We start from the raw sequence: 230,686 nt of genomic DNA on the forward strand, positions 1-230,686 counted from the left end.
ATGTTGTTTCACCTGGAAATATTACCGATATATTGTCGTTAAGTCCTCGCTCAACTGCAAGCGGGATAGGTATACAGATTTTTCACGGTGATGATCTCCTAAAGTTTGGGCCTGACTCTTCTGCTCCGGACAATGTTAATCGATGGAAAGCCGGTGAAATCAAACGTGGTGAAGCGCTATTTCAAATTCCATTACGCGCGCGTTACGTTCGCACTGGTAATCCCTTACGACCTGGTAGTGCCAATGGGCAAGCTACTTTTACATTCAGCTGGCGCTGAATATCTACCTCGTGGAAAAATCCCATTTCTATCGTGCCCACTGATGCGTTTGAACCACGGTTCAGCTTTACGTACTTCTCAGTGTCGAGCGTTCTGAAGCAAAAAATCCTTATTTTTTGATATCTATACTGAGCGCAATGCATTCAAGGCCGCAACCAGCTTGCATTTGCATATCGGCGATCAGGGCTATAGTCATATCGAAGCCGCCGTTCACTCGAGGTTGGTTTCGGAATTATGATGAATAATAAACTGACCAAGCAGTTGATTTGATATGACGGAGCAGGGTCTGCGATGAAGCAGGTAGGTGAGAGTGCGGAAATACCTTTAAGTACGCACTGTATTCGATTGAGCAGTAAGGATGTGTTGAGGGCAGGCGCCGCTAATTGGGCAGCGGAGTTCCCGCTTACATGTCGTTGATGCCTGCCTCTCATTATATCTTCAGTGGAGTGTGTGAGACTCAAGCACCCATCAGTCCATTAAGCTGCTTCTCGCCTTCCTGTAGTAACTTAATAATGGTCAGAAGATCATCTTCACGTTTTTGCACAGCGGATTCCCGCTGCATCAATAGCTGATCCCACTCTTCCAATTGTCGTTGACGGTCCTCCAATTGAACATACTTGCTCAGTAGCGTTTCTTTATGATTTGTGACGCTGGCGATCAGTGATTTGATGTTCGCCTCTATTTTGTCTGACGTTGTTTTTTCGCCGAGCTTTACCAAGGGGGCATCTATCGAACCGTTCATCCCGTATGTTGTCACGGGCACGGCGTTTACAGGGGCCTGCAACGGCACCGGCGGGTCACTTGCCTCAGCCTGTGGGTTGTATTGCATGAGGCTCAGGAGCCAGGCGTCGCTGACCTTCAAGCTGTAATGCGTATTTATTGCGTTGCATTGAATGTCTGTGTCGTTAAGGTCCAGTAAGGTATAGCTATCGTCGGTCTGCTTTGGTTCTGTCGTGCAAGCGTCCTGGAAAATAACCTTGAGTACTTGGGTGGCGAGCTTAAGCATTTCGGGCGCGGCATCACACATGCTCAGCTGCAGTTGGTTACCTTCAACAGATGTCAGGTAAATCTTGACCAGGTCATCGTCCGATTTCTCATTGAGGCTGTAAACCAGAAACTTCTGGTTATCTGGGGCTGCGGCGAAAGCACACAGGACGACTGCGTTGAGTACATGTCCGTGGGCATCGGGTACTTCAAGAGTTCTTAGTAACATAGGGGATTCGGCTCCGTAAGGACTAAACTTTCAATGTGGGCGAGCAAACAAGTCAGCTGGCCCTGAAGGCGTTGTCAGATAAAATGCCCCTTTCAGCGGGGAGTTCGATAGGTGTGCACCGATATTCGACTGTTGTTGGGATGATAAAGGGTTGATTTGCAAGGCAGCATAATTTGATTCGGTAGTCGTCAGTGTTAAATTTATATGGTTCTTCTTAAGTGCGTTAAATCTTACTGGTATGACAGGGTGATAGTGCTCCCTGCGTTGACCGTACCAGGAGTGATGGTTGTGCCAGTGCGGATATATCGGGCGGTCAATATCTTGGCTAAGGTATTTCCACTCAAGGATATTGTGCCAAAAGTTTGCCTGCCAGTGGTGGAGTCCGAGGGGCCAAATATTACCGCGTTATTGTTATCTATTATTTGCACTGAGATACCTGTCGCGGTGTCGTTGGTCTGTGTAAGCTTTAAGTTTGAGGTTGTATTGTCAGGGGAGTTGATGTCCGTCATTATGTAACTTACTTGATAATTTTCGTAAGTGCCGCCACAGTTTGCCGAGATTGAAAATACTGTGTCTCCAGCCGTATCAGAAAGCGCTGGCATCTGCGAACTATCAACGCGAGGCAGATGAATACTGCCAGGTACGGTGAGCTCGCATGATGTGTTCTTTACATTTATTGAGGTCGAAGATACAGCGCCCGTAATGGCCGCTTGCTTTGCAGAGGCTGGGCCTACCCATTGCGTCGCTAATGGCAAGCCGGGTACAGTCAACCGGCCGGGTGATAAGGGGGCTAGCGCCACCAGTTGTACACGCATATGCATACCAAAGTTATAGACACTACTATTAATGCGTACCGATCGGACCAATAATGTTCTGGCATTTATCAGCGGCAGGTAGTCGCCTGTCACGCGGACCTCGCCGATCATGCCAATCCCTGGAGTACCTGTATTAAATACATCGTATGTAGTGCCGTTCAGTAAAACGCGCTTACCACTGAAGCTCGCGACGGGATCTACATATACTTTAATGTCGGCGCCATCTCGTTGCTCAACAGCTGTGAGTGTGCAGGTTATGGATTGTGAGTTTGAAATTGAATGCCAGCCTGACGAAATAAGTTGTGAATTTTCTCGTCCACCTGTGTAGTTGATAGAGGTCGGGAGTGGGACGGTAATACCCAGCCCTACGTTCACATTGTCGCAGTAAAGAGCAAGTGACTGGGAACTCCATAATGATGTGAAGCTAATTGTAAAAAGGTATTTTAATAGCATAAGGTACTTTATCTTGTGTGGGAGTCGTGTCGGGCACTGTTAGGCGAGGGCGACGTGCACCTATGTTGAGTGAGGTGAATATGAATCATACAGACTATATAGATCACCTACACGCCGCCGTAAGATGTTTCGTACTGGGTTGGCGATAATTCGACAACTACTAAGGCGCTTTCGGATTTGCTTCGTGTACTGTTCCGCTGCGTACGAGCGGCGGTTAAGGTGCGTCGCCAAACGAGGCGTACACTTATTAGAGGCGCTTCAATGCCCGCGTAGGTAATTTGACTGTCATGATTGATATCACCCATTTAACCAAGCGGTTTGGAAAAGCCTTTGCTGTAAACGATGTGTCGTTCAAGGCCACCTCGGGTGAGGTGTTGGGGATGCTCGGCCCCAACGGCGCGGGAAAGTCCACCACCCTGCGTATGCTCACCGGGTTCATGTCGCCAACTTCAGGCACCGCCAACCTTTTCGGTTTTGATATACGCCGTCAGACGCGCCACGCTCAACGTCTGATCGGCTACGTTCCTGAAACAGCTGCTTGCTATAACGAAATGTCCGTCGCAAGTTTTTTGGGTTTTATTGCTCAAGTGCGTGGCTTTCGTGGGCGCGAAAAGACGGCGCGGGTCACGGCCATGCTTGAGCAATTCGAGCTGATGGAAGTACGTGGCCAGACCATCGACACCCTATCCAAGGGTTTCCAGCGCCGGGTCGGATTGGCGCAAGCGATTCTGCATGATCCAAAGATACTGATTCTCGATGAGCCCACCGATGGCCTGGACCCGAATCAGAAGTACCGCGTGCGCGAGCAAATCAAGGAGTTGGCCCGCGACAAAATCGTCATCATTTCTACCCACATCCTCGAAGAGGTTACTGCATTGTGCGGCCGCGTGCTGGTCATGGATAAAGGTCGGCTGTTGGTCGACAGCACCCCTCTGGAACTGGAAGGTCGTTCGCGCTATCACCAGGCTGTTACGTTGTACGCCACCCGGCCCCTGGATGTAATGACGCTTGGCATGCTGCCCGGCGTTGCAGGCATAGAGGCGGGGCCTGAACCCTATAGCGTGCGGGTGCTGGCGCGCACGGGAACGGTCATATTACCGGCCATCAATTCTTTGATCCTGAGTCGCAGTTGGGATGTACCGCGCCAGGAAGTCGAGCGAGGCTCACTGGGGGAGGTCTTCCGGCTGCTGACGCGGGAGCAACAACCATGAGGACGTTCTGGCCGGTGTTCAAGCGCGAACTGTGCAGTTATTTCGTCACTCCCGTCGCGTATGTGTTTACCCTCTTGCTACTGCTGCTCAGCGGTATCAGCACGTTTTACCTGGGTGACTTCTACCAGCGTAACCAGGCTGACCTGGCACCGTTCTTCGACTATCTGCCGTGGCTATATGCGTTGCTGCTGCCGGCCCTTGCCATGCGCATGTGGTCTATCGAGCGGCAGAGCGGATCTATCGAGCTGTTGATGTGCCTGGCGGTGGGTACGGCTGAGGCGGTTGTAGCCAAGTTCCTCGCCGCCTGGGTGGTCAGCGGGTTGGCGCTGGCGTTGACGTTTCCACTGGTGATTACAGTCAACTACCTGGGGGCGCCAGACAACGGCGTCATCCTTTGTGGTTATATGGCCAGTTGGCTACTGGCCGGCAGTTGCCTGGCTATTGGCGGGTGCCTGTCGGCACTGACCAAGAACCCACTGATTGCCTTCCTTACTGCAATGGCGTTATGTCTGGCATTCATGGCCTGTGGCTTCCCGGTGGTATTGGATGTCTTGCGTGATTGGTCAAGTTTGCCGTGGCTCGATGGGGTGGCTTCGTTGAGTTTTCTCACACATTTCGAAGGACTATGCCGAGGTGTAATCGACCCGCAGGACGTGCTGTATTTTTTCAGTCAGATCATTGGCTGGCTCGCCGTCACCGTGATTGCGGTTGAATTGAAAAAGGCAGTATGACGCCATGTCATTCAAATCGGTGACGCGCACTTGCTTGCGCCTAATGGTCATTATCGCTGGGTTCGTGGCGGTCAACTTCGAGTTGGCACCACGTTTGGCGTCCATGCGGTTGGACCTTACCGAGCAGCAGCTTTACACCCTGAGCCCGGGGTCGCGTCAGATCATTCAGGCCGTGTTGGAACCCACCGACCTGTACTTCTACTTTTCCAGCCAGGCCGCCAGGGACCTTACGGTCATGCGCAGTTACGCGGTGCGCATCCAGGCACTGCTGCGTGAATATGAACGTGTGTCAAATGGCCGACTACGGGTGCACATGATTGACCCTGCGCCGTTTTCAGCAGACGAAGCCCGAGCAGTCGAACTTGGCCTGCAACCTGCCCCTATCGGCAAGGCGGGTGCTGCGGTTTTCTTTGGGTTGGCCATCGTTGACGCCCAGGCGCACCACGCCAGCATTGGGTTCTTTGCGCTTGAACAACAAACGTTCCTTGAGTACGACATCAGCCGCACATTGCAGAAGTTGACTCGGCCTGCGCGGCCCGTGATTGGGCTGATGTCTTCGTTGCCATTGGCAGGTGGCTTCGATGTGCAGTCGGGGCGTACCCGACAGCCGTGGCGGATCATGCAGGAGATCGACAATGCGTTTGAAGTACGCGAACTGGCGTCCGATGTCGACACCATCGACAGTGCACTCAATGTCCTGATGCTCGTGCATCCCAAACGTTTACCTGTGACGACACTGCGCGCTATTGATCAGTTTGTGCTGCGTGGCGGGCGTTTGCTGGTGTTCGTCGACCCCTATAGTGAGCAGGATCGTGGCGATTACTATTTTGGGATACCCAGCAAAGACAAGTCTTCTGACCTCGCGCTTTTGTTCAAGGCGTGGGGCATCAAGCTTCTACCCGATAGCGTGTTAGGCGACAGCCGCTACGGTCAGTTTGTGGCATTGGCACAAGGCGCAGAGCCGGTCTGGCAACCGACCGCCCTGGGGCTGTCACCCTCTGCGATGAATGAACAGGATGTGATTACTGCTGGTATTGGCAGCCTTAACCTCACAACCGTCGGTATCTTGAGCGCCTTGCCGGGTGCAACAACTACTCTGACACCGCTGTTGCACAGTTCGGAGCAGGCTATGCCCTACAAGACGGCGCTTCTGAATCATCTGGAAAAGCCTGATGAGTTGTCCAAGAGCTTCAAGGCTACCGGCGAGCGTTACCTGATCGCGGTACGCCTGCAAGGGGCGGCACGCTCGGCTTTCCTGGACTCTCCGGGAGCGCTTACCGAGGCGCAGAATATCAACGTTGTGGTGGTGGCGGATACAGACGTATTGAGCGACAACCTGTGGGCGGATGTGCAGCAGCAAGGGGGCCGTTCGGTCACGGTGCCATGGGCTGACAATGCGGTGTTGGTGCTCAATGCGCTGGACAGCCTGTCCGGATCGGATGCCTTGATCAGCTTACGCTCGCGGGGGCATTACAGCCGAACGTTCACTGTGGTCGAACAGTTGCAGCAGCAAGCCCGCGAGCGTTATCGCGACATGAGAAGCGAGCTGCAAGATAAGCTCGATCTGGTTGAAAAGCGTCTCGCTGCGTTGTCCGCTGAACAGGGACGGGATATGCCTCGGACGGCAGAGCAGCAAGCGACTTTTGATCAGTTCAGCAATGAAAAAGATGCGTTAGACAAGAAAATGCGTCAGGTCGCGAGCCATCTCAACTTTCAGATCGAGCAGTTGGGTGTGCGTATGAGATGGCTCAATCTTGTATCTGTCCCCTTGGTAATTACTTGTTTGTTGTTGTGTGTGGCCTTCTTAAGAAAGCGAGCACAACGCCAGCGCAATATTTAATAAAGGCACTAAGTATATGTGGGGTTTTCGCAGGTGCAGAAGAAGTTTCTGGATTGTTGTTGTTGGTCTACTGATTGCATTGCCGGGCTCTGCATTGGCAGGTTGTGTAATCAGCGGAAATAAAATCTATCCAAAAATTACGGATGTACCATACGACAGTGGGGGTGTGATATCTAGTGTTTGGCATACGGGTACCATGATGCTCAAGTGTGTTGGAATGTACAATGGTACCTATACTAACCAGATGAGTGCGGTTGGTGCCGTTGCCGGCACTTCAGTGGTGTTTGAAGGGGTTAGTTACAAGCTCTATAAAACGAATGTTATTGATGTTTTCTATTTTGGTACTTTTGCAGTAGATAATGGAGCAGAGCAGCAGTTCGGTTCGGCTCCCTACGAAAGTTCCAAAGTAACGGGTCCCGGTTCCGGGACCTCAGCATTTGATCTGAAAGCTTTAGTTAAAATAAGGTTTTATAGCTCCAGCAAGAGCCTTTCTTCCGGTGTGCGCAATATAGATCTTTTAGATCTTGTTCGAGGTGATATTAACTATTCGACGCCCGGCGTCTATTCTGGTAAGTGGATTATGCAAAGTGAAGGCTTTTCGTTTGTGGCAAAAGGTACGTCGTGTGTACTGACAACGCCCGCCATCGTCAAGTTGAAACAGGTAAGCATCGTTTCTATTCCTGCGATAGGTTCAACGGTAGAAGGGGGGGCATTCACCTTAAGTTTAGCCTGCAATGCTAACGCCCCCTCATTCAAGGTCAGTTACGCGATGACTGACGTTTATAACCCAGCGAATACATCTACTGTCTTAACCCTGGCTGATGAACCTTTGAAGGCGCACGGCATAGCATTGCAATTGTCGGACGAAGGCCGCGCCGTTATTTTTTCTCCGCCGGTGAAATCTTCAATGGGCAGTTTGACGCATGGAGCTCTCAGTAAGGCGATGAGCGTTCAGTACGTTCGAACGGAAAAAGTCGCCACGCCCGGAAAAATAACCGCGGCGGTCAGTGTGGCTTTTACGTACGACTAGTCAGTGGCTCGCGTCAATTACCAATGTGCGGTTTGTCAGCTGGACGATCAAAGAGCTTTTCTGGAGCATTGGCTATTAACCGGTTCCCCACATCCTCTTAAGCTGGATTCACTGAGTTTCAGCCAGCAACAGAAAGGAAGTGAACATGAAAAGGTTGCACAAGAAAGTCGCGCTGGTGACCGGCGCCTCCAAGGGCATTGGCGCGGCCATTGCCAAGCAATTGGCCCAGGATGGCGCCACTGTCATCGTTAATTACGCCAACAGCCGCGAGGACGCTGACCGGGTGGTTGAACATATCCTGCAAACCGGCGCGAGGGCACATGCAGTGCAGGCCGATGTGTCGAACAGGGCCGACCTCAAGGCGCTGTTCAAGACCATTGTGCATGAGCATGGTCACCTCGATATTTTGGTCAATAATGCCGGCGTTTACTCGACCAGCGCGTTGGCCGACATCACCGAGGCGGAGTTTCATCGCCAGTTCAACCTCAATGTCCTGGGTCTGATCCAGTGCACGCAAGCAGCCGTTGAAGTGTTCAACCCTCAGGGTGGCAGCATCGTTAATATCAGCTCCAGCGTCACCTCGTTCACACCGGCCAACTCGGCGGTATACACCGCCTCCAAGGCGGCTGTGGACGCCATCACCCGTACCCTGGCCAATGAACTAGGCCCCAAAAATATCCGTGTCAACTCAGTAAACCCAGGGTTGGTTGTCACCGAAGGCGTACATGCCAGCGGTTTTTTCGAAGACGCGTTCCGCGAAAAAATAGAAGCCATCACGCCGCTGGGGCGCATCGGTCAGCCAGAGGATATTGCACCCGCCGTCGCCTTCCTGGCGTCGTCGGATGCAGGCTGGATCACCGGTGAAACCCTGATAATCGGCGGCGGGCTGCACTAAACCTGGGCGGCATGCTCGCGCACATAGTGACGGGGCGACTGCAACATGACGCGCTTGAATGCCGTGCTGAATGCGCTTTCGGACTCATAACCCAATGAGAACGCAATGGTGGACACCGAGTCATCGGAGTTCTTCAACCGATCACTGGCCAGCAACATGCGCCAGTACGTCAGGTACTCCATGGGGGCTGCGCCGACCACCTGCTTGAAGCGCAACGCGAACGCCGAGCGCGACATGGTTGCCAGTTGCGCCAGTTCCTGGACGCTCCAGCGATGGGCTGGGTCGGCGTGCATCGCGCTCAAGGCAACACTGAGGTTGCGGTCGGCCAAACCGTAAAACCACCCGATGCCGCTGCTTTCCAGGGTCGCCAAGTGAGTGCGCAAAACTTCGACCAGCATCAGGTGCGCCAAGTGTTCGTTCATCAGCGAGCGGCCTGGGCGCTTCTGCTGCAACTCCGAGGTGAACCGCTCCAGCGCCCAGCGCAGGACCGAGGCCTGCGGTTCATTGCCTTGTACGTGAACCAGCGAGGGCAGGCCGCTGAGTAGCAATTGAGTAGGGACACCGCTGAAGTCAAAGCGGCCACCGACCAACTGAGTTTCATCGCCGCCGTAATGCAGGGCCAGTTCGTCCGCCGCAAGGGTTTGAAAGTGACCGTCGGAATTCATCACCGGCTGGGACATATCACTGTAGAGCGAAAAAGGCATACCTCTGGTCATCAGAAAGCAATCGCCCTGATGCAGTTGCTGCGGTTGCTGTTCGCCATCCACTTGCAGCCAGCAACTGCCCTTGACCACCGCCGTGAACTTGATGCCTTCGCGTTCAGGAAAGGTGAAGGCCCAATCACCGCCCAAGGACAGCGTGGCGGAATGGTAATTACGGATTCTCAACAATGAAAGGACGTCGGACAGAGGATCCATGCAGCACCTGATTGGACGAAAAATAAAGTAATTGCAATTTTATATCAGGGTTCATCCAGATTTCACCTTTAAATATGAGGTTCTCCATGCACATCCATTTTGATACGTCTTATGGTCCACTGATCAACGGGGTGTTTGAAACTGACGATAAGTCGCGCTCGTTTGCCGCGGTCGATCCCGCCACGGGCAGGCACTTGGCCTATATCCGCTATTGCGATGCCACGGACGTCGACCGCGCCGTCAATGCGGCGCATGCAGCGTTTCCAGCCTGGCGTGCCCTGGGCCAGCAGATGCGCGCACGTCTGGTAAATCTGCTGGCGGACGAGATAGAAGAGCACAGTGAACGCCTGGCCATGATCGATGCCCATGACGTGGGTCGTTGCATTAGCGAAGTACGCAAGGACTACCTTACCGCCGTTCGGCACTATCGCTATTTCGCCTCAGTGATCATGGCTCATGAAGACACTGGTCGGGAAATCGACGGTGGTTACGCCATCGCCAAACGTGAACCCTTGGGTGTGTGCGGGCAGATCATTCCCTGGAACGCGCCGGCGATTATGGCTGCGTTCAAGCTCGCTCCGGCATTGGTAGCCGGCAATACTGTTGTTTTGAAGCCCGATGAAAACGCTTCTTTATCGACGCTTGAGTTAGGCAAGCTGATTAACAAAATCTTTCCTGCCGGGGTGGTGAATATGGTCACCGGGTTGGGGGAGGTCGTCGGTGCGGCGTTGAGCGAGCATCCTCTGGTCAGGAAGCTGTCATTTACTGGCAGTACGCAAGTCGGTCGCACTGTGGCCGGTGTGGCCGCCCGGCGTCTGGTGCCCGCGACACTCGAACTGGGGGGCAAGAGCGCCAATATTGTGTTCCCCGATATCGACGACATTGATGCGGTGGTCGATAACGCCACCTTCGCTGCTATTCATAACAACGGACAGTCGTGCCTGGCCGGCACCCGCTTGTTCGTGCATGCCGCGATTTTTGAAGTGTTCAAGCAAAAACTGATTGCCGCATTCAATCGTGTGAAAGTGGGGTCTCCGCTGTCTGAAGAGTCGCGGGTCAGTTGCCTGGTCAACGCGCAACAAGGTGAGCGTGTGTTGAGCTACATCACTATGGGCTTGGAGGAGGGCGCCGAGCTGCTCGCGGGGGGCGGTCGCGCAGTCGTATCAGGTAGTGAACACGGTTACTTCATCCAGCCAACCTTGTTACTAACGCATAATGACATGAGCATCTGCCAGGAAGAGATTTTTGGCCCGGTACTCTCGCTGATCGTGTGGGATGATTATGAAGCGATGATCGCCCAGGCCAATGACACCGAATACGGTTTGGCGTCCGGAATCTATACCAGCAACCTGCAGCACGCTATGGAAACCGCAGCAAGGTTGGAGGCGGGATCGGTGTGGATCAATCGTTACTCGAACATTACCGATGGCACCGCCTTTGGCGGCTATAAAAATAGTGGTATTGGCCGAGAGTTCTGTCGGGAGACCCTGAATGCCTACACGCAGATCAAAACTGTGACGGTACAAGCAAGGTTGCCGAATGTATGGTTCGCCGAAAGATAAAAACAGGCAATTCATTTGGGTAGTTGATTTTTTTGCGCCCACCAACACCTTGCGCATGTTGAGTGCTTTAGAATCGATAAAAACATGCAAGGTTAAAATGTAGAAGTTTAGGTTGGCGTTGCCTCACAGAGGCACGCCAATTTTTTTGTCTCGGTGCGGTCGAGTTTCTTGTCCACTGATGATGTGACTCACTTCATGCCTGAATGTGAATCGTGTTAGAAATATCAATAATCCCTCTCGGTGTGTGATTGATTTTCCGCTATCGGATTTCCCGTCCGAATATATTTCATCATATTTTATATGCTCTAATTCATCATGTTTTGTTGGGGTTGATGTCGGCTGAGAAAAATTATCTATGCCTTGTAGGAATAGTCCTACATTGTCTGAGGATCTATCCTTGGTCTGTGTGGATCGCTGCGGTTGGCTGCTTCTGTGAGATGGGTAGAATTCGGGAACTCTTAAGCAGAGTGAACTTATCTATTTGTTTTTGCCAACCTAGAGGTACACAGTCGTGTCTATTCCATTCAAACTAATTCTCGCGTCGTCCATCGTTGGGCTTTTCGCTACATCTGCAATGGCTGCTGACGGTACTATCAATTTTACCGGCGAAGTGACGGCGGCTTCTTGCGGTATCAGTGCCGGTGCCGGTACCGGTGTCACGGGTACCACCCAGAAAGTTATTGATGTAAAAATGGGTAAGGTGAGCATCGACTCGTTGAAAAATAGCCAGGCCGGAATCGTTGCGGGCTCGGCGATCAATCTCAATCTTGATTGTGGCAATACCGCTGCTGGCTTGACCACAGTTAAGGTGAAATTTGACCCGAATTCGGGTAGCGGCGTAGATATTAAAAATAACAATTTGCTGAAAACTACGGGCACTGCTACTGGCGTGGGGATCGGTTTGTATGACGCCAGCAATACCCTGATTAATTTGGCCGGTAACGGTTCGTTTGACTCCCCTTTGATCAAGGCCGGTACCGATCCAGATATTAAATACTCCGCTAACTTGAACTTGCGTGCTTCTTATGTCGCCAACGGTGACGTAGTCGTGCCGGGTACGGCCAATGGCAACCTGCCGTTTACGCTGACCTACGAGTAAGTCGTTTGTTGGAGAAGCACGTAAGTGCTTCTCCAGCTTCTGCACAGGCAAAATATAATGAAGCTGCTATCCAAATGTTTTTTGGCGGGATGTGTGTTGCTGTTCAGTGGTGTTTCAAGTGCGGGTATTACATTGGGTGGTACACGTGTTGTTTATCAGGAGAAGCTTAAAGAAACCTCAATCATGGTCAAGAATGATGGTGATAAAGACATCATGGTTCAGTCATGGATAGAGCCAGCGGCCAATGTTTCGGAACAAGCTGTGCCTTTCGCTTTAACCCCTGCACTTAGTCGTCTCGGGGCCAGTAAACAACAAAGTTTGCGCATTTTTTATGCGGGCAAAGGCTTGCCAGCGGATAAAGAGTCTGTGTTCTGGCTAAACGTACAAGAAATACCGCAAAAATCAGAATCGGATAATACGTTACAGATCGCCATTCGCCAACGTATCAAGATTTTCTACCGTCCTACAGGCCTTATAGGTTCGGAGGAGGAGTCCGCCAAGCAACTGAAATGGCAGCTGATTCATGAGTCCGGAAAGGCGTGGCTTGTCGCAAGTAATACATCGCCATTTTATATCTCATTTGGAGAGGTTTATTTAAAGCAGTCAGGCAAGCGCTATACGGTTCAAGCAGAAATGATCAGCCCTGGCGCAACGTTAAAATTCCCGGTTGATTCGGGAGGCATATTGGCCTCCAAAGAGCGGTTTAGCGTTGAGTATAAAGCCATTAACGATTATGGGGCACCAATAGCTTATGTGGGTGAAGGGGATGCTGGTTAATCTTTCAGGTTTTTCTGTTCGGTTGCCGCTTAAGAGTAAACGTTGATAGTTGTGAGGCATAATCTTATGTGGGTGTTTCGATCAGGGAGTCGGCGCACGATGACGCTGCTCGGGAGTCTTGGGTCGACGGGTTTTTTTGCCCTCGGCGCCTCGGTTCCCTCGGTTGCGTCTGCGGTCGAATTCAATAGTGCATTTCTGAGTAAGCAGGGTGCGCCGGTTGAGTTGAAGTATTTCGAGCAGGGAAGTTCGGTTGCCCCTGGTCACTACAATGTCGATATTTATCTAAACCAGCAACTCATCCTGCGCCAGCGTATTGAGTTTGCTACCAATGGTAAAGACAATGAGGTCAAGCCGCTCATACCTCTCTCGGTGCTCAAGGCAGTGGGCGTCAACGTCGTTCGCCTGGAGCAGGAAAAGCTGATTGCCGCGAAGGCAGATGATAAAACATTGATTGACGTAGAGTCGCTTGCGCCTGGTGCGGGCGTGGAGTTCGACGTCACGGCACTGGCTTTGCAGATCAGCATGCCTCAAGCGTATATCCAGCGCCAGTTTCGTGGGTATGTTGATCCGTCATTATGGGATGACGGTATTACTGCGTTCTACTCAAATTACCAGACCAATTTCAGCCGCAATATCAACCAGGGCTACAATAGCGATTACCGCTATGTCGGTCTGCGCAACGGCTTGAATATTGGCGCATGGCGCCTGCGCAATGAGTCGTCGATTTCAGGTTCTACGGGGGTACGTGACAAATTCACCAGCAACCGTACTTATGTAGAGCGCGACATTCGCAGCCTTAAAGGTAAGCTCGCGGCGGGGGAGTTGTACAGCCAGGGTGAAATCTTTGACAGCGTGAGATTCAAAGGCGCGCAGCTATCCTCGGAATTGGGCATGTTGACCGATGATGAGGTGGGCTTTGCTCCGGTGGTGCGAGGTATTGCGGAAACGAATGCGACGGTTGAAATCAGCCAGAACAACTACGTCATCTATTCGGCCACTGTCCCTGCGGGCGCATTTGAGATCAGCGATATCTACCCCAGTGGGTCCAACGGTGACCTGAGCATCAAGATCATTGAGGCTGATGGGCGCGAGCGCCAATACTCCCAGGCCTATTCTTATCTCCCGGTCATGACCCGTCGTGGAAACACGCGCTACAGTCTGGCGGCTGGTGAGTATTCCAATGAAGGTCAAGCCGCGCCTAAGTTTACCCAGGGTACCTTGGTGTACGGGGTGACGGATAATTTCACTGGCTACGGTGGCCTGATAGCGGCCCAGGCGTATAAGGCATTAAACTTGGGGGTGGGGGTTAACTCTCCGTGGGGTGGATTATCCTTTGACGTCACCAACAGCAGTTCGCAAGAGCGTTCCGGGCGTAAAAACGTAGGTCAAAGTGCGCGATTCCTTTATTCCAAGACGCTTAGCCAGACCGATACCACCTTTACGATGGTCGGTTATCGCTACTCCACTGAGTCCTATCGCACCTTCAGTCAACATGTTGAAGAACAAGAGCACGTCGCTACACCTTATTATGGCCGACAGAAAAGTCGCTTTGATGTGAACGTCAACCAATCTCTGGACGGACGTGGCTCATTGTTTTTGAGCCTCGGCGAAACCAGTTATTGGAACAGGCAAGGCAGTACCCGGCGCTGGCAGTTCGGCTACAACGGTAACTATTCGGATATCAGCTACAGCTTTGCGGTCTCCCGTACCGAAGGGCAGGCTGGGAGTCAAGGTGCCGATAATCAGATGACGGCATCGTTCAGCATTCCGTTTGGCGACACTCGCCGCTCGCAGCGCCTGTACACCAGCGTTACCACCTCAAACCAGGGTGAGTCTGCGATTCAGACAGGATTGTCCGGTAACTTGAATGATGAAAACACTCTAAATTATTCAGCGCAAGGCAGCCACAGTAAAATCAGTGGCAGCTCTGCCAGTTTCGGTGTCAACTGGGATACGCCGACTGCAAAAGTCAGCGGTAACTATGGGCAGGGACGTGATAACAAGCATTTGGATGTCGGCGCATCAGGTTCGGTTGTCGTTCACAGCGGTGGTGTCACGTTGGGGCAGCCCGTGGGTGAAACATTTGCCTTGGTCGAAATACCTGATACCAAAGGTATCGGTATTGATTCATCCAATGCGGTAAGAACCGATAGCAAGGGTTATGCGGTTGTGCCTTATGCGCAGCCCTATCGTTATAACTGGATTAATTTGGATACCAGTACGATGGGCAGCAGTATCGAAGTGGCGGAAAGTTCGAAGAAAGTAGTGCCGACTCGCGGCGCAGTTGTTAAAACTCACTTTGAGGTCGAGTCAGGGCGTAGACTTCAATTTAACTTAACGGACGGCAAAGGTGCGCATTTACCATTTGGCGCGCAGGCATATGACGATGAAGGGAAGGTTCTTGGGTTGGTGGATAACGCTTCGAAACTACTTGTTTTTGGTTTAAAGGATGTGGGCACATTCAAAGTTAAATGGGGTAGTCTGGCGTGTGAAGTTAAATATGATCTGCCGCCGGTTAATAAAGAGTTGATGTACGAGCAGTACAGCGGTGTGTGTTTGTAGTTCGGCGAGATAAGCTGGTATTTTTATATGGAAAACATATGGGATAGAATATCAATGTTCTTTTGGTATTGGATTTAGGGAGGTAGGTGTCAATACGTATTGACAATGCGCCAAATGACGACTGGGCACTCGGCAAATTTAGGAGTGTCTACTTTATTCATAAGGCGTTAGATTGTAGTTCGGTCTGTTCATGCAGGGTTTAGTTAAGGCGCTTTTTGTAAGTAATATTTACAGTTTAAGCGATTTTTAGTGAAGGAGGCAGCGCGCAATTCGACGATTCATTATGTTGGGATTAAATAAATGAAATTTCTCAAAGCTATTATTGTATTGCTGGCCGCATATGCTCCACTCGTAGTGGCGGCTGGGTGTGTGCAAGAGTCGGGATTTAGCCTCGCTCCATGGATCCCAGCTATAGCCAATAACACGGGAGGCATGTTGTCGAAATCATGGCACACTGCAGAGCTTCAAGTTAGCTGCAATGGCATGAGCGGTTCTTATCTCTTGAGAAATGAGATAACGCCAGCGGGCAACGATTCCGGCAAGACGCAGTTGTTCGAGGGCGTTTCTTACAAGCTATACACGACGAGCGAGCGTGATGTTTTTTATTTTGGCGGTGTGGCAGGGCCTGACGGAGTTCTTCGCCCGTTTGGTACATCATACTCCCACGCTATATACCCCCCCGTGATTACCGAATTCAAGCTTCCTGCTACTGTGAGAATCAAGTTCTACTCCCCGTCAAAATCGATGACGCCTGGTGTGTACACAATTAATAGCGCTGGGTTAGTCAAAGGTAAGATTACCTCTGTGGGGTTCGTTGCCGAATCAGGCATGAATCTTTCGGCCTTCTCATTTATTGTGAATGGTCCTTCATGCACACTGGCAATTCCTGCTGAGTTAAAGCTGAAATCAGTAAATCTCTCGGCAATTCCTATGCCAGGGGATAGCAACGAGGCTGCCAGCTTTCAACTAGGGTTAACCTGTGCCGGTAGTACACCCGCTTATCAGGTCAGCTATTCGATGAGCGATGTTAACGATTCAGCCAACCAGTCCTCGACGCTCACATTAGCTGATGCGGCGAAAAAGGCCTCGGGTGTCTCATTACAGGTGGTCGATGGTATGACGCCCGTTAAGTTCGGTTCTACGTCGATACGCCTGTTCGGAAGCATGCCAAATGGCGGTGGCATGATAAGCAAAGCCATGAACGTTCGCTATATACGAACCTCAACCGTGGCGCGCCCGGGTTCAGTGAGGGCAGGTGTGACAGTTACGTTGTCCTACAAATAATGCTTGTTCTTGGGTATACTTTATTTTTTCCCTAAATAGTTCAAGTTGAGCCAGAAGGCTTTCCTTGCGCTTGTGCGTATAATCCTTTGATTTGCTCTGCATGCAAGGCATTATCTATGAATATATTACCTCAGGAATAACCAGACCATGGGCAACATAGTCATCGTCGACGACCACCCCCTGATGCGCATGGCTGTGCGCGTGATGCTCGAGCAAGAAGGCCACTCGATTGTCGCCGAAGTCGACAACGGCGTGGACGCGGTGGAAATTATCCGAAAATTGCTTCCAGATCTGATCGTTCTTGACCTGAGTATTCCGAAAATGGATGGCCTCTCCGTCATCGCGCACTTGAAGGCTATCGGCATTTCCACCCGTGTGTTGATCCTCACCTCTGGTGACACTCGCAACTTCGCCATGCGCTCGTTACAAGCCGGTGCGGCAGGTTTTGTCTGCAAAGATGACAATCTGGACGAACTGATAGGCGCGGTGAAGGCGGTGCTGTCGGGTTACAGCTATTTTCCGGCCAACACCATCCACCAGTTACGCGACAATACCCAGGCCGCCAGCGAGGAAAGCCAGCTGATTGCGCAACTGTCCGATCGTGAGATCACCGTGTTGAAACTGCTGGCGCGGGGTATGGGCAACCAGGCCATTGCCGATGAGTTGATGATCAACCACAAGACGGTGAGCACATACAAAATCCGCCTGCAACGCAAGCTGAGTGTGGAAAACCTGATTGCCCTGGGTGAGTTGGCCAAGCGCAATGGCTTGGCGTAGTCGCTCACAGCCTAGGGCTCGAGCATGTTTTGAATGCGCCGTAACTCCTTCTTCACCTGCCTGACCTGCGCCGGTACGTCCTCGGCGCCGGTTCGGCAGCCATGCTCCAGTTCCTTGCACAACCCAAGCAGATAGTCATTGCGCATTAATGCTGCGCTACCCCTCAAACGGTGAGCCAGCTCGGCAATGCCGGCGAGGTCCCGTGTCTCACTGAAGTCACGCAACTGTTCGATATCCTGTTGATTGCTGCGCATCAATTCAGCTTGCAGTTGTTGAATGATTGCCGGGTTGCCACCGGTAATCGGCTGGAGCAGATTCATGTCGAATTCAGGCCCATGCAGCGTCGGTCTGGCGCCTTTATAGGCCGGCTTATCCGCTGGCTCCAGTGATGCCAGGCGCTGTTCGAGGATGGCCAGGCTGATGGGTTTGATCAGACAGTCGCCCATGCCAGCATTAAGACAGCGGTCCATTTCTTCCTGCTGGGCGTCGGCTGTCAGCCCCAGAATCGTCAATGCACTGGCGTTGCGTTGCTGTTCTTCCTTGCGGATCGCCAGTGTCAGTTCTACTCCGTCCATGACCGGCATGTGGTAATCCGTGATAAGCCAGTCAACCGGAAAGGCACGCCAGGCCTCCAACGCCTCCAGCCCATTGCTGGCTTCAATCACCTTGCAGCCCAGGTACTCCAGCTGCGCGCGCAGCATTTGACGGTTCAAGGTATTGTCGTCTGCGATCAGCACTCGCATGGCCCAGCTCGGAGTAGCCTCGGAGGACGCGGGCAATGGCAGTTCTTCTTCAGGCAGCGGTTCCAGAAGCTTGAGCTTGAGCGTTACATTGACCGTAGTGCCTTGCCCCGGCGTGCTGGTAAGTTCCAGGCGGCCACCCATCATCTCGCACAGCGACCGCGACACAACCAACCCGAGGCCGCTGCCGCCATGGACCGAGAGGTCCGACTGAGTCACTTGCGCAAAGGGGCGAAACAGCGTCTGCCGGTCTGCCTCACTGATGCCTATGCCGGTATCCTGAACTTGCAGATGCATGTTGAGTGTCTGCCCGTTCAACACGCGGCATACCAAGCGGATGACGATACGGCCGCGCTCAGTGAACTTGATCGCATTGCTCACCAAATTCGACAGTACTTGCTTGAAGCGCAGAGGGTCGATAGAGACGTCCAGGGTGGTACCGGCGTCGATTTCCAGAATCAGGTCCAGTTTCTTCTTTCTCGCCAGCCCTTCGAATACCCGCGCCACCATCTCCACCAGATTCTTGAGGTTGGCCCGGCGTGGTGAGAAGCTCAAGTGCCCGGATTCAATGCGTACGATATCCAGCGTATTGCCCAACAGCTCAAGCAGGTTCTTGGCGGCCGTGTAGGCCACGTCGATGTTCACCCGATCCAGTACGCCATGATCAGCGCGTTTGAGCGCTAACTCTAATGTGCCAATCACCGCGCTCATGGGCGTGCGGATTTCGTGGCTCATGGTCGCAAGAAATTGGGTTTTGGCGCGGCTGGCCTCGTCAGCCTGGGTTTTAGCCTGCTGCAGTTGCTCAATCAGTTGATGATGTTGCGAGATGTCCTGCCAGCCGCAGATCACTCCGGCGATCGTGCCATTAGAGTCACGAAACGGCTGAATCCAATGCTCGATGAAGTGGGGTTGTCCCTCGATGGTGATCTGCAGTTGCTGTTCGATGGCGTTGCCATCCTCCATCGCTTGCAGATAACTCTGGTGAAGCGAGGGCGCAAGTTCGATATCACCGTGGTTCGTTTGCAACGCGGTTTTACCCAGCACCTCGGATTGGCAGAGCTTCATGACATGTTCATAGCTGCGGCTGCATGACAGCAGGCGTCCTTCGCGGTCGCGTACATATACCGGCACGGGCATGGCATGGTTCAAGGTTTGCAGAAACTCCAACTGATCATTAAGGGCTTTTTCAGCGGTGACTCGGCGCCGTATCTGACGGCGTAATTGCACGATTCGAATGATCGAAACCAGCAGCACCAGCAATGCGCAGCAAATGATCTGCAGGATTACCAATTTGTAGTCACGCCAGTTCTGGCCACTCATGGCCGCATTGGCACGCCAGCGAATGGTGATTGCATTAAGCTCGTCAGGTGGGATGCTCAGCAGGGCTTTATCCATGATCGACTGCAGCTCGGTTTCGCCTCGGCGCATGGCGAAGTTGGCGGTGGCCGCCTGGCCGTCAACCACACCGGCCACGCGCAGTTCTTTTTCATAGAGGCGCGCGGTGTAGTAACGAGCCATGGACAAGGTCATCAACACAGCGTCGGCGTCGCCATTAACCACCATGCGCATGGCCTCCAGGTTGTTTGCCGGGGTGATCAACTTCACCGTGGGAAAGCCTTTGCGAATGCTGTCGATCAGCACATGCCCCTGGACAATGGCCAGGCGCTTGCCGGCCAAAGCATTGAGACTCGAACGCTCTCGGCCCGATTCAGCCGTCGGCGCGACCAGCGCAAACGAGCTGGTTGCGAATGGATGGCTGAAACGGATATGGTTCAAGCGCTCCGGGCTGGCCGTCAACACGGCTAAATCAGTATCGCCGTCACGTAAAGCGTCCTGAATGCCTTCAAAACTCGAGGCGCGTTGAATCTCGAACTTGAGCCCGGTGCGTTGGGTGATGATCTCGAACAAATCGGATATCACACCGTTGAAGCGGCCCTTGGCGTCAAAAAAAGCCGAGGGTGCCATGTCATCGTTGATCATGAAGCGCGCCACTGGGTGCTGGGCCAGCCAGCGTTTTTCCTGGGCGGTGAGGTGTACATTATCGTCCGGCATCACCGTGCCGCCACCGGTCCAGCGCTTGATCAGGTAGCTCATGCGCAGTTGGCCAAAGGTGGTCAGTGAAGCATTGAGAATGCGTAGCAGGCGTTGATCTTCCTGCTTGAGCAGAAACCCATAGCCGCCTGAGTCGATTTTCACAAACTGGATAAATTTGAGATAGCTGAAAAAGCTATGGTTGACCAGGTAGTGGGTGCTGACCGAGTCGCCCAGAAACACGTCGACGTTTTGGAATGCTACGGCGGCTAAAGCTTGCGCGGTGGTGCCGTAGGTAAAAAACTGCGCGTGGGGATAGCGTTCGGTCAGTAGTGCGTATGGCAGGTAATCTTTGGAGACCGCTACGGTAAGCCCTTTGAGATTTGGGGGGACTGCAATGTCGCTGTCCTGGCGTTGATAGAGTACGGGGGCATTGACGCTGTACGGAAGCGTCACCACCGTGTCAGAAGAGTCGCGGTCATAGTCGCTGGATCGGCTGATCAAATCGATTTCGCCAGCTCGCAAGGCGGCCATCGCTTGCCCACGGTCAGCAAACCCGATGACTTTGAGATCCAGGCCCAGTTGTTGCTTGAGCATTGTCACCACGTCAGCGCTGATGCCCTCGTAATCACCGTTGCCGTAGACCATGTCAAAGGGCAGGGTGAACGGTGCGACCACGCCCAGGGTCAGGGCACGCCGTTGGCGCAACCAGGCCCAGTCTGCTTCCGGTAATTGCAGCTTTTGTGGTTCCTGACTCACTTGGCTAAGCAAGTGAAGGGGCTGTTGCGGCATGGGTATCGTTGCGGCACCGCCGTACGATACAGCCGGCAGCAGTACGGTGAAGAAAGCCACGAAGGCTTTGAGCGTGGACATGAAAACGTATACCTGACTGCAAAATGCCAAGTACGCCGCGCTGGCCGGCTCAAGGTCGACCACGGACGTGGCGGATGGGGTGGGAAGTTAGAGCGATGTGAATGGGCGTTCAGACTGACGTCAGCACCACCTGTGAGCCCGCTATGTATTCAAGGATGTAAGGCAGCAGCGCGGTATCCGCCATCGGCGGCGCAACGGCGTATCCCTGCACAATGGACACGCCCAGGGTTTTGAGCCGCTTGAGCTGGGCCGGGGTCTCGACACCCTCGATCACCAGTGACACACCCAGGCTGGCTGCCAGGCTTACAGTGTGGGCGACAATGGCGGTGCAGGCCGAGTGCGTGTCGAGTTTGTGTACGAAACCGGCGTCGAGTTTGAGCTCGGTGAAAGGCACATCACACAAGCGCTCCAGTGACGAGAAACCGGTGCCAAAGTCATCCATGGACAAACCGCAGCCCAGCAGCTTGAGTTGCAAGAGGTTGTTCATGGCGACACTGCACGGATTGAGCGTGCCGGTTTCTGTGATCTCGAAGATGATGCTTCGGGCAGGGCACTCATGTGCACGCAGCAGCACTTTAATCGCCTGGCTCAGTATGGGGTTGCTGAGTTGAGACGGTTGAAGGTTGAATGACATCGTCAATGGCAGGTTCAGACTGGCCAGTTTCTGGCGCAGGATCAGCCCTTGCTCGAAGAGGCGCAGGAACAGCTCATCCATCAGGTCATGGCGTTCCAGGGCCTGTAGAAAATAACCGGGCGTCAACAGGCCGTTGTGAGGGTGCCGCCAGCGGGCGAGAACTTCCAAGCCGCTAATCGTACCCGTTTTCAACGAAAGCTGAGGTTGGTAAAAACCCACAAACGCGTGATCCGCCAACCCTTGGCGCAGCTCCTGGGCGTCGGGCTCTTGAACCTTGGGGGCGGCTGGAATCTGACTTAGGCTGAGTGCGGCTGAGGTTTTCATGTAATGCCCTGCAAGGGATGACCATGAGTCAATTTTGCGGGATATGCGTAACCATAAACGTCAGCTCTTTCGAGCGTGTGCGTAGGACTAATCTTATCAACTAATGAAAAGCCTATAGACTCACCCGAGCGGACGGTTGTCCGGTAACCGCACATGAACTTTCAAAGGCTCAAAGCACCCTCATGAACGCTGCAAACGGCACCGCGTATGCGCTATAGGCAATCGAGCGTCGGCAAGCTTGAAAAAGTCTCGCTGCGCCTGAGTTTTGGTCTGCTGATGTCCTTGTTGTTGCTGGTGTTTTTCGCAGTGACCGGCTATTGGGTGACCTACAAGATCATTCGCGGCGAAGTGCTCAAAGTCGATTATCACTTCATGCGTTTCGTGGGCCGAGCCTACGATCATGAGATTTTTCTGCTGCGGGCGATCAAGGCCAGCAGCCAGTTGGAATACAAGCCGGTATTCAACCCTGAAGCTTATGTGGTCAACCAAACGACTCAGGGCAACATGCGCATTTATGAAGGCCAGGCGTCACAGGTCGCCACAACGTTTTCGGCGGCATTGCCCATCAAGGCCGCCGACGCGCATGACGGTGTCTTGAGCCAACAGCTGCAATTGGGGGGTGCGCTGGCAAATGTGTATGGCGACTTCTGGAGCGGTTCAACCTTCGCGTCGCCGCAAATGTTCGTGTTTGATCTGTCGAGCGATTTCGACATCGCGATTCCTGCGATCAGCCCCCAGCCTCATCCAGGCCAGCGCAATTTTTCCCAGGTCTTGAACGAGGTCAAGCAATCTGCGCGTCAGCTGCCGCCCTTGAGCAGTGACTTGCTGGTGCGCTGGCGGCCCAGTCATTTCTTTTTGGGTGGTGAGGACATTCAACAAATACTGGGCTACGTCTCTGGTCGCATCGAAGAAGACCAGTGGGAACGAAAGGGCCCCCCCAGGGAACTGGTTGCCGCTACCTTGCTGTATTGGGACGAGTTTGACGCGCCCGGGGTAAGGATAGAAAAGCAGTTTTTTGATCTGCCGCTGTACAGCGATGTCGACATCGTCGCGCCGGACGGCACGCGTGTAGTGGGCGGCAAGTCGCCACAGATTTACCAGTATGAAAGCGGCTTCCATTTCACTACCTCAGGGCTGCTGATCAAGCGCAGCACCGGGGACATGGGCGCCTGGCAGGCCCTGTATCGTATCCCCTATAAACAACTGATCCTGGATGCGCGTTGGCAGTTGCTTGGGCTGGTCGGCTTGCTGGGTTTATGCGTCATCAGTGGTTGGTCGGTTATCCGATGGTATCGACGGCGCATTTTGGTGCCGGCGAGTAATGACTTTCGGGAGTTATTGGTCAACCATGACTTCAACCTGTCTTTGTTGCAAACGGTGCCGCTGGCGTTGTGTGTGGTCAAGGGGCCGCAGATCGAACTGGTGACGCAGAACAGTTTGTATACGCAATGGTTGGGCGAGCCGACCGAGTTTGCACCAATGATGGCGCTATGGCCGCTGTTTGAGCAAAATAAACCCCTTACCGGTGAAGGCTGCCTGCTGGTCGATCAGCGGGTCTTGCATGTGCGCTATACACCCACCGAGTATCTTGGCGACAGCGTGTTGCTGTGTACCTTCACTGATATTTCTTCCCACCGCGAAGCATCTGCATCGTTGCTACTCGCTCGCCAGGCGGCGGATGCGGCTAATGAACAGAAAAGCAACTTCGTCGCCACCCTGAGCCACGAGCTACGCACGCCGTTGTACGGTGTGCTGGGCACGCTTGAGCTGTTGGGCATGACCTCTCTGGATGAACGCCAACGTGGCTACCTGCGCACCATTGATAGTTCGTCCGCGGTATTGATGCACTTGATCAGCGATGTGTTGGACCTGTCCAAGATCGAAGCGGGCCAGTTGGTTCTGGAGTCCGTCGCGTTCCAGCCACTGGAAATGCTCGAAGAAACTGTACGCGGGTTCTCGGCGATGGCTGCGAATAAAGGGCTGGCGCTTTACTGCTGTGTTGACCCTCGCGTGCCGAACCTGGTGCAGGGCGACCGCCTGCGTATTCAGCAGATCGTCGGCAACCTGCTCAATAATGCGATCAAGTTCACCCAGAGCGGGCATGTCGCAGTCTTCCTGTCGCCTATCGGAGTCTGCGCAGGCGAGGTGAGCCTGCAATGGCGCGTGGCCGATAGCGGCCCAGGGATGTGCGAAGTGGTGCAGGCGCAACTGTTCGAGCGTTTTTACCAGGCCGACAGTAAACATCACACCGTCGCCGGCACCGGGCTTGGGCTGCCTATCTGCGCCCACCTCAGCCAGATGATGGGAGGTGCGTTGACCGTGGACAGTGCGCCGGGTGAGGGCAGTACATTCATATTTGAGTTGAGCCTTGAAACGCTAGAGGCCCCCCGATCTTTATTGCCCCAGTTATCAGGCAAGTGCATCGATGTTCGTACGCCCTATGCAACCTTGACCGATAACCTGTGCGCCTGGCTGGAGTGGCACGGTGCACGCACTACCGTGATGGGCGATGACGCGGGCGGGGCGCCTGATGCCGTGTTGACGGTCATGCCGCAAGAGGTTGAGGTGGCAAGCTCAGGCGCGATTAATGTCTTCGCCCAGCATGATTTCAGTAGTACGCCCCAGTTTATCGGCCAGGACGTGGTGGTGAACCAGAACAGCGTCGGGTCCATTTGCCGTGCGTTGGTGATGGCGATCACTGGCGAATCGGAGGCACCGTTACCGCAACCACCGGTGACGCATCTGCAACTGGAGCTGAATGTGCTGGTGGCCGAAGACAACCCGGTCAACCAGGTGCTGATGAAAGAGCAACTGGAACGTATCGGCTGTACGGTGGATGTCGTGCCCGATGGCGTCCAGGCGTTGCGGCAGTTGGAACTGAAGGCTTACGACGTATTGCTGACGGATGTGAACATGCCGCTCATGGACGGCTATGAACTTGCGGATACGCTGCGCCAGCGCGATGTGGATATGCCGATTATCGGCGTCACCGCCAATGCGCTGCGCGAGGAGGGCGAGCATTGCATCCGCGTGGGCATGAACAACTGGTTATCCAAACCGATGAATATCCAGGGACTTTATCTGTGTTTGCGCAGTGTGCTTGATCCTACGGTATACCGAGTCTGCGAGATCGCGGCACAGGCAAGCGATGCGGACGGGATAAACGTGCCTGAACGCATGCTCGAACTGTTCATTGAAACTATCACGCGAGATTTAAGTGAGCTTAAAGCGCTGGATCCTGATCAGGGCAGTCATCAGGCTGTCCAGTTATTGCATCGGATTCGAGGTGCATTGGCTGTCGGCAAAGCTAAAACACTGATTCTGGTGTGCCGTGAGTTGGAGGCATTAGTTGCGCGGAATGGGTTGGCCCGCACCCATGAAGATGTCGAGGTGTTCGTCGGGCGGGTCGAAGTAGCAATTCTGGTTTATAAGCGTGCCACTGCCATAACGAATAAAATGGAGGATCAGTCATGACGATCGTCTACCTGGCTCAGTGATAGCAGAGTGTGAAATTGGCCCGGTCGATGGCTGTCCCAGTAGTGACTTTTGGCTTGGTTTGTATATAGCTGGCACGAAGTGAAATTCTAAATACAGACGCCCCAGTTTGTATGTCGCCAGCTTTCCACTGGTTGATAGTTTCTATCGCGGTGGAGTCGGGGCCATACTTGACTATACCTCCATCTTTGCTTATCTGAATGCCGGGCCCTGATGCACTTGATTCATGGGGCAATGATAATATGTCAGAAATATTATTGAGGTTTGAGGTATCTGTGAGCGTGACGTACGAGGCAATACTGATTCCTGGATCCTCTCCTGAGCAAGACAGATTAATGGAAAACACTACTGGGCTGGAGCGTCCGCCTACTCCATTGAAAGCAGTTGTAGAGATTTACCTAGAGGTACCGTTGATACGGGGCAGATAGCGAGCACTTCCGTGCAGCTGCTACTGAACTGGTACCAACAACAGATACTGCCCATTTTTTGTCGCAAGGACAGTAGTACACGACTTCGACATTTGATGTGATCGATAACGCCCCTTGCTTGATTGGGCCCGTTTTTATAAGTTTCACCCAAATGGTTTGAGTATCTGTAAATCCCTTAATATCACGGGCGGGTTCGATAATATTTCCTCCTCTTATTGGCTCGGTATAACCAGATGGAATTGATGGGCCCTTCCATGTACCACGCCACTTAATGCCAATGCCAGGAATATTGGTTTAATAAACGTCTTGTCCGTAAGAGGATAGAATGCTGCTGTTCATCGTTGCATAAATCTCAGAACGGCTCCAGCTGGGTTGGTTCAATGTGGCAGAAGTGGTGACGGGCATCGATTTCCATAGGGTTTGCCCTGTCGGGATATTGCCTGACACAATGAGTGTTTTGGGTAGTTTAATGATAGACGTTGAGGGGGTATAAAATCCGTCTGCTAAAACTACATTGGATAGCAAAATTAATAATAAAAAACATATTTTTTAATTATGAGTCAATCCCGACAAGAGTTCGGTTAGTATCCTACGGTTTAAAGCCTAGCTTTGTCGGAGGATTCGGTTCTAGGTGTAGGGTTTTTCGAAATGCCTTGTAGGATGAGTAATGGAGTTTGCAGGTGCGTACGCTCCGTTCGCTAGTATTTTGGTTGACAGTATTAATGACATTAAAAATAGAATGACACGCGTCATACGGCTCGGTGTAGGATAAATAGCCATAGAAAAATGGCTTTGTCTCCGGGGGGGGGGCGACTTCTACTGGTTGAATAGGTGGTTGAGTATGTTAGGGTTATGGCTGTTTTTAAAGTTCCAAAATAGGGGTTAGTGTTTTGAGAAATTTGAGTTTTCAGTCGTGCCATCAACAAGATAAAGTTTTGCAAAAGCGAATCGCCTACGCAACGCTTGTGGTGTTAGCCGCAGTTTGCAGTGCGGAATGCAGTGCTGTGACATGCGAGGGAACGGGGGACTCTACACATATGGCTATTATTAACCCTGCGCCAATTCCTAGTATCATGCCAAAAAACAATTTTGTTTGGAGGTCGGTGAGCCCGACAAACATCAGCCTGGAATGTTGGGCAGACAACCGCAACGAGGCTGAGTATATATACATTTATTTGAATCCCAAGGCGGTCGATCTGGGGGCGGAGATTGGCTTGGGCATCGAGTTTATGGGGCAATCTTACACGTATCCAGAAACCAAGAAAATCCAAACACCCATAATGGTGCCTGGGTGCATAAGTAGTTCGGGATGTCGTCAAGGTAATCCTACGGTCCTGAGTTATTCGGTATTTCTATATAAAAAAACGCCATCAGCAGCGCTGAAAACAGGAAACCTATCCACGACAAATAATATGGTTGCATTTCAATTTGACGGTGCTGGTGGCGTGGGCGCCCCTAAGACAGTGGCGCCAACACTGAGTGGAATTGGCGGGCTAAAATACGAGCCTTGTGAGTCAAGGCTATCAATCAGTCCTAAGGATATTGACTTCGGAAAAGCGTATCTTAATAACTCAAAGCAGGGAGAAGTAGTTAAAAGCGTTGCATTCACTATTACTGAAAATCGCGCGTGCAGCTCTGCTTATGGTGTGGATTTGTCGATAAATGCTATTTCGGGCATCGTGCAGGATTTGAATGTGTTGGTGCCAATTAACAATAAGTCGGTTGGGATAGGTATTTTTGACGTTTCGGCGAATAAGCTAATAAATTATGGTCAGCGGTTTGTCTTTTCACCAAAAGAAACTGCTTTGTCAAGCTCTAAGGCTTATGAGGCTCGGTTGAAATGGATCTCGCCTGCAGCAGCGCTCGGGAAGTTTACTGCTGGTATAGTGGTTAATATTATCTATAATTAGCTTTACGGCATTGCATGTTAAAAGTCTGTAGGTGACCCATTCTGAATGCTTGTTTATCGGTTTTTTCCCTAACGCAAATAATTACCGGATGAGTGCTGCCAACCAGGATGGATGGCAGCAGATTCTCTCAGTTCGATACGCTTGATTGAGGTGCACGCCAGCCGCCACCCAGCGCTTTATAAAGCTGTACCACGTTGAGATACGATGCGGTCTCTGCCTGAGTCAGCGCATCCTGTGCATTCAATTGCGTACGCTGAGCATCCAGCTCTACCAGATAAGCCGCGCTACCTGCTTCATAACGCGCATGTGCCAGTCGAGCTGCACGCTCACTTTGCGCAGCTGCCTCAGCCAGGCTACGAACCCGTTGCTGCGACAAGCTATAGGTCGTCAGCGCACCCTCGGTTTCCTCAATCGCATTCAACACCACTTGCTCATAACGCGCTCGGGCACCCACCTCTCGCGCCTGCGCCTCTCGCTGCCGGGCCTTAACACTGGCCAGATGCAGCGCCGGCCAACTGACTGAGGGCATCACGCTGAACGCGCGGCTGCCGCTGTTGCCCAAATCCCCACCGCGCAAGGCCACAAAGCCGAGAAAGCCACCCAGGTCGATCCTTGGGTAAAGCTCGGCTGTCACGGCACCAATGTCCGCATTCGAGGCCGCCAAAGCGCGTTCGGCGCTGGCGACATCGGGACGCTGTCGCAGCAAGTCGCTGACCTGGCCAATCGGCAAGCGCGTGACCAATGCCGGCAGCGCTTTCAGGTCGGTCAGCGCTTGCAGCTCATTGGGACGCGAGCCCGTGAGTACGGCGAGCCGATAACGGCTGAGCGCTTGACGGGTTTCCAGATTCGGCAATGTGGCTTGCACCCGTGCGCGCTCGGCCAGGGCGCTTGCCAACTCGTCGGCGGTGCCGCGCCCGGCATCCACGCGGCCCTGGACCAGCGCCACGGTTTTTTCCTGATTACTCAGGTTGGCCTGTGCCACCGCTAACTGCCGTTGCGCGCCGCGCAGTTCGAAGTAGTGACGCGCCACGTCGGCGGTCACTACGATGCGGGTTTGCGCCAGGTCTGCCGCGACGGCCTCGGCGCGTGCCGAAGACGCCTGCGACAGGCGCTGCAGCCTGCCGAACAGGTCCAGCTCCCACTGCGCATCCAGGCCGGCCTGATAGGTCTTGGCCAGGTTGCGCTCACCGCTTGGGCCGGGGTTGGCCTGGGACAGGCTACGGGAATAAGCCCCGCTGGCGGTCACCGTTGGCAGTTGGTCCAACTGACGCTGGTCCAGCACCGCGCGAGCCTCCAGCAACCGGGCTTGTGCAATGCGCAGGTCATGGTTACGCGCCAGCGCTTGATCGATCAGCGCATCCAGTTGTGGGTCCTGGAATTGTCGCCACCAATCCTGTTGTAGGCGGGTGCTGCTATACAGCGCGGTATCGGGGCTTTGAGTCAGCTCTACTGCGGGCTCGTTACTGGCCCGGTAGTCCGGGCCGACGGTACAGCCCGTCATCCAGGCCGAGCAGACCAGCAGCGCGAGCGGGCGAATCACGAAGGTATTAAAGGGGTGCATATGTGTCTCCTTACACCGTATGGGCCGTGGCGGCGTCGGCTGCATCGGCAGCGGCCAGCGCACGGGCGCGGGGTGTGGTGGCCGCCATACGATGGTCGACGGCAATGAACGAATACATGGTCGGCAAAACCAGCAAAGTGAACAGCGTACCCACCAACATGCCCACCACGATCACCAGGCCAAGGTCATAACGGCTGTGGGCGCCAGCACCGGAGGCGAACAGTAGGGGAATCAAGCCCGCCACCATCGCCGCCGTGGTCATCAGGATCGGCCGCAAGCGCATCTTCGCCGAGTGCAGAATCGCCTCGCGACGATCCAGGCCCTGCTTGACCTGCATCTCATTGGCGAACTCCACCATCAGGATGCCGTGCTTGCTGATCAGTCCGATCAGGGTCACCAGGCCGATCTGCGTGTAGATATTGATGGTCGCCATGCCCAGGGCCAGCGGTATTAAGGCGCCGCAGATCGACATCGGCACGCTGATCAGAATGATCAACGGGTCACGCAGGCTTTCATACTGCGCAGCGAGTACCAGGTAGATCACGATGATTGCGAACAGGAACGCCATGACCAGCGCGCCGCTTTCCTGATGGTATTGGCGTGCATCCGAGAGCCAGTCATAGGTGAAGCCAGGTGGCAGCAATTTGGCCCGCGCTTCCAGAAACTTCACCGCGTCGCCCATGGCCACGCCTGGGTTGGGGATCGCCTGGAAGATCGCCGAGTTGAGCTGGTCGAACTGGGTCAGTTGATTGGGCTCAACGCCGGTCGAGACGCTGACCAGGTTGGACAGCGGTACTTGCCCACCGCTGGCGCTGGTCACATAAAAGCGCGACAGCGCTTCCGGCGTCAGCCGCTCGCCGCGCAGGCTCTGCGGGATCACATCGTAGGAGCGGCCGTCCATGGCAAAGCGGTTGACGTAGTTTTCGCCCACCAGCACCGCCAGGGTGTCGCCCAGATCCTTCATGGTCACGCCCAGGCTATTGGCCTTGGTACGATCGACTTTGATCTTGATCACCGAGTTGTTGTAGTCCAGGTCACTGTCGACCACCATGAACAAGCCGCTTTCACGTGCAGCGTGCTTGAGTGCTTCCATCGCCTCATAGACCACGCTGTAGTCACCGGCGCTCTTGATCACCATCTGTACCGGCAGGCCACCGGTCGAGCCCGGCAGTGAAGGCAACTGGAAGGCAAAGACGTTGCTGCCCTCGATGGTGTTGGCGCGACTTTGCATATCGCCCTGGATCTGGTCGGCGTTGCGCTCGCGTTTTTCCCAATCGACGAAGTTGACCCCGCCGATGCTGTTGGATACGCCGTTGCTGCCGTTGATCAACCACAGGTTGCTCTGCTCCGGCAAGGTCACCATGACGTCGTTCCATTGCTTGCCGAACTTCTCGACGTAATCAATGTTGGCGTTCTGTGGTGACTTGATTGCGGTCAGGACGGTGGACTGGTCTTCGGTGGGCGCCAGTTCGGTTTGGGCACGGCTGTACAGCCACGGCACGCTGATCAACACAATGACCGCAATCGTGAACGTGACCCAACGGTGATGCAGCGACAGATCCAGCACGCGGCCGTAAGCGCTGCCGAGGCGATGGAAGAAGCCCTCGGCCTTGCGCGCCATCCAGCCTTCGTTCATCTGGCTATTGAGCAGCAGTGAGCTCATGACCGGCGACAGCGTCAGCGCGATAATGCCCGAGACCACCACCGAGCCGGCCAAGGTGAAGGCGAACTCCTTGAACAGCGAGCCGGTCAGCCCGCCCATGAGGCCGATGGGGGCATACACCGCCGCCAGTGTCAGGGTCATCGCAATCACCGGCGCTGCCACCTCACGTGCGCCCAGCAGGGCTGCATAAGTGGGAGACTTGCCTTCTTCGATATGACGATGAACGTTCTCCACCACAATGATCGCGTCATCCACCACCAGGCCGATGGCCAACACCATCGCCAGCAAGGTCAGCAAGTTAATACTGAACCCGAACATCGACATGAACGCGGCTGCACCCAGCATCGAGAGGGGAATGGTGACCACCGGAATGATCACCGCCCGCGCCGAGCCGAGGCTCAAGAAAATCACCAGTACCACGATGGCGATGGCTTCGCCCAGCGTACCGAGTACTTCATCAATCGATGCGCTGATAAAACGTGCCAGCTCAAACGGCACAGCGACTTTCACGTCCGGCGGCAGGTTGGCGCGGATGCCCGGCAGCAGTTCGTTGAGTTTCTTGACGATCACCAGAGGGTTGGCATTGGGTGCGGCATTCAAACCGAAAAACACCGCTTGCACACCGTCCATGGTGGCGCTGGTGTCGGTCGACGCCGCGCCCAGTTCCACCGTGGCGATATCGTTCAGGTGCACCACACCGGCAGCGCTGGACTTGACCACCAACTGGCGAAACTCGGCGACATCGACCAGGTCGGTGTTGATCTGAATGTCCGACACCACATACAAACCCTTGGCCTGGCCGGGCGCAGCCTGCACGTTGTTATTCAACAGGGCCTGGGCCACATCGCTGCCGGAAATCCCGTGGGCGGCCATGCGATTGGCATCCAGCCAGATACGCATGGCCATTTTCTGCCCGCCGTTGAGGTCAATGCTGCCGACCCCTTCGATGGAAGACAGTTGCGGTTGCACCACGCGCTGCAAGTAGTCCGAGAGTGCAGCAGTGGACAGGGTCGGGCTGGAAAAACCCACATAGGCCACGGCCGTGGCTTCACCGGAGGATTTCACAATCACCGGGTCGTAAGCCTGCTCCGGCAAGCGGTATTTGACCTCGTTGACCTTGGCCATCACCTGGGTCATGGCCTTGTTGGAGTCGGCGTTGAGCTTCATGCGCACAGTGATCACGCTTTTGCCCTGGGTCGACGTCGAACTCATGTAATCGACGTCTTCCACGGTGGCGACCGATTGCGCGATGGCCTGGGTGACGAAACCCTGCATCAGTTGCGGCGAAGCACCGGGGTACTGGGTGGTGATCGTCAGCGTGGAGCTTTCCGTCAGCGGGTACTGACGAATCGGCAGGTTGTTTATGGCCAGCAGCCCCATCAATAAAATCAGGGTGCTGACCACCAGCGCCAACACCGGGCGCCGCACGAACAAGTCGGTGAATTTCATTTTTCAGATCCTTGGTGTATCAGCGGCTTGCGGCCTGATCGAGCCCGACGGTGTCCTTGAGCGCGATGCGTACCAGGGCGCCGCTGCTCAAGCGCAACTGCCCGGAGGTGACCACGCGATCACCGGCCTTTACGCCGTCAAGCAGCACGACCCGGCCGTCCGAGCGCTCGCCGGTCTTCACGTAGACCTGGCGTACGGTGTTGGTCAGCTGCGTATCAGCGCCCTCGACCACGTAGACAAAGTCACCGTAGGCGCTGTAGCTCACGGCTGTTTCAGGCACGCTGATCACGTCTTTTTTGGCTGGCAGATGGACTTCGCCATTGGCGTACATGCCGGGTGACAACAGGTTGTCCGGATTCGGAACCGTGGCCTGGACCAGCACCGTGCGGGTGCCAGGGTCGATACGCGGTTCGAGGGTACTGACGTGGCCCTTGAACAAGCGCTGCGGGTACGCATCTACGCTGACGCTCATCTCCTGGCCCGTTTTGAGCTGTGCGAGGGCACGTTCGGGCAGGGTGATATTGGCGTACAGCGTCTGTGCGTCGGTCAGCGACACCATGGCATCGCCGGCCTGCACGAACTGACCCAGGTTGACCTTGCGCACACCCAGCACGCCGGTGAAGGGCGCCTTGATGCGTTTTTGATCGATCAGCGCCTTGATCCGCACGATATCGGCCTGCGCCTGGGAGTAGGCGGACTGCACTTGATCCAGTTCCTCTTGCGTCGCCGCCTGCTGAGGCAGCAAACGCTGGGTTCGCAGTAACTGGGCCTTGGCGTTGGCGGCCTGGGCCTGAAGCCTGGCCAGTTCGCCTTGTTCCGGCGCATCGTTGAGCTGCACCAGGGTTTGCCCGGCTTTCACCCGCTCGCCGGGTTGGAATGCAATGGAACGTACCAGGCCGCCGCTTTCGGCGGTGACCATGACTTGGCGGGTGGCTTCCAGTTCGCCGATGCCCGCCAGAGTGTTGGGCATATCGGCTTGCGTGGCGGTGGCGACGGCCACCTGGATGGCCGGCGCAGCCGTTCCGGCCGACGTTTGGGTAGGTTGGGCAGAGGTGGACTGCCGGTACAGGCCGACGGCGCCGCCAATGGCGAGCACCGCAGCAATCGTGACGCACACTTTAAGTTTTTTATTCATGATTCCGGTACTGACGTAAGGCAAAAAATTAAGAACCCTGAGGATTCAACGGTGACGAGCGCTCAACCGGTTGGTTGATGCGCATGAGGGAGTCGGACCCGTGCAGCGAGAATCGCCAGCACGGCACCGAGCCCCAGAAAAAAGACCAAGGCGGCGAGCACGCTCGGGGCAAGCCCCATCGAATCCACCAGTAGCCCAAGCGGAATAGGCACAGCGTTGAACAGGTAGATGGTCATATAGAAATACGCCACTAACTTGGCGTGGCAGTTGGCGGGAGCCAGCTGATTGATCAGACGCGCACTGCCGACAAAAATGGCCCCGTAGGCATAGCCGCCGATTACCAGGGCCAGCGCCGCGAGCGTCAGTGAATGGACCGAGAAGGCCGTCAGCAGGAGCAGGAAGGCCGCACACTGGGCGAGCAGCCCGGAACGCAATGCACGCGCTGCATCCAGGCGTTTGCAATACAGCTGGCTGGCCCCGGCGATCAACAGGTATACCGCCATGCTGTAGCCAAACATCCCACGGTCATTCAAGCCCAGTTGCTGTTCGGCAGCGCCAGGGCCAATCACGAAAACGCAGGCCGTGAACGACCAGCTGAAAAACACCGACCACGCGCACAAGTGGAAGGGCCGACCGATACCCCGCAGGCCTTCGCGTAACGACGATTGGTCGTGGTGGACGCGGCTGTCCGCCTGGGTGGCGTTACGCGGCCAGAGCAGCAATACGCCAACGGCGGCGACAGTCACCAGTGTCATGATTAACCAAAAGGGCAGGCTGGCCGGGTACAGGTTCAGTTGCAACGCCACGCCGCTGAGTACCGGGCCGAAAGCCAACCCCAGGATCATTGCCAAGGTGGCCAGCGTCGCCGCCAGCTTGCCGTTGTCGAGCGGGCCGAACCGTACCAGCGTTACGTTCACGGCAGTGGTCATGATTCCCGCACCAAGCCCCGAGATGGCGCGGGCCGCACATAGGGCCCACAACGAATCGCATTCGGCGCACAACCAGGCGCCGATCAGCACCAGTGCAATGGCTGGGAGCAGCAAAAAACGCTGGTCTTTGACATGGCCGGCGATGCGCGCCAGGGTGATCAAAGCCAGCAAAACACCGGCACCGTAGGCGCCGAATATAAAGGTCAGGTCCACAGCGTTGATCTGCAGATGTTCTTGGTAAAACGGGTACAGCGGCGTGGGTGCGCTGCTGTTCATGAGCGCTGCGGTCAGTGACAGCGCGAGAAAAAACAACAAGCCTTTTGAGCTGTGTTTAGTGATATCGACGGACATGTGTCTCCCAGCCCAGCGCTCAGGGCTTTTGCCGAGTGAATGTTTGCAAGCGGGATGTGAATGCGGTTTAGAGGGCTTTGCCCATTGGCAAATGATACGGACCGGTGCGATTGGCACCATGCCCGAAACCCCAGGCTTCATTCGTCATCGTCCAGGCAGCAACGCTTGAGATGTGACCGGGCGGGTGTGGACCACCGCGCCCGGCTGGAGCGGTTTACCAGTAGCGTGGTTGCGGGAGGATGCGGGTCGGTTGTTTCAGGCTTGTCGCAGTGTTAAAGGCGAACGACGGATAGGCGCTCCAGTTGAACGCTGGGTAGCTCACCACCGGCTTGCTCCATACAGGCGGCGCGACGACATAGGACGGGCGCGAAGCGATCGGTCGATTGATCACCACACCCGTACCATTTTGAGCGCCTGTGGCGGCGGCTCCGCCCGTCACAATAGTGCCAGGCTTGAGATTGTTAACCGACCCAGCCGTGCCGCCGAAGTGAATCGGTCCCTGGATATTGATGTTGCCGACCAAACTCAAAGGGCCACCATTACGCAGCACGCCCTGATTGTTCAGATCGCCAGCGATCGACAGCGCCTGCTTGGCGTCCAACACGCCCGTTGAAGCGATCTGTACCTTGCCATCGGCGGTGACCTTCAAGTCGCCGGTCAGGGCCTTGACGTTGCCTTGAACGTTCACGCCTACGCCGGCCGACTTGCCGAGCAGACGGATCGAGTCGGCGTGCATGCTGCCCAATTGGGCCACGTCGATGGCGATATCGGCTTTGCCATCGGCGCCAAGGTGCTTGAGAACAGTGGTTGGGTCCATCGCGTCGACTTCGCCTTTCAAGGCCACGGCGTTGAGCTTTTTGGCTTGCAGCTGCGCATTGATCTGCAGGGTGCGTGCGACCAGGTCGACCTCATTGGCACCGGACGCATCAAGGCCGGCACCTTCCACGCGGATCTGGCCGTGGTCGGTTTGCAATCGAGCTACTTGGCCGTTGGCGTCCAATACCGCCGTGCCCGCTACCAACGACACGCGATTGGCGTTGATAAAGCCAGCGCGGCTGGCGGTGATGCCATTGGGGTTGGCGATGATTACACGAGCGCTCGGCCCCGCAACTTCAATCATGCCATTGAGACTTGAGGCGGTTTTACCGGTGACTTCATTGAGAATGACGCTGGCGGAGGTCCCGTTGAGCAGGCTATTAGCGGCAATGGCGCCGCCCAGGGTGGTTTGGGCGCCTGCGGTGCTGTTGTTGAGGATCAGCCCGGCAGCGCCGACATTGAACTCGGTGAAGCGGTTGTGGGACACACCTGCGGCGTTCGCAGCGACGATGTTGACCACGGGCGTGTCGTTGATCTGCGACAACGCGGCGTTTTGGGCTGCGCTTGGGTCCAGCGTCAGTGCGGGTTGCGCTTGGGCATTGTGTTGCAACAGCGGCAGGCTGCCCATTAATGCGAGGGCCAGCAGCGTGCGCTTGGATGGGCGCCGAGTGGGTTGGATCATTGGGTTCATACAAGACCTCGAGAGTTGAAGGTTAAAGAGGCGTCCCGCAGCTGTGACTGCGGGCGCCGGGTGAGCGCACTGGGTGGCACTCGGATTCCCATCCCTGGGAAAAAGCGTTCGCCTAGAAACGGCTGCTCAGAGAGAAATCGACGGTGGGCGTGGCGGTGTTCATCTCGTCGGTGCTTTTGATCGGCATGCCCAGGGCCAGGTCGTAACCAAAGCGACTGACATTGCCACGCAAGCCCACAGCTGCGCCGATCAATGGCTGCCGACCTCGCCGCTGGCCGCCCACCGGCGACACCGCACCGGCATCGAATGCCGCATACGCCTGGCTGCCACTGAAGGTGGGGATGGACAGCTCATTGCGCAGGGTCCAGCCAGTGGGGCCGGCGAGGGTGGTGTTACCGTCAAAGCCGCGCACGCTGTAGCGCCCGCCGATCTGCATGTATTCGGTCGACGGCACCGGCACCGGCGCATATTGGTAGACCAGCGCGTTGCGATAGCCCAAACGCATTGCGCCCAGGTCAAACGGAATCTCAAACGCCGCCTTGGCAGTGAACAGGTGATAGCGACCGTTCCAGTCCTGTTGCTCATAGAGCGCGCCGGGCGTTTTGCTGAGTCCGGGCAGTGAGCCGCGCACACCAGCCTGCACCGTTGACTTGCCAAAGCGCAGGTTTGCTCGGTGGGTCAGGCCAAGTTCATAGCTGGTGATCTGCCGGTGCAATTGCTGCAGTTCGGTCGAGGCTACCCAGGCGCGATCCTCACGATTGACCAGGCGAGCGTTGAGCACACTTTTGCTGCGATTGGAGCGACTCACCACGTAGTCCAGCCCGGCATCTATACGTCGGGTGCGGGAGCTGAATGTAATGCTTCGTCCGCCGGGGTCTTTGAATAAGGCTTGCTTGCTGGTCCACTCGCTGGCACCGAACGACAGCAGGGCATAGCCTGCGGGTACGTTCCAGGCCAGGCTTTTAGCCGAAGACCCACGGGTGTGGTTATTGAAGTCTGTGTCGGTGCTGTAGGTCAGCAGCAGTTGGTCGTAAAGCCCGGTCGGAGAATCGACGGCGACAATCCCACCGAGCTGGTGACGGCCCGTGGCGTCGATACCACTGTTATCGGCAGTCAGCAAGCCAAACACCCGGCGCGCCTGCGGTGCTTGCTGGATGATCACATCGCTTTCACCCAGGTCAGCGCCCGGAATCAGATTCAACGCCGTTGTCGCCTGGCCTGGCAGGCGGCGCACATTTTCCAGTGCCTGATCCAGGTCCCGCACGTTCAACAGTTCGCCTTTTGCTGCGGGAAAGGCCATGCCTGGCCAGCCAAGCGATGCCGGTGGCTGATCAATCTTGCCCATGCGCCCAGGGATAAGTTGGACGATCAAGTGCCCGCTACTCAGGTCTTGAGCCGGTATCAGCACCTGGGTGGTGATGTATCCGCTCGCCATCAGTTGCGCCGCTACCCAGCGACGATAAATCGTCAACCCTTCACCGCCCACACATTGCCCCAGGATCGCCGGCGCGCGCTCCAGCCAGTCGAAATCATCTGCACCTTTCCACTCCACCGTGCGGATAACGAAACAGGGTGATTCTTCCGGCAGCTTCAGCGCATTGGCGAAGGGCAGGGGCGTTGCGGTCAGTGCATCCGGGGTTCCAAGTGCCTGGGATTGCAAGCTTTTCAGTTGGAGGTCTTGCAGGCGTTGAGTGCTGGTGACGGTATCGATCGAGCTGGCCGCTCGCGCGACCTGAATCGCCGTAAACAGCCATAGTGTCGTTACATACAGGGTGGTCGTTATACAGGCGTGGAAGCCGAGCGTGCCGGGCGTTGATTTCATCCGCCTATGCTAAGAAGGTCGAGCGCAAGAAAAAATAAGATGAAGCCCGGCGACCCAAGGACGTTACTGACGATGGGGAGGTCGCTGTCGTATGGGTGCTGCGATAAATCGTACGTCCATCATCGAGCCGCGCCCGGTCGCGGCCCATTTGGCGCCGTGTTTCGTTGGCGTTCACGTACTCAACGGCAACGGTGACGCCACCGGTCTGGAGTGGATTCGCGAAGCAGGTTTGCTGACCACCCCAATCGCCTACACCAACACCCATAGCGTTGGTGTGGTGCGTGATGCACTAGTGGGATTGTTACATCGTCTCGCGTGCTGAGCGCCGAAGAGGGCGGCCGGACGGTGGGCGCATTGGTGCAGGCCAGCTACGGAGTGCGCAGCGCCTTACGCGTTACCCGGTGGACAGCGTATTGCAAGACACGTCTTCGCCTTATGACGGGTCGGTTAATGTCGGCGTACCTGGCATGGGTTCTATCGTGATCACCATCGCCACCGATGCGCCCTTGCTGCCCCATCAATGCACACGCCTGGCACACGGCCATGAGCAGAGCGACCGCACTGAGCGGCCAGGCCAGGGGGGCGGTTAAAACGCCCGCCAGATGGGCTCCCAGCAGTCACAGCAGTGCGCCGCCCCAGGCCATGGCCGCGTACAGTTCATAGGCGCGACGCCAGGGCATTTCATAGGGACGCAACATGTCATGAGCCCGCTTGCGCTGGGGTCATCGGCGTCAATCCCGCGATAGGCCGTGGGTCGAGAATCACACCAGTGGTGGTATGGCCATCGACTTCGCGCGTATGAGTGGGCGTTTGGTGCTGCGTCGAGCGAATCAGCATCGACACCTCACGCAGGGCGCGGATAGCGGTGGCGGCCTTTATGCCCTGGCTTTTGAGTACGTGCAATGGCACAAACATGCCTTCGGCGACGGGGCAGGACTGAGCAGTGTAGAGGGTGTTGATCACGGCATGCTGCACGGCCGGGTTAAGGCGCAGTGGGGCATGTAGCGTCAACGGTGCTGGGCTTTCAGCCTGTTTACAGCATGAGCTGCTCATGTCTGGAGGTCTGCGGGTAGTATCTGGAATTATTATGAGTAGGATTAATCCTACGCCGATTATGGTTATATCTGGTGCGCTACTAAGATTCCTGCGGTGGTAGCAGTCGCTGATTCGGGTAGACTTTTCGAACTCTTTGACCGATGGTTTTTTATTGTCTTTTTACACAGTGCAAGAGAATGCAATATTCCACCGTGCAGCATGTTTGGTGGCAGGGTATCAAGTTTGTTTTGTTATCGGCATCTCTTTGAAAGGTAAAGTAATGGGTAACATAGTCGTTGTCGACGATCATCCATTGATGCGCATGGCAGTAAGGGTAATGCTCGAGGGGAAGGGCACAGCATCCTGGCTGAAGCCGATAGCGGTGTTAACGCGCTGGAGGTCATTCGTAAATTACTGCCTGAACTTGTCGTACTGGATTTAAGTATTCCCGAAATGGGCGGTTTGTCGGTCATCTCTAATCTGAAATTGATTGTTGTTTCCAGCAAGGTGCTGATTCTGACCTCTGGTGAGTCACGTAATTTTGCAATTCTGGCGTTGCAAGCAGATGCCGACGGGTTTGTATGCAAGGACGATAATCTCGATGAACTGATTGGAGCCGTAAAAGCGGTACTATCGGGTTATAACTATTTTCCGGCCAATACGATTCATATACTGCGCGATAACTCAGAGGCTGCCACCCATGAAAGTATACAGCTGAGCCTGTTGTCAGACCGCGAGATCACGGCCCTTAAACTATTGGCCTGTGGTTTGGGTAATCAGGATGTCGCCGGGCAATTGATGGTTAGCCACAAGGCCGTCAGTACTTATAAAGTCCGCTTGCAGCGCAAGTTGAATGTGGCCAATCTCATTGATCTGGTTGAGCTGGCCAAACGAAATGGTCTTGTATGAATTTTTTGTGTTCGCTTGAGGGCTGCAGAATTTAATAAGGAGCTTCCTCTTGAAAATTCTACAACTGTGTATCGGTCTGGCTTTAATTATGTTTGGCTGGCAAGTCAAGGCGGATACGAGCTGCACTTACACTAGCTTGAGTTTAAAGTTACCCGTCAGCTTCGCTCATGATTCAGGCCAGCCGGGGATGATCTCGTCGAGCTGGCACGAAGCAAGTACTCCAACGCTTATGACTTGCACTTTGACGAGCTCCGGGCCGTACTCCGTTACGACTAGCAGTGCTCTGACGGTGAACGGTGTGTTTTCCTTTGAAAATACAACCTATGCGCTACTCAATACGTCAGTCCCGGGTATTTCATTGATTATGGCGGTGGCGGATACCAATGGGCAGTGGCTGCCTTATCAGGGCATTGAGTTGACTCAGTATAAGGGCAATGCCCCTGTATACAGCACATATGGAATTAAAGTCAGGGTCCGCTTGGTAGCGACAAAAAGGTTGGACTCGGGTTCGTATAATGTCTCTGCCGAGACGCTGCTGAGTACCGGCATTACTAAGGATGCAGTGTACACAGGGTCGGCATTTACATCGCTAACTGGAACAGTTGTCACTGCAAAAAGTCCAACGTGCAAGTTGTTTCTGTCCGCCACGACGATTGCACTTCCTAAAATAAAACTCGCTGATATTCCTGTGGTTGGCGCGATTGCCGGCACAACACCGGTGGTGGTTGCTGCCGTGTGCGACGGTGGTGCTTCTGCTTACAATGTAAAATATGCTCTCGTTGATATGAGTGACTGGTCGGCAACCGACAAGTATGTAGCGCTCCGCCCTGCATCGGGTGGCGGCAATATCGGTTCAGTTGCTCTACAGATTGCCGAGGGTTCGACGGTTATGAATATGGGTACTTTCTATTCCCTGGGGCTGGTTCAATCCCAGGGTGGCTATTTTTCAAAGACCCTGGACGTAAGCTATGTACGCCGCTCCATGGTAGCCCTTAACCCTGGAAAGTTTGTAGGCGAAGTAGTGATTCTTCTATCTTATGATTGATGTTGAGTAGATGTGCAATCTTGGCGTTGTGCTCGAATCTTTTGATTTCTCGTGCGTGGTATTTCTGCAAGTTTCAGTCATGTATATGGGGCTGTTGAGTTGTAAGTGGTGGTGCGTCAGATAAGTCGTCAGCCGCACTCCTTGGCAAATGATACGGACCGGTGCGATTGGCACCATGCCCGAAACCCCGGGCTTCATTTGCCATCGTTCAAAGCGGGGCCGACCTAACTCATCGGGGGTAACAACTGTGGGTTATCGTCAACGGCTGGCAGACTACCTAGACTTGAGCCAATTCTTCACGGGCTTATTGAGAGTAAAAACATGCGCTTACGAGACCTGGGCATCACCATTGGCACGGTCACACCTGGCGCGTTCAACGCCATCACCGATGTGCCCGGCGTTCGCGTCGGCCACCACACGCTCAATGCCGAAGGCGCAGATGGTTCGATGCATACCGGCGTGACCATCATCGAGCCGCGCCCTGTCGCGGCCCATCTGGCGCCGTGTTTCGCTGGCGTTCACGTACTCAACGGCAACGGTGACGCCACCGGTCTGGAGTGGATTCGCGAAGCAGGTTTGCTGACCACGCCCATTGCCTACACCAACACCCATAGCGTTGGCGTGGTGCGTGATGCACTGGTGGCCGCCGAGCGTGAAATGGGCAAGCAGCACACCTACTGGTGCATGCCGGTGGTGCTGGAAACCTACGACGGCATTTTGAGTGATATCTGGGACCAGCACGTCACGGCCGAGCATGTGCATGCGGCATTGGCGGATGCACGCAGCGGCCCGGTGCAGGAAGGCTGCGTGGGCGGCGGTAACGGCATGATCTGCCATGAATTCAAAGGTGGGATTGGTACGTCGTCTCGCGTGCTGAGCGCAGAAGAGGGCGGCTGGACCGTGGGCGCACTAGTGCAGGCCAACTACGGCGTACGCAGCGCCTTGCGCGTGGCGGGTTACCCGGTGGGCAGCGTATTGCAAGATACCCCTTCGCCTTATGACGGGCCGGTGAATGTCGGTGTGCCTGGCATGGGTTCCATCGTCATCACCATCGCCACCGACGCGCCCTTGCTGCCCCATCAATGCACGCGCCTGGCACAGCGCGCGAGCATCGGCTTGGCGCGGGTCGGTGGCGGCACCGAGGACGACAGCGGCGACATCTTCATCGCGTTTTCGGTGGGCAATAGCGGCTTGCCGGTTGCCAATCTCGGGCAATCCGGCCCGCCGACCACGGCCTTGCAGATGGTCAATAACGACTATATCTCTGGATTATTCGTTGCCGCAGCGGATGCCGTCGAGGAAGCAATTCTCAATGCTTTGCTGGCGGCGAACGACCTTCAGGGCCGCGGCCGGCAAGCGCTGGCGCTCAAGCCTGAACAACTGCTGGCGGCGATGGCGAAAGTGGGTTGGACGGCCCCGGTTCACTCCTGAGCCTGAAGAAACAACAGGAACAGCTCGGACTGGGATTTGATCCCCAGCTTGTTGTACATGTGCTTGCGATGCACCTTGACCGTTTCGGCAGAGATCGCCAGCTTGCGGGCGATCTCTTTGTTCGAGCAGCCACTGAGCATCAGTTGCGCCACCTCGGCCTCACGGGTCGACAACGCCGAGCTGATCTGCAACGTCGGTGACAGCAGACGCTCTTGCCAGTCCGTTGACGGCTCTGCTGCCGGCGCGCTGTTCGAAGCCTGTTCAAACACGCAGCGCTGACGCATCAGGCCGGCCACCCATGGCTGGATCAATCGCAGCAGCGCCAGTTGCTCCTGGCTGAAGCGGCAACGGCTGCCCAACGACAGGCTCAGGGTGCGCTGGGGATCGAGTTGCACATTGAGGTGGATTTCATCGGCGACCACGTTCAGGCGAAAGTAGCGCTGGTAATAATCGGTCTGCTCAAAACACTCAGGGGCAACGTCGTCCAGTTGAAACAGCCCACTTCGCGGTGATTCGCGATTGGCCAGGTAAAAGGGATCGAGCAGGTAAAGCCCCTTGAGGTAGTCTTGGAACAGCGAGTCGGTGCCACCTTCCTCCGTAGGCGATTCAGCCAGTACCAGTGGCCTGCCAGGGTTGAAGATGAGCACGACCCAGCTGTCCACCGGCACATAGCGCCCGAGCAAACGCGTCATGGAGGCCCAGAAGTGCGGTTGGTCGAGGTTTTCGATCAGCCGCCCGACCGCGTCATGCCAGGCCACGTCCTGCAAGGTCAAATTGGTTTCACTACCCATTGCGGGGTACCCCATTGAAGTGATTTTTTCCCATTACGCCGCACCCCATACTCATTTGAAGGCCCGGGTAAATTCGGGTTTCCATTTTGCCCAAGGACCTGCCATGAACATCGAACTCTTGCAGTTAGCCGGCCGCGACGGTGATACCGCTTATAACCTGGGACGCACCTTGGAGGCCATCGCCAACTGCAACGCGGATACCGACCTGTTGGTATTCCCGGAAACCCATTTGATGGGCTTCGTCGGTGGCGAACAGTTGGCCAGCGTCGCCGAGCCCCTGAAAGGGCCGACACTGCAAGCCGTGCAACAGGCGGTGCGCCAACGCAATGTGTCGGTTGTGATTGGCTTGGTCGAACGGGATGCGGGCGTCTATTACAACACCTCGGTATTGATCACACCCGAGGGCATCGCCCTGCGCTATCGCAAAACCCATTTGTGGCCCTCCGAGCGCGCTGACATTACACCGGGTGATCGCTTTGTCACCACGCTATTGAACGGCGTGCGTGTCGGCCTGCTGATCTGCTACGACATCGAGCTGCCGGAAACGGCGCGGGCACTGGCGCAGTTGGGGGCCGAGTTAATCATCGTTACCAACGGCAACATGGACCCCTACGGCCAGGTTCATCGCACCGCGATCATGGCCAGGGCCCAGGAAAATCAGCTGTTCAGCGTGATGGTCAATCGCGCAGGGCAGGGCGATGACGGCTTGGTGTTTGCTGGCGGAAGCGCCGTGGTCGACCCGTTTGGTCGCCTGCTGTACGAAGCCGGGCGCGAAGAAACCCGTCATGCGATCAGTCTGGACCTTGCTCAAATCAAGGCGGCCCGCAGGGATTATCACTACCTCAATGATCGTCGGCTGCTGCTGCAAGGCGAGACTGTCGAGCATCCCAATGGCCGCCGTGAACTGCTGATTCGCTGACTGCGTTTGTACCCTCCATAACAATAATCAGCTGGCGCGCAGGTGCCGGCCCAGGAGTTCGTGATGATCGCTATTCGATGCATGCAATGGGGGCTGGCTGCCATTGTCAGCGGCGCAATGGCTTGCGCCCAAGCGGCGGAGCCGAAGGTCAATATCTATAACTGGTATGACTTCATCGCGCCCACCACGCTGAAGGATTTTCAGGCGCAGACCGGCATTCAGTCGGCCTACGATGTGTTCGACAACAGCGAGGTCATGCAAAGCAAACTTATGGCCGGGCGTAGCGGCTATGACGTGGTAGTCGCTACCGGCGACCTGTTGCCGAACCTGATCAAGGCCGGTGTACTCAAGGAACTGGATCGCTCGCAACTGACCAACCTGTCACATCTGGATCCGGATATCCTGGCAAAGGTCAGCAGCAATGACCCCGGTAATCGTTTTGCCGTGCCTTATCTATGGGGCACCACCGGCATCGGTTACGACGTCGCCAAAGTCCACGCGCTCCTGGGTGACAACGCACCGGTAGATTCCTGGGACCTGATTTTCAAGGAAGAAAACCTCGCCAGGCTGGGCGAGTGCGGCGTGGCGATGCTGGATGCGCCCGCTGAAATCATCCCGATCGTCTTGCACTATCTGGGGCTGCCCTATAACAGCCAGAACCCGGACGACTATGTGAAGGCCCAGGCCCTGCTGTTGAAACTTCGCCCACACATCCGCTACTTCGACTCCTCGCGCTTTATCACCGATCTGGCCAACGGTGATATCTGCGCCGTCGTCGGCTGGGCGGGTGGCGTGATGGACGCTCGCAAAGCGGCCGACGCAGCCGGTAATGGTCGCCGGATCCAGTACAGCATTCCCAAGGAAGGCGCGCCGATCTGGGTGGAAAACCTGGTACTGCTCAACGATGCACCGAATCCCCAGCAGGGCTTGGCGTTCATCGATTACATGCTGCGCCCGCCGGTGATTGCCGCGTCGTCCAACTACCTCAGCTATGCCAATGCCAACAAGGACGCCAAAGCGCTGGTTGATGAGAAGGTGCGCGATAATTCGGGGGTTTATCCTTCCAAGGCAGTGCTGGATACGCTGTTTGCGCTGGAGTCGCTGCCGTTGAAGTTGGAGCGCGTGCGCACGCGGGTCTGGAGCAAGGTCAAGAGTGGGACCTGATCGTATGGCGGTTTTTTTGAATGTACCGGCGTTGTTTACCGCTCACAGATCTGAAATCTATGCGGCGATTACGGAGCACCCTGGGCGGCCAAATTGAGCTTGCGTAGCCAGGTGCTTATGGCTTCAACGAGTTCTACCTTGCATTCCACCGGCAACCAATGACCGCCGGGTAGGCTTGCCACGGTGAGATCTACGCAGGCCGCCCGCATTGGATCGCCCAGCTGATTACCTTTGATGGTGTTCATCTGATCGTAGTCGCCGTTCACAAACAGTACGGGCAATGACAAGAGGCCGCCATTTAACGCCCGGTGCGCATATTCAATGTTGGCATCGTCGTTTAAATACCAGGCGCAGGGAGCGCGGAAACCCTGCGCCTGGAAACTGCGCACCAATTGCGCGAAGTCTGCCGGCGGCCAGAGTGCAAGGTCTGGCTGGGTGAGGGGGGCCCGGTGCGCTTGGCCGAACCGCCCGCCTTTGCGGGTCACTTCGGCATTCGCTGCAATCTTGCCGATATTCGCCGGATCGCCTCGGCGATAAATCGACGCCAGCGATGCGGCTTTATCCGCATCAAGGTCAGCGACAGCGCACGCAAAGTGTGTGTTGTAGTAGCGGTAATAATCCCATTGACCGTCCGGATACGTGTCCGCCGGGTAGATTGAGCGGTCAACCAGTGGGACGAGCGTTGGCAGCGCGTTAGTGGCGGGGAAGTACGGGACCGAAATCAATACAACACCGCGACTGCGCTGAGGCTCATGAGCGACCAGTTCACCCGCCACGACGCTGCCCCAATCGTGGCCTACCCAAATGGCGGGCCTGCCGCCGAGATGGTCGTGAAGTTCTGCCATGTCGGCCACGATGTTTTCAAGGGTGTACGCCTGCGTGGGCGCGGGTGCAGAAGAACGACCATAACCGCGCATGTCGGGTGCAACGCAGTGCCAGCCTTGTGCTGCGAATGCTTGTATCTGTGCGCGCCAGATCAGACTGAGCTCCGGCCAACCGTGCAGGAACAGCATCAATGGCCCATCTGCCGGCGCCATCTCTACATAGTGCGTCGTATGGCGCGGCGTATTGAGAACACGCGAGGTCAGCTTGGAAGTGGACACAGTCTCTCCTCATGCTACGTCGGCGGATAAACTCGAAGAGGCAACACTATACTGAGCGGTAGGCTTCATGTTTCGTTCCCATTCAGCGCTTCCAGCGTTCGAGGCAAGGTCTTGCGTGTGAATGAAATTTATCCAAGGTGGAATGCTTTTTCAGTACATACACTCAGGGAAGAGCGAAAGGCGGCAATAGCAGTCGCGTTTTTCAACACAAGTGCATTGAGGATCAAGTATGTTGAATGTTGACCAGCCCCCCACAACCACACGTGAACCCAGTGAATACGGAGGGCGTTCACTGCCGCTTCTCGTTTATGCTCGCTGAGAACCAGATATGACCACGTTCCCAGGCACCAGAGTGCTCCTGGTTGAAGACGAGGGCACCATCGCCATGTTGATCGAGGAAATGCTCGAAGACCTGGAGTGCACCGTAGTCGCCTCCGTGGCCCAACTCGCCAAGGCGATACACGTGGCAGGGGTGGTGGATGTCGACTTGGCGATCCTCGACGTGAACCTGGCTGGAGAATATGTCTTCCCAGTGGCGCGGATTCTGCGCGCACGCCACATTCCGTTTTTGTTCAGTACGGGCTACGGCGGCAGTGGCCTGCCGGAAGAGTTCAGGGGCTGTCCGGTGTTGCATAAGCCATTTGCGGAACAGGATCTGCGGTTGAAAATTGCGCTGACGCTGGAGTCTTAGGTAAGACCCACGGTATTGCGCAGGTAACGGGCCGGTGAGGTGCCCAGGGTTTTACGAAACATCGTGATGAACGAGCTGACTGACTCGTAGCCGAGCGCTTCAGCGGTTCTCTGCACTGATTGCCCTTCGGCCAGGCTTTGCAGGGCGACGATGATCTGCCATTGCTTGCGCCATTGTCCGAAGGTCAGGCCGGTTTCGGCTTTTACCAGGCGGGCCAGCGAGCGTTCACTCATGGCCACGTGGCTTGCCCAGTTCGCCATGGTGGCGCGGTTGGCGGGATCTCGCGCCAGGGCTCGGGCGATGGTACGCAACGGGTTTGAGGCGGGTAGAGGCAGGTAGAGTTGTTCGGTGGGGGCCAGTTCAAGCGCTTCGAGCAGTACGTGGGCCAATCGAGCAGTGCGTGAATCGGCCGGGTAATCCTGAGCCTGGCCGCTCAGGTGCAGTATCAGCTCAAGGATCAATGGCGACAGCGCCAAGGTACAGCAGCGATCCGGCAGCGATGCAGCGCCGGGCTCCACGAACAGAAAACACACCTGCCCGTTGGCTGTCACGCGGTTGCTATGGGCGACGCCCCCCGGAATCCACACGCCGAACCCTGACGGCACCATCCACACGCCATCTTCCACCGTACACACAATGCCACCGCAACACGCCACCACCAGTTGCCCCTTGCGGTGCTTGTGTACGGCAGACTCGCTGTCGTTGCGCTGGGGTTCCAGCATCAGCGCTACGGCGGGCTGGGACAGGGTGTCGTACTCAAACTGATCGACGTGGATTTCGGCCATGCAAGGTCATCCAAGGTTGTCCGGATTTGATTATATTTTGGCAGTGTACTCAATATCGGCAGTGGCAGTAATTCCCTAGCATCACCTACAAGCCTTGCCTTCCTTGGGCGGGCGATTGCTAGAACCTTCCGAATCCCGGTGCTTGCCATGCTTAGCGAAATCTCGATTGCCAACCTCTACTTTCCGCCCTTGTTGATCTACCTCGGTGCGTCCCTCCTGGCCTACCGGCTGCTCGAACGCCTGGCCGGTCGCTGGCTGGACCGAGCGTGGCACCCGGCGCTGGCGCGTTTTTTCGTCTCGCTCATCGTCGTGTCGACGATGGTCGTCCATTGCTGAGCGAGGCCGTGCATGTCTATCGTCAAACTGCTTAAAACTGCCGCCACCGTGGGGCTTGGCGTGCTGGCCCTGGTGTTTTGCCTGCAACTCTGGCGGGCTTACGTGCTGGCGCCCTGGACGCGGGATGGGCGGGTGAGTGCGCAGGTGATCCGCATTGCGCCCGAGGTGTCCGGCCAAATCGATCAATTATGGGTCAGTGACAACCAATGGGTGGCAAAGGGTGCTTTGCTCTATCGCATCGATACGCGTGCTTATCGATTGACCCAGCAGCAGCGCGCAGCGCAATTCGCAGAAGCGCGGAGTGTGTTCGAGCAGCGCAGTGCGCAGTTCAAGCGGCGCGCGCAACTGGGCGGCGCCATCGCCCGGGAAGAGATCGACAACGCAGCGCGTGACTTGGCCGTGGCCCAAGCACGTTTGGACGCGGCACGCAGCCAGTTGGCCCAGGCCCAGCTCGACCTTGACCGAACGACTGTGCGTTCGCCAGTGGACGGCTACGTCACGCAACTGCGGTTGCAGCCTGGTGACTATGCGCAGGCGGGTGCTACCAACCTGTTCGTGGTCGACGCTCATAGTTTCTGGATCACGGGCTATTTTGAAGAGACCAAGCTGCCGGGTGTACTCATCGGCGCACCGGTGTCGATCAAGCTGATGGGCTTTGACCCGCTGCTGCAAGGCCACGTAACAAGCCTGGGCAGAGGCATTGCCGACACCAATGAGTTGCGCAACGACAGCGGCTTGCCCCAGGTGAGCCCGACCTTCAGTTGGATTCGTCTGGCCCAGCGAGTGCCCGTGCGCATCGAGTTGGACAAGGTGCCGGACGGGGTAGAGTTGGCGGCGGGCATGACCGCCAGTGTCGAAGTGACGCAGCCGGGCGCCGCAGCGCGCTGGCGACTCACCCAATGGTTGCAGGCGTTCATGTGATGACTGGCCTGGCGACACGCTTGTTCGCGGCGATCCCTCGGCCCTGGACGTCTGCGACGTTGGCCTACGTGCTGCGCAGTATCCTGGCGGCAAGCCTGGCACTCTGGCTTGGCTTCCAACTGCATCTGGATTCGCCATTCTCGGGTGCGTCCACGGTGTTGTTGCTGGTGCAGCCCATCCAAGGGGCAGTGCGAGGCAAGGGTGTGTACCGGATGCTGGGCACCCTGGTCGGCATGGTCGCAGCCTTTGTGCTGATGGGGCTGTTCGCGCAACAGATGCTGTTGTTCATACTGGGCGTCGGTATATGGCTGGGCCTGTGCGTCGGTGCAATGACGGTTTTGCGTCATTACCAGGCCACCGCAGCAGTGGTGGCGGGCTATACGGTGTGTTTGGCGCTGGGCCCTGCCATCGTCGCCCCGGAGCAGGGCTTCGACCACATCATCACCCGTGGCACGGCGGTAGCGCTCGGCGTGCTCAGCTTGAGCCTGGTAGCGACGCTGTTCAGCGCCAAGACCATGGCGCATAAAGTTCGAAGCTCGCTCGTCGACGCCTGCGCGCGCAGTGCCCGGTTGCTCGCGGCAAGCCTTGTGGGCGAAGAGCCTGCGCAGCTGGCGACACAACGGCACCAGCTCGCGATCGATATCAGCAAGGTGGACGACCAGCTTGGGCTCGGCCGTGGCGAATCGTCGCTGATCCGCTCGCGGCAGCTGGCGATTCAGGCCGGCCTGGCGCATCTGCAGTCGGCTGTGCTCGACGTGCACCCGGACGACCCCGACCCCGCAATCGACCCCGCGTTGCGCGCCCGCATAAGCACAGGCTTGCAGCAACTGAGTGAATGCCTGGCGCAGGCTCGCTGCGACTTTCGCGCCGCGGCCGCGACACTGGAGCAACTGCGTCGCTGGGTGGAGGATGGCGCCCACTCAAGCCCACACCTGCGGTTGCGCAGCGAACGCTTGGACGACCAACTGGCGGACTTGGGCGAGGCCCTGTTGAACTTCGCCAGCCTCGACCACGCTCGCCGCGCACCGGTACGCGCCGTGGGGTATCACCGCCATTACGCGGATGCGGCGCGAAACGGCATCCGGGCACTGCTCGCCATACTGAGTGCGGGTGCGATCTGGTATTTCAGCGGCTGGGATCAAGGGCCCACATTACTGGCGGTGCTGGGGCCGTACTGCACCCTGGTGGCGACAGCTGCCGCGCCAGCCCAAGGTATCAACGGTTTTATCCGCGGCACGCTTTACGCGATTGTGGCGGCGGCGCTGTGCAAATTCCTGTTGATGCCACAGATCAACGGCTTCCCTCTGTTGTTGCTGGTCATGGCAGGCTTCTGGTCGTTCGGCATCCATGCCACGAGCCAGCCGCGCCATGCCCTGCAAGGGGTTGCCTACCTGATCGGCTTCAACACCTTGGTCAGCACCGGCATGACCGCCACCTACGATTTCGTCGGTTTCGCCAACCAGGCGCTGGCCTGGATCGTGGCGATGATTGTGTGCCTCCTGGCGTTTCAGATCCTGCCCAAAGATCCAGCCAGGCAGATACGCGCATTGACACGTGCGCTGCACCGGCGCACACGCCTGCTGTTACGCCAGGCACGTACAATCGATCATGCTCAATGGCAAGCGGAGCAACAACACCGGTTAGTTACGTTGAAGAGTTTGCTTGGCGCTGATCACCCGCACGCTGACCCGGCGGGCTACTTGTCGCTGCAACTGAGCAAGCAATTGAATCGGCTACAGCGCAAAGCCAGCGGTATTGAGCCGGCATCTCCCGTGGCCCGATGCGTGCAAAGCGGTGCGCGGCGGGTTGCACGATATGCCCATCATCCCGCGATCGGCGCCGCACAGGCGCGGCGCACATCCCGGTCGTTGAGCAGGCTTGGTGCGCCTCATCTGGCGAGCGGATATCAGCACTTGGCGCAGCTGCTGGAGCAATACGCGAACCTGGTGCTTTAGGGCTAACATGAGTCAATGCTCATGCTCAGCGCTTACTGCTAACTTGCCGGACACCCTATCTATGAGAGATCTGCCGCCCACCGCGACCTTGCGCGCTTTCGAAGCCGCCACTCGCCACCCGACCTTTACCGCGGCCGCGCAGGAGTTGCACGTGACCCAGAGCGCGGTCAGCCACCAGCTCAAACACCTGGAAGCGCTGTGGGGCCTGGCGTTGTTCGAGCGTGGCCAGTCGTTACGCCTGACCCCGGCGGGGGCTACGCTGGCGCCCATCGTGCGCGAATTCTTCATGAGCCTGGAGGCGACCCTGGCCGACCTGCGCGAGCAAAAGGGCAGGGTACGGCTCAAGGTCAGCACCACTTATTCCTTTGCCTTGAAATGGCTGCTGCCACGCTTGCCGAACCTCGCTCGCCAGCACCCCGAGCTGCTGGTTGCGCTGGACACCACGGACGACGTCATCCACTTTTCCGACGCCCAAGCGGATGTCGCGGTCCGGCTGGGCAAGGGGAATTACCCGGGCCTGTATTCGGAGTTTTTGTTCGGCGAGCAGGTGTTTCCCGTGGCCAGCCCCGAACTGTTGCGGCGCCTTGGCACCCCGGGCAGCCCCGCCCATTTATTGGACTTCCCGCTGCTGGCCCGCGATGGCGCCGAGCTGGCACCGAAATGGGAGGTCTGGTTTCAAGCCGTGGGGCTGGCCTTTACGCCGCTCAGGGAAAGCGTCAGGTTTGGCGATACCAACATGACCGTCGAGGCGGCCTTGCTCGGCCATGGCATCGCGTTGGTGCGCAGCGGGCATGTGGAGCAGGAAATAAGTGACGGCCGCCTGGTGCGCCTGTTCGATGTGCCGTTCCCGTCACCGCTTGCCTACTATTTTGTGTGCCCCAAGGGCATCGAAACCCAGCCGCATATCCTCAGCTTTCGTCAATGGCTGATGAGCGAGGCGCTGAAAGTACAACGGGCGGATCAATGAGGTATGAGTATCTGTTCATGCTGTGATGAGCAGACTTCGCTGTAAGCCGGGGGCTTGGCTTGCCTAAGATGGCGCATGCCTACTCATATCATCTTCCTGGTGCTGTTCGCCGCACTGCTTCATGCCAGCTGGAACGCGCTATTGCGTGGTGGTGCCGACCGGCTATGGTCGATGACTGTCATGTGCATGGCCATTGCCTTCACCAGTCTCATCGCCGCTACGTTCATGGTGACGCCGGCGATTGAGAGCTGGGGCTATGGAGTGCTTTCGGCGTTGCTGCATGTTGGTTACAACCTGTTCCTGGTGCGCAGCTACCGGGTGGGCGACCTGGGGCAGATCTATCCGATTTCCCGGGGCTCGTCGCCGGCGCTGATTACCCTGGGGGCTGCGGTATTTGCCGGAGAACGCATCGCCCCCGGCGAGTTGCTGGGGATTGCACTGGTGTCAGGCGCGATTATTTCCCTGGCTTTCAGCGGGCGTCGGTTGTCGGTTCCCAGCCTGCCTTATGCGCTGGGAACGGGCTGTTTCATCGCGGCCTACAGCGTTGTCGACGGCATTGGCGCCAGGCTCTCCGGTGCGCCGCTGGCCTATACCGTATGGATGTGTGCGCTGTGGGGCGTGATGATGCCTGCGGTGTACATCGGCCTGCGCGATGCCCGCAGTTTATTAAGCCTGCGCCCCGGTACCTTGGCCGCTGTGGTCGGCGGGCTGGTGTCTTTGCTGGCCTATGCAATTGTGATCTACGCGATGAACGAAGCGCCGTTGGGCGCGGTATCGGCATTGCGCGAAACCAGCGTGTTGTTCGCGATGTTGATTGGCTACTTTTTTCTTGGCGAAACCCTTACCGCGCGCAGGGTCCTGGCGTGCGTGGTGATCGCCAGCGGCACCCTCATCATCGGCTGATACAGCCATCTCCCAAGGAGGTATTTTCAATGATTGACGTCTCGCAGGCACCGCTGATCCTGATCACCGGAGGCAGTCGCGGAGTGGGTGCCGCGACCGCCCGGCCATCGACCGCAGGTTCGGGCGCCTCGACGTACTGGTCAATAATGCCGGCGTGCTGGCGACTCAGTCGCGTCCGGAGGATCTGAGCCTGGAGCGCATGCAGCGCATCTTCGCGGTCAACGCCATCGGCCCGCTGCCCGTGTGGTTAAAGGTGAGCAACTGGTAGAACGGTGCCGGGCCCTGGAGGTTGCTTACACTGGCCCTGAAGCCTCGGTTGTTTCACTTGAGGCGAGTGTGGCAGAGGTTGAACGCGCGATAGATGATCTTGAGCAGGCGCTGTTGAGTTTTCAGCAGGGTGGGGCGTGAGCCGTATGGTCTGGTTCAAGCGGAGGTGAGGCAGTTGGTGTAGGAAATTTCTGTGGGTGCTATTGCTGCAGTGCAGGCAGAGTGCTTGTATGCTTGCGCCCAGAAACCGGTGGCCTCTGTAAGTGCCGACGTTCGAATGATGGCTGGACTGGAAACCGGACTTCCTTAAGGTGCTGACGTGAAGCGCGATACCCGCCTTGTGATGCTTTTGCTGTTGGTGATTGGTTGCTCCCTGACCTCGTTGACGATCTGGAAGGTTCTGTCTTCGCGTGAGCGCGCGCTGGCGGAAGTGGATGTGCATGGTTTGAACCTGACCCAGGCACTCAATACCTATACCGAAGGTATCGTCCGGCAAAGCGCGCTGTTGTTGCTGGGCCTGGTCGAGCGCCTCGAAACCGAAGGCAGTGGCCCGGTGCAAATCGAGCGTATCCATGCGCTGATCAACCGCCAGCAGCCGCTGATGCCGCAGCTCAGTGGCATCACGGTGTATGACCGTCAGGGCGGCTGGTTGATGTCCTCCAACCGGCGGATTCCAGAGGGGGCCAATAGCAGCGATCGCGCCTATTTCATTCATCATCGTGACGATCCGAGCCCCGAGCCGTTCATTGGCCCACCGATTCAGAGCCGTGCCAATCAGGAATGGGTGGTTACCGTCAGCCGTCGATTCAATGATGCATCGGGCAATTTTGCCGGGGTGGTCGCGGTGACGCTGGGGGTGGAAAACTTTCTGCGCGTGTTCGGCAAGCTTGACGTTGGCCAGGAGGGTGCCATCGGCTTGTCCTATACCGACGGCACGTTGCTGGTGCGCTATCCCTTCCGTGAACAGGACATGGGGCGCAATTTTTCCAAGTCGCCTATCTACGCCAAGTATTTCGATCAGCCTTTTGGCACCACCGCGCATACCTCCAGCCTGGATGGTGTGGAGCGGTTGTATGCCTTTCGCAAAAGCGAAACGCTGCCGTTGATTACCACCGTCGCGCTGGGCAAGCATGAAGCCCTCGCGGCGTGGCGCATCGAGGCGGTACTGTCAGCCGTCGTGGTGGCGGGCTTGCTGGGGCTGACCGGGCTGATCGGCTGGTTCCTGATCCTGGATATTCGCCGGCGAACCGCGGCGGAAGAGGCGCTGCGCGTCGCCCAGCAACAGTTGCTCGATTCCAATCGTCAATTGGCGTTCCTGGCGATGAAGGACGCGTTGACCGGTTTGGCGAACCGCCGTTGTTTCGATGAAACACTGGCCCTGGAAGCACGCCGGGCGCAGCGTGAAGGTACCTCGCTGGCGTTGCTGATGATCGATATCGACCATTTCAAACGCTACAACGATGCCTTCGGTCACGTGGTTGGCGACACTTGCTTGCAGAAGGTCAGCAGGCTATTGGAACGATGCGCGCGACGGCCGTCAGACCTGGTGGCGCGGTATGGCGGGGAGGAAATGGCGATCATCATGCCCGGCACCGACAGCCAAGGCGCGGCGGTGGTCGCGCAACGGATCCTTGACTCGCTGCAGCACGAAAACATCACGCACCCAGGCAGCCCGTTCGGTTACGTCAGTTTGAGTATCGGCATTGCCACGGGCACGGGTTCGCGTCTGGAGCCGGTGCTCGGATTGATCGAGGCGGCTGATCAGGCGCTTTACTCAGCGAAGGCTGCGGGACGCAATGGATTGTCCTTGCACGCCACGGGGCCTTGATTGTCTGCTCTAACCTCACATCCCCAGCGTCGGAATCATCACTTCACCACACTCCATGAGTTGGCCCGCCGTCACTTCCAACTGCGCAGTGGGCTTGGCCGCATAGCCAGCGATGAAGCCGGCGCTTAGCAGTAAAAGGCACAGGAAGGCTTTTCTCAGAATCATGCGCGCAGTTCTCAAATTAGGTCGCAAGGGAAATGCACAGATTGTGTATTCGAGAAAAGGTTCCTGAACAAGGCTTCAAACCGATAACTGATCACCAATAGGCAGACGCCGAATACGCGTGCCGGTGGCCGCCGCCAGGGCATTGACCAGCGCAGGCGCCAGCGGTGCCACTGGCGGTTCGCCAATGCCGGACGGCACGCTTGCCGACGGCACGATATGCACCAGCACCTCAGGCATTTCATAGATGCGCAGGGGCTCGTTGTTGTGGAAGTTGGATTGGTCGACCTTGCCGTCGGTCAACGTGATCGCTTCACGCAGGGCCGCGGAGAGCGCGAAACCCACCGAACCTTCAACCTGAGCGCGAATGACATCGGGGTTGACCGCAATGCCGCATTCCACCGCGCAGACCACACGGTCCACTTTGAAGGTACCATCGCGTTGCACGGTCACCTCGGCCACCTGGGCTACCACCGAGCCAAAGGCTTCATGCAACGCCACGCCCCGGCCCCGACGCTCGTCCTGTTTGCCGGGTGCCAACGGCTGGTCCCAACCGGCCTTCGACGCTACCAGCTTGAGCGCTTCAAGGTGACGGGAGTGCCCCTCAAGCATTGCCAGGCGCCAGGCCACCGGATCCTGCCCGGCCATTTGGGCGAGCTCGTCGAAAAAGCATTCGGTGGAAAACGCGTTATGGGAATGGCCCACTACCCGCCACCACTGTATCGGTATCGGGATATCGTCGGGGGTGTGCAGGTCCACGCGCAGATTGGGGATTCTATACGGCAGCGTCGACCCGCCCTCTACCGAGGTGGAGTCGATGCCATCCTTGATGAAGGCGGCGAAGGGCGAGCCGGCGAATACGGACTGGCCCACCAGGCGGTGCTGCCAGGCGATCAGTCGGCCTTGCTCATCCAGGCCGGCGCTCAAGCGGTGGTGATACATCGGTCGGTAGTGGCCGGCCTGCATGTCGTCCTCGCGAAGCCACACCAGCTTCACCGGGGCCTTGCCATCGATGGCCTTGACGATGTGTGCGTTCTCCAGCACGTAGTCCGCGTCCTTGCTCGCCCGCCGACCGAAACTGCCGCCGGCGTACAGCGTGTGCACGCGAACCTGCGCAGGTGGCAAGTCGAACAACTGCGCCAGCACCTTCTGCACATGTGACTGCATCTGCGCGCCATGCCAGGTGTCGCAGCCGTCCTTGGTCAAGCTGACCACGCAGTTCATCGGCTCCATGGCCGAATGGGCGAGAAACGGAAAATCGTACTCGGCGTGCAGCGTCCGCGCCGCGCCTGCCAGACCGGCGATGACGTCACCTTCGTCGCGCGCAATTGTGCCCTGGGTTTTGGCCAGTTCGCGATAACGTTCGAGCATCTGCCCGGAGCTTTGCTTGAACGCGCCGCTTTCGTCCCACTCAACCGTCAGGGCGTCACGGCCTTTCTTGGCGCTCCAGGTGTCTTTTGCCACCACCGCGACACCGCTGGGGACCTGCACCACATGCATGACGCCGGGGAGGGCCAGGGCCGCCCTGGCATCGAAGGATTTCACCTTGGCCCCGAAGCGCGGCGCATGGGCGACCACTGCGGTGAGCATTCCAGGCAAATGAATGTCCTGGGTGTAAATCGCCTTGCCATTGACCTTGTCGGCCGAATCCTTGCGCGCAAGGCGCTGGCGCCCGATCAGTTTGAACGCACCGGGCTCCTTGAGCTTGACCTCGGCGGGTACCGGTTGTTCGCCGGCGAGCTTGGCCAACTGGCCCAGTGTCGCCTGTTTGCCTGACGCCGGGTGCCGAACCACACCATCAGCGACCTCGATTTCCTGCGCCGGCACCTTCCACAACCAGGCCGCGGCAGACACCAGCATGGCGCGTGCGGTGGCGCCGGCTGTACGCAGTTGCTCCCAAGAATTGGCGATGGAACTGCTGCCGCCAGTGCCTTGCATGCCCAACAGCGAGTTGTTGTAACGCGATTCGGCCGGGGCGCTTTCCACGCGCACCTGTGCCCAGTCGGCATCCAACTCCTCGGCGACCAGGGTCGCCAGGCCGGTGTAGGCCCCCTGGCCCATTTCCAGGTGCTTGGAGATGACGGTGACGACGTTGTCCTCGCCGATGCGCAGGAAGGCGTTGGGCTCGAACGTGCCCTGGCGGCCTTTGCCGCTGGTGCCATCGGCCACCGACCAGGGCAAGTACATGGCCAGGGTAAGGCCCGCCGTACCCTTGAGGAAGCGACGGCGGCTTTGGTTTTCGATAGACCGGATCATGCTGATTACCTCGTTGCTCAGGCCAGCGACTTGGCCGCTTCATGGATGGCCGCACGAATACGTACATAGGTGGCGCAACGACAGACGTTGCCCCCCATGGTCCGGTCGATGTCGGTATCGGAAGGTGCGCGATTGGTTTGCAGCAAGGCCACGGCACTCATGATCTGGCCGGATTGGCAATAACCGCACTGCACCACGTCGAGGCGCTGCCAGGTGTCCTGGACCACTTTGCCAGTCGGGGTCTGGCCGATACCTTCGATGGTGACGATCCTGGCCCCGGTTGCTGCCGACACGGGCGTAACGCAGGCGCGTACGGCCTGGCCATTGAGGTGTACCGTACAGGCCCCGCACAGCGACATGCCGCAGCCGAATTTGGTGCCGGTCAGTTGCAAGGTGTCGCGCAGCACCCACAGCAATGGCGTATCGGGGGCGACGTCGACACGCATGTCCTGGTCATTGATATTAAGCGTGATCATCAAGGAGTTCTCCGACTCGTTAGTATTGCAACGGCTTATTCAGGGCAGGGCTGGCCTGCGGCGCCCCACACGGTCATGTCCTGCACGTGCGTCTCGAAGCTGCCGGGTGGGGTGGAGCGTCCAGGCCCTGGCGCCCAGGCCCAGGGAATGAAGCCGTCGACCTTGGCGTCATGGTGCAGGTGCTCGACCAGGCCCGCCGCATCCCGACCGCCGTTGCGCTTGGGGTCTCGCAGTTGTGTACAGATTTGGGCGCCGGTCTTTGCGAACCACTCGAAGGCCACCGGGGCAAGCTGCCACGGCAGGCCGACGTGGGGCGGCATATGTGCGGCGACGTTCGGCGTGGCGGAACTGGCGTGACAGCTTGAACAAGACAGGGTCTCCACGCCGATTCGCGAGTCGCCGGCGTGGACGTTCATGCCGTGCGGGCGGGTCTTGTTCTCGCCGGCTATCGTCCACATGGGAATGTTATCGGGGCCGACGTGGCAGTTGGCGCAACGCGGATGCGTCACCACCGCCTCGATCCGCTGCCAGGCTTTCAAGCCTTCGGCTTTACTGACGCTACCGGCAGCGGGCAGGGGAGCGCCTGTGCTGTCGGCCAGCGCCATGCTTGAAATGGGCAACGCCAGGAGAAAGGCGATCAGTCCTGTTTTCATAATTATGGTCCTTCAGGCGAACTCACGGTGCAAGACAGGCAGGTTAGGTGAGCCGCGCGGCCAGCGTTTGCACAAAAATGACGATTACTTGCCTGAACCGCAGGATTGGGCAAATCAGCATTTTTACCGGCAATACTTACTGCTACCCTTTGTCGATTCAGGCAGGTAATTCGCCAAGGCAGGGTGATTCGATTGAAAGACGCAGGTATGTCCCCGATTGCAGAGTTGTCTAACGCTATCGAGCGCTTTGCCAGGACCGACGGTGACTTTGCAACGGCGCTGCCCGCGCTGACGTTGCACCGCCGGCACGGTGTCAGCGAGCCGATGCCGTGCATCTACAGCCTGGGCGTGGGCATCATTACCCAGGGCCACAAGCACATCATGGTCGGTGACAGGTTATTCAATTACGGCCCTGGTCAACTGATGCTGTCGACCTTCGACCTACCGGTCACTGCCCACGTCACACGCGCCTCACGACGCGAGCCACTGCTGGGCATGATGTTGACCCTGGACATTGCGCAGATCGCCCAAGTGGCCTTCGAAATGGAGTCGACCCTGTCGCCCGAGGCCGGCTACGAACCTATCTCCGTCAACGTGCTGCAGCCGGCGCTGCTGGATGTCTTGTTGCGACTGGTGAGGCTGCTGGATGAGCCGCAACTGGTTGCGTCGCTCGCACCGCTGCTGCAACAGGAAATCATTGTGCGTTTGCTGGCAGGCCCTCAGGGCGCCCAATTGCGGCATATCATCGGCGACGGTACGCCGCGTCAGCGCATGGCGAAGACGCTTTCCTGGTTCAGGAAAAACTTCAAGCAAGCCTTGAGCCTGGACGCTCTGGCGGCACACGCGCATATGAGCCCAGCGACATTCCGTCAGCATTTTCGCGATATCACCGGCATGAGTCCTTTGCAGTTCCAGAAGCAGATGCGTCTGCAGGAAGCGCGGCAACTGATGCTCAATCAGGCCTTGGACGCAGGCCAGGCGAGCAGCCTGGTGGGCTATGAAAGCGCCTCGCAATTCAGCCGCGAATACAAGCGACTGTTTGGCGCGCCGCCCTTACGGGATATCCGGCGTATGCGTGATGGGGCGGATGCGGCTCAATAAAGGCTGATGGCAGCCACCCTGGCTTTTAGTCCCAGTCCTATTTGTTTCTTTTTTGGCGCTGATAAGCTTTTTCCCTGAAGAAATAGTCTCGGGAAAATCCTTGTCATGATCCTAAATGTCGCCGTGCCCAACGAGTTCAGCGCGTTACGTGTAATCACGCTGGCATCCGATGCGGCGTGCGCACATCGGCTTGCATCCGCCTTGAGTGGCTTGGGCGTTCTGCCTCTGGCCAACGTCGACTCGCTGGATGCGCTGCAAGCGTGGCTGGATGATTATCCGGTCGATGTCATCGTGTGTGAAATTCGCCCTGAATGCGGCGATGGCTTGATGTTGCCGAGCTTGCTCAAGGCCCGTCACGAGTCAGGCAAACTGGCCCAGTTTCCAGGCATTTTCTGGATGGGCGAAACCACGCTGGGCGCGCCGGGTGGGGCCGCTGACGGTGCACGTACGTCTGCACGTGAAAGGTCGGCCAAGCCGCTGTGGGTCAAGTACATGGGTGGAGTCGCCGTCAGCGCCCTGGAGTCCCATGCCCGTTTGGCGAGGGCGGCGGGCATTTTCGTCGAGATCGTGCGCGAAGGCGGCACCCTGGACCTGGGCGATGCATTGCGCGCCACGGTACTGACCCGCGTGCAACCCGACCCCTCGCTACGCAAAAACACCTTCGACGCCCTGGCCGAAGATGAGGTGATCCATGCGCTGACGACCGGCGACGGGCTGCGCTTTGTGTTTCAACCGCAGTTCGAATTGCTCAGCCGACGCATTGTGGGGGCCGAAGCGTTGGTGCGCTGGAAGCACCCACGCTTTGGTGAAGTACCGCCTTCGGTACTGATGCCTTTGGTCAACCGCCTGGGCCTGGATTTGCTGTTGTTCAGCCTGGTGGAGATGTGGACGATCAAGGTCATGCTGTCGCTCAAACGCGCGAACATCCAGATTCCCATCGCCGTGAATGCTTCAGCCAAGACGATTTGTACGCCCAACTTCGCCGATCGCCTGGCGGCCAGAATGCGCCAGGCAGAGCTGCCCAATCGCCTGCTCAAGATCGAGCTGACCGAAGACGTCCCTGAACCCAATGAGCTGCACCTGTCGGCTTCGTTAACTGCGATTCGGGCCAAGGGTTTCCAGGTGTCGATGGACGATTTCGGTACCGGGGCGGCAACCTTTGCCTTACTGGCAAACCTGTCGTTTGACGAGATGAAAATCGATGGCTCGTTTGTCCGGGGTGTCGAACAGCATTCCTCGTCGCGCAATGTCATCGCCGGCATCGTCAACTGGGCGCGGCTGCTCAACCTGAGCCTGGTGGCGGAGGGGATCGAGGATGAGTCGACGATCCCGCTGCTGCACCGTTTGGGCTGCCGGATCGGACAAGGCTATGCCTTGGCGCGGCCAATGGAAATCGATGCTTTCCTCAACTTTGTGATTCAACAGAGCAGTCCCGGTACATCGCTGGCTGAGTGAGCCCTACGCTTTTAAGAGCAGTCTGATATTCATCTGAATGCAATTGCATTAAGTTTCGCATCGTCTGATTTTTCAATTGTTCAGTACTTTTGAATGTCCTGCTGCTGAGGCGTGGCCAGCTCGGCTGGCGAACTTGCGCTTGAGAAGTCGAGAACCAATTAACAGTCAATAAAGTTGCTGTTCTCGTCTTTTTGCTCGTTATAAAGAGTGTTCCTTGATCTATGAAACGTTTACACATTGCTTTGCTGGATGATCATGCAATTGTACGACATGGTTTAGTCAATCGACTGGTACAGGAACCGGATTTTGAAGTGGTCGGCGTGTACAGCCGTAGCCGTGACCTGATAACCGGGCTGGCGACAGCACCGGCCGAGATATTGCTGCTGGATTTTGTGCTGGGCCCCTGCGAGCTGGATGGTATTTCGTTGATTCGCGCGCTGCGCGTGAAGTTTCCAGCCTGCCGGATCCTGATCTTTTCCACGCACCATGACGCAGCGACCGCAATCCTGGCGTTACGGGTGGGCGCACGCGGGTTTCTGGGCAAGGGCGAAGACATGGAGCAGTTGATCTGCGCGGTCCGGCTGGTGGCCTCAGGCGCCGTGTACTTGAGCCCGGACATGGCCTACCGCGTGGCGGAGGCCACCGCCGTGAGCTATGACGGCGAGGCTAACGGCCGGGATGAAGCCCTGCGCTTTGTCAGCCTTTCTGCACGTGAACAGGAGGTGATTCGGTGTTACCTGGCCGGCATGACCATCACCGAGATCGCCGAGAAATTCAACCGCAGTATCAAAACCATCAGTTCGCAAAAAGCCGCCGCATTTCGCAAGTTGGGGGTGATGTCGAACAATGAGTTATTCAGGATCAGGCATATTATCGAAGGAATTTGAGCGGTGCGGATTCATCTGCTGTGCGCGTGTCATTTTGCGGTTATTGCATATACTCATGTGCGTATTAGACGTTGTATCGATGAGTTATCCCTGTGTTTCGACGGTGCGGCGCGCGCCGGGCCGAGAGGGTACGATCACGATGAAAACCATACGCATTGCGTTATTGGATGACCACGCCGTCGTTCGACATGGCCTTGCCAATACGTTGGCAGCCGAGGCGAACTTTGAAGTGGTTGGCATTTATGAAAAAAGTCGCGACTTGATTGCCGGCCTTGTTACGGCACCGGCAGATTTACTACTGCTGGATTTCTCTCTTAATCCCAATGAGTTGGACGGTGTATCACTGATCCGGGCGTTGCGCGTCAAATTTCCCGAATGCCATATTCTGATCTTGTCCAGCCATCATGATCCGGCGACAGTGGGCCTGGCCATGCGCGTGGGCGCACGTGGTTTTGTGGGGAAGGGCGAAGACATGAGCCAGTTGGTGAAAGCGATTCGCAAAGTCGCAGCGGGCGCCGTGTATTTGAACACCGACATGACCTATCGCTTGGCGGAAACGGTCACGGGTGAGACGCGTGAAAGCACCAACGTGGAGCGCGATGCGCTGGCCCTGGCGGAATTGACGAGCCGCGAGCAGGAAGTCATTCGCTGTTATCTGGCAGGCATGACCGTGAGTGAAATTGCCGAGAAATTCAATCGCAGCATCAAAACCATCAGCACGCAAAAAACTTCTGCATTCCGCAAGCTTGGGGTGACGTCTAACAATGAGCTGTTCAAGCTCAACAAGATCATCGGTACTCCATGAAAAGGGCGCTGTGTACCGTGGCGTTATGTAGCTTGCTGATAATGATGGTGCCTGCTGCAAGGGCCGGTCCGGTCGAGCTGAGTGCAGAGCAAAAGGATTGGGTCCAGACGCATCCAGTATTACGGGTCGGCGTGGTCGAAGACCTGATGCCCTTCGAATACATCAGCGACGCAGTCATGCGCGGGCGGTCGATAGAGTATTTGCAATTCGTCACGGCCGCGACCGGCCTTCAGTTCACGTTCGTACCTGGAAAAACGCTGGCCGAGCGCGAGAAAATGTTGCTGGAAGGCCAGGTTGACCTGCTGTCGTCTTATTTACGCTTCAGGTCTGAACCCACTACCAAGGGGCTTCGAACGCTTGCCTACGAATCGACCTCACCGGTCATTGTGACGCGTGTCGAGAGCCCCGATGTTTTCGATATTGACCAATTGCATGGTAAGACCGTAGCGATACCCGATGGTACGTATTACCAGCAGATCTTTCGCCGAAAAGGGGTGCAGGCCACTTTCAAAAAAAGCGCTTCAGCCTTGGAGATACTGACCAGCGTTGAAGACGGCAGTGCCGATGCGGCAATCGCGTCAGCCATCTTTCTAACGCCTTATCTGTATCAACGGTTCCAGGGCATTCTGGAAGTATCCGGTGTGCTCGGCAGCCAGGTGCTGGATGTGAGCATGGCGACCCGTACAGACCAGGTCATGCTGTATTCAATACTGGAGAAGGTGTTCGCCTCCATCACCGTCGAGCAACGCAACCGGCTGTATGGGCGCTGGTACCAGGATCTGTACCTGAATGTTCCATCGCTGCCCAGTATCGCCGCCCATTATTTGCATGTGTTGATCCTTGGCGCGCTCGTGCTGGTCAGCCTGTGCGCACTGCTGTATCGAGGCCAGCGTCAACGGCGCCTGGCGGTGCGTAACGAGCAGGAAAAAACCATGTTTCTGGCGGTGATGGGGCATGAAATCCGTTCACCGATGAACGCAGTGCTGGCGGCAATGGAATTGCTCGGGCACACCCGGCTCAACCAGCAGCAGCGCCATTTGGCCCATCTGGCTAACAGTGGTGCCAACGCCTTGGGGCGGCTGCTGGATGATGTTTTGGACAGGCCCGGCTCAATTGCCAAACCGCCAAGGCTGGCTGTCGAGGCAATCGACATTGAGGCATTGGTTCAAGGTGTAGTCGGGCTGCATCGACTGCGCGCGCGGGAAAAACACCTGAGCTTGAACTGTCATATTCAGGCGCAGTTGCCCTTGTTGTTGCTAGACAGCTCCCGGCTCACGCAGATTTTTCATAACTTGCTATCCAACGCCATCAAGTTTACCGACATGGGCGGTATCGACATCGACGTAGCGTTAGCGGTGTCAGCGGACGGCACCGCGCAATTGCAGATTGAGGTTCGCGACAGTGGAGTCGGTATTTCAGACGCAGCGCAGGCCGCCCTGTTTCGTCCTTATGCCCAGGCCCGAGAGTCTTCCCGGCGCACAGGGGGCACCGGGTTGGGCCTGATGATTTGCCGGCAACTGGTGGGTTTGATGCAGGGGACGTTGACGCTGACGAGCGAGCAGGGCTCAGGCACGACAGTGGCTATCCGCTTACCGGTGAGCATCGGCGAGGAGCCACCGGTCTTGATGCCGCAAGCGGCACCCTCAGCCCTGCCAACCGTAAGCGGCCTGCAGATTCTGGTGGTGGAAGATACCTATGCGAACCAGGAGGTTTTGCGTGCGCAGATCAGTGCATTCGGCTGCCAGCCAGTGATCGCTGCCGACGCCGCGCAAGCCTGGCGGCTGTTCAGGGAAGCCGTATACGACCTGGTGCTGATGGACTGTGATTTGCCCGATGAAGACGGTTATGGCCTGGTGCGCAGGTTGCGCGCCCTGGAAATACAACTGGGGCGCACACGCAGCCCGATTATCGCGATCTCTGCCCTGACCGGCGACCGTCATCTTCAACGCTGTATTGAGGCGGGCATGGACGCGACGCTGAGCAAGCCCATACGCCTTGGGCAGCTGTGCGAAGTCATTGAACGCTGGTGCGGGGTCAAGCTGGCCGCCCCCAGTACCAGCTTGATGGCGCCTTTGCTGGATCAAGCCGCAATCAACCGTGAAATGGCCGGTGACCTGGCAAACCTGGTCAAAGCCATCGCCCTGTGCGACCGCGAATCGGCTCAACACGTGGCTCATCGATTGCACGGTGCGGCGTTGATCATGGAGTGGTCGGCACTGGCGCAGGCCGCCGAGTACATGGAGCGTCTGCTGTATGGCGAAACAGAGTGGGGACCGGTGCACGCCCAAGCCCTGCGGCCGTTGTTGCAGCATTGGGCCGCGTTGAGCGGCGATACAGTGCTCGACATACTGCCGGCGACGCGTGCGCAGCGGACGGCGCGCTGATGAGGCGCCTGCTGCTGGTACTGGCATTGGTGTGCCTTCCGGCGTCGGTAGGCGTATACGCCAGTTCGCCACCGATGACGTTGACGCAGCAGGAGGTGGACTGGATCGCTGCCCATCCGGTACTGCGTGTGGGGGTGTTCGAGGACCTGCTGCCATTCGAATACATGAGCGGCGGCCAATTGCGCGGCCTGTCGGCCAAGTACCTGAGGCTGATCGGGTTGCGTACCGGTCTGCATTTCGAGCCGGTGCTGACCACCACGCGCAGTGCGCGCAAGGAGATGCTGATCGGCGGTGAGGTGGACATATTGTCCACTCGACGTCGTTCCGACGACCCGGCCCAGGATCGTGGGATGCTCTACACCGTGCCTTACAACACCAGCTCGACGATCCTCGTCAGTCGTTTTGGCGATCAGCCCCTGGCGAATCTGGAGCAGTTGGCCCATAAACGCTTGGCCATGTTGGGGCGCGAAGTCTATGGCGCCTTCCTGCGTGAAGAGGCCCCAGGGGTCACGCTCATAGCCGCCCAGAACGCGGTCGACATGATGGCGATGGTCAAGGACGGCAAGGCGGACGCCGCTATCGCTTCGGAGTGGTTGTTGATCCCGTATCTTTCCCGCCAGTATCAGGGCGTCTTGCAGATATCCGGCGTGGTGCCGCAACTGCACACCGGTGTCAGCATGGCAGTGCGCGACAGCGATGAGATCCTGCTGTCGATCCTGGAGAAGGCATTGGCCTCCATCACCGGGGATGAGCGCAAGGCGATCTTCGATGCCTGGTTTGCCGACATGAACCTGGATATCCCGACCATCAGGTCCATCGCCGAACATTACGCGGGTGAGTTGTGGCTGTTGCTGGCCATTGTGCTGTTGCTCATTACGCTGGTGTGGCAAAGCCGGGTCCAGCGGCGGCGCGTCGTGCAGCGCGAGCGCGAGAAAGCGATGTTCCTGGCGGTCATGAGCCATGAAGTGCGCTCACCCATGAACGCGGTGCTGGCGGCGGTTGAGCTGCTTGAGCACACGCCACTGGACGAACAACAGCGGCACCTCGCGGACCTGGCCAATACCGGCGCCAATACCTTGCTGCGCTTGGTCGACGATGTGCTGGATATCTCCAAGATGGAGGCCGGGCAATTGCAGCTCAATCTTGAGCCGGTGGATCTGTGGTCATTGCTGCAACAGCAGGTGGATGATTACCGAGTCTATGCCGAGGAAAAGGGGCTGACGTTGACATTGACCGGTCAACGCCCCGTTGCTTCAGCATTGGTTGATGACCAGCGGGTGGCCCAGGTGCTGCGTAACCTGATCTCCAACGCCATCAAGTTCACCGAGCACGGCCGAGTGGAGGTGCAGCTGCTGTTGCCCGACGCACCGCCGGGGGTAACTTCGCAGGCGGTGATTCGCGTGGTCGACACCGGCATTGGGTTGTCCGACCAGGCGCAAGCTACTCTGTTTCGGCCCTGTGCCCGCGCCAGGCAATCATTCAAGCGCAGTGGCGGCACCGGTTTGGGGCTGGTGATCTGTCGCCGTTTGGTGAAGTTGATGCACGGTGAGCTGACCTTGAGCAGCGTCCCGGGGAGCGGCACCCAGGTCGAAGTGAGGTTGCCCGTCGAGTGGGCTGGAGCGCTTGAGCCGCCTGTGCGGGCAGCAGATCCTGATGCGGCGTCCAGGGAGGTTTCATTATGGGTGCTGGTGTCGGGAGGCGAATATACCGATCAGCAAGCAGTGCAGGCATTGCTTCAAGATTTTGGCCTGGGCGTACGGCTGGCGGTCGAGGGTGACGAGGCGCTGGCGCTATTCAATCAGCACAGGGTCGATCTGGTGCTGATCGATGAGCATCAGGCGTTCAACCTGAGCGGCCCTATGCGCGACGTGGAGCGCCAACAACAGCGCGGGCATTGTCCAATCATTGCGATGTCGCAGGTAACAGGTAATGACTATCTTGAACGCTGTTTTGAGGCCGGCCTGGACGGCGTGCTGAGCAAGCCGGTGCGTCAGGACAAATTGCAGCAAATGATCGAGCTGTGGTGCGATCAGGTCCTGATACCAGCGGCGCAGGTACACAGCGTCTCAGGGCAGGAGCGGGAAGGGCAGCAAGAAGCGCTGCGCCAGGATCTGAACCGTCTGTTCAGCGCTGTTGCCCTGCGTGATCGCCCGGTTGCCCTGCAGGCGGCGCATCGGCTAAAGGGGGCTGCACAGACGGTAGGCTGGACTGCGATAGCGGCCGGCGCCGAAGGGATCGAGTCGTTGTTGCACGATGAAGTGAACTGGCCAACCGTAGCGGTTGCGGATCAACTCAATCTTATGGCGCAAGACTGGGCTGCGGCCGGTTATTGAATAACGCGTCTTGCCTCGACAGCCTGGTTTTTAGGACCACTCCTATAGACGAAGTAGTGACCCTCCCAACAAATAACATAAGTTGAAGTGCGTAAGTTTTTGCCGAGCGAAACAGACGTTAATTGTTGAAAATATTGAGTGGCTTAGTTGTTTTTAGGAGCACTCCTATATTGGGTGTTGCGCGGACTCCCTACACTTCACTGCGCAACAACACAGAAGTTATCCAGCACCGGAAACTTCTTCACTTACCTGGTATATCGCTCTCTCGGAGTTACTCATGAATTACAAAGCCCGCGTCCTCGCTGCATTGGTCGCCGCAACCGCCACCTCCGCTGCCATGGCTTCGGATGGCACCATCAATTTCAACGGTGAACTGAAGGCCGAGACCTGCCAGGTTGCAGTGAATGGGGCGGCCGGCTCGGCAGGCACCACCGTCACGCTGCCGACTATCTCCACTGCTTCCCTGGCCTCTGCTGGTCAGGTGGCGGGCCAGACCGGTTTCAGCATTCAGTTGAGCAAATGCTCGGCAGCGCTGAAAACCGCGGCTGCATTCTTTGAAGCCGGCGGCTCGGTTGACCCGGCCAGCGGCAACTTGAAGAACATCGGCGGTGGTGCCACCAAGGTCCAACTGCAATTGGTCGACGCATCCAATGGCAAGGCCATCAAAGCCGGTGACACCGCACAAGTGGCGTCCACCAGCCGTATCGACATCGATGCCACCTCACTCAGCGCAGACCTGCCATACGCAGTTCAGTACTATGCCCAGGCCGCGACCACGCCGGGCACCGTTATCAGCAACGTGACTTACTCCATCAATTATCAGTAAGTCGCCGGTAATGAAGGCACGCCCTGTTGTTTATTTAAAGGGCGTGTTTTCGGGGCGGCATTGGGACTAAGTCATGCCTTGCATACTTGCATTTAAACAATTGCTTCTGGCAAGCCTTGTGGCACTTGGGTGTTCCCAGGCGCTGGCAGGTGTAGTGATCACCGGTACCCGCGTGATCTACCCGGCGGACCAGAAAGAAGTCACGGTAAAACTCAATAACAACGGTACTCAACCCGCGTTGATGCAAGCGTGGATTGACACCGGCAGTGTGGAGTCCACCCCCACCAGCTCCAAGGCGCCGTTTCTGCTGTCGCCTCCGGTGGCGCGTATCGACCCGACCAAGGGCCAAAGCCTGCGAGTGCTATTCACAGGGACAGCGCTGCCCCAGGACAAGGAGTCGGTTTTCTGGCTCAACGTGCTGGAAATTCCGCCTAAACCCGAGGCTGGGGAAGACCTGAACACTCTGCAAATGGCCTTCCGTTCGCGGATCAAATTGTTCTATCGCCCGACCGGTCTTGCAGGCACCGCCAGCGAAGCGATCGAGCAGGTGCAATGGCAACTGGTTGCGGCCCGCGATGGCCAGGGCCTTGCCCTGCAAGCGTTCAACCCGTCGGCGTTTCACGTATCGCTGGTCGAGCTGGACCTGGTGGCCGGCGGTCAGCGCGCGCGCAGTGAGGACGGCATGGTGGGCCCGGGTCAAACCCGGCAATTTCCGCTGCCGACTCTTAAAACCCCACCCGCCGCAGGCGCACAGGTGGAGTTCAGCGCAATCAACGATTACGGCGCGCTGATCCCGACTCGGAAAGCACTCAAGCCCTGATCAATTCCTGACGTCTTTACCCGCGAGTCATTTATGCAGACCTCTTCCCGCTCCAGGCCGCCTCTGGGGGCGCAGCCTCGCTTCGCCCTGAATCCGCTCACCCGCTTGATACTCAAGGTACTGGCCGTCACGCCAGGCGCCTGGGGCGTACACGCCGCGATGGCGCAAGAGGTGCAGTTCAACGATGCATTCCTGCCGGAAGACTCACGCAATCTCGACCTCGGCAAATACCAGGCCGGTAACCCGGTGACCCCTGGGCAGTACCGTGCGGACGTTGTGCTCAACGGCCAGTTGAACAGTCGCCAGGACATACGTATCGAGGCCCAGCCTGACGGCAGCAAGCCGGTGGTGTGCATGGACCATGGTTTGCTTGAGCGCCAGGGCGTGAACATCGCCAAACTGTCGCCCGAAGCCAGCCAGGCGCTTGACGGTCCAGGTTGCACGGCATTGAGCAGTTTGATCCAGGGTGCCAGTGCGAACTTTTCCCCGGAGAACCAGGCGCTCGACCTCAGCATCCCCCAGGCGGCCTTGAAGCGAAATTCGCGGGGTTATGTCAGCCCTGAACTGTGGGACCGTGGCGTCACCGCAGGCCTGCTCAGTTACAACTTCAATGCCAATCGCAACCGCACCCGCAGTGGCAACAATGACTCGGCCTTCCTGGGGCTCAATGCCGGCCTCAACCTTGGCGATTGGCGCTTGCGTCACAATGCATCGGTAGGCTGGCAATCGCGCAACGGTAGCCAGTACCAGGCGTTGGACAGCTACGCCCAACGCGATATCACTGCGCTGAAAAGCCAGCTGACTGTGGGTGAGTCCAACACCAGCGGCGAGATCTTCGACACCTTGTCTTATCGCGGCGTGCAGTTGGCCAGTGATGACCGCATGTTGCCCGACTCCATGCGCGGGTATGCGCCGGTTATTCGTGGCATCGCCCGCACCAATGCGCGCGTCACCATTCGCCAGGCCGGCAACGTGCTGCTGGAAACCACGGTCGCCCCCGGCGCCTTCGTGATTGACGACCTGTACTCCACCGGCTACGGGGGCGATCTCAACGTGAGCGTGGCCGAGGCGGACGGTACCGAACAAAACTTTATCGTGCCCTATGCCTCGGTCAGTCAGTTGCTGCGTCCTGGCACGTCACGTTTCAGCGTTACCGCCGGTGAAACCCGCAACAACTTCGTTGACGAGCAGACGCGCCTGCTGCAAGGCACGCTGCAATATGGCCTGAACAACACCTTCACCGGGTTCGGCGGTGTGCAATCGAGCGATCACTACGCGGCTGTCCTCACAGGCTTGGCGTTCGGCACGCCGATCGGCGCCTTGGCGGTGGACGTGACACACGCCCAGACCGACCTGGCTGCCGGTCGGGCGAAGGGGCAGAGCATGCGCCTGTCCTACAGCAAGAACATTCTTAGCACCGGCAGTAACTTTTCGGTGGCGGCCTACCGTTTTTCCACCCGTGACTACCTGGATTTCAGCAATGCCGTGCAGCTGCTCGATGCCGAGAAAAACGGTTGGGACACCAGCCAGTTCGGCCGCCCGCGCAGCCGCTTGTCACTCACCGCCGACCAGAGCTTCGGGCCTTGGGGCCAGGTGTCGATCAGCGGCTATGCCCAGAACTACTGGAACCAGCAGGGCAGCGACGTGCAGTACCAGCTCAGCTACAGCAAGCAGTTCAACCGGGTGAGTTTCAGCGTGAATGCCAACCGCAGCCGCATGGGCCTGGGCGATATGGAAAACAGTTTTCTGCTGACCATGAGCATGCCGCTCGAATTTGGCGGCTCGGGCTATGGGCCGCAAGTCACCGCACAACTGGGCCGTGACACTCGCGGCAATTACAGCGAGCAGGCGGGTATCAGCGGCACTGCCGGCCAGGATCGCCAATATGGCTATGGCGCCACCTTCGGTCATGACGGCGCCAGCAACACCAAGAGTGCCGCCCTCAACGGCCAGTACACCGGCGCCCGCGCCATGCTCAGTGCCGCCCTGGGCCGAGGCGATGGCTATACCAGCGCATCGGTGGGCGCGAGCGGTACGGTAGTGGCCCATGGCGATGGTGTGACCATGACGCCTTACCGCGGCGAAACCATGGCCGTGGTCAGCGCGCCAGGCGCCGAGGGGGCGAAGGTCTCCGGCTACCCGGGCCTGAGGCTCGACGGCAGCGGCAACGCCGTGGTGCCGTACCTGCGCCCGTATGAGTTGAACGAGGTGGCGATCGACCCGATCGGCAGTTCCCTGGACGTTGAGTTGAGCGAAACCAGCCAGCAGACCGCGCCGCGTGCCGGTGCAGTCGTGCACCTCAAATACACCACCAACCAGGGCCGGGCGGTGTTGCTCAATGTGCGCCTGGACGACGGCAGCAGCCTGCCGTTCGGCGCGGGGGTGACCGACGGCGAGGGGGCCACCGTGGGCGTGGTCGGGCAGGGCGGGCAACTGTATGCGCGGATCAAACCCGAGACGCGCCGCTTGCTGGTCAATTGGGGCAGCCGGGCGCAGCAGCAGTGCGCCCTGACGATCCCGCCAGGCCCTGGCGATGGGCAACAGCTGCAACAAGTGGACGCCGTGTGTGCGGCCGGCAAACAGGTCGCTGACAGCGTGCAGCCCAACACCCAGCAAAAGGTAGCGTTATGAACATCGGTTCTTTTATCAAACTGGGGTTGCTGGGCATGGCCTTGTGGGCCTCGGCCGGCACGGCCATGGCGGTCACCTGTTCCTACATGGACGGTGTCCGGCCTGCCGTTGGCTCCATGCCGTTGCAGATCTCGGCGATCACCGTCGGGCGTGATGTGCCGGTGGGCACTGAGGTCTATCGTCAAAGATTCAATATGGCGACAGGCCAGGCGGTCAAGCTTGAGTGCCTTTTCGCGCCGTATCAACAGTGGACCGAACTCACGGTTGAATCCAGCTATGCCCTTGCCAATATGACCACTGGCACCTATGCCAATAAGGTCTACAGAACCAGCGTTCCCGGATTGGGCGTTGCTTTCAATAGCAACGGTGGCCTGCTGCCCAGGCAAAGCGCCAAGGCATGGACCACGTGTACGCCCGGGTGGCGATGCCTCGTGCCGTTTGACGGGCCTTCGAACTTTGAGCTGATCTTGATCAAGATTGGCGAGGTGACGCCGGGTGTGCTGGTGGGCAATACATTGCCGATTGTGAGTCTGTTCGGCAATTTCGGCGACGCCAGAATGAACGGCTTCAGGATGGGCATTTCCGGCAGCATCCAGATTGTTTCGCGAACCTGCAGTACACCGGATGTCTCGGTGCCCATGGGCACACACCTGGTCAATAAATTCACTGGCCTTAACAGCAGCACGGGCTGGACGGATTTTGCCATCGCCTTGAATGACTGCCCGGCGTTCAACGGCATGTTTTCCACTACCGGTCCCGGCTGGATTTCACAAAGCGGTAACTCACCCACCGGCACCGGCACCAGCGGGACCCGCGTCAACAACACACTGCAATACCGCATCGACCCGGCTCGGACGGCCATCAATGCAAGCAACGGCATTCTGAGCCTCGACCCGAGCACGGCCGGCAATGCGCCTGCCGCGACTGGCGTCGGCATTCAGGTCGCCACCAGCAACGGCGTTGCCCTGCCATTGGCGAGCAACCGAAATGCGGGCCTGTCCCTCAGGAGTACCGAAAGCAGTTATTCCATCCCGCTGCGCGCGCGCTACCTGCAAACCGGGGCCAAGGTTACGCCGGGGCCGGCGAATGCGTCGGCAACCTTCACGATCATTTATCAGTGAGTGGTGGGGACATGACCAATAAAGCGCTACGTATTCTGATTGCCGATGGGCAGCACTTCTACCGCTTGAAAATCGAGCGGGCGTTGAACCAGTTGGGCTATTACCGTATCGCGCCGATACACCGGCTGGATGAAGTCCTCAGTGCTGTGGAGTTCGGCGATACGCCGCTGGATGTGCTGATCATCAATGCCGCCCTGGCGCACAGCGTGAAATTCGATTTGCTCTGGTTCATCAGGGACAACCCACAGATTCGTCATGTATTGATCTATGGTCAGGGCGAACGCGCTTCGCCCGCGCTTGCGTGGTGCCATGTGCCCAACGTGCTGATCAGTGCGGCGCCGTTGCCTGATCCGGAGGCGCTGGCGGCGTTTATGGGAAAGGTCGAGTGCAATACGGGTTGGAGTAATCAGGGCAGTGGGTCAAATAATCCATCAGGCGCCCAGCCCATCACTGTTTCAAGGTGACCTGTGTGTTCGTCCCGTTGCTCTCTGAATACGGTAAAACCGTGCTTCTTGTAGAAGTGAAGGCTGGGAACATTCTGCGAATACACGCTCAGTTGAAGTGAGGTTCTGGCTGCCTGCGCGTCCTTGAGCAATTGTGTACCGATACCACTGCCCTGATGCTCAGGCGCGACAAACAGCGCCGCCAGGGTGTCTTCATATACGCAACTGAAGCCCAGCACTTTCCCGTCGGCTTCAAACACACGGGTCACGGCGCTGGGCAGGTAGACCTCGCGCATGGCGCCCAGTTGGTCATGCCAGAAGGGGGGGGCGATAAAGTGGTGGGCCAGGATGGACGCTTGCAGCCAAATATCCAGGACGGGTTCCAGGTCGGCAGGTTGAAAGTGGCGAATCATAGTGCCTCAGTGTTTGAGTGAGCAGGCCGAACCCTGGCGAGACCGGCGCTGCCGCGCTTGAAGGTTCCTGCTGCTGCGATGGTGAGTAGGCGGCGAAAAGTCGGGCATTGTGCGTGGTTGGGGGCAGGGCAGGCGGCCGCATGGCGCAAGCCCCGGCTCATCGCCTGCAGGTGTTTGACCGTGGCATCAATCTCGTCGGCCTTGGCCAGCAGCACCGCTCTATCCACATTGGCCTGGCCATTGGGTGACAGCATGGCGTGTATCTCGTCCAGCGACAGGCCACCCGCCCGCCCGAGGGCGATGACCGCCAACTGCTCAACGACCGCTGCTGCGAAATGACGGCGAGCACCGGGCGGGCTGGTCGATGTAATCAACCCCTTCTTTTCATAAAAACGCAGCGTATGGGCAGCAATGCCCGTGCGTTTGACGACCTCGGTGATATCCATAGACAGACCATTGACTTGAAGTTGACTTCAACTTCTATGATGCCTGCGCAGGTTGAATGGGTCCATGACTAAGAGGTAGGTATGACAGCGCTGGAAGGGGTTGCACAGGTGGTGTTGTTGGGGGCAGGGGCTACCGTGGTGATGGATATGTGGATGCTGCTGATGAAGGTGCTTGGCGTTCCGACCCTGAATTTTGCGTTCGTTGGGCGTTGGGTCGGCCATGCGTGCCGGGGGCGATTTGCGCATTCAAGCATTGGGCAAGCGCTTCCCGTTCGAGGTGAAGTAGCCCTGGGTTGGATCGCGCATTACGTCACCGGAGTGGTGTTCGCGTGGGTGCTGGTGTGGATTGAAGGCGATGCCTGGTTGCTGGCGCCGACCTTTGTACCTGCACTGGCGTGGGGTGTTGTGACAGTGGCCGTTCCGCTGTTTGTGATACAGCCGGCCATGGGGGCCGGGTTTGCATCGTCCAGGACGCCGACGCCAGGCAAGAACCGACTGCGCAGCCTGATCAATCATGGCGTGTTTGGTGTGGGCCTTTACCTGGCGGCGTGGGTGATCGCCTGGGCCTGATGCAGATCAGCGCAGGAATTTGACGTACACGCACTCGGGGTCGTCTTCGTCGAGGTTCTCGATCTGCCCGCTGGGTATGAATCCGGCCTTTGTCATCAATGCCTGGGACGCGCGATTGGAGGCGTTGGTGGAGGCGAACAACTTCGGCGTCTTGCAGGCCGCCTCGGCCGCCGCCAGCAGGCGCAGGGCCACACCCTGGCGCTGGCAGGTCGGTGATACCACCACAAGGGCAATAAAGCCGTGATCGAAAAAGTCGTGGGTGAGCACCAGGTACCCGGCGCACGCGTGGTCGCTGACTGCCACCAGGCATTGCTGGTTAACCACGGCGTCGTGGATAAATACGCGGCGGTGGGCATGGGCAGCCGCGTAGGCGTCCAGTTCAACCAGGGCGTGTACGTCGTCGGGTTGGGCCTGGCGGATCAGCCACTCTGTGGCGGTGGGGGGGCGGTGTTCAGTCATGGGCGTTCTGGTTTTTTCTTCCACGTGGCGAGTGCCGGCTTCACGTTCATGTATGAGTCCCTAGCGCATAGGGATAGCACATTTTTATTACGCAACGGTAGGCGCGTGCTTGCTCGTGAAAAACTCTCAGGCGCCGTGTTCATTCAGAAAGTACGCGTCAGCGTTGACGATTTTCGCGAGCAAGCTCGCTTCTACAACAAAAAGGGAAATCTGTCGGCAACGGTTATCCGATTTTATGAAAATTGCTCTGAACTATCGCGCTCGGCACGCCCTCGCAACAGTATCCATACACAGGAGGGAATCCGATGAACCACTACCCAAAACCACCCTTCAATCCCCAGCAGCAGCCCGTTCCGGGCGACCAGCGCAAGATGGACCCGGTGCCGGATTGCGGTGAGCAAAGCTACAAAGGCTCGGGGCGCCTGGCCAACAAGATTGCGTTGATCACCGGCGCCGACAGCGGTATCGGGCGTGCGGTGGCGATTGCCTTTGCTCGCGAAGGCGCGGACGTCGCGGTGTCGTACCTGGACGAGCATGAGGACGCCAAGGAGACCGCTCGCTGGGTTGAAGCGGCAGGGCGCCAGTGCCTGTTGCTGCCCGGCGACCTGGGCGATGCGGCGCAGTGTAGGGCGATCGTCAATGACACCGTCGAGAAGTTCGGTCGTATCGATGTGCTGGTCAATAACGCTGCGTTCCAGATGACCTATAAATCCCTGGAAGATATTCCCGACGAGGATTGGGTGAAAACCTTCAACGTCAATATCACGGCGATGTTTCGCATCTGCAAGGCAGCGCTGCCGCATATGGCGCAAGGCAGTTCGATCATCAACACCTCGTCGGTCAATTCCGATATGCCCAACCCGACTCTGTTGCCCTATGCGGCCACCAAGGGTGCCATTGCCAACTTCACCGCCGGCCTTGCGCAGATGCTGGGCGAGCGTGGAATTCGGGTGAACAGCGTAGCGCCGGGGCCGATCTGGACGCCGTTGATCGTGTCGACCATGCCCGAGGAGTCGGTGAAGGATTTCGGTGGCAACACGCCACTGGGCCGCCCAGGCCAACCGGTGGAAGTGGCGCCCATCTATGTGTTGCTGGCGTCGGATGAAGGCAGTTACATCTCTGGCGAGCGCTATGGCGTGACGGGGGGCAAGCCGATTCTTTGAATCGGCACATCCCCCTGATTCAAGCAGCGTTAAAATGTGAAAGGGGGCTTGCCCCCGATAGCCATGGGTATCTACACAACTTTTTTAGCCACTGCCGACGCTAACCACGATGCGAAGCGAGCCGCTCTTGATCTTGCTCTTGATCTGCTTTTGATCTGAGGCGCCCCGTTAAACCACGCTGGCCGGAATTCGACAGGGATTTGGGGGGTAAACCGGCAGGGATGCCGGTTTAGCCGCCCCGCGCCATGGATGGCGCGTGGCGGCGGCCCCCCAAATCCATGGCGGATTACGGGCACACCGAGCCTAAGCGAGGTGCCGAGTGGTGGGGCAAGAGCGTTTGGTTACTTTGCGCTTTTCAAAGTGACCCGCTGTAAAAGCGGAACCAATAGCAGCCGTTACCTAAATAACGGATATGTACTCGGTCTGATCCAACATCCTGGTCAACTGTCAGGTCGCCATCGGGGGCAAGCCCCCTCCCACAGGTCCGGCGTCACACCAAAGGTGTGTAGACACCCATGCCCCCGATAGCGACAAACCAGTCCACGCTTTGTTGACTGACACGCCCCGGACGGGGCGTGTCTTTTTTGTAGGAGCGAGCTTGCTCGCGAAAGACTCACAAGCGCCACGTCCCTTCAGGTTTACGCATTATCGTTGACGTTTTTCGCGAGCAAGCTCGCTCCTACGTTCTCATCGCCCGCCGTATACGCATCCACTCTCGATAAGCCGCAGTCCGCTGCGCATCCGCAAGCTTCTTCGCCTCCGTGAAGCGCGCCCAGGTCGTTGCATCGCCGCTGTAGTGTTCGATGATGTTATACGCCTGCGCATCCAGTCGATCCGCTTCGAAAAACATCTGGGTGTTCTGCGCAATCTCCTCATCCCACCTTTGACTGATTGTGTAATCCAGCACCTGACTGTTCATTGTGTGACACCCTCCGCCCACTGAATTTCTTCTGCCCCGCACCAGCGCACATCGGTAATGCCGTATTTTTCCGCCATCGGCTTGGACACGCGCTTGAGGTTGTTTTGACCGAACCTGGGAATGACCGCCACGCCGGCATCGCAACTGGCCCAATGCCATGCTTCAGCATTGTTCATGCGTGCCGTACGCACGATAAAGGACCTCGGCTCGCCGTGAAGTTGATACTTGATGGTAAATAGCTCGTTGGTTTTCATGAGGCCTCCCTATGCTCATGAACTACAGATAATTGACGTCAAAAAAAATTCAAAGAACTTGTCGGGCAATTCGATGGGGGGCTGGCAGCGCTGTGGAAGTCAGTCATCCACGGTAAATTTTACCCACCCAGCTCCGTCAGCTGGCCGCTCTATTTCAGCGATTACACCGCCGAAAGAGGTGCCGTCTGGCAAGTTCACCATGACGAAATTGGGATGGCCGGGCCACTCCAGTGGAGTGTCAAAGTCCAGGCGAACCAGGGTTGGTTTACCACTCCCTGTCAGATTTACGTCAACGTGTTCGTTGAGGCGTTCATCTGCTTGGGTTCCGAGGTGACGCGAAGCCGTGATGATGCTGGCGGGGCCTTGATAATCGTAAGACATGTTGCAATACCTCATGCGAAGGGCGGCGGATGCAGCCGTGTTCCTGTGAGGCAAGCGCTGGTCAGTGATTGTTCAATCCAGATGACTCGGCATCAACGACAACGCCGTGATAGGTGCACCTTCGTGCATGGCAAGCCTCGTTGTGTTTTGCGTTTACTCCACGGAGGAGAGGCGCGACGATTGTCGCGAAACCACCATGTCTTCCAGGATTTCCCGAACGAGCCGATTGATCCCTGGCTCGCCGTGATACTGGGCACGGTTGATGTTGGCGATGGTGAACTGGTTGGCATCGGGCGCGAGCACCGTCACCGACAGGCTGTTATCCGGATTGATCGTGCAGGAGACACGGCAGTTGCACAGCCGCCTCGCAAGCGCGCGCTGGATTTGCGCTTTGGTCAATGTGTCCATGGGGTCACCGGATAGCAGGCTTTAACGGATCAAGGGTAGCTCAAATTAGTTGTGCGCAAATGCTAGCGAGTTGATGGCAAGCCACTCGTCAGTCGCTGAGGCTGCGCGTTGAACATATGGGCGGTTGCGCCAGCCTGATACAGCATAGGCTGATGCATCACCCAAACATCGCTAGGGGAATCTCATGAAGAAGTTATATATGTGCCTGGGCTTGTGCAGTGTGTTCATGCTGCACGGTTGTTTTGACAGTTCCGATAACACCACCAAAGACAACACCAGCGGCAGCAAGTCTTCGGTGCAGATGCAGGAAGGCAAGGCGGACGAAAGCAAGTAGAGGTCCCCGGGCCAAATGTGAGAGGGGGCCTGCTGCCGATATAGGTGTGTCAGTCAATATAACTGTGACTGAGCCACCGCCATCGGGAGCAAGCCCCCTCCCACAGTTCATGCATCACTCAGCGCATATGCAGGATGATCGGGCTGCTGCTCGCCGGGTCTGTATGCCCGCGCAATTTGCTCACCGCTTTTGCATCGACCGCGCCACCGTTGTTGCCCCAGGTGCCACGCACGTAGCTCAGCACGTCGGCGATTTCCTGATCGGACAGCTGCTCACGAAACGCCGGCATCCGGTAGGCGTCCGGCATTCCGGCCGCCACCACGCGCTGCGAGCCGTTGAGGGTGATGTTGATCGCCGAGGCGCTTTCCTTGGCCAGTGCCGACGTGGCGCCGGCCAGGGGCGGCATCCATTCGGGCTGGCCTTTGCCGTCGAGGCCGTGGCAGGAGGCGCAGCGGGTCGCGTAAGTGTGGGCGCCGGGCACATCCTGGCTCGCTGTCACCGCCTGATACTGCCAGGGGCTGCCATCACGCTGCGGGTCACCGGGCAGTGATTTGAGATAGCGGGCGATAGCAGCCAAGTCCTCGTCCTGCATGAACTGCGTGGAGTTGTTGAAGGCTTCGGTCATCGAGCCGTAGACCACAGCATGGGCATTGCGCCCAGTCTTGAGGAACTGCACGATCTGCGCTTCGCTCCAGCGGCCCAGGCCGGTGTTGGGGTCCTGGCGCAGGCTGGGTGCGTACCAGCCATCAAGCAGCGCTCCGGAGAGGAACGGCGCGTCGGATTCGTCCAGGGCTTTCTCGTTGAAGGCCAGGCCACGCGGTGTGTGGCAACTGCCGCAGTGGCCGGGGCCCTGGACAATGTAGGCGCCACGGTTCCACAGCGCGTCCTGGTCGGGCTTGGCGGCGTAAGTGGCAATGGGCGCAAACACGCCATTCCACAGGGCGATGGGCCAGCGCAGGTTGAGCGGCCAGGGAATATCGCTGGGGATGTTCGGCTGGTTGGCCGGTTGCACGCCCTTCATGAAAAACGCATACAGCGCCTTCACATCGTCGTCGCTGAGCTTGACGTAAGACGGGTAGGGCATGGCCGGGTACAGCCGACGGCCGCCCGGTGCGACACCCTGGCGTACGGCGCGATCAAAGTCGGCCAGGCTGTAGGTGCCGATGCCATGCTCGCGGTCGGGGGTGATGTTGGTGGCGTGGATCGCCCCCAGAGGCGTGGCCATTTCCAGGCCACCGGCGAAAGGCTGCTTGCCGGCCAGGCTGTGGCAAGCCACGCAGTCACTCACCCGCGCGACGTATTCGCCGCGACTGACCAAGGCAGGGTCGAAACTGGTGGCCTGTTGCTGTTCAAACGGCGAGGCGGGCTCGCGGGTGACGTACCAGGCCAGCAGGCCTGCGGCGACCAGGCAGGGCAGCGCCAGCCAGCCTGCGGTTCTTGCGAATCGGCGGTTGTTCATGGGCGTTCCCTGTGGGTTAACTGAAGGTGTGGCGGCTCAACGGCAAGCTGCGGATGCGCTGGCCGGTCAACTGTGCCACCGCATTGACCACCGCCGGTGCCACGGCGGGCAATGGCGGTTCACCGATGCCTCCCATCTTTTCGCCGCTCTCGACGATCTTCACGTGCACCTGCGCCATACGTGAGGGCGGCAGGATCGGATACAGGTCGTAGTTACGCGCCCGTGGCATACCGTCCACGTACACCGCTTCCTCCAGCAACGTTTGCGAGAGCCCCAAGGCTACCGCGCCGCTGACCTGGGCTTGAATGATCGCCGGGTTGACGATGCTGCCCGGGTCGATGGCCTCCCAGATATGGTGGACCTTGACCTGGCCGTTCTCTATCGACACTTCGGCGACTACCGCCGCGTGAGAGCCAAAGGGCGAAGCCATGGCCACCCCGCGTGCACGGCGTGTGCCGTCTTCGGCGGTGTAGGGGCCACGCTTCCAGCCACCGGACAGCTCACCCACCGCTTGCAGCAAGGTGGTCAGCCGCGGGTTGTCGCGCAGCAGGTGCAGGCGCAACTCATACGGGTCGTGGCCGCCCTTGTCCGCCAGCTCATCCAGGAATGATTCGTAGAAAAAATCGTTAAGGGAATTACCCACTGAACGCCAGTAGCCGAGCATGGGCGCGCCCTTGACGTAGATCTGCGCGATGCGCTTGTTGGGGATTGCATAACTCTTGCCCGACAGGCCTTCCAGGGCGGTGGGGTCGATCTGCTCGCCCTGTTTGCCACTGAGGGCTTCGGTAGGGCCTTCGGTGGCACTCACCGCTTCGATGGCTACCGGCAGGCCCTTGTCGTCCAGCGCGGCACGAAACTTCACCACGGCGAGCGGGCGCAACACATCGCGCAGGAACTCTTCTTCACGGCTCCAGATCAGCTTGATCGGGCGGCCGACCGCCTTGGCCAGCGCGATAGCCTGCGGGTACGGATTAGCCGAGTCATACAGGAAATGCCGACCAAAAAAGCCCCCCAGCAGCGGGGAGTGCAGGGTGATTTGCTCGGTGGCGAGGCCGGTGCGCTTGGCAATGTCGGCGCGGAACATGTCCGGCGCCTGGTTGGGCAGCCACACCTCAAGCGTGCCGTCGGGGTTGAAGCGCGCCAAGGCTGAAGGCGGCTCCAGCTGGGCATGGTTGAGGTATTGGTTATGGTAGGTGGCTTCGACCCGAGTCTTGGCGCCAGCCAGGGCGCCGGCCACATCGCCCTGGTTTTCGTCATCGCGGGCCGGGCCCTGTTGGGCGGCGAGGAAGTCGCGGTATTTGTCGCTGGAAAAATCCGCCGGCATCGCCCGTACGGCCGAGTCGGCAGCGGCTTCCTGCCATTCAACCTGGATGGCCTCCACCGCACGCTTGGCGTGCCACCAGCGTTCGGCCACCACCGCCACGGCGCCTGGCAAGGTATGAACCGAATGCACCCCCGGCATGGCCTCGACCTGGGCCTGGTTACGCAGGCTGCCCACGCTCATGCCCAGGCGCGGCGCGTGCTGGACGGCGGCGTGGAGCATGTTGTCGAGTTTAAGGTCGATGGTGTAAAGCGCCTTGCCGGTGGATTTGTCATAGGCATCCAGGCGTTTGACCGGCTTGCCGATCCAACGGAACTGGCTAGGGTCGCGCAGGGTGATGGTAGCGGGGTCGGGCACCGGCATATCGAGGGCACGACCGGCCAGTTCACCGTAGCCCACGGAGCGGCCGGACGCGGCGTGTACCACGCGGCCAGGCTGGGTGGTCAGCTCGCTGAGCGGCACGCGCAGTTGCTCGGCGCCGGCCTGCATCAGCATGGCGCGGGCGAGGGCGCCGAGGCGGCGCATGGTCGGGTAGCTCATGCGCACCGACATGCTGCCGCCGGTGATGCGCAGGCCGTTTTCCATTACCACGTAGGCTTCACCCGGCGGGGCCGCTTCGACGATAAAAGTGGCGGGGTCGGCATCCAACTCTTCGCCGATGATCTGTGCCATGGCGGTATGGGTGCCCTGGCCGCCTTCCATGAAGGGGCTGAGCAGGCGCACGCTACCGTCCGGGCGAATTTCCAGGAACGCCGGCACTTGGGTGCCGCGTTCAGCAGCGCCGGTGGCGGCCTGCACCCGCGACGAGCCCAGGGGCAAGCCAAAGCCGATGACCAGCGCACCTACGGCGGTACTGGCGAGAAAGCGCCGACGCGACAGGTTGATCGGCTCGTCCAATTTAACGCCGGGCAGAATCTCGGACATATTCATCAGGCGGTCTCCTTCCCGGCGGCCAAGCCATCCATGGCAGCATGGATGGCGTTGTAAGTGCCGCAGCGGCACAGGTTGACCATTGCCGCATCGATCTGCGCTTTCGACGGAGCGGGGGTGTGCTTGAGCAGCGCGGTGGCCGCCATCACCTGCCCGGACTGGCAGTAGCCGCACTGCGCCACCTGATGCTCGACCCAGGCCGAGACCACGCGTTTGCCTACTTCATCGGCCTCGATGGCTTCGATGGTGGTGATCTCGAGACCGACCACCCCGGCTACCGGCGTCACGCACGAGCGCACCACATTGCCGTCCACCAGCACCGAACAGGCGCCGCACTGGGCCAGGCCGCAGCCGTACTTGGTGCCGGTCAGGCCCAGGTTGTCGCGGATCACCCACAACAACGGCGTGTCTGCCTCGGCCTCGACTTGATAGGCCTTTTGGTTAATACGTAATTCCATGGCTGGCTCACCTGCTGATCATCGGTTGGTGCTGCAAAATTCTTATAGGAACGGTGCGACTGTACGTCGCCCATCGTCGAACTCTAGACCACCGCGCAACAGCTATCTATGCAATCGACTTCAAGTTCAGAGGATCAGGCAAGAATTCAACAGGATTGGGTCACTGTCCTCTGTAGGAGCGAGCCTTCATCAGCCGCCAGTGAATTGAAACCCGCCCGACAGTTTTTCCTTCAAATACCCCACCAGCACCGTCACGGACCTGGGCACATGGGGCGAGTAGGGCCGAATCAGATAAATTTCATCGGCAAACGCGCCCTTGAGCGTCCAGCCCTTCAACACCTGTACTAACTTGCCGCTGGCCAGGGCAGCATGCGCGCTGAAGTCCGGCAGCAAGGCGACGCCCAGGTGATTGAGCGCCGCGTCGCGCAAGGCCTCGCTGTTGTTGGTGGAAAAGCTGCCGGCGATGGGCACGGTGGTGCGCTCGATATTTTTGCTGCCGCGCTCGAAGGTCCAGGCCGGCTGGTCGCTGCCCCGTGGGTAGTAAAGGCAGTTGTGGGCGCCCAGGTCTGCCGGGGTTCGCGGTTCACCGTGGCGTTGCAGGTAGTCCTGGGTAGCCACCAGCACTGAGGTGGTATCGCACAGCTTCCACGCCACATGCGTCTCCGGCACCTGGAAACCGTGGCGCACCGCCAGGTCGTAGCCTTCGGCCGCCAGTGAGCTCAAGGCGTCGGACACGTCTAGCTGGATGCGCACTTGCGGGTACTGCTGCAAAAAGCCGGAAAGGTGCGGCACCAGTTGTTGCCGGGCAAACGCCACGGGGGCGGTCAGGCGCACCAGGCCGCGAATTTCGCCGGCGGAGTCGCGCACCGACGAGAAGCTGCGGGCAATCTGCGCATAGGCACTGCGCACTTCGCGGGTCAAAGACAACCCGGCTTCGGTCAATCGCACGCTGCGGGTGGTGCGGGTCACCAGGCGCGTACCGGTGGCTTTCTCCAGATCGGAGATGCGCTGGCTGACCGCCGATTTGCTCACCCCCAACCGTGCCGCAGCGGCGGTGTAGGTGCCTTGTTCTTCCAGCACCGACAGCCAGTGGATATGGGTCCACAGCCCTTCGATCTCAGCCTTTTCCATGAGTGTATTGTTCGTATAAAAGGACAATAAGTTCTAGATTCTGCTCTGGTTTGGAACAAATCGAAAGCCTATCGTGTGTCCCAACGCTACCCACCTGGGATCCATTGCCATGACCACGACCATCGAGCACTACATCAACGACCAGCGCGTGAGCCGCGATGATCGCTATCAGGACGTCTATAACCCGGCCACCGGTGACGTCACCGCGCGCGTGGCCCTGGCCAGCCGCCAGACCGTAGGCGAAGCCGTCGCTGCCGCCCAGGCTGCATTCTCCGGCTGGGCCGACACCCCGCCGATCCGCCGCGCCCGCGTGTTGTTTGAATACCTGCACCTGCTGCGTGAGCGCAAGGATGACTTGGCGCGCATCATTGTCGCCGAGCACGGTAAGGTCTTCACCGACGCCCAGGGCGAAGTCGACCGTGGCATCGACATTCTCGAATTTGCCTGCGGCATTCCCAACCTGCTCAAGGGCGAGCATTCCGACCAAGTCTCCCGTGGCATGGACAACTGGACCATGCGCCAGCCGCTGGGCGTGGTGGCCGGCGTGACGCCGTTCAACTTCCCGGTGATGGTGCCGATGTGGATGTACCCGATCGCCATCGCGGCGGGCAACACCTTCATCCTCAAGCCAAGCCCCACCGACCCGAGCGCTTCGTTGTTCATGGCCGAGCTGCTGCGTGAAGCGGGCTTGCCCAAAGGCGTGTTCAACGTGGTGCAGGGAGACAAGGAATCGGTGGATGCGCTGATCGAACACCCGGACGTCAAGGCTGTGAGCTTTGTCGGTTCCACGCCGATTGCCCAGTACATCTATGAGAGCGGCGCCCGCAACGGCAAGCGCGTACAAGGCCTGGGCGGAGCGAAAAACCACATGGTGGTGATGCCCGATGCCGATATCGAGCGCACCGTCGATGCACTGATGGGCGCTGCCTACGGTAGCGCCGGCGAGCGCTGCATGGCCATCTCGGTGGCGGTGCTGGTGGGGGACGTGGGGGATAAGGTCATCGCCGCCTTGAGCGAGCGCGCCAAGACGCTGCGCATCACCGATGGCCGTGACTTGAAAGCCGAGATGGGCCCGATTGTTTCGCGGGCCGCCCTGGAGCGCATCAGCGGCTATATCGAGCAAGGCGTACAGGCCGGCGCGCAATTGCTACTCGACGGTCGTGATTACGTGCCAACCGAGCCTGGCCTGGAAAACGGCTTCTGGCTTGGCGCCACGCTGTTCGACCACGTGACCCAAGACATGAGCATCTACCGCGAAGAAATCTTCGGCCCGGTGCTGGCCTGCGTGCGCGTCAACGATTTCGCCGAAGCGGTGAAGCTGGTCAACGACCATGAGTTCGGCAACGGCGTCAGTTGCTTCACCCGCGACGGCAACATCGCCCGCGAATTTGCGCGGCGCATCGAAGTGGGCATGGTCGGCATCAACGTGCCGATTCCGGTGCCGATGGCCTGGCATGGTTTTGGCGGCTGGAAGAAGAGCCTGTTTGGCGACATGCATGCCTACGGCACTGAGGGTGTGCGTTTCTACACCAAGCAGAAGTCAATCATGCAGCGTTGGTCAGAGAGTATTGAACAGGGTGCGGAGTTTGCGATGCCGGTGTCGAAGTAAGGTCTCACGAGCACTGTAAGTCCAAGTGTGGGAGGGGGCTTGCCCCCGATAGCAGAGTGTCAGTCAGTCTCTATGTGACTGAAACACCGCTATCGGGAGCAAGCCCCCTCCCACATTTCGTACGCGTTTGTTCTGAATTGACGCGATGAGCATAAAAGTCCAGTATGGAATTATAAGTACAAAAAAGCTGCTGTCCGTTTTTCTTCACTCTTGCCAAACCTACAACAACCCGCGAGAACCCGATCATGAAGAAACGCCACCTTATTCCCGCCCTGGCCCTGAGCCTGTTCGCAGCCAGCCACCTGCTGGCCGCCGAGAAAACCCTGCGCATCGGCATCGAGGCCGCTTATCCACCGTTTGCGTCCAAGACCGGCGACGGCAAGATCGTCGGTTTCGACTACGACATCGGCAACGCCCTGTGCGCGCAAATGAAGGTCAAATGCGTGTGGGTTGAAGGTGAGTTCGACGGTCTCATCCCGTCCCTCAAGGTCAAGAAAATCGACCTGGCGCTGTCGTCCATGACCATTAACGAGGACCGCAAGAAGTCGGTGGATTTCACCCACAAATACTACTTCACCTCCTCACGCCTGGTGATGAAGGACGGCGCGGTGGTGGATGACCAGTACGCCAGCCTCAAGGGCAAGAACGTCGGCGTACAGCGCGCCACCACCACCGACCGTTATGCTACCGAGGTGTTCGAACCCAAGGGCATCAACGTCAAGCGCTACAGCAATAACGAAGAAATCTACATGGACCTGGCCGCAGGGCGCCTGGACGCGATTTTTGCCGACACCATCCCCTTGAGTGACTTCCTCTCGATGCCACGCGGCCAGGGTTACACGTTTGTGGGGCCGGAACTCAAGGATCCGAAATACGTCGGTGAGGGCGCGGGGATTGCGGTGCGCAAGGGCAATGGCGAGTTGGTCAGCGAATTGAATGCGGCCATCGACGGCATTCGTGCCAGTGGCGAGTACCAGAAGATTTCACAGCAGTACTTCAAGGCCGATATTTACGGCGACTGATCCAGGGAAATACGCGGTCAATGTGGGAGCTGTCTTCAGAAAGGGCTCAACCCTTGAGTTCCTTCAAATGCTTGTAGACCGTCGCCCGCCCCATGCCCAGTACGTTGGCGACATAGTTGGACGCGCTCTTGCCCTTGAACGCGCCTTCGGCGTGTAACGCCAACACCAGTTCACGTTTGTGGTCGCGGGTCAGCAGGTTCAGGCTCAACTGACGCTCACGCAGCCAGCCATGCAGAAAGGTGTTGATGCGCTCCTGCCAATCATCACGAAACAGCGCGTCCGGCTGGGCGATCAGCTTGCTCGGCGACAGGAACAGATCCAGCGCGGCCTTGGCGTTTTCCAGCAGTGAGATATTCAGGTTGATGCACAGCACGGCCAGCCGGCGACCGTTGTGGTCGTGCAGCACGGTGCTCAGGCTGCGGATTTTCTGGCCGTCCCAGTTGAGCTTTTCATAAGGCCCGATATTCACTTCGCTGACGTCACCGTCGAGCATGTCCTCCAGCGACGAGTCGTCACCCAGGCTGCGTTTGGACAGATTGTTGGCGATGTAGTCGACGGTTTGCGTGCGCAGGTCGTGCAGCACCACCTCCGCATGGGGAAAGAACAGCGTGGCGATCGCGTCGGCAATCGCACGAAAGTTCTGCATGACGTTGTCGTGTTCAGCGGTGTTCATCAAAGGGGCTCCAGGCGGACGGGGGAGAGCATACCAGCGTCCAGCCCGAACTGTACGAGGTGCTCGGGCAGCGGCTCGCCGCGCACCAGTGCAGCGCTGGCCTGGCCCATGGCCGGTGAGGTCTGGATGCCATAACCGCCCTGTGCCGCCACCCAGAACAGCCCCGGCACCTGTGGGTCAAAACCGCTGAGCAAATCCCCATCGGCCACAAAACTGCGCAGGCCGGCCCAGGTGCGCGTCGGGCGGCGGATGGTCAGGGTGGTGGCTTCCTCGATCTGGTAGATGCCCATGGCGATATCCAGCTCTTCGGGTTGCACGTCCTGGGCCTGGACCGGGTCGGCGTTGGCCGGCGAGCCGAGGAACATGCCCGCGTCGGGCTTCATGTAGAAGGCTTCGTCAAGGGCCACCAGCATCGGCCAGTCATGGGCATCGACGCCGTCCGGGCCGGCGAAGATAAATGCGGAGCGACGTTTGGGTTGCAAACCGATGGAGGCCGCGCCTGCCAGGCCGCCGATATGGTCGGCCCAGGCGCCGGCAGCATTGATGATGACCGGCGCGGTGAAGGTCGCATCTTGGGTACGCACGTGCCACAGGCCATCGGCGAAGCGGCTCAAGCCCAGCACATGGCTGTCGGTGCGTACTTGGCCATTGTTGCGACGGATGCCGCGCAGGTAGCCCTGGTGCAGGGCGTCGGTATCGATGTCGCACGCCGTTGGGTCATAGATTGCGCCGTGGACTTTTTCCCGGCGCAGGATCGGCAAGCGTTTACAGGCCTCGTCGGCGCTCAAGCGTTGCACCTGTGCCACGGTGGCTTTGGCGCTCAGGTATTGACTATCGAGTTCGGCCGGGTCGCCGGTGAAATCGACGGTCATTTCGCCCCGCGGAGTGAGCAGTGGGTGTTCGCAGAAACCTGCTGGCGGCTGGTCGAAAAACGCCCGGCTGGCCAGGGTCAGCGCGCGCACTTGCGGGGTGCCGTATGCAGCGGTGTAGAGCGCCGCCGAGCGCCCCGTGGAGTGATAGGCCGGATGGTTTTCGCGCTCCAGCACCAGCACCTTGGCGTGCTGCGACAACCAGAAGCCGGTGGACGCGCCGGCAATGCCGCCGCCGATGATGATGAAGTCTGCGTGGTGCATGTGAATCTCCTGATTAGCGCTGGCGTTGGTACAGGGCATTGGCCAATGCAATATCTTCCAGGCCCAGGCCGATAGAGCGGAAAAACACATGGCGCTGAGGGTCCGGGCGCTGCGCCATATCGCTGAGCAGTTCGGGCAGGTCGCCGAGCACCGCACGTTTATCCCAGCCGTGCTGTTCGCTGGCAATCAGCATTTCGCCCGCCGCATCCGGGGTGGTCTGGCGATAATCGCAGTACACCTGCATCTGTTCGAGGCACACGGGAGGCACTTCGTGGGCACGCGGTGCGTTGGTGCTGATGGAGGTGATCAGCGCGGGCTTGCTCAGGCGCATCGGGTCGATCACAGGGCCTGCCGAGGAGGTGCAGAGCAGAATCACATCGGCGTCTTGCAGCGCGGCATCGCAGCTGGCGGCGAGGCTCAGGCGCGGGTCCAGCGCGTTGAGTTGCGCGCGCGTTTCGGCGCTGGCACTGCCAAGGCTTGGGGAATACAGACGGATGTGCTGCCAGTCACGCAGGTTTTGCACATAGCGCAGGTGTGCCTGGGCGACCTTGCCGCTGCCGATAATCGCCAGGCGCTGCGCCGACAGCGGCGCCAGCGCATCGACTGCCAATGCGGTGGTGGCGGCCGTGCGTGCGGTGGTCAATTCAGCGGCATCGCACAACAGCAGCGGCTGGCCGCTGTGCATCGACATCAGCAGGGTCCACGCCGTCACCAGCGGGCCCTGTTCACGCACGATGTAGGGCGAGGTCTTGACGCCATACACGCCATCTTCTGCCAGCACTCCCAGGTAATTGATGAAATCTCCGGCGCCTTGGGGAAACTCCACGAACTGCTGCGCCGGCTGCACTGCCTGCCCGGCGGCGAGCTCGCGAAACAGCTTGCGCAGGATAGCGGGCACGTCGATTTGAGCCAGCAAGGTACGTGCCTGTGCCTGCTCGATGATGAGGGGGGTATTGGACATGGATGCCTCTGAATAAACTTATTTGTCCATTATGGACAATTAGTTTGTATGCGCAATAACCCAAGGAAAAAATCAGGCCAATGTGGGGCTTGCCCCCGATTGCTCAGCAGGCACAAGGCGGCAAGGATTGTTTAGGAAACGTAACAAGTGCAGTGCCTGTTGAAGGAACCTATTCGCGTATAGGCGCGACTCACCTGACGGCCGGTGTAAGCGCGAGGAACGATCCGCGTATGTCAGTGCCACCAGCGCAGGACGCCCCATACCAGACAGTCAGGTGGGGGTAATCGCAATTGTCTGAAAAAGGTACCTCATCAATGTTCTTGAATGATCTTTCTTCACCGAGCCCCGATTGCTATTTGCCCGGTGATCCCTCGTATTCAGAGATGACAAGCGCACTGGACTTGCCCAGCAACAATACAGCTGATCCTCTCAGCGAAACATCGAGCATTCTGGCACGACCTCTGTCCCAAGAGGCGCTTTACACTGCGATCATCCATGGACCTTTCACGGGCTCCTTGCGTAATACCCTGGAAGAACAGCTGCCGTGTATCGATGCTTATGCCCTCCGGGTTACCGCGCTGATCGATAGCGTAGAACGGGGTAACGAAGGTGAGCGCAATATCCGGTTCCAACAGACTCGTCAGTTCCTGGAACCTGCAGGTTACTTTAGCGCCGGATTGTTGGCCGCAGGGTACGACCCCCATGAAAAAATCAGCGTGACATTCAACACTTACGTAGGGAAATGGACGCCGCAGGTAAAAACCAACACGGACACACGCACCTACTTTGCATGGGAAATAGCAGCCGGCGCGCTAAAGCACGACCGGACATCGGAAGGTGGCCTGGTCAATTTCCGAACAACCCAAATCGAGCCACAAGACCGCAGCAGGGTCAGTGATCTGGAGGCGTTGGGAGCGCGACTCCAGCGCCATTGGGAAGCTGAGGTAGCCAAGCCAATGAGCGATGAATCAGGGCCACTGGCCGAGCGCTCGGGCAAAGCGGATGTCTATGTGCTGCGCGGCACCTTGCAAAGCCTGTTAAACGATAAGACTGGCTTCGAACAGTTAAGCGTTGAAACACAAGAGGCGATCTATCGAACGTTATATTGGAACGGCCAAGTCATTATTCCCAATCTCTATGGTTACCCATTGGCAGGCTATGCCTTTATTCCTGACTTGCCCTTTGATGGGAATGTCGAGCATCGACCCAATAAGGGGTTGATGATTGATTTGAAGAGCGGCAAGGCCAGTGAAATATCGGGCGATAGAGGCTTTTCCGAGTGGGCCAAAGAAAATCGCGATGACATCGTTAGTCGATTCAACGCCAGCGACAGGCAAGGCGGTATAGACGCGCATTGGCCCAAAGCTGGAGAGGTGCTTGATCATTACATTGCGGGCAATCTTGCTACCTATCCGGGGCGTCAAAATATAGTCAAAGACATGGCTGTGCCGGTGTGGGAAACATTTAATTATACGAAGTCGCGAGGCAGTGATTATTTTTTGAAGTACGGCAGCCTCCGTTCCGGTATTGCCTCAACGTACCAAGGGTTAAATGCCAATAATGCGGTGTGGAAGGACCAGACACAGGTATTTGGCGCCTCGCAGCAACGATGGAAGGCAGTAAAAGAAGCGTGGAGCAGTACCTTTGGTTATGCACCCGTCGTTGGCAATCTGGGCCAGATCGTTTTCGGGGCGCACGACTCCATTTATGGCATGACGGCTAACGATCGCGTGGGCGGCAATGCCGCAGCGGCCATTTCAGCTTTGCAGCTGGCGCACGATCTGGTGCCAGCCGGGGCAGAGGCGCAGGAGCCGCCGCTCATACCGTTTAACGCCAGCGCCAATGATCGTTACCAATGGCACCCTACAGCGCAGCCCGACGAAGTTGAACTGGCGCGAATATCCAATGCGCCGGCCACTACGCCGTCCACACCAGCGCCAACCTTTGCGGGAATGCGCGAGGTGGAGTTCAGGGGCAAGAAGTATTTTGTTGCTGACAAACCCGATGTGGCAGATGGTGAACATTACAAGCTGCAAGTACCCGACCCGCAAGACCCCTCGAAATTGGCATATAGCGGTATTGCCGCCAAGCCGGATGAGGCGGGAGTGTGGGCAAAAATGGGCGTCCCGGGTGGCGGGCTGAAAGAATATTTTTCCCGTAAATACAGACAGGCACGGGAAACGTTGGGCGCCGTTGCTCAACAACATGCCGACATGGCACTCCCCGTCAAGGAACACGAGGTCGAGCAGTTTACAAAGACGCTGGTGACACTCATGGGCGAGAGTAATGCAGGTGAGTTCGAATGGATTGAAACCTACACTCACGCGGATTCCGACTTTGTCAACGGACCACTGAGAGCGGGTAAGACCACGCCTGAGCTTGAAGCGTTTCTCGGCGAGTTCAATCAATTGAACCCTTATGAAGGCAAAGCTTATCGCTCAGCTTTTGTTACGGATGAAGGCGCGAAAAGGCTTAAAGATGGTGTTGGGAAAGTGTTCCAGGACCCAGGGGTCCAATCTGCTTCGGCAACGGTGCGTAATTCTGCCGAATGGGAGGGGTGGGCCAAAGGCGCGGCAAAGCAGCGAACCCGTGCCACTCAGCAGGTGGTGTATGTTTTTGATGAGTCTGTGCCGAAAATGAATATGTCGACAGACTTTTTGAAGGACCATGTTGCCATAGGTGCTGGAGAATTTTTGCAGGTGCTGGCTTTCAAAGAGCAGGGCCAGAAGTTATTTGTGTACCTCGCTTCGCCGTCCAAAATGCCGGAGCATGTTTACAATCTATTTGATGGGAAGATCATTTACTGATTGCCTGAGCCCCTCAGTCGGCTGGATGGCGGCATGACTATGTGCGCCACGCCACCGGTTTGCCATGGTACTGAGGGACTGGCGAATCAGCGCCGTCCTGCCCGCGTACTCACATCCACCCACACCGCGAGCACCAGAATGCTGCCCTTGACGATCATCTGCCAGTAACTGTCCACGTCGAGCATCGACATGCCGTTATCCAGGCTGGTAATCACCAAGGCTCCAAGCAATGCCCCATACACCGTGCCCGAGCCACCGCGCATCGAGGTGCCGCCAATAAAACACGCGGCGATGGCGTCGAGTTCCCCCATATTGCCCGCCGACGGGGAGCCGGCGGCGAGGCGGGCGGTGTTGACCAGGCCGGCGAGGGCGCACATCACGCCCATGATGCCGAAGATCCACAGTTTCACCGCTTGCACATTGATGCCCGACAGGCGCGTGGCTTCCATATTGCTACCCACCGCATAGACGCGGCGGCCGAACACGGTCTGGCGAGTGACGTAGCTGAACACGCCGAGCAGCACCAGTAACAACAGCACCGGTACCGGAATGCCGTCGTAGCGGTTGAGCGTGGTGACGAACCCGGCCAGCACCGCCCCGATCAGCACCACGCGCAACCCGTCACGCATCAGTGAGTGCGCGGCCAAGCCATGCAGTGCGCGGTTGCGCCGTTGTTTCCAGGTGAGGAACACCGTCAAGGCAAACAGCAACACCCCCAGCCCGATACCGACGGTGTGGGGCAAATACCCCTGGCCCACATACACCAGCGACGGCGACACCGGTGCAATGGTGGTGCCGCCGGTAATCCCCAGCAAAATCCCGCGAAACGCCAGCATCCCACCCAGGCCGACGATAAACGAGGGGATGCGCAGATAGGCGGTCATGTAACCGTTGGCCAGGCCGATTATCAACCCGCACAGCGCCACCAGGCTGAGGTTGGCCAGCAGCGGTACGTGATAGACCACGTCCAGAATCGCCGCCAGCCCGCCCAACAGTCCGAGCAACGAACCCACCGACAAATCGATCTCGCCGCTGATAATCACCAGCACCATACCGCACGCCAATATGCCGGTGATCGACATCTGCCGCAGCAGGTTGGACAAGTTACGCGGCGTGACAAAGCCGCCCTCGGTCTGCCAACTGAAAAACAGCCAGATGAACGCCACGGCGATCACCAGGGCGAGCATTTTGTAGCGGGTGAAAAGCTGTTTGACCTGATTCATCTACGCGGTCTTCCGATTATTAGGGTGTTGGCTGAGCGCAGCGGCGAGCACCTGTTCCTGGGTAAGCCCCTCGTTGATGAAGTCACCGCGCAGTTGGCCGTCGCCGATTACCAGCACGCGGTTGGACACGCCGAGCACTTCGGCCAGCTCCGAGGAAACCATGATGATCGACACACCTTCGGCCGCCAGCGCGCCCATCAGTTTGTAGATCTCATACTTGGCGCCCACATCTACCCCGCGTGTGGGTTCGTCGAGGATCAGCACCTTGGGCTTGGCCATCAGCATTTTCGCGAGCACGGCCTTTTGCTGATTGCCGCCGGACAGGCTGGTGATCGGCAGCAACGGGCTGGCGGTCTTGAGGTGCATACGTGCGATTTGCTGGTCGATGCTGCCCAGTTCGGCCTCAGCGTCGATGCGGCTCAGGTGCGCATAGGTGTCGAGCACAGCCAGGGTGATGTTATGGCCGACGCCCAGGTCGGGAATGATGCCTTGGCGCTTGCGGTCTTCGGGCACCATGCACAACCCGGCGCGGATCGATTTGAGCGGCGTGCGCGTATCGACGATTTGGCCGTCCAGCCACACCTGCGCGCTGTAGCGGCCGGGGTAGGCGCCGAACAGTGCCGACACCATTTCGGTGCGCCCGGCGCCCACAAGCCCTGCAATGCCGAGGATTTCGCCGCGCTTGAGCACAAACGAAATATCGTCGACGCGCTTGCGCTTGGGGTTGTCGACGTCGTAGCAGGTGACGTTGCGCGCTTCAAAAATCACCTCGCCCACTGCATGGGGCTCGGAGGGGTAGAGGTTGCTCATCTCGCGGCCGACCATTTGGGTGATGATCTGTGCGATGTCCATGTCCGCCATGGCGGTGGTCGCGATGTGCTTGCCGTCGCGGATCACTGCGATGGTGTCGCACACCGCAGCCACTTCATCGAGCTTGTGCGAGATATACACGCAGGCCACGCCCTTGGCCTTGAGGCCCTGGATGATGTCCAGCAGCACTTCGATTTCCGAGCGGGTCAGGGCTGAGGACGGCTCGTCAAGGATCAACAGGCGCGCTTGCTTGTTGAGAGCCTTGGCGATTTCCACCAGTTGCTGGTAGCCGCCGCCGTACTGCGACACTGGCAGCGCCACGTTCATGTCCGGCACCTTGAGTTCGCGCATCAAGACTTCGGCCCGTTGCAGCATCGCCGGGTAGTTCATGCGCCCGCCGGGCAGGGTCAGTTCGTGGCCCATGAAGATGTTTTCGGCCACCGACAGGTCGGGCACCAGGGTCAGTTCCTGGTGAATGATGACGATGCCGGCGGCCTCGGTTTCGCGAATGGACTGGGCCTTGAGCGGCTGCCCGTCCCAGAGGATTTCGCCCTCCCAGGTGCCGTAGGGGTAGACCGCCGACAGCACCTTCATCAAGGTGGATTTACCGGCACCGTTCTCACCGCACAGCCCGACGCACTCTCCCGGGCGTACCTTGATATCGATGCCATTGAGGGCGTTGACACCGCCAAAGCTTTTGACGATGCCGTTCATTTGCAGCAGGTAGTCGGCGGCCATGGCGGTCATTGCCCGCCGATCTGCTCTTTGGTGTAGAACCCATCCTTCTCCAGCACGTCGATATTGGCTTTGGTCAACGGCGTTGGGGTGAGCAGGATGGTGTCGACTTTCTTGCTGCCGTTGTCGTACTGCGAGCTGTAGGTCGGCTTTTCGCTGCGCGCCAGTTGCACCGAGAGCTTGGCGGCTTCGGTGGCGATCAGCTTGAGCGGCTTGTAGACGGTCATGGTCTGGGTGCCGTCGATCACGCGCTTGATTGCCGCAAGGTCAGCGTCCTGGCCGGAGATCGGCACCTTGCCCGCCAGCTTCTGTGCGGCCAGGGCCTGGATCGCGCCGCCGGCGGTGGCGTCGTTGGAGGCAACGATGGCATCGATCTTGTTGTCATTACGGGTCAGGGCGTTTTCGACAATGCTCAAGGCTTCGGTAGGGTTCCACTCCTTGACCCACTGCTGGCCGACAATCTTGATGTCGCCCTTGTCGATAGCTGGTTGCAGCACCTTCATCTGGCCTTCGCGCAGCACCTTGGCGTTGTTGTCCGTCGGTGCGCCGCCGAGCAGGAAGTAATTGCCCGTGGGCGCCGCTTGCAGCACGCCGTTGGCCTGCATCTCACCGACCTTTTCGTTATCAAACGAGATGTACGCGTCGATGTCTGCGTTGAGGATCAGGCGGTCATAAGACACCACTTTGATCCCGGCCTTCTTGGCTTCGGCTACGGCGTTGGTCAGCACCGTGGCGTTGAACGGCACGATCACGATCACATCGACGCCACGGGAGATCAGGTTTTCGATTTGCGAGATTTGCTTTTGCTCGTTGGCATCAGCGGACTGCACGAAGACCTTGGCATCAAGTTTTTCTGCGGCGGCGACGAAGTAATCGCGGTCGCGGGACCAGCGCTCCAGGCGCAAGTCATCGATGGAAAAACCGATTTTAGGATGGGCCGGATCGGCCATCACCGGCAAGGCGAGCAGGGCCAGGGCAGTGGTGAGCAGGGTGCGTTTGAATGACTTCATGGTGGTGCGTCCTTTTATTGTTGTTGGAAAGACACTAGGTGAAGACTCTCATTGTGGCGAGAGAGCTTGCTCCCTAGCCACAGGACACTCAGGTGTAGATAAACCGATTCACAACCCCCTCAAGCATCTCCTGTCGACCACTCACGGCCTGCGGATTCAGTTCGTGGGCAAACGCATGTTCAGCCAGTGATTCCAGGCTGAACTCACCTGCCAGCACCGCCTGGCCCAATGGTTGCTCCCACCCGGCGTAACGCTGGTCCTTGAATTGCTGCAACGTGTCGTTCTGCACCATCGCCGCCGCACGTTCCAAGGCCAGCGCCAGCACATCCATGGCTGCCACATGCCCGTGGAACAGGTCCACCTCGTCCAGGCTCTGGCGGCGCACCTTGGAATCGAAATTGTAGCCACCGTTCTTGAAACCTCCGGCCTTGAGGATTTCATAGGTGGCCAGGGTCATTTCTTCGACGCTGTTGGGGAACTGGTCGGTGTCCCAGCCGTTCTGCGGGTCGCCGCGGTTGGCGTCGATGCTGCCGAAGATCCCCAGGGACACGGCCGTGGCAATTTCATGATGAAAACTGTGCCCGGCCAACGTCGCGTGGTTGGCCTCGATGTTCACCTTGATTTCGTTCTCCAGGCCGTATTCATGCAGGAAGCCGAACACCGTGGCACTGTCGTAATCGTACTGGTGCTTGGTCGGCTCCTGAGGTTTTGGCTCGATCAACAGGTCACCGGTAAAGCCGATCTTGTGCTTGTGCTCCACCACCATGCGCATAAAACGCCCGAGCTGTTCACGCTCGCGCTTGAGGTCGGTGTTGAGCAGGGTTTCGTACCCTTCACGGCCACCCCACAGCACATAGTTGGCACCCTTGAGCCGCAGCGTGGCGTTCATCGCACTGAACACCTGGGCGGCAGCGAAGGCGAACACTTCCGGGTCCGGATTACTCGCGGCCCCGGCGGCAAAGCGCGGGTTGCTGAAGCAATTGGCGGTGCCCCACAGCAGCTTGATGCCGGTCTGTTCCTGATGGCGCTCCAGGTGATCGACCATCTGTGCGAAATGGTTGCGGTACTCCTTGAGCGAGCTGCCTTCTGGCGCTACGTCGGTGTCGTGGAAACTGTAGTAGTCGATACCCAGCTTGGAAAAAAACTCAAAGGCCGCCTCCGCCTTGCCGATCGCCAGCTCCATCGGATCGCCACTGCGCTGCCATGGGCGTTTGAACGTACCCATGCCAAACATATCCGCCCCCGGCCACACAAAGGTGTGCCAATAACAGGCGGCCATGCGCAGGTGTTCGCGCATGGGTTTGCCTAGGATCAGCTTGTTGGCGTCGTAATGGCGAAAGGCGAGGGGGGATTCGCTGGCAGGGCCTTCGAAGCGAACCTTGTCGACACCGGGGAAGTACGGCATGGCGGTTTCCTTATTGTTCTGGGCGGTGTCTGGATACTAGCAACGGCACCTGGGGTGCTGATTATGAAAATCACCAAGGTGTAGTGCGATTTTGCACAGCGAGGTCTAATCTGCACCCACCGGCCCCAGGACAAAAACAATGAAAACCCTACCGCCCGTGCACCGCATCGCCTTGCTCTTCAACGGCAGCAAAATCTACGACCGCGGCATCATCACCGGTATCGGCAATTACCTGAGCAGCACCCGCGCTTCCTGGGACCTGTTCCTGGAAGAGGATTTTCTCTGCCGTCTGCGCGGTATCGAGCGCTGGCAGGGCGATGGCATCATTGCCGACTTCGATGACCCGCTGATCGGCGAGGCGCTGGCCGGGAGTCGGATACCGGTGGTGGCGGTGGGGGGATCTTACGAGGACGTCAGCGCGTACCCCAAGGGCATTCCCTATGTCGCCACCGATAACTACGCCTTGATGAAGCTGGCCTACGAGCATTTGATCGAGGCCGGGCTGACGCGCTTTGCCTGTTTCAGCCTGCCCGAAGCCCAGGCCAATCGCTGGGCGCAGGAGCGTGAGAAAGCCTTTCGCGGCCTGGTGCAACGCGATGGTTTGCCGGTGGAGATCTATCGTGGCCTGGGCACCAGTGCGCCGTTGTGGGACAGCGCGGTGGAGCAGCAGATTGCCTGGCTGCACAGCCTGCCCAAGCCCATCGGTATTATCGCGGTCACCGATGCCCGCGCCCGGCAGTTGTTGCAAGCTTGCCTGACGGCGGGCATTGCGGTGCCGGAGGAGGTGGCGCTGATCGGGATCGACAACGACCCGCTGACCCGCACCCTGACGCGGGTGCCGCTGAGTTCGGTGATCCAGGGCACCGAGACCATGGGCCGTACTGCCGCGGCCTTGCTGCATCAGATGCTGCACGGCAAACCCTGCACCGGCACGCAGGTGCTGGTACCGCCGGACGCGATCAACGTGCAAGCCTCCAGCCTGCATCAGCCCCTGGGTAACCCTTATGTGATGCAGGCATTGCTGTTTATCCGCCAGTACGCGTGCCAGGGGATCAAGACCGACCAGGTCGCCGCCTATGTCGGGGTCTCACGCTCGTCATTGGAGGCGCACTTTCGCAAGGTGCGCGGGTGCAGCGTGCATGACGAAATCCTGCGCTTCAAACTCGCCGCCGCCGCCAAGGGCCTGGAGAACCAGGACCTGGCCATCGCCGACATCGCCGCCCGCTGCGGCTTCACCTCTGCGCAGTACTTGCATACGGTGTTTCGCCGCGAGTTTGGCTGTACGCCACGTCAGTATCAGCAGGGCAGGCCAGTTGCAGCGCCTGTTGCATGCTTGCCAGCTTGATCTGGGTTTCTTCGTACTCATTGGCCGGCAGCGAGCCCTCGACAATGCCGCAGCCGGCAAACGCATGGCAGTGCCTGGGGGTGATCAGCGCCGAGCGCAGGGCCACGAGAAAATCGCCATTGCCCTCGGCATCCAGCCAGCCCACTGGCGCGGCATACCAGCCGCGATCAAAGCCTTCGTGTTCACGGATAAAATCCAGCGCAGGCGCGCGTGGTAGACCGCCGACGGCGGGGGTAGGGTGCAAGGCCTGGATACCGTCCAGCAGGCGCTTGCCGGCGTTGAGCCTTGCGGTGATGGGCGTGCTCAAATGCTGCACCGTGGCAAGTTTCAGCAAGTTGGGGTGCGGCGCGGCGTGCAGGTCGCTGACCTTGTCACCCAAGGCTTGGGTAATGGTCTGCACCACCAGTCGATGCTCGTGCTGCTCTTTCGGGTCGGCCAATAAACGTTCCCCCAGCGCCTGATCTTCATTGGGCTTGCACCCACGACGGGTGCTGCCTGCCAGGGCGTGGGTGGTGAGACGGCCCGCCTCGCAACTGAGCAAACGCTCGGGTGTGGCGCCCATGAAGCAGTGTTCGCCCCGGTGAATCGCGAACAAGTGCGAGGCGTTACGCCGAGCGTGCAGGTGGCCCATCACCGCGCCAGTGTCGAGCGCGGCGTCCAGGTGGTGGTCGATATGCCGCGCCAGCACCACCTTGCTCAAGTCACCCCGGGCGATGACGTGCAAGGCGGTGTCGACCTTGGCCTGCCATTGATCCCGCGGCAGTGCGACGCGTTCCACCACATGGGGAGCGGGAGCAACGTGGGTGGCTGGGTTGAGCAGTTGTTCATGGGCGGCTAGGCTTGCTTGCGCCAAGGCCGCAGGATCGCTGCCGGGCTCGACCACGCGCTGGCAGCGCAGCCAGCGCCCGTGGCTGTCCTCGCTGAGCAACCAGTGGGCAAGGTGGAAACTGGCATCGGCAAACGGCGCCCAATGGGATGCGCAGGGCTGCTGCTCATCAAAGCGCATACCGCCCAGCAGCAAGGGCGGATGCGGGCCGTCCACCAGCGCATCGGCGCACAGTGCGAACCATTGGCGATCCACTTCGGCCATGCGCTGGGGCCCCGAGGCTTCGATCTGCCAGGCGCAGCCGAGGCCGAACAAACTTAAGTCCGGCGAGTGCGCACACCAGAAGAAACCCTGGCGATGGGCCTCGTACAGTGCCAGGGGCGCCAGCGTCGGCGCGGGGTAGGCGCTGACGGCAATAACGGGGCGCTGGTACGCCACCGCCCGTTGGTGCGCGGCCTGGAAGGTCTTGAGCAAATCGGCCGCGTTCATACGCGCTGGCTCTTTTTCTGTAGCCAGAAGGCCGTCTGCTCGGCGATGTACCAGTGGATGATCTGGTTGAACAGGCCCTCGACAAACTCGCCATCCAGCCCGACCTCCTGCGCCCACTGCCGGCGCTGGGGCAACATCGCCGCAACGCGATCGGGTGCGGCAATGCTGGCCTGGTCGGGTTTGAATGCGGAGGCGGCCTTGACGTATTGCATGCGCAGGCCGAGGGCGTCGATGATCTGCTTGTCGAGGCTGTCGATGGCATGGCGAATGTCGTGAAGGCCAGTGCAGTGTTCCGGGGTTTTCATCGGGCGTCTTCCTGAAGGTAGGCGGTGCGCTGCAACAGGTGGTCGATCACCGGTCGCGGCTGATGTTTGAGGTAAAAGTGGTCGCCGTCGAACAGGCGGATGTCTGGGATATGGCGGCTCAGGTCGGCCCAGGCGCGAGCCTGCTCCAGGCTGACTTCGGCGTCATCGCGGGCCAGCAGTACATCCAGCGGTGCCGTCAACGGCCGCAGGTTCGCGGGGCGCCAGGTTTCGATGGCCTGGTAGTCGCTGCGCAACGCCGGCAGAAACAGCGTGCGTAACTGCGGGTTGGCCCACAGGTCGGCGGCCTGGGCGTCCTGGCGCAGGATGTCGGCAATCAACGCGCTGTCGTCCTGGCGATGCAGGTCGCTGGAGGGTTGCCGGTGCGGCGGTGCGTGGGCCGAAACAAATACGTGGTCAGGGCCGACACCGCCGGCCTCCAGCAGCGTGCCGACGGCATAGGCAAGCGCCGCGCCCATGCTGTGGCCGAACAGCCACAGGGGCCGCGCAGGCAAGGTCAGCAACGCCTGGCTGATGTTCTTGGCGAGGGTCGCCAGGCATGGGATATGCGCTTCGTTGAAGCGCTCTTCGCGCCCGGGGTACTGCACTGCCAACAGGTCAATGTCACCCGGCAAATGCGCCAGCCACGGCCGAAAAAAGCTCGCGCTGCCACCGGCGTGGGGCAGGCACACCAGGCGTGCGCGGGGCTGTTGCCCCTCACGCAATACACGCAGCCACGGGCTCATAAGGCCAGCACCTGTTCCGCCAGGGCCTTGCGGTTGACCTTGCCCAGGCGCGTCAGCGGAAACTCGCGCAGCACCTGCAAGCGGTCTGGCAACTTGTAGGCCGCCAGCCCACGTTCGCGCAGCCAGGCGTTGATCGACGCCAGGTCCAATGGCGCGCCGTGGGCCAGTACGCAGGCGCAACTGCGCTCACCCAGCAACTCGTCGGCCAGCGCCACCAACGCCACATCGCGGATCAGCGGATGGCCGAGCAGCAGGTTCTCGATCTCTTCCACCGGAATCTTTTCGCCGCCCCGGTTGATCACATCCTTGCTGCGCCCCTCGACGATCAAGTGCCCTTCGGGCAGGCGCCGTACCAGGTCGCCGCTGCGATAAAAGCCATCGGCGGTAAAGGCGCGCTGGTTGTGCTCGCGAGCGTTGTAGTAACCGCGAATGGTGTAGGGCCCGCGCACCAGCAATTCACCGACGGCGCCGGGAGCCACCGGCACATCGTCGGCATCGACGATACGGATCTCATCCGCAGCGGTCAGCGGCAGGCCCTGGGTGTCGAAGACCAGCGCCTGCGGGTCATCCAGCCTGGTAAAACACAGCAATCCTTCGGCCATGCCGTACACCTGTTGCAGGCCACAGCCCAGGGTGGGGCGGATACGTGCGGCGATCTCGGCCTTGAGGCGTGCGCCACCGACTTGCAGCCATTGCAGGCTGCTAAGGTCGTTGTCGGACCATTGCGCCACTTCCAGCCACAGCAACACCAGTGGCGGGATCAAGGCCGTGTGGGTAATGCGTTCGCGCTCGATCAGTTCGAAGGCGGTGTCGGGGCTTGGTTCCGGCGCCAGTACCAGGGTGGCGCCGACACTGAACACCCCGAGTGCCCCCGGCGAGGCCAACGGGAAGTTATGTGCCACCGGCAGCGCCGCCAGGTAACGGGTGTGGCGGTCGAAACCGCAGGCTTGCGCCGCCAGCCGGGCATTGCACGCATAGTCGTCATGGGTGCGCGGGATCAGCTTGGGCAGGCCAGTGGTGCCGCCGGACAGCAATAGCACCGCCACATCGCGAGCGTCCGGTGCCGGGAACGGGTGGGGCGTGGCGACGCAGTCGGCAAGGGCCACGAATTCCTCGGCCGCGCCTACCACCCACACCTGTTGCAGGCTCGACACCTGGCTACGCAACGTGCGCGCCAGGGGCCGATAATCGAAGCCCAGGTGCTGGTCGATAATCACATAGGCCACCGCTTGGCTAAGGTGCGCCAAGTGGGCCAATTCATGTTCGCGGTGGGCCGGCAACGCAAACACCGGGATCGCGCCCAGGCGCAACAGAGCGAAGGTCAGGCTGAAAAACTCGGCGATATTGGGCAGTTGCACCAGCACGCGCTGACCGGCGACCAGCCCGCGCGCGGCGAGGCCGGCGGCCAGGCGGTCGGCGTGTTGGTCCAGCTCGGCGTAGCTCCAGCGTCGGTTGCCGTCCACCAGCGCCTCTTGCTGCGGCGTACGCTGGGCTTGTTCACGCAGCAGTTGGCCCAGTGGCACGCCTTGCCAGTAGCCTTGCTCGCGGTAGCGGCGGATAAAATCTTCGGGCCAGTCTGTGAATCCATCAAGCATGGCTATCTCCATGTGCAGTCGGGCAGCTCAGCAATTGCGCACCGTGTAACGTCAATGGTTGCGCCAGGCCGGCGACTTGCACCGCCTGTACGCCGGTAAATTCGGCGGGTTGCAGGTGCAACATCGGGTCATCGCCCGCGAGCAGGTTGAGGGCTGTGTGGTCGGCGGGGCTTACGCCCAGGTGAATGGCCGCCAGCCCCGTGGCGCCGTTGGGATGGATCAGTCGCTGCGGGTGCTGGGAGGGCGAATAGGGCGTGACCAGAAACGGCAGGCGCTCATGCCGTGGGTAAACAAACCGAAAGCGCGTCTGGCTGCCGTCCGCACAGGTGCGTTGCCACTTCACCACCCGGCCCATGGCCACGCCGCCGGCCGCCAGGTTTGTCAGACGGGGTGCCAGGGCCAGGTCATCGCAGAGCAGCGCGAGGTCGCAAAAACCTTCACCCTGGGCAGCCCAGCGCAACATGCGCCGCCCGGCGCCACGCCCGGCCAGGCAGTCGATGGGCCACTTGAACAACCAGGCATGACGCGGGGTGGTGAGCAGTTCGATGATCGGCCCGTGGCTGAACCAGATATGCGCGTGTTGCGCGCGGGCCTCGGCGGTGGCGTAGATGACCTCGAAACCGGCGGCGCGAAAGTTCGCCACCGCCTGGTGCAGGTCGCGAACCCACAGCAGCACATGGCTGCAGGACGAACGGGATTGGGCAGTGTTCAAAAGGGCAGGGCTCCCAGGAGTTGCGCGCTGGGGTCAGCGCCAGGCGGCTGTACGGCGTCGGCGCAGCGATGCAGTTCGGTCATCGGCAGCGCGCGGGGAATCGGCGATTCAATCAGTTCCGGCATGCCGATCAGGCTGTTCATTTCACGCCAGGCCATCGACACCTCGGTGGCCCATATGCCGCTGCGCAGGCGCTGCGCCGGTTTGGCGATGTCGGCGCACAGCGCATCCAGGGCGAGGCTGACCGCATCGGGCCAGAGCTGGTTGAACACCTGGTGATAGCTGGCGGGTATGTGCGGGTCGAGCACCACCATGCTCGGCCCGGCCAATCGTTCACTGCCTTTGCCTGCCATGATCAGGCGGTCGGTGTCGTCCCGTGGCGCATGTAGGCGCGGGTTCCACAGCACCGGACCGTGGGTATCGCACAGGCTCAGCACGCCGCCTTCACAGCCGACTTCAAGGCGATGCAGCAGGAACGAGTGGTTGTCCGGGTCCTGGGGATGCACCTGGTTTTGCACGCGCAGGCTGATCGGCACGCCATTGAAGCTGGCGTTCAACCGCGTGAAGGGTTGCGCACCGACACTGGCGGCCGGCGCCGCAAATACCCAGGGCCGCAAACCACCGGCCAGGCGCCCGAGAATATCCAGCAACGGGTAGGCCACCTGGCTGTTACAGGCCGCGTCGATATAGGCCAGCCCTTGTTGCTCACGCAGGTACGCGGCTACCGCCAGAAAACGCCGGATCGCAAGGATATTCGGGTACAGCGTATTGACCGCATAGGCCGCCTGGCCCTGACGCGCCGCCTGCATGCACGCGGCGATTTCGCGGTGATGCACCGGGTGTTCCTGCAATACGTGAATGCCACGGCGCAAGAACTGCTGGGCCAGTTCGCTGCCCACGCCACCGGTGGCGCCGGAACGCACCACCACGCAGGCAATGTCGACGCTATCGGGCACCTGCTCGACGGCCTCGTACAGCGCCACCCCGTAGTGATCGGCGCAGGCCTTCGAATAGGCATTGCCACGCGACAGGATACCGACCAATTCATAGCGCTCATGGGCACGAGCCAAGGCTTGCAGGTAGATGCGGCCGAACGCGGTGCCGGCGACGATCACGCGTGGACGAGCGCGGCTCATGACCAGGTCACCGGCAGGCAGTGGGCACCGCGAAAGAACGTCGCCGTTTTCCACTGCACCTGCCCGCAGCGTTGCAGGTTGGGCAGGCGTTCTACCAAGGCTTGCAACGCCTCTTGCAACTCCACCCGCGCCAGCGCCGAGCCGATGCAGTGATGCAGGCCGTGGCCGAAGCCGAAATGGCCGCCGGCATCGCGTTGCAGGTTGAGGGTGTGCGGGTCGGCAAAGCGCGCCGGGTCATGGTTGGCCGCACCGATGGACGCGAAAACGGCTTCGCCCTGGCGAACCAGGGTTTCACCCACCTGGATATCTTCGAGGGCGTAATGCACAAACATCGCCGCCGACGCCAGCGGGATATAGCGCAGCAGCTCTTCCACCGCCTGGGGAATCTGCTCGGGATGGGCCTTGAGTTGTTGCCACTGTGCGGGATTGTCCAGCAACACCAGAATGAAATTGGGGATCTGCGAAGCACTGCCTTCGTAGCCGGCGACGAGGATGGCGATGCACAACAGCAGCAGTTGGTCTTCGTTCAGGCGCTCGCCTTGGTCATCGGCCTGGGCCTGGGCGGTCATGAAATCGTCCTGAGGCTGACGGCGCCGCTCGGCGACCAGGCCCTTGATGTACTCGGCCAGTTCACCCAAGTGCTGTTGGGTCAACGCGGCGTCTTCGGCGCGGGTCGACAGCAATGAGTCGTTCCATACCTTAAAGCGTTCACGGTCTTGCAGCGGTACGCCCAGCAGCTCGCAAATCAACGCCAGGGGCAACGGTAAGGCATAGTCGCTCACCAAGTCGGCGGGCGGGCCGGCGGCGAGCATACGGTCGATCAACTCATGGGCGTAGGCCCGCGCATGGGGGCGCAGTGCTTCGACGCGCCGCCGGGTAAACGCCTGGGCGGCGCGGGAGCGGATCCGCGTGAGTTGCGGCGGGTCCATCATCACGATGCCGCCAGCAATTCGCGGGAATGCTCGTGGGGCATCGTCGCGGCGAAAGGCTTCGCTGCGGCTGAAACGCCGGTCGCCCAGCACCAGGCGCACATCGTCATAGCGGGTGGCGAGCCAGGCGGGCGCGCCGATGGGCATCTGGATACGCAGCAGGCCCGGTGCTTGCTGGGCATGGCGGTAAGGCTCGGCGAGCTCCAGGTCGGTGAAGGCATTGAAAGGGTAGGCCAGCGGGGTCATGGCAAGTCCTTGGCGGTAGGCAGGTCGGGCAAACGGTCGAGCAGTTCCAGGTGCAGGTCTGGGTGTTCCAGGTGCGCGGCCAGCGCGGCGCGGCTCAAGCGTTGGCAAGGCACTTGGGCGACGAACACACGATGGCCGAGCGGCGCCAGCGGGTGGTCGGCGGCGGGCAGGCTGCGATTGCCCTGGAACCCGGCGCGGGCCAGGGCGGTTTGCCATTGGTTGAGGTCCAGGAAGGTACTGCTGCTCAGCGCGCGCTCATCGCTGGCCTGGTTGAGCATGAAAGCCTGGGAGGCCATCACCCAGAACTCCTCCCGGGTCGGCTCGCTGAACACCAGCCAGCCGCCGGGTTTGAGCAAGGCGAGCAGGGTGGCCAGGGAGCGCTCGGTGTCGCGGGCGGCATTCAGCACGCCCCCGGCGACGATCAGGTCCCAACTCTGGGTGCGATAGCCTTGGGCAGGGGCGGGGCGGTCGATATCAAACACCCCGTGGCGCACCCACGGCCAGGCGTGCAGACGCTCGGCGGCCTGCTCGCTGAAGTAGCGCGACACGTCGGTGCACAGATAGTCCACCGTGACCTTGGCCAGGGCTGGCACCACGGCCTGGGTGGTGGAACCGGTGCCGGCACCGACTTCCAGCACCCGCAAGAGCTCGGTGCCGCTCTGGCGCGCAGCCCAGGCGCCAATCCAGTGAGCCACGGCGCGATGCTGGTACTGCGCCGCCAGGCTTTCGCGGTACAACGCCGCCGCACGTTCGGTGCGGCCTTCGGGAAACAGCAGGTGCACCGCCGCGCACTCACCGCGCATCAACGCCGGCAACTGGCGAGCGTTGTCTCGCGCGTAATCGAGGGTGGCGCTGCCGCCGGTGTTACGCGCCCAGTCCAGGCTCAACTGTACCCAGATGCCCTCCAGGCTGGCGTCGCTCCAGGTGCTGGCGTCGAGGTTGGGATGCAGGCGGTCGCCTTGGCGGCGCAGCAGATCCTCGGCTTGGAGCACGTCGAGCCAGCGTGCGATGAGTGGGCGGTGGCCGGGGGCAATACCGGCATTGGCGAGGCTGTGCGCCACATCGTTGAGCGGTGCGGGCAGCAGGCCGCACTGCTCCAGGCCATTGAGCATCGACAGCAAGGCGGCTTGGCTCAAGCGCTGGTTCAACTGTACGGCGTCGGTCAGCTGCGTGACGCTGAACTGCTGATCGACGGCGGCTGCGGTCGCGTCCAACTGATCGTCCACTGTCGCCGGTTCGCACGGCTGGGGCACCGCGAACAGTGTCGTGCCGTGCAGCGCCACCGCATTCACCTGGGGGTGTTCCAGTGCCCGCCGGCACCAGCGCTGGTGCTTACGCTTGACGCTGACCAGGTCGCGCCCGTCATCGGTAAAACCCTCTACGTGGCAATCGAGCTGCGCCGCTGCCCGTTCCGCCAACTGCCAGTCGCCCGGTCGGGAGCTGATGAATAACAGCTGTTGCAGATGGCTCAGATCACTCAGGGCCAGGGCGGGAAAGTCCAGCAGACGCTCCAGTTGTTCGGCGCTCATCATTACCACCGCCGGACGCTGGCGTTCGAGCACTGCCAGCAAACGGGCCGGGGCCTGTTGATGCAGGCCCAGGTCGGTAAAGACCGGCAAGCGCCAGGGGTGCTTGCCGGCGGGCAGGTCGATCAGCAAGGTGTCGATATTCATGCTCAAACTCCTCTGGCCTGGAACAAGCGCTGCCCCGCAGCAGCGAGCGGTTCGCCCGCGTCAGGCCATACCTCCAGCAACTCAAAACCTGCGACCTGCAAGGCCTGGCGCCACGCGTCGACGGCCATGAAGGCTTCATCGCCAGCACGCAGCGGCGCATCGGCCGGCGGCGACAGCAACAGGTGCATGAAGGTCAGCATCGCCGGGTTGTCGGCGATGGATTCACTGAACAGCAAGGCGCCCCCATCGCGCAGGCTGGTGCGGATCTGGCCGAGGCAGTCGGGCAGGTCGCGGGCGTTGTGCAGCGCGTTGCCGGCAATCACCAGGTCTTGGCTGCGGGGCGCTATGCCCTGGTCGCTGAAGCGGCGATTGAGATCGAGCAGGCCGAACTGCATCCCCGGCTCAAGACGAAACTGACGCTGGGCCGCACTGGTGAACAGCGAGCTGATGTCGGTAAAGCGATAATCCTTCTCGCGTTCTTGCAGCGCCGTCAGCACCGTAGTGGTGGTGCAACCGGCGCCGCCACCCAGTTCCAGCACCTGCAGCGGCCCGGCAGCGGCGCTGACTTGCCGCGCCCGGGTGCCCAAAGCGTGATTGACCGCCGCAGTGAAGTGGTTGTGCTGGTAGGCGCCCATCACCTTCACCGGGTCCCCGCCAAGCATCAGCAAATGGGTGAGGGTGAATTGATCGCGCAGCAGGTCGGGCAGGCATTCGATCACTTGCGTATGCAGGCGCGCCATGCTGTCTGGAAAGCCCAATGCGGCATACAGGCGCGGCAGTTCACCCACTTGCGGGTCATCAGGGGGCACTGGCCAACCCAGGCGTTTACCTTCCTCGTGCAGCAGGCCTGCACGGGTCAACGCGGCCAGCCAGCGGCGTACCACCCAGGCATGGCGGGCCGCCGTGCCCAGGGCCTGGTTGATGTGCTCGGCAGTGCGCCACGCCTGCAACGGCAACGCCTGGCTGTGCAGTAACACCTGGGCCATCACGCCCAGGCTCAAGTGTTCCAGCTCGTTCAGGGCGGTGTTCATAGGCAACCTTCTTGGGCGACATGCAGTTGATCGAGCGGGCCGTGCAACAGGTTCAGGCTACGAATCGCCGAGGTGCACAGCAGGCGCTCCAGGCTGGCGGCGGGCGGCAGGGCCTGGGCCGCTTCATGGCAGCCGGCGCTGATCTCTCCCTCCACCACGCTGATCACCGTGATCGCGGCCATGGCTGCGGTGAGCGCCGCATTGGCTGCGCCACTGAGCACCAGGCTGCGGGTCCGGACCTCGCTATCGTGCAGGCCCTCCAGTTGCAGCAGCAGGGTGACGAAGGGCGCCTGGCCGCTGAGATCCAGGCGGCTGGCTTCGCACAAGCGCTGCACCGCTTCTGCCCTTGGCATGCCGTGAGCCCGGTCAAACGCCTTGAGCACGTAGCCGTCGGTGATCACGTTGAACCACTGGCCGACGTCCAGGTTCAGGTCCATGGCCAGGCGTTCACCCTCAAGGTTCAGGTAGGGCAGCAGGTGGACCGGGCCGGGAAAACACGGCACCGACACCTCGCGCCGGCGTCGCAGTGCGCGGCTGCGACGCCCGTGTTGCCAGGCCGCCAGCGGTTCGCTGCTGCCGTCCACCGCACCGTGCAAAAAGTCGTCGGCAGCCACGGCGGTGAAGTGATCGCGCAAGCCGAAATAGCTGGTCAGGCTGCGCACCTGGGTGAACGCCTGCTCGGCCAGCCAGCGCGGCAGCAGGCCGGTGAGGCCCGGTTGCAGGCCTGCGCCCAATACTGCGCAGCGGCCACGCCATTGGGCGGGGTCGAGGTGCATATGACCGGCGGCGTCAACGTAATGGGCGTCGGCCTGCAATGCTGCCTGCGCGGCCCGGTCCTGCACGCGCCACGAGGGGCCCGCGCAGTTGAGCAGCACATCGCAACCACGGGCGAAGGTGGCCAAAGCCTGGGCATCGTTGAAGTCCACTGCGGCCCATTGCAAACGGGCTTGGGGCCACTGCTGCTGGAGAACCTGCACGCAGTGCGCGCCCTTGGCGGCATCGCGCCCGCCCAGGCGCAGATCGTTCACTCCCAGCGTCAACAACGCCTTGGCGCTGGCCAGCCCCACGTCGCCACTGGCGCCCAACACCCCGATCAGCATGGCTGCGCCTCGGCTTTCAAGCGCCAGCCGCCGGCGCGCTGGCGGTCATGCCAGAACCCGGCGTAGCGACCGTTTTGGGCAAGTAATTGTGCGTGCGTCCCCGATTCCACCAATCGGCCTTCATCCAGCACCAGTATCTGGTCGGCGGCCATGATGGTGGGCAGGCGGTGGGCGATCACCAGCACTGTGGCGTTTTTCATCAGGGCGTGAATCGCCGTCTGCACGAAGGCTTCGTTGTGCGGGTCCAGGGCAGCCGTGGCTTCATCCAGCAGTACGATGGGCGCACGTTTGAGCAGGGCCCGGGCCAGGGATACCCGTTGGCGTTCGCCGCCGGACAGCGCTGCGCCGCCTTCGCCTACCGGGGTGTTCCAGCCCTGGGGCAGGCGCGCGACGATTTCATCCACACCGGCCAATCGCGCCGCTTCGGCCACTTGCTCGGCGCTGGCGTCCGGGTTGCCGACGCGGATGTTGGCCTCCAGGCTGTCGTCGAACAGGTAGACGTCCTGCATCACCAGGGACAACTGCGCCATCAGCGCTGCGTTGGACAGTTCGCGTACGTCTACACCGCCAACCCTGACGCTGCCCTCGCTGGCATCGAAAAAGCGCATCAACAAGCGGGTGACAGTGGTTTTGCCCGAGCCCGAGGCGCCGACAATCGCGGTCATCGAATGCGCCGGTGCGCTGAAGGTCAGGTTATGCAGCACCTTTGGCCCGCTGGGGTAGCCGAAGCTGACCTTGTCGAAGGCCAGGGTGCCGGGTGCCGTCAGCGGTTGGCTCACCGCGGGCTCCGGCAGCGGCGGCTCGCGCAGGATACCCACCAGTTGCTCCAGGTCGTTCGCGGCCATGCGTAACAGACCACTGCGCGCCGCCGCTTCGGCCAGCGGCCCGACAAAACGTGCCGCCAGCGCGAGCAAGGCGACCAACTGGATGGCGTCGATTTCGCCATGGGCGGCCAGGGCGATGCCTACGCCCACCAGCAACGCAAACGCCAGTTGCACGGTCAGGCCACCGGCCAGCAACTTGGGAAAGGTCTGCGACAGCATCGAGCCGCCCGCGTGTTTCTGCGCCAGGTTGGCGGCCTGCAATGGCGCGTAGCCGTCCTGGGTGCGACCAAAGGCGCGCAGCACTGGCTGGTAGCGGGCGAACTCGACCACGCGGTTACCGGCCAGAGTCGCGGCGGCTTCCACGCGCGCATCATTGCTGCCGATGGCGGCGGCCGACCAGTGATGGGTGAAGTAGATCAGCGGCGCGCACAATGCGGCGGTCAGGCCCAGGCGCCAGTCGAACACGAACAGGGTCAGCGCCACGGTAGCCGGCACCACCACGCCGGACACCACCGGCCCCAGGTAATGGGCAAACAAGCCGGTGACCATCAGTGTGCCGCTGGTGGCACTGCGCGACAGGCGCCCGACCTTCTCGGAGTTGAACCAGCCCAGCGGCAGGCTGACCAGGTGCTGGCCAAGGCGGTCATGCAAGGTGGTCAACACCAGCAGTGCCAGGGCAAAGCCCTTCATGGCCTGCTGGTAATGGGCGATGCAGGTCAGCACCACCATCGCCGCCAGGCCAGCCAGCCAGAGGGACGCGCGGTGCAGGTCACCGGCAAACAGCGCGTGCAGGATCGGCACCAGCAACGCCACGGCCAGCCCTTGCAACACGGCACTGGTCACCAGCCAGGCGAGGTAGCGGTACAGGCGTGCGGCGTGGGCCGGGCCCAATAAAGTCACGAGGCTGCGGATCACAAGGACATCTCCAGGTCGGGGGCGGTGGTTTCGGTGCCGGCACGCCACAGGCGGGCATAGGTGCCGTTCGCCGCCAGCAATTGCTCGTGAGTACCGTTTTCCAGCACGCGGCCCTGGTCGAGCACCACGATCTGGTCGACGCCGCAGATACTCGCCAGACGGTGAGCAATCACCAGCACCGTGCGGCCGCGGGCCAGGGCAGAGAGGGCATCCTGGATCAGCGCTTCGGACTCGGGGTCGGCGTGGGAGGTGGCTTCATCGAGGATCAGCACCGGCGTATCGGCCAGCAGCGTGCGAGCGATGGACAAGCGCTGGGCTTCACCGCCGGAAAAAATCGCGTCTTCGCCGATCACCGACTGATAGCCGCGGGGCAGGGCGCGGATGCGTTGATGAATCTGCGCGGAGCGTGCCGCTGCCTCGACGTCGGCATCGCTGGCCTCGGGGCGGCCCAGGCGCAGATTGTCGGCAACGGTGCCGTGCACCAGTTGCGCGTCCTGCAACACAAAGCCCACGTGTTGATACAGCTGGCGCGGGTCAATCTCGCGCACATCCACACCACCCACGCAGACCCGCCCGGCGTAGACGTCGTGAAAGCGCGGCACCAATTTGGCCAGGGTCGATTTGCCCGCGCCGGAGGCACCCACCAGCGCGGTGACGCTGCCTGCCGGGCAGTGCAGGTCGACGCCATTGAGGATCAGGTGCTCGGGGTCATAGCCGAACTGCACCTGTTCAAAACGAATATCACTGCCCTGGGGCATCCTGCACACCTTGGGCGTAGGCAGTTCCTCAACCTCAAGCAGCGCCTCAATGCGGTCGGCGGCCGCGAGGGCAGTGCGCTGGGCGGTGAGGCTCTGGTTGATCACCAGCAACGACTGCGGAATCACCACGGCTACCAGGGTTTCGGCGAACAGCTCCAGCGCTGTAATCCAGCCCTGGGCCAGCAACAGGCTGCCCACCCCCAGGCTCACCAACAGAATTACCGGCACGCTCAGTGCCATCGATGAAAACGCTTCCAGGCGCAGCAGCGGCCGCACCCAGCCAGCGTATTGCGTGCTGAACTGGTCGACCGCCTGCTGATAGCTGCGATGGGCCTGGCCCACCTGGCCGAACGCCTTGACCACGGCAATGCCGTGGACAAACTCGACAATCGCCGCGCTGACCCGGGTCATGCTCTTGTCGAGCAACTGCATCTTGGCGCCGAAGCCGCGCATCATCAGGCTGTAGGCCACCGCGTAGATCGGCAGGGTCAGCACCGCCAACAGCGCCAGGCGCCAGTTCAATGTGACCAACCAGATCAGCCCTGCCAGCGGGGTGACTATCGCCGCCGTCACTTCCACTGCGTGATGGGCAACCAGGTGGTGCAGGTCTTCCAGGTCGTCCTGCACCACTTTGCGCACCGCGCCGGAGGTGGTGTCGGTGTACCAGCCCAGCGGCACGCGCCCCAGCTTGCGCACCATGGCTTCGCGCAAGCTCGATTGCAGGCGGTGGTCGGCCAGGTGGGTCAGCCACAGCGCGACGCCGCTGGCCATCCAGCCAAGGCTCAGGGCGACCACTACCAGCGCCGCCCACAGCCACAACGTGTGGCTGTGGGCATTGCCGGCCAGCAGCAAGCGGCCCAGTTCGGTCAGGCCGATAAAGGGCACCAGGTTGACCAGTGCGCCGACGGCGGCGAATACCACACCGAGGCGGATCAGGCGGTTGACCGGGCGTTTGAGGGTATCGAGTGCGGTGCTCATGAGTTTTTCCGAAGGGCCTCAAGCAGGTGCGCGGTGACGGTGTGCACGTGGGGTGGCTCGATGACGCTGAAGTGGTTGCCCGGCACGTCGATCAGGTTGAATTGGCCCAGGCACGCGTCCTCCCAGAACGGCGCCGCCAGGTGGCCGACGCCGCCGGTGATCCCGAACGATTGCTGCTCCAGACAGCGCAGGTAGGTCATGTTGCCGAGGAACGGCGGCGGATCGAACCGTGCCGCCCGCATACTGTGGCGGCATACGCGGAACAGCGTGGGCACCAGCTCCGGGCCGATGGGCACCCCGGCCTGGCCGGACGCCAGGCGTGCATACTCGGCCAGGCGTTCTTCCTGGCTGCGCGCCGACTGTTGCTGCACCGCCAATGCCAGCGCCTCCAGGCCCGGGTCGCCGCCCAAGGCAGCCATGGCCCCGGCGGGTACGCGGCGGTTGTCGCGGGCCATCAGCAGGTCGATGGCGCGGTACACGTCGTAGTCTTCGATATGCGCGCCGAACACGGTCTTTACCGGGTCCAGGTTGAGGTTGGGCACGAAGATCGCCTCATAGGCCAGCTCTTCGTCGGTGTCGATAAACATCGGGATACTGTCGATCAGGCTTAGGTTCACCACCTCCATGCCACGTTCCAGCAGGCGCCGGGCGACTTCGGTGGCGAGCAGGCCGCCCAGGCAGTAGCCGATCAACTGGAAGCGCTGATGGCCGTCGGCGATCAAGCGTTCGGCGTAGTCCTGGGCCACGCTTTCAATCAGGCGCTTGGGTTCCAGGGCCAGGTACTGCGCGGTGTCGGCCACCGCAAAACCGATCACCGGGCCGGCCTGCTGAGCGGCGAGTGAGCGGCCCAGGTGTTGGAAATAGTCGAGGGTGCCGAGGGCCGCGTGGAACATCACCCGCACCGGGCCGACGTCGCCGCCGCCAAAGGGCACCACCAACGCATTGCTGTTGGATGAACGCTGGGATTGGCCGGGATTGACCGCAGACGGTGCGTTTTCACCATGGCTGAGCAGGCGCGCCAGTGCGCTGACAGTCGGCTCGTTGAGCATCTGCCGCAACAGGGTGTCGTAGCTCAGGCGTTGCGCCTGGGGCAGTTGTTCGCGCAACTGGCCGGCGACCCGGGCGAGGATCAGCGAGTCGGCGCCTTTTTCGTAGAAGCTGTCGTCGGCGCCGATCTGCGCCAGGCCCAGGGCCTCGGCCCACACTTGGCACAGCTGCGCGGTGAGTGGGTCACTGGGTACCTGCTCGCTGCTGGCGGCTTGGGTATCCTCGGCGGGGCGCCAACGGGCCAGAGTCTTGCGGTCGACCTTGCCGTTGGCGGTCAAGGGCAGGCGGTCGAGTACTTGCACATGCGCTGGCAGCATGTAGTCCGGCAGGCGTTGCGCGAGAGCGCGGCGCAGGCTGTCGACGCTCAGGCGCTGGAACCCGGCCTTGAAGCGTGCGGCGAACACTTGCATACCCAGGGCCGCCAGCGGGTGGTCGGCGTGGGGCAGGGCCGGCAGGCTTTCGCCGCCGAATGCCTGGATACGCTCACGCCAGGTGTCGGCGCTGCACAAGCCGCTGCGGCCTTGGTCGTGATCGCTGCCTGACGGAGTCATCATGAAGCCCTGGGTCAGTAGAATCGGTGGCCATTCGCCGGTCGGCTCGCTGAACACCAGCCAGCCACCCGGGCTGAGCAGTTCGGTGATCTGGCCGAGGGTGTTGTCGATGTCCTTGACGCTGTTGAGCATGCCCGCGCACAGCACGATATCCACGCTGTTGCTGGCCAAGCCCTGGGGGCGGATGGGCTGATCGATGTCCAGCACGCCATAACGCACCCAGGCGTGGTCGGCAAAGCGTTGCCTGGCCGCCGGCAGGAAAAACGCGGTCATGTCGGTGAACAGGTAATCCACTTCGAGCCCATCGAGCAGGCTGATCACCGGCGCACTGGTAGCGCCGGTGCCCGCGCCGATTTCGAGGATGCGCAGCGGGCCGTCGCCTTCGTGGTGGGTAGCAAGGCGGTTGATCAGCGCAGCGATGCTGTGGTTGTTGTAGCGCGACACGGCATCCCCGCCATACAGCTGCAATGCCAGGTCTTGCTCGCCCTGAGGGAACAACAGGTCGAACGGGTTGACCTCGCCGCGCAGCAGTTTTTGCAGTTGCCCGACGTGGTTGAGCTGGTAGTCGAGCAGCGTCTGGCTGCACAGCCCGGATGCGACCGCCTGTTCCACCCGGCCCCAGGCCAGCGCCGGGTTTGGCGCGCTGTCGAGCAGGCGATAGCGGGACTGTTCACCGTGCAACAGGCCCGCGTCACACAAGGCCGCGAGCCAGCGCCGCACCAGCCAGTGATGGCGGGGCTGCGCTTGCAGGGCCTGCAGGATGGTGGGTGCATCCGGCTCGGCCCACGCGCCGCTGAATAGATTGGCCTTGAGCATCACGTCCAGCATCGAACTCAACGCTGCGCCACTGAGGTCCGCCTGATAGTCGCGTACCTGTTGGGGGTCAAAGCTGCCGACCTGGCTGTCGGCGTAGCGCTGCACCGCCGTCAGCAACGGCGCGCCGGGTAGCGGTTCGGGTTCGGCCCGCGCAGGCGTGACGAAGGCCAGCAGTTCGTCGCTGAACAGGCTGACCGCGCTGTCCACGCCCGGGGTGGAGAGCAGTGCGGCGTCGATTTCGCCCAGTTCCACCCGATGTCCACGGATCTTGACCTGGCCGTCGTTACGGCCGAGGAACTCCAGTTCACCCCCCGGCAGATAGCGGCCACGGTCACCGGTGCGGTACAGGCGCTGACCGTCGAGCGGGTGTGCAAAGAAGCGTGCCTCAGTCAACGCCGGGTCGCCCAGGTAACCCTGGGCCAGGCCGACGCCGGTGATGTACAGGTCACCCGGCACCCAGGTCGGCACGTCGCGCCATTGGTTGTCCAGCACGCGAAAGCCCTGGTTGGCCAGCGGCAAGCCGTAGGGAATGCTGCGCCACGCGGGGTCAATTGCGCCGATGGGGTGCAGGTTGGACCAGATCGAGGCCTCGGTGGCACCGCCCAGAGCCACCAGGGCCAGGCCCGGCAACAGCGCGTGCAGTTGCGGCGCCAGGTTCAGCGCGATCCAGTCACCCGACAACAACGCCAGGCGCAGGCTGTCCAGAGGGCGCGGCTCGGCTTGCAGGTAGTGGGCCAGCATCTGCAATTGCGCCGGTACCGAGTTCCACAGCGTCACCTGATGGCGCTGCACCAGCTCGGCCCAGTGCGACGGGTCGGCGCCGCGTGCCGGGTCGGGCAGCACCAGGGTGCCGCCCACCGCGAGGGGGCCGAACAGGTCATACACCGACAAATCGAAGCTCAGTTGCGCCAGGCCCAGCACGCGGTCGGCGGCGTTGACCGCAAAGCGCCGGTTGATGTCCTGCACGGTATTGAGCGCAGCGCGATGGCTGATCATCACGCCCTTGGGTTCACCGGTGGAGCCGGACGTGTAGATCACATAAGCGAGATCGTCGGGGCTGCCGTGCGGTGCCGGGAAGTCCGAAGTGGTCGGCGCCAGTTGATCCACGTCATGCCAGTGCAAGCCCTCCGGCAATGGCGTGTGGGGCAGGGCCTGGGACTGGCCGAGCACGTGGCGCACCTTGGCGCTGTGCAGTACGCGGTCGCGGCGGGCGGCCGGGGCATGGCTGTCCAGAGGCAGGTAGGCGGCGCCGGCCAGGAGCACGCCGTAGGCCGCCACCACTTGGTCACGGCCCTTGGGCATCAGAATCGCCACCGGTTCCTGGGCGCGGCAACCGGCGGCGCTGAGGGCAGCAGCGACTGCCAAGGCACGCTCCATCAGGGCGGCGTAGGTCAGGCTGCCGTGGGCATCGATCACTGCCAGGGCCTGCGGCTGTTCCCAGGCCATGCTCAGCAGGCCGTCATGCAGGCGGCCGGTGGGCAGCGGCGCGGCGGTGGCATTGGCGGCCAGGCGCTCACGTTGTTGCCAGGCCGGCAACGGCACTTGCATGGGGTGGTCCCAGGCGGCCGGGTCGAGGGCCAGTAACTGCAACTCGGCGACGAATGCCTGCTGCATGTCTTCGATCAGGCCGTCGGGGAACACGCCTTGGCGCACATCCCAGTGGATGTGCAAACCCTGCGCGTCGTCCATTACCTGGCAGTCGAGGGTCACCTGCGGAGTTTGGGTGATGCCGTGGCCGACCTGTCGCTGGCTGGCGGGCGGTGGTTCGATCGCCAGGCCGATAGCACTGGTGAACACCACCGGCATGGACGCCGCTTCACGCCCGCGCCGGCGACCGATTTCGCGCATCACCTGGATGCCGGAAAACAGCCGGTGCTCCAGGTCGGCAAACAGTTGATTGCCCAGTTGGCGTGCCTGGCTGGTGAAATCCTGGCCCTGGGGATCCTTGACCTGCAGCAGGCTGACCGAGGTGAAATCCCCCACCAGTTGACCCACTTGCGGATGCAGCGGCAAGCGGTTGAGCAGTGTCAGATTGAGGCTGAAGGTGGGTTGCTGGCTCCAGCGTTGCAAGGTGCCGACGTAGGCGCTGAGCACCACGATGGACGGGGTGAGGCCGAGGGCGCCGGCGGCTCTTTTCAAGGCTGACCATGGCTGCGCGTGGAGTTGCGCGCAGTGGCGCTGGAAGCGTGGCACGCTGGTGTCTTCGCCGCTCAGGGGCGCCGGCAGTTGCGGGGCGGGGGGCAGTTCATCGATACGCGCCAGCCAGTAGTCACCGTCGCGTTGGTGGCGGCTGCCTTCGAGCAGGCCCCGTTCGGCCAGCAGGTAGTCGCGAAAGGTGATGTCCAGGTTGGGCAAGCTGGCCTGGGGGTCATGCAGTAGCTGTTCCAGCTCATTGAACAGCAGTTGCGCGCTGGCCCAGTCGGCGATCAATGAGTCCATGGAGAAGTGCAGGGTGTCGCCGCTGTCGCTGCGGCTCAGGCGCAATTCGAACAGCGGCCAGATATCGGTAGGGTAGAGCTTCTGTTCCATGGCCTCACGTATCTGCTGCACGGCGTGCTGGTGCTGTTCACGAGTGGCGCCGCGCAGGTCGGCGACTTCCACCGGGTAATGGGCGACTTCGGCCAGCACGCGCTGGGAGCCTTCGCTGGCGATCACCGCGCGCAGCATGTCGTGCCGGGCAATCAGGCGGTTCCAGGCGTGTTCGACCTGCTGCGGGTCGAGGCTCGGCCAGCTCAGTTCGAGGTAACCGTGGCAGGCCACGTTGCCGTAGCCGAATGATGACTGGCGGCCGAGCAGGTAGGCGTTCTGCACATCGGTGAGCGGGAACGGCGCGTGGCGTTGTGCCGGGTCGGCCATCACCTGGGGCCGCTCCTGGGTTTGCAGCAGGTGCAGGATCTGCTGCTTATGCTCGCGCAGTTGCGCCAGGCGCTCGGCGTCAAGCAGGCCCTGGGGCGCGCGGAATTTGAGTTGGCCATCCTGGGGCCAGAGTTCGACGCCCAGGGACTTGAGTTCGCTTAACAGTTTGGTGGCGGGCATGGGGGCAGCTCCTGGGATAAGGGCAGGTTGCGCGGGCATCAGATGACGCCCTCTTCAACGGTGTGCGGGGTGGGTTGGCGCTCGACGGCGTGGGCCACTTCCATCAGGCTGGCGGCGCTGAACAACTGGCCCATGGGCAGTTCCAGGCCAGCATGGCTGCGCAGCATTTCGAGAAACCGCGTGGCCAGCAGGCTGTCGCCGCCCAGGCGAAAAAAGTTGTCATGGCGCGACACGCTGGGCACGTTGAGCAACTGCTGCCACAGCTCGGCGACCAGTTGTTCTGCGGCGCTCAGCGGGGCTTCATCCACGGCGCAGTGGGACCGGGCAGCTGCCGCCAATGGCGCAAGCAAGGCACGGCGATCCACCTTGCCATTGCTGCTCAGGGGCAAGTGTTCCAGCACCAGGATCTGTTCCGGGCGCATATAGGCGGGCAGGCATTGCACCAGGTGCTGGGCCAGCACCTCGGCGCAGGTGCTGGCGGTGACAGCAGCCAGCAGGCGCTGATCCTCGACCAGCACCACGGCACGGTTCACGCAGGGATGACGGGCTAGCGCGGCTTCGATTTCCCCCAGCTCGATACGATGGCCGTGAATCTTCACCTGGGTGTCGGCACGCCCGAGAAACTCCAGCAACCCACCCGGGTGGTAGCGGCCCAGGTCGCCGGTGCGGTACCAACCCTCGACAAAGCGCTCGGCATTCAATTGCGGTGCATGGCGATAGCCGCGTGCGACGCCGCTGCCGCCAATCCACAACTCGCCCGTGACCCAGTCCGGGCAGTCGCGGCCAAGGGCGTCGACCACGCGGTAAGCCTGGTTCGCCAGCGGCACGCCGTAGGGGATCGAGCGCCAGCCGGGCAACAGTTGCCGTACCTCGTAATGGTTGGACCAGATCGCCGCTTCGGTGGCGCCACCCAGGGCGATAAAGCGGCAATCCGGGGCTTGTTGGCGCAGGCGTTGTGGCAGGTCGAGGCCGATCCAGTCGCCTGATAGCAGGGCCACCTTCAGCGCCAGGGGTTGGCGCTCAAGGGCGTTGGCCTCCAGCAGCATGTCGAGCAGCGCCGGCACGCTGTTCCACAGGCTCACGCGGTGGTGTCGCAGGGCCTTGAGCCAGGCGCGGGCATCGCGGCGCTGGTCTTCGTCGATCAACACCAGGGCGGCGCCCACCGAGAGCAGGCCGAACACGTCATACACCGACAGGTCGAAGTCCATCGCCGACAGCGCCAGGCCCCGGTCCGACGCGTCGATGCCGTAGCAGCGGTTGATCTCGGCCACGGTGTTCATGGCGGCGCGGTGGGTGATTTCCACGCCCTTGGGCTGGCCGGTGGAGCCGGAGGTGTAAATCACGTAGGCCAGTTGGTTGGTGCACACGGCCAGCGGTGCCAATAGCGGTTCGGCGCTTTGTGCCTGGGACGGCTTGAGATGCTTGACGCCTGGCAGCTGCGGGTCGTGCTCGGCGAGGATCAGGCTGACGCCGGCCTGTTGCAGGATGCGCTGGCAACGCTGCAACGGTTGGTCGACACCCACTGGCAGGTAGGCGGCGCCGGCGGCCAGCACGCCCAATACACTCGCAATCTGTTGCGGGCCCTTGGCCAGGGAGACCGCCACCAGGTCACCGGCTGCCACCCCTGCGTCCATCAGGCTACGGGCGATGCGCAACGCCCGTTCGGCCAGTTCGCCGTAGCTCAGGCTGCCATGCTCACCCCACAACAGCGCAGGGCGGTGCGGGGCCTGGTGGGCGTGTTGGAAAAATCCCTGGTGCAAGGTCGGATCACCCGGCACGCCGGGGCCGGGAGCATTCAGGCGGGCGCGCAGTTGCGCCTGGGCCAGGGGCAGCAAGTCTGGCGGCGCGTCGTCCCAGGCGTGTTCGGCCAGCCAGTGGAGGCTTCGCAGGTAGGCGTCGAACATGGCTTCGACCAGCCCCTCGGGGAACAGGCCGACCACGCGGTCCCAGTTCAGGGCGATGCCGCCGTCGGCTTCCACCACCTGATGATCGAGCCATACCTGTGGGGTTTGGGTCAGGCCGAATACCTGCCGGGCGAACGGCCCGTCTACCGGTGCGGCGGTGCCATCCGGCACCCCCAGGGCACTGGTGAAGACCACCGGCATGTTGACCTGCTGTTCGCCGCGTTGCCGCGCCAGTTGACGCAGCAAGCTCACCGAACCGATGCAGCGGTGTTCCAGCGCATCGCCGAGCTGCTGCTGGGTGCGCCGTGCGCGGTCGATCCAGCGTTCGCCGACCTTGGGCGCATAGCCGAGCAGGGTCAGGGAGGTGAAATCGCCCATCACCTGATCGATCTGCGGATGCACCGGCCGGCGGTCAAACAGGGTCAGGTTGAGACTCAGGTCGGGGCGCGCACTCCAGCGCCCGAGGGTTTCGGCAAACGCGCAGAGCAGTACCGCCGAAGCGGTCAGGCCGTGGTGCTGGGCCTTGGCCAGGATCGCTTGCCAGGCATCGGCCTTGACCTGCCCTTGCAGGCGCTCGAAGCGCGGTTGGCCCAGGTTGGCGGGGTCGGTTGCCAGGGGCAGTTGCGGGTGCGGCGGCAACGTGGGCAGGCGTTCCTGCCAGAACTGTTGCGCGGCGTGCAATTCGTCAGGTTCCACACGGGATTGCACTTGATAGTCGCGAAATGAAAGCTGCAGCGGTGCCTGGGCCAGCGTCGGCTCGCGGTACAGCGCGTCGAGTTCGGCATAGAAACGCAGGATGCTCAGGGCATCAAGAATCAGGTTGTCCAGGCTGATCGCCAGCCGCGTGTGCCGGCCCTGGGTCACGGCCTGCACATCGAACAGCGGCCATTGGGCGGGATCGAACACGCGGTGGGCACAGTGTTCGCGCAGGTCTTCAAGGCAGGCGTAGCGCTGGCCGATCACGAAGGTGGGCACCTGGGGGAGGATACGTGCCTGGCCTGTGTGGTCGAACACCGTGCGCAGCGTTTCGTGGCGTTCGATCAGGCGTGCCAATGCGTGTTGCAGGCGTGGCAGGTCGAGGTCTTCGACGTCGTATTCGCGGTAGAAGTGGCAGCTCACGCCGCCCAATACCAGGCTGGGGTCGCGGCCCAGCCAGTAGGCTTGCTGCACCTCGGTCATGGGGAAGGGCGCGTGACGTTGGTCGAGGTCCGGTACCACGGTGCGTTGTGTTTCGGCCAGGGCCTGTTGATGCAGGCCTGTGCAGAACTGCGCCAGCACCGGCTTGGCAAACACCTGGGCGATCCGTGCGCCCCCCAGCCCTTGTTCGGCCAGCAGGCGCACCAGGCGCGTGGCGCTCAGGGAGTCGCCACCGAGGGCAAAGAAGTTGTGCTCACGGCAGACCTCGCCACAGCCGAGCAATTGCTGCCAGGCGCGGGCCACCTGTTGTTCGATGGCTCCGCAGGGTGGCGACAGCTGGGCAGGGACGGCGCTGCTGTGGTCGGCCAGCCAGCCGTTGAGTGCGTTGCGATCCACCTTGCCATTGCTTGTCAGGGGCCACTGCGCGCAGCCGAGGATCAGGCTGGGAATCATATAGGCCGGCAGGCGCTCGGCCAGGTCCGGCAGCTCCAGCACTGTGGGCTGCACCGGGCCATTTGCAAGGCGCACCACCGCTGCCAGGTGCTGGCCGACCAGCAGCGCCACCGCCTGTTCGACGCCGGGGCACGCCAGCAGCGCCTGTTCTACTTCACCGGCTTCGATGCGGTAGCCATGCAATTTGAGTTGGAAGTCAGTGCGCCCCAGAAACTCGACCGTGCCGTCGGGGTGGTAGCGCGCACTGTCGCCGGTGCGGTACCAACGCAGGCCCTGGTACTGCACAAATCGTTCGGCGCTGCGTACCGGGTCGCCACGGTAACCCTCGGCCACCCCGGCGCCACCGATCCACAGTTCACCGGCCACCCAATCCGGGCAGTCATGGCCATGCCGGTCGACGATGCGCAGGCTGACGTTATCCAGCGGCTTGCCGTAGGGCAGGCAATGCCAGTGCAGTGCCTGGCCGGGGGCGGCTTCGAACAGCGTCGAGTGAATCGCCGCTTCCGTTGCGCCGCCCAGGGCCATGAAGCGGCAACCGGGCGCCTGGGCCCACAGACGTGGCGCCAACTGCGGCGCGACCTTGTCACCACCGAGCAATACAGCGCGCAGGGGCAGCGGGGCGTCGGCGCAACCCAGCAACATGTCGAGCAGCGCCGGCACGCAATTGAGCACAGTGGCGCGGTGCTGCACGGCCAGTTCACGCCAGCGTGGGGCGTCGCGTTGCGCTTGGGGTTCGATCAGGATCACCGCCGCGCCGTTGGCCAGCGCGGCAAACAGGTCAAACACCGACAGGTCGAATTCCAGCGCGGAGAGCGCCAGGATTCGGTCTTCGCCATTGAGCTGCAAACGCCGTTGCAGGTCTTCCAGGGTGTTGGCTGCGGCCAGGTGGCTGACCTCCACGCCCTTGGGCTCACCGGTGGAACCGGAGGTGTAAAGAACATAGGCCAGGTCGCTGATCGCACCGGGGCGCGGCGCCTGCAACGCGGTGTCGGCGTGCGGCAAGCGGGTGAGCAGCAAGCGTGCGCCGGACGACTGGCAGATCTTGCGGCAACGCGCCTCGGGCTGGTCGGCGCCGATGGGCAGGTAGGTGGCGCTGCACGCCAGGATGCCCAGCACGGCGATCACCTGCTCGGGGCCTTTGGGCAGTTGCAACGCCACGATGTCACCGCGCTGCACGCCCTGGCCTTCGAGGTAGGCGGCGACGGCGAGGGCTCGCTCGGCCAGCTCGCCGTAGCTGATGATGTGGTTGCCGTGCAGCAGTGCGGGCCGGGCGGGCGTCAACTGCGCCTGGGTGAAAAAACCTTCGTGCAGGCGTGTCACCGGTAATGCTGTGCGCTGGCCTTGGGTGGCGCAGCGTACGTCAAGCTGGCTGGCGGGAAGCAGCGCCGGCACCGTCTGATCCCAGGCCGCAGCATCATGGCACAGGCGCTGCAACAGGCCGGTATAGGCATCGAACAGGCCATCGAGCACACCCTCGGCGAACAACCCTTCGCGGGCGTCGAGGTTGACCAGAATGCCGCCGTCCAGCTCGGTGACCTGGGCGTCCAGCCACACCTGCGGGCCCTGGGAAATGATCCAGGCCGGCTGGCCGAAACTCTCCTGCACGCCCTCGGCGAACAGTTCCCCCAGGCCCAGCGCGCTGGTGTACACCACCGGCGCCAGCACTTGCTCGCCGCGATGGCGGGACAGTTCACGCAACACCTCCAGGCCGGAAAACGCACTGTGTGCGGCATCGCCATGAAAGCGTCGTTGCAGCGCTGTGGCTCGGGCGGCGAAGGTGCCGGTCATGCGGCCGTCCCAGGCCAGCAGGATCGAGGAAGTGAAGTCGCCGACCAGGCGCTCGACATCGGTATGCAAAGGCACACGGTTGAACAGCGGCAGGTTGAGCAGCAGCTCAGGCGTCTCGCACCAGGCGCCAAGGGCTTCGCAAAACACCGCGGCCAGTGCCATGGCCGGGGTCAGGGCGTGCTCGCGGGCGTGGCGTTCGAACGCCTGGCGTTGGGACGCCGACAACCAGTGGTGACGGCGGCGCACTTGGCGCTCATCGCCCTGGCTCTTGATGGGCAAGCGTGGGGCGCCGGGCAAGGCGTCCAGGCGCTGCAACCAGTAGTCGCGGGCGTGTCGATGGCGCTCGCGGTGCTCGGGGCTGGCGTGCTCCAGGCGCAGGTCGGCCAGGTAACGGGGGAAGCTGTAATCCAGCGCGGGCAGCGGCTGTAGGCGGTACAACTGCACCAGGTCGCCGAGCAGGGTACGCAGGCTCAAGGCGTCGGCGGCGAGCATGTCGAGGTTCAGGTGCAGGCGCGTGCCCTGGGGCAACAGTGATAACTGGATGTCCAGCACCTGGCCGTGTTCCACGGCCAACTGGCGATGGGAAAGTTCGGCGCGCAAGGCGTGCAGATGGTGTTGCCGCTGTTCGGCATCGGCCTGGCGCAGGTCATGCACTTTAAGCCCCGGCCATGGACTGCGGGGCAGGATCTGCTGGCGGCCATCGTCGAGGAATTGCGCCCGCAACATGGGGTGGCGGGCCAACAAGGCGTGCACGGCGGCTTCCAGGCGGGCCGGGTCAACGTCGTGACCGTCGAATTCGTTATAGAAGTGTGCAGCCACACCGCCCAGTGCCTGGCCAGGGGCACGGCCGATCCAGTAAGCATGTTGCATGGGGGCCAGTTCGAAGGGCTGGCCATCGTCGGCGCTGTGACTGACGGGCGCGGCAGGAGCCGGCGCGGTGTCGAGCAGGGCCAGCCAGGCGCACAGGCGCGGGTCGGCCACCAGCTCGGCGAAACGTGCGGCCAGACCCTGGCGCCGCCATTGGCCGGCCAGGCGGATCAGGGTGACCGAATCCAGGCCCCATTCGATCAGGTTGGCCTCCAGAGGGATCTGCTCGGCAGGCTGTCCCAGGGCTTCGGACAGGGAACGGCGCAGCAGGGTTAGGGTTGAGGTGCTGGGAGTGGCCATGGCTCAACGTCTTCTCATCGCTAGGGCCCGGACCGGCGTTGGCCCAGGCGCTGAGGGGCAGGTAATTGCGTGGAAGGAGATGCTAGTCATTCTCATTGTCTCGACTACCCGGATCGAATCGTTTTTGCCCCGTATCCGTTTCCCTCGCGCGGTTTCGGGCGTGTGAGGGGTGGGGCATAACGCCGATCAGCGTGCGGGATACGGTTGGAAAATGACTTGAATCGGGTAGAGCCGCGCCGCCGCCCTTGACTACCGTCGCTCGCCGCCCTTTTGCAGGGCTTGTCCTTGAGGGAGTTGTGGATGTCAGTCGATTCGGGTTTGCAGGTGCGCGGTTTGTGCAAGCGCTACAACAATGGCGTTGAGGCGCTGCGCGGTGTTGACCTGAATGTGGGGCCGGGCATGTACGGTTTGCTCGGCCCCAATGGCGCGGGCAAAAGCAGCCTGATGCGCACCCTGGCGACCTTGCAGCAGCCGGACGCCGGCAGCATCCACCTGGATGGTGTGGATGTGTTGGCCGATGCCGGGCATTTGCGTCGTCGCCTGGGTTACTTGCCACAGCAGCTGGGGGCGTATCCGGGAGTGAGTGCACGGGATTTGCTTGATCGGTTTGCCTGGCTCAAGGGGCGTACCGACACTCGCCAGCGCCGCGAGGAAGTCGAGGGCTTGCTGGCCAAGGTCAACCTGCAGGAAGCCGCGCACCGGGCGTTGGCCACGTATTCGGGCGGCATGTTGCGTCGCTTCGGCATTGCCATGGCCTTGATCGGCTCGCCGCGCTTGCTGATCGTCGATGAGCCGACCGCCGGTCTCGACCCGGCCGAGCGCAACCGTTTTCACCGGGTGTTGGCGGATGTGGCGGCCGAGTCCATCGTGTTGCTTTCGACCCATATCGTTGAAGACGTCGAGAACCTGTGCAGCCGCCTGGCGGTGCTGGCCGCTGGGCAGATTATTGTCGAAGGGCGCCCGGCGGATTTGCTCGATGCTGAGCAGGGCCGTTTATGGGAGGCGTCGTTCGGCCGTGGTGAGCCGCTGCCCGACGCCTTGCATGTGGCGGCGAGCCCCGACGGCAGCCGCGTGATCGTGCACGGCGAACGTCCGGCTGACCCGCGCTTCAGGCCCCTCGCGCCGCGCCTGGAAGACATCTATTACCTGGCGCTGGCCCAGGCTGGCGAGGCAGTCGCGGCATGAATACCTTTGCTCTCTTGATGCGCGAGGCCTGGGTGCAAGTGCGCGCCGGACTGCGCAGCGGCATTCCACTCCTGGTGTTCCTGGGCCTCACCGGCTATTTGCTGATGTCCCTGACCAACGCCGACTATGTGCAGAAAATGGGCGCCAGCGACATCGCACGCAATGCGCCGAGCCTGATCTACCTGATGTCGTGCGGTTGCATGTTTTTCCTGTTTTTCGCCTGGGCCTGGGTGTTCGCCCAACCGGCACTGCGCGACCGCAAGGCGCAATTGGAAGAGGTGCTGCTGGCCTTGCCGCTGTCGCTGCCGGCGCTGCTGTGGGGGCGCTTTATCGGCGCGGCGCTGGTGGGTGGCTTGCTCGCCGGTTCGCTGATCGTGGGCTTTCTGGTCAGCCCGGTACTGGGCTGGCTCGGCTGGGTGCCGGCCGCGAGTATCGGTGCACCGATGTGGTCGGCGCTGGGGTTTGCCTGGGTTGCGTTGCTGTTGCCGGTCAGCACCGGGATTGGGGCCTTGTATTACCTGCTGGCCTTGCGCAGCCGTGGCCTGGCGGCACCGTTTGGGTTGGCGACGGTGTTGATGCTGCTGTGGATGTTTGCCGTGGTGGTGCTCAAGGGTGGACATATCAACCCGCTGTTGGCTGCCAGCCTGGACCCGTCGTTGTTCACCTTTGCCCAGGCCCAGGTCGAGACCTGGAGCGCCGCGCAGAAATCCCAATCGCTGTTGGCCTTGACCCCGGGGTTCTGGCTTAACCGGCTGTTGTGGTGCGTTGTGCCGCTGCTGTTATTGGCCGCGGTATTGGCCCGCACCACGCGCCAGGGCTTGATGGGCAAACGCAGCGGGGCAGTGCTGGCGGAGCCGCCGATGTTACTGACAGGCGCAGTGAGCTTGCCTGGCCCGCTGACCCATAGCCAATGGTCGAGCGCCCTGTGGCGCGAGGCACGTTGGCAGGTACGCCAGCTGTTTGCCCGGCGCCTCTGGTGGGTGGCGCTCGGCTTGCTGTTGGTGATGGGCGTGCTCAGTGGCTTTGTCCACGGCGTGTGGCATGCGCGGGGGCCGATGGTGCCCCGGGCGGACCTGACCCTGCCGTTGTTGTCGAGTGCGTTGTTCCTGGTGATCGCCTTTATCGTAGCGGCGCTGGTTGGGCTGGTGTGCCGGCGCGATGACGTCGAAGGGTTTGGCGCTATGTTGCAGGCAACGGCGGCCCCGGCGTGGTTGCGATTGCTGGGGCGGGTGGCTTGTGTGCTGCTGGCGACCCTGACGCTTGCGCTGGTGCCGGGCCTGGCCAGCTTGCTGATCAGTGCGATTGCCGCGCCCGACAGCCTGGCGCCGGGCTTTGTGCTGGTGTATCAGGCGTTGGTGTTCGCGCCGCCGCTGGTGGAGCTGGCGATGCTCACGGTGCTGGTGCATGCGCTGATCCGCCGATCCGGGCTGGCGTATGCCACCTCGATGCTGCTGACGTTCTTCCTGGTACTCAACCATGAGTTGGGCCTGGTCACCTATCCGGCCTATGCCATGGCGATCCCTGCGCATGTGAGTGTGTCGCTGCTGACCGGCTGGGCGCCGTGGCTGGCGTTTCTGACGACCCTGGCCGGCTGGAAACTGGCCGGTTGCCTGGTCATGCTCGCGATCGCGGCACTGGCTTTGCCCCGTGGGCCGGAGCGTCGTCGATTGAGCGACGTGCGCCGCGGTTTGCTCGGCTTGCCCGGTGTGTTGCTGGCTCTGGGTGCTGTCGGCTTGCTTGGCAGCGGCGTGTTGTTGCAGCGGCATTTGGTGGAGCAGGGTGATTACCAGTCTGTCGCCGAGCAGCGCGCCGAACGCGCCGACTGGGAACGGCGCTGGCTGCCCGGGGCGAGTGCCTGGCAGGTGGCGGGCGGGCAGTTGCAGGTGCAGGTCGATTCGGCCGCCCGGCAGGTGGTGGGGCAGTGGACGTTGGATGGGGTGCTCACTACCGGCCTCGATGCCGAGTTGCCACCGGGGATGCAGGTGACAGCGGTCAGCGTGATGGGGCGCCCGGTTGTGTTTGAACACGCCACCGAGCACCTGCGGGTGCCGTTGGAGGGGTGCGCAGCAAGCGGTTGTCAGGTGGTGTTGAACTGGACGGTGAGTGCTGACGGCTGGCCTGCCGAAGGTGAAGCATTCTGGCTTGGGCCTCAGGGTGTGTGGCTGCAAGCGCACCGTGTGGTGCCACGCCTGGGGCTGGACAGTGAGCGGTTGTTGCGTGCACCGGCCCAGCGCAGCGAAGCCGGGTTGCCGACAGCGGTGCCCCGGTTGCCGACGGGTGCGGCGGTGGCGGTGGATGCCGTCGCACCGGCCGGGCACTGGCAATGGCAGCTTGAGGTCGATGGCCAGGCCTTTAGCGGCAGCAGTGAGGGGCCGCTGGACTTTGCCTATGCCACGTCGGCTCAGAAGGATATCAGCCGCGAGCACACCGCCCGTGAAGTGCAGGAGGACCTGGACGCGATGAGCGCCTGTGTGGCGCGGCGCCTGGGCAGCCGCCCCAGCGTCGAACAACTGAGTCAGTGGCCTGTCGGCATGGGTGCCAGCCGTCTGAGTCACGGTCATTTACTGCTTGGCCAGTCACCCAATTGGGACGTGGCGCCGACAGGCGTCGGGCGCTGGACGCGCCGTGCCCATATCGCCGAACTGCTTGCCCGCCAATCGCTGGTCGAGGCGAGCAACCTGCGCCAAACCCCCGGCTACCTGTGGCTCAGCCAGGGTGTGGCAGGTGCGCTGGGCCTGCTGTGTGTGGAGGACATCGACGGTGCTGATGCCCGTGCAGCGCTGGTCAAGCTGATGGCCGACGACCTGACCCGTGCCCTGGGCAACGACGGTGAGCCCGTCGGCACCCTGGCCGATGCCCGCGAACAGGGGTGGGCCGCCAGTTATGCCGCACTGGTCAGCCTTGACTGGGTCGCCGGGCAAACTCCGGAACAGCTCACGGCGCTGACCGCCGATGTCCGTAACGGCCAGGGATGGCCAACCGCGATCCAGGGCCTGCTGGGCGCGCCCTCCGATCCTGCGATTGCCGCCGCGCTCAAGCGCTGGGGGCCTGTGCAATGAAGTTGAATCATCCCTGTCTTTTGGAGCTTTGCCATGTCATCTGAACTGTCTATCCAGCCGCTGCGTCGTCCTTTAGGTTGGCGCGCCAACGTATTGACCCAAGCCATGGCGCTGACCTTGTCCAGCCAGATGTGCACGGCCTATGCCGCTGACTATCAACCCGCCGTCAGCAGCGAGACCATCGAGCTGGCGCCGGTGACGGTCAGTGCGCGGTTGAACCAGGAAAGTGCCAAGGACATTCCATTCGGTCTCTCGGTGCTTGATGGGAAAACGCTTGAGACCCGGCGGTTACGCACCCTGGAAGATGCCTTGCGTACCACGCCGGGGGTGGATGTGAACTCCTGGGGCGGCGCCAACGATGCCAACGTGCGCATCCGCGGGGTCGGCTCGCTGAACCAGATGAGCATGGATGACGGCTCGGTGGTGCTGAACGTGGACGGCGTGCCGATGTCAGTGCGCAACGCGGCAATGGCCACCCTCGACGTACAGCAAGTGGAAGTGCTCAAGGGGCCGCAAGGCACGCTGTTCGGACGTAACAGCGAGGCCGGCGCGATTAACGTCACCACCCGCAAACCCACCCGTGAGTTGGAAGGCTATGTGCGCGGCGAGGTGGGCAACCAGGGCCAGTTCATGACCGAGGGCGCAGTGGGCGGGCCGCTGACCGAGTCCCTGGCCGGGCGACTTGCCGTGCGGCGCAGCGGCTTTGATAACTGGGTCGATGACCAGCAGGATGGCGACCCCCTGACCAAGCCCCGCGACCTGGCATTGCGCGGCAGCCTGTTGTGGGACAACGATGAAGGGACCACCGGCCTGCTGACCGTCGAACGCCAGCGCGCCGATCATTATGCCGGCTCGGAGATCCTGCGCCCGTTCGGCAATCGCCCGAGTCTCGATTACACCCCGGGTACGTTCAATGGCAACAAAAAGACCAACGAGCGTTATTCCTTCGAGCTCAACCATGACCTGGCCCAGGCCCGGATCACCTCGATCAGCGCCTACACCAGCACCGACTTCAATGCGGTCAAGGGTTATGACCGCAACATCACCCAGGCGCTGTATGGTCAACCGTTTGAATACCTGATCGAAGACTCGGCCCACGAGCGGGTCTGGAGCCAGGACCTGCGCCTGGGTTCGCTGGCGGATGCCGAGGTGTTCTGGGTGACCGGGGTGAACCTGTCGCGCTCCGAGCGCAGCTTTGACTCCAACAACTTCACCAACGGCGCGAAGCAGTTGCGCGACTTCACCACCAACAGTTATGCCGCCTACGGCGAAGTCACCTTCCCGATTGCCGAAGACTGGAAACTCACCACTGGCCTGCGCCACACCTGGGACCGCAAGACCTACGGCGCCGACTACAGCGGTGGCGGCAAGCTGGTCAGCGACAGCCGACGCTTGCAGGACGACTACAACACCGGGCGCGTGGCCCTGAGCTACGCGTGGACGCCGCAGACCAACCTGTATGCGGTGCTGTCGCGGGGTTACAAGTCGGCAGGATTCAACGACTACGCCACCTCGATCAAGGACAGCGAACCCTACAAGGCGGCCAAGGTGAACTCCGCCGAGGTCGGCTTCAAGCATGAAAGCGAAGGCGGCGCGCTGAGTCTGGAAGGCGCGTTGTTCATTACGCGTGTGCAGGATGATCACTTGCTGGGTTATGACTTCACGTCCCTGGCAGTCAGCGCAGTGAATGCTGATACCCGCAGCAAAGGCGCCGAGTTGTCGAGCACCTGGCATGTCACCGATGCACTGACCCTGGGCAGTGCCATCAGCTACACCAATGCGGTGGTCACCTCGGACGCACCGGGTGTGTCCGGTGGTGATGTGGCCAAGGGCAGCCGCGTGCCGGATGTACCGCTGTGGAGTGGCAACTTCAGCGTGGCCTGGAATAAACCCTTGGGCGAACTGCTGGGCTTGCCGGCGCCGCGCTTGAATACCTTGCTCAATTACCGCATCCAGAAAAACCGCCCGGCGGATCCGCAGAACCACTACGACCTCAAGGGGTATGCCAAGCTGGACTTGCACCTTGGAGTAGAGAGTGGGGGGTCGGAAGTATATCTGTGGGGTGATAACTTGCTGGATGCGCGGTATGACCTGTATGGCTCGTATTCCACTGATACGGTGCTGACCGGGATGCCGGGGCGCGGGCGTTCGGCGGGGGTGGGGTATAGCTATCAGTTCTGAGGCAGCCACTGGGTGCAATGTGGGAGGGGCTTGCTCCCGCTGGCGACCTGACAGTTGACCAGGATGTTGGATCAGACCGAGTACATATCCATTATTTAGGTAACGGCCACTATTGGTTCCGCTTTTACAGCGGGTCACTTTGAAAAGCGCAAAGTAACCAAACGCTCTTGCCCCACCACTCGGCACCTCGCTTAGGCTCGGTGTGCCCGTAATCCGACATGCATTTAGGGGGCCGCCGCCACGCGCCATCCATGGCGCGGGGCGGCTAAACCGGCATCCCTGCCGGTTTACCCCCCAAATCCCTGTCGAATTCCGGCCAGCGTGGTTTAACGGGGTGCCTGAGATCAAGATCAAAAGCAGATCAAGAGCGAGAGCGGCTCGCTGCGCATCGTGGTTACCGTCGGCTGCTACACAGCTGTGTAGATACCCATGCCCCGATGGGGGAGTGTCAGTCAGGACATCTGTGACTGATCCACCGCCATCGGGAGCAAGCCCCCTCCCACATTTGAACTCAGGACAGCCGGCCGAATCGCGTCGGTTCAGAATTGATAGGTATAGCCCACGCCCACCGTCCGCCGCCGCGACGGCCCACCATAGGCCACCGGGTCACTGTAGAAACCATAGGTGTCATACGTCTGGTTCAACAGGTTGTCGGCAAACGCATACACCTCGCCAAACTTGCTCTCCAGCCCCGCCCTCAGGTCAAGCTTTTCATAGTTATCCAGATTGAAGTGATTCTGCGGATCGGCAGCGCGTTCGCCCACCAGGTGGTAGTTGAGGCTGGTGTTGAGGGTGGTTTCGCCGAGGCTGGCGAGGCTGCCCAAAGGATGTTTCCAGCTGGCGTTAAAGTTGCCGCTCCAACGTGGTACATCGGGGGTACGGTTGCCGGCGGCGACGTCGCCAGCCTGGATGCCTTGCACACCGCTGGTGATCTTGGCATCGAGGTAGGTCGCGCTGGCTGCCAAGGTCAGGCCGTAGTCGAAGCGCCAGCTACCTTCCAGCTCGGCGCCGCGGGTGCGGGTGTCGGCGTTGAAGGCGTTGGTGGCGAAGGTCGCCGCGTCGTAGCCAAGCAAGTGATCATCGTGCACGCGGGTGTAGAACAGCGCGCCGTTGAGGCTGCCGCGACGGTCGTCGGTCTCGCTCTTGAAGCCCAGTTCGACGGCCTTGCTGACGGCGGCCTTGTAGGGTTCGCTGTCGCTGACCTGGGAGGCATAATCATTGAACCCGCCGGATTTATACCCTCTCGCCAATTGCACGTAGACGTTGGTCTGTGGGGTGATCGCATAACTCAGGGCGACGCGGCCGGTGCCGTAGTGGTCGGTGAGTGTGCGCGAGTCGTCCACGGTGCTCGAGCCTGAGAAGTATTGGCCGTCGTAGGTCTTGCGGTCCCAGGAATGGCGGTAGCCGGTGGTGAGTTTCAGGCGCTCGGTGAGCGGGACAGTCACTTCGCCGTAGCCTGCGTAGGTGGTGGTAGTGAAGTCGCGGAACTTGGCGCCGGAGGTGCCGTAGGTGTTGCGTGGGGTGTCGTAGCTGCGTTCATTGCGGCTGGCGGCGACGCCGGCGACCCAGAACACGTCGGAATCGGGCAATGAGCCCAAGTGTATATCCTGGCTCCAGCTGCGCTCGAAGGATTTATCGACCACCCAGAACTCACCGGGCGTGCCATAGAGGGCACCCATCAGCTTGCTGTCGTAGGCGATCAAGCCGGTGAAGTCGGCCGTGCCAGTGGCGGTGGTGGAGGTCAGCCGGCTGTTGGCGAAGTCGTGGTCGACCTTGATCGTGTAGCGCTCGGTGGTCTTGTCGTTGTCGTCGAACAGGCCGGGCGTCAGATCCAGGCTCGGGTGGCTGCCGTAGGGGCGCAGTACCAGGGAATTGGTGGCGCGTTCGGTCTGCTGGCGTTCGGCGCTGAACAGCACGTGGGTGTCATCGTTGAGGTCCCACAACAGGCTGGCGCGATAGGCTTCGTTGCGCGGTTTGGTAATGGGGTTATGGGTCTGGTCGTTGTCGATCCAGCTGTCGTAGCCGGCACGTCGCACCGCCAGGCGGCCGCTGAGGCTGTCACTGAGCGGTCCGCCAATGGCGCCTTCGGTGAGGAACTGGCCTTTCTGGCCGACTTCACCACGCACATAACCTTCGAGTTCCCGGCTGGGTTGGCGGGTGGTGATATTCACGGCACCGGCCTGGCCGATTGCGCCGGACAGTGTGCCCTGCGGCCCCTTGAGCACTTCGATGCGGTCGACGTCGAGGGTGCCGAACCCCAGGCTGCGCGACGACACAGGTACGCCGTCGATATTGAATGCGACCGAACTGTCGTCCATGGACATCTGGTAAAGCGAACCGACACCGCGGATCAACACGTTGAAGTCGTTGGGCCCGCCGGAAGAATTGACGCTGACCCCTGAGGTATTGCGCAGGGCGCTTTCCAGGGTATCGAGGCGTTGGGTACGCAGTTGTTCGCCATCGACCACACTGACGCTGATCGGCACTTCCTTGGAATCTTCCTGGGCCATGCGCGCCGTTACCGTGGAGGCGGGCAGTTGCAGGGGTTCGCTGAGGGTGGCGGCGAAGGCAGGAGGGGTCAGTGTCAAAGCAATCACTATTGTTATACTATTACATTTGTAGCAAGATTGACGGGTAGCCGCCGTGTTGCATCGTGCAGACATGATGGGACCTTGACTGAGAGTTCTGATCGGCGTGCGTTGCTCAGGGGCAGCAGCAATCTGGCTTGGCACGTGCGGTACGCCAAATGCTAATAATTATCAATTGCAGAGTTCTACCCCGATGTGGTCTGATTCGAGCCGTATCCGGTCAGCCAGGAGATTTACGATGTCAGCCGTTCAGGGAGGCGCAGGAGAACCGATGCCGGTCTCGCGAATCATTACGGGAGGGTTTGGTAGCGATCTGGGGCCGGGAGCGCATTGCCGGGTCACGCGTATGACCCTGCAGGAGGGCCTGGACATCCTGCGTTGGCAGAGCACCTTTGAGCAGCCGGTAGAGTTGCCCTTGCAAGACGACAGCGAATGCATTCACTTCAGCTTCACCAACCTGCTAAAGGGCAAGGCCGCGTGCAGCTTTCGCGATGGGCGCCGACAACGTCGCTATGTGATTGATGAGGGCGCGGGCAGCATCAGCTTTGGCCGTTGCCGCCATGGCCTATATCACCAGCACGGCGAGATCGACAACATCACCGTCATGATCCGCCCCGAGTTGCTGGCCCAGTGGGAATTAAAGCTCGACCCGCTGCTGAACAAGGCATTGGCCTGCGAACATTGCTTCCTCGACGGCCATCGCAGCGGTGAAATGAGTGCTACCGCGCACATGCTCGGCCTGGCCATGGACCACGGCGCCAGCCTGCCATCGGCCCCGCCGCGCAGCAGCCTGTGGCTGTACGGGCAAAGTGTCACACTGGTCAGTCTGTTCCTCGAAGCGCGCCAGGATGGCGAATGCACCTGCCGCGTCAGCCACACCGACCGCCAGCGTCTGGTGCGGGCCCGCGATCGTTTGCTGGAAGACCTGGGCAAGGCGCCAAGCCTGTCGGAGTTGGCCCGTGAATCCGGCTTGAGCCAGCCCAAGCTCACCCGCGGGTTTCGCCAACTGTTCTCCAACAGCGTCTATGGCGTGTTCCAGCAGACGCGCATGATCCAGGCGCGCAGCCGCTTGATGAGCGGCAATGAATCGGTGATGCGCATCGCCTCGGACCTCGGTTATGCCAACGCCAGCCATTTCGCCACGGCGTTCCGCAAGCAGTTCGGGATCAATCCGTCGATGTTGAAAAATGGCGGGCGCGGCAGAGCCCTGGATGCCGGCTGACTAGAAGGTCGCCTTCACCTGCATTCCCAGCACCAGCGCGTTGTCGATGTTCTGTGCGGAAAACGCCCCCGGCTCGATGATGTATTGCACGTCCGGGCGCAAGGTCAGCCACGGTGTGGCCTGGTAGCCGTAGCTGAGTTCGATCAGCTGTTCAGCGTTGTCCAGGTTGGCGTAGGCCGCATCCGCATTATCCCGGCTGCGCGGGTTGGGCACTGCACGGCCATAACCGAGGGCGACGGTATCCCGTGGGCGACTGTCGAACGGTTTGTACAGCACCAGCCCCGCGCCATACCACTTGGTGAACGGCGAGGCTGCTTCGCTGGCGGCAGAGTATTGGCCGAAGGCGTGCAAGCTGCGGCCTTGGGAGGATCGGGAGGCCCACACCGCCTGGTCGATCAACAGGTAGTGACCGCCGCGGCCGCTGACGTCCTTGTTGCTGCCAATGCGTTTTACATCGGAACTGTCGTAGTAATAACCGAGTTTGTATTCACCCGGCAGGCTGCCCGCGTGCTTGTAGATCAGCTCGATGGGCACCACGGTGCCGGTGGTGTGCTTGGGCCCCAGGTGCCAGGCGCGGCTGGAGTTGCCATTGCTGGAAGGGTCGACGTTGAACGCCGCCACCCGCAGTTGCCAGTTTGGCGAAAAGTCATATTTCACCCGCGCGCCCAGGTGCGCATTCGGGTAGTTGGCCCATCCACTGCCGCCCGACATGTTCAGCGGATGCCCGCAGAAACCGGCGTTCATGAAGTTGCACAGAATGCCGCTGTCCAGGCCGCCGAGGTCATTGCCCATGGCCATGTAGCCGAGCTTGACGTTGAGTGCGGGGGTGAACAGCGTGCGCTCGTAGCTCAACTCGGTGAGGCGCGTGTAGAGGCCGCCGTAGTTTTCCTGGATCGGCAGGCGGTTGCCCACCAGGTCTTCGGAAGCGCTGTTGCCGCGCCGGTCGTTGATGGTCAGCTGGATGCGGTCGCCGTTGTTGAAACCGTAAAGCTTGCCCAGGTCGAACTGCACGCCGAGCTTGAGGTTTTGCGAATAGCGCGCCGAGCGATGCTGGCCGCCGTGGGCGTTGTAAGCGGTTTCGCCACTGTAGTCGCCGGTAAAGCGGATGCCTTGTGCGTCGAGTTCACGGCGCAGGCCGCCCCAGTCGCCGGTCAGGGTGGTGTCGTCGGCTTGAACGGGCAGGGCAGCAGTCAACGCCAGGCCGAGCACCAGGCGCCCAAGGGAGGTATGAGAAGTAGGGTTCATGCGGGGTTCCAAACGCAAAGCGCGGTGCGGGAGCACCGCGCGAACAGAGGGGGTTACGGCAGGGCGTAGGCGATCACGTAGTCGCCACGGTCGGTGGACTGGCGCGCGCCGCCGGCGGTGACGACGATGTACTGCTTGCCGGTTTTTGGCGACACGTAGGTCATCGGGCCACCCTGGCTGCCGACCGGCAAACGGGCTTTCCAGATTTCGTCACCGTTGCCACTGTTGAAGGCGCGCAGGTAGAAGTCCTGGGTGCCGGCGATAAAGATCAGGCCGCCTTGGGTGGACAACGTGCCGCCCAGTGTCGGCAGGCCGACTTTGATTGGCAGGTGCATGCGGATGCCCAGGGGGCCGGTGTCTTCAACCGTACCCACCGGCACTTGCCACGCAACTTTTTGCGTCTTCATGTCGATGGCGGTCAAGGTGCCGAATGGCGGTGCCTGGCAGGGAATGCCGGCCACCGACAGGAAGCGGTTCTTGTTGACCGCGTAAGGCGTGCCCTTGAGCGGCACGGCGCCCATACCGGTGTTCAGTGCTTCACCACCGGAAGAAGCCTGGGCCTTGTTTTGCGACGGCACCATCTGGATCCACAGCCCCAGGCGCATGTCGTTGACGAAGATAAAGCCGTGTACCGGATCGGTGGAGATGCTGCCCCAGTTCATGCCGCCGAGCGAACCCGGAAAGCTCAGGGATTTATCGGTGCCCGGTGCGGTGTACAGGCCGTCGTAACGCATACCTTTGAAGTCGATACGGCACAGCAACTGGTCGTACGGCGTAGCACCCCACATGTCCGATTCGGTCAGGGTCTGCGCGCCAATCTGCGGCATACCCACCGATTTTGGCTGGGTCGGGGAGTACGGTTCGTTGGGAATGTTCGCGGCCTTGACCGGCACTTCCTGCACGTCGGTCAGCGGCTTGCCGGTGGCGCGGTCGAGCACGTAGATCTGCCCGGCCTTGGTGCCGATCACCACGGCCGGTACTGCCTTGTTGCTGCCCGGCGCAGTGAAGTCGATGAGGCTCGGCTGCATCGGCAGGTCGAAGTCCCAGAGGTCATTGTGGACGGTCTGGTAGACCCACTTTTCAGCACCGGTGGACGCGTCGAGCGCCAGCACGGAGGCGCCATATTTGTGGTTCAGCTGGGTGCGTTCCACGCCGTAAATGTCGGTGGAGGAGCTGCCCATCGGCAGGAAAACGGTGTTCATCAGCGGGTCGTAGGACATCGGTGCCCAGCTGTTCGGCGTGCTGCGCACATAGGTGCTGCCCGCGGCCGGCGCTTGCTTGTCTTCAGGGTTGCCTGGGTCGAACGCCCAACGCATCTGGCCGCTGATCACATCAAAGCCACGGATCACGCCGCCTGGCATATCGGTCTGCACGTTGTCGGCGACACGGCCACCGACAACGACGGTGGTGCCGGCGATCAAGGGCGCCGAGGACAGTTGGTAGTAGCTGTCCGGCACATTACCCAGGCCGGCTTTCAAGTCCACTTGGCCATGGGTGCCGAAGTCTTCGCAGAACTTGCCGGTGTCGGCGTCCACGGCGATCAGGCGCGCATCAATAGTGTTGGTCAGCAGGCGACGCTGGCACTGCGCACCGGCAGGCACGCTGGCGGCAATGATCGGCGAGCTGTTGGGCTGGGTCGGCTGGGCAATCGGCGCAGTGGCGTCGAAGTAGGCCATGCCACGGCAACGCTGCCACACCGCTGACTGGGCGTTGACCTCGTTCTTCCACAGCTCTTTGCCGGTGTCGGCGTCCAGGGCGATCAGGTTGTTGTGCGGGGTGCAGATGAAGACTTTGTTGCCGATCTGCAAGGGCGTCAGCTGGTCTTCGGCGCCGTTGCCGTCGCTGATGGCCACGTCACCGGTGTGGTAGGTCCAGGCGACTTTGAGTTTGTCGATGTTGTCGCGATTGATCTGGTCCAGCGCGGCGAAGCGGCTGCCGCCCTCGGTGTTGCCGTAGTGCGCCCAGTCTTTCTGTGCATCGGCTTCGGCTACCGGGGTGATGCCAGGGCCAGCACCGGTCGGCGCTACGCTTGGGTGAGCGACGAACATATTGCCTGCCGCCACCGCCACGCCGACTGCCAACAAAGCCGCGACCGCATAAGCGCCACGCGCCGGTTTGCCGGCCAGCAATGGATACACCAGCGCCACCACCACGCCGATCACCGCGAACATGAACAGCCGCGAGAACAGCGGCCAGTACACTAGGCCCACGTCGGCCACCGCCCATACGGCCGTACCGACGAGGAACGCGGCAAACCACCACGCCCCGGCAGGCTTGCGCCGAGCGATCAACAGGCCGGAGACAGCCATGGCCACGCCACCTGCCAGGAAGTACCAGGAACCTCCCAGGCTGACCAGTTTGGCGCCGCCCACGGCAAGCGCAAGGCCGAGCAGGGCGATGACAACGCCCAGGCCCAGGAGTAGAAATCTAGAGACGCCAGCGGCGCGCGATGCTCGTTTCATGTCGAATAGACTCGAGTGAGAGAGGGCAAAGACGCGATTTTAGCAAGATAAGTAACCGGTTAGTACATTGTGCCTCGTAATAGTCTTTTACAACTACGGCGATGATGCCTTGGCTCAGGCCAACGCATCGCGCTGCATCGATTGCAGGTTCTTCTCAATGGTTTCGCAAATCGCCTCCATCTGGATCTGATGTTCGCTGGAGTGAAACGGGCTTTGCAGGTCGGTGCCGATACGCTCGATGGCCAGCAGCATAAAGCCCACTACCGTGGAAGCCAGCGGGGTAAACCAGCCGAGGGATTCCACCAGGCCCACCGGTACGATCAGGCAGAACAGCGAGATAAACAGCCGCGGGAAATACACGTAGGGGTAGGGCAGTGGCGTATTGGCGATGCGCTCCATGCCGCCTTGGGCATTGGACAGGTCGACCAGGGTCGACTCCAGCCGCGCCAGGCGAATACTGTCCAGGTGGCCGGCCTTGTATTCCTTGGCCAGCAACGCCGCTGACCCGGTCAGGATGTCATTGGCAAAATTGTTGGTCGCGCCATTGCGGGCGAATTCCTCGGCCGGGATAAACGCTCGCACTTCATCCGGGCAGGGTTCGCCCTTGAGGTGGGCGGCCAGACAATTCACATACGCCACATGGCGGCGCAGCAGTGTGGATTTGATCGGGTTCACTTCGCCGTCGGGGTCATCCAGCAGAGTCAGCACCTGGCGCGCAAAGCTGCGCGAATTATTGACCATCGCCCCCCATAACGTGCGCGCTTCCCACCAGCGGTTATAGGCGCTGCTGTTGCGAAAACTGATCAACACCACCAGCGCCGAACCCAGCAATGTCAGTGGCATCAGCGGCAGGTTGATCTTGGTGGTGAGAAACAACATGAAGTCCACGGTTACTGCCACATCCCACAGCAATAGCCAGAACAGGGCCCAGCCCACATAGCCCATGGTCTTGATGATCAGGCGGTATTTCTTCAGGACGGCAGCTTTCAAACGAGAACCTCGCGGCGGGCAATTGGCAACAATGCTCTGTTACGACGCCACGCAAGGGAGAAAGGTTCGCCGGTTGCTGAATCGATTCGTCGACCAGTCACTAGCTTCGGAGGATGTAACGAGAAGTTACGCGCAGGTGTGCGCACAGGGTCCACTTCAATCTGGAACAACTTTGGTACTGATGACGTCTTGTCCGGCAATCGCTGTACATTGCGTTCGAGGCAAAAAGCCATTAACCGTAGGGTTTACCACGTGATTTGTTTTGGGGCCGGGCTGCAGGGATTTCGTAGCTGAGATCAGTGGAATCAAGTTGGATGATCAGGGCTCTTTCATGCATGTCAGTTCGTTGAAGTCGGCTATGTGTAATACCGCGCAAGCGCTCGAACGTCATAAGGATTTTGAATCGTGCCTGAGAGCGCATTACCACGTGCTGCTCGTGCCCTATTCCCGAAGACCGTTTTTCTACAAGAGTGCACTTAAATACAGCCGTTTGATGGTGTCGTTTGCCTTATTGAGTGAATACTTCGCCACACCCTTACCGTTATTGTCGGAAGTTAAGACCCTGTGTGTGACGCGCAGGTATTGTTCAAAAAACAGCCTGGAATCAATGTTCCTGTTATTGCGGGCGCTGGGCTTCATGGACGTCGCGCCGCACCCCGAAGACAGTCGCTTCAGGGTCTACGCGCCGTCGGATGAGGCCTGTCGCGAAGCGCGTTTGATGTTGACCTCGCTCACCGAGTCATTGGCGCGGCTTTACCCTGAGCGGGCGATTTTCCGGCAAATGCGCGAGTTGGATGACCGTGGCTTCCTGTCCCTTTATTTCAAGGGCTTTGCCATTATCCTCGACGCCGATCTCACGGTGGATGTACTGCTTCCCGAGTGTTACTGGTTGGTGAAAAGAGACGCCGGGCATCTGTTGATGCTGGCGATTTATAACGATGCCTTCGCGCCGGAAAATGATCGGGCCACGTTCCGATCATCGTCTTACCTGGCCTTGGCCAAGCAACTTTCCGTGTCCAAGACCCACATTATTCGAATGGTCCAGGAGGGCGTCGAGAAGGGGTATTTCAAAGCTCACTCCAAGACCCGGCTGGAAGTGCTGCCGCCTTTTGTCAGCCTGGTAAAACGCTTTATGGCCTTTTCTTTTGCGCTGGGCCTGCATGCTATTGAGATGGGAGCGTAAGGATGCCTGCTAACTTGAAGTTAAGGCCCAGGATGCGCAGGTTATTGTCGCCTGCGGTGACCCAAGCGGAATGGATCGGGATCATTGCCTGGGTCGGTATCTGGCTGATTCATCCGGCCATGCAGTTCGACCTGTCCATGTTGGGTGTCACCATTGGCCTGTTGCTGGTATGCCGGGTTCACTCCAAAACCGCCAACTTTCTACTGTGGCGGATGCTGGGAGTGGCCTATATCGTGATGTTGTCCGTGGGGTTTGCCTATGTCATTGGCCTTAATCAGGAGTTGCGTATCTACGGCTTGCCCCTGGCCGTGACTCTGGTGGTGGGTAGTGCAATCTTGTTTATCAGTGTTCAGGACTATCTGGTCGGCGCCCTGTTGGTCTGGTCCATATTATGGTCGCCGATGCAGGCCGATATATATGCAGGAACACAGGCTTATCTGCTGATATTTTGCGCATCTTCGGTCTCCATCGGTTTTATCCTGAGTTATTCGTATTTGAAGAACCTGCGTTCGGTGTTGTTGGTGGAAAGCGAGTTTCGCGCCTTGGCCGAAACCGATTATTTGACCTCGATCCTTAACCGTCGCGCTTTTATGCAAAGCTTCGAACAGTTGCTCGACAGCGGCCAGGCTGGCTACTTCATCATGTTGGATATCGACAGCTTCAAGGCAAAAAATGATCTGTACGGTCACGATGTCGGTGACAAGATCCTGCGGGCCATGGCCGTGTGCCTGAAAAACGCCAAAGGCAGCCACAGCTTTGGAAGAATCGGCGGGGAAGAGTTCGGCGTGTTGTTGCAGGACGATGACCCGGCCTTCGCCCGTGAGTTCGTGCTGGGTTTGTTGCAGGCCATACGCTCAAGTGTTGCCGCGCCTCACAACTACACCTGCAGTGCGGGCATGGCACGCTTCGCGCCAGGTGACGAGTTATCGGCGGTGCTCAAGATGGCGGACAAAAATCTCTATGGCGCCAAACGCAATGGCAAGGACTGCGTGCACCTTAATGGCGTGTTGCTGCAGCCTGTTGCGTCCTGAGGGGCAAAACGCCCGCTAGGATTGCGCAAGAACACTCGCCAGCAACCCTGGAAAGCGGCCCTCAAGCTCTTCACGGCGCAACGAATTCATATGGGTGGTGCCCACATTGCGCGTGTGCACCAGGCCCGCATCACGTAACACCCTGAAGTGGTGAGACATGCTGGACTTGGGCCGCCCGCCGTCCAGTTCGCCGCAGGTGGCTTCGGCCACGCCGGCCAGGCAGCGCACGATGTCCAGGCGCACGGGGTCGCTGAGGGCGTACAGCACGCGCTCAAGCGTCAATTCTTGCAGGGTAGGGTGTTTAAAGGCTCGCATGGGGCAGATCATAACAGGGGGGTAGCGTTCAATACCATAGTTCGATTACCATCGAACTATCGAATCACACACGCTTCTCTCGGAGTATCTGATGTCCGCATTGTTCGAACCGTTCAAACTCAAAGACGTTACCTTGCGCAATCGCATTGCCATCCCGCCGATGTGCCAATACATGGCCGACGACGGCATGGTCAACGACTGGCACCATGTGCACCTGGCCGGCATGGCCCGGGGCGGTGCCGGCCTGCTGGTGGTCGAGGCCACGGCAGTCGCACCGGAGGGGCGTATCACCCCAGGCTGCGCCGGTATCTGGAGCGATGCCCATGCCCAGGCGTTCGTGCCGATGGTCAAGGCCATCAAGGCCGCAGGTTCGGTACCGGGCATCCAGATCGCCCACGCGGGCCGCAAAGCCAGCGCCAACCGCCCATGGGAGGGCGATGACCACATCCCGGCTTCCGATGCCCGCAGCTGGGAAACTATCGCGCCGTCGGCCATCGCATTCGGCGCCAATTTGCCCAACGTGCCGCGTGCCATGACCCTGGAAGACATCGCCCGCGTCCAGCAAGACTTCGTCAATGCCGCCCGTCGCGCCCGCGATGCCGGTTTTGAATGGATCGAACTGCACTTCGCCCACGGTTACCTGGGCCAAAGCTTTTTCTCCGAGCACTCCAACCAGCGCACCGATGCCTACGGTGGCAGCTTCGATAACCGCAGCCGTTTTCTCCTGGAAACCCTGGCCGCCGTACGTGAAGTCTGGCCGGAAAACCTGCCACTGACCGCACGCTTTGGCGTGATCGAATATGACGGCCGCGACCAGCAGACGCTTACCGAATCCATCGAGTTGGCGCGCCGCTTCAAGGCCGGTGGCCTGGATATGTTGAGCGTCAGTGTCGGTTTCACGATTCCTGACACCAACATCCCGTGGGGTCCGGCGTTCATGGGGCCAATTGCTGAACGTGTACGCCGTGAAGCCGGTATCCCGGTGACATCGGCGTGGGGCTTTGGTACTCCGCAACTGGCCGAAGGCGCGCTGCAGGCCGGTCATCTGGACCTGGTGTCGGTAGGGCGTGCGCACTTGGCCGATCCGCATTGGGCGTACTTTGCTGCCAAGGAGTTGGGCGTGGACAAGTCCTCCTGGACCTTGCCGGCGCCTTATGCACATTGGTTGGAACGCTACCGTTGAGGCCAGCCAGCCGGTGATATGAGCCACTCGATTGAGTGGCTTTTTTTCGCCCGTGGTTTTTGCAGTACCCGCTCGATACAACGCCGATACTCGAAAAATAACAAATGAGAACCGATATCAAACGAGAATGTGCTGAGATATGATGCGCGGCGAATTATTGGCAGGTTTGCCGCCCCATCTGGCTCATTCACTAGGTTTACATCCATGCGTCGTACCCTGATTTCAATCTGTGTGCTCCAGGCGTTTTCCCCTTTGACCTGGGCAGAGGATGCCCCTGCTGAAAAAGCCAGTATCGAGCTGCAAGCCACCAATGTGACTGCTACTGCAGATTTCGAATCGGCGCAGGGCCCGGTTCAGGGCTACCACGCCACCCGTTCAGCCAGTGCGACGCGCACCGACACCTCTATTCATGAAACCCCGCAGTCCATCAGCGTTGTCTCCAAAGACGTAGTCGAGGATATCGGCGCAACCCGCCTGCAAGATGCTCTCGACTACGCTGGCGGCGTCGGTCGCGCCAACAACTTTGGCGGCCAGGGCCTGACCACCTTCACCGTGCGTGGCTTCACCACCGGTGAGTTCTACCGCAATGGTTTCCCGATCAACCGGGGTTACCCGAACATGCCGGATGCCAACACCATCGAACGCCTTGAGGTGTTGCGCGGCCCCGCAACCATGCTCTACGGTCGTGGCGACCCCGGTGGTACGTTCAACGTGGTGTCCAAGCAACCCTTGGCCGAACGCACCGTCACCCTGGGCAGCCAGTTGAATGACCAGGGCATGAAGCGCGGCACCCTGGATGCCTCCGGCCCTCTGGACGAAGAGGGCCGTCTGGCGTATCGCCTCAACGTGGTGGGCGAGGGCGGCGATACCTTCCGCGATCATGTCGAGACCGAGCGCTACGGCGTGACGCCGGTGATCACCTGGCAGGCCACCGATGCCACCAAGGTGACCTTCGAAGGCGACTTCATGCGCAACAACCACCCGCTGGACCGTGGCCTGACGCGTTTTCCCAACCAGCGCGGCACGCCATCGCGCGATACGTTCTGGGGCGACAAGGATGCCGGCAAGCTGCACAACGACAACAACATGGCGCAGTTGCGTTTCGAGCACGCGCTCAACGACAACTGGACCCTGGGCGGCGGTTTCCAATGGTTGGACGGCAGCTTGAAAGGTAACGCCATTGAAGCCAACGGGCCGGGCAGCCTGGGCGCCGATGGCCGTACCCTGCAACGCAACTTCAACTACCGCAAGCTGGAGTGGACCGACAAGGACTATCAGCTCAACCTGACGGGCCACTTCTCCACGGGCGGGTTGGAGCACACCTTGCTTACCGGCATCGAGTACGAGGATTACGACTACAAGTCGATCATCCAGCGTTCCAGTGCGGACCTGGGCACTTACCCGATCGACATCTTCAATCCGGTGTACGGCCAAACGCGCCCGGCGCTGACTCGCACGCCCACCCACGATAAAGAAAACCTCAAGACCTACGCTGCCTTCGTGCAGGACCAGGTGGCACTGACCGAGCGTCTGAAAGTCTTGGCAGGTGCGCGTTTCGAGCGTTTCGAACATGACTACCAAAGTCATGTAGCGGGAGTGAAACCGTGGACCGCCGCCGACAACGCCGTCACCCCACGTGTGGGCGTGATCTACGACCTCACCGACACCGTCGCGGTCTATGCCGACGCCGCCCGTTCGTTCAAGCCCAACACCGGCGCCAGCCGCGAAGGCGGTGGTTTCGCGCCGGAGAAAGGCAAGTCCTACGAGATGGGGATCAAGTGGGAAGCGCTTGACCGGCAACTGAGCGTCGACGCGGCGATCTACCAGATCGAAAAGAAAAACGTGCTGGCCACCGACCCATTGGACAATACCCTCAGAGTCGCGACCGGCCAGGTACGCAGCCGCGGATTTGACCTCAACGTGGCAGGCAACCTCACACCCGAGTGGCGTGTGATCGGCGGCTACGCCTACGTGGACGCCGAAGTGACCCGCGACACCACCCTGCGCGCCGGCACCCGCCTGATGAACATCCCGCGTAACAGCTTCAGCCTGCTCAACGTCTACGAGTTCCAGGATGGCGCACTCAAAGGGCTGGGCCTGGGTGCCGGTGGCAAGTATGTCGACCAGCGCGCCGGCCAGACCGCCAATACGGCCTTCTCGATGGACGCCTACACCGTGGTCGACCTGCTGGGTTACTACAAGGTCAACGAGCAGGTGCGTCTGAACCTGGACGTCAAGAACCTGTTCAACCGCGAGTATGAGGAAGGCGCGTTCGGCAATATCTACGCTTACCCAGGCGCACCACGCACCGTGCAGGTCGGAATCTCCTACACGCTATAAGGCTCTACACAGTACTAAGTGTGGGAGGGGGCTTGCTCCCGATAGCGGTGAGTCAGTCTCAATGTTTTTGACTGATACACCACTATCGGGAGCAAGCCCCCTCCCACATTTGCAGCTGCGTTACTGTCAGGTTTGACAGTAGACAGTGAAGGGCGATGGAGGGATGTTTACCGTTAACGTGTCAGCGTAGTGGTCGGCGCTTATTATTTTTCCAAACCACGCTTAATAGGGATATTAAAAATGGAACGGGAACTCCTCATTGAAACCGATGAACTGATTAAAAAAACCAACGATGCCGAGCGTCTGTTCACCCGATACGCCACCAAGTGCTACACCTCGGCCCTGCAAAAGTATGGCAAGGAGATCAGCGAGACTTCGTACACTTATCTATTGGCCGAGCTTGCCGAAAGTTCGTTGAGCTCCGAAATCCTCGGCCGGCCAGGTGCCAATATCAGCCTGGTCAGGATCGAGATAGAGGAGGTCATGCTCGAAGCCGACGTGATCAAGAAATTGAAACGGGCCGAAACCCACTATCTGGAAACGCTGGAATCGGTGCGTAAGTTCGAAGACCTTAAACGCTTCGAAAAAATGCAGGACACCTCCGATATTGTCCGCTCAATCAAACTGGGCGTGTCACGTTTCAATATCCTGTTTGTCATCCTGCTGATCGGCGGCTTGACGTGGGCGGCGATCAATCTGCCCAAAGAGGCCCTGGCGCTGATTTCCGCCGCTATCGGCGGGGCTATCACCCACTTGTTGTCCGAGCGCCAGGCGGTGCTGGCGCTGAAAAAAGAGGGCGATAACACCTGCCCCAGAGCCAACAATAACAATCAGGAGTGAGTGCGACGGGGTTGGGTTACAACGGCGTCAACACATTCATCACCGTATCCAGCGCCACCCGCGTGTCATCCAGTTGTACCAGCGAGGCATGCCTTGCGCCCAGCGCATCGCGGTTCTGGATCGCGGTGAGGATTGCCTTGTGCCGGGGCAGGCTCAGGCCCTGGATATCCGGGCGGCGGTTGGTGATATTGATCGACTCGCGCAGCGGCAGCGAGAGCATGTTGCACATATAGGCGAGCAGGTCGTTACGGGTGGCGTCGGCAATCGCGCGGTGGAAGTCCAGGTCGGCCTGCAACAGGTCCTCGTGGGTCTTGGCGGTTTCCATGCCCTGGTAGGCTTGTTCGATGATGGCGATGTCTTCATCGGTGGCGGTGGTTGCGGCCATGGCGGCGATTTCCGGTTCGAGGATGCGGCGCACCCCGGCCAGCGTATTGAAGAACTCACTGTGGGGCGTGGACTGCATCAACCAGGACAGCACATCCGGGTCGAGCAGGTGCCATTTCAAGCGTGGCCGTACCACCGCACCCACCCGTGGCTTGGAATACACCAGGCCCTTGGCGCTGAGCACCCGCGTCGCCTCGCGCAATACCGAGCGGCTAACCTGGTATTCCTCGCACAGCGTGGCTTCCATGGGCAACCGTTCTTCAGGCTTGAAGCGACCGGAAACGATGTGCATGCCCAAGTCCTGGACGATCTGGGCATGCTGGCTCTTGCGCGGCTTGGGCGGCTGGTGATCCATAACGACGGATAGGCTCTGGCTTAGATTCGCCGCATCATAGCATCCCAATTAGTGGGAATGCCGTGGGACTTCCGCTCCGCGACAGCCCACCAGGAAGTCAAAGTCGCAGCCCTGGTCGGCTTGCAGCACATGGTCGATGTACAGTTGGCGATAGCCACCGACGATCAGCTTTTGCGGTGGCGCCAGATCAGCCATGCGCGCTGCCAGCTCGGCGTCGGGGATGTCCAGGTGCAGGCGGCCATTGGCGCAGTCGAGTTCAATCCAGTCACCTTCCTTCACGGCCGCCAACGGCCCGCCGGCAGCGGCTTCCGGTGCCACGTGCAAGACCACCGTGCCGTAGGCGGTGCCGCTCATGCGCGCATCGGAAATGCGCACCATGTCGGTAACGCCCTGGGCCAGCAGCTTGGCCGGCAGTCCCATGTTGCCGACCTCGGCCATGCCTGGGTAACCCTTGGGGCCGCAGTTCTTCATGACCAGGATCGAGTTGGCGTCCACGTCCAGCTCCGGATCATTGATGCGCGCCTTGTACATGTCGAAGTTTTCGAACACCACCGCACGGCCACGGTGTTGCATCAGTTCGGCGCTGGCGGCAGACGGCTTGAGCACCGCACCCAACGGCGCCAGATTGCCGCGCAGCACGCAGATGCCGCCGTCGGCGCGAATCGGGTTGTCGAGGGTGCGGATCACTTCGTCCTGGCCGTAGATCGGCGAGTCCTTGGTGTTCTCGCCCAGGGACTTGCCGTTGACGGTCAAGGCGTTCGGGTGGGGGATCAGGTTGGCCTCTCCCAGGCGACGCAGCACGGCAGGCAGGCCGCCGGCGTAGTAGAACTCTTCCATCAGGAAGCGCCCCGAGGGTTGCAGGTCGACGATGGTCGGCATGCCACGGCCGATGCGGGTCCAGTCATCCAGGTCCAGCTCCACGCCGATGCGCCCGGCGATGGCTTTAAGGTGAATCACCGCGTTGGTCGAACCGCCGATGGCCGCGTTCACGCGAATCGCGTTTTCAAACGCTTCTTTGGTGAGGATCTTCGACAACTTCAAGTCTTCGCGCACCATCTCGACCGCACGCATACCGGACATGTGCGCCAGCACATATCGCCGCGCATCCACCGCCGGGATCGCCGCGTTGTGGGGCAGGGACGTGCCCAGTGCCTCGGCCATGCACGCCATGGTCGAGGCGGTGCCCATGGTGTTGCAGGTGCCTGCCGAGCGCGACATGCCGCCTTCGGCCGCGAGGAAGTCATCCAGGGTGATGGTGCCGGCCTTGACCTGTTCGCTGAGCTGCCACACCACCGTGCCCGAGCCGATGTCCTGGCCCTTGTGTTTGCCATTGAGCATCGGCCCGCCGGTGACCACGATAGCCGGCACGTCGCAACTGGCGGCGCCCATCAGCAGCGCCGGGGTGGTTTTGTCGCAGCCGGTCAGCAGTACCACACCGTCAATCGGGTTGCCGCGAATCGCTTCTTCCACATCCATGCTTGCCAGGTTGCGGGTCAGCATCGCGGTAGGGCGCAGGTTGGATTCGCCGTTGGAGAACACCGGGAACTCCACCGGGAAGCCACCGGCCTCGATCACGCCGCGCTTGACGTGCTCGGCGATCTGGCGGAAATGCGCGTTGCACGGGGTCAGCTCCGACCAGGTGTTACAGATGCCGATGATCGGCTTGCCATGGAACTGGTGGTCGGCAATGCCCTGGTTCTTCATCCAGCTGCGGTACATGAAGCCGTTTTTGTCGGCGGTACCAAACCACTGGGCGGAGCGTAGGCCGGGCTTTTTGTCAGGCATGTTCGATTCTCTTATTGTATGACTATATGTTCTATGCGTGCTTAAACATAAGCGCAAAATCGCTTATTTGGAAGTGTTGTTTTGTAAATAGTCATACTATATAGTCTTTCTCAACTGAGGTATGACCCTGGCGGATTTCGCGAGAGGCGTCCCCCGAGCTTCTATAAAAACAACAATCGGAGATCGACCCCATGAGCCAGGAATTGCGGCTTATTCGGCGCATCACGCTGAAACTGATTCCCTTCCTGATCCTGCTGTACCTGATCGCTTACGTAGACCGTTCCGCCGTAGGGTTCGCCAAGCTGCACATGGGCGCCGACGTTGGTATCGGTGATGCTGCCTATGGTTTGGGCGCAGGGTTGTTCTTCATCGGCTACTTTCTGTTCGAGATCCCCAGCAACCTGATGCTCGACCGCTTCGGCGCGCGGCGCTGGTTTGCGCGCATCATGATTACCTGGGGCGCCATCACCATCGGCATGGCCTTTGTGCAGGGGCCGCACAGTTTCTACGTGATGCGCTTTCTGCTGGGCGCGGCGGAAGCCGGGTTCTTCCCCGGGGTGCTGTACTACATCACCCAGTGGTTCCCGGTGCGCCATCGCGGCAAGATCCTTGGGCTGTTCATTCTCTCCCAACCCATTGCAATGATGATCACCGGCCCCGTGTCCGGTGGTTTGCTCGGCATGGACGGCATTCTTGGCCTGCACGGTTGGCAGTGGCTGTTTATCGTGATCGGCACCCCGGCGATCCTGCTGACCTGGCCGGTGCTGCGCTACCTGCCGGACGGTCCCAGGCAGGTCAACTGGATGAGCGAGCAAGAGAAAACCTGGCTTACCGGCGAGCTGGAAAAAGACCTGCAAGCCTACGGCCAGACCCGTCACGGCAACCCGCTGCACGCGCTCAAAGACAAACGCGTGCTGTTGCTGGCGCTGTTCTACCTGCCGGTGACCCTGAGCATCTACGGCCTGGGCCTGTGGTTGCCGACCCTGATCAAGCAGTTCGGTGGCAGTGACCTCACCACCGGCTTCATCTCGGCCGTGCCCTATATCTTCGGCATCATCGGCCTGCTGATCATCCCGCGCAGTTCCGATCGTTTGAACGACCGCTATGGCCATCTCGCCGTGCTCTATGTGCTCGGCGCCATTGGCCTGTTCTGCAGTGCCTGGCTGAGTGTGCCGGTGCTGCAGATGGCCGCGCTGTGCCTGGCGGCCTTCGCGATGTTTTCCTGCACGGCGGTGTTCTGGACCTTGCCGGGACGGTTTTTTGCCGGTGCCAGCGCGGCGGCCGGCATCGCCTTGATCAACTCGGTGGGCAACCTTGGCGGCTATATCGGCCCGTTCGTGATCGGGGCGCTCAAGGAGTACACCGGCAACCTCGCCTCGGGCCTGTATTTCCTATCTGGCGTGATGCTGTTCGGGTTGCTGCTGACCCTCGTGGTCTACCGCTTGCTGGAGCGCAAGCATGTACTGCCGGTCGATCAATTTGCTGCCAGCGCCCGTGGCGCCACACGTACTTAAATCCAGGAGAACCTGCATGCGTTTAGTTCAGTTCGAGTTGAGCAACGGTGAGCGCCGCGTCGGCGTGGTGGAAGGCAACACCCTGCGGGAAGTGCAGGGCGCACACAGCGTGCGCGAATTGGCCCTGGCCGCCATCGAAGCCGGGGTCAAATTGCAGCAACAGGTACAGAGCCTGGGCCTGGGCGCCAGTCATGACTACGCGGCGCTGCTGGCCGAACTTAAAATCCTGCCACCGCTGGACCACCCGGACCCGGCCCATATGCTGATCAGCGGCACCGGCCTGACCCACCTGGGCAGTGCCTCGGCCCGCGACAAGATGCACCAGCAGGCCGGTGATGACAGCGCGATGACCGACACCATGCGCATCTTCAAATGGGGCGTGGAGGGCGGCAAACCCGCTGCCGGCCAGGCCGGTGTGCAGCCGGAGTGGTTCTACAAGGGCGACGGCAGCATTGTCGTGCGCCCAGGCGCCGCCTTCCCGGTGCCGCCGTTTGCCGAAGACGCCGGCGAAGAGCCGGAAATCGGCGGCCTGTATGTGATCGGTCATGACCGCAAGCCTTATCGCCTGGGCTTCGCGGTGGGCAACGAGTTCTCCGACCATGTGATGGAGCGCAAGAACTACCTGTACCTGGCCCATTCCAAACTGCGCAGTTGCAGCTATGGCCCGGAGTTGCGCGTGGGCGAGTTGCCCGCGCATCTGGCCGGTACCAGCCGCATCCTGCGTAACGGCGAGGTGATCTGGCAGAACGAATTCCTCAGTGGCGAAGCCAACATGTGCCACAGCCTGGAAAATCTTGAATACCACCACTTCAAATACAGTCAGTTTCTCAAACCGGGCGATGTGCACATTCACTTCTTCGGCACCGCCACCCTGTCATTCGCCGACGGTATACGTACTCAATCGGGCGATGTGTTCCAGATCAGCCAGGCTGAGTTCGGCGCGCCATTGATCAACGGCATCGGCACGGTCGACGCGGTATTCGAACCCGGCCACGTCATCACCCTTTAAGGAGACCTACATGACCCAGTTCCTCGGCCACAACTACATCGGCGGCCAGCGCAGCGCCAACGGCAGCGTCAAGCTGCAGAGTATCGATGCCACCACCGGCGAAGCCTTGCCCCAGGATTTCTACCAGGCCACCCCGCAAGAGGTGGATGCCGCCGCCAAAGCCGCAGCGGCCGCTTACCCGGCCTACCGCGCCTTGAGCGCCGCACGGCGTGCGCGGTTTCTGGACGCGGTGGCCGATGAGCTGGACGCGCTGGGCGATGATTTCGTCGAGTTGGTCTGCCGCGAAACTGCGTTGCCTGCTGCCCGTATCAAAGGCGAACGCGGGCGTACCAGTGGCCAGATGCGCTTGTTCGCCACCGTGCTGCGCCGTGGTGATTTCTACGGGGCGCGTATCGATAAAGCCTTGCCTGATCGCCAGCCGCTGCCACGCCCGGACCTGCGCCAATACCGTATCGGCCTGGGCCCGGTCGCCGTGTTTGGCGCGAGTAATTTCCCCCTGGCGTTTTCCACGGCCGGTGGCGACACCGCCGCTGCGCTGGCCGCCGGTTGCCCGGTGGTGTTCAAGGCGCACAGCGGGCACATGGCGACCGCCGAGCGCGTGGCCGATGCGATCATTCGCGCCGCCGAGGCCACCGAGATGCCGGCGGGCGTGTTCAACATGATCTTCGGCGGCGGTGTCGGTGAAGCGCTGGTCAAGCACCCGGCAATCCAGGCGGTGGGCTTCACCGGTTCGCTCAAGGGCGGTCGTGCCCTGTGCGATATGGCGGCCGCACGCCCGCAACCGATCCCGGTATTTGCCGAAATGTCGAGCATCAACCCGGTCATCGTGCTACCCCAGGCCCTGCAAACGCGCGCCGAGAGCGTCGCCCGCGACCTGACTGCCTCGGTGGTACAAGGCTGCGGTCAATTCTGCACCAACCCCGGACTGGTGATTGGCATCGCTTCGCCTGCGTTCACCGCGTTCACGCAACAGGTCGCGCAATTGATCGGTGAGCAACCGGCGCAAACCATGCTCAACACCGGCACCCTGGGCAGCTACGGCAAGGGCCTGGAAAAACTCCTGTCTCACCCGGGCATCCAGCATCTGGCAGGCAGCACGCAAGTGGGCAACCAGGCCCAACCGCAACTGTTCAAGGCGGATGTACGCTTGCTGATCGACGGCGACGAAGTGCTGCAGGAAGAAGTGTTCGGTCCCACCACGGTGTTTGTCGAGGTCGTCGACCAGGCTCAACTCAGCGCCGCCCTGCATGGACTGCACGGCCAGTTGACCGCCACGATCATCGGCGAACCGGCTGACCTGCAACAGTTCGCCGAGTTGACGCCGCTGCTGGAGCAGAAGGTCGGGCGCATCCTGCTCAACGGTTACCCCACGGGGGTGGAAGTCTGCGATTCGATGGTGCACGGCGGGCCGTACCCGGCGACCTCGGACGCCCGCGGCACCTCGGTCGGCACCTTGGCCATCGACCGTTTCCTGCGGCCCGTGTGCTTCCAGAATTACCCTGATAGCCTGCTGCCCGACGCGTTGAAAAACGCCAACCCGTTGCGTATCCAGCGCTTGGTGGATGGCGCGCCGTCTCGAGAATCGCTGTAAGTCATCAGGAGGCTTCATGTCGTTGAGCGCAGTCACCCCACACCGTGCCCGGTTGGGCGAAGGGCCGTTCTGGGATGTTCGATCCCAGGCGCTTTACTGGGTGGATATCGCCGCCAAACAGGCACTGCGCTGGATGGACGGGCAGTTGCAGGTTTGGCAGTTGCCCGAGCATGTCTCGGCGTTTATTCCGTGTGAAAGCGGCGATGCGCTGGTGACCTTGAGCAGCGGTGTGTATCGCCTCGACCTGGCTACCCAGGCGCTGACCCTGCTGTGCGTGGCCGACCCGCAGCCGGGCAACCGTGGCAACGAAGCGCGCTGCGATGCCCAGGGCCGGCTGTGGCTGGGTACCATGCAGAACAATATCGGTGAGCAGGGCGAAGACCTGCCCATCACCCGGCGCTCCGGTGGCCTGTTCCGTGTCGATGCCGATGCGCGTGTCACGCCGTTGCTCACCGGGCTGGGCATTCCCAACACGTTGCTTTGGAACGAGGAGGGTAGCCAGGTGCATTTCGGCGACAGCATGGACGGCACGCTGTATCAGCATTCAATCCAGTCCGACGGCCAGCTCGAACCCGCCCAGGTGTGGTTTGCACCCCATGAGCGCGGTGGGCCGGACGGCTCGGCCATGGACAGCGAGGGCTACATCTGGAACGCCCGTTGGGACGGCAGTTGCCTGCTGCGCCTGACGCCCGCAGGTGAGGTCGATCGCATCATCGAGCTGCCGGTCAGCCGTCCCACAAGTTGCGTGTTCGGTGGGCCCGACCTCACCACCTTGTATATCACCAGTGCCGCGAGTCCCTTGGATCACCCTTTGGACGGTGCGCTGTTGGCCATTGAAGTCGATGTCCCTGGCAAGCCTTGCCATCGTTTCGCCGGTTAAACCCAAGACTCAAAAACAACAACAAGAGGTGTCGTTCATGAAAAAGGTTCTACGCGTTCTGGCTGCCGCTGTTGCGTTAAGCAGCCTCAGCAGCATCGTATCCGCCGAAGAAGTGAAGATCGGCTTCCTGGTCAAGCAGGCCGAAGAGCCGTGGTTCCAGACTGAATGGGCCTTCGCCGAAAAAGCCGGCAAGGAGCATGGCTTCACGGTGATCAAGATCGCCGTGCCCGATGGCGAGAAAACCCTCTCGGCCATCGACAGCCTCGCCGCCAACGGCGCCAAGGGCTTTGTGATCTGCCCACCGGACGTGTCCCTGGGCCCGGCCATTGTCGCCAAGGCCAAGGTCAATGGCCTGAAAGTCATGGCCGTGGATGACCGCTTTGTCGATGCCAAGGGCAACTTCATGGAAGACGTACCGTACCTGGGCATGGCCGCGTTTGAAGTGGGCCAGAAACAAGGGGCCGCCATGGCCGCCGAAGCGAAAAAACGCGGCTGGGACTGGAAGGACACCTATGCGGTGATCAACACCTTCAACGAACTCGACACCGGCAAGAAGCGCACCGACGGCTCGATCAAATCCCTGGAAGAAGCCGGTATTCCCAAGGATCACATCCTCACCGCTGCGCTTAAAACCCTCGACGTACCCGGCAGCATGGACGCCACCAACTCGGCGCTGGTCAAGCTGCCGAGCGGGGCGAAGAACCTGATCATCGGCGGCATGAATGACAACACGGTACTGGGCGGCGTGCGCGCCACCGAAAGTGCCGGGTTCAAGGCGGCCAACGTCATCGGCATCGGCATCAATGGCACCGACGCCATTGGCGAGTTGAAGAAAGCCGACAGTGGCTTCTTCGGCTCCATGCTGCCGAGCCCGCATATCGAAGGCTATAACACCGCGCTGGCGATGTACGAATGGGTCACCACCGGCAAGGAACCTGCGAAGTACACCGCCATGGATGAAGTTACCCTGATCACCCGCGAGAACTTCAAGGAAGAGTTGACCAAAATCGGGTTGTGGAAATGACCGCTGCGGCCCTGCGTTTTGACGCTATCGGCAAAACCTTTCCCGGGGTCAAGGCGCTGGACGGCATCAGCTTCACTGCCCACCCCGGGCAGGTACACGCCTTGATGGGCGAGAACGGTGCGGGCAAGTCGACGCTGCTGAAAATCCTCGGCGGCGCCTACATTCCCAGCAGCGGCAGTGTGCAGATCGGCGCCCAGGTCATGGCGTTCAAGAACGCTGCCGACAGCATCGCCAACGGTGTCGCGGTGATCCACCAGGAACTGCACCTGGTGCCGGAAATGAGTGTGGCCGAGAACCTGTTCCTCGGGCACTTGCCGACGCGTTTCGGTGTGGTCAACCGCGGTTTGCTGCGCCAGCAGGCACTGGCATGTCTCAAGGGCCTGGCCGATGAGATCGACCCCGACGAGAAGCTCGGGCGCCTGTCTTTGGGCCAGCGCCAACTGGTGGAAATCGCCAAGGCGTTGTCCCGCGGTGCCAACGTGATCGCCTTCGATGAGCCGACCAGCAGTTTGTCGGCGCGGGAAATCGACCGGCTGATGGCAATCATTGCGCGCCTGCGCGACGAGGGCAAAGTGGTGCTCTACGTGTCGCACCGCATGGAAGAAGTGTTCCGTATCTGCGATGCGGTGACGGTGTTCAAGGACGGTCGCTACGTGCGCACGTTCGAAGACATGAGCACGCTGACCCACGACCAGTTGGTGACCTGCATGGTCGGTCGCGATATCCAGGACATCTACGACTACCGCCCACGCGAGCACGGCGAAGTGGCGCTCAGGGTAGACGGCCTGCTCGGCCCGGGCCTGCGCGAGCCGATCAGCTTTGCGGTGCGCAAGGGCGAGGTCCTTGGGCTGTTCGGGCTGGTGGGGGCAGGGCGCACCGAGCTGTTTCGCCTGCTCAGTGGGCTGGAGCGCACCAGCGCCGGCAGCCTGCAGCTGTGCGGGCAAGCCCTGCAATTGCGCTCACCCCGCGACGCCATCGCCGCCGGTATCTTGCTGTGCCCGGAGGATCGCAAAAAGGAAGGCATCATCCCGCTGGGCAGCGTCGCCGAAAACATCAACATCAGTGCCCGGGATGCGCATTCCACCTTTGGCTGGCTGTTGCGCGAAGGCTGGGAGAAAGCTAACGCCGACCGGCAGATCCAGGCGATGCGGGTCAAAACCCCGAACGCGGCGCAGAAGATCCTGTACCTCTCCGGCGGCAATCAGCAGAAAGCCATTCTCGGTCGCTGGCTGTCGATGCCGATGAAGGTCCTGCTGCTGGACGAGCCTACCCGCGGTATCGACATCGGCGCCAAGTCGGAGATTTACCAGATCATCCATAACCTGGCGGCCAGCGGCATTGCGGTAATCGTGGTGTCCAGCGACCTGATGGAGGTGATGGGCATTTCCGACCGCATCCTGGTGCTGTGCGAAGGCGCCATGCGCGGCGAACAACTGCGCGAGCACGCCACTGAATCCAACCTGCTGCAGCTGGCCTTGCCGCGCGGCCTGGCGAACTGAGAGAAGACCATGACTATTCAAAACAACGCGCTGCCTTCGGCACGCAAACCCCTCGATATGCGCGCATTGCTCGACAACTGGGCGATGCTGTTGGCTGCGGTGGGCATCTTCGTGCTGTGCGCGCTGCTGATCGATAACTTCCTCTCGCCACTGAATATGCGCGGGCTGGGCTTGGCGATATCCACGGTGGGCATTGCTGCGTGCACCATGCTGTTCTGCCTGGCGTCGGGGCACTTCGACTTGTCGGTGGGCTCGGTGATCGCCTGTGCCGGTGTGGTGGCGGCGATTGTGATGCGCGATACCGACAGCGTGATGCTGGGCATCGGCGCTGCATTGTTGATGGGCCTGATGGTGGGGCTGATCAACGGCATCGTGATCGCCAAGCTGCGCGTCAATGCCTTGATCACCACCCTGGCGACCATGCAGATTGTGCGCGGTCTGGCGTACATCTTCGCCGACGGCAAAGCGGTGGGTGTGTCGCAGGAACAGTTCTTTGTGTTCGGCAACGGCCAGTTGTTCGGTGTGCCGGTGCCGATCCTGATCACCATCGTGTGCTTTCTGTTTTTTGGTTGGCTGCTCAACTACACCACTTACGGGCGCAACACCATGGCCATCGGCGGCAACCCGGAAGCGGCGTTGTTGGCGGGGGTGAACGTTGATCGCACCAAGATATTGATCTTCGCCGTGCACGGCCTGATCGGCGCCCTGGCTGGAGTGATCCTGGCGTCACGCATGACCTCGGGCCAGCCGATGATCGGCCAAGGCTTCGAGCTCACAGTGATTTCGGCCTGTGTGCTGGGCGGCGTATCCCTGAGTGGCGGCATCGGCATGATTCGCCATGTGATTGCCGGGGTGCTGATCCTGGCGATCATTGAGAATGCGATGAACCTGAAGAACATCGACACGTTTTACCAGTACGTGATTCGCGGCTCGATCCTGCTTTTGGCCGTCGTTATCGACCGCATGAAACAACGTTGATCCAAGCCATCGGGAGATCAAATGTGGAAGGGGCGGTGCAACGATTCGACTTGCCCCTCTCACATGTTCACCGAGCACGAGCCATCCAGACGGGTGGGTGCCAAGGCCGTTACAAAATCAAGCTTGCACCTGCCTGAACAAATCCATTGCAACGCTTCAAGCGACCAACGGGGGCTTGCGTCACCTCTGTTTAATTGTTAGCTTCTGGCAAAATGTTAACGATAACATTTGCTCTAACAATAAAAACAAAACAGAGACTCATGCCATGAAAATGCTCCCAAAAACCCTGTGTTTACTGGCTGTCGGCATCACCTTCGGTACTCAAGCCTTTGCCGCCACACCGCCCGCGCCCATTCGTATCGGCGCCTCCTTCCAGGAAATCAACAACCCCTATTTCGTCACCATGAAAAACGCTCTGGAAGAAGCCGGCGCGACCATCGGTGCCAAGCTGATCATCACCGACGCCCGCCACGACGTGTCCAAGCAGGTCAGTGATGTTGAAGACATGCTGCAAAAAGGCATCGATATCCTGCTGATCAACCCTACCGATTCGGTCGGCGTGCAGTCCGCCGTCAAGTCGGCCCACGCCGCAGGTGTCGTGGTGGTAGCAGTGGATGCCCAGGCGGACGGCCCGCTGGATTCGTTCGTGGGCTCGAAGAACTTCGACGCGGGCTTCCAGGCGTGTGAATACCTGGCGAAGACCATCGGTGGCAAAGGCAATATCGCCATCCTCGACGGCATCGCCGTGGTGCCGATTCTCGAACGTGTGCGCGGTTGCAAAGAGGCGGTGGCCAAGCATCCGGACATCAAGATCGTCAGCATCCAGAACGGCAAGCAGGAGCGTGACCAGGCGCTGACCGTGACCGAAAACATGCTGCAGGCCCAGCCGACCCTCAAGGGTATTTTCAGCGTGAATGACAACGGCTCCCTCGGTGCGCTCTCGGCCATCGAAGCCAGCGGCATGGACGTGAAACTGGTGAGCGTCGACGGTGCGCCGGAAGCGATCAAGGCGATCCAGAAACCCGGCAGCCATTTCATCGCCACCTCGGCCCAGTACCCCCGCGACCAGATCCGCCTCGCCCTGGGCATTGCCCTGGCCAAAAAGTGGGGCTCTCAAGTCCCGGCCAGCGTGCCGGTGGACATCACCTTGATCGACCAGGCCAAGGCCAGGGACTTCAGCTGGTAAATCCCCAGGCCCCACGCAAACCGTGGGGCCCAGGTCTTCCTTCTGAACGCGAGGTCGGCGGTATGAGCAGTCTTCTGAAGCTGGAAAACATCTGTAAGCGTTACCCGGGGGTCCAGGCCCTCAAGTCCATCAACCTGCAAGTGGAGCGCGGCGAAATCCATGCCTTGCTGGGGGAAAATGGCGCGGGCAAATCCACCCTGATGAAGATCCTCGGCGGCGTCGAGCATCAGGACGAAGGGCAGATCCTCATCGACGGCCAGGCGCAGCAGTTCGCCACTTACCGCGATGCCATCGCCGCCGGTATCGGCATCGTGTTCCAGGAGTTCAGCCTGATTCCCTACCTCACGGCGGTGGAAAACATCTTCCTCGGCCATGAGTTGAGCAACCGCTTCGGCCTGTTGCGCAAACGTGAAATGACCGAGGCGGCGCAGGCGTTGTTTCAGCGTTTGGGGGTGAGTATCGACCTGCATTGCGCGGTCAAGCACCTGAGCGTGGCCGAGCAGCAGTTCGTCGAGATCGCCAAGGCCCTGGCCCTGGACGCACGCCTGCTGGTACTCGATGAACCCACCGCGACGCTGACGCCCAGCGAAGCCGAGCTGCTGTTCGAGATCATGCGTGAACTCAAGCGCCAGGGCGTGGCGGTGATTTTTATCTCGCATCACCTGGAAGAGATTTTCCAGGTCTGTGACCGCATCAGCGTGCTGCGCGACGGCGGCAATGTGGGCGTCACCGACGTGGCCGACAGCGATATCGACCGCCTGGTGGAGATGATGGTGGGGCGCCGCCTGGAGTGCAGTTTCCCGCCCAAGCCCACTTGCGAGCGCGGCCCGCTGTTGCTGGAGGTCAAAGACATCCAGCTGGTGCGCAATGGCCCACACAACAGCTTCCAACTGCACAAGGGTGAAATCCTGGGCTTTGCCGGGCTGGTGGGGTCGGGCCGTACCGAATTGGCCCTGGGCATGATGGGGGCGCTGCCGTCCGTGAGCAAAGAGGTGTGGTTGCGCGGCGAAAAAATCAGCCTCGATGACCCGGCCCAAGCCTTGGCGCACGGCATCGGCCTGCTGCCGGAAAGTCGCAAGAGCGAAGGGCTGATCACCGATTTCAGCATTCGCGAAAACATCTCCCTGAACAACCTGCCCAAATATCAGAACGCCTCGGGTTTGATCGACAAGGCCAAGGAGTGCGCCAGCGTCGAAGCACTGATGCGCCAGCTGTCGATCAAGGCGCCCAGCGGTGAAAGCCGCGTGCTTAACCTCAGCGGCGGCAATCAGCAAAAAGTCGTAATCGCGCGCTGGATCAACCACCACTGCGAGGTGCTGGTGTTCGACGAGCCCACCCGCGGCATCGATGTCGGCGCCAAGGCGCAGATCTACGCGCTGATGCGCAGCCTCACCGAACAAGGCTACGCAATCATCATGATTTCCTCCGAATTGCCCGAAGTCATCGGCATGTGCGACCGCGTCGCCGTGTTCCACAAGGGCGCGATCGTCAAGGTCCTGGAAGCGTCCGCCGTCAATCCTCAAGAGGTCATGCGCCATGCAACAGGGGGCTCAAGTGAATACGTCCATTAACACCGCAAACACCGGCCGCTTGCGCCTGAATGTGGCACGGCTGCTGCGCTCGCCGGCGTTCTATCCCTTCGTCGGGCTGGTGGTGGTGACCCTGGTGATGATCCTTGCCAGCGACACCTTCCTCACCGCCAGCAACCTGTCCAATATCGCTCGCCAGGTATCGATCAACGCGATCATCGCGGTGGGCATGACCTGCGTGATTCTTACCGGTGGCATCGATTTGTCGGTGGGGCCGGTGATGGCGTTATCCGGCACGCTCACGGCCGGTTTGATGGTGGCCGGTGTGCCGCCCGGCCTGGCGATTGGCGCCGGGTTGCTGGTAGGCGTGGCGTTCGGCATAGGCAACGGGCTGTTCGTGGCTTACCTGCACATGCCACCGATCATCGTCACGCTGGCGACCATGGGCATCGCCCGTGGGTTCGGGCTGATGTACACCGACGGCTACCCGATTTCCGGGCTGCCGGAGTGGTTCGCCTTTTTCGGGCGCGGCAGCGTGTTCGGTATGCAGGTGCCGATCCTGATCATGTTGCTCACTTACCTGGCCGCCTATGTGCTGCTGCAACACACGCGTATAGGCCGCTACATCTACGCCATCGGCGGCAATGAAGAAGCGGTGCGTTTGTCCGGGGTGCGTGCGGCGCGCTTCAAGCTGCTGGTGTACGGCATCAGTGGCCTGACGGCGGCGATAGCCGGGCTGGTGCTCACCTCGCGGCTAATGAGCGGCCAGCCCAATGCTGGTGTGTCGTTCGAGCTCGATGCGATTGCCGCCGTGGTACTCGGCGGTGCATCGATCGCCGGCGGGCGCGGGGTGATCGTCGGCACCTTGCTCGGCGCCATGCTGCTGGGCGTGTTGAACAACGGCTTGAACATGCTTGGCGTATCGCCTTACGTGCAGAGCGTGATCAAGGGCGGGATCATTTTGCTGGCGATCTTTATCAGCCGTCAGCGCCATCGATAAATACCTCATCACACAGGACCCAACACCATGGACAAGCACACCCACATGCAAGCCGTCGTCTGCCACGGCCCGAAAGACTACCGCCTGGAACGCATCGGCAAACCCCAGGCCCGCGCCAATGAACTGGTGATCCGCATCGCTGCCTGCGGCATCTGCGCCAGTGATTGCAAGTGCCACTCCGGCGCTGCGATGTTCTGGGGCGGTGACAATCCCTGGGTCAAGGCGCCGGTGGTGCCGGGGCATGAATTTTTCGGCTACGTGGTGGAGACGGGCGAGGGCGCCGAGGAACACTTCGAGGTCAAGGTCGGTGACAAGGTCATCGCCGAACAGATTGTGCCGTGCGGTAAGTGCCGTTTCTGCAAGTCGGGCAAATACTGGATGTGCGAAGTGCACAACATTTTCGGCTTCCAGCGTGAAGTGGCCGAAGGCGGCATGGCCCAGTACATGCGTATTCCCAAGACTGCCATCGTGCACAAGATCCCTGAGGCGGTGTCCCTGGAAGACTCGGCCCTGGTGGAGCCCATGGCCTGCTCGATCCACACCGTTAACCGCGGCGATATCCAGCTCGATGACGTGGTGGTGATTGCCGGTGCGGGCACCCTTGGCCTGTGCATGGTCCAGGTTGCCGCGTTGAAAACCCCGAAAAAGCTGGTGGTGATCGACATGGTCGACGCGCGCCTGGAACTGGCGAAAAAATTCGGTGCCGATGTGGTGATCAATCCCGCCCGTGACAACGCCCGCGAGATCATCAATGGCCTCACCGGCAACTATGGTTGCGATGTCTACATCGAAACCACCGGCGTCCCGGCCGGCGTCACCCAGGGCCTGGACCTGATCCGCAAGCTTGGGCGGTTTGTGGAGTTCAGCGTGTTTGGCGCCGAGACCAGCGTGGACTGGTCGATCATCGGCGACCGCAAGGAACTCGACGTACGCGGCGCGCACCTGGGGCCGTATTGCTACCCGATTGCCATCGACCTGTTCGAGCGTGGCCTGGTCACGTCCAAAGGCATCGTCACCCACGATTTCCCGCTGGACGACTGGGCCGAAGCGTTCGAACTGGCGAACTCGACCAAGTCGATCAAGGTGCTGTTGAAACCGGTGCTGCCCGCCCATGAGTAACAACATGAACTATGTCATGGGTGTCGACATCGGCACCCAGAGCACCAAGGCGCTGCTGGTGGATGCCCAAGGCACGATCATCGCCCAGCACAGCCAGGGCTATCGCGTGGATACCCCCAAAGTGCGCTGGGCCGAGCAATGGCCGCAGGTGTGGCTGGACGCCGTGCAGGCCTGCGTTGCCCAGTGCATGGCCAAGGCTGGCGTGCCGGCGGGGCAGGTCAAGGCGCTGTGCATCAGCAGCCTGTACGGCGGCTCGGGGATTGCCGTGGATGCGCAGATGACACCGTTGCACCCGTGCCTGATCTGGATGGACCGCCGCGCTGGCGAGCAGGTCGAGTGGGTGCGTGAGCATGTGGATCTGGAGCGGCTGTTCGCGGTCACCGGCAACTCGGTGGACAGCTACTACGGCTTCACCAAGATGCTCTGGCTCAAGCAGCATCAGCCACAGGTGTGGGCGAACACTCGCTACCTGCTGCCGCCCAACAGCTACATCAACTGGTGCCTGACCGGCGAGTTGGCGGTGGACCACAGCAGCGCCGGCAATATCGGCGGTGTCTACGACGTGGCGGCGCGCAACTGGTCAGGCGAGATGCTGGATGCGCTGGGTATTGCGCGGTCGATGATGCCCGAGCGGTTGGTGTATTCCGGTGAGGTGGTGGGTGAGCTGTTGCCGGACTGGGCGGCACGCCTGGGTTTGCAGGCGGGCATGCCGATCCTCGCCGGCGGCGTAGATGCGGCCATGGCCACCCTGGCCGCAGGCGTCACCCAGCCGGGTAATCATGTGGCGATGATCGGCACCAGCATGTGCTGGGGCTACCTCAACCAGCAGGTGGATGCGCACCACGGCCTGGTGAGCATGCCGCATGTCTATAACGGCCACCGCGACCTGTACATCTTCGGCGGTGCGATCACCGCCGGAGCGTCGGTCAGCTGGTTTCGCGAGCAGTTCTGCCAGGCCGAAGAGCAGCAAGCCCAGGCAACCGGGCAAGACAGCCTGGTGCTGCTGGAGCAGAGTGCCAGGAAGATCCCGGCGGGCAGTGAAGGCGTGGTGTTCCTGCCGTACCTGATGGGCGAGCGCAGCCCGGTATGGGACGACCGCGCCAGCGGCAGTTTTGTCGGGCTCAACCTGTATCACAGCCGCATTCACCTGTACCGCGCGGTGCTGGAGGGCGTGAGTTTTGCCCTGCGCCACAATATCGAAGCGGGCACCCAGGGCGCGCATTCCCTTGACCCGCGTTTGATCGTGGTGGGTGGGGCCAGCCATTCGGATTTGTGGATGCAGATCATTGCCGATGTCACCCGCTACCCGGTGTACACCATTGTCCAGGAGGTTGAAGCGGCTTTGGGCGCGGCGTTGCTGGCGGCGCATACGGTGGGGTTGGTCAGTGATGAGGCGATGGACACAGGCTGGGTGCAACTGGAGCAACGGGCGCAGCCCAAGCGCGAGAATGTCATGGCCTATGACCGGGCGTTTACTGAGTACCTGAAGCTGTATCCGGCCCTGAAACCGATCATGCACAACCTGCAAGCTACCTGACCCAACACGGTTAAAAATGTGGGAGGGGGCTTGCTCCCGATGGCAGTGTATCAGTCAGCTTATCTGTAGCTGACACACCGCCATCGGGAGCAAGCCCCCTCCCACAGTGGATCTTCATTGTTCTTGGGATTTCTATCTATGAACGCAGTCTTCAACTTCACCCACCAGCGCATCCTCGTCACCGGCGCCAGCAGCGGCATCGGTCGCGAAATCGCGCTCCAACTGATCAACAACGGCGCCGAAGTCTTCGCCCTTGGCCGCGACGCCCAAGCGTTGGCCGAACTGGGCTGCCACTCCCTCTGTGTGGACATTGCCGACAGCGCAGCCCTCGATAAAGCGCTGCAAGACCTGCCCCTCATGCACGGCCTGGTCAACTGCGCCGGCATCTCGCGCCTGGAACCCGCCGCTGCCATCAGCGCCGAGGCTTTCGACCAGGTAATGAACGTTAACGCTCGCGCCGCGGCCCAGGTGGCCAGTCGTGTCGCGGCAAAGATGATCGCGGCGAACGTCGCCGGCAGTATCGTCAACGTCTCAAGTCAGGCGTCGTTGGTGGCACTGGATGACCATCTTGGTTACTGCGCCTCCAAGGCTGCGCTGGATGCGATCACCCGTGTGCAGTGCGCTGAGTGGGGCCGTTTTGGTATCCGCGTCAATGGCGTCAACCCCACGGTGACCTTGACGCCGATGGCAAGCATGGCCTGGTCCGACCCGGCCAAGCGCGATCCGGCGCTGGCGGCGATCCCCTTGGGGCGTTTTGCGCAACCGGCGGAAGTGGCGTTGCCGGTGCTGTTCCTGCTGAGCGACGCAGCCAGCATGATCAGCGGCGTGAGCCTGCCCATCGACGGCGGTTACACCAGCCGCTAGCCGTTTTCCAACTGGCCGGCGATGACCACCTTGTCCCGCGGCTTGTACGGATCTTCCAGGCGATCGAGCAGCAAACGTACCGCGCTGCTGCCAGCCAGTGACGCGTCGTGGGCCACGCAGGCGATCGGCACGCCAAAGATATCGGCGAAGGGCAGGCGGTCGATGCCGCAGATGGTCAGGCTGTCATGGGAGATGTTGTGCATGCGCAGTGCGCGCAGGGCGCCGAGGGTGATCAACTGGTTAAAACCCATGATCGCGTCCGGCGCCGAATGTTCGGCGAGGTAGTCCAGGGTGTGCAGGTAGGATGGCATCAGCGTGTAGTCGCCCGCCTGCACTTCAACGTGCACCTGGGGATGCTCGGCCAGCACTTCGCGCAAGCCTTTGAGGCGCTCCACGGTGATGCGCGAGTGCTCGGGGCCGGTCAGCACCAGCAGGCGCTTGAGGTGCGGCGTCTGGCGCAACAAGTAGTGCGCGGCCTGGATGCCGCTGTGGTAGTTGTCGAGCACCACGCGGCTGAACGGGCTGTCGTGGATCGTGCGATCCAGCAGCACCACGGGGGTCTTGCCGTTACCCAGGCGTTCCAGGTAGTCGGGCTGGTAGCTGGGCTCATCGGAGACCGGCGACAGGATGATCCCCGCCACGCGGTAACCCAGCAGCGTATCGACCGCCTTGTTTTCCAGTTCTTCCAGTTCGTCGGTATCCACCAGCATGATGGTGTAGCCGTGTTGTTTCGCCTCGCGGGAAATGGCCTTGATCATCTCGCTGTAGAACGGGTTGTCGACCGACGCGGTGATCACGCCGATGATCAGGCTTTCACTGCGCTTGAGCCCGCGCGCGAAGGCGTTGGGCACGTAGTCGAGTTCGCGTGCCACCTCCAGGATGCGCGCCAGCGTCGCGGGTTTGACCAGGTCAGGTTTGCTCAGCGCCCGGGACACGGTGATGGTGGTCATGCCGACCCGTTTGGCAATGTCGCTGATGGTGACGGACTTTTTCTTGTTCATCGGTAAGGCTGCGAGAGGACACATCAGCAGGCTAGCATGTGTGCAGGCCCAGTGTGATTCAAATCAGCGGGTCCCAGCGTTGCGACCAGTCACCTTCAGCCTTGACCACCTCGCGCAGCAACGCCAGCGCCTGCTGCAACACCGCCGAATCCCGCGCCCGCGAATACACCAGGTAAGTCGGGAAACTGAACTCCGGCGCCTTGGGCACGCGCTGCATCACGCCACTGTCCAGATAGCTTTGCACCACCCGCGTGCGGAAATACCCGGCGCCGCCGTTTTCCAGGATGTACTGCAGCGCCAATGGGCCCAGGTTGAAACTCACGGCGGCACGTGCGCGGTCGGGCAGGGCGGCGTCATGCTGCTGGCGGAAACCCTGGCCCCAGTCGATATACACATAGGGCTCGGGTTTGCTCGCCAATTGCACCAGGATCAGTTTTTCTTCCAGCACTTGCTCTACCTGCAAACCTGGCCAGTACTGCGGCTGGAACACCAGCGCGGCATCGAGCACGCCCAACTCCAGTTGACGCAACAGGTACTCGCCCTCGCGAATTTCGGTACGCAGTGCATGTCCGGGAATATGCTCGCGCAGCGCCTTGGCCCAACCGAGCATCAGCGGGTTGCACAGGCTGACCTCACCGCCGATATGCAGCACATTGCGATAGCCATCGGGTAACGGTAGGTCACGGCGTGCCGCTTCCCAGGTTTGCAGCAACTGGTTGGCGTACACCACAAAGGCCTCGCCATCGGCGGTCAGGCGTGCACCGGCACGGTTGCGAATAAACAGCGTGCTGCCCAACTGGCTCTCCAGGTTCTTGACCCGGGCGGTGATGGCGGTCTGGGTGACGTGCAGTTTCTCCGCCGCTGCGGCGAGGCTGCCGCAGCGGGTGATTTCGAGGAAGGTGCGTGCCAGTTCGATGTCCATGAAGCCCCCCGGAAGATGAATGGAGGGCATTGTAGTGGAATGCGGTAAAAACTGTGGGAGGGGGTATGCCTCCCACATTTTCGATTGAATCTCAGCTCAGGGTTTCAGGTGCTTGCAAATGCTCGGTAGGGAAGGCTTTTGCATAGGCATGACACACCCTCAACACCTGCTCATCGGCAAACCGCGCAGCCACCACATGCAACCCCACCGGCAAACCATTGGCGGCCAACCCGCACGGCACCGACGCAGCCGGTTGCTGGGTGAGGTTGAAGGGGTAGCTGAACGGCGTCCATTGCATCCACTCGTTCATCCCCGAGCCGGGCGGTACGTTGTGCCCGGCTTCGAACGCGGTAATCGGCATCATCGGCGATACCAGCACGTCGTAGTGCTCATGGAACGCCGCCATGCGCGCAACCAGTGCGGCGCGCGCTTGCAGGGCGGCGTTGAAGTCGTCCAGGCTCAGACGCTCGCCCCGTTGCGCAATACGCAGCAGCCCTGGGTCCAGCAGTTGCTTTTGCGCATCGCTCATCGCCCCGGTCAGGCGCGCGGCACCGGCGGCCCACAGGGTGCTGAACACCTCAAGCGGGTCGCTGAAACCCGGGTCGATCTGCTCGACATGGGCGCCCAATTGCACCAGGCGCTCCACCGCCTGGGTGACGACCTTGGCGACTTGCGGGTCGACATCCACATAGCCGAACGTGGGGCTATAAGCCACGCGCAAGCCCTTCAGATCCGTCCCTGGGGTGAGCCAGGGCGTGGTCCTTGGCGCCCCGATCAGGCCATCGCGCACATCCATTTGTGCCACGGTCTGTAGCATCAGGACGCTGTCTTCCACGGTGCGGGTCATGGGCCCAAGATGCGAGAGGATGGTCATGGAACTGGCCGGCCACTGCGGTACATAACCGAAGGTTGGCTTGATCCCGAACGTTCCGGTGAACGCACACGGGATGCGAATCGAGCCGCCCGCATCGCTGCCCTGATGCAACACGCCGAGGTTCAACGCCGCCGCCGCCCCCGCGCCACCCGACGAGCCGCCCGCGGTGGTGCGTGTATCCCACGGGTTGCGGGTGATGCCGTACAGCGGGTTGTCGGTGACGCCTTTCCAGCCGAACTCCGGGGTGCTGGTCTTGCCCAGCAGCACCGCACCGGCCTTGCGCATGAAGTGTGAGAAGGGCGCGTCCACATTCCAGGGCCCCTCGGCGGATGACGTGCGCGAGCCCTTGCGCGTGGGCATGCCGAGGGTCAGCGTGAGGTCTTTTATAGACGCTGGTACGCCATCCAGGGCGCCGCAAGGGGCACCTTTTAACCAACGTTGTTCCGAGGCCCGCGCCGCGTTCAATGCACCCTCAGGATCGACATGGCAGTAGGCGTTCACCACCGGGTTGTAGCGTTCGATGCGCAGCAACGCATCTTCGGTGACCTCTACCGGTGACAAGCTCTTGTCGCGATAATGCTTGAGCAGTTGCACCGCCGTCAGTTGGCCGATCTCACTCATGCTTGAACTCCCTGAGCCGCGTTGACCATGGCCCGCAGCAACACCGCGCAGCCAGCCGCCAGATCATCCGGCGCGGCGTTTTCGATTTCGTTATGGCTGATGCCGCCTTCGCACGGCACGAAGATCATCCCGGCGGGGCCCAGTTCGGCGACGAAGATCGCGTCATGCCCAGCGCCGCTGACGATGTCCATATGGCTCAAGCCCAAGGCCCTCGCGCCATCGCGCACGGCATTGACGCAGGCCGGGTTGAAGTCCAGCGGCGGGAAGTCGGCGGTGGGTGTCAGTTCAAAGGTCAAGCCGTGTCGGGCGGCCGTGGTTTGGATCACGCCGCGTACTTCATCGACCATGGCTTGCAGCTTGTCGGCCTGCAGGTGGCGCAAGTCGATGGTCATCTGCACCTGGCCGGGAATCACATTGCGCGAACCCGGGTGCAGGCTCAGGCAACCAACGGTGCCGCAGGCATGGGGCTGTTGTTGATGGGCGATACGGTTGACCGCGCTGACCACCTCGGCGGCGCCGACCAGGGCATCCTTGCGCAGGTGCATCGGTGTGGGGCCGGCGTGGGCTTCGACGCCGGCGAGGGTCAGGTCGAACCATTTCTGGCCCAGGCAGCCCATGACCACGCCGATAGTGGTGGCCTGGTCTTCCAGTACCGGGCCTTGCTCTATATGGGCTTCGAAGTAGGCGCCGACCGGATGGCCCAGAACCGCACGGGAACCGGCATAGCCAATGCGCTGTAATTCGGCACCTACCGACAGGCCCTGGTCGTCGCGTTTGTCGAGGGTGTCCTGCAAGTCGAACTTCCCGGCAAACACCCCGGAGCCCATCATGCACGGCGGGAAGCGCGAGCCTTCTTCGTTGGTCCACACCACCACTTCAATCGGCGCCTGGGTCTGGATCTGCAAGTCATTCAAGGTACGGATCACTTCCAGCCCGGCCATCACCCCGTAGCAGCCGTCGAACTTGCCGCCGGTGGGTTGGGTGTCGATGTGGCTGCCGGTCATCACCGGGGGCAGGGCGGGGTTGCGTCCGGCACGACGCGCAAAGATATTGCCGATGGCGTCGACAGTGACGCTGCACCCAGCCGCTTCGCACCACTGCACAAACAGGTCGCGGGCCTGGCGGTCCAGATCGGTGAGGGCCAGGCGACACACGCCACCCTTGGCCGTGGCGCCGAGTCGGGCCAGGTCCATCAGCGATTGCCACAGGCGGTCACGGTTGATCAGCGGGGCGTTGCTCTGGAGCGGTTGCGCAACACTATTCATCAGAGATCTCCAGTCAGGCACTCAAGGCCAGATAACGGTTCTTGATCGACGGGTCGGCACGGAAGTCAGCGGCGCTGCCTTCGTACACCACGCGGCCCTGTTCGAGTACGTAATGACGGTCGGCGAGCTTGTCGCAGACCATCAGGTTCTGCTCCACCAGCAGCACCGGCAGGCCGTCGTCCTTGACCTTGCGCAGGATCTTCACCAGCTCGTCGACGATCACCGGGGCCAGGCCCTCGGTGGGTTCGTCGAGGATCAGCAGCTTGGGGTCGTTGAGCAGGGCGCGGGCGATGGCGAGCATTTGCTGTTCGCCGCCGGATAGCGCATGGCCGGCGTTTTTGCGCCGTTCCTTGAGGCGCGGGAACATGGCGTATACATCGTCCAGTTGCCAACGGCTGCTTTTGCGTACGGCGATGCGCAGGTTTTCCTCGACGCTGAGCAGGCGGAAAATCCCGCGGTTCTCCGGCACCAGTGCCAAGCCCTGGCGTGCAATTTCAAAGATTTTCTGCCCCACCAGCGCCTGGCCATTGAAGTGAATCTGGCCCTGACGCGGGCAAATGATGCCGAGGATGCTGCGCAGGGTGGTGGTCTTGCCGGCGCCATTGCGACCCAGCAGGGTCACCAGTTCGCCAGGGTTGACGGTCAATGACACGCCTTCCAGCACATGGCTCTTGTCGTAGTAGGAATGGATATTCTCGACGATCAGCATCAGGCGGCCTCCCCAAGGTATGCAGTGCGCACACGTTCATCGGCACGCACGAAATCTGGCGTGCCTTCCACCAGGATCTGGCCGTGGCTCATTACCGTAATGCGTTGGCTGATGGACATGACAATGCTCATGTTGTGTTCGATCAGCAGCACCGTGTGGTCGCGGCCGAGGTCGCTGATCAGTTGGGTCATGATCGGGATGTCGTCGATGCCCATGCCCGAAGTGGGCTCGTCGAGCATCAGCAGTTTGGGTTTGGAGCAGATCGACATGCCCACCTCCAGTACCCGCTGCTGGCCGTGGGACAACTCGCCGGCCAGGGTGTCGGCGCGGGCAGTGAGTTGCAGGCGCTCAAGGACCTGGTCGGCCATCTCCAGGTGTTCGCGCTTGCTGTCCACTCGGCGCCAGAAGTTCAAGGCCCGGGCGCCATCGCGGCCCTGGGCGGCCAGTCGCAGGTTTTCGCGCACGCTGAGGTTCTGGAACAGGCTGGTGAGCTGGAACGAACGCGCCATGCCCAGGCCGACGCGGGCATGGGCGGGCTTGCGCATCAGGTTGTTGCCGTCGAAATGGATCGCTCCGGCAGTGGCCTGGCGCTCACCTGTCAGGCAATGAAACAGGCTGGTCTTGCCAGCGCCATTGGGGCCGATAATGGTGTGGATAGTGCCGGCCTCGACCTTGAGGTTGACGCCATTGACCGCATGGAACGCGCCATAGGCCAGTTCCAGGTTCTGGGTTTCCAGCAGGATGCTCATAGCCCTGGCTCCTTGGCGACGGCCGCAGTTTTGCGATTGCCGCGCAGCTTCTCGAACAGCGACGCCAGGCCGCCCCACAAACCGCCGCGCATGAAGATCACCACCAGGATCAGGATCACCCCCAGCAGCATCAGCCAGCGCGGCCACAGGTCGGAGAGGAAATCCCCCAGCAGCACAATGGAGCCGGCGCCCAGCAATGAGCCGAACAACGAGCCCGTGCCGCCGACGATGGTCATGATCAGAATGTTCTCGGACATCGCCAGGTCAATATTGGACAGTGGCACAAAGTGCAGCAGCATGGCGTACAGCGCCCCGGCAATCCCGGTGACCGCCCCGGACAGCACGAACACCAGGATCTTGAAGTGCCGCGTGTCGTAGCCGATGGCCGAGGCCCGGGTTTCGTTCTCACGGATCGCCATCAGCGTGCTGCCGAACGGCGAAGCGATCACCCGGCGAGCGCCGATAAAGATCAGCAGGAACAGCACCGCGACAAATCCATAGAAGGCACGGGCATCGGCCAAGGACAGCAGCACGGTTTCACCCACACGGATTTCCGGGCGCGGCACGCTGAGCAGGCCGTTGTCGCCGCCGGTCCAGTCGCTCAGGGTGTAGGCGACGAAATAGGCCATCTGGCTGAACGCCAGCGTGAGCATCACGAAGTAAATGCCGGTGCGCCGAATCGCCAGGGCGCCCACCAGCAATGCCAGGAAACCGCCGGCGATTGCGGCACCCAGCAGTGCGGTGAACAACCCCAGTTGCAGGTGGATCATCAGCAACGCCGCGCAGTAGGCGCCGGCCCCGAAGAAGATGCCTTGGCCGAATGACAGCAAGCCGGTGTAGCCCAGCAACAGGTTGCAAGCCAGGGCGGCCATGGCAAAGATCAGGATCTCGGTGGCCAGGGTTGCCGAGGGCAGTATCAACGGCAGGCCGATCAGCACCGCCAATACCCACAGCAGCATCGCTTTGGATTGGGTTTTGGCAAACGGCAGGGGATTTTTCTCGCTCATGTCAGGCTCTCCCGAACAGGCCGTAGGGGCGGACCAGAATCACCACGGCCATCGCGCCGTAGATCATCAGGCTCGCACCCTGGGGCCAGAGTGTGGTCATCAGGCTTTGCACGACGCCTACCAGCAAACCGCCGACCAGCGCACCGCTGAACGAGCCCATGCCGCCGATCACCACCACCACGAACGCCACCCCGAGAATCTCCGGGCCGACAAAGGGCTGGGCGCCGCGCAACGGTGCGAACAACACCCCGGCGACACCGGCCAGGGCCACGCCGAGGGCGAAGGTCATGGAGAACAGGCGGAAAATATTGGTGCCCAGCAATGACACGGTTTCAGTGCTCTCACTGCCGGCGCGCACCAGGGCGCCGAAGCGCGTGCGTTCCAGCAGCAGCCACAGGCCCAGGCCGACCAGCCCGGAAAACACGATGAGAAACAGGCGGTAGTAGGGATAGACAAAATCCCCCACCACCAGCACGCCGCGCAGCAACTCCGGTACGGCGACACTTTTGCCCACCGGGCCCCAGATCATCACGCTGGCTTCCTGGATAATCAGCGCGATCCCCAGGGTTACCAGAATCTGGAACATGTGCGGCAAGTGGTAGATCCGCTGGATCAGCAAACGCTCGATCACCCAGGCTAGCGCAGCCACCACCAGCGGCGCGACGAGCAGCGCCAGCCAGAAGCTGCCGGTGAGGCTCACGGCGGTGTAGCAGATGTAGGCGCCCAGCAGGAAAAACGCGCCGTGGGCGAAGTTGACGAAGTTGAGCAGGCCGAAAATGATCGTCAGCCCGACCGCGATCAGGAAGTAGATCATCCCCAGCCCAAGGCCGTTGAGAATCTGGAACAGGTACAAATTGAGCATGCAGGAACCCTCTGCAGGCGGCCGCTTGCGCGGCCCTGCGCGACAAAAGTAAGCAGTCAGCCGAGCGTGCAGCCCGTCGCCTCGACCGGTGGGAACGATTGGCCGGCGCTGAGCACCTTGGCCAGGTCGTCCTTGTCGGCCATGTCGCCGCTGGCCTTGCCGACCAGCAGGTAGTAATCCTTGATCACCTGATGGTCGCCGGCGCGGATCGACTCCTTGCCGGTCGGGCCTTCATAGCTCAAGCCTTGCATGGCCTTGGCCACGGTTGCGCCGTCGAAGCTGCCGGTGGCGATGATGGTGTCGAGCATGACCTTGGTGCTGATGTAGTCGGCGGCCAGCGGGTAGGTGGGGTTGATGCCGTATTTGGCCTGGGTCAGCTTGACCAGTTCGCGGTTGAGTGGCGTATCGACCTGATGCCAGTACTGCGCGCCGAGGTACACGCCTTCGAGCACATCGCTGCCCAGTTCCTGGAATTGATCAAGGCCGGCCGACCATACCAGCAGCACCTTCATGCGTTCCTTGATGCCGAAGTTCACCGCCTGGCGCAAGGTGTTGGACGACTGGTTGCCGAAGTTGAGCAGTACCAGCACGTCGGGCCGGGTGGAAATGGCGTTGGTCAGGTAGCCGGAGAATTCCTGCTCCTGCAGCGAGTGGTAGCTGTTGCCGACATGCTCCAGGCCGTGTTCCTTCAGCACGCTCTTTGCGCCTTCGAGCAAGGCTTCGCCGAACACGTATTGCGGCGTGATGGTGTACCAGCGTTTGGCGTCCGGCAACAGTTTGATCAGCGGCACCATGGTTTCGCGGATCGCGCCGTAGGTGGGCACTGACCAGCGAAAGGTCGCCTTGTTGCAATCCTTGCCGGTGACTTCATCAGCACCCACCGGGGTCATGAAAACGCCGCCGACTTTATCGACTTCCTTGGCCACCGCCAGGGCGGAAGACGACAGTGTGCAACCCTGGAAAAAGCGTGCGCCGTCCTGCGCGATTGCCTCCTGCACCTTGCGCACCGCCTTGCCGGCGTTGCCTTCGGTGTCGATAACCTTGTAGGTCAGCGGGCGGCCGAGGATCTCGGCTTGCTGTTGCACGGCCAGGCGCGAACCCATGTCGGCAAATTTGCCATAGCTGGCAAACGCGCCAGACATGGACTTGAGGCCGTAAAAGGTAAAGGGCTCGGCGGCGAAGGCCGAACGCACGCTCAGCGGCAAGCTGAGGGCGGCGGCCGCGGTGAGGCTGGCTTTCAATAACGTACGACGCTGCATGGGGTGACTCCCTGGTTTAGTTATTGGCAGGAGCGGCAAGGGCGATACGGTGGTGCAAGGGCCTGTGGGCAGGCTTGTTATTGGGTAACTCGGTTCAACAGATGGACACGGTCAAATGTAGGAGCTGGCTTGCCTGCGATGCGGGCGCCTCGGTGTTACAGGGGGACCGAGTCGATGCCATCGCAGGCAAGCCAGCTCCCACATTGATCGGGTTTTGTTCCTAACGGTGATCAAACTCCAGAAGGAAATGCGGGCTGACCTGGCCTTCCAGCGCAGTCATATGGTGTTCGGCATCGCACATATGCTCATGCATCAAACTGCGCACGGCGCTTTCATCCCCGGCACGAAAGGCGATCAGCAGTTGCTTGTGATAGTCGAGGTTGGCCGCGTCGAACTGCTTGCGCTTGGGCTTGTAGGCTTTCTTCAGCACCACCAGGTCGCGCAGCAGGTCGTTGAGAAACTGCGCCATAAAACTCAATAGCGGGTTGGGGCACGCCCGGGCCAGCAGGTTGTGGAACTCCAGTTCCGCCAGGCGCTGTTCGCGCTGGCCGGCTTCGCTGTCTTCGGGGGCGCTGCAAAAATCCACATTGGCTTGCAGGGCCTGATAGTCGTCTTCGCTCAAGCGCCCGAGCACCGATAGCGCCAGTTCCACTTCGATGACCTTGCGCAACTGATACACCTGCTCGCCATCCAGATGCTGGAAGTGCAGGTAGTTGCGCAAGGCGCGGCTGGCAGGTTCAGTGCCGGCCTGGTTCAGATAAGCCCCGCCACTGGGGCCGGTGCGCGTATTGACCAACCCTTCGACCTCCAATGCCTTGAGCGCTTCGCGTGCCGAGCCCTTGGAGCACTGGAAGCTTTCCATCAGCTCGCGTTCGGTGGGCAAGCGGTCGCCGGGCTTCAAGGCATCGGTGACGATGGAGCGCTTGACCGACTCGACAATCACGTCGGACAGCTTCTGGCGTTTGCGGCGTAGCGGGCGAGTCAGCATGGGTTTGATTTATCGTATTAATGCGGATAAATAGCACTTAATAACGATTGCATCGGAGCGTCAACGCAGCGTGTCGTTTTCGATGGCAACAGGTCGCAAATGCGCCGGTTACTCCCAGGCACCCAGGTCAAGGCAGCGCGCGGAGGCTGGCGGCTGTTTGCCATAGGCGAGGAAATCCCCCAGCCAGCGGGTGACACAGCCGTCGGCGCCCGACTGCTTGGACTCCTTGAGCAATAACTGCTCGACGCCCACAGCAATAGGATCGCCCGGCGCCGCATTAATCAGCACCATGCGTGCGATGCGCTCGGGAAACAGCGTGCCGTAGCGGCTGCCAAGACGGGTCGCGGCGGCGCTGCCCAGGTAGTGCAGGCGCGCTTCGCCGAGCTGCCCGCGCACATATTCCATGTCCAGCACCGCCTGCTCGACTGCGTTTGGTTGGCGCAGGTCGCGGGTGCTCAGTTCGATCACGTCATAACGGTCCACCAGCGTGCGATAAGCGCGGGTGGCAAGCGACTCCCAGTGGCTGGCCAGGTGCTGCACGAAAGGCGCGTTGGCGGGCCGGGGCGGTTCGCCGGCCTGGATGAACACCACGCCCTCGCGGTTGAGCGGTTGCCTTGCGCCCACACGCGTCACGTTCAGGCGTATACGACCGCGCCCGGGAGCGGCGTGGTCCCGCGGCACACTGACCAGGCCGCATTGGGTGCGCCCGACCACCTCAGGGTCCAGGCGCGCAGTGGTAGTGAGGGGGCAATCCAACAGCCAGTCGATTGCAGTGGGCACGATCAAGGGCTCAGCGCGCACTGCGTTTGCTATAAGCCAGCAGCTTATGCACACCAGGGTTTTTACAAGAACGCTGGGTGTCATCACGAGGTCCCGGGCAGCCGTATGTAACAGCTTTTTTACCAAGGACCTGGGGGTGGAGAATGTAAGGCTAAGAAACAGTTTGTGTAAGAAATACCGATTTTGCTTATCAGCTATCGGTCTTCCATCCACCCCCTAATGCCTTGTACAGCGCGATACTGGCTTGCAGCCGCGACAGGCGCAGTTGCACGTTCAGGTCCTGGGCGGCATAGAGGGTGCGTTGGGTTTCCAGCACCGTGAGCAGGTCTTCGGCGCCGGCCTCGTAGCGGCTTTGCGCAATCTGAAAGGCCGTTTGCGCCTGCTGCAGTTCTTCAGTTTGCCATTGGCGTTGCTGGTCCAGGCGAGTCAGGCTGCTGAGGGCTTTTTCCACATCGGCAAAGCCGTTGATGATCGCTCCGCGGTAGGTTTGCAGCAGTTCATCCTGGCGCGCACGAGCTTTATCGCGCTCGGCACTCAGCCGACCGTTGTTGAAGATCGGTGCGATCAGGCCCGAGGTCAGGGTGTAGAACGGGCTGCGCAGAACATCTTCAGCCTTGTACGCACCCGAGCCGAGGGTTGCGCCCAATGTCACCGAGGGCAGCATGGCCGCACGGGCCACCGTGACGTCGGCATTGGCCGCCGCCAGCTGTGCCTCGGCCTGGGCGATGTCAGGGCGGCGGCGCAACAACTGGCTAGGAACACCGGGGCCGATATTCGGCCAGGTCAGTGCCTGGAACGGCTCGCTGCCCAGCGCCAGGGCCTGTACCGGCTGGCCGAGCAAGGCGGCGAGGGTGATGCGCGATTCTTCGGCCGATTGCTGGATCAGCGGCAGTTGCCGTTGCTGGCCGGCCACCAGGCTCTTCTGTTGCGCGAACTCCAGGGCCGTGGCGGAACCGGCATCGTAGCGGGTTTGCACCAGGTCCAGCACATTGCGCGCATTGGCCAGGTTCAGCTCGGCGATCTGCAGGCGCTGGTGCGCGGCCAGGGTTTGCGCATAGCGGTCGGCGACATTGCTGAGCAAGGTCAACTCCACGTTGGCCTGATCGAACTCACTGGCGTGCAGGCTATGCACAGCGCTGTCTCGCGCAGCGGCGCGGCCACCCCAGAAGTCGATTTCGTAGCTGGCCGTGAGGTTGGCGTCATAGTTATTGACCGTCCTGTTGCTCTCGGTGGCGTCCAGGTCCGAGTTGCCGCTGCCGCGCAACAGTCTTTGACGGCTGGCGCTGAGGTTGAACTTCACCTCGGGCAGCAACGGTGCGCCAGCAATCACCGCTGTCGCCTGGGCCTGCCGCACCCGCGCCATGGCCGCAGCCACGTCAAAGCTGTCACGGCGGGCCTGATCGATCAGGCGGTTCAGCACAGGGCTGCCAAACTGCGTCCACCAACGCTGGTTGGTGGCCTGGTCGGCGTCGCGTTCGGCATATTGCCAGACGACGGGCGCGGCAATGCCGCTGTCGAGGGCAGGCGAGGTGCCGGCACAGGCATTGAGCAACAGGCACAGGCTGAGTGTCGACAGGTGCGGTGCGATGGATCGTTTATTCACTGGTCAATGCCTTAACCGGATCGAGCCGGGCAGCTTTACGGGCCGGAATAAAGCCGAATACGACGCCGGTGACCAGCGCACAGCCAAACGCGCCGAACACCGCCGCCAGGGAAAACTGCACCGCTACTTCGGCTAGCACCAGCACGCCGCCCACCAGCAATGCCAGGGCGATTCCGAACAGACCGCCGACCACCGAGAGCATCACCGCCTCGGTGAGGAACTGGCGCAGGATGTCGCTCTGGCGCGCCCCGGTGGCCATGCGGATGCCGATTTCGCGGGTGCGTTCGCGCACGGTCATCAACATGATATTCATCACGCCGATACCGCCCACCAGCAGGGAAATCGCGGCAATCGAGCCGAGCATCAGCGACAGGGTGTTCTGGGTCCGCGCTTCGGCCTGGATCATCGCGGCGTCGTTCGTCAGGTGGAAGTCGCGTTTGCCGCCGTGCAGCGTTTGCATAAGCTGACTGATGGCTTGCTCGGCCTCTTGCACCTTGCGCGCATCGGCGGCGGCAATGGCAACGTATTCGGGGTTATAGGTGCCGAACAGGCGCACGCTGGCGGCGGTATAGGGAATGGCGACACGGTCGTCGCTGTCTTGCATGCCCGAGCTGGAGCCTTTTTCCGCCAACACACCAATTACCTGGAAGGGCACGTTTTCGATCAGGATGTATTGGCCGATGGGGTCCAACTGGCCTTTGAACAGCTTTTCGCGCACGCGATGACCGATCACCGCCACCGTGGCCCCGGCGCGCTCGTCGGCTTCGGTAAAGTAGCTACCCTCGGCCACTGGCCAGTTGAAGATGTCCGGGAAGTTGGTGTCGTTACCGCCTACATAGGCCATGTAATCGACGTTGCCGAAGCGAACACCGGCGTAGGTGCCGTTCACTGGCATGATGCGCTTGACCTGGGGCAATGTAGCCAATGCGGCCACATCATTGAGGGTCACGATACCTGGCGGTGTGCGCGGGTTAGGCGAAAAACCGCTCAGGTAGATAATGTTGGAGCCGAAGGCCGCCATCTGCGCCATGACCTGGCGCTTGCTGCCTTCGCCTACCGCCAGCATCACCACCACCGACGCCACGCCGATGATGATCCCCAGCAGCGTCAGCGCGGTGCGGAAGCGGTTGATCCACATCACCCGCCACGCCGCCTGCACCGCGTCCAGCAGCTCGGCTTTCCAGGCACCATTGTGTTCGGCGCCGTCGGCCAGGCGCTGGCGCAGGTCCACGGCTTGCAATGCGTCGCTGCCAGCCGTGACGGGCACGTGGGGGGGGCTCAACGCCGAATCGCTGATGATCAGGCCGTCGCTGATCTCGATGATGCGGTTGGCGTGCGCCGCGACTTCGCGGTCGTGGGTAATCAGAATAACCACGTGGCCCTGGCTCGCCAATTCATCCAGCAGCACCATCACCTCGGCACCGCTGTGGCTGTCGAGGGCACCGGTGGGTTCGTCGGCAAGGATGATATGCCCGCCGTTCATCAACGCACGGGCAATCGAGACGCGCTGCTGCTGACCACCGGAGAGCTGGTGCGGGCGGTTGTTGGTGCGATCGGCCAGGCCCAGGCGGGTCAGCAGAGCCTTGGCGCGGGCATGGCGTTCGGCAGCGCTGATGCCGGCATAGATCGCCGGCATCTCGACGTTTTCCTGGGCCGAGCCGGACGGGATCAGGTGGTAGCCCTGGAACACGAAACCAAAGGCTTCGCGGCGCAGCCAGGCCAGTGCGTCGCTATCCAGGTGCGCGACGTTTTCCCCGGCGAACAGGTAGTCGCCCACGGTGGGGCGGTCGAGGCAACCGAGGATGTTCATCAGTGTGGATTTGCCGGAGCCCGAGGCGCCGACGATGGCAACGAACTCTCCTGCATGGATCGACAGGTTGATCCCGCGCAATACGTCGACCTGCGGGCTGTCGCCGCCGCCGTAGGATTTGCGGATGTTCTTGAGTTCGATCAGTGGCGTGGTCACATCAACCCCCGCTGCTGCTGGCGGGGCCGATCAACAGGTGATCGCCTTCGTCCAGGCCATCCAACACTTCAACTCGCAGGCGGTCACTGATACCCAGCTGTACTTCTCGCTTCTGGATGGCACCGTTTTTGGTCACGACCCGCGCGATCTGCTTGTCGCTGCCTTGGCTGCCGAGCAGCGCTGCGACCGGGATGGTGAGAGCGTCCTTGACCTGGCTGGCTACGAAAAACACCTGGGTGGTCATTTCGGCCATCAGTGCATTGTCAGTGTTGTCCACATCCAGCAGTACGGTGTACAGCACTACGCGGCCACTACCGGTTTTGCTCGTGCTACTGGGGCTGCCACTGCCCTGGCTGGTTTCATTCAGCGGCTTGGGCGGTATCGGCAGAATCTGGCGCACGGTGCTGCTCCAGCGCCGGTTGCCGCCGGCGAGGGTAGTGAAATAGGCGCTCATGCCCGGTTTGACGTGGCCGATATCGGCTTCGGACACTTCGGCCCATACGGTCATCGGTGACAATTTGGCGATGCGCAGGATCAACGGCGTTTGTTGTTGGGCGTTGAGGGTTTGGCCGACTCGCGCATCTACCGCCACCACGGTGCCGCTCATGGGCGCGTAAATCCGCGTATAGCCCAGTTCGGCCTCGTCACTGCGCAGGCTGGCCTGGGCTTGGCGGATCTGTGCCTGGAACATATCGACACGGGCTTGGGTGGCACTCAGTTCGGCTTTGGCGGTTTGCACATCTTCTTCGCGGGTGGCGTTGCCTGCAACCAAGCGTTGCTGGCGCTGGTATTTCTGGCGTGCGAGTTCGTGCTGGGCTTTCTGTTCCTGCAACTGCGCCTTGAGGTTTTCAATGGAATAGCGGCTGGCGTCGAGCTTGGCCTGTTGCGTGGCGGGATCGATTTCCACCAGCAGATCGCCTTCCTTGACTTGATCACCAGCCTCCACATGGATCTTGCGAATCTGTCCGGACGCCTGGGCACCCACGTCCACATAACGGCGCGGTTGCAGGGTGCCCAGTGACGTAACGCTATTTTCAATGTCGCCGCGGGTTACGGTGACCGTGGGTAGGCTGTCGCGTCCCGACGGCAGCACTTGCCAGGCAGCCACCACAAGGATGGGGAGCAGGCACGCCAGCACAAGCAGGGCGCGTCGGGCAGGTCGAGGGCGTTTCATGTCTTGGTTCCAGCCAGGAGGTGTTGACCGCAGGAGCGGGGAGTTGACAGTTATACGAGAAAAAAGCTCGGGAATTTAGGTTGTTACACATGTGGTAACAGCTCGTGCGACGAAAAAAAATGCACCGTTGGTGCAAGACTCCTTTAAAAGTAGATGAGAATTACTATAAATTGCACACACTCAAACTGCCATCATCGATGGGCTCGCTCCTAACGGGCTGGGATCGTTAGCACCACGGCCACGGGGCCAGGAGTCATGTTGGAAAACTACTATCGCGAGCTGGTGTGTTTCCTGAACGCCAAGCTGGGCAACCGTCAGGTGGCCGAAGATGTGGTGCATGACGCTTATGTTCGGGTGCTGGAGCGTTCCAGCGACATCCCGATCGAACAGCCCCGCGCCTTCCTGTACCGCACGGCCTTGAACCTGGTGATCGACGGCCACCGGCGCAACGCCTTGCGTCAGTCCGAGCCTCTTGAGGTGCTGGACAGCGAAGAACGCTTCGCCCCCTGTTCACCCCACGCCAGTCATGACCACAACCAGCGCCTGGAGATGCTTGAGCGCGCCCTGGCCGAGTTGCCGGCGGCGTGTCGCGACAGTTTCCTGCTGCGCAAGCTCGAGGGCCTGTCCCATGTGCAAATCGCCGAGCGCCTGGGGATTTCCCGCAGCCTGGTGGAAAAACACATCGTCAACGCCATGAAGCATTGCCGGGTGCGTATGCGTGAGTGGGAAGCGCACTGATCGCCAGTTGGTTAAATTTTATTTCACTGTCCTCGTTTCCTATCAACACACGGCCTGTTGTTCAGGCCATGAAGGTATTCCCGCCCCACCGCCAAGGGGCTTATCCAGAGGACACTGGAATGACACAGGCAATTGCTTCGCCCGCGGTTCACGACCTGATCGGTATTGGCTTCGGCCCTTCGAACCTGGCGCTGGCCATCGCCCTGCAGGAGCGTGAAAAGGCCCAGGGCAAGCTGGACGTGCTGTTTCTCGACAAACAAGCCGACTACCGCTGGCACGGCAATACCCTGGTGACCCAGAGCGAACTGCAGATCTCCTTCCTCAAGGACCTGGTGACCCTGCGCAACCCCACCAGCCCGTACTCCTTCGTCAATTACCTCAAGGCTCACGATCGCCTGGTGGACTTCATCAACCTGGGCACCTTCTACCCCTGCCGCATGGAGTACAACGACTACCTGCGCTGGGTGGCCGGGCAGTTCCAGGCCCAGGCCAACTACGGTGAGGAAGTGCTGGCCATCGAACCGATCCTGCACCAGCAGCAGGTGGAGGCCTTGCGCGTTATTTCCCGCGATGCCCAGGGCGAGCAGCATGTGCGTACCACCCGCTCGGTGGTGGTCAGCGCCGGCGGCACTGCGCGTATCCCCGAAGCCTTCAAGGCGCTCAAGGGCGACAGCCGCGTGTTCCACCATTCCCAGTATCTGGAGCGCATGGCGAGCCAGCCTTGCGTGGATGGCAAGGCCATGCGCATCGCGGTGATCGGCGGCGGCCAAAGCGCGGCCGAAGCCTTTATCGACCTCAATGACAGCTTCCCATCGGTGCAGGTCGATATGATCCTGCGCGGCTCGGCGCTCAAACCGGCCGATGACAGCCCGTTCGTCAACGAAGTGTTCTCGCCCGCGTTTACCGACCTGGTGTTCCAGCAAGTGGGGGCCGAACGCGAGCGTTTGGTCGCCGAGTACCAGAACACCAACTATTCGGTGGTGGACCTGGACCTTATCGAGCGCATCTACGGGATTTTCTACCGTCAGAAAGTCTCCGGCATCGCCCGCCAGGCGTTCCGCACCATGACCGTGGTGGAGAAGGCCACGCCCGGGCCGCTGGGTATCGAACTGGTATTGCGCAACAACGCCACGGGCGAAACCAGTGTCAACCACTACGACGCCGTGATCCTCGCCACCGGCTATGAGCGCCAGATGCACCGCGAACTGTTGGCGCCGCTGCAAGCCTACATGGGCGACTTCGAAGTGGCCCGCGACTACCGCATCGTCACCGACGAGCGCTGCAAGGCGGGTATCTACATCCAGGGCTTCAGCCAGGCCAGCCATGGCTTGAGCGATACCTTGCTGTCGGTGCTGCCGATTCGCGCGGATGAGATTGCGGCATCGTTGTATGCCAACGATCGAAACCGTGACAAGGGCCGTTCGGTGCAGGACCTGCTCCTGGCCACTGCCAGCTGACCTGCCCCTCCTACAGACGGCACTTGTGACAACGTGCGGCTATTGGTACTGTACAAAAAACCAGTATCGGTAGCCCGCCATGCAGTTGATCGAAAAACTCAGCATCCTCGCCGACGCCGCCAAGTACGACGCGTCGTGCGCCAGCAGCGGCGCGCCCAAGCGCAGCTCCGAGGGCAAGGCGGGGTTGGGTTCCACCGACGGCATGGGCATCTGCCACAGCTACACGCCCGATGGCCGTTGCGTGTCGCTGCTCAAGGTGTTGCTCACCAACTTCTGCCTCTACGACTGCCAGTATTGCGTCAACCGCCGTTCCAGCGACGTGCCCCGTGCGCGTTTCAGCCCGGAAGAGGTGGTCACCCTGACCCTGGATTTCTACAAGCGCAATTGCGTCAGCGGGCTGTTTCTCAGCTCCGGCATCATCCGTTCGTCGGACTACACCATGGAGCAATTGGTGCGGGTCGCCAAACTGCTGCGCGAAGAGCATGACTTTCGCGGCTATATCCACCTCAAGACCATTCCCGATGCGGATCCTGCATTGATTGCCGAGGCTGGTCGTTATGCCGATCGCCTGAGCGTGAATATCGAACTGCCCACCGAGGCCAGCCTGCAGACCCTGGCGCCGGAGAAGCAGATTGTGTCGATCAAGCAGGCGATGCAGACCATCTACACCGGCGAGCAGACGGTGTTCAACGAGCCTCGCGCCCCGCGTTTCGCCCCGGCCGGGCAGAGCACGCAGATGATCGTCGGCGCCGACGACACTGATGACAGCACCATCCTCCACGGTGCCGAGGCGTTGTATGGCAATTTCAAGCTGCGGCGAGTGTACTACTCGGCGTTCAGTCCCATCCCCAACAGCCCGAAAAGCGTGCCCCTGGCCGCGCCGCCGTTGATGCGCGAGCACCGCTTGTACCAGGCCGATTTCCTGCTGCGCAGCTACGGTTTCAGCGCCAGGGAGCTGTTTGCCGGCCCCGGCCACCTGGCCCTGGATATCGACCCCAAGCTGGCCTGGGCCCTGGAGCATCGCGAAGTGTTCCCCCTGGACCTGAACCGCGCAGAGCCCACCCTGATTGCGCGCATCCCCGGTATTGGCCTGCGCACCACCCAACGCCTGGTGGATCTGCGCCGCGAGCGCAAGATCCGCTTCGAAGACCTGGCGCGTATGCGCTGCGTACTGGCCAAGGCCAAACCGTTCTTCATCACCAGTGACTACCACCCGCAACAGGCCGACAGCACAAGCGTGTTGCTGCGCGAGCAATTGCGCGACCGTCCGCAACCGCAACAGATGGGGTTGTGGGGATGATCAGCCTGGAATGCGACAACCTGTTCAGTACTTGGCGCGAACAGGCGCGCTGGCTGCTCAGCCATCAGGTCGACCCCAGCCAGGTGAGCTGGGGCGAGGCACAAGCAGCTGACCTGTTCGCTACCGATGAGCCGATCCCGCCAGGGTTGGGGCCGTTCCAGGCACGCATTCCCAAGGCGCTGTTGGAGTTGCTGGAGTCTGCCGCCTGTTATCACGGTGATCAACGCTGGAGCCTGCTGTATGAAGTGCTGTGGCGGGTCAGCCACGGTGATCGCACGGCGATGCTGGCGGGGGACAAGCTGGGCAGCGAGTTGCAGCGACGCATCAAGCAAGTCAGCCGCGAGGCCCATCACCTGCATGCGTTTGTGCGCTTTATTGCCCTGCCGGCCGAGGCGGGGCCCGAACTTCCTGAATACGTGGCCTGGCATGAACCGGCCCACGACATTCTCAAAAGTGCCAGCCAGCACTTTGTCGGGCGCATGGGCCGCCATCGCTGGATGATCGCCACGCCACTGGATGGGGTGTATTACGACGGCGAGCAGTTGATTCATCAGCGCCGCTGCCCCGAGGCCTGGCAGCAACTGGCGCAAAATGTCGAAGACCCCCACAGCGCCATGTGGCTGACCTACTACAGTCACATCTTCAACCCGGCGCGGCTGAATCCCAAGGTGATGGAAGGGCACTTGCCCAGTCGGTTCTGGAAAAATTTGCCGGAGGGCAAGTTGATCCCGGGGCTGATCAGCGAGGCGCGTACGGGCAAGCAGAAGGATGGGCAGGCGAAGCTGGTGGGGGCCAAGCCAGGCAAAAGAATTGCAAACCCGGTCAATGTGGGAGCTGGCTTGCCTGCGATAGCGGTCGACCAGTCAGATGTGGGGTGACTGATGCACCGCTATCGCAGGCAAGCCAGCTCCCACATTTGGTTTTCGCAGCCTGGGGGAGTGGGTATCAGGCCAGTTCGGTGGCGGTGTTCTTGACCACCGCGAGCTCCGGATGCGCCACCAGCTTATCGATGTGCAACTCGTCATTGTTCAACCAGATCTCGGTCAGCACCCGATAATGCTCCATATCCCGGCAGCGCATACGCAGGCTGTAGTCGAACGGCCCGCTGATCAACTGGCATTCGAACACCTGCGGGCAGGCTTTGACGCAGGCTTCGAAGGCCTTTTGCGCCGAGCGCCCGCTCTGGTTGGACAAGGCCACCAGCACCAGCAGCGACAGCCCTGGTGAGACCATCTGCACATCGATGATCGCCCCATACCCACGGATCACCCCGCGTCGCTCCAACTTGCGCACCCGCTCCAGGCATGGCCTGGGGGTCAGGTGCACCAGCGACGAGAGTTTTTCATAGGTGATGCGCCCCTGGTGCCTGAGCACGTCGATGATCGCCTCGTCGATGCGATCCAGCGCAGGGGAGGAGTGGGGTCCGTTGGCCTTGGTATCCATGAGTTCACTTCAAACGGTTGGAAAGAAATTGCTGCAAGCGTTCGCTGTTGGGGTGGTCGAGGATCTCGGCGCCGCCGTGTTCCTCGACCCGGCCCTGATGCAGGAACAGCACTTGGCTGGACACCTGGCGGGCAAAGCCCATTTCGTGGGTGACCATCAACATGGTACGGCCTTCCTCGGCCAACGTCTGTATGACTTTGAGCACTTCGCCTACAAGTTCCGGGTCGAGGGCTGAGGTCGGTTCGTCGAACAGGATAATCTCCGGCTCCATCGCCAATGCCCGCGCAATCGCCACGCGTTGCTGCTGGCCACCCGAGAGGAACGCCGGGTATTGATCCGCCACGCGGCCTGGCAAGCCGACTTTGTCCAGGTACAGGCGCGCACGTTTTTCCGCCTCGGTGGCGCTCACATTCAGCACCCGGCGCGGGGCCATGGTGATGTTTTCCAGCACCGTCATGTGACTCCACAGGTTGAAGTGCTGGAACACCATGGCCAGGCGCGTGCGCAGGTTTTGCAGTTGTGCCTGGTGCGGCGCGCGGGAGCCGGCACGGCCTCGCTGCATTTCGATGCTGATGCCGTCCAGGGTGATGACGCCTGCGTCCGGCTGTTCAAGAAAGTTGATGCAACGCAGCATGGTGCTTTTGCCCGAGCCGCTGGCGCCGATCAGACTGATCACATCGCCTTGACGGGCATTGAGGGACACACCTTTGAGCACTTCGTGTTCGCCGTAGCGTTTATGAATGCCTTCGACTTGAAGCTTGATGGCGGCGGTTGCAGTTTCGACAACCGGTACATCCACCGGATAAGCGGCCAGGGCCTGCGCGGACTGATTCATGGGTTAGCCTCGGGTAGGAACAAGAAAACGCATCCAGCGACGTTCGGCCAGCCGAAACAGGCCCACCAGTGCAAAGGACAGCAACATGTAGAGCAGGGCAGCGATACCAAACGCCTGAAAGGTCAGGAAGGTTTCGGCATTCGCATCGCGGGCGACCTTGAGGATGTCGGCAACGGTGGCGGTAAACGCCAGTGACGTGGCGTGCAGCATCAGGATCATTTCATTGCTGTAGGCCGGTAATGCGCGGCGCAATGCGGCGGGTACCACCACGAACAGATTCAGGCGCCAGCCGTGCAGGCCATAGGCGCGTGCCGCTTCGATTTCGCCGTGGGGAATATTGCGGATCGCCCCGGCGAAGATTTCCACGGTGTAGGCACAGGTGTTGAGCACAAACGCCAACAAGGTGCAGTTCAGCGCATTGCGGAAAAACTGGTTGAGCAGGGCGTTGTCCTGCACCACCTCCAGGCTGTACAGCCCGGTGTAGCAGATCAACAGTTGGATATACAGCGGCGTGCCACGGAACAGATAGGTGTAGACCTCCACCGGCCAGCGCAGCCAGAAATGCTGCGAAACCCTCGCCAGTGCCAGGGGAATCGACAGGCAAAAGCCGAGCACCACCGAGATGATGAACAGCCACAAGGTCATGGCGACGCCGGACAAGCCGCTGCCATCGCTGAACAGGTAGGCCAGGCCGTATTGCTGGAACAGTTCGATCATCGCGCCATCCCCTTGATGCCCAGGTTATAGCGCCGTTCGAGGCGCTTGAAGATGCGGTTGGAGAGGGTAGTGATCAGCAGGTACACCAGGCCCGCGAGGATCAGGAAGTACAGTGGCTCGCTGGTGGACTTGCCGGCGTTTTGCGCGGCCTTGACCAGGTCTGACAGGCCGATGATCGACACCAGCGCCGTGGACTTGAGCAGCACCAGCCAGTTATTGCCCAGGCCCGGCAGGGCAAAACGCATCAGTTGTGGGAACAGCACCAGGTGGAAGCGCTGCCAGCGGCTCAGGCCATAAGCCGTCGCGGCTTCCAACTGGCCCACCGGTACGCTGAGGATCGCGCCACGGAAGTTCTCGGTGAAATACGCGCCGTAGATAAATCCCAGGGTGACCACCCCGGCGGTGAACGGGTCGATTTCAAAGTAGTCCCAGCCGAACACTTCAGTCAGGTCGTTGAGCCACAGTTGCAGGCTGTAGAAGATCAGCAGGATCAACACCAGGTCCGGCACGCTGCGGATCAGTGTGGTGTAGAGGGTGGCCGGTACGCGCAGCCATCTGGCGCTGGAAAGTTTTGCGCCCGCGGCGACCAGGCCCAGGGTGAGGCTCAGGGCCAGGGCGAGGAAGGCCAGCTTGAGCGTCATCCAGGCACCCTGGGCCAGCATCGGGCCGTAGCCTTGCAGGTTGAGGAGTTCGTTCATGGGAAGATCTCTAAAAGGCACACACCATCTCTGTGGGGAACCGATTTGTGTGGGAGGGGGCTGCATCCACAGGGCGGTCGATGGCTTGGTTATTCGTTGTAGATATCTTGATCGCCGAAGTATTTCTTCTGGATCTGCGCGTAGGTGCCATCGGCCTGGACGGCGGCGATGCCTTTGTTGATCAGCTCACGCAGTGCCTGGTCGTTCTTGCGCAGGCCCATGGCGATGTCCAGCGGCAGGGTCGGGTCCTTGAAGGCCGGGCCGGTCTTGAAGTCGGCGCCTTCGGGCTTGGACAGGAAGTTGAGCTGGGCTTCGAGTTTGTCGGTCAGGGTGGCGTCGAGGCGCCCGTTTTGCAGGTCGGCGTAGTTCTGCTCTTGAGACTGGTACGCCTTGATCTGCGCGCCCAGCCTGGCCAGGTGCGCTCGGGCGTAGGCTTCCTGCAGCGAGCCTTGCAGCACGCCGACCTGCTTGCCCTTGAGCGATTCCGGGGTATCGCCGAAGTCGGCGCCTTTGCGCGTGATCACCGAGGTGGGGCTGAGGAACAGGCGATCGGTAAAGTCGATGACTTTTTCGCGAGCCGGGGTCACGGCCATGGAGGACATGATGGCGTCGAACTTGCGCGCACGCAGGGCCGGGATCATGCCGTCGAATTCATTGTGCACCCAGGTGCATTTCACTTCGAGCCTGGCGCAGATCGCGTTGCCCAGTTCAATATCGAAGCCTTGCAGGCTGCCGTCGGCGGCCACGGATTCGAAGGGTGGGTATTCGGGGAACACGCCGAAACGGATTTCTTTCCAGTCCTGGGCGTGGGCGGCGGTGGCGCACAGAGGCAACAGCAACGCAGCGAAGAGTGATCGCAGTGGAGTCATGTGGAGGTCCCTATATTTTGTAATTGATGTCAGGGCAGTGAATAACTGGGAGCAGAGAATGCTTCATGATGGTGCGTTTTTTGTGTCGTTTACCCCCTGCACAAAGCGCAAATTGCGCTGTTAAAACCAACAATGCAGCGCAATCGGCTGTTGCACCCGCTGAATCGGCTTTTAACCCAGCGAGGTCCGGCCTGCCCTCGACGCAAAGCGGCAGGCCAGAGCGGTCTCAGGCGCGCTTTTTGTGCTGTGCGACCGGTTGCCGGGCCAGGCGGGCAAACAGGTCTTTGGGGTCAGCCAGGTCGGGTACCAGTTCCAGCTCGCTGCCCACGTCCAACGCCGTGGCGACGTCCAGTACATAGCGCAGGGCCGAGTAGTCTTCGATGGCAAAACCCACCGAGTCGAACAGAGTGATCTGGCGCGCATTCTCGCGGCCGGGCTGCTGGCCGTTGATCACTTGCCACAACTCGGTCACCGGCGAATCCTCAGGCATGTGCTGGATCTCACCTTCGATGCGGCTTTGCGGTTCGTACTCCACGATCACCCGGGCGCGTTCGACGATGCGCCGGTCCAGCTCGGTCTTGCCCGGGCAATCGCCACCCACGGCATTGAGGTGCATACCCGGCTCGATCATCTCGTCGGTGAGGATGGTTGCATAAGCCTTGTCGGCAGTGACGGTGGTGACGATATCCGCGCCTTTGACCGCCTCGGCCACGCTGTCAGCCAGGATCACCTTGATCGCCGGAAACGCCTTGAGGTTGGCGGCGAGTTTGGCGGTGGCCTTGGCGTCGATATCGAACAGGCGAACTTCGTTAATGCCAAGCATGGCGTGGAAGGCCAGGGCCTGGAATTCGCTTTGGCAGCCGTTGCCGATCAACGCCATGCTGCGGCTGTTGTCGCGCGCCAGGTAGCGGGCGACCAGGGCCGAGGTGGCAGCGGTGCGGATGGCGGTGGTCAGGGTCATTTCCGCCAGCAGCACGGGTTTGCCGGTATCCACATCGCCCAAGGCGCCAAAGGCCATCACGGTCAGCATACCGGCCAGGGTGTTTTTCGGGTGGCCGTTGACGTATTTGAACGCGTACAGCGAGGCGTCCGAGACGGGCATCAACTCGATCACGCCATCGGGTGAGTGGTTGGCCAGGCGTGCGCATTTCTCGAAGTCCTGCCAGCGCAGGTAGTCGGCACGGATGTACTCGGCCATCTCGGTGATGCAGGTTTGCACACCTTTTTGCGAAACCAGGTAGCTGAGGTCGTTGACGTCGATATAACGGGTCATGGCAAGACTCCTTATTGAAATGAGGGGCGGATCGGCAGATGCACTTCGGCCAACATGCAACGGGCACTGCCGCCGCCGATGCGTTCGATGTTGTCGATATTCACCACCACTGGTCGCGTATGGCGCTCCACCTGCTGGCGCTGCGCCGGTTGCAACGCGCGCCAGGCGCTGGCGGACATCACCAGCAGCGGTTGGCCGTCACGGTCGTGGACTTCGAGCATGTTGCCGGCGAAGGCTTCCAACTGGTCGAAGTCGAGGGCGAGGATGTCCTTGCCGGTGTCGCGCAGTGAGCGTTCCAGGGCCAGGCGCTCGCGCTCGTCGGGCAGGGCTTGCAGGCACACCACTGCGAGGTCGCGACCGACGCTCATCATCACGTTGCTGTGGTAGATCGGCGCGTGGTGGCGGTCCAGGGCGTGGAACACGCAGAGTTGGTAGTCCAGACGTTCGGCAAACTGGCGCAGCGCCGCGTGATGGGTGCGCCCGGAGTGGCAGGCGTAGCTGATGCGGTGCTGGCGGTCGAGCACCATACTGCCGGTGCCTTCGAGGAAGATGTCCTGTTGTTCCAGGTGGCTGAGGTCGATGGTGGTGTTGATCGCAAAGCGCTGCTCCAGAACTTGCAGCACGCCCTTGTTGCGCTCCAGTCGTCGGTTCTGGCCTTGCATGGGGTAGAGCACCAGGCTGCCGTCGGCGTGGCTGCTCCACCAATTATTGGGAAAAATCGAGTCCGGGGTGTGAGGGGCCGGAGTGTCCTGCACCACCAGCACCTCCACGCCGTGACTGCGCAGGGTGTCGACATAGCCGTCGAATTCTTCCAGCGCTTTGTGCTGTGCACTGAGCGGGTCCGGCGGCGGGCGTTGAAAACGGTTGTTGATCGCGGTATCCGGGTTGAAGGCAAAACGCGCCGGGCGAATCATCAGGACGGTGTTGGTGGTTTGCATGGGGGCACGGGTCCATGGGGGATCTTGTGAAGCTATTTTGTGCCATAGGGTGGGAGGATCCCGGCTGAAACAGCGGGGCGGCTCAGCCGGGAAAGCTGAAAAGGTGGATAAGGCAGCTGAATCGGCTGCCGGATTGAAATGTGCTCACATGTAGGGGGGCAACCTGCTCAATAGCCGTTACCTGTCACGCCACCATAATGATCTTCGACACCAACTCCACCACGGTCTTGGCCTGCAATTTCTTCATCAACCGCGCCCGGTGCACTTCCACCGTGCGGTGGGAAATCGCCAGGCGCAGGGCGATTTCCTTGGACTTGAAACCATTGACGATGTGCATGGCGATTTCCCGCTCCCGCGGCGTGAGGTCGCCAGTGCCCTGATGCAGACGGTCCAGGCGTTCGAAGTGCCAGATCATCAGCTTGAACGGGTCTTTGGGGGTGAGGGTGTAGCCGTGGGACTTGGCCCAGAACACTTCGCCATTGTGGTGCTGCATGAAGCGCTCATCGGAATAAAAGCCGTTGTCGCTGTCGAGCAGCCAGTCATGGCTGCGCTTGCCGATGGCATGGTAGTCGGCCTGGGACGGGTAGATCAGCAGGGTCAACTGATTGACCAGCGCCTGGCGCGTATAGCCGAACAGCTTCAGGAAGGCATCGTTGCAGTCGAGTATTACCCGGTCGCTGGTGACGATCTGCGGGGCAGGGGACAGCTTGAACGCCAGGCGTTCGAGGTCGGGAAATTGCTGTGCAAGGGCGTTCATGGGGCATCCTGCCTCGTTGTTCAATGCCCTGGTGCGCTACTTACCCATGTAAGTAGTTACACGAATTGGCGCGGGACCAGGGGTGGGTCATTGTAAGTAAAGTCCGGATCAAGAACAGAAGAAATTGATTATGCCTGCTGATTGCGTCTCCATTGTTGCCGCTGGTCACTCCCGCTTTGGTCGCTTGGAAGGCACCACGCTGGAAGACCTGATCGTCCAGGTTACCCGTGAAGCCCTGAGCGACGCTGCGATTGATGCGTCGCAAATCGACGCGCTGTTCCTGGGGCATTTCAACTCTGGGCTGGTGCCCGACGGCTTTGCCGCCTCGTTGCTGTTGCAGGCCGACCCCGGGCTGCGCTTCAAACCTGCCACCCGCTGCGAAAACGCCTGCGCTTCGGGTTCGGCGGCGATCCAGGCGGGAGTCAATGCGATTCTCTCCGGCAGCGCCGAGTTGGTGCTGGTGGTGGGCGCCGAAAAGATGACCCACACCAGCACCGCCGCGGTCACCCAAGCGCTGGCCGGCGCCGGCTATCAGAACGACCCGGCCGAAGCCGGCCTGAGTTTCCCGCAATTGTTCGGCCGCGCCGCCCGCCAATACGCCGAGCGCTACCACTGCCCGCTGGGCTCGATGGCGGCCATCGCCACCAAAAACCACTCCAACGCCATGGCGAACCCTCTGGCGCAGATGCATCGGGAGATGAATTTCGAGCACTGCAACAACGTGTCCCAGAGCAACCCGTTCGTGGCCGACTCCCTGCGGCTGACGGACTGTTCGCTGATCAGCGACGGCGCCGCTGCGATCATCCTGGCGTCACCCAAACGTGCGCGAGCGTTTCGCCGCGAGGTGCAGATCCGGGCGATGACCCAGGTCAATGACACCTTGCCCATCGCCCAGCGCGACATCCTCGCCTTTGAAGGCCCGCAACGAGCGATCCATGCAGCGCTGCGCGCAGCGAATGTGACCCTGGCAGACCTGAGCTTCGCCGAGGTGCACGACTGTTTCACCATTGCCGAGCTGCTGATCTACGAAGCCATGGGCCTGGCGCCCAAAGGCGAAGGGCATCGCGTGCTCGACAGCGGCGTGGTGCGGGCCGGCGGGCGCTTGCCGGTCAACCTTTCCGGCGGGCTCAAGGCCAAGGGGCATCCGGTCGGTGCAACGGGGGTGTCCATGCATGCCTTGGCGTTCCGGCAATTGACCGGCGAACCGATTGGCCTGGCGGTGCCCAACCCGGAGTTCGGCCTGGTGTTCAACATGGGCGGCATGGCGGTGGCCAACTACGCATCGGTCCTGCAGGCACGCCGGAGCTGAGCCATGAACATTGCCAACTGGCTGCACGACACCCAGCGTCGGGCCCCGCAACGCCCGGCGCTGTTCAACGGCACCACCCAAGTGGCCGACTACGCCACCTTCGCCGCCCACGTGCGCCAACGCGCCGCGCACCTGGTGGACCAGCACGGCCTGGTGCCGGGGGACGCGGTGGCGCTGCTGATGAAAAACAGCTGCGACTACCTGGAGTTGCTCTACGCCATCTGGTGGATGGGCGGCGTGGCAGTGCCGATCAATGCCAAACTGCACCCCAGTGAAGCGGCGTGGATTGCCGATAATGCCGAGGCACGCTTGATCTTTACCGATGGCGGCCGGGTGTTCTCATCGCGGGATTTGCCCCCGCGCTGCAAAGAGCTGGACGGCCACCTGCTGCCTCCCAACACTGGCTGGCCGACCCTGGAGCAACCGGTGCCACGCCACGACCAGGACCTCGCCTGGCTGTTCTATACCTCCGGCACGACAGGGCGCTCCAAGGGCGTGATGCTGTCCCACGGCAACCTGGTCGCCATGTCGCTGTGCTACGCCACAGATGTCGATGCGGTCAGCGCCGACGATGCGGCAGTGTATGCCGCGCCGATGTCCCACGGTGCTGGCCTGTATAACTTCATCCATGTGCGCTGCGGCGCACGCCACGTGGTGCCGGCCTCCCATGGCTTCGACGCCGCCGAGCTGTTCGGGCTGGCTGAGCAGGTGGGCAATGTGTCGCTGTTTGCCGCGCCGACCATGGTCAAGCGCATGGTCGAGCAGGCACGGCGCCAGGATTATCACGGCGCTGGCATCAAGACCATCGTGTATGGCGGCGGCCCGATGTACCTGGCCGATCTGCGTGAAGCCGCCGACACCTTCGGGCCGCGCCTGGTGCAGATCTACGGTCAGGGCGAGAGCCCCATGACCATCAGCGTGTTGCCCCGTGCAGTGATTGCCGATCGCCAACGCCCCGACTGGGCCAGCCTGGCCGCTTCGGTGGGCCACGCGCAGTCCTGTGTGGAAATCCGTATTCTCGATACTGCGCACCAGCCTTTGCCCACCGGCGAGCGCGGCGAAATCGCGGTGCGTGGCGCCACCGTGATGCAAGGCTACTGGCGCAACCCGCAGGCCACTGGCCAAACCTTGGTGGACGGCTGGCTGCTGACCGGTGATATCGGCTATCTCGACGCGGCCGGCTATCTGACCCTGACGGATCGCTCCAAGGACGTGATCATCAGCGGCGGCAGCAACGTCTACCCGCGTGAAGTCGAGGAAGTGCTGGCCCAGCATCCGCAGGTGTTTGAGGTGTGCGTGGTGGGCGAGCCGGACGCTCAGTGGGGCGAGTCGGTGGTGGCATTTGTGGTGACGCGCAGCGGCCAGCCCCTGGATGAGGGCGAACTCACCGCCTGGTTCCTGGCGCGCATGGCCTCGTTCAAGAAACCGAAAAAATATGTGTGGCGCAGCGACTTGCCCAAGAACAGCTACGGCAAGATTCTCAAGACCGACTTGCGGCAGTGGTTGAAAGCAGCGAGTATCGCCGCGCTTTGACATGGATCGATAATCAGACAAGGAGTCCCCACGATGGGCAATCCCGCACAAGACACTGTCCGCAAGCGCCGCCGAGCGTTTCTGGGCGCCACCTCGGGCCACTTGATCGAGTGGTACGACTACGGCGTCTATGGGTTTCTCGCGGTCTATATCGGCCAGGCGTTCTTCGTCTCCGATGACCCCACCACCAGCCTGCTGGCCAGCTTCGCCGCGTTTGCCCTGAGCTTCTTTATCCGCCCTCTGGGTGGGCTGTTCTTCGGCCCGCTGGCAGACAAGATCGGCCGGCGCAAAACCCTGATCATGGCGCTGGTGATGATGACCGGTTCCACGGTGATGCTGGGGTTGTTGCCGACCTACGCCAGCCTGGGCATCGCCGCGCCGATCCTGCTGATCCTGGTGCGCTGCGTGCAGGGCTTCTCGGCGGGCGGCGAAATCGGCACGGTCACCAGCTTTATCTCCGAATACGCCGGGCCCGGTCGCCGCGGCTTCGCCACCTGCTGGTTGATGGTCACCGCTGTGCTCGGCCTGTTGCTGGGCGGCGCCGTGGCCAATGGCATGACCTGGGTGCTGGGCGCCGAGGTCATGCAGGAATGGGCCTGGCGCGTACCGTTCCTGATCGCTGCGCCCCTGGGCTTTATCTCCATGTACATCCGCCTCAAGCTTGAAGACAGCCCCGAGTTTTTAGCCCTGCAACGCGCCGGGCAAACCTCGCGGGCGCCGCTGCGGGAGGTCTGGCAGTGGAAGCGCGCGATTGCCCTGGTGTTCTTTATCATCACCTTGCACAGCTCGATCTTCTACCTGGTGCTGACCTTCGCCTCGACCTACATGGCCAAGATCCTCAAGTTCGACAGCGGCACCACCTTGCTCTACGTGTTCGTTGCCAGTTTCTCGGCCGCCTTCGTGATGCCGTTTGGCGGGGCATTTACCGATAAATACGGGCGCAAGCCGTTCCTGATGGTGATCGGCACGCTGGCGACCCTGGCGATGTTCTGGCTGTTCAAGTCGGCACCTACCGCGACCCCGGCGTCGTTCTTCGCACCGTTGATGGCGGTGGCGATTCTGTTCGGGCTGTATGCGTCGTCGACCTACGCGTTGATGAGTGAGCTGCTGCCGACGCGGATTCGCTCCACCGGGATTGCAGTGGCATACAACGTGCCGGTGGCGGTGTTTGGCGGCAGTGCGCCGTTGATTTCCACCTGGTTGATCAAGGTGACCGGGGACATTACTTCGCCGTGGTACTTCTACGTGGCCACCGGGGTGGTGTCGTTGGTGGCATTGGTGGTGTTGCGCAAGGAGGATTTTGTCGCATGTGGGAGGGGGCCTGCTCCCGAAGACGGCCTCATAGCCGACGCTTATCTGACTGATGCAGCATGATCGAAAAAAGGTGGTCAGCCGTTGTTGTGATGAGAATGGGTCATTTCCAATGAATTGACCCAAGGTTTTGGCGATGAGCTATACCTTAATCGGTTCGATGCTCGCACACCGCCTTAATCAATGATCAACAAGGAAGAGACCACTATGAGCGATGTTCAACTGATCACCAGCGTATCCATTCAAAGCCTCACCGAGCTGTTGCAGGAAGCCGGGTATCGGGTCAACCAGTCTGAGCAGAACGGCGTTGTGCAATTGCTCAGCGCCAGTCAGGGCATCGGTTTTGCCGTGCGCTTTGGCAACCCGGCGGCCGAGCAGGGCAGTTATGTGGACTTTACCTACAGCTGCGCCCTGCGGGTGCAGGGTGAATTGCCCGAGGGGCTGGCTCAGGTGTGGAATGCCTCGCGGCGCTTTGCGCGGTTGTCGGTGCAGGGTGAGTTTCTGTTGATGGAGATGGACGTGGTGGTTGCCGGTGTCGGCGCTTCGCATCTGCGTAGCCAGTTGGAACTGTGGGACCGCCTGTTGCAGGAATTTATCGTCTACCTGCGCGAATACAGCCAGCAAGCCGCGCAGTTGCAGGCCCAGGCCGTAGCCGCGCCGCTCAGTGAAAGTGCATCCGCCTGATTAAATGTGGGGGGGCAAGCCCCTCCCACAGGTACATCCTTCACACTGGGGGTGCAGTAACATACCGAAAACAGAGTGAAGTGCGATGCTCGCCACCCGTTTGACCCTGATCTGCCACGCCATCACCCCCCTGCAAAAACATGGGCGTTTTCCCGACGATGAGTCCGTCTCGATGGACTGGCAAAGTGCTGCTTGCTCCCTGGCCGGACGCTACAAAAAACAGCCACGCCTGCTCTGCGGCCCCGAAGCCAGGGCCCGCCAGACAGCCGGCTTGTTCGGCGCCCACGCCGAGGTGGAAATGGCGTTGCGCGATGTTGATCTCGGTTCATGGAAAGGCCAGGACATCAGCCAACTCGATAGCCAGGAATTAAAGGCCTGGAGCGCCGACAGCACCCGCGCACCCCATGGCGGCGAGTCGGTGGATCAGCTCTGTGCGCGTGTGGGCCAATGGCTCGAATCTCTCGAAACCCACCCTGGCCATACAGTCGCCGTGACCCACCCGTTCGTGATTCGCGCCGCGATGCTCTCCGTCATGCAGTTCCCGGTCTCGATGTTCTATCGGATCGACGTCGAGCCCCTGTCGGCCACTGAGTTGCGCTTCAATGGTGTGTGGCGCCTGCGCCTGGAAACTCACGCCTGACGTGCAGATCATGGCAAAATCAACGCCCCGCACTGAGAGCACCCCATGAAACGCATCCTGATCATCGGCATTGGCGCCGGCAACCCTGACTACATCACGATGCAGGCCGTGAAGGCGCTGAACCGTACCGACGTGTTCTTCCTGATGGACAAGGGCCAGAGCAAGGACAAGCTGATCGACCTGCGCCGTGAGATCTGCCAGACCTACATCACCGAGCCCGGCTACCGTTTTGTCGAGGCCGATTGCCCTGAGCGCGTACGCGGTGACATCGACTACACCACCGCCGTGCAGGACCTTAACCGCGATAAGCAGCACACCTTCGAGCGCATGATCAACGAAGAAATGGCCGACGGTGAAGTGGGGGCGTTCCTGGCCTGGGGGGATCCTGCGCTGTACGACAGCACCATTCGTATCTTGCAGGCGATCCTGGCCAGTGGCCGGTGCGTGTTCGAGTTCGAGGTGATCCCCGGCATCACCAGCGTGCAGGCGCTGGCGGCCCAGCATAAGGTGCCGTTGAACCGTATCGGCAAGTCCGTCGAAATCACCACGGGACGTCGCCTGGCGGCGGGGCAGGCCAGTGATGCCGATACCCTGGTGGTGATGCTCGACGCAGAAGATTCCTACCGCAGCGTAGCGGATCAGGACCTGGATATTTACTGGGGCGCCTACCTGGGCACGCCTGACGAAATCCTGATCAGCGGTAAAGTGGCCCACGTGGCGCAAGAGATTGAACGGGTACGCAAGGCGGCGCGCCTGGAAAACGGCTGGATCATGGACACCTATTTGTTGCGCAAACCCTGAGGTAAATCCGATGCTCAAACAGCTTGCCCTCGCATTGGCCCTGGTGGCCGGCGCCGTTCATGCCGATACCGGCTTGCACACCGACTTGCCGTTGTCCTACCTGGAACAAACCCAGAGCGATGCGCGCAACCAGCCGCTGGTGATCTTCCTGCATGGTTTTGGCAGCAACGAGGAAGACCTGTTTGGTATCAAGGACGCGTTGCCATCCACCTGGACCTACCTGTCGGTGCGTGCGCCGCTGCCGGTGGAACTTCGCGGTTATCGTTGGTTTACCAAGACTGATGAGCCTGAGTACAACGGCGAGACCGATGAACTGTTCAGCAGCGCCCGACTGATCAAGGACTTTGTGGTCAAGGCCACGGCCAAGTACCACACCCAAAGCGATCGGGTATTCCTGGTGGGGTTCAGCCAGGGCGCGATCATGTCTTACGAGGTGGCCTTGCGTGAACCCGAGTTGGTACGCGGTATCGCCGCGCTCAGTGGCAGCGTGCTACCGGTACTCAGGTCTGCGCTGAAACCTGATGCGTCCATGGGCAAACTGGCGATTTTTATCGGTCATGGCACTCTGGACCAGGCGCTGCCCTTCAGCTCGGCCACGCAGGCAGATAAGGTGCTGGTGGGGTTGGGGCTCAAGCCGGAGTTTCATGAATACCCGGGGATGAATCACACCATCAGCGAAGCGGAAGTGCAGGACTTGAAAGCCTGGCTAGAGAAAAGCCTGAAGTGAAATGCAGTAAAAAATGTGGGAGGGGCGGTTACTTGCCGCCCGTAATCTGCTTCACCAATGCCGCATGCCCCTTCACATCATCGGCCCGGGAAATCGCCTGGATCACCAGCAGATGGTTGCCGGAACCGCCCAGGAACGTGGAGTTCAAGGTCTTGCCGCCGCCTTGGGTAGCGCTGCTGTCAACCTGGCGTAGGCCGAGACCCTTGTAAGTGAGTTTCTTCTCGCCCAGCTTCTTGAAGTCGGGCAGGGCGGCGCTCTGGTCCTTGACGAAATCGGCCACGGCACCATCGAGGAACTGCGGGTCGTTATCCTTGATGGTTGCCCCATCGTTGCGCACGGTTTCGGCGACGATCACCACACTTTTCGTTGTCGAGTTGGCATACAGCGTGCCCTGGGTATCGGCGGTGCCGTCCTCAGCCTTGCCGGAGGGCAGGGTGTCAGCGCTGTAAGCCTTGGGCAGGTTGAAGGTGAACTTGCCACCCAAGGTGGAGATTTTTTGCGTGGTTGGCTTGGCGGCAGCGAACACGCTGCCGGCGGTAAGCGCGAGGGCCAGCAGCACTGCGGTCTTGGTGAACGTGGCCATGTAGCGCTCCAGGGATGAACGAAATTGCGGCGTATTCTGTCAGAAAATTCGCAATTTCGTTCATTCTCCATGTCACACCTTGTCGGACTCTTCCTCAAGCCTGTCCATTTCAAACAAGCGCGCCAGTTCCGTACGGGCTTCCTGAGCGGTTTGCATGACTTTGGCTGCATCGTCGTACACTGCGTGTTGCGCGGCGAGCACTTGCTGGTCGTGGGTCTTGAAGCGGTTGATGCGCGCGTCGGCCTGAGCCTGGCTCAAACCAAGGCCGACCAGGGTGCGGCGGCTCATTTCCAGGCTGGAGTAGAAGGTTTCGCGCACCGGTGAAGCGTCCAGGTCCACCAAGCGGTGTACGTGCTGGCGGTTACGGGCACGGGCGATGATCTTCATGTGCGGGTAGAGGCTGCGCACCAGAGCGGCGGTCTTGATGTTGATCTCCGGATCGTCCATGGCAATGACGAAGAACTCCGCCTGATCGACCTTGGCCGCGTGGAGAATTTCCGGGCGCTGGGGGTCACCGTAGAACACCGGCATACCGCCAAAACTGCGGGTCAGCTCGATGGTTTCCACCGAGGTGTCGAGGGCGATAAACGAAATGTTCTGCGCCCGCAGGATCCGCGCCACAATCTGACCCATCCGCCCCATGCCGGCAATGACCACGCGGGGCGCGTCGCTTTCGATGGCGCGGTATTCCTCCGGCACTTCCACCGGCTTGACCTTGGGTTTGAACAGCTTCGGACACACCAGCAGCAACAGCGGGGTCAACGCCATGGACAGGGTGATGGTCAGCACCAGCACATCGTAAAGGTGTGGTTCGAACAGGCCTTGGTCGCGGCCGATCTTGAACACCACGAAGGCGAATTCACCCCCGGCTGCCAGCACCACGCCGAGGCGCAAGGCGCTTTCGCGATTGAGATCGCCGACCATGCGGCCAACGGCGTACAGCAGGGGCAGTTTCAACCCGATCAACAGCAGGGTCAGGCCGATCACCACCAGCGGCGTACTGAGCAGCAGGCTGAGGTTGGCGCCCATGCCCACGCTGATAAAGAACAGCCCCAGCAACAGGCCCTTGAAGGGTTCGATCTGGGATTCCAGTTCGTGGCGGTATTCCGAATCTGCCAGCAGCAGGCCGGCGAGGAACGCCCCCAGGGCCATGGACACGCCCACCAGCTCCATCAGCCAGGCGGTGCCGATCACCACCAGCAGCGCGGTGGCGGTGGACACTTCGCGCAGACCGGTCTTGGCGACGATGCGAAACACCGGACGCAACAGGTAGCGCCCGCCGATGATCACCACGGCGATGCTGCCCAGTACCTGTAAGCCATGGCGCAGGCCCTCGGCTTCGGTGGTTGGGTGGCTGCCGCCGGCCAGCAAGGGGACGAGGGCGATCAGCGGGATGGCTGCGATGTCCTGAAACAGCAGGATGGCGAAAGCCAGACGCCCGTGGGGCTGGTTGAGCTCCTTGCGCTCGGCCAGGCTTTGCAGGCCAAACGCGGTGGAGGACAGCGCCAGGCCCAGGCCTAGCACGATGGCACTGTTCCATGGCTGGCCAAACAGCCACAGCGCCACCGCGCCCATGACCAACCCGGTGAGCAGCACCTGTGCCAGGCCGACCCCGAACACGGCCTTGCGCATCACCCACAGGCGTTTGGGCGACAGCTCCAGGCCGATGATGAACAACAGCAGCACCACCCCCAATTCAGAGAACTGCGCCACGCTTTGCGGGTTGCCGATCAGGCCGAGTACCGACGGGCCGATGATCACACCGGCAAACAGATAGCCCAGCACCGCGCCCAATTGCAGGCGCTTGGCCAGGGGCACGGTGAGCACGGCAGCGAGCAGGAACACTACGGCCGCTTGTAACAGGTTGCCTTCATGGGGCATTGCGAACTCCATTGTTTACTTGGATCAACGGCTAACTATTGCTGTGGCGAGGGAGATAGGGCGCTATTAGAACGCTTTTTCACATTTTGAAACTTGTATTTTTGTCGCGACAGTCAATGGATGTTGGTTGTTACCCCATTCGTTCGAGGGTTTTACGAAAGTATTAATACCATTTAATTCAATGACTTTTCCGTGGCTCTACTAACGTTTCGACAAACTGGATTGTTAGTCAACACGGTCAGGTATTTCGAATTCGATGCGTGTGGAAGGTTAAACCCGGGCTTTATACGCATTCATGGACGAAACGCTTGCACCACAAGGAGTAGAACGTGGATAGAAGACTTGCGACTGCCGCTGTACCTCGTATTTCTGCGCTTTCTCTTGCTATCCGCCTGGGCGTGGCCGGTTTGGTCATGGGCCTGGCAAGCCCGGATGTGTTCGCCGCCTGTACGCCGGCAAGTCCTGCAGCCGGCGCGACGGTGACCTGTACGGGCGTACCGTCATTGCCATTGTTCCTCAACACCTTCAGCAGCGCGGTCAACGACCTGACGGTCAACGTCAGCGCCGGAGCGCAACTCAATGCGACGCTGGGCGGCAAAGCGTTGACCCTGACCGGTAACAACGCCACGTTGAATAACTCCGGCACTATTGACCCGGCACTCCTGGGATTGGTTTCAGTGCTGAGCGGTGGCGTAGTGATCGGCAACACGGCAGCCAGCGCATTGAACATTACCAACACCGCCAGCGGCATCATGCGCGGTACCGGTGCGCTGCTCGGGCTCAACCTGGCCTCGCTCGATGGCATGGCCCTGAACGCCACCAACGGTGCAGGCGGCATCACCACCATCGTCAACAACGGCACCATCGGCTCTTCGTCCTTGCTCGGCTTGTCACTGTTCACATCCGACACCCCAGTGGTGGCGGTGCAAGGCGGCGGGCAAGTCAACATGACCAACAACGGCACCCTGACCGGGCGCGTGGCGTTCGAAAGCTCTGCCACCGGTAACACCTTTCTCAACACCGGGACCATCTCCGGCGGTGTGTCGATGGGGGCCGGCAGCACCAACACCTTCACCGCTGTCACCGGTTCGAGCGTAACGAACGGCGGCGGCATCGGCGCGAGCCTGGGCGGACTGCTCGGTGTGAACCTGACATTCGCGCCCACCGGCCAAGTGGACGGTGGCGCGCTGGGCAGCAACACCTTGATCCTGCAGAACACCACGGGTGTCGGCGGCGGTATCACGGGGACTGGCACAGCGTCGAGCGCCAACTATGTCAACTTCAACAACCTGACCATCAACAGCGGCACCTGGACCCTGCAAGGGCCTTTGGTCAGCGGCAGCACGACCCTCAATGGCGGCATTTCGCAGTTCAATAACAACACCACCTTCGGCACCGGTGTGTTGACCGCCAACGGCGGGACCATTGAGGCCACCGGCAATGGCTTGACCCTGTCCAATTTGCTGACCCTGGGCACTGGCGGTTTGACGGTGCAGGGTGCCTCGACCGGGCTGACCCTCAGCGGTGTGCTCTCGGGCGCGGGCGGCTTGACCAAGGCCGGTACCGGGCAACTGATCCTCAGCGGAGCCAATACTTACACCGGTGCGACGAACCTGGCCGGCGGTTCGGTGCAACTGGGCAATAACCTGGCCTTGAGCAGCAGCGCAGTGACGGTCAGTGCAGCCACCACCTTGCAGGCCCCCGGTACTGTGAGCCTGGGTAATGCGCTGACCCTGAACGGCAACCTGACCACCGACGTCGCCGGCGCGCTGACCTTGGGCGGTGCGATTTCCGGCACCAGTGGGATCACCCACAGCGGTGCGGGCAGCTTGACCCTCAATGGCGTCAACAGTGGCTACAGCGGCACCACCAGCCTGGGCGCCGGCACACTGGTGCTGGGCAATAACACCGCATTAGGCAGCGGTGGCTTGAGTGTGACGGGTGCTGCGAACCTTGATGCTGGCGGTGCGTCGTTACTCACCAACAACGTGGCGCTGGGCGCCAACCTGACGCTGACCGGCACCAACCCGCTGACGCTGGGCGGGGTGATGTCCGGCGCCGGCAGCTTGATCAAAACCGGTGCGGGCCTGTTGACCTTGACCGGCAACAACACCCGCACCGGGATTACTGCGCTGAATGCCGGTGGGCTGGTGGTGGGTTCCGCTACCGCGTTGGGCTCCGGAGCATTAAATGCGGCGGCGGGCACGACCCTGGACGCCAGCACGGCCGTCACCTTGACCAACGCGGTCAACCTGGCGGGCAACCTGGGCATCGGCGGCACCGCCGATCTGACCCTGAGCGGTGGCATCAATGGTGCCGGTAGCCTGACCAAAACCGGCGCGGCCAACCTGATTCTCAGTGGCGCCAATGGCTTCCTGGGTGGCACCACCTTGAATGCGGGCACATTGACCGTCGGCAGCAACTCGGCGCTAGGCCTTGGCGACCTGACTGTCGGCGGCGCGGCGACTCTGGACAGCAGCGCCCCGGTTGCGCTGAGCAATGGCATTGTCCTCAATGCCGGGCTGACCGTTGGCGGCACCAATGCGCTGACCCTGGGCAATACAATCAGCGGCGCGGGCCTGCTGATCAAGGACGGCCTGGCCAATCTGACCCTCAACGGCACCAACACCTTCAGCGGCGGCGCCACCCTCAATGCCGGTACCTTGACCCTGGGCACAGCGGGCGCGCTGGGCAGTGGCGCCTTGACGGTCGGCGGCGCAGCCACCCTGGATAACAGCGCGGCCTTCGGGATCGGCAACAACATTGCACTGAATGCCGACTTGAGCCTCGCGGGCAATAACGACCTGGCCCTGAACGGCGTGATCAGCGGCGCGGGTGCGCTGATCAAAAATGGCCTGGCCGATCTGGCCCTGTCGGGCAGCAACACCTTCACTGGCGCCGTGGATATCCTGTCTGGCAGCGTCACGCTGTTGAGCGCCGATGCCCTGGCGGGCAGTTCCGGCGCCAACGTGGCAGCCGGTGCGGCGCTGAACCTGAATGTCGATTCCAGCCTGGCCGGCCTCAGCGGCACGGGCGACGTGGCGGTGGGCGGTGGTTTCAATCTCACCGTAGGCGGCCTGAGCACCAGCAGTACCTTTGACGGTAGCCTCAGTGGCGCGGGTGGCTTGATCAAGGTCGGCACCGGCACGCTGGACCTCACCGGGATCAACGGCATCAGTGGTAACACGGCGATCAACGCAGGCACCTTGAACCTCACCGGTTCCCTGGGCAGTGCGGTGGTTGACGTGAATAGCGGCGGCACGCTGACCGGCAGCGGTTCGCTGTTGGGTGCGGTGAATATCAACAACGGCGGGCACTTGGCCCTGGGTAGCGGGGCGACCTTATCCGCCGGCAGCTTGAACATGAGCGCCGGCGGCAATCTGGATGTGGCCCTCGGTGCACCTTCGCTGACTTCGTTGCTGAATGTCGGTGGCAATGTGAACCTGGCCGGTAACCTGAACGTCAGCGATGCCGGTGGTTTCGGTGCCGGTGTGTATCGGTTGATCAACTATACCGGCAGCCTGGCCGGCGCATTGAACGTCAACAGCGTGCCGTTGGGCTATGGCCTGGGTGACCTGTTGGTACAAACCTCGGTGGGCAGCCAGGTCAATCTGGTGGTGTCGGCACCGAACATCCGTTTCTGGGACGGCAGCAACACCGTGCCCAACGGCAGTGTTGACGGTGGCAGCGGCACCTGGACGGCGGGCGGCACCAACTGGACCTCGGCCGACGGCATTCTCAACCAGACCTGGGGCGGCGGTTTTGCGGTGTTCCAGGGCGCGGCGGGTACCGTCAGCGTGGAAGGTGCGCAGACCCTTACTGGCATGCAATTCGTCACCGATGGCTACAATCTGGTCAATGGCACCGGGGGGCAATTGAGCACCGGCAGTGGCAACTTCGCGGTGCGTGTCGACCCGCTGGCAACCGCGACCATTGGCGTCGATATCACCGGGGCAGGTGCCCTGAATAAACTCGATACCGGCACACTGGTACTCGGTGGCGCCAACAGCTACACCGGTGGCACCTTGCTCGATGGCGGTACGTTGGTGGTCGGCAGCAACACCGCGCTGGGCACTGGCGCCCTGACCGCTGCGGCGGGCACCACGCTGGACAGCAATACCGCGGCAGCGCTTGGCAATGACGTCACCCTCAACGGCGACCTGAACCTGGCGGGCAGCAACGCGTTGGCGCTCAACGGCGTGATTGGCGGCACGGGCGGCTTGATCAAAAATGGCGCGGCCACTGTGACCCTGGGTGGCAGCAATATCTTCCTTGGCCCGGTGGCCTTGAATGCGGGTGGTCTGGTGCTGGCGGCCAATAGCGCGTTGGGCGTTGGCGTGCTCAATGCGGCAGGCGGTACAACCCTGGATGCAAGCACTGCGCTGAGCGTCAACAATGCAATCAACCTGGCGGGCAATCTAGGCATCGGCGGCACCGCCGACCTGGCCCTGACGGGGGCGATCAATGGCGCCGGCAGCCTGACTAAAGACGGCGCTGCCAACCTCACCCTGACAGGTGCCAATGCCTTTCTCGGTGGCACCACACTGAACGCTGGTACGCTGACCCTGGGTAATGCGGCGGCGCTGGGGTTGGGCAATCTCACCGTCGGTGGCGCCGCAACCCTGGATAACAATGCAGCCTTGACCATCGGTAACAATGCCGTCTTGAACGCGGCGCTGACCGTGGCCGGCAGCAATGACTTGACCCTGGGTGGCCTGCTCAGTGGCACTGGCGAGCTGGTCAAGAACGGCGCCGCCGACCTGACGCTCAATGGCGTCAATACCTATCAAGGCGGTACCACCCTCAATGCGGGCACCTTGACCCTCGGTACGGCAGCGGCGCTGGGTACCGGCGCTTTGACGGTCGGCGGTGCGGCCACCTTGGCCAACAGCACACCGCTGGTGCTGGCCAACGCGGTCAACCTCAATGCAGGCCTGACAGTGGGTGGTCTCAATAACAACCTGACCCTCGCGGGTGTGCTGGCAGGCAGTGGTGACCTGATCAAAACCGGCACGGCTGATTTGAGCCTGACCGGCAACAACACCTTCAACGGCTTGTTCGATGTGCAATCGGGCAGCCTTACCACAGTGGGCAATGGGGCATTGGGTGTCGGTGCCGGCGTCAATCTGGCGGTCGGTACCTCCTTGAACCTGGGCGGTACCGCCAGCCTGGGCGCGCTCACCGGCACAGGGCTGGCGACAGTCGGGGCGGGCAGCACGTTGAGCGTTGGCGGTAATAACCTCGACAGCACGTTCGACGGCGTATTGGCCGGGCTCGGCAACTTTGCCAAGGACGGCACGGGCGCCCTGACCCTCGGTGGCCTCAGCGCGCTGACCGGCGATACGCTGGTCAATGGCGGCAGCCTACTCGTCAACGGCTCATTGGCCAGCGCCAATGTGAGCGTGGGCAGCGGCGCAACCCTGGGCGGTGTCGGTACCTTGCTGGGCAATGTGGTCATCGCCGATGGCGGCCACCTGGCGGTCAACTCGGGCGCTACCCTGACCACCGGCTCGTTGTTGCTCAATGCCAACTCCAACCTGGATGCCGGCCTTGGCGCGCCATCCACCGGCGGTACGGCGCTGGTACAGGTCAACGGCAACCTGACCCTGGACGGTACGCTCAACGTGAGTGATATCGGCGGCTTCGGCACCGGTATCTATCGCCTGATCGACTACACCGGCGGCCTGACCAACAACGGCCTGCAACTGGGCAGCCTGCCGGTGAATATCCCGGCCGCTGACCTGGACCTGCAAACAGCCATCGGCAACCAGGTCAACCTGCTGGTCAACGGCAGTACCAACGTGCAGTTCTGGGACGGCAGTCAAGTCACCGGCAACGGTGCCATCGAAGGCGGCAGCGGTACCTGGAGCGCTGGCACCGGCAACTGGACCGGCGTCAACGGTGCATTCAATACAACCTGGGCGCCGAACAGCTTTGCGGTATTCCAGGGCACAGCGGGCACCGTCACCGTTGACGGCGCGCAAGCTATCACAGGGTTGCAGTTCGTCACCGATGGCTACAACCTGGCGGGTGGCACGGCGGGGGCCTTGACCCTGTTCAATGGCACCGGCGGCAACACCGCCGTGCGGGTCGACCCTGGCGTCACCGCGACCCTGGGCGTCACGCTCAATGGCGGCGGTACCCTGGCCAAGCTGGACACCGGCACCCTGGTACTCAACGGGGCCAACAGCTACACCGGTGGCACCGCGCTCAATGGCGGCACGCTGGTGGTCGGCAATGACAGTGCCCTGGGCAGTGGCGTGTTGACCACCGCCAATGGCACCACTTTGGACAGCAACGCTGCGGTCAACCTGGCCAACAATGTGAACGTCAACGGTACGTTGACTGTTGGCGGCAGCAACGCCTTGACCCTGGCCGGCACCGTGGCAGGCACCGGCAGCCTGATCAAAAATGGCATCGCCAACCTGACCCTCAGTGGTAACAACACTTACGCCGGGCCAACCGCACTCAACGTCGGCGCCTTGATCCTGGGCTCCAATAGCGCACTGGGCAGTGGCGCGTTGAACGCGGCAGCCGGTACCAGCCTCGACAGCAGCACCGCGGTGGCTTTGGCCAATACCCTGAACCTGGCCGGTAATCTGGACATTCTGGGGACTGCCGACCTGAGCTTGAACGGTGTGGTCAGTGGTGCCGGCGGCCTGACCAAAACCGGTGCGGGCAACCTGACCCTTAATGGCGCCAATGCCTACCTCGGTGGCACCCAACTGAACGCGGGGTCGTTGACCCTGGGCAACGCATCGGCCCTGGGGAGCGGTGCTCTGGCAGTCAATGGCGTCGCGACTCTGGATACCAGCGCTGCACTGGCCCTGGCCAATAACACCAGCCTGAATGCTGCGCTGACAGTCGGCGGCAGCAATGATCTGAGCCTTGATGGCGTAGTCGATGGCAGCGGTTCCCTGACCAAGGCCGGCGGCGCCAACCTGACGCTCAACGGCGCCAACACCTACAGCGGTGGCACAACCCTCAATGCCGGTACGTTGACCTTGGGCAACGCCACAGCTCTGGGGTCGGGCGCCTTGACCGTCGGCGGTGCGGTGACCCTGGCCAACAGCACGCCGCTGGTGCTGGCCAACGCGGTCAATCTGAATGGCGACCTGACCGTCGCAGGCAGCAATAACCTGACCCTGGCCGGGGTACTGGCCGGCAATGCGGCGCTGATCAAAAATGGCGCGGCGGACCTGTTGCTCACTGGCAATAACAGTTTCAGCGGCCCGCTGACTGTGGCCGGCGGCAGCGTGACTACGTTGGGTAACGGCGCACTGGGCAGCACTTCCGGCGTTACTGTCGGCAGCGGCGCCAGCCTCAACCTGGGCGGCAATGCCAGCCTCAACACGCTGGCCGGCAACGGCGCGGTGCAGGTGGCGGGCGGTAGCACGCTGGCGGTGGGCGGCAGCAACCTGGACAACACCTTTGGCGGTTCGCTGGGCGGTACCGGCGGCCTGGATAAAAACGGCAGCGGTGTGCTCAACCTGAGCGGCACCAATGGCATCAGCGGCGCAGCCAACGTCAATGGCGGCACCTTGAATGTCACAGGCTCGCTGGCCAGTGCCACGGTGACGGTCAACAACGGCGCGACCCTGACCGGCAGCGGTGCTCTTGGTGGTGCCGTGACTGTCGCCGACGGCGGCCATATCGGCCTGAACACCGGCAGCACGCTGTCGGTGGGCTCGCTGGTGCTGGGCGGCAACTCCAATCTGGATGTCGGTCTAGGCACCCCAGTTGTGGGCGGCGGCACCGGGCTGCTGAATGTCGGCGGCGACCTGACCCTGGACGGCAACCTCAACGTCACCGATATCGGCGGCTTTGGCAGCGGCGTCTATAACCTCATCAACTACGGCGGGGCGCTTACCGACAACGGGTTGACCCTCGGCATACTGCCGGGCAGCGTGGTGCCGGGCGATCTGCAAGTGCAGACCGCCATCAGCAACAAGGTCAACCTGCTGGTGACTGCACCTAACACTACTGTGCAGTTCTGGGATGGCAATAACCTGATCGGCAACGCTGCCATCGACGGTGGTAACGGTACCTGGAGCGCCGGTAATACCAACTGGACCAATGTCGACGGCACGCTCAATCAAGGCTGGACCAATAGTTTCGCAGTGTTCCAGGGTGCAGCCGGCAATGTGACGGTGGACGGCACGCAAAACATCACCGGCATGCAGTTTGTCACCGATGGCTACAACCTGGCCTCCGGCACGGCGGGTGTGCTTAACCTGGTCAATGGCGGCACCGGCAACACCGCGGTGCGGGTCGATCCGAACGTGACCGCCACCCTGGGCGTCACGCTCAATGGTGCCGGTACCCTGGCCAAGCTCGACAGCGGCACCCTGGTGCTCAACGGCGCCAATGGCTACACCGGCGGCACTGCGCTCAATGGCGGCACCCTGGTGGTCGGCAACAACAGTGCCCTGGGCACCGGCGTACTGACTGCCGCGGCGGGCACCACCCTGGACAGCAACGCGGCAGTGAGCCTGGCCAATGCAGCGGTACTCAACGGCGCCCTGGCGATTGGCGGCAGCAACGCGCTGACCCTCAATGGTGACATCAGCGGCAGCGGCAGCCTGGTGAAAAACGGCGCTGCAACCTTGACCCTCAACGGCACCAACAGCTACAGCGGCGTCACCGGCCTCAACGCCGGTCAACTGGTGCTGGGCAATAACGCCGCACTGGGCAGCGGTGCCCTGACTGTCGGCGGCGCTGCGCAACTGGATGGTGGCACTGACCTGCAACTGGCCAATGCCGTCAACCTGGGCGGCCCGCTGACCCTGGCCGGCAGCCATGACCTGGCCCTCAACGGCGTCGTCAGCGGCACCGGCAGCCTGGTGAAAAACGGCAGCGGCGCCTTGCTGCTGGCGGGTGCCAACACCTACAGTGGCGGCACCACGCTCAACGGTGGCACCACCACCGGTAACACCAACAGCCTGCAAGGCGCCATCGCCAACAATGCGGCATTGACCTTTGAGCAAGCCACCGACGGCACCTACACCGGCAACCTCACCGGCACGGGCGTACTGAACAAAACCGGCACCGGCGCGTTGCTGCTGACCGGTAACAACACCTTTACCGGCACTACCAACGTCAACACCGGCAGCCTGTTGGTCAACGGCACCTTGAACAGCGCTGCGGTTCAAGTTGCCGGCGGCGCGACCCTGGGTGGCAGCGGCACCTTGGGCGGTGCGGTGAGCATGGCGGACGGTTCGATGCTCAAGGCGGGCTCGGCGTCCCCACTGTCGGTGGGCTCGCTGGCCTTGTCGTCGGGTACCACGCTGGACTTTGCCCTCGGCGCACCGGGTGCTTCGAGCACTGCGGTGAATGTCGCTGGCAACCTGACCCTGGACGGTACGCTCAACGTCAGCGATGCGGGCGGCTTCGGTCTGGGCGTGTATCAACTGTTCCGCTATGGCGGCAGCTTGGTCGATAACGGCCTTACCTTTGGCACCTTGCCCGTCGCCTTGGGCAACGTGAGCCTGCAAACCGCGCTGGCCAACCAGCTCAACCTGGTGGTGCAAAACGCGCCAGGGCAGATCCAGTTCTGGAACGGCGGCACCACCAACCCCGACGGCACCATCACCGGTGGCAGTGGCACCTGGGGCCCGGGCACCAACTGGACCGACCCTACCGGTACCCAAGGGCAGGCGTCCACCAACCAGTTCGCGGTATTTGGCGGGCAGGGCGGCACCGTGACGGTTGTCGGTAACCAAGGCTTTACCGGCCTGCAATTCCTTGACGCCGGTTACACCCTGACGGCCGGCGCTGGGGGCAGCTTGAGCCCGACCAATGCGGCGGATGGCAGCCTGGCTGCGGTGCGGGTCAACTCCGGCGTGACTGCCCAGATCGATGCACCGCTGGTGGGAACCGGTGGGATCAACAAGTTGGATTCCGGCACGTTGCTGCTGACCGGCGCCAATACCTACACCGGCGGCACTACGGTCAGTGGCGGTACGCTGGTGGGCAATACCACCAGCCTGCAAGGCAGCATCCTCGACAACGCCAGTCTGGTATTTGCCCAAAGCAGTAATGGCCAATTCAACGGCACCTTGAGCGGCACCGGTGCGGTGGTCAAGCAAGGCACCGGTGCGCTGTTGCTGACCGGCAACCAGCCGTTCAGCGGGACCGTAGCGGTGCAAGAGGGCGTGCTGCAGGTGGGTAATGCGGCCAACCCAGGCGCGGTGCTCGGTGGCCAGGTCACCGTGGCCAACGGTGCGGGCCTGACCGGCAACGGCAGTGTCGGTTCGCTGGTCAACAACGGCTCAGTGACGCCTGACGGCGGCAAGTTGACCGTGGCCGGCAACTTCACCAACGCCAGCACGGGCGCGCTGAATCTGGTGATTACCCCATCCACCACCGGCTCCCTGGCCGTGGGCGGCACTGCCAACCTGGGCGGCACCTTGAATGTGATCAACCTGGCACCGTATGCCGGCGCGACCACCTACACCCTGCTGACCGCGGGCGCGGTCAACGGCACCTTTGCCACCACCAACCTGGAGAACCTGGCGTTCCTGACTACTGCGTTGAACTACAGCCCAACCCAGGTGGCACTGGCGGTCAGCCGCAACAACGTCAGCTATGCCAGTGTGGCGGCTACCGCTAACCAGCGCGGCGTGGCGGCGGCCCTGGGCAGCGGCGCAGCCGTCGGTGGCGTGGCGGTACAGAACGCGTTGCTCAACGCTGATGTGGCCGGGGCGCGTGCAGCCTTCGACAGCTTGTCTGGCGAGATTCATGCCAGCACCGCCAGCGCGATGCTCGAAGATTCCCGTTACGTACGTGACGCGGTCAACGAGCGTATGCGCCAACCTGGTTGCTACCGCGAGGACGACCCACGCAATGCCCTGGCGCCGAGCGAAAACCACCTGAGCAGCGCCGGTTGCCACGGCGAGATGGTCGGTTGGATGCGCGTACTCGGCACCTGGGGCCATATGGGCGGTGACAGCAACACCGCCAAGCTGGATCGCAATCTCAGCGGCTTCCTGCTCGGCACCGACAAGCAAGTGGACGACGCCTGGCGCGTCGGTGTGGCCGCCGGCTACACACGCAGTGATCTGGATGCCAAGCGCCGTAATTCCAGTGCCGATGTGGACAGCTACCACTTGATGGCTTACACCGCCTACCAGCAGGAAGCCTTCGCCGCACGCATGGGCGTGGCGTACAGCTGGCATGACATCGAAAGCAAACGCAACGTGGCGGTCGGCGGTGAGGGCCAACGCCTGAAAGCCGACTACAAGGCACGCAGTGCCCAGGTGTTCGGTGAGGTCGGCTACACCATCCAAACCGCCAGCGTTGCCCTGGAACCGTTCGCTGGCCTGGCCTACGTCAACTACGACAGCGATACGATCAAGGAGAAAGGCGGTTCGGCAGCCCTGCGTGGCGATGCCGACCAGAATATTACCTACTCGACCTTGGGCGTACGCATCGGCCAGACCTTTACCTTGGGCAACGGCTCGAAAATCACCCCACGGGGCAGCATCGGCTGGCGCCATGCCTTCGGCGATACCAAGCCTGACGCCGACCTGAGCTTCATCAATGGCGGTGGCTCGTTCAGCACCCAGGGCGTGCCGATTGCCAAGGACAGCGCGGTGGTGGAAGCGGGCCTGGACTACCAGATCAGCCAGAACGGCAAGCTGGGCCTGGGTTACTCGGGTCAACTCTCGCGCAACGACAAGGACCATGCAGTGACGGTGAGTTTCTCCCTCGGTTTTTGATCAAGGCCGAGTTTTTTCAACCGCCCGAAAGGGCGGTTTTTTTTTGAAGTAATACTGGTTCCTGAATGCACAGAGTTTATTGCTCACCCGCCAGGCTGAAGAATGTACACACAATTTCTTCCGGAGCGCGGCTGGCTGGCTAACCAACGTCGACCTAAAGTTATGCCCTTGAGTTTATATTCCTTGGGTGGCATATTTGCATGGTCTGGGACATTGAATACACGGATGAATTCGGAGACTGGTGGGGTGGCTTGGATGCAAAGGAGCAGTCTTCGGTAGCTGCCAGTGTTGATTTGCTGGAGCTGTTCGGGCCGGGGCTGCGCTTTCCTCATAGCAGCGATATCAAGGGCGCTCGACACGGCAACCTGCGAGAGCTGCGGGTACAGCATGCAGGACGACCTTATAGAGTGTTGTATGCCTTCGATTTTCGGCGCAGTGCAGTGTTGCTGATAGGTGGCGATAAAACCGCACAGCACCGTTGGTACCACGAGTACGTACCCTTGGCTGAAAAGCTGTACGACGTACATTTAGACATATTGCGTAAAGAGGGCCGTGACCATGGCTAAGAAATTCGCGGAACTGAAAGCTCGCATGACGCCCGAGTCGCGCGCCGATGCCGAACGGATATTCGAGCAACATTTGAAAGAAATGCCACTGCATGAGCTGCGCAAGGCTCAGCAGTTGAGTCAGGCAAGCCTGGCGAAGGCATTGAATATCAACCAGGCAGCGGTTTCGAAGATGGAGCGTCGAACTGATATGTACATCAGTACGTTGCGTGACTACATACGTGCGATGGGGGGCGAGTTGGAAATCATCGCAACCTTTCCGGATGGCCAGGTCAAGATTGACAACTTTGCCTGTTGAAGCCGCTGTGTTCTTCGCCAGAGTGGAACTGCTGCGGGAGCAAGCTCCCTCGCCACACAGGTGAAGTGTTGGCTCTGGCTGAACCGTGGTGTGCTCGACTCGGGCTATTCCCGTTGTTCCGAACGTGGCTAACGCCCGTCAGGATTCACCTTCCTTGCGGGCACTGTTTGTTACTATCGCCATCCCTTGCCACCAGGAGTCACCGGCCCATGCAACACCAGTGGGATGAAATGCACCGCACCCGCAAGCCCACATTCGTTCTATGTGGCGAGCCCCAGGGGGATGTGCTCAATCTCTATGTTCACGGTTATTCGGCCTTCTTCAACCGCCAGCAACTGGGCAATTTCAAGGCACAACTGGCGGGTATCGAAGGCTCGACCAACCTGATGCTGTTCTGGCCGGCGGGGCACTTTCTGGAAAACCTGTTTGCGCCGTTCAAGGATGTGATCGCTTCGATGCTCGGCGGTGGTGGCCTGGGCGCAGCGACGGTGGGCGTCGGTAGGGCGATTGCCTATTTTCTTGACCATTACAAAAGTGTCGAGGCGCGGGTCGATGAAGTGGCCAGGACCTTGTTGCCTGAACTGGCCGGCTACCTGCACGACGAGTCGCTGCCGGTGCGGCGCATCAACCTGATCGGTCATTCCCTGGGCGCACGTATTCTGGTCAAGAGTCTGTTGGCCAGCCCCGATATCGCCCGCGAGCTGCCGTTGAATAACCTGTTGCTGATGGGCGGGGCGATCTGTACGTCAAGCCCCTGGGATGACGTGTCGGCGCCGCTCAAGGGGCGGCTGATCAACTGCCATTCCAGCAAGGACTGGGCGCTGGCCTTGAAACCGGATAGCGAGCGCTGCATCGGCCGTTATGCGATTGACGTCACGCCTGCACTCAAGACCAAGGTCACCAATGTGCATCTGGCCAGCTTCGATCATGCCGCTTATTGGCCGCAATTGAAGACGGTGGTGCAGTACACCGACTTGCTGCAGGAGCGCCGTGGCCTGATCCGCGCGGACCTGCGCAGCAGCGAAGTGCGCTTTGCCGAAGAAGATGCCGAACTGTTCCCGGTGCTGGTGCAGGCGCGGCCCGAAGAGCTGAAGTTTTTAGCCGAGCTGATGGCGCAAAAGCGCAGTGCCTCGATCGACGCCAGTGTGCGTGAACCGCTGAAACTGGCCATCGAGTTGCAGCGCATGGGCGGTGATAGCTTCATGAACCTGGCCCGTGGTCACGGGGTGAGCTATCGCCAGATTGCCGAGGAGGTGGCGCAACGCCTGGGCATCAAGTTCGACGAGCCGCTTGAAAGCGTGGCGCTGGCGGATATCGAAGCGCAGGCCGCTGAAAAACTGATCGAGCAGTACAAGGACAAACTCAGCCGCGCCGACCGTCAGGCGTTCGACGCCGAACTCAAGGCCGCCGCGCAAAAAGAGCAGGGGGTGTTCACCCGCTTCGACGTGGGCCGTTCAGCCGCCACGGCCTTGAGCGGTACCGCGCTGGCCGGGCTGACCGGGTTTATCCTGCGTCGGGGTGCAGCCACGGCGATTCCGGTGGTGGGCCAGGCGCTGGCTGCGGCGATGTTGCTGGTCAGCGGCGTGCGAGCGTTTTCCGGCCCGGCGTATTCGATCACCACCTTGGCGGTATTGGTGGTTGGTGTGATTCGTCAGCGCATGGAGCGCGAGGCGCTGAACCAGGAGCTGGACCTGGTGGTGCAAGTGGTAGAGGCCTTTGATTTGCCGCGAGATACGGTGATGCGCACAGTCGCGTCCGACTGATAAGCTGCTGCCCAAGCCTAGTGTATTGTCTGGAATTGCGCGTGAAATTCAACCTGCCGAAAATCGCTACCGCCCCCTTCTGCCCGCCGGAAGTGGCCGGCTCTGTTGCCGTTGACCCCAAGGCGTCGTTTTTCAAGCGCATGTTGATGTTCGCCGGCCCCGGCTTGTTGATCTCCATTGGCTACATGGACCCGGGCAATTGGGCGACCGCCATTGAAGCCGGTTCACGCTACGGCTACAGCCTGCTATTTGTGGTGCTGCTGGCCAGCCTTGCGGGGATGGCGGTGCAGTGCCTGTGCTCACGGCTGGGCATCGCCACTGGCAAGGACCTGGCGCAGCTGTGCCGCGAGCGTTACAGCAAGCGCTCCTCACGTACCCAGTGGCTGTTGGCGGAAATCTCCATCATCGCCACCGATCTTGCCGAAGTGCTCGGTTGCGCCCTGGCGTTTCACCTGCTGCTTGGCGTGTCGCTGACCACCGGCATTGTCATCACCGCCTTCGACACGCTGTTGATCCTGGCCCTGCAAAACCGCGGCTTCCGCCGCCTTGAAGCGATCATGCTGGCGCTGGTGGCGACCATCGGCGTGTGCTTCTTTATCGAACTGGTGATGATCAAACCCTACTGGCCCGACGTGCTCAGCGGTTTCACGCCTTCACTGTCGGCGATCAGCGACGCGGCGCCGTTGTACCTGGCAATCGGCATCCTTGGCGCCACGGTCATGCCCCATAACCTCTACCTGCACACCTCCATCGTGCAGACGCGCCTGATCGGCAAGGACCTGGCGAGCAAGCAGGACGCGGTCAAGCTGGCGCGTATCGACACCATCGGTTCCCTGGCCCTGGCCCTGTTGGTCAACGCAGCGATCTTGGTGCTGGCCGCTGCGGCGTTCTACAAGACGGGCCATACCGATGTGGTGGAAATCCAGGACGCCTATCACCTGCTTGACCCACTGGTAGGCGGCGCCTTCGCCAGCATCCTGTTCGGTATCGCGTTGCTGGCATCGGGGCAGAGTTCGACCTTTACCGGCACCATTGCCGGGCAAGTGATCATGGAGGGCTACCTGAACCTGCGCATACCCTGCTGGCAACGCCGCCTGATCACTCGCGGACTGGCGTTGATCCCGGCGTTCCTTGGGGTATGGCTGATGGGCGACGATGCCATCGGCAAGCTGCTGATTCTCAGCCAGGTGGTACTCAGCCTGCAGTTGCCGTTCGCGCTGTATCCACTGATTCGCATGACCGGAGACAAGCAGTTGATGGGGCCTTTCGTCAATCGACTGCCCACGCGGCTGTTGGCGTGGTTCCTGTTCGCGGTGATCAGTGGGGCGAATGCGTGGTTGATTGGGCAGTGGTTGTTTTGATCTGCCGATCCCAATACGGCACCGTCCCAAAACACTCCACGAAATAGTCGATCACCGTACGCACTTTCAACGACAATCTGCGGCTGCCCGGCCACAGTGCGGCTATCTGCTGGGGCTCCAGGGTGGTCGCCACTTCATAGTCGGTCAGCACGGCCTGCAAACTGCCGGCGCGCAGGCTTTCGCCAATCAGCCAGGACGGAAACACCACCAGGCCCAGGCCCTGTTCGGCGGCGTGGGTCAGGGTGTCGGCGTGGTTGCCGGTGATCGGGCCCTTGACGCTGTAGGAGGTCCAGTCACTTTGGCCGCGCCGGAAGAACCAGCGTTGCTGGCCCGTGATGCCTTTGTAGGCCAGGCAGTGGTGGCCGACCAGTTCGTCGGGGTGGCGCGGCATGCCGTGTTGCGCCAGGTAGGCGGGGCTGGCGGCGATGCGAAAGCGCTGGGGCGCGAAGATGCGTGCCTGCATACCCGAATCATTGAGCACGCCAATGCGAAACAGCAGGTCGGTGCCGTCTTGCAGTGGGTCGACGAAGGTGTCGGTTTGCTGGATATCCAGTTGCAGCTTCGGGTAGCGCCGGCACAGTTCCCCCAACCACGGTGAAAGGTGGCGCTGGCCGAATACCATCGGCGCATTGATACGCACCAGCCCGCTGGGCTCACTGTCCTGTTCCTGCAGGGCTTGGTTCGCCGTTTCCAACTGCTCCAGTACCAGCCGCGCGTGACGCCCCAGCAGGCGCCCGGCTTCGGTGGGGCTTACGGCGCGGGTGTGGCGGTACAGCAATTGCTGGCCGAGGGCCTGTTCCATCAGTTGAATCTGCCGCGAAATGGAGGAGGGCGCCAGGCTTTCTCGGCGGGCCACTTCGGAAAAACTGCCATGGTCCAGCACGGCGACGAACAGGCGCAGCGCCTTGAAACTCAGCTCATTCAAACCCTGCATCATCTCTCCTGGCTGTGCGTATTGCGCAAAGGTGTTGTTTGTATGCTCCCATTTATCGCACAGGACGGCCACCGGATAATGCGCGCCATGTTTTCTTTGTCGATGCGCAGGTGATCTATGCAGGCACGTTCTATCGAAGGTGTGGCGCAGGCCAGACCTAACAAAAATTTTCTGCGGTTGCTGTTGTTGCCGTTGGTGATTCTGGCGGGCATGGGCCTGTCCGTGGAGGCTGGCCTGCTCGGGCCATTGGGCGCGCAGGTCGGGCATTTGTGGGCGACCTTGAGCATCTTCGGCGTCGGCACCGCGATTCTCCTTCTACTGCTGCTGTTCAGCGGCCCGCAGAAGGGCCCGGCGTTCACCGAACTGCCGCGCTGGCAGTTGATTGGCGGACTTTTGGGGCCGATGTACGTGGTGGTGTTGACGCTGGCCACGCCCCATATCGGTATCGCGATGACCATGATTGCGATTTTGTCGGGGCAGGTGGGCAAGAGTGTGTTGATCGACCACTTCGGCTGGTTCGGCACGGCGCGCAAGCGCGTCAATGGCGAGCGCTGGATTGCATTGGCGTTGATTGTGGCGGCGCTGGTTCTGATTGCACGAGGGTAAGACGATGAATCTGATGATGTTACTGGTGGTGGTGATTGCAGCGGGGGCGGTGTTGAGTGTGCAGGCCGCCATCAACGGGCGTCTGGGCCAGGCGGTAGGCGTATTGCGCAGCAGCCTGCTGACCTTTGCCGTCGGCGCGCTCACCACGGCGTTGTTGATATTCTTCTTCGAGCCGGCCCACGCCGTCAGCCTGCTGGATGTGCCGAAATGGCAATTGACCGGCGCCTTGTTCGGCGTGGTGTACATGCTGGTGATGGTCGGCGCGGTGCCTGTGGTTGGCACGGCGGTCGCCACGGTGGCGGTGATTGTCGGGCAATTGGGCATGGGCATGCTGATCGACAACTTTGGCTGGCTGGGCAACCCGGCGATCGAATTGTCGGGCAGCCGCATCGTGGCGATGCTGTGCCTGGCGCTGGCACTGGTGTTCATGTACCGCAGCAATACCCGGGCGGCCGACTGACGGCGCTGAACCTTGGCGCTCTGCGTGGAGTCACTGCTTAAGGTGTGGCGTTCGCTGCACCGGGACGACCATGAAGAAGGAGTCTGACCATGCCAGATAAAACCTGTGCTTGCCCACATTGCAAATGCGTACTGGGTGCCGATGCGATCATGAAGGACGGTAAGGGTTATTGCTGCCAAGGCTGTGCCGAGCACCATGCCCACGGTGAGCCCTGCGCCGCCGCGACCGGCTGTGAGTGCGCCAAGTCGGCCCGCACCTGACGTGATCTACCTGCAGGCTCGGACAACCCGGGCCTGCCGGGTGAGTAAAAACAGTTCGCTTGTCGGCGGCCAGTCTTTACCATGGTCGCCTTTCCCTTGATTGACATATACCCGCCATGGCCCTGGCTGCGCCCCCCGACCTCAGCGATCAAGCCGTCCCAGTGCAGCCCCTGGCACGCACGTACCCGCGTGGGTTGTATGTGGAACCCCATCGCCATGATTGGGGCCAGTTGCTCTATGCGATGAGCGGCGTGATGTGGGTCGAGACGCCCCGTGAAGCCCTGATAGTTGCGCCGCAGCGCGCCGTGTGGTTGCCGCCGGGAGTCGAACACGGCATCCGTGTTGTCTCCGACTTGCAGATGCGCAACATCTACCTGCGCCCGGCGTTGGCGGCGACGCTGGACAGTCAGGTGCAGGTGATTGAGGTGGGCCGGTTATTGCGTGAATTGATCGTGACGTTAGTGGAGCAGGTCGATCACGCCGATGCCGGCTACTACGAGGCGCTCGTTGGCCTGGCCCTGTTGGAGCTGCAACGGGCACGCCGCTCGCAAATCCGTATCGTCATGCCGGTGGCGACTGATCGTCGGCTAAGCAGTGTATGCCGGGCGGTCATGGCTGCGCCGTCCCTGGACATCCCTTTCGAGCAGCACGCCGAAACTGTCGGTGCCAGCGTGCGCACCCTGGCGCGGTTGTTCCAGAACCACCTGGGCATGGGCTTCGCGCAGTGGCGGCGCCAAGTGCAGTTGGCGACGGCGGCGGCGGAACTGATCCAGGGCCGGTCGGTGAGCGGCATTGCTCGTGCCCTGGGGTATTCGCCCAGCAGTTTCAGCGACATGTTCCGCCGTGAATTGGGTGTATCGCCTTCGCAGTACACGGGTTGGCCGAAATCCTGAAGCACTTGGCCGATGCCGAAGCCAGTCGCACCTTAAGCTGAGCCCATCAATCAACCGGGCGTAGTCACCATGAACTATCTGATTTCCTTGGCCATCGGCCTGTTTGTCGGCGTGATCTACGGCGCGCTGGGCTTCCGTTCGCCCGCACCGCCGGCCATTGCTCTGGTGGGGCTGATGGGCATGCTGCTCGGCGAACAGTTGTGGCCCATGGGGCGGCAGTTGGTCAGCGGTTGGTTGTCCTGAGCCTTTTCTTCTTCGACGGATGCCTTTAATGAAAGCACTACAATTTAGCGCCAGTGGCGACCTCGCCGACCTGCGCCTGGTCGATGTTGCCATGCCCGTACCGTCTGCCGATGAAGTGCTGGTCCAGGTCAAAGCCGCCGGTCTGAACCCCAGCGATGTGAAAAACGTACTCGGCCGGTTTCCCTACACCACGCTGCCGCGCATTCCCGGGCGCGATTTTGCCGGGGTGGTGGTCGAAGGTCCGCCAGCCTTGCTCGGTCAGGAAGTCTGGGGCACCGGTCGCGACCTGGGCTTTTTTGCTGACGGCTCCCATGCCCAATACCTTCGGGTATTGGCCACAGGCGTGGCGCCCAAGCCCGGTCACTTGAGCTTCACCCAGGCCGCGGGCCTTGGCGTGCCGTATACCACGGCCTGGGATGCGCTGGAACGCAGTGGTGTGGGCAAGGGCACGCGGTTGCTGGTGATCGGCGCCAATGGTGCCGTTGGCAGCGCGGCGTTGGCACTGGCGAAGCTTCGTGGTGCGCAGGTGCTGGCAGCGGTGCGTCGCCCTGATCAGGTGGATGTCTTACAGGCGCAAGGCGTGGAGGCGATTGCCCTGGGCCAACCGCAGGAACTGGGCGTACAAGTGCACGCCGTGTTCAAGGGCGGCGCCGAGGTGATCTTCGATACCAGCGGTTTCTGGCTGCCCGCAGCAGTGGCGGGGTTGGCGCCTTTCGGCCGTATCGCAATCATTGCCGCACCGGTTGACGGCCACGTGCAACTGCCGGCTCTGGCGCTGTATCGCAAGGGGGGGACGGTGGTAGGCGTCAATTCGTTGCTCTATAGCTGTGAGCAATGTGCGGTGATGTTAGGGGCGTTCGGGCGGTTCTTTGATGAGGGGTTGTTGCCGTTGCCCACCGGCCTGCGCGAAGTGGCGTTGGCTGATGGAGTTGAGTGTTATGAGCAAGTGAACAGCGGCAGCCCGGACAAATTCATCCTGCTGCCGTGACATCGTCGCAAATGTGGGAGGGGGTAAGCCCCTCCCACTTCAGATCTTTACTCGACCTCGGGTACGCCTTTTTCCCACGCCGACCACTGATTCACAATCGCCTGTACCAGCGGATTGCCCGTGCGGTACAGGTTTTCCAGTGCCGGTACAAAGCCGCCCTGGTCCGCATACTTGAGCAAGTTGTCGACCTCGCTGTAACCCGGATAAGGCCGGTCAAAATCGGAGCCTGCGCGCACCACGGCCAGGCGCTGGATATCCACCAGGCCCTCACGGCTGGCGCGCAGCAGGGCTTCATAAGTGGAGTTGTCCTCCTGCTGGGTGGTGCAGTATTCGCCTTTATTGTCGGTGAGCAACTTGGTCCAGACTTCGGCGCGTTCGCTCAGGCGGGTGCCGGAAAACCAGGTATTGCCCGCCAGCGTGTCGCAGCGCGTGACTTGCGGCGGCTGGTTGGCCGGGGCGTCGGGATAGTGCTTGCGCCAGGCGGCGGATTCTTTGCTTTCGGTCAGCTCCACCTTGTGCGACAAGGCAAACGCCTTGGCTTGCAGCTTTGGGTTGAGCTCGAATACTTCGGTCTTGTAGTCCAGCGGTGGCTTTTCGTTGGGCCCCTTGGTGTTGATGCCGATATAACCGGTCGGCCAGTCCTTGGGCGCATCCCGTGAATCCAGCTCCCACTGGGTGCCGAACTCCACCAGGTAATGGGCCCAGGCGGCGGTGCCGATGGTGCCGTGCTTGGGGCTGATACCGGCGATACCGGCGATCAGGAAATAGCTCTGGCGCAGGTCGAATTTGGGCGACAAGGCCAGGGCCAGGGTCGACGCAGCGGCGTTGGTCTGGCCCATGCCGGTTACCAGCAGGCATACGTCCTGGGTGTTGCAGCGAATCACCGGGTACTCGGCAGACAGCCCTGGCACGCGTACTTCCTGCTTGAGTTCCAGGCGGTCGATCCAGGTTTGCGCCTCGGGGGCGAACATGGTGATCAACATCACCTTGGGCTTGATCGGTGCGGGGTTATCCGCCAGCACTACGTGGGGCAGCAGGGCGAGGCCGACGGCCAGCGAGATACGAGTCAGTGCGTTCATGTACAGCTCCTTGATCAGAATTGGTAACCCACGCCGGCGTAGTAACCCCAGCCATCAGAGCGGGCGCGGAAGTTGCCTTCGCCGAAATTCAACTCGCTGCCGTCTTCCCAGTTGCCACCGTTGTGAAAGTAGCGACCCACCAGGGTAAAGCGCAGGTGGGTGAACGCGTACAGCAACACGTTGGTAGCCACCAGGGAATTGGCGGTGCGCGCCGGGTTGTCCTTGTGCAGGTCCGAGCCGAAGTCGTAGTTGGTAAAGCCGATATAGGTCAGCGAAGCACCGTTGTCGAACTTGCCGATGGGCACGATGTACTTCATCTGCGCGCGGTAGCCATCCCAGGAATATTCATTGCTGGCGCCGTAGTTTTCCCACTGGTAGCGGCCATAAAAGTTGGCCGACAGGTTGACCCGCGAGTGGGTGTCGATATCGGTGCCCAGGCCGCTGTACAGGGTATTGGCGCGGTTTTCCTTATGGCTGCCGTGATCGTAGATCCAGTCAAAGGCCACATACCACTCCTTGAACGGGCCGATCGCCAGGCTGCGCCCTGCGAGGTAGTCGATGGAGATCCGCGGTTCATGCTCCATGAATACCGGCGAGCCATGGTCCCATACACCTTTGTCATTACTGTTACCGATGGTGAGGATCTTCGGCACGTCGATATAGCCGTACAGCTCAAAGGGCCCCTTGCGCCCGAAGTACTCGTACTCCAGGTAGACGTCATCCTGGGGCTTGGGGCCGAAGCTGATGTCTTTGCTGCCGATCAGCGTCAGGTCCTGGTTGAACCACTCCGACAGGTAAACGCCTTTTTTCGCCGGTGGGCTGGCCTCAGGGCTAAGGGTTTCGCCCTGGGCTGAATCATCGACGGGCTTTTGCTGCGCCAAAATGGGGCCACTGAGTACTCCCGTAACGGCGGCCAGTAGCAGGGAAACACCAAGGCAAGCACGAGGCTTAGAGGTGGGATGCATTGAAAGTCCTTATTCGTACGCGGTTTAACCCGATTCGTCGGGTAGGGCTGAACTTGGCTGCCAAGTTCGTTCCGCAAACGTTTGCACAGGCTGTACCAACTTGTGCCAATGGCTTGAACTGTTTGGAAAAAATGCGAATTAGCCGACGCTTTGGTCAGAAAACCAGCGGGTTACATGTCATCCTGTGCACACCCACTGGAGCACCCATATGTTCGATCACTATCTGCGCGCCTGGAGCTTGAGTGCCGATGGCGAGCCTATCGTTACGCCTGGCAGTCACCTTTTGCCGGTGCGCTGGCAAGGCATGGCGGCGATGTTGAAAATTGCCCATACCTCGGAAGAAAAGCTTGGCGGTCGTTTGTTGAGTTGGTGGGCAGGCGACGGCGCGGCGCAGGTGTTTGCCCATGACCACACCGCAGTATTGATGGAGCGCGCCACTGGGCCAGGTTCCTTGATGCGCATGGCCCTCAATGGCCAGGACGACGAAGCCAGCCAGATCGCCTGCGCTACCGTGGCCCGACTGCATGCGCCCCGCGCATCGCCGCCCGAGGGTTTGCTTGGGCTGGATGAATGGTTCAATGCCTTGTGGAACGCCGCCGAGCGCGAAGGTGGCGTGCTACGCGATTGCGCGGCGATGGCCCGTACCTTGTTGGCGGCGCAACAGGATAGGGTGGTGCTGCACGGAGATATCCATCACAACAATATTCTCGACTTCGGCCCTCGGGGCTGGCTGGCGATTGATCCAAAACGGGTGGTGGGTGAGCGCGGCTACGATTACGTCAACCTGATCTGCAATCCGGATTTGCCTACTGCTAGCGACCCGCAGCGTTTCAGCCGCCAGGTCGAGGTGATTACGCAGGCGGCGGGGCTGTCGCGCACGCGTCTGCTGCAATGGGTGGTGGCTCACGCTGGGCTGTCCGCCGCCTGGTTTCTGGAAGATCAGGAACGCGAACGCGCCGAGGCTGAGTTGCGGGTGGCTTGCCTGGCGCAACAGGCACTGGGTCAATAGGTGAGCTTGGCGCGTGGTGGTTGATTGGCGATGGAGTTGAATAAATGCAATGCAGTCTGCCGCCGGTATTCGCTCGGCGTCTGATGCATTTCGATGCGAAAATGGCGGTTGAAATTGGACAGGTTGGCGTAGCCCACTTCAAAGCAGATATCCGCCACCGACATCTGGCTTTGCAACAACAACCGGCAGGCACGTTGCACGCGGAACTTGCGCATCAGGTCGATAAAACCGTGGCCGGTGTTGCGCTTGAAAAAACGCGAGAAGCCCGGCTCGCTCATCTCCAATTGCCGCGCAATGTCCGATAGGCGCACGTCGCCGGTCAGTTCGCGCATCAGGTAATCGAAGGCTTTGTTGATGCGATCGGCGCTGCGTGCATCCAGGGTGGGTGCGTAGTACGGGCTGGCCAGGGTCTTGGCCTGTGTGGGCGAGGCGTTCTTCAGGGTGTCGAGCAGCTGCAGGAACAGGGTCAGGCGTTGCAGGCCATGGGCGCTGCCGATGGCCTCCATCAGCCGTGCCGCACTTGTTGCTGCTTCGCCGCAGAATTCAAGGCCGCATCGCGCCCGTTCAAACAACGGTTGTAGATCGCCGAGCTCAGGCAGGGTGGTGCGCAGGGCGAGGAGGGCGGCGCCGTCGAACTGCAGCACCACGTCTCGGCCGCTCAGGTATTCGCCCGGCGCCAGGTCGCCGATCCAGTCGTGGGGCAGGTCAGGGCCGATCAACGCGACATGACCGGCGCCAAACGCACCAATATAGTCGCCCGCCACCAGCTTGCCGCTGCCCTGGCGGATCAGGTGAATCTCGAACTCGGGATGATGGTTCCAGCGCGCCAGTTCATAGGGATAGTCATGTTCGAACCAGCGAAAACCATGCTCCGGTTCGGGCAGGATCACTTCAAGCTCCGCAGGGCGGTGCTCGAACAGGCTGGTGCAGCTGATGGGCATGGTGCTGCCTCTTGTGGTTGTGCAATGGACTCAAAATACGCGCACCGGCAATCAGTGTGCTACCCCGATTTTGCGTTGCACTGGTACTTTTTTGATCCTGGGCTTGAGGTCAAAAAAGTATCAGCCGCACAGTCGCCAGTCGTTTGTAAGGGCCAGGCCGAGCTGCTGTAATCGAGGCACGCCCACAAAAACAACAGGTGCAATGTGCCGGCGACCCGAACTCATTTTTACAGGACACCGCGATGAAACGACTCGAAGGTAAAAGCGCGTTGATCACCGGATCGGCGCGGGGTATCGGCCGAGCGTTTGCCCAGGCCTATATTGCTGAAGGCGCTACCGTTGCCATTGCCGACATCAATCTGCAACGCGCCCAGGCCACCGCTGCCGAATTGGGCCCCCAGGCTTATGCCGTGGCGATGGACGTCACCGATCAAGCTTGCATCGACGCCGCCATCGCCGCGGTCGTGGCCCATGCCGGCAAGCTGGATATCCTGATCAACAATGCTGCGCTGTTCGACCTGGCACCTATTGTCGACATTACCCGCGACAGCTTTGAGCGGCTGTTCTCGATCAACGTCGCCGGCACCCTGTTCACGCTACAAGCCGCGGCGCGGCAGATGATCAGCCAGGGCCATGGCGGCAAGATCATCAACATGGCCAGCCAGGCCGGACGGCGGGGTGAGCCGTTGGTAGCCGTCTATTGTGCGACCAAGGCGGCGGTGATCAGCCTGACGCAATCGGCGGGGTTGAACCTGATCAAGCAGGGCATCAACGTCAATGCCATCGCCCCGGGCGTAGTGGACGGCGAGCACTGGGACGCCGTTGATGCGCTGTTTGCCAGGCATGAGGGGCTGGCACCTGGCGAGAAGAAAAAGCGGGTAGGGGATGAGGTACCGTTCGGGCGCATGGGCTCGGCGCAAGATCTGACCGGAATGGCGATCTTCCTGGCGTCGAAGGAAGCCGATTATGTGGTGGCCCAGACCTACAACGTGGATGGCGGCAACTGGATGAACTGAAGCCTCGCACCGTTAAAAACATGGGAGGGTCGGTGCGACGATTCGACTTGTACCCATGGCGGTGTTGCCAGCCATCTATAAAGTGACTGACACTCCGTCACCTGGGGCCTGCCACCGGAGAATCACCATGACCCTTGCGAAAACCGCCATCGCCTCATTCGACGTCGACGCGCAGAAAAGCTTCACGCCTTTGTGCCCCAACGAATTGCCGGTGGTCGGAGGCGACCGCATTGGCGCCGAACTCAACTACATGGCCAGCCTCGCCGGTCATCGCATCGGCAGCAAGGACGCCCACACCCCGCACGCCCCTTGGGTGGTCGCGCAGCACAGCCAGATGTTGCAGCCCACTGGCCTTGCCCACGCCGATGTCACCTGGGTCAGCCACTGCGTGCCGGGTACCGAAGGCTTCACGTTGCTCGACGAACTGCCAGCGCCTTATGACTATGACTACTTCATCTGGAAGGGCGTCGAACCCGACCTGCACCCTTATGGCGCCTGCTACCACGACCTGCACGACAAACTGTCCACCGGCGTCATCGAGTACCTCAAGGCCCGAGGGGTGGTGCGTGTGATCGTCGGCGGCCTGGCTTTGGACTACTGCGTCAAGACCACTGCGTTGCAGTTGCTCCAGGCCGGATTGCAAGTGGTCTTGCACCTGCCGGCGTGCCGCAGCATCAGCGAGGAGGGGGGTGTACAGGCGGTCAATGAGTTGCTCAAGGCGGGTGCTGTCATCAGTAGCACCCGTGATGAGCTGGCCGCGATTGCGCAGCGCTCAAGCCTCAACGCTCAATCGAGCGACTCCACCGCGCATTCCATTCCGGCCTCGCCTGGTTAACCTGGTCCCAATCAATTGAAATCGCCGTCTGCAAGTAACCCTGCATGGCTTCCACCCGTGCCCGGGTCTTTTCGGTGGTGGGCGTCGTCGGGTTCGACGGAATCTGGTCGCCGTCCTCCAGCGCCGGCGCCTGGGCCTCAGCGGTCAGCAAGAACGCCGCGAGTTTCTGCGCCAGTTCCGGCTGGTCATTGCGGGCGATCACGCACTCGGCCACGTTGAGAACCACCGCGCCTTCCTTGGGCTGCGCATATTCCATGGGTATGCCCAACAGCTTCTGCGTGGCGACCTGGGTCGGCGTCAGGGGGAAGAGTGCGGCTTCGTCGGTTTGCACCATCTCGGAGATTTTCGCGGAGCTGGCGATGTATTCCAGTACGTTGGGGCCGACGCTGGTAGGCCAGGCTTTGAAGCCCGGTTCTACATTGGTTTCATCGCCACCCTGGATGCGGTTGAACATCAGGAAACCGTGCAGGCCAAAGGTGGAGGAGGCCAGGGACTGGAACACCACTTTGTCCTTGAAACGCGGGTCGGCCAGGTCCATCCACGAGGTGGGCGCGGACCAGCCCTTGTCCTTGAACATCTTGGCGTTGTAACCCAGGCCGGTGACGCCCAGTGTTACGGCCACGGCTTCGTCCTTGATTCTGGCCTTGGCCGGGATCTGCTCCAGGGTCGGGCTTGGCGTGAGCTTGTCGCACAGACCCATGGAGATCGCGCGGTACATGATGCCGTCGTCGAGGAACATGACGTGCATCTGCGGGTTGGCCTTGTTGGCCTGGACCTTGGCAAGGATGTCCGAGGAGGTGCCGGGTACGATCACCACCTTGACGTTGTTGGCTTTCTCGAAGGCGGGCAGCACCTTGTCGGCGTACACCCGTTCCATGGTACCGCCGTTCATGCCCAGGTACAGCGTGGGGGCGGCATGGGCGGTGCCGGTGAGCAAGGCGAGGGACAAGCAGGATAAAGCGATGCGTGAGTACATGGATGTTTTTCCTCTCAGGCTTGGAAACGACGGATGGAAAACGCTTCGATGGGCTGGCGGCTGGCCCCTGCGCAGACAATCTCTGCCAGGGCTTCGCCGACTGCGGGGCCGAGCTGGAACCCGGCCCCGGCGAAGCCGAAACCGTGGAGCAGGCCAGGTTGGGTGCTGCTGGGGCCGATCACCGGTTCGTGATCGGGCAAGTAACCTTCGGTGCCGCTCCAGGTCCGTATCGCCTGGGCACCCTTGAGAAATGGATAGAGTTCGCTGGCATTGCGCAGAATTTCCAGCAGCGCGGCCTGACCTGGCCTGGCTTGCTGTGGGCCGAGGGCAAAGCCGCGACCGCCGCCGAGGATGCAGTTGCCCCTGGCGACTTGCCGCGCATAGACCCCTCCGCCCTCGACACCCGTACTGACAGTCATCACCACCGGCAGTGGTTCGGTGACCAGCATCGCCGGGTGCGCCGAGGTAATCGGTACTGGCTCGTCAAACTGTGCAGCGACACTGCCGGCCCAGGCACCGGCGCAGTTGAGCAGCCAGGGGGCTTGCAGATGCAAGCCATTGGCACAGTGCACCTGGAACTGTTGGCTGTTGTGCTCGATGCGGATCACTTCGGCTTGCTCGTACACCTCGGCGCCGTGGCGTAGGGCGGCACGGGCGAAGGCCGGGGCCACTAGTCGCGGGTTGGCATGTCCGTCTTCCGGGCACAAGGAGGCACCCACTGCCACGTCGCCCACCCAGGGGAAACGCCCGCGCAACTCAGTGCGATCCAACAGCTGCAAGCCCAGGTCGAAGCCACGGGTTTTTTCGGCATACGCATGCAGCGCAGCAAAATCTGCCGGGCTGCGCGCCAGCTTCAAATGCCCGCAGCGCACGTACTCGCCACTAATGCCAATCAAGCCTGGCAAGTCGGCCCACAGTTGATGGGCGCGCTGGGACAACGGTAACTGATGCAAGGGCCGGCCCTGGCGGCGCACGCCGCCATAATTGACGCCGCTGGAGTGCGAGCCACAAAAATCCCGTTCCACCAGCGCCACCCGCTGGCCTTTTCGCGCGAGTGTCAAAGCTGCCGAAGCGCCGACAATCCCGCCGCCCAGGACGATGACGTCGATCATGGTTGCCCCTCCACGCCAAACGGCAGCGGCTTGATCGGCGCTTGGCCCCGCAGGCGTCCGACTTGTTCGATGCCACGCCCGCTGCGCTGGGCGACAATTTCCGCCGTCGCCAACCCGCACATCCGTCCCTGACAGCGGCCCATGCCAATGCGGCAATGGGCTTTGACCCGATTTATTTCCCAGTGACCCTCATCCACTACTGCCCGCACTTCACCGACGCTGACCTCTTCGCAGCGGCACAGAATCAGTTCGTCGGGGGCTTGCACAGCCCATTGTTCGGGGAAAGGGAACGCGGTTTCCAGGCCCTGACGAAAGCCCTGGATCCTCGCCAACTGCTTCTGCAGCGTATCCTGGCGGTGCTGATCGACCGTAATGCCGGCATCCTCCAGCAGCGCCAACGCCGCACATTCGCCAGCCATCTGCGCCGCATCCGCGCCCATGATCCCTGCGCCATCGCCAGCCAGATACACCGCCTCGACGCTGCTGCGCCCAGCGCAGTCCCGCTGCGGCAACCAGGCGCGGTTGAGATTATTCCAGGCAAAGTCACAGCCGAGTAAATCCGCTAGCTGCGTTTCGCTGCGCAGGGCATGCGCGAAGGCCACCGCATCGCATTCCAGTGTCTGTTCGCCCCAGCGAATGCCGTGGACCCGTTGCTCTCCATCGATCTGCGACAGCGTTGCGCCCTGATGCACGGCAATCCCATGGGCCGCCAGCCAAGCACGGTAATACAAACCCTTTGCCAGGGTCGCCGGTTGCCTGAGCAACGCCGGTAATGCGCGACATTGGGCACTGAACGGCGCACTGTCGAGCACGGCCAACACCTTGGCGCCCGCCTGGGCATATTGATAAGCGACGAGATAGAGCAGTGGCCCGGAACCACAAAACACTACGCGTTCGCCAATTGCGCAGCCCTGGTACTTCAAGGCGATTTGCGCCGCGCCCAGGCTGTAGACGCCCGGCAAGGTCCAGCCCGGCACCGGCAGGATACGGTCGGTGGCGCCGGTGGCGACAATGATGCGCGAATACTCAACGCTGTCGATGCGACCACTGGTGAGCAGGTCGAGACGGTTGT

Annotated in this window: 180 protein-coding genes and 2 pseudogenes (2 of these 182 cut by a window edge); 93 read left to right on the plus strand and 89 right to left on the minus strand. The window is 60.8% G+C overall.

What is annotated here, in order from left to right; translation table 11 throughout:
* A protein-coding gene (locus IH404_RS11455; protein ID WP_157243935.1) for a fimbrial protein crosses the window boundary here: on the plus strand, nt 1–278 show its end. The gene continues 730 nt to the left of window position 1, outside the view; 278 of the gene's 1,008 nt are visible here — the last part of the coding sequence; its start codon lies beyond the left edge, outside the window; the stop codon is at nt 276–278.
* A gap of 457 nt (nt 279–735) precedes the next feature.
* On the opposite strand, the gene IH404_RS11460 is transcribed toward IH404_RS11455, so the two are convergent.
* Nucleotides 736–1,491, minus strand: a complete 756-nt coding sequence (locus IH404_RS11460; protein WP_194440439.1) for a hypothetical protein — start codon at nt 1,489–1,491, stop codon at nt 736–738.
* A 230-nt stretch (nt 1,492–1,721) separates the two neighbouring features.
* Nucleotides 1,722–2,759, minus strand: coding sequence for a fimbrial protein (locus IH404_RS11465; RefSeq protein ID WP_194440440.1), 1,038 nt, complete (start codon nt 2,757–2,759; stop codon nt 1,722–1,724).
* Nucleotides 2,760–3,046: 287 nt separating this feature from the next.
* On the opposite strand from IH404_RS11465, the gene IH404_RS11470 reads away from it, so the two are divergent.
* The 5 genes from IH404_RS11470 (at nt 3,047) to IH404_RS11490 (ending at nt 8,466) form a co-directional block, all read left to right on the plus strand.
* On the plus strand, nt 3,047–3,970 hold the full coding sequence (locus IH404_RS11470) for an ABC transporter ATP-binding protein (RefSeq protein WP_057704044.1): 924 nt from the start codon (nt 3,047–3,049) through the stop codon (nt 3,968–3,970).
* Nucleotides 3,967–4,701 carry a heme exporter protein CcmB gene (locus tag IH404_RS11475; protein ID WP_005787291.1) on the plus strand — a complete coding sequence of 245 codons (735 nt, stop codon included), beginning with the start codon at nt 3,967–3,969 and terminating at the stop codon, nt 4,699–4,701. Before IH404_RS11470 ends, IH404_RS11475 begins: the two co-directional genes overlap by 4 nt.
* 4 nt (nt 4,702–4,705) lie before the next feature.
* Nucleotides 4,706–6,541 (plus strand): Gldg family protein, encoded by a 1,836-nt coding sequence (locus IH404_RS11480; RefSeq protein WP_194440441.1) that lies wholly within the window; start codon nt 4,706–4,708, stop codon nt 6,539–6,541.
* A 16-nt stretch (nt 6,542–6,557) separates the two neighbouring features.
* On the plus strand, nt 6,558–7,571 hold the full coding sequence (locus tag IH404_RS11485; RefSeq protein ID WP_207301756.1) for a fimbrial protein: 1,014 nt from the start codon (nt 6,558–6,560) through the stop codon (nt 7,569–7,571).
* A 145-nt stretch (nt 7,572–7,716) separates the two neighbouring features.
* Nucleotides 7,717–8,466, plus strand: a complete 750-nt coding sequence (locus tag IH404_RS11490; RefSeq protein WP_194440443.1) for a glucose 1-dehydrogenase — start codon at nt 7,717–7,719, stop codon at nt 8,464–8,466.
* On the opposite strand, the gene IH404_RS11495 is transcribed toward IH404_RS11490, so the two are convergent.
* Nucleotides 8,463–9,383: an AraC family transcriptional regulator gene (locus IH404_RS11495; RefSeq protein WP_194440444.1), complete on the minus strand. Its 921-nt coding sequence runs from the start codon at nt 9,381–9,383 to the stop codon at nt 8,463–8,465. The two genes, IH404_RS11490 and IH404_RS11495, sit on opposite strands and share 4 nt — an antisense overlap.
* 86 nt (nt 9,384–9,469) lie before the next feature.
* Between IH404_RS11495 and IH404_RS11500 the strand changes: the two genes are divergently transcribed.
* The 6 genes from IH404_RS11500 (at nt 9,470) to IH404_RS11525 (ending at nt 17,444) form a co-directional block, all read left to right on the plus strand.
* A complete protein-coding gene (locus tag IH404_RS11500) occupies nt 9,470–10,945 on the plus strand; it encodes an aldehyde dehydrogenase family protein (RefSeq protein WP_194440445.1) in 1,476 nt (491 codons plus the stop codon).
* Nucleotides 10,946–11,456: 511 nt separating this feature from the next.
* Nucleotides 11,457–12,044, plus strand: a complete 588-nt coding sequence (locus tag IH404_RS11505) for a fimbrial protein (protein ID WP_057704048.1) — start codon at nt 11,457–11,459, stop codon at nt 12,042–12,044.
* A gap of 57 nt (nt 12,045–12,101) precedes the next feature.
* Nucleotides 12,102–12,821, plus strand: coding sequence for a molecular chaperone (locus IH404_RS11510; RefSeq protein WP_057704159.1), 720 nt, complete (start codon nt 12,102–12,104; stop codon nt 12,819–12,821).
* 99 nt (nt 12,822–12,920) lie between these two features.
* Nucleotides 12,921–15,383, plus strand: a complete 2,463-nt coding sequence (locus IH404_RS11515) for a fimbria/pilus outer membrane usher protein (RefSeq protein ID WP_194440446.1) — start codon at nt 12,921–12,923, stop codon at nt 15,381–15,383.
* A gap of 300 nt (nt 15,384–15,683) precedes the next feature.
* On the plus strand, nt 15,684–16,667 hold the full coding sequence (locus tag IH404_RS11520; RefSeq protein ID WP_057704050.1) for a fimbrial protein: 984 nt from the start codon (nt 15,684–15,686) through the stop codon (nt 16,665–16,667).
* Between the two features lie 147 nt (nt 16,668–16,814).
* On the plus strand, nt 16,815–17,444 hold the full coding sequence (locus tag IH404_RS11525) for a response regulator transcription factor (RefSeq protein WP_005787308.1): 630 nt from the start codon (nt 16,815–16,817) through the stop codon (nt 17,442–17,444).
* Between the two features lie 11 nt (nt 17,445–17,455).
* Here IH404_RS11525 and IH404_RS11530 read toward each other — a convergent pair whose 3' ends face one another.
* Together IH404_RS11530 and IH404_RS11535 are read right to left on the minus strand one after the other, a co-directional pair.
* A complete protein-coding gene (locus tag IH404_RS11530) occupies nt 17,456–21,088 on the minus strand; it encodes a transporter substrate-binding domain-containing protein (RefSeq protein WP_082629687.1) in 3,633 nt (1,210 codons plus the stop codon).
* 109 nt (nt 21,089–21,197) lie between these two features.
* Entirely contained in the window at nt 21,198–22,046 is an 849-nt protein-coding gene (locus IH404_RS11535) for an EAL domain-containing protein (protein ID WP_122735720.1), read from the minus strand.
* Between the two features lie 207 nt (nt 22,047–22,253).
* On the opposite strand from IH404_RS11535, the gene IH404_RS11540 reads away from it, so the two are divergent.
* Entirely contained in the window at nt 22,254–25,520 is a 3,267-nt protein-coding gene (locus IH404_RS11540; RefSeq protein WP_057704052.1) for a hybrid sensor histidine kinase/response regulator, read from the plus strand.
* A gap of 1,486 nt (nt 25,521–27,006) precedes the next feature.
* Complete coding sequence (locus IH404_RS11545; RefSeq protein WP_194440447.1) at nt 27,007–27,879, plus strand: fimbrial protein; 873 nt, start codon at nt 27,007–27,009, stop codon at nt 27,877–27,879.
* A gap of 127 nt (nt 27,880–28,006) precedes the next feature.
* Here IH404_RS11545 and IH404_RS11550 read toward each other — a convergent pair whose 3' ends face one another.
* The 6 genes from IH404_RS11550 to IH404_RS11575 form a co-directional block, all read right to left on the minus strand.
* Nucleotides 28,007–29,440 carry an efflux transporter outer membrane subunit gene (locus tag IH404_RS11550; protein ID WP_194440448.1) on the minus strand — a complete coding sequence of 478 codons (1,434 nt, stop codon included), beginning with the start codon at nt 29,438–29,440 and terminating at the stop codon, nt 28,007–28,009.
* A gap of 10 nt (nt 29,441–29,450) precedes the next feature.
* Nucleotides 29,451–32,552 carry a MexW/MexI family multidrug efflux RND transporter permease subunit gene (locus tag IH404_RS11555; RefSeq protein WP_194440449.1) on the minus strand — a complete coding sequence of 1,034 codons (3,102 nt, stop codon included), beginning with the start codon at nt 32,550–32,552 and terminating at the stop codon, nt 29,451–29,453.
* Between the two features lie 19 nt (nt 32,553–32,571).
* Nucleotides 32,572–33,687, minus strand: a complete 1,116-nt coding sequence (locus tag IH404_RS11560) for an efflux RND transporter periplasmic adaptor subunit (protein ID WP_122735711.1) — start codon at nt 33,685–33,687, stop codon at nt 32,572–32,574.
* A 62-nt stretch (nt 33,688–33,749) separates the two neighbouring features.
* Entirely contained in the window at nt 33,750–34,967 is a 1,218-nt protein-coding gene (locus IH404_RS11565; protein WP_194440450.1) for an MFS transporter, read from the minus strand.
* Nucleotides 34,968–35,181: 214 nt separating this feature from the next.
* The gene (locus tag IH404_RS11570) at nt 35,182–36,474 is read right to left on the minus strand and encodes a filamentous hemagglutinin N-terminal domain-containing protein (RefSeq protein ID WP_122735707.1); all 1,293 of its coding nucleotides are present in this window, start codon (nt 36,472–36,474) and stop codon (nt 35,182–35,184) included.
* Between the two features lie 112 nt (nt 36,475–36,586).
* Nucleotides 36,587–38,296 carry a ShlB/FhaC/HecB family hemolysin secretion/activation protein gene (locus IH404_RS11575; protein ID WP_194440451.1) on the minus strand — a complete coding sequence of 570 codons (1,710 nt, stop codon included), beginning with the start codon at nt 38,294–38,296 and terminating at the stop codon, nt 36,587–36,589.
* 115 nt (nt 38,297–38,411) lie between these two features.
* On the opposite strand from IH404_RS11575, the pseudogene IH404_RS27715 reads away from it, so the two are divergent.
* Nucleotides 38,412–38,832 (plus strand): annotated as a pseudogene (locus IH404_RS27715) (P1 family peptidase); the annotation flags it as partial.
* Between the two features lie 163 nt (nt 38,833–38,995).
* Here the strand turns inward: IH404_RS27715 and IH404_RS11590 are convergent.
* On the minus strand, nt 38,996–39,349 hold the full coding sequence (locus IH404_RS11590; RefSeq protein ID WP_005787330.1) for a hypothetical protein: 354 nt from the start codon (nt 39,347–39,349) through the stop codon (nt 38,996–38,998).
* A 384-nt stretch (nt 39,350–39,733) separates the two neighbouring features.
* On the opposite strand from IH404_RS11590, the gene IH404_RS11595 reads away from it, so the two are divergent.
* From IH404_RS11595 to IH404_RS11605, 3 genes are all read left to right on the plus strand, one after another.
* The gene (locus IH404_RS11595; RefSeq protein WP_242462669.1) at nt 39,734–40,240 is read left to right on the plus strand and encodes a response regulator transcription factor; all 507 of its coding nucleotides are present in this window, start codon (nt 39,734–39,736) and stop codon (nt 40,238–40,240) included.
* 49 nt (nt 40,241–40,289) lie between these two features.
* Nucleotides 40,290–41,285 carry a fimbrial protein gene (locus IH404_RS27840; RefSeq protein WP_057704060.1) on the plus strand — a complete coding sequence of 332 codons (996 nt, stop codon included), beginning with the start codon at nt 40,290–40,292 and terminating at the stop codon, nt 41,283–41,285.
* Between the two features lie 321 nt (nt 41,286–41,606).
* Nucleotides 41,607–42,716: a P1 family peptidase gene (locus IH404_RS11605; RefSeq protein ID WP_057704061.1), complete on the plus strand. Its 1,110-nt coding sequence runs from the start codon at nt 41,607–41,609 to the stop codon at nt 42,714–42,716.
* Here IH404_RS11605 and IH404_RS11610 read toward each other — a convergent pair.
* On the minus strand, nt 42,707–43,507 hold the full coding sequence (locus tag IH404_RS11610) for a helix-turn-helix transcriptional regulator (RefSeq protein ID WP_057704062.1): 801 nt from the start codon (nt 43,505–43,507) through the stop codon (nt 42,707–42,709). The two genes, IH404_RS11605 and IH404_RS11610, sit on opposite strands and share 10 nt — an antisense overlap.
* 103 nt (nt 43,508–43,610) lie before the next feature.
* Here IH404_RS11610 and IH404_RS11615 point away from each other — a divergent pair, with 103 nt between their 5' ends.
* Together IH404_RS11615 and IH404_RS11620 are read left to right on the plus strand one after the other, a co-directional pair.
* Nucleotides 43,611–44,426, plus strand: a complete 816-nt coding sequence (locus IH404_RS11615; RefSeq protein ID WP_194440453.1) for a carbon-nitrogen hydrolase family protein — start codon at nt 43,611–43,613, stop codon at nt 44,424–44,426.
* 63 nt (nt 44,427–44,489) lie between these two features.
* Complete coding sequence (locus tag IH404_RS11620; RefSeq protein ID WP_194440454.1) at nt 44,490–45,590, plus strand: polyamine ABC transporter substrate-binding protein; 1,101 nt, start codon at nt 44,490–44,492, stop codon at nt 45,588–45,590.
* A gap of 68 nt (nt 45,591–45,658) precedes the next feature.
* On the opposite strand, the gene IH404_RS11625 is transcribed toward IH404_RS11620, so the two are convergent.
* Nucleotides 45,659–46,693, minus strand: coding sequence for an alpha/beta hydrolase (locus IH404_RS11625; protein WP_194440455.1), 1,035 nt, complete (start codon nt 46,691–46,693; stop codon nt 45,659–45,661).
* Nucleotides 46,694–47,021: 328 nt separating this feature from the next.
* On the opposite strand from IH404_RS11625, the gene IH404_RS11630 reads away from it, so the two are divergent.
* Nucleotides 47,022–47,384, plus strand: a complete 363-nt coding sequence (locus IH404_RS11630) for a response regulator (protein ID WP_005787350.1) — start codon at nt 47,022–47,024, stop codon at nt 47,382–47,384.
* On the opposite strand, the gene IH404_RS11635 is transcribed toward IH404_RS11630, so the two are convergent.
* The gene (locus IH404_RS11635; protein ID WP_005787352.1) at nt 47,381–48,169 is read right to left on the minus strand and encodes a helix-turn-helix transcriptional regulator; all 789 of its coding nucleotides are present in this window, start codon (nt 48,167–48,169) and stop codon (nt 47,381–47,383) included. The two genes, IH404_RS11630 and IH404_RS11635, sit on opposite strands and share 4 nt — an antisense overlap.
* A gap of 147 nt (nt 48,170–48,316) precedes the next feature.
* Here IH404_RS11635 and IH404_RS11640 point away from each other — a divergent pair, with 147 nt between their 5' ends.
* The 7 genes and pseudogenes from IH404_RS11640 (at nt 48,317) to IH404_RS11670 (ending at nt 55,346) form a co-directional block, all read left to right on the plus strand.
* Entirely contained in the window at nt 48,317–48,505 is a 189-nt protein-coding gene (locus tag IH404_RS11640; RefSeq protein ID WP_005787355.1) for a DUF1656 domain-containing protein, read from the plus strand.
* A 12-nt stretch (nt 48,506–48,517) separates the two neighbouring features.
* Nucleotides 48,518–49,426: an HlyD family secretion protein gene (locus IH404_RS11645; protein WP_005787357.1), complete on the plus strand. Its 909-nt coding sequence runs from the start codon at nt 48,518–48,520 to the stop codon at nt 49,424–49,426.
* Nucleotides 49,426–51,381 carry an FUSC family protein gene (locus tag IH404_RS11650; RefSeq protein ID WP_194440456.1) on the plus strand — a complete coding sequence of 652 codons (1,956 nt, stop codon included), beginning with the start codon at nt 49,426–49,428 and terminating at the stop codon, nt 51,379–51,381. Before IH404_RS11645 ends, IH404_RS11650 begins: the two co-directional genes overlap by 1 nt.
* A gap of 61 nt (nt 51,382–51,442) precedes the next feature.
* Nucleotides 51,443–52,348: a transcriptional regulator GcvA gene (gcvA, locus tag IH404_RS11655; protein WP_005787360.1), complete on the plus strand. Its 906-nt coding sequence runs from the start codon at nt 51,443–51,445 to the stop codon at nt 52,346–52,348.
* A gap of 75 nt (nt 52,349–52,423) precedes the next feature.
* Complete coding sequence (locus IH404_RS11660; protein ID WP_194440457.1) at nt 52,424–53,251, plus strand: DMT family transporter; 828 nt, start codon at nt 52,424–52,426, stop codon at nt 53,249–53,251.
* 29 nt (nt 53,252–53,280) lie between these two features.
* Nucleotides 53,281–53,524 (plus strand): annotated as a pseudogene (locus tag IH404_RS27720) (SDR family NAD(P)-dependent oxidoreductase); the annotation flags it as partial.
* Between the two features lie 313 nt (nt 53,525–53,837).
* On the plus strand, nt 53,838–55,346 hold the full coding sequence (locus IH404_RS11670) for a sensor domain-containing diguanylate cyclase (RefSeq protein WP_194440458.1): 1,509 nt from the start codon (nt 53,838–53,840) through the stop codon (nt 55,344–55,346).
* Between the two features lie 15 nt (nt 55,347–55,361).
* On the opposite strand, the gene IH404_RS11675 is transcribed toward IH404_RS11670, so the two are convergent.
* The 4 genes from IH404_RS11675 to IH404_RS11690 form a co-directional block, all read right to left on the minus strand.
* Nucleotides 55,362–55,511, minus strand: a complete 150-nt coding sequence (locus IH404_RS11675; protein ID WP_164699489.1) for a hypothetical protein — start codon at nt 55,509–55,511, stop codon at nt 55,362–55,364.
* 75 nt (nt 55,512–55,586) lie between these two features.
* On the minus strand, nt 55,587–57,764 hold the full coding sequence (locus tag IH404_RS11680) for a xanthine dehydrogenase family protein molybdopterin-binding subunit (RefSeq protein ID WP_194440459.1): 2,178 nt from the start codon (nt 57,762–57,764) through the stop codon (nt 55,587–55,589).
* Between the two features lie 17 nt (nt 57,765–57,781).
* Nucleotides 57,782–58,240, minus strand: a complete 459-nt coding sequence (locus IH404_RS11685; protein WP_078820994.1) for a (2Fe-2S)-binding protein — start codon at nt 58,238–58,240, stop codon at nt 57,782–57,784.
* 35 nt (nt 58,241–58,275) lie between these two features.
* On the minus strand, nt 58,276–58,893 hold the full coding sequence (locus tag IH404_RS11690) for a hypothetical protein (RefSeq protein WP_078820995.1): 618 nt from the start codon (nt 58,891–58,893) through the stop codon (nt 58,276–58,278).
* Between the two features lie 207 nt (nt 58,894–59,100).
* On the opposite strand from IH404_RS11690, the gene IH404_RS11695 reads away from it, so the two are divergent.
* From IH404_RS11695 to IH404_RS11745, 11 genes are all read left to right on the plus strand, one after another.
* Nucleotides 59,101–59,994, plus strand: a complete 894-nt coding sequence (locus IH404_RS11695) for an AraC family transcriptional regulator (RefSeq protein WP_122735686.1) — start codon at nt 59,101–59,103, stop codon at nt 59,992–59,994.
* Between the two features lie 105 nt (nt 59,995–60,099).
* Entirely contained in the window at nt 60,100–61,449 is a 1,350-nt protein-coding gene (locus tag IH404_RS11700) for an EAL domain-containing protein (RefSeq protein ID WP_078820997.1), read from the plus strand.
* 221 nt (nt 61,450–61,670) lie between these two features.
* The gene (locus tag IH404_RS11705) at nt 61,671–62,336 is read left to right on the plus strand and encodes a response regulator transcription factor (RefSeq protein ID WP_078820998.1); all 666 of its coding nucleotides are present in this window, start codon (nt 61,671–61,673) and stop codon (nt 62,334–62,336) included.
* A 139-nt stretch (nt 62,337–62,475) separates the two neighbouring features.
* On the plus strand, nt 62,476–63,141 hold the full coding sequence (locus tag IH404_RS11710) for a response regulator transcription factor (RefSeq protein ID WP_078820999.1): 666 nt from the start codon (nt 62,476–62,478) through the stop codon (nt 63,139–63,141).
* 41 nt (nt 63,142–63,182) lie between these two features.
* A complete protein-coding gene (locus tag IH404_RS11715; RefSeq protein ID WP_242462657.1) occupies nt 63,183–65,525 on the plus strand; it encodes an ATP-binding protein in 2,343 nt (780 codons plus the stop codon).
* Nucleotides 65,525–67,858, plus strand: coding sequence for a transporter substrate-binding domain-containing protein (locus IH404_RS11720; protein ID WP_194440460.1), 2,334 nt, complete (start codon nt 65,525–65,527; stop codon nt 67,856–67,858). Before IH404_RS11715 ends, IH404_RS11720 begins: the two co-directional genes overlap by 1 nt.
* 277 nt (nt 67,859–68,135) lie before the next feature.
* Complete coding sequence (locus IH404_RS11725) at nt 68,136–68,684, plus strand: fimbrial protein (protein ID WP_078821002.1); 549 nt, start codon at nt 68,136–68,138, stop codon at nt 68,682–68,684.
* Between the two features lie 73 nt (nt 68,685–68,757).
* Nucleotides 68,758–69,504, plus strand: coding sequence for a fimbria/pilus periplasmic chaperone (locus tag IH404_RS11730; RefSeq protein ID WP_078821003.1), 747 nt, complete (start codon nt 68,758–68,760; stop codon nt 69,502–69,504).
* Between the two features lie 33 nt (nt 69,505–69,537).
* Nucleotides 69,538–72,135 carry a fimbria/pilus outer membrane usher protein gene (locus IH404_RS11735; RefSeq protein ID WP_194440461.1) on the plus strand — a complete coding sequence of 866 codons (2,598 nt, stop codon included), beginning with the start codon at nt 69,538–69,540 and terminating at the stop codon, nt 72,133–72,135.
* Complete coding sequence (locus IH404_RS11740) at nt 72,132–73,256, plus strand: fimbrial protein (RefSeq protein ID WP_194440462.1); 1,125 nt, start codon at nt 72,132–72,134, stop codon at nt 73,254–73,256. Before IH404_RS11735 ends, IH404_RS11740 begins: the two co-directional genes overlap by 4 nt.
* An 11-nt stretch (nt 73,257–73,267) precedes the next feature.
* Nucleotides 73,268–73,720, plus strand: coding sequence for a response regulator (locus IH404_RS11745; RefSeq protein ID WP_179119818.1), 453 nt, complete (start codon nt 73,268–73,270; stop codon nt 73,718–73,720).
* Here IH404_RS11745 and IH404_RS11750 read toward each other — a convergent pair.
* Nucleotides 73,663–74,112, minus strand: a complete 450-nt coding sequence (locus IH404_RS11750) for an N-acetyltransferase (RefSeq protein ID WP_078821006.1) — start codon at nt 74,110–74,112, stop codon at nt 73,663–73,665. The genes IH404_RS11745 and IH404_RS11750 overlap by 58 nt on opposite strands.
* The gene (locus tag IH404_RS11755; RefSeq protein WP_078821007.1) at nt 74,109–74,558 is read right to left on the minus strand and encodes a helix-turn-helix domain-containing protein; all 450 of its coding nucleotides are present in this window, start codon (nt 74,556–74,558) and stop codon (nt 74,109–74,111) included. Before IH404_RS11755 ends, IH404_RS11750 begins: the two co-directional genes overlap by 4 nt.
* An 81-nt stretch (nt 74,559–74,639) precedes the next feature.
* On the opposite strand from IH404_RS11755, the gene IH404_RS11760 reads away from it, so the two are divergent.
* The gene (locus IH404_RS11760; RefSeq protein ID WP_078821008.1) at nt 74,640–75,128 is read left to right on the plus strand and encodes a DUF2938 domain-containing protein; all 489 of its coding nucleotides are present in this window, start codon (nt 74,640–74,642) and stop codon (nt 75,126–75,128) included.
* 6 nt (nt 75,129–75,134) lie between these two features.
* On the opposite strand, the gene IH404_RS11765 is transcribed toward IH404_RS11760, so the two are convergent.
* Nucleotides 75,135–75,587: a GNAT family N-acetyltransferase gene (locus tag IH404_RS11765; RefSeq protein ID WP_005787372.1), complete on the minus strand. Its 453-nt coding sequence runs from the start codon at nt 75,585–75,587 to the stop codon at nt 75,135–75,137.
* A 305-nt stretch (nt 75,588–75,892) separates the two neighbouring features.
* On the opposite strand from IH404_RS11765, the gene IH404_RS11770 reads away from it, so the two are divergent.
* Entirely contained in the window at nt 75,893–76,750 is an 858-nt protein-coding gene (locus tag IH404_RS11770) for an SDR family oxidoreductase (RefSeq protein WP_194440463.1), read from the plus strand.
* 679 nt (nt 76,751–77,429) lie between these two features.
* Here the strand turns inward: IH404_RS11770 and IH404_RS11775 are convergent.
* The 4 genes from IH404_RS11775 to IH404_RS11790 form a co-directional block, all read right to left on the minus strand.
* A complete protein-coding gene (locus IH404_RS11775; protein WP_005787380.1) occupies nt 77,430–77,669 on the minus strand; it encodes a hypothetical protein in 240 nt (79 codons plus the stop codon).
* Complete coding sequence (locus tag IH404_RS11780) at nt 77,666–77,923, minus strand: DUF6555 family protein (protein ID WP_005787382.1); 258 nt, start codon at nt 77,921–77,923, stop codon at nt 77,666–77,668. The genes IH404_RS11775 and IH404_RS11780 overlap by 4 nt, the downstream gene beginning before the upstream one ends.
* A 99-nt stretch (nt 77,924–78,022) precedes the next feature.
* Entirely contained in the window at nt 78,023–78,304 is a 282-nt protein-coding gene (locus IH404_RS11785; protein WP_005787384.1) for a hypothetical protein, read from the minus strand.
* A 153-nt stretch (nt 78,305–78,457) separates the two neighbouring features.
* Nucleotides 78,458–78,712 (minus strand): hypothetical protein, encoded by a 255-nt coding sequence (locus tag IH404_RS11790; RefSeq protein ID WP_005787385.1) that lies wholly within the window; start codon nt 78,710–78,712, stop codon nt 78,458–78,460.
* A gap of 184 nt (nt 78,713–78,896) precedes the next feature.
* Between IH404_RS11790 and IH404_RS11795 the strand changes: the two genes are divergently transcribed.
* The gene (locus IH404_RS11795) at nt 78,897–79,046 is read left to right on the plus strand and encodes a hypothetical protein (protein WP_005787387.1); all 150 of its coding nucleotides are present in this window, start codon (nt 78,897–78,899) and stop codon (nt 79,044–79,046) included.
* Nucleotides 79,047–79,164: 118 nt separating this feature from the next.
* On the opposite strand, the gene IH404_RS11800 is transcribed toward IH404_RS11795, so the two are convergent.
* From IH404_RS11800 to IH404_RS11815, 4 genes are all read right to left on the minus strand, one after another.
* Nucleotides 79,165–80,505 (minus strand): cytochrome c, encoded by a 1,341-nt coding sequence (locus tag IH404_RS11800; protein WP_194440464.1) that lies wholly within the window; start codon nt 80,503–80,505, stop codon nt 79,165–79,167.
* 16 nt (nt 80,506–80,521) lie between these two features.
* A complete protein-coding gene (locus tag IH404_RS11805) occupies nt 80,522–82,756 on the minus strand; it encodes a molybdopterin cofactor-binding domain-containing protein (RefSeq protein WP_005787391.1) in 2,235 nt (744 codons plus the stop codon).
* Nucleotides 82,756–83,214, minus strand: a complete 459-nt coding sequence (locus IH404_RS11810; RefSeq protein WP_194440465.1) for a (2Fe-2S)-binding protein — start codon at nt 83,212–83,214, stop codon at nt 82,756–82,758. The genes IH404_RS11805 and IH404_RS11810 overlap by 1 nt, the downstream gene beginning before the upstream one ends.
* A 189-nt stretch (nt 83,215–83,403) precedes the next feature.
* Nucleotides 83,404–84,345, minus strand: coding sequence for a LysR family transcriptional regulator (locus IH404_RS11815; RefSeq protein WP_005787401.1), 942 nt, complete (start codon nt 84,343–84,345; stop codon nt 83,404–83,406).
* Between the two features lie 109 nt (nt 84,346–84,454).
* On the opposite strand from IH404_RS11815, the gene IH404_RS11820 reads away from it, so the two are divergent.
* A complete protein-coding gene (locus tag IH404_RS11820; RefSeq protein ID WP_194440466.1) occupies nt 84,455–85,954 on the plus strand; it encodes a CoA-acylating methylmalonate-semialdehyde dehydrogenase in 1,500 nt (499 codons plus the stop codon).
* Nucleotides 85,955–86,199: 245 nt separating this feature from the next.
* On the plus strand, nt 86,200–86,976 hold the full coding sequence (locus IH404_RS11825; RefSeq protein WP_194440467.1) for an ABC transporter substrate-binding protein: 777 nt from the start codon (nt 86,200–86,202) through the stop codon (nt 86,974–86,976).
* Nucleotides 86,977–87,022: 46 nt separating this feature from the next.
* Here the strand turns inward: IH404_RS11825 and IH404_RS11830 are convergent, their stop codons facing one another.
* Genes IH404_RS11830 through IH404_RS11840 form a run of 3 tightly spaced genes read right to left on the minus strand, consistent with a single transcriptional unit; the run spans nt 87,023 to nt 89,743 of the window.
* The gene (locus tag IH404_RS11830) at nt 87,023–87,649 is read right to left on the minus strand and encodes a PAS domain-containing protein (protein WP_005787407.1); all 627 of its coding nucleotides are present in this window, start codon (nt 87,647–87,649) and stop codon (nt 87,023–87,025) included.
* The gene (locus tag IH404_RS11835) at nt 87,649–88,782 is read right to left on the minus strand and encodes an FAD-binding oxidoreductase (protein ID WP_194440468.1); all 1,134 of its coding nucleotides are present in this window, start codon (nt 88,780–88,782) and stop codon (nt 87,649–87,651) included. Before IH404_RS11835 ends, IH404_RS11830 begins: the two co-directional genes overlap by 1 nt.
* Nucleotides 88,783–88,795: 13 nt before the next feature.
* A complete protein-coding gene (locus IH404_RS11840; RefSeq protein WP_194440469.1) occupies nt 88,796–89,743 on the minus strand; it encodes an ornithine cyclodeaminase family protein in 948 nt (315 codons plus the stop codon).
* Nucleotides 89,744–90,057: 314 nt separating this feature from the next.
* Between IH404_RS11840 and IH404_RS11845 the strand changes: the two genes are divergently transcribed.
* A complete protein-coding gene (locus tag IH404_RS11845; RefSeq protein WP_194440470.1) occupies nt 90,058–92,550 on the plus strand; it encodes a hypothetical protein in 2,493 nt (830 codons plus the stop codon).
* Between the two features lie 86 nt (nt 92,551–92,636).
* Here the strand turns inward: IH404_RS11845 and IH404_RS11850 are convergent, their stop codons facing one another.
* From IH404_RS11850 to xylA, 4 genes are all read right to left on the minus strand, one after another.
* Nucleotides 92,637–93,773 carry a sugar ABC transporter permease gene (locus IH404_RS11850; protein ID WP_194440471.1) on the minus strand — a complete coding sequence of 379 codons (1,137 nt, stop codon included), beginning with the start codon at nt 93,771–93,773 and terminating at the stop codon, nt 92,637–92,639.
* Complete coding sequence (gene xylG, locus IH404_RS11855; RefSeq protein WP_194440472.1) at nt 93,774–95,330, minus strand: D-xylose ABC transporter ATP-binding protein; 1,557 nt, start codon at nt 95,328–95,330, stop codon at nt 93,774–93,776.
* Nucleotides 95,327–96,328, minus strand: a complete 1,002-nt coding sequence (xylF, locus tag IH404_RS11860) for a D-xylose ABC transporter substrate-binding protein (protein WP_194440473.1) — start codon at nt 96,326–96,328, stop codon at nt 95,327–95,329. Before xylF ends, xylG begins: the two co-directional genes overlap by 4 nt.
* Nucleotides 96,329–96,416: 88 nt before the next feature.
* Entirely contained in the window at nt 96,417–97,733 is a 1,317-nt protein-coding gene (xylA, locus tag IH404_RS11865; RefSeq protein WP_194440474.1) for a xylose isomerase, read from the minus strand.
* 139 nt (nt 97,734–97,872) lie between these two features.
* Between xylA and IH404_RS11870 the strand changes: the two genes are divergently transcribed.
* Nucleotides 97,873–99,078: a XylR family transcriptional regulator gene (locus IH404_RS11870; protein WP_005787430.1), complete on the plus strand. Its 1,206-nt coding sequence runs from the start codon at nt 97,873–97,875 to the stop codon at nt 99,076–99,078.
* Here the strand turns inward: IH404_RS11870 and IH404_RS11875 are convergent.
* From IH404_RS11875 to IH404_RS11940, 14 genes are read right to left on the minus strand one after another with little or no spacing between them, the layout of a single operon-like run.
* Nucleotides 98,966–100,393, minus strand: coding sequence for an isochorismate synthase (locus IH404_RS11875; RefSeq protein WP_194440475.1), 1,428 nt, complete (start codon nt 100,391–100,393; stop codon nt 98,966–98,968). The two genes, IH404_RS11870 and IH404_RS11875, sit on opposite strands and share 113 nt — an antisense overlap.
* Nucleotides 100,390–100,698, minus strand: a complete 309-nt coding sequence (locus IH404_RS11880; protein ID WP_194440476.1) for an isochorismate lyase — start codon at nt 100,696–100,698, stop codon at nt 100,390–100,392. The genes IH404_RS11875 and IH404_RS11880 overlap by 4 nt, the downstream gene beginning before the upstream one ends.
* The gene (locus tag IH404_RS11885; RefSeq protein WP_194440477.1) at nt 100,695–101,441 is read right to left on the minus strand and encodes an alpha/beta fold hydrolase; all 747 of its coding nucleotides are present in this window, start codon (nt 101,439–101,441) and stop codon (nt 100,695–100,697) included. Before IH404_RS11885 ends, IH404_RS11880 begins: the two co-directional genes overlap by 4 nt.
* A complete protein-coding gene (locus IH404_RS11890; protein ID WP_194440478.1) occupies nt 101,438–103,036 on the minus strand; it encodes an AMP-binding protein in 1,599 nt (532 codons plus the stop codon). The genes IH404_RS11885 and IH404_RS11890 overlap by 4 nt, the downstream gene beginning before the upstream one ends.
* Nucleotides 103,029–103,748, minus strand: coding sequence for a VOC family protein (locus tag IH404_RS11895; protein WP_194440479.1), 720 nt, complete (start codon nt 103,746–103,748; stop codon nt 103,029–103,031). Before IH404_RS11895 ends, IH404_RS11890 begins: the two co-directional genes overlap by 8 nt.
* Nucleotides 103,745–104,884: a Gfo/Idh/MocA family oxidoreductase gene (locus tag IH404_RS11900; RefSeq protein ID WP_194440480.1), complete on the minus strand. Its 1,140-nt coding sequence runs from the start codon at nt 104,882–104,884 to the stop codon at nt 103,745–103,747. The genes IH404_RS11895 and IH404_RS11900 overlap by 4 nt, the downstream gene beginning before the upstream one ends.
* Entirely contained in the window at nt 104,881–106,059 is a 1,179-nt protein-coding gene (locus tag IH404_RS11905) for a cytochrome P450 (RefSeq protein WP_194440481.1), read from the minus strand. Before IH404_RS11905 ends, IH404_RS11900 begins: the two co-directional genes overlap by 4 nt.
* Nucleotides 106,056–107,732 carry a class I SAM-dependent methyltransferase gene (locus IH404_RS11910; RefSeq protein WP_194440482.1) on the minus strand — a complete coding sequence of 559 codons (1,677 nt, stop codon included), beginning with the start codon at nt 107,730–107,732 and terminating at the stop codon, nt 106,056–106,058. The genes IH404_RS11905 and IH404_RS11910 overlap by 4 nt, the downstream gene beginning before the upstream one ends.
* Before the next feature lie 2 nt (nt 107,733–107,734).
* A complete protein-coding gene (locus IH404_RS11915; protein WP_194440483.1) occupies nt 107,735–108,763 on the minus strand; it encodes a class I SAM-dependent methyltransferase in 1,029 nt (342 codons plus the stop codon).
* Nucleotides 108,760–109,863: a saccharopine dehydrogenase NADP-binding domain-containing protein gene (locus IH404_RS11920; protein ID WP_194440484.1), complete on the minus strand. Its 1,104-nt coding sequence runs from the start codon at nt 109,861–109,863 to the stop codon at nt 108,760–108,762. The genes IH404_RS11915 and IH404_RS11920 overlap by 4 nt, the downstream gene beginning before the upstream one ends.
* On the minus strand, nt 109,857–111,602 hold the full coding sequence (locus IH404_RS11925) for an ABC transporter ATP-binding protein (protein WP_194440485.1): 1,746 nt from the start codon (nt 111,600–111,602) through the stop codon (nt 109,857–109,859). The genes IH404_RS11920 and IH404_RS11925 overlap by 7 nt, the downstream gene beginning before the upstream one ends.
* Nucleotides 111,599–113,338, minus strand: a complete 1,740-nt coding sequence (locus IH404_RS11930) for an ABC transporter ATP-binding protein (RefSeq protein ID WP_122735253.1) — start codon at nt 113,336–113,338, stop codon at nt 111,599–111,601. Before IH404_RS11930 ends, IH404_RS11925 begins: the two co-directional genes overlap by 4 nt.
* Nucleotides 113,335–118,788 (minus strand): non-ribosomal peptide synthetase, encoded by a 5,454-nt coding sequence (locus IH404_RS11935; protein WP_194440486.1) that lies wholly within the window; start codon nt 118,786–118,788, stop codon nt 113,335–113,337. The genes IH404_RS11930 and IH404_RS11935 overlap by 4 nt, the downstream gene beginning before the upstream one ends.
* A gap of 38 nt (nt 118,789–118,826) precedes the next feature.
* Complete coding sequence (locus tag IH404_RS11940) at nt 118,827–125,237, minus strand: non-ribosomal peptide synthetase (RefSeq protein ID WP_194440487.1); 6,411 nt, start codon at nt 125,235–125,237, stop codon at nt 118,827–118,829.
* 300 nt (nt 125,238–125,537) lie between these two features.
* Here IH404_RS11940 and IH404_RS11945 point away from each other — a divergent pair, with 300 nt between their 5' ends.
* Genes IH404_RS11945 through IH404_RS11955 form a run of 3 tightly spaced genes read left to right on the plus strand, consistent with a single transcriptional unit; the run spans nt 125,538 to nt 131,662 of the window.
* Nucleotides 125,538–126,422 carry an ABC transporter ATP-binding protein gene (locus tag IH404_RS11945; RefSeq protein WP_194440488.1) on the plus strand — a complete coding sequence of 295 codons (885 nt, stop codon included), beginning with the start codon at nt 125,538–125,540 and terminating at the stop codon, nt 126,420–126,422.
* Nucleotides 126,419–129,481 (plus strand): hypothetical protein, encoded by a 3,063-nt coding sequence (locus IH404_RS11950; protein ID WP_194440489.1) that lies wholly within the window; start codon nt 126,419–126,421, stop codon nt 129,479–129,481. The genes IH404_RS11945 and IH404_RS11950 overlap by 4 nt, the downstream gene beginning before the upstream one ends.
* A gap of 33 nt (nt 129,482–129,514) precedes the next feature.
* On the plus strand, nt 129,515–131,662 hold the full coding sequence (locus IH404_RS11955) for a TonB-dependent receptor (RefSeq protein ID WP_194440490.1): 2,148 nt from the start codon (nt 129,515–129,517) through the stop codon (nt 131,660–131,662).
* A 539-nt stretch (nt 131,663–132,201) separates the two neighbouring features.
* On the opposite strand, the gene IH404_RS11960 is transcribed toward IH404_RS11955, so the two are convergent.
* Nucleotides 132,202–134,259: a TonB-dependent receptor gene (locus tag IH404_RS11960; protein ID WP_232289420.1), complete on the minus strand. Its 2,058-nt coding sequence runs from the start codon at nt 134,257–134,259 to the stop codon at nt 132,202–132,204.
* Between the two features lie 229 nt (nt 134,260–134,488).
* On the opposite strand from IH404_RS11960, the gene IH404_RS11965 reads away from it, so the two are divergent.
* A complete protein-coding gene (locus tag IH404_RS11965) occupies nt 134,489–135,472 on the plus strand; it encodes an AraC family transcriptional regulator (protein ID WP_157264151.1) in 984 nt (327 codons plus the stop codon).
* Here IH404_RS11965 and IH404_RS11970 read toward each other — a convergent pair whose 3' ends face one another.
* The 3 genes from IH404_RS11970 to IH404_RS11980 all read right to left on the minus strand — a co-directional run bounded on the left by IH404_RS11970 (nt 135,473) and on the right by IH404_RS11980 (nt 140,169).
* Nucleotides 135,473–136,717 carry a carbohydrate porin gene (locus IH404_RS11970; protein ID WP_005787463.1) on the minus strand — a complete coding sequence of 415 codons (1,245 nt, stop codon included), beginning with the start codon at nt 136,715–136,717 and terminating at the stop codon, nt 135,473–135,475.
* Nucleotides 136,718–136,770: 53 nt separating this feature from the next.
* Nucleotides 136,771–139,179: a glucose/quinate/shikimate family membrane-bound PQQ-dependent dehydrogenase gene (locus IH404_RS11975; RefSeq protein WP_005787465.1), complete on the minus strand. Its 2,409-nt coding sequence runs from the start codon at nt 139,177–139,179 to the stop codon at nt 136,771–136,773.
* 114 nt (nt 139,180–139,293) lie between these two features.
* Nucleotides 139,294–140,169 carry a bestrophin family ion channel gene (locus IH404_RS11980; protein ID WP_005787467.1) on the minus strand — a complete coding sequence of 292 codons (876 nt, stop codon included), beginning with the start codon at nt 140,167–140,169 and terminating at the stop codon, nt 139,294–139,296.
* 331 nt (nt 140,170–140,500) lie between these two features.
* Here IH404_RS11980 and IH404_RS11985 point away from each other — a divergent pair, with 331 nt between their 5' ends.
* Nucleotides 140,501–141,352: a hypothetical protein gene (locus tag IH404_RS11985; protein WP_228309729.1), complete on the plus strand. Its 852-nt coding sequence runs from the start codon at nt 140,501–140,503 to the stop codon at nt 141,350–141,352.
* A gap of 2 nt (nt 141,353–141,354) precedes the next feature.
* Nucleotides 141,355–142,383, plus strand: a complete 1,029-nt coding sequence (locus IH404_RS11990; RefSeq protein WP_194440491.1) for a GGDEF domain-containing protein — start codon at nt 141,355–141,357, stop codon at nt 142,381–142,383.
* Nucleotides 142,384–142,398: 15 nt separating this feature from the next.
* Here the strand turns inward: IH404_RS11990 and IH404_RS11995 are convergent, their stop codons facing one another.
* Nucleotides 142,399–142,698, minus strand: a complete 300-nt coding sequence (locus IH404_RS11995) for a helix-turn-helix domain-containing protein (RefSeq protein WP_242462658.1) — start codon at nt 142,696–142,698, stop codon at nt 142,399–142,401.
* 91 nt (nt 142,699–142,789) lie between these two features.
* On the opposite strand from IH404_RS11995, the gene IH404_RS12000 reads away from it, so the two are divergent.
* The 3 genes from IH404_RS12000 (at nt 142,790) to IH404_RS12010 (ending at nt 147,061) form a co-directional block, all read left to right on the plus strand.
* Nucleotides 142,790–143,881, plus strand: a complete 1,092-nt coding sequence (locus tag IH404_RS12000; RefSeq protein ID WP_194440493.1) for an NADH:flavin oxidoreductase/NADH oxidase — start codon at nt 142,790–142,792, stop codon at nt 143,879–143,881.
* Nucleotides 143,882–144,085: 204 nt separating this feature from the next.
* On the plus strand, nt 144,086–146,221 hold the full coding sequence (locus IH404_RS12005; protein ID WP_194440494.1) for a TonB-dependent receptor: 2,136 nt from the start codon (nt 144,086–144,088) through the stop codon (nt 146,219–146,221).
* A gap of 189 nt (nt 146,222–146,410) precedes the next feature.
* Complete coding sequence (locus IH404_RS12010) at nt 146,411–147,061, plus strand: hypothetical protein (RefSeq protein ID WP_194440495.1); 651 nt, start codon at nt 146,411–146,413, stop codon at nt 147,059–147,061.
* Nucleotides 147,062–147,077: 16 nt separating this feature from the next.
* Here the strand turns inward: IH404_RS12010 and IH404_RS12015 are convergent, their stop codons facing one another.
* Nucleotides 147,078–147,800: a FadR/GntR family transcriptional regulator gene (locus IH404_RS12015; protein ID WP_005787481.1), complete on the minus strand. Its 723-nt coding sequence runs from the start codon at nt 147,798–147,800 to the stop codon at nt 147,078–147,080.
* Between the two features lie 48 nt (nt 147,801–147,848).
* Complete coding sequence (locus tag IH404_RS12020) at nt 147,849–149,585, minus strand: IlvD/Edd family dehydratase (RefSeq protein ID WP_005787482.1); 1,737 nt, start codon at nt 149,583–149,585, stop codon at nt 147,849–147,851.
* Between the two features lie 191 nt (nt 149,586–149,776).
* On the opposite strand from IH404_RS12020, the gene IH404_RS12025 reads away from it, so the two are divergent.
* The 13 genes from IH404_RS12025 to IH404_RS12085 all read left to right on the plus strand — a co-directional run bounded on the left by IH404_RS12025 (nt 149,777) and on the right by IH404_RS12085 (nt 165,315).
* A complete protein-coding gene (locus tag IH404_RS12025) occupies nt 149,777–151,099 on the plus strand; it encodes an MFS transporter (RefSeq protein ID WP_194440496.1) in 1,323 nt (440 codons plus the stop codon).
* 16 nt (nt 151,100–151,115) lie between these two features.
* A complete protein-coding gene (araD1, locus tag IH404_RS12030; RefSeq protein WP_194440497.1) occupies nt 151,116–152,108 on the plus strand; it encodes an AraD1 family protein in 993 nt (330 codons plus the stop codon).
* A gap of 10 nt (nt 152,109–152,118) precedes the next feature.
* Nucleotides 152,119–153,699, plus strand: a complete 1,581-nt coding sequence (locus tag IH404_RS12035; RefSeq protein ID WP_194440498.1) for an aldehyde dehydrogenase (NADP(+)) — start codon at nt 152,119–152,121, stop codon at nt 153,697–153,699.
* A 16-nt stretch (nt 153,700–153,715) separates the two neighbouring features.
* Nucleotides 153,716–154,579, plus strand: a complete 864-nt coding sequence (locus tag IH404_RS12040; protein WP_078821053.1) for an SMP-30/gluconolactonase/LRE family protein — start codon at nt 153,716–153,718, stop codon at nt 154,577–154,579.
* A 37-nt stretch (nt 154,580–154,616) separates the two neighbouring features.
* Nucleotides 154,617–155,603 (plus strand): substrate-binding domain-containing protein, encoded by a 987-nt coding sequence (locus tag IH404_RS12045; protein WP_194440499.1) that lies wholly within the window; start codon nt 154,617–154,619, stop codon nt 155,601–155,603.
* Nucleotides 155,600–157,102 carry an L-arabinose ABC transporter ATP-binding protein AraG gene (gene araG / locus IH404_RS12050; RefSeq protein WP_194440500.1) on the plus strand — a complete coding sequence of 501 codons (1,503 nt, stop codon included), beginning with the start codon at nt 155,600–155,602 and terminating at the stop codon, nt 157,100–157,102. Before IH404_RS12045 ends, araG begins: the two co-directional genes overlap by 4 nt.
* 9 nt (nt 157,103–157,111) lie before the next feature.
* Nucleotides 157,112–158,080 (plus strand): L-arabinose ABC transporter permease AraH, encoded by a 969-nt coding sequence (araH, locus tag IH404_RS12055; protein WP_005787495.1) that lies wholly within the window; start codon nt 157,112–157,114, stop codon nt 158,078–158,080.
* 265 nt (nt 158,081–158,345) lie between these two features.
* The gene (locus tag IH404_RS12060) at nt 158,346–159,266 is read left to right on the plus strand and encodes a substrate-binding domain-containing protein (RefSeq protein WP_194440501.1); all 921 of its coding nucleotides are present in this window, start codon (nt 158,346–158,348) and stop codon (nt 159,264–159,266) included.
* Between the two features lie 62 nt (nt 159,267–159,328).
* Entirely contained in the window at nt 159,329–160,837 is a 1,509-nt protein-coding gene (locus IH404_RS12065) for a sugar ABC transporter ATP-binding protein (protein ID WP_005787499.1), read from the plus strand.
* Nucleotides 160,803–161,795, plus strand: a complete 993-nt coding sequence (locus IH404_RS12070; protein ID WP_078821149.1) for a ribose ABC transporter permease — start codon at nt 160,803–160,805, stop codon at nt 161,793–161,795. The genes IH404_RS12065 and IH404_RS12070 overlap by 35 nt, the downstream gene beginning before the upstream one ends.
* 27 nt (nt 161,796–161,822) lie before the next feature.
* Nucleotides 161,823–162,914, plus strand: coding sequence for an alcohol dehydrogenase catalytic domain-containing protein (locus IH404_RS12075; protein WP_194440502.1), 1,092 nt, complete (start codon nt 161,823–161,825; stop codon nt 162,912–162,914).
* 4 nt (nt 162,915–162,918) lie between these two features.
* Nucleotides 162,919–164,451 carry an FGGY-family carbohydrate kinase gene (locus IH404_RS12080; protein WP_194440503.1) on the plus strand — a complete coding sequence of 511 codons (1,533 nt, stop codon included), beginning with the start codon at nt 162,919–162,921 and terminating at the stop codon, nt 164,449–164,451.
* A gap of 138 nt (nt 164,452–164,589) precedes the next feature.
* Nucleotides 164,590–165,315 (plus strand): SDR family oxidoreductase, encoded by a 726-nt coding sequence (locus IH404_RS12085; RefSeq protein WP_194440504.1) that lies wholly within the window; start codon nt 164,590–164,592, stop codon nt 165,313–165,315.
* Here the strand turns inward: IH404_RS12085 and IH404_RS12090 are convergent.
* From IH404_RS12090 to IH404_RS12155, 14 genes are all read right to left on the minus strand, one after another.
* Nucleotides 165,312–166,316, minus strand: coding sequence for a LacI family DNA-binding transcriptional regulator (locus IH404_RS12090; protein WP_005787509.1), 1,005 nt, complete (start codon nt 166,314–166,316; stop codon nt 165,312–165,314). The genes IH404_RS12085 and IH404_RS12090 overlap by 4 nt on opposite strands.
* A gap of 58 nt (nt 166,317–166,374) precedes the next feature.
* Entirely contained in the window at nt 166,375–167,238 is an 864-nt protein-coding gene (locus tag IH404_RS12095) for a LysR family transcriptional regulator (protein WP_005787511.1), read from the minus strand.
* A gap of 91 nt (nt 167,239–167,329) precedes the next feature.
* A complete protein-coding gene (locus IH404_RS12100) occupies nt 167,330–168,733 on the minus strand; it encodes an amidase (RefSeq protein ID WP_194440505.1) in 1,404 nt (467 codons plus the stop codon).
* Nucleotides 168,730–169,998 carry a Zn-dependent hydrolase gene (locus IH404_RS12105; RefSeq protein WP_194440506.1) on the minus strand — a complete coding sequence of 423 codons (1,269 nt, stop codon included), beginning with the start codon at nt 169,996–169,998 and terminating at the stop codon, nt 168,730–168,732. The genes IH404_RS12100 and IH404_RS12105 overlap by 4 nt, the downstream gene beginning before the upstream one ends.
* Nucleotides 169,999–170,011: 13 nt before the next feature.
* The gene (locus tag IH404_RS12110; protein WP_005787517.1) at nt 170,012–170,707 is read right to left on the minus strand and encodes an ABC transporter ATP-binding protein; all 696 of its coding nucleotides are present in this window, start codon (nt 170,705–170,707) and stop codon (nt 170,012–170,014) included.
* Nucleotides 170,707–171,456, minus strand: a complete 750-nt coding sequence (locus tag IH404_RS12115; protein ID WP_005787519.1) for an ABC transporter ATP-binding protein — start codon at nt 171,454–171,456, stop codon at nt 170,707–170,709. Before IH404_RS12115 ends, IH404_RS12110 begins: the two co-directional genes overlap by 1 nt.
* Nucleotides 171,453–172,463, minus strand: a complete 1,011-nt coding sequence (locus IH404_RS12120; RefSeq protein ID WP_005787521.1) for a branched-chain amino acid ABC transporter permease — start codon at nt 172,461–172,463, stop codon at nt 171,453–171,455. Before IH404_RS12120 ends, IH404_RS12115 begins: the two co-directional genes overlap by 4 nt.
* A 1-nt stretch (nt 172,464) precedes the next feature.
* Nucleotides 172,465–173,325 (minus strand): branched-chain amino acid ABC transporter permease, encoded by an 861-nt coding sequence (locus tag IH404_RS12125; protein ID WP_005787523.1) that lies wholly within the window; start codon nt 173,323–173,325, stop codon nt 172,465–172,467.
* A 56-nt stretch (nt 173,326–173,381) separates the two neighbouring features.
* On the minus strand, nt 173,382–174,584 hold the full coding sequence (locus IH404_RS12130; RefSeq protein ID WP_194440507.1) for an ABC transporter substrate-binding protein: 1,203 nt from the start codon (nt 174,582–174,584) through the stop codon (nt 173,382–173,384).
* Between the two features lie 220 nt (nt 174,585–174,804).
* Nucleotides 174,805–175,572, minus strand: a complete 768-nt coding sequence (locus IH404_RS12135; protein ID WP_005787529.1) for an FCD domain-containing protein — start codon at nt 175,570–175,572, stop codon at nt 174,805–174,807.
* A gap of 108 nt (nt 175,573–175,680) precedes the next feature.
* Nucleotides 175,681–176,436 carry an alpha/beta hydrolase gene (locus IH404_RS12140; protein WP_194440508.1) on the minus strand — a complete coding sequence of 252 codons (756 nt, stop codon included), beginning with the start codon at nt 176,434–176,436 and terminating at the stop codon, nt 175,681–175,683.
* Between the two features lie 106 nt (nt 176,437–176,542).
* Nucleotides 176,543–177,955: an efflux transporter outer membrane subunit gene (locus IH404_RS12145; RefSeq protein WP_194440509.1), complete on the minus strand. Its 1,413-nt coding sequence runs from the start codon at nt 177,953–177,955 to the stop codon at nt 176,543–176,545.
* On the minus strand, nt 177,948–179,921 hold the full coding sequence (locus IH404_RS12150; RefSeq protein ID WP_194440510.1) for a MacB family efflux pump subunit: 1,974 nt from the start codon (nt 179,919–179,921) through the stop codon (nt 177,948–177,950). The genes IH404_RS12145 and IH404_RS12150 overlap by 8 nt, the downstream gene beginning before the upstream one ends.
* Before the next feature lies 1 nt (nt 179,922).
* The gene (locus IH404_RS12155) at nt 179,923–181,095 is read right to left on the minus strand and encodes an efflux RND transporter periplasmic adaptor subunit (RefSeq protein ID WP_005787537.1); all 1,173 of its coding nucleotides are present in this window, start codon (nt 181,093–181,095) and stop codon (nt 179,923–179,925) included.
* Between the two features lie 255 nt (nt 181,096–181,350).
* Here IH404_RS12155 and IH404_RS12160 point away from each other — a divergent pair, with 255 nt between their 5' ends.
* The 4 genes from IH404_RS12160 (at nt 181,351) to IH404_RS12175 (ending at nt 185,468) form a co-directional block, all read left to right on the plus strand.
* Complete coding sequence (locus tag IH404_RS12160) at nt 181,351–181,833, plus strand: sigma-70 family RNA polymerase sigma factor (RefSeq protein WP_005787538.1); 483 nt, start codon at nt 181,351–181,353, stop codon at nt 181,831–181,833.
* A gap of 119 nt (nt 181,834–181,952) precedes the next feature.
* Nucleotides 181,953–183,290, plus strand: coding sequence for a SidA/IucD/PvdA family monooxygenase (locus IH404_RS12165; RefSeq protein WP_194440512.1), 1,338 nt, complete (start codon nt 181,953–181,955; stop codon nt 183,288–183,290).
* Between the two features lie 79 nt (nt 183,291–183,369).
* Nucleotides 183,370–184,590 carry a putative DNA modification/repair radical SAM protein gene (locus tag IH404_RS12170; protein ID WP_005787541.1) on the plus strand — a complete coding sequence of 407 codons (1,221 nt, stop codon included), beginning with the start codon at nt 183,370–183,372 and terminating at the stop codon, nt 184,588–184,590.
* Complete coding sequence (locus tag IH404_RS12175; protein WP_194440513.1) at nt 184,587–185,468, plus strand: TIGR03915 family putative DNA repair protein; 882 nt, start codon at nt 184,587–184,589, stop codon at nt 185,466–185,468. Before IH404_RS12170 ends, IH404_RS12175 begins: the two co-directional genes overlap by 4 nt.
* 67 nt (nt 185,469–185,535) lie before the next feature.
* Here the strand turns inward: IH404_RS12175 and IH404_RS12180 are convergent, their stop codons facing one another.
* From IH404_RS12180 to IH404_RS12215, 8 genes are all read right to left on the minus strand, one after another.
* Entirely contained in the window at nt 185,536–186,033 is a 498-nt protein-coding gene (locus IH404_RS12180; protein ID WP_005787545.1) for an Lrp/AsnC family transcriptional regulator, read from the minus strand.
* Between the two features lie 4 nt (nt 186,034–186,037).
* Nucleotides 186,038–186,868 (minus strand): ATP-binding cassette domain-containing protein, encoded by an 831-nt coding sequence (locus IH404_RS12185; RefSeq protein ID WP_005787547.1) that lies wholly within the window; start codon nt 186,866–186,868, stop codon nt 186,038–186,040.
* 3 nt (nt 186,869–186,871) lie between these two features.
* Nucleotides 186,872–187,585 carry an ABC transporter permease gene (locus IH404_RS12190; RefSeq protein WP_005787549.1) on the minus strand — a complete coding sequence of 238 codons (714 nt, stop codon included), beginning with the start codon at nt 187,583–187,585 and terminating at the stop codon, nt 186,872–186,874.
* The gene (locus IH404_RS12195) at nt 187,582–188,283 is read right to left on the minus strand and encodes an ABC transporter permease (RefSeq protein WP_005787550.1); all 702 of its coding nucleotides are present in this window, start codon (nt 188,281–188,283) and stop codon (nt 187,582–187,584) included. Before IH404_RS12195 ends, IH404_RS12190 begins: the two co-directional genes overlap by 4 nt.
* Nucleotides 188,284–188,372: 89 nt before the next feature.
* Entirely contained in the window at nt 188,373–189,152 is a 780-nt protein-coding gene (locus tag IH404_RS12200; protein WP_194440514.1) for an ABC transporter substrate-binding protein, read from the minus strand.
* Nucleotides 189,153–189,378: 226 nt separating this feature from the next.
* The gene (locus tag IH404_RS12205) at nt 189,379–190,425 is read right to left on the minus strand and encodes an ornithine cyclodeaminase (protein ID WP_194440515.1); all 1,047 of its coding nucleotides are present in this window, start codon (nt 190,423–190,425) and stop codon (nt 189,379–189,381) included.
* 11 nt (nt 190,426–190,436) lie between these two features.
* Nucleotides 190,437–191,363: an arginine deiminase-related protein gene (locus IH404_RS12210; protein ID WP_005787557.1), complete on the minus strand. Its 927-nt coding sequence runs from the start codon at nt 191,361–191,363 to the stop codon at nt 190,437–190,439.
* Between the two features lie 184 nt (nt 191,364–191,547).
* Nucleotides 191,548–192,120 carry a LuxR C-terminal-related transcriptional regulator gene (locus tag IH404_RS12215; RefSeq protein WP_005787559.1) on the minus strand — a complete coding sequence of 191 codons (573 nt, stop codon included), beginning with the start codon at nt 192,118–192,120 and terminating at the stop codon, nt 191,548–191,550.
* 130 nt (nt 192,121–192,250) lie between these two features.
* On the opposite strand from IH404_RS12215, the gene IH404_RS12220 reads away from it, so the two are divergent.
* The 7 genes from IH404_RS12220 to IH404_RS12250 all read left to right on the plus strand — a co-directional run bounded on the left by IH404_RS12220 (nt 192,251) and on the right by IH404_RS12250 (nt 199,125).
* Nucleotides 192,251–193,429: an acetyl-CoA acetyltransferase gene (locus tag IH404_RS12220; RefSeq protein WP_005787560.1), complete on the plus strand. Its 1,179-nt coding sequence runs from the start codon at nt 192,251–192,253 to the stop codon at nt 193,427–193,429.
* Nucleotides 193,430–193,432: 3 nt separating this feature from the next.
* Nucleotides 193,433–194,962 carry an AMP-binding protein gene (locus IH404_RS12225; protein WP_194440516.1) on the plus strand — a complete coding sequence of 510 codons (1,530 nt, stop codon included), beginning with the start codon at nt 193,433–193,435 and terminating at the stop codon, nt 194,960–194,962.
* Nucleotides 194,963–194,995: 33 nt separating this feature from the next.
* Nucleotides 194,996–196,336: an MFS transporter gene (locus tag IH404_RS12230; RefSeq protein WP_194440517.1), complete on the plus strand. Its 1,341-nt coding sequence runs from the start codon at nt 194,996–194,998 to the stop codon at nt 196,334–196,336.
* 144 nt (nt 196,337–196,480) lie between these two features.
* Nucleotides 196,481–196,957: a YbjN domain-containing protein gene (locus IH404_RS12235; protein ID WP_005787567.1), complete on the plus strand. Its 477-nt coding sequence runs from the start codon at nt 196,481–196,483 to the stop codon at nt 196,955–196,957.
* 85 nt (nt 196,958–197,042) lie between these two features.
* Nucleotides 197,043–197,597, plus strand: coding sequence for a histidine phosphatase family protein (locus IH404_RS12240; RefSeq protein ID WP_005787569.1), 555 nt, complete (start codon nt 197,043–197,045; stop codon nt 197,595–197,597).
* A 45-nt stretch (nt 197,598–197,642) separates the two neighbouring features.
* A complete protein-coding gene (gene cobF, locus IH404_RS12245; RefSeq protein WP_005787570.1) occupies nt 197,643–198,398 on the plus strand; it encodes a precorrin-6A synthase (deacetylating) in 756 nt (251 codons plus the stop codon).
* A gap of 10 nt (nt 198,399–198,408) precedes the next feature.
* The gene (locus IH404_RS12250; protein WP_194440518.1) at nt 198,409–199,125 is read left to right on the plus strand and encodes an alpha/beta fold hydrolase; all 717 of its coding nucleotides are present in this window, start codon (nt 198,409–198,411) and stop codon (nt 199,123–199,125) included.
* A gap of 28 nt (nt 199,126–199,153) precedes the next feature.
* On the opposite strand, the gene IH404_RS12255 is transcribed toward IH404_RS12250, so the two are convergent.
* Both IH404_RS12255 and IH404_RS12260 read right to left on the minus strand, forming a co-directional pair.
* Nucleotides 199,154–199,708: a hypothetical protein gene (locus tag IH404_RS12255; protein WP_032876365.1), complete on the minus strand. Its 555-nt coding sequence runs from the start codon at nt 199,706–199,708 to the stop codon at nt 199,154–199,156.
* A 72-nt stretch (nt 199,709–199,780) separates the two neighbouring features.
* Nucleotides 199,781–201,589: a monovalent cation:proton antiporter-2 (CPA2) family protein gene (locus IH404_RS12260; protein WP_005787577.1), complete on the minus strand. Its 1,809-nt coding sequence runs from the start codon at nt 201,587–201,589 to the stop codon at nt 199,781–199,783.
* Between the two features lie 329 nt (nt 201,590–201,918).
* Between IH404_RS12260 and IH404_RS12265 the strand changes: the two genes are divergently transcribed.
* From IH404_RS12265 to IH404_RS12285, 5 genes are all read left to right on the plus strand, one after another.
* Nucleotides 201,919–213,309 (plus strand): autotransporter-associated beta strand repeat-containing protein, encoded by an 11,391-nt coding sequence (locus IH404_RS12265; protein ID WP_194440519.1) that lies wholly within the window; start codon nt 201,919–201,921, stop codon nt 213,307–213,309.
* 200 nt (nt 213,310–213,509) lie between these two features.
* Complete coding sequence (locus IH404_RS12270) at nt 213,510–213,875, plus strand: type II toxin-antitoxin system RelE/ParE family toxin (protein WP_005787581.1); 366 nt, start codon at nt 213,510–213,512, stop codon at nt 213,873–213,875.
* Entirely contained in the window at nt 213,868–214,173 is a 306-nt protein-coding gene (locus tag IH404_RS12275) for an XRE family transcriptional regulator (RefSeq protein ID WP_005787584.1), read from the plus strand. Before IH404_RS12270 ends, IH404_RS12275 begins: the two co-directional genes overlap by 8 nt.
* 209 nt (nt 214,174–214,382) lie before the next feature.
* Nucleotides 214,383–215,936, plus strand: a complete 1,554-nt coding sequence (locus IH404_RS12280) for a DUF726 domain-containing protein (protein ID WP_194440520.1) — start codon at nt 214,383–214,385, stop codon at nt 215,934–215,936.
* 41 nt (nt 215,937–215,977) lie between these two features.
* Nucleotides 215,978–217,297, plus strand: coding sequence for an Nramp family divalent metal transporter (locus tag IH404_RS12285; RefSeq protein ID WP_194440521.1), 1,320 nt, complete (start codon nt 215,978–215,980; stop codon nt 217,295–217,297).
* On the opposite strand, the gene IH404_RS12290 is transcribed toward IH404_RS12285, so the two are convergent.
* On the minus strand, nt 217,254–218,231 hold the full coding sequence (locus tag IH404_RS12290; RefSeq protein ID WP_194440522.1) for a LysR family transcriptional regulator: 978 nt from the start codon (nt 218,229–218,231) through the stop codon (nt 217,254–217,256). The genes IH404_RS12285 and IH404_RS12290 overlap by 44 nt on opposite strands.
* 117 nt (nt 218,232–218,348) lie before the next feature.
* Here IH404_RS12290 and IH404_RS12295 point away from each other — a divergent pair, with 117 nt between their 5' ends.
* The 6 genes from IH404_RS12295 to IH404_RS12320 all read left to right on the plus strand — a co-directional run bounded on the left by IH404_RS12295 (nt 218,349) and on the right by IH404_RS12320 (nt 221,681).
* Nucleotides 218,349–218,837 (plus strand): DMT family transporter, encoded by a 489-nt coding sequence (locus IH404_RS12295; RefSeq protein ID WP_194440523.1) that lies wholly within the window; start codon nt 218,349–218,351, stop codon nt 218,835–218,837.
* Nucleotides 218,838–218,841: 4 nt separating this feature from the next.
* Complete coding sequence (locus IH404_RS12300) at nt 218,842–219,297, plus strand: DMT family transporter (protein ID WP_005787594.1); 456 nt, start codon at nt 218,842–218,844, stop codon at nt 219,295–219,297.
* A gap of 89 nt (nt 219,298–219,386) precedes the next feature.
* The gene (locus IH404_RS12305) at nt 219,387–219,557 is read left to right on the plus strand and encodes a metallothionein (RefSeq protein WP_032803483.1); all 171 of its coding nucleotides are present in this window, start codon (nt 219,387–219,389) and stop codon (nt 219,555–219,557) included.
* A 116-nt stretch (nt 219,558–219,673) separates the two neighbouring features.
* A complete protein-coding gene (locus IH404_RS12310; protein ID WP_005787596.1) occupies nt 219,674–220,450 on the plus strand; it encodes a helix-turn-helix transcriptional regulator in 777 nt (258 codons plus the stop codon).
* A gap of 69 nt (nt 220,451–220,519) precedes the next feature.
* Nucleotides 220,520–220,693, plus strand: a complete 174-nt coding sequence (locus IH404_RS12315) for a DUF1427 family protein (protein WP_005787598.1) — start codon at nt 220,520–220,522, stop codon at nt 220,691–220,693.
* Between the two features lie 28 nt (nt 220,694–220,721).
* Nucleotides 220,722–221,681, plus strand: a complete 960-nt coding sequence (locus tag IH404_RS12320; protein ID WP_005787600.1) for a zinc-binding alcohol dehydrogenase family protein — start codon at nt 220,722–220,724, stop codon at nt 221,679–221,681.
* 47 nt (nt 221,682–221,728) lie between these two features.
* On the opposite strand, the gene IH404_RS12325 is transcribed toward IH404_RS12320, so the two are convergent.
* Both IH404_RS12325 and IH404_RS12330 read right to left on the minus strand, forming a co-directional pair.
* Entirely contained in the window at nt 221,729–222,760 is a 1,032-nt protein-coding gene (locus IH404_RS12325) for a purine nucleoside permease (RefSeq protein ID WP_005787602.1), read from the minus strand.
* 14 nt (nt 222,761–222,774) lie between these two features.
* Nucleotides 222,775–223,725 carry a nucleoside-specific channel-forming protein Tsx gene (locus IH404_RS12330; RefSeq protein WP_005787604.1) on the minus strand — a complete coding sequence of 317 codons (951 nt, stop codon included), beginning with the start codon at nt 223,723–223,725 and terminating at the stop codon, nt 222,775–222,777.
* Nucleotides 223,726–223,933: 208 nt separating this feature from the next.
* Here IH404_RS12330 and IH404_RS12335 point away from each other — a divergent pair, with 208 nt between their 5' ends.
* Nucleotides 223,934–224,734, plus strand: a complete 801-nt coding sequence (locus IH404_RS12335; protein WP_005787606.1) for an aminoglycoside phosphotransferase family protein — start codon at nt 223,934–223,936, stop codon at nt 224,732–224,734.
* Here IH404_RS12335 and IH404_RS12340 read toward each other — a convergent pair.
* Nucleotides 224,728–225,675, minus strand: a complete 948-nt coding sequence (locus IH404_RS12340; protein WP_194440524.1) for an AraC family transcriptional regulator — start codon at nt 225,673–225,675, stop codon at nt 224,728–224,730. The genes IH404_RS12335 and IH404_RS12340 overlap by 7 nt on opposite strands.
* A 242-nt stretch (nt 225,676–225,917) precedes the next feature.
* Between IH404_RS12340 and IH404_RS12345 the strand changes: the two genes are divergently transcribed.
* The gene (locus IH404_RS12345; RefSeq protein ID WP_194440525.1) at nt 225,918–226,691 is read left to right on the plus strand and encodes an L-iditol 2-dehydrogenase; all 774 of its coding nucleotides are present in this window, start codon (nt 225,918–225,920) and stop codon (nt 226,689–226,691) included.
* Between the two features lie 127 nt (nt 226,692–226,818).
* Nucleotides 226,819–227,526 carry an isochorismatase family protein gene (locus IH404_RS12350; RefSeq protein WP_232289421.1) on the plus strand — a complete coding sequence of 236 codons (708 nt, stop codon included), beginning with the start codon at nt 226,819–226,821 and terminating at the stop codon, nt 227,524–227,526.
* Here IH404_RS12350 and IH404_RS12355 read toward each other — a convergent pair.
* The 3 genes in view from IH404_RS12355 to IH404_RS12365 are tightly spaced (at most 14 nt apart) and all read right to left on the minus strand, a layout consistent with a single transcriptional unit that may run on beyond the window.
* Nucleotides 227,471–228,502: an ABC transporter substrate-binding protein gene (locus IH404_RS12355; protein ID WP_194440526.1), complete on the minus strand. Its 1,032-nt coding sequence runs from the start codon at nt 228,500–228,502 to the stop codon at nt 227,471–227,473. The two genes, IH404_RS12350 and IH404_RS12355, sit on opposite strands and share 56 nt — an antisense overlap.
* Before the next feature lie 14 nt (nt 228,503–228,516).
* Entirely contained in the window at nt 228,517–229,614 is a 1,098-nt protein-coding gene (locus tag IH404_RS12360; RefSeq protein ID WP_194440527.1) for an FAD-dependent oxidoreductase, read from the minus strand.
* Nucleotides 229,611–230,686, minus strand: the 3' portion of a protein-coding gene (locus IH404_RS12365) for an NAD(P)/FAD-dependent oxidoreductase (protein WP_005787616.1). It continues 268 nt past the right edge of the window; 1,076 of the gene's 1,344 nt are visible here — the last part of the coding sequence; its start codon lies beyond the right edge, outside the window; its stop codon occupies nt 229,611–229,613. Before IH404_RS12365 ends, IH404_RS12360 begins: the two co-directional genes overlap by 4 nt.

The sequence above is a fragment of the Pseudomonas sp. OST1909 genome, assembly GCF_015277575.1.
Classification (GTDB): Bacteria; Pseudomonadota; Gammaproteobacteria; order Pseudomonadales; family Pseudomonadaceae; genus Aquipseudomonas; species Aquipseudomonas synxantha_A.

What these genes read in the sequence shown, in the direction of transcription:
- IH404_RS11510 (WP_057704159.1), top strand. Translation starts at nt 12,102, where the DNA reads ATGAAGCTGCTATCCAAATGTTTTTTGGCGGGATGTGTGTTGCTGTTC.
- IH404_RS11650 (WP_194440456.1), top strand. Translation starts at nt 49,426, where the DNA reads ATGACTGGCCTGGCGACACGCTTGTTCGCGGCGATCCCTCGGCCCTGG.
- IH404_RS11610 (WP_057704062.1), bottom strand. Translation starts at nt 43,507, where the DNA reads ATGGGTAGTGAAACCAATTTGACCTTGCAGGACGTGGCCTGGCATGAC.
- IH404_RS11940 (WP_194440487.1), bottom strand. Translation starts at nt 125,237, where the DNA reads ATGGCCACTCCCAGCACCTCAACCCTAACCCTGCTGCGCCGTTCCCTG.
- IH404_RS12085 (WP_194440504.1), top strand. Translation starts at nt 164,590, where the DNA reads ATGAACGCAGTCTTCAACTTCACCCACCAGCGCATCCTCGTCACCGGC.
- IH404_RS12325 (WP_005787602.1), bottom strand. Translation starts at nt 222,760, where the DNA reads ATGAACGCACTGACTCGTATCTCGCTGGCCGTCGGCCTCGCCCTGCTG.
- IH404_RS11560 (WP_122735711.1), bottom strand. Translation starts at nt 33,687, where the DNA reads ATGAATAAAAAACTTAAAGTGTGCGTCACGATTGCTGCGGTGCTCGCC.
- IH404_RS11910 (WP_194440482.1), bottom strand. Translation starts at nt 107,732, where the DNA reads ATGAATATCGACACCTTGCTGATCGACCTGCCCGCCGGCAAGCACCCC.
- IH404_RS11760 (WP_078821008.1), top strand. Translation starts at nt 74,640, where the DNA reads ATGACAGCGCTGGAAGGGGTTGCACAGGTGGTGTTGTTGGGGGCAGGG.
- IH404_RS11775 (WP_005787380.1), bottom strand. Translation starts at nt 77,669, where the DNA reads ATGAACAGTCAGGTGCTGGATTACACAATCAGTCAAAGGTGGGATGAG.
- IH404_RS11480 (WP_194440441.1), top strand. Translation starts at nt 4,706, where the DNA reads ATGTCATTCAAATCGGTGACGCGCACTTGCTTGCGCCTAATGGTCATT.
- IH404_RS11465 (WP_194440440.1), bottom strand. Translation starts at nt 2,759, where the DNA reads ATGCTATTAAAATACCTTTTTACAATTAGCTTCACATCATTATGGAGT.
- IH404_RS12295 (WP_194440523.1), top strand. Translation starts at nt 218,349, where the DNA reads ATGCAGGCACGTTCTATCGAAGGTGTGGCGCAGGCCAGACCTAACAAA.
- IH404_RS11590 (WP_005787330.1), bottom strand. Translation starts at nt 39,349, where the DNA reads ATGAGCAGCTCATGCTGTAAACAGGCTGAAAGCCCAGCACCGTTGACG.
- IH404_RS11705 (WP_078820998.1), top strand. Translation starts at nt 61,671, where the DNA reads ATGAAACGTTTACACATTGCTTTGCTGGATGATCATGCAATTGTACGA.
- IH404_RS11795 (WP_005787387.1), top strand. Translation starts at nt 78,897, where the DNA reads ATGAAGAAGTTATATATGTGCCTGGGCTTGTGCAGTGTGTTCATGCTG.
- IH404_RS12095 (WP_005787511.1), bottom strand. Translation starts at nt 167,238, where the DNA reads ATGGACATCGAACTGGCACGCACCTTCCTCGAAATCACCCGCTGCGGC.
- IH404_RS12020 (WP_005787482.1), bottom strand. Translation starts at nt 149,585, where the DNA reads ATGCCTGACAAAAAGCCCGGCCTACGCTCCGCCCAGTGGTTTGGTACC.
- IH404_RS11765 (WP_005787372.1), bottom strand. Translation starts at nt 75,587, where the DNA reads ATGACTGAACACCGCCCCCCCACCGCCACAGAGTGGCTGATCCGCCAG.
- IH404_RS11800 (WP_194440464.1), bottom strand. Translation starts at nt 80,505, where the DNA reads ATGAACAACCGCCGATTCGCAAGAACCGCAGGCTGGCTGGCGCTGCCC.
- IH404_RS12315 (WP_005787598.1), top strand. Translation starts at nt 220,520, where the DNA reads ATGAACTATCTGATTTCCTTGGCCATCGGCCTGTTTGTCGGCGTGATC.
- cobF (WP_005787570.1), top strand. Translation starts at nt 197,643, where the DNA reads ATGAAACGCATCCTGATCATCGGCATTGGCGCCGGCAACCCTGACTAC.
- IH404_RS11545 (WP_194440447.1), top strand. Translation starts at nt 27,007, where the DNA reads ATGGCTATTATTAACCCTGCGCCAATTCCTAGTATCATGCCAAAAAAC.
- IH404_RS11770 (WP_194440463.1), top strand. Translation starts at nt 75,893, where the DNA reads ATGAACCACTACCCAAAACCACCCTTCAATCCCCAGCAGCAGCCCGTT.
- IH404_RS12045 (WP_194440499.1), top strand. Translation starts at nt 154,617, where the DNA reads ATGAAAAAGGTTCTACGCGTTCTGGCTGCCGCTGTTGCGTTAAGCAGC.
- IH404_RS11535 (WP_122735720.1), bottom strand. Translation starts at nt 22,046, where the DNA reads ATGAAAACCTCAGCCGCACTCAGCCTAAGTCAGATTCCAGCCGCCCCC.
- IH404_RS11680 (WP_194440459.1), bottom strand. Translation starts at nt 57,764, where the DNA reads ATGATCCGGTCTATCGAAAACCAAAGCCGCCGTCGCTTCCTCAAGGGT.
- IH404_RS11615 (WP_194440453.1), top strand. Translation starts at nt 43,611, where the DNA reads ATGAACATCGAACTCTTGCAGTTAGCCGGCCGCGACGGTGATACCGCT.
- IH404_RS12320 (WP_005787600.1), top strand. Translation starts at nt 220,722, where the DNA reads ATGAAAGCACTACAATTTAGCGCCAGTGGCGACCTCGCCGACCTGCGC.
- IH404_RS11540 (WP_057704052.1), top strand. Translation starts at nt 22,254, where the DNA reads ATGCGCTATAGGCAATCGAGCGTCGGCAAGCTTGAAAAAGTCTCGCTG.
- IH404_RS12105 (WP_194440506.1), bottom strand. Translation starts at nt 169,998, where the DNA reads ATGAATAGTGTTGCGCAACCGCTCCAGAGCAACGCCCCGCTGATCAAC.
- araH (WP_005787495.1), top strand. Translation starts at nt 157,112, where the DNA reads ATGACTATTCAAAACAACGCGCTGCCTTCGGCACGCAAACCCCTCGAT.
- IH404_RS11850 (WP_194440471.1), bottom strand. Translation starts at nt 93,773, where the DNA reads ATGAATCAGGTCAAACAGCTTTTCACCCGCTACAAAATGCTCGCCCTG.
- IH404_RS11525 (WP_005787308.1), top strand. Translation starts at nt 16,815, where the DNA reads ATGGGCAACATAGTCATCGTCGACGACCACCCCCTGATGCGCATGGCT.
- IH404_RS11570 (WP_122735707.1), bottom strand. Translation starts at nt 36,474, where the DNA reads ATGAACCCAATGATCCAACCCACTCGGCGCCCATCCAAGCGCACGCTG.
- IH404_RS12075 (WP_194440502.1), top strand. Translation starts at nt 161,823, where the DNA reads ATGGACAAGCACACCCACATGCAAGCCGTCGTCTGCCACGGCCCGAAA.
- IH404_RS11815 (WP_005787401.1), bottom strand. Translation starts at nt 84,345, where the DNA reads ATGGAAAAGGCTGAGATCGAAGGGCTGTGGACCCATATCCACTGGCTG.
- IH404_RS11890 (WP_194440478.1), bottom strand. Translation starts at nt 103,036, where the DNA reads ATGCTTGATGGATTCACAGACTGGCCCGAAGATTTTATCCGCCGCTAC.
- IH404_RS12255 (WP_032876365.1), bottom strand. Translation starts at nt 199,708, where the DNA reads ATGGCCACGTTCACCAAGACCGCAGTGCTGCTGGCCCTCGCGCTTACC.
- IH404_RS12110 (WP_005787517.1), bottom strand. Translation starts at nt 170,707, where the DNA reads ATGCTGATCGTCGAGAATATCCATTCCTACTACGACAAGAGCCATGTG.
- IH404_RS11530 (WP_082629687.1), bottom strand. Translation starts at nt 21,088, where the DNA reads ATGTCCACGCTCAAAGCCTTCGTGGCTTTCTTCACCGTACTGCTGCCG.
- IH404_RS11810 (WP_194440465.1), bottom strand. Translation starts at nt 83,214, where the DNA reads ATGGAATTACGTATTAACCAAAAGGCCTATCAAGTCGAGGCCGAGGCA.
- IH404_RS11685 (WP_078820994.1), bottom strand. Translation starts at nt 58,240, where the DNA reads ATGATCACGCTTAATATCAATGACCAGGACATGCGTGTCGACGTCGCC.
- IH404_RS12130 (WP_194440507.1), bottom strand. Translation starts at nt 174,584, where the DNA reads ATGCAGCGTCGTACGTTATTGAAAGCCAGCCTCACCGCGGCCGCCGCC.
- IH404_RS11690 (WP_078820995.1), bottom strand. Translation starts at nt 58,893, where the DNA reads ATGAAAACAGGACTGATCGCCTTTCTCCTGGCGTTGCCCATTTCAAGC.
- IH404_RS12200 (WP_194440514.1), bottom strand. Translation starts at nt 189,152, where the DNA reads ATGACTCCACTGCGATCACTCTTCGCTGCGTTGCTGTTGCCTCTGTGC.
- IH404_RS12005 (WP_194440494.1), top strand. Translation starts at nt 144,086, where the DNA reads ATGCGTCGTACCCTGATTTCAATCTGTGTGCTCCAGGCGTTTTCCCCT.
- IH404_RS12290 (WP_194440522.1), bottom strand. Translation starts at nt 218,231, where the DNA reads ATGCAGGGTTTGAATGAGCTGAGTTTCAAGGCGCTGCGCCTGTTCGTC.
- IH404_RS11875 (WP_194440475.1), bottom strand. Translation starts at nt 100,393, where the DNA reads ATGAACGCGGCCGATTTGCTCAAGACCTTCCAGGCCGCGCACCAACGG.
- IH404_RS11840 (WP_194440469.1), bottom strand. Translation starts at nt 89,743, where the DNA reads ATGTCCAATACCCCCCTCATCATCGAGCAGGCACAGGCACGTACCTTG.
- IH404_RS11605 (WP_057704061.1), top strand. Translation starts at nt 41,607, where the DNA reads ATGCGCTTACGAGACCTGGGCATCACCATTGGCACGGTCACACCTGGC.
- IH404_RS11820 (WP_194440466.1), top strand. Translation starts at nt 84,455, where the DNA reads ATGACCACGACCATCGAGCACTACATCAACGACCAGCGCGTGAGCCGC.
- IH404_RS12025 (WP_194440496.1), top strand. Translation starts at nt 149,777, where the DNA reads ATGAGCCAGGAATTGCGGCTTATTCGGCGCATCACGCTGAAACTGATT.
- IH404_RS12000 (WP_194440493.1), top strand. Translation starts at nt 142,790, where the DNA reads ATGTCCGCATTGTTCGAACCGTTCAAACTCAAAGACGTTACCTTGCGC.
- IH404_RS11990 (WP_194440491.1), top strand. Translation starts at nt 141,355, where the DNA reads ATGCCTGCTAACTTGAAGTTAAGGCCCAGGATGCGCAGGTTATTGTCG.
- IH404_RS12035 (WP_194440498.1), top strand. Translation starts at nt 152,119, where the DNA reads ATGACCCAGTTCCTCGGCCACAACTACATCGGCGGCCAGCGCAGCGCC.
- IH404_RS12120 (WP_005787521.1), bottom strand. Translation starts at nt 172,463, where the DNA reads ATGAGCGAGAAAAATCCCCTGCCGTTTGCCAAAACCCAATCCAAAGCG.
- IH404_RS11950 (WP_194440489.1), top strand. Translation starts at nt 126,419, where the DNA reads ATGAATACCTTTGCTCTCTTGATGCGCGAGGCCTGGGTGCAAGTGCGC.
- IH404_RS11520 (WP_057704050.1), top strand. Translation starts at nt 15,684, where the DNA reads ATGAAATTTCTCAAAGCTATTATTGTATTGCTGGCCGCATATGCTCCA.
- IH404_RS12115 (WP_005787519.1), bottom strand. Translation starts at nt 171,456, where the DNA reads ATGAGCATCCTGCTGGAAACCCAGAACCTGGAACTGGCCTATGGCGCG.
- IH404_RS12100 (WP_194440505.1), bottom strand. Translation starts at nt 168,733, where the DNA reads ATGAGTGAGATCGGCCAACTGACGGCGGTGCAACTGCTCAAGCATTAT.
- IH404_RS12240 (WP_005787569.1), top strand. Translation starts at nt 197,043, where the DNA reads ATGCTCGCCACCCGTTTGACCCTGATCTGCCACGCCATCACCCCCCTG.
- IH404_RS11805 (WP_005787391.1), bottom strand. Translation starts at nt 82,756, where the DNA reads ATGAATATGTCCGAGATTCTGCCCGGCGTTAAATTGGACGAGCCGATC.
- IH404_RS11845 (WP_194440470.1), top strand. Translation starts at nt 90,058, where the DNA reads ATGTTCTTGAATGATCTTTCTTCACCGAGCCCCGATTGCTATTTGCCC.
- IH404_RS11930 (WP_122735253.1), bottom strand. Translation starts at nt 113,338, where the DNA reads ATGAGCACCGCACTCGATACCCTCAAACGCCCGGTCAACCGCCTGATC.
- IH404_RS11885 (WP_194440477.1), bottom strand. Translation starts at nt 101,441, where the DNA reads ATGAGCCCGTGGCTGCGTGTATTGCGTGAGGGGCAACAGCCCCGCGCA.
- IH404_RS12280 (WP_194440520.1), top strand. Translation starts at nt 214,383, where the DNA reads ATGCAACACCAGTGGGATGAAATGCACCGCACCCGCAAGCCCACATTC.
- IH404_RS11975 (WP_005787465.1), bottom strand. Translation starts at nt 139,179, where the DNA reads ATGAAACGAGCATCGCGCGCCGCTGGCGTCTCTAGATTTCTACTCCTG.
- IH404_RS12275 (WP_005787584.1), top strand. Translation starts at nt 213,868, where the DNA reads ATGGCTAAGAAATTCGCGGAACTGAAAGCTCGCATGACGCCCGAGTCG.
- IH404_RS11565 (WP_194440450.1), bottom strand. Translation starts at nt 34,967, where the DNA reads ATGTCCGTCGATATCACTAAACACAGCTCAAAAGGCTTGTTGTTTTTT.
- xylF (WP_194440473.1), bottom strand. Translation starts at nt 96,328, where the DNA reads ATGAAGTCATTCAAACGCACCCTGCTCACCACTGCCCTGGCCCTGCTC.
- IH404_RS11720 (WP_194440460.1), top strand. Translation starts at nt 65,525, where the DNA reads ATGAGGCGCCTGCTGCTGGTACTGGCATTGGTGTGCCTTCCGGCGTCG.
- IH404_RS11780 (WP_005787382.1), bottom strand. Translation starts at nt 77,923, where the DNA reads ATGAAAACCAACGAGCTATTTACCATCAAGTATCAACTTCACGGCGAG.
- IH404_RS12205 (WP_194440515.1), bottom strand. Translation starts at nt 190,425, where the DNA reads ATGACCCGTTATATCGACGTCAACGACCTCAGCTACCTGGTTTCGCAA.
- IH404_RS12305 (WP_032803483.1), top strand. Translation starts at nt 219,387, where the DNA reads ATGCCAGATAAAACCTGTGCTTGCCCACATTGCAAATGCGTACTGGGT.
- IH404_RS11700 (WP_078820997.1), top strand. Translation starts at nt 60,100, where the DNA reads ATGATCCTAAATGTCGCCGTGCCCAACGAGTTCAGCGCGTTACGTGTA.
- araD1 (WP_194440497.1), top strand. Translation starts at nt 151,116, where the DNA reads ATGCGTTTAGTTCAGTTCGAGTTGAGCAACGGTGAGCGCCGCGTCGGC.
- IH404_RS11695 (WP_122735686.1), top strand. Translation starts at nt 59,101, where the DNA reads ATGTCCCCGATTGCAGAGTTGTCTAACGCTATCGAGCGCTTTGCCAGG.
- IH404_RS11495 (WP_194440444.1), bottom strand. Translation starts at nt 9,383, where the DNA reads ATGGATCCTCTGTCCGACGTCCTTTCATTGTTGAGAATCCGTAATTAC.
- IH404_RS12060 (WP_194440501.1), top strand. Translation starts at nt 158,346, where the DNA reads ATGAAAATGCTCCCAAAAACCCTGTGTTTACTGGCTGTCGGCATCACC.
- IH404_RS12355 (WP_194440526.1), bottom strand. Translation starts at nt 228,502, where the DNA reads ATGTACTCACGCATCGCTTTATCCTGCTTGTCCCTCGCCTTGCTCACC.
- IH404_RS11790 (WP_005787385.1), bottom strand. Translation starts at nt 78,712, where the DNA reads ATGGACACATTGACCAAAGCGCAAATCCAGCGCGCGCTTGCGAGGCGG.
- IH404_RS11730 (WP_078821003.1), top strand. Translation starts at nt 68,758, where the DNA reads ATGCCTTGCATACTTGCATTTAAACAATTGCTTCTGGCAAGCCTTGTG.
- IH404_RS11635 (WP_005787352.1), bottom strand. Translation starts at nt 48,169, where the DNA reads ATGGCCGAAATCCACGTCGATCAGTTTGAGTACGACACCCTGTCCCAG.
- IH404_RS12215 (WP_005787559.1), bottom strand. Translation starts at nt 192,120, where the DNA reads ATGAACGCCCTTGCACAGCAATTTCCCGACCTCGAACGCCTGGCGTTC.
- IH404_RS11475 (WP_005787291.1), top strand. Translation starts at nt 3,967, where the DNA reads ATGAGGACGTTCTGGCCGGTGTTCAAGCGCGAACTGTGCAGTTATTTC.
- IH404_RS11485 (WP_207301756.1), top strand. Translation starts at nt 6,558, where the DNA reads ATGTGGGGTTTTCGCAGGTGCAGAAGAAGTTTCTGGATTGTTGTTGTT.
- IH404_RS12340 (WP_194440524.1), bottom strand. Translation starts at nt 225,675, where the DNA reads ATGCCCATCAGCTGCACCAGCCTGTTCGAGCACCGCCCTGCGGAGCTT.
- IH404_RS12155 (WP_005787537.1), bottom strand. Translation starts at nt 181,095, where the DNA reads ATGAAACGCCCTCGACCTGCCCGACGCGCCCTGCTTGTGCTGGCGTGC.
- IH404_RS12210 (WP_005787557.1), bottom strand. Translation starts at nt 191,363, where the DNA reads ATGCAAACCACCAACACCGTCCTGATGATTCGCCCGGCGCGTTTTGCC.
- araG (WP_194440500.1), top strand. Translation starts at nt 155,600, where the DNA reads ATGACCGCTGCGGCCCTGCGTTTTGACGCTATCGGCAAAACCTTTCCC.
- IH404_RS12015 (WP_005787481.1), bottom strand. Translation starts at nt 147,800, where the DNA reads ATGGATCACCAGCCGCCCAAGCCGCGCAAGAGCCAGCATGCCCAGATC.
- IH404_RS11825 (WP_194440467.1), top strand. Translation starts at nt 86,200, where the DNA reads ATGAAGAAACGCCACCTTATTCCCGCCCTGGCCCTGAGCCTGTTCGCA.
- IH404_RS12065 (WP_005787499.1), top strand. Translation starts at nt 159,329, where the DNA reads ATGAGCAGTCTTCTGAAGCTGGAAAACATCTGTAAGCGTTACCCGGGG.
- gcvA (WP_005787360.1), top strand. Translation starts at nt 51,443, where the DNA reads ATGAGAGATCTGCCGCCCACCGCGACCTTGCGCGCTTTCGAAGCCGCC.
- IH404_RS11920 (WP_194440484.1), bottom strand. Translation starts at nt 109,863, where the DNA reads ATGCTGATCGGGGTGTTGGGCGCCAGTGGCGACGTGGGGCTGGCCAGC.
- xylA (WP_194440474.1), bottom strand. Translation starts at nt 97,733, where the DNA reads ATGCCGTACTTCCCCGGTGTCGACAAGGTTCGCTTCGAAGGCCCTGCC.
- IH404_RS12360 (WP_194440527.1), bottom strand. Translation starts at nt 229,614, where the DNA reads ATGATCGACGTCATCGTCCTGGGCGGCGGGATTGTCGGCGCTTCGGCA.
- IH404_RS11745 (WP_179119818.1), top strand. Translation starts at nt 73,268, where the DNA reads ATGACCAATAAAGCGCTACGTATTCTGATTGCCGATGGGCAGCACTTC.
- IH404_RS12195 (WP_005787550.1), bottom strand. Translation starts at nt 188,283, where the DNA reads ATGAACGAACTCCTCAACCTGCAAGGCTACGGCCCGATGCTGGCCCAG.
- IH404_RS11985 (WP_228309729.1), top strand. Translation starts at nt 140,501, where the DNA reads ATGCATGTCAGTTCGTTGAAGTCGGCTATGTGTAATACCGCGCAAGCG.
- IH404_RS11880 (WP_194440476.1), bottom strand. Translation starts at nt 100,698, where the DNA reads ATGAAAACCCCGGAACACTGCACTGGCCTTCACGACATTCGCCATGCC.
- IH404_RS12260 (WP_005787577.1), bottom strand. Translation starts at nt 201,589, where the DNA reads ATGCCCCATGAAGGCAACCTGTTACAAGCGGCCGTAGTGTTCCTGCTC.
- IH404_RS11660 (WP_194440457.1), top strand. Translation starts at nt 52,424, where the DNA reads ATGCCTACTCATATCATCTTCCTGGTGCTGTTCGCCGCACTGCTTCAT.
- IH404_RS11630 (WP_005787350.1), top strand. Translation starts at nt 47,022, where the DNA reads ATGACCACGTTCCCAGGCACCAGAGTGCTCCTGGTTGAAGACGAGGGC.
- IH404_RS11830 (WP_005787407.1), bottom strand. Translation starts at nt 87,649, where the DNA reads ATGAACACCGCTGAACACGACAACGTCATGCAGAACTTTCGTGCGATT.
- IH404_RS11935 (WP_194440486.1), bottom strand. Translation starts at nt 118,788, where the DNA reads ATGCCCGCCACCAAACTGTTAAGCGAACTCAAGTCCCTGGGCGTCGAA.
- IH404_RS12310 (WP_005787596.1), top strand. Translation starts at nt 219,674, where the DNA reads ATGGCCCTGGCTGCGCCCCCCGACCTCAGCGATCAAGCCGTCCCAGTG.
- IH404_RS11620 (WP_194440454.1), top strand. Translation starts at nt 44,490, where the DNA reads ATGATCGCTATTCGATGCATGCAATGGGGGCTGGCTGCCATTGTCAGC.
- IH404_RS12180 (WP_005787545.1), bottom strand. Translation starts at nt 186,033, where the DNA reads ATGGATACCAAGGCCAACGGACCCCACTCCTCCCCTGCGCTGGATCGC.
- IH404_RS12175 (WP_194440513.1), top strand. Translation starts at nt 184,587, where the DNA reads ATGATCAGCCTGGAATGCGACAACCTGTTCAGTACTTGGCGCGAACAG.
- IH404_RS11640 (WP_005787355.1), top strand. Translation starts at nt 48,317, where the DNA reads ATGCTTAGCGAAATCTCGATTGCCAACCTCTACTTTCCGCCCTTGTTG.
- IH404_RS12250 (WP_194440518.1), top strand. Translation starts at nt 198,409, where the DNA reads ATGCTCAAACAGCTTGCCCTCGCATTGGCCCTGGTGGCCGGCGCCGTT.
- IH404_RS12330 (WP_005787604.1), bottom strand. Translation starts at nt 223,725, where the DNA reads ATGCATCCCACCTCTAAGCCTCGTGCTTGCCTTGGTGTTTCCCTGCTA.
- IH404_RS12040 (WP_078821053.1), top strand. Translation starts at nt 153,716, where the DNA reads ATGTCGTTGAGCGCAGTCACCCCACACCGTGCCCGGTTGGGCGAAGGG.
- IH404_RS12225 (WP_194440516.1), top strand. Translation starts at nt 193,433, where the DNA reads ATGAACATTGCCAACTGGCTGCACGACACCCAGCGTCGGGCCCCGCAA.
- IH404_RS12090 (WP_005787509.1), bottom strand. Translation starts at nt 166,316, where the DNA reads ATGAACAAGAAAAAGTCCGTCACCATCAGCGACATTGCCAAACGGGTC.
- IH404_RS12335 (WP_005787606.1), top strand. Translation starts at nt 223,934, where the DNA reads ATGTTCGATCACTATCTGCGCGCCTGGAGCTTGAGTGCCGATGGCGAG.
- IH404_RS12170 (WP_005787541.1), top strand. Translation starts at nt 183,370, where the DNA reads ATGCAGTTGATCGAAAAACTCAGCATCCTCGCCGACGCCGCCAAGTAC.
- IH404_RS11995 (WP_242462658.1), bottom strand. Translation starts at nt 142,698, where the DNA reads ATGCGAGCCTTTAAACACCCTACCCTGCAAGAATTGACGCTTGAGCGC.
- IH404_RS12345 (WP_194440525.1), top strand. Translation starts at nt 225,918, where the DNA reads ATGAAACGACTCGAAGGTAAAAGCGCGTTGATCACCGGATCGGCGCGG.
- IH404_RS11835 (WP_194440468.1), bottom strand. Translation starts at nt 88,782, where the DNA reads ATGCACCACGCAGACTTCATCATCATCGGCGGCGGCATTGCCGGCGCG.
- IH404_RS11645 (WP_005787357.1), top strand. Translation starts at nt 48,518, where the DNA reads ATGTCTATCGTCAAACTGCTTAAAACTGCCGCCACCGTGGGGCTTGGC.
- IH404_RS12230 (WP_194440517.1), top strand. Translation starts at nt 194,996, where the DNA reads ATGGGCAATCCCGCACAAGACACTGTCCGCAAGCGCCGCCGAGCGTTT.
- IH404_RS11735 (WP_194440461.1), top strand. Translation starts at nt 69,538, where the DNA reads ATGCAGACCTCTTCCCGCTCCAGGCCGCCTCTGGGGGCGCAGCCTCGC.
- IH404_RS11500 (WP_194440445.1), top strand. Translation starts at nt 9,470, where the DNA reads ATGCACATCCATTTTGATACGTCTTATGGTCCACTGATCAACGGGGTG.
- IH404_RS12190 (WP_005787549.1), bottom strand. Translation starts at nt 187,585, where the DNA reads ATGATCGAACTGTTCCAGCAATACGGCCTGGCCTACCTGTTCAGCGAT.
- IH404_RS11905 (WP_194440481.1), bottom strand. Translation starts at nt 106,059, where the DNA reads ATGACCCCGCTGGCCTACCCTTTCAATGCCTTCACCGACCTGGAGCTC.
- IH404_RS11915 (WP_194440483.1), bottom strand. Translation starts at nt 108,763, where the DNA reads ATGAACACCGCCCTGAACGAGCTGGAACACTTGAGCCTGGGCGTGATG.
- IH404_RS11945 (WP_194440488.1), top strand. Translation starts at nt 125,538, where the DNA reads ATGTCAGTCGATTCGGGTTTGCAGGTGCGCGGTTTGTGCAAGCGCTAC.
- IH404_RS11470 (WP_057704044.1), top strand. Translation starts at nt 3,047, where the DNA reads ATGATTGATATCACCCATTTAACCAAGCGGTTTGGAAAAGCCTTTGCT.
- IH404_RS11900 (WP_194440480.1), bottom strand. Translation starts at nt 104,884, where the DNA reads ATGAGCCGCGCTCGTCCACGCGTGATCGTCGCCGGCACCGCGTTCGGC.
- IH404_RS11970 (WP_005787463.1), bottom strand. Translation starts at nt 136,717, where the DNA reads ATGAACCCTACTTCTCATACCTCCCTTGGGCGCCTGGTGCTCGGCCTG.
- IH404_RS11575 (WP_194440451.1), bottom strand. Translation starts at nt 38,296, where the DNA reads ATGAAATCAACGCCCGGCACGCTCGGCTTCCACGCCTGTATAACGACC.
- IH404_RS12160 (WP_005787538.1), top strand. Translation starts at nt 181,351, where the DNA reads ATGTTGGAAAACTACTATCGCGAGCTGGTGTGTTTCCTGAACGCCAAG.
- IH404_RS12165 (WP_194440512.1), top strand. Translation starts at nt 181,953, where the DNA reads ATGACACAGGCAATTGCTTCGCCCGCGGTTCACGACCTGATCGGTATT.
- IH404_RS12300 (WP_005787594.1), top strand. Translation starts at nt 218,842, where the DNA reads ATGAATCTGATGATGTTACTGGTGGTGGTGATTGCAGCGGGGGCGGTG.
- IH404_RS12220 (WP_005787560.1), top strand. Translation starts at nt 192,251, where the DNA reads ATGCCTGCTGATTGCGTCTCCATTGTTGCCGCTGGTCACTCCCGCTTT.
- IH404_RS11965 (WP_157264151.1), top strand. Translation starts at nt 134,489, where the DNA reads ATGTCAGCCGTTCAGGGAGGCGCAGGAGAACCGATGCCGGTCTCGCGA.
- IH404_RS12140 (WP_194440508.1), bottom strand. Translation starts at nt 176,436, where the DNA reads ATGACACCCAGCGTTCTTGTAAAAACCCTGGTGTGCATAAGCTGCTGG.
- IH404_RS12185 (WP_005787547.1), bottom strand. Translation starts at nt 186,868, where the DNA reads ATGAATCAGTCCGCGCAGGCCCTGGCCGCTTATCCGGTGGATGTACCG.
- IH404_RS11725 (WP_078821002.1), top strand. Translation starts at nt 68,136, where the DNA reads ATGAATTACAAAGCCCGCGTCCTCGCTGCATTGGTCGCCGCAACCGCC.
- IH404_RS11715 (WP_242462657.1), top strand. Translation starts at nt 63,183, where the DNA reads ATGATGGTGCCTGCTGCAAGGGCCGGTCCGGTCGAGCTGAGTGCAGAG.
- IH404_RS11550 (WP_194440448.1), bottom strand. Translation starts at nt 29,440, where the DNA reads ATGCACCCCTTTAATACCTTCGTGATTCGCCCGCTCGCGCTGCTGGTC.
- IH404_RS12125 (WP_005787523.1), bottom strand. Translation starts at nt 173,325, where the DNA reads ATGCTCAATTTGTACCTGTTCCAGATTCTCAACGGCCTTGGGCTGGGG.
- IH404_RS12070 (WP_078821149.1), top strand. Translation starts at nt 160,803, where the DNA reads ATGCAACAGGGGGCTCAAGTGAATACGTCCATTAACACCGCAAACACC.
- IH404_RS11750 (WP_078821006.1), bottom strand. Translation starts at nt 74,112, where the DNA reads ATGATTCGCCACTTTCAACCTGCCGACCTGGAACCCGTCCTGGATATT.
- IH404_RS11555 (WP_194440449.1), bottom strand. Translation starts at nt 32,552, where the DNA reads ATGAAATTCACCGACTTGTTCGTGCGGCGCCCGGTGTTGGCGCTGGTG.
- IH404_RS11955 (WP_194440490.1), top strand. Translation starts at nt 129,515, where the DNA reads ATGTCATCTGAACTGTCTATCCAGCCGCTGCGTCGTCCTTTAGGTTGG.
- IH404_RS11870 (WP_005787430.1), top strand. Translation starts at nt 97,873, where the DNA reads ATGAAAACCCTACCGCCCGTGCACCGCATCGCCTTGCTCTTCAACGGC.
- IH404_RS11740 (WP_194440462.1), top strand. Translation starts at nt 72,132, where the DNA reads ATGAACATCGGTTCTTTTATCAAACTGGGGTTGCTGGGCATGGCCTTG.
- IH404_RS11710 (WP_078820999.1), top strand. Translation starts at nt 62,476, where the DNA reads ATGAAAACCATACGCATTGCGTTATTGGATGACCACGCCGTCGTTCGA.
- IH404_RS12350 (WP_232289421.1), top strand. Translation starts at nt 226,819, where the DNA reads ATGACCCTTGCGAAAACCGCCATCGCCTCATTCGACGTCGACGCGCAG.
- IH404_RS11675 (WP_164699489.1), bottom strand. Translation starts at nt 55,511, where the DNA reads ATGATTCTGAGAAAAGCCTTCCTGTGCCTTTTACTGCTAAGCGCCGGC.
- IH404_RS12270 (WP_005787581.1), top strand. Translation starts at nt 213,510, where the DNA reads ATGGTCTGGGACATTGAATACACGGATGAATTCGGAGACTGGTGGGGT.
- IH404_RS12135 (WP_005787529.1), bottom strand. Translation starts at nt 175,572, where the DNA reads ATGCTGACTCGCCCGCTACGCCGCAAACGCCAGAAGCTGTCCGACGTG.
- IH404_RS12080 (WP_194440503.1), top strand. Translation starts at nt 162,919, where the DNA reads ATGAACTATGTCATGGGTGTCGACATCGGCACCCAGAGCACCAAGGCG.
- IH404_RS11755 (WP_078821007.1), bottom strand. Translation starts at nt 74,558, where the DNA reads ATGGATATCACCGAGGTCGTCAAACGCACGGGCATTGCTGCCCATACG.
- IH404_RS12235 (WP_005787567.1), top strand. Translation starts at nt 196,481, where the DNA reads ATGAGCGATGTTCAACTGATCACCAGCGTATCCATTCAAAGCCTCACC.
- IH404_RS11515 (WP_194440446.1), top strand. Translation starts at nt 12,921, where the DNA reads ATGACGCTGCTCGGGAGTCTTGGGTCGACGGGTTTTTTTGCCCTCGGC.
- IH404_RS11490 (WP_194440443.1), top strand. Translation starts at nt 7,717, where the DNA reads ATGAAAAGGTTGCACAAGAAAGTCGCGCTGGTGACCGGCGCCTCCAAG.
- IH404_RS11785 (WP_005787384.1), bottom strand. Translation starts at nt 78,304, where the DNA reads ATGTCTTACGATTATCAAGGCCCCGCCAGCATCATCACGGCTTCGCGT.
- IH404_RS11460 (WP_194440439.1), bottom strand. Translation starts at nt 1,491, where the DNA reads ATGTTACTAAGAACTCTTGAAGTACCCGATGCCCACGGACATGTACTC.
- xylG (WP_194440472.1), bottom strand. Translation starts at nt 95,330, where the DNA reads ATGACCGCCATGGCCGCCGACTACCTGCTGCAAATGAACGGCATCGTC.